Source organism: Streptomyces sp. NPDC088157 (assembly GCF_044741545.1).
In the GTDB taxonomy this organism is placed as follows: Bacteria; Actinomycetota; Actinomycetes; order Streptomycetales; family Streptomycetaceae; genus Streptomyces.
In genome coordinates this window covers 153933-384618 of sequence record NZ_JBIUSU010000002.1, presented here as the reverse complement: position 1 = coordinate 384618, position 230686 = coordinate 153933, and the positions used below count along the sequence as shown (strand labels likewise).

The following is a 230686-nucleotide window of genomic DNA, read 5'->3' as shown; positions in this document are numbered from 1 at the left end:
GCGGCAAGACCTACCACGTGCAGGCGGGCAAGGGCACCACGTCCACCATCCGTGACGGCGACACGATCATGTACACGGAGAGCATCTCCGGCAACCTGTTCGGCCTGATCCCCATCACTTTCAGCCCGAAGAGCCCGCCGCCGCTGAACATCCCGCTGATCTACTTCACCAACGTGAAGGTCCAGCAGGCCGGCCAGTTCGGCGGCACGCTCTCCATCCCCGGTCTGCACCAGTACACGTCCGGCTGAGCGCCCCAGGGCCGACAGAAGCCGCCGGTCGCCCCACAAGCCCTTCCGGGAGCCGCACAACGCTTGAGGGCGCCCCCTGCCGCAGGGGGCGCCCTCAGCGCCGTACAGGCCCCTTCACGGGACCCTCGGCTCAGTCGCGGGAGCCGCCACCGAGGTGGTGGACGCGGAGCATGTTGGTGGTGCCGGGCACGCCGGGGGGCGAGCCGGCGGTGATGATGACGATCTCGCCCGGGTTGAACCGGTTGATCTTGGCGATCTCCTGGTCGACCATGTCGACCATCTCGTCGGTGCTGTTCACGAACGGCACGATGTGCGACTCGACGCCCCAGCTGAGCGCCAGTTGGTTGCGGGTGCCCTCGTCGGTGGTGAAGGCGATGATCGGCTGGGCCGCGCGGTAGCGGGAGAGCCGACGGGCGGTGTCGCCGGACTGGGTGAAGGCCACCAGGCCCCGGCCACCGAGGAAGTCGGAGATCTCACAGGCGGCACGCGCGATCGAACCGCCCTGAGTGCGCGGCTTCTTGCCCGGCACGAGCGGCTGGAGGCCCTTGCTGAGCAGCTCCTGCTCGGCCGCGGTGACGATCTTCGACATCGTCTTCACGGTCTCGATCGGGTACGCGCCCACGCTCGACTCGGCGGACAGCATGACCGCGTCCGCTCCGTCCAGGATCGCGTTGGCCACGTCGGAGGCCTCGGCGCGGGTCGGACGGGAGTTGGTGATCATCGACTCCATCATCTGGGTCGCCACGATCACCGGCTTGGCGTTGCGCCGGCACAGCTCGATGAGGCGCTTCTGCACCATGGGGACCTTCTCGAGCGGATACTCGACGGCCAGGTCGCCACGGGCCACCATGACGGCGTCGAACGCCGCCACGACGTCCTCCATGTTCTCCACCGCCTGCGGCTTCTCCACCTTGGCGATGACGGGGACCCGGCGGCCCTCCTCGTCCATGACCTTGTGGACGTCGGTGACGTCCTTGGCGTCCCGGACGAAGGACAGCGCGACCAGGTCGGCGCCCATCCGCAGCGCGAACCGCAGGTCCTCGATGTCCTTCTCGCTCAGCGCGGGCACGTTGACGGCCGTGCCGGGCAGGTTGATGCCCTTGTGGTCGGAGATGACGCCGCCCTCGATGACGATCGTCTTCACCCGCGGGCCCTCGACGTCCAGGACCTTCAGCTCGACGTTGCCGTCGTTGATGAGGATCTGGTCGCCCCGCGAGACGTCGCCCGGCAGGCCCTTGTACGTCGTGCCGCAGATCGTCTTGTCACCGGGGACGTCCTCGGTGGTGATGGTGAACTCGTCACCGCGCACCAGCTCGACCGGGCCCTCGGCGAAGGTCTCGAGCCGGATCTTCGGGCCCTGGAGGTCGGCGAGGACACCGATGGCCCGGCCGGTCTCCTTGGCGGCGGCCCGGACCCGGTCGTAACGGCCCTGGTGCTCGGCGTGCGTGCCGTGGCTGAAGTTGAAGCGGGCCACGTTCATGCCGGCCTCGATCAGCGACACGAGCATTTCATGGGAGTCGACCGCGGGGCCGAGAGTACAGACGATTTTCGAACGGCGCATGGGGCGATCCTATCGGTTTGTTTCGCTACGGAATATTCCGTCTGGCGGAAGATACAAATGGGCGGGAGCGTGCTCAGTTGCTTTCCTGCACAGTTGCCTCGCGACGGAGCCGCATATCATTACCGCCTCACCAGTGCGTAGGTCTGTGTCGCGATCTCCAGTTCCTCGTCCGTCGGCACCACGGCGACCGCCACCCGCGCGCCGGCGGGCGAGATCAGCCGCGGCTCGTCACCGCGTACCGCGTTCCGTGCGTCGTCCACCGCCAGGCCCAGGGAGTCCAGGCCCGCGACGGCCGCCTCCCGCACCGGCGCCGCGTTCTCCCCGACCCCGGCGGTGAACGCGACCGCGTCCACGTGGCCGAGCACGGCGTAATAGGCGCCGATGTACTTCTTCAACCGGTGAATGTAGATGTCGAAGGCCAGCTTCGCCCGCTCGTCACCCTCGTCGATCCGGCGCCGGATCTCCCGCATGTCGTTGTCACCGCACAGCCCGACGAGCCCGCTCTTCTTGTTGAGAAGAGTGTCGATTTCGTCGATGGACATTCCACCAACACGCGCCAAATGGAAGATGACGGCCGGATCCGTGTCCCCGGAGCGCGTACCCATCACGAGCCCCTCCAAGGGCGTCAGCCCCATCGAGGTGTCCACGCACCGGCCCCTCTCGACGGCCGAGGCGGACGCCCCGTTGCCGAGGTGCAGCACGATGACGTTCACCTCTTCGGGGGCCTTGCCCAGCAGCTTCGCCGTCGCCCGGGAGACGTAGGCGTGCGAGGTCCCGTGGAAGCCGTAGCGCCGCACGCGGTGCGCGTCGGCGGTCTCGACGTCGATCGCGTAGCGGGCCGCCGCCTCCGGCATCGTCGTGTGGAACGCGGTGTCGAAGACGGCGACCTGCGGCAGGTCGGGGCGCAGGGCCGACGCGGTACGGATGCCGGTGAGGTTGGCGGGGTTGTGCAGCGGGGCGACCGGGATCAGCCGCTCGATCTCGGCGAGGACGGCGTCGTCGATCACGGTCGGCTCGGTGAAGTGCTTGCCACCGTGCACGACACGGTGCCCGATGGCGGCGAGCTCGGGGGAGTCGAGACCGAGCCCGTCCTTGGCGAGCTCCTCCGCCACCGTCTTCAGCGCGGCGTCGTGGTCGGCGATCGGCCCGGTCCGCTCACGGCTCTCGCCGCCGGTCGCGAGGGGCGTGTGCTCGAGCCGCGAGGACCGCTCACCGATGCGCTCGACGAGCCCGTTCGCCAGCCGGCTGCTGTCCCGCATGTCGAGCAGCTGGTACTTCACCGACGAGGAGCCGGAGTTGAGGACGAGGACACGGGTCGCGGTCACTGGGCGGTCGCCTTCTCGCTCGGGGTCTGGGCCTGGATCGCCGTGATGGCGACGGTGTTGACGATGTCCTGGACCAGGGCGCCCCGGGACAGGTCGTTGACCGGCTTGCGCAGGCCCTGGAGCACCGGCCCGACCGCGATCGCGCCGGCCGAACGCTGCACGGCCTTGTAGGTGTTGTTGCCGGTGTTGAGGTCCGGGAAGATCAACACGCTTGCCTGTCCGGCGACTTCGGAGCCCGGCAGCTTGGTCGCGGCGACGGTCGGCTCCACGGCGGCGTCGTACTGGATCGGCCCCTCGATCCTCAGGTCGGGGCGCCGCTCGCGGACGAGCTTCGTCGCCTCCCGCACCTTGTCGACGTCGGCGCCCGAGCCGGACGTACCGGTGGAGTACGACAGCATCGCGATCCGCGGCTCCACCCCGAACTGGGCGGCGGTCGCCGCCGCCTGGATGGCGATGTCGGCGAGTTGCTCGGCGTCCGGGTCGGGGTTCACGGCGCAGTCGCCGTAGACGAGGACCTTGTCGGCGAGGCACATGAAGAACACGGACGAGACGATGTCGGCGTCCGGCTTCGTCTTGATGATCTCGAAGGCGGGCCGGATGGTGGCGGCCGTGGAGTGCACCGAGCCGGAGACCATGCCGTCGGCGAGCCCCTCCTGGACCATCAGCGTCCCGAAGTAGTTCACGTCCGAGACGACGTCGTAGGCCAGCTCCACCGTGACGCCCTTGTGGGCGCGGAAGCGGGCGTACTTCTCGGCGAAGGAGTCGCGCAGCTCCGAGGTGGCCGGGTCGATCAGCGAGCAGTCGCCGAGATCTATGCCCAGGTCGGCGGCCTTCTTGCGGATCTGGTCGACGGGCCCGAGCAGCGTGAGGTCGCAGACACCCCGGCGCAGCAGCACCTCGGCCGCGTGCAGCACCCGCTCCTCGGTGCCCTCCGGAAGGACGACCCGCCGCTTGTCGGAGCGGGCCTGTTCCAGGAGCTTGTGCTCGAACATCATCGGCGTGACCCGGTCGGTGCTCGGCGCGGAGACGCGCCCGAGCAGCTCGCTCGTGTCCACGTGCCGCTCGAAGAGACCCAGGGCGGTCTCGGCCTTGCGCGGGGTGGCCGCGTTCAGCTTGCCCTCGAGGGAGAACAGCTGCTCGGCGGTGAGGAAGCTCTTGCCGGGCACCGAGACCACGGGGGTGCCGGGGGCGAGGCGCGCGGCGAGGGTGAGGATCGCGTCGCTCGGCACCTCGTCGAGGGTGAGCAGCAGGCCGGCTATCGGCGGGGTGCCGGCGCTGTGCGCGGCGAGCGAGCCGATGACCAGGTCGGCCCGGTCGCCCGGGGTGACGACCAGACAGCCCGGGGTCAGCGCGTTGAGGAAGTTCGGCAGCATCGCCCCGCCGAAGACGAAGTCGAGCGCGTCCCGGGCGAGACCGGAGTCGTCGCCGAGAAGCACCTTCGCGCCCAGCGCGTGGCTGATCTGCGCGACGGTCGGCGCGGAGAGGGCGGGCTCGTCGGGCAGGACGTAACAGGGCACGGGCAGCCGGGTCGCGAGCCGGGCGGCGATCTCCTCCCGGTCGTCCGGGGCCACCCGGTTGGTCACCATGGCGAGGACGTCGCAGCCGAGGACCTCGTACGCCCGGTAGGCGTTGCGGGTCTCCGCGAACACGGACTCCACCGTCTGCCCGCGGCCGCCGACGACGGGGATCACGGACGCGCCGAACTCGTTCGCGAGGCGCGCGTTGAGGGCGAGTTCGTCCGGGAACTGGGTGTCGGCGTAGTCCGTGCCCAGCACGAGGACGACGTCGTAGGCGCGGGCGACGCGGTGGAACCGCTCGACGAGGGTGGAGACCAGTTCGTCCGTCCCCTGCTCCGCCTGGAGGGCGGACGCCTCGTGGTAGTCCATGCCGTAGACGGTGGCCGGATCCTGCGCCAGCCGGTAGCGCGCGCGCAGCAGCTCGAAGAGGCGGTCGGGCCCGTCGTGGACGAGGGGGCGGAAGACGCCCACCCGGTCGACCTGCCGGGTCAGGAGCTCCATGACTCCCAGCTCGACGACCTGACGGCCGTCGCCGCGGTCGATTCCGGTCACGTACACGCTGCGGGTCACGCGAGCTCTCCGTTTCCTGACGAGGACACAAAAATCGCCCACCTAGGTGAGCAGATCCCTCTTGACAATACCTCCGGGCGTAGTTAAGGCGCCCGTCAAGAGACAGCGCGATCGGCGGCGTGAAACAATCGAATCTGGCTCACCGGTACCAACAGCGAGCAGGAGACACAGCACGATGCGCATCGGAGTTCTCACCGCAGGTGGCGACTGCCCCGGCCTGAACGCAGTGATCCGGTCGGTCGTGCACCGCGCCGTCGACAACTACGGAGACGAGGTCATCGGCTTCGAGGACGGGTACGCCGGGCTGCTGGACGGCCGTTACCGGGGCCTCGACCTCAACGCCGTGAGCGGCATCCTGGCCCGCGGCGGCACCATTCTCGGCTCGTCCCGCCTGGAGCGCGACCGGCTGCGCGAGGCCTGCGAGAGCGCCTCCGACATGATCCACGACTTCGGCATCGACGCGCTCATCCCGATCGGCGGCGAGGGCACGCTGACGGCGGCGCGGATGCTGTCGGACGCCGGTCTGCCGGTGGTGGGCGTCCCGAAGACGATCGACAACGACATCTCGTCGACGGACCGCACGTTCGGCTTCGACACGGCGGTCGGCGTCGCGACGGAGGCGATGGACCGCCTGAAGACGACGGCGGAGTCCCACCAGCGGGTGATGGTGGTCGAGGTCATGGGCCGCCACGCCGGCTGGATCGCGCTGGAGTCCGGGATGGCGGCGGGCGCGCACGGCATCTGTCTGCCGGAGCAGCCCTTCGACCCCGCCGACCTGGTGAAGATGGTCGAGGAGCGGTTCGCGCGCGGCAAGAAGTTCGCGGTGATCTGCGTCGCGGAGGGCGCGCACCCGGCCGACGGCACCATGGACTACAGCAAGGGCGCGATCGACCAGTTCGGTCACGAACGCTTCCAGGGCATCGGCACGGCGCTGGCCTACGAGCTGGAGAAGCGGCTCGGCAAGGAGGCCCGACCGGTGATTCTCGGCCACGTCCAGCGTGGTGGTGTCCCGACGGCGTACGACCGTGTCCTCGCGACCCGCTTCGGCTGGCACGCGGTGGAGGCGGCGCACCGCGGCCAGTTCGGGCGGATGACCGCGCTGCGCGGGACGGACGTGGTGATGGTGCCGCTGGCGGAGGCCGTGACCGAGCTGAAGACGGTGCCCGCGGACCGGATCGAGGAAGCGGAGTCGGTCTTCTAGGCGGTTCCCCCGCTCCCGCCCGAAGCGGGCCCCTGAGCGGTCCGGGTCTCCATGCTCGTCCAGAAGGTGTCGACGATCCGGTCGAGGAAGTCCCGGCCCGCGTCGCTCGCCTCGCCGGCGGCGCTGCCGTGGCCCCAGCTCAGCGTGGCGACCATCTGGCCCTGGTAGTCCTGGTGCAGCTCCTGGAGGGTGTCCTCCAGGAGGCGCCGGTCCAGGGGCACGATCCTGCCCACGGGCCCGACGTAGGCCTGCCAGCGCGTGCGCGCCGCGCTGCGCAGCAGGTCGGCGAGCCTGCCCTCGTGGCCGGTGACGGTGACCAGGTCGGGCAGCGAGAGCCCGAGCAGCTCGGCGAGGGCGGCGGACTGCCGGTCCGTGCCGCGCCACTGCCCGCTCTCCTCCATCCGCATGTATGCCTGGAACTCGTGCCCCACGGTCCGGGCGACGTCCTCGGGGGCGAAGCCCCGGGCGACGCGGTGTTCGCGCAGGGTGCGGGGTCTGCCGATCAGCTCACCCGGCGAACACCACAACACGCCCGCCAGGGCGGTGAGTTCGGAATGCGTCGGGGTGAGTGTCCCCCGTTCCCAGGCCAGGACCAGGTCGGGGGTGGCGTGCGGGAGCGCGTAGGAGCCGCGAAGGCCGTGGGCGACGTGGTCCGGGGTCATGCCGAGGCCGGCGCGGAACCTGCGGGCGGCCGGAGCGTTGAAGGGGGGACCTGGCTGACGGGTGTGGGTCGAGGGTCTGGGCACGGGGACAAAATAGGGGGCCGGGGGGACGGTGACTACAGGGTGTTCGGACATAGTCACCGGTTGTGGGAACCTACGGTGGCGCTCACTTCCCCCGGGCCGTCCGCACCCACCGGTACACCAGCTCCGGCCTCCCCACCTGCCCGTACAACGGCTTCCGCTCGGCTCTTCCCGCCTCCACCAGATGCTCCAGATACCGCCGGGCCGTGATGCGTGAGATGCCCACCGCCTCGGCGACCCCCGCCGCGGTCAGGCCCTCCGCCGCCTCCCGTACGACCTCCGTCACCCGTTCCAGCGTCGGCGCGCTCAGCCCCTTGGGCAGTGCGGCGGGCCCCGGCGCGCGCAGTGTCGCCAGCGCCCGGTCGACCTCGTCCTGACCGCTCGCCTCGCCCGCGGCCCCCCGGAACTCGGCGTACCGCACCAGCCGGTCCCGGAGGGTCGCGAAGGTGAAGGGTTTCAGTACGTACTGCACGACCCCGAGCGAGACGCCCTCCCGCACCACCGTCAGGTCCCGCGCGGAGGTCACCGCTATCACGTCCGCGTGATACCCCGCCGCCCGCAGTGAGCGGGCCAGCTGCAGCCCGTGCGCGTCGGGCAGGTGCAGGTCGAGGAGCAGCAGATCCACCGGCGTACGGTCGAGGAGGCGCCGGGCCTCCGCGCCGGTGTGCGCCTTGCCCACCGCGATGAACCCGGGCACCCGTCCCACGTACATCACATGGGCGTCCGCGGCGACCGGATCGTCCTCCACCACCAGCACTCTGATCGGCTCGTCGCTCGTCATCCCCTGCCTCCAGACCCCGACGCCGACGCGGCCGTACCCGACCCGGTCGTACCCGAGGACCGGGCGGCACCGGAACCGGCCGCACCGGGCCCGCCGGTGCCGGACGCGGCCGTCGCCGGAAGCGGCAGGCGCACCAGGAACTCGGCGCCGCCGCCCACGGCCTCCGCCACCGACAGCGTGCCCTCGTGCCGTTGTACCGCCTGCCGGACCAGGGCCAGGCCGAGGCCCCGCCCGCCCGGCCCCGCCGGCTTCGTCGAGAACCCGCGTTCGAAGACCAGGGAGGCGTGCGCGGGATCGACCCCCGCTCCCGTGTCCGCCACCCGCAGCAGCAGCTCGGCGCCCTCCGTCGCGGCGGTCACCGTCACCTGCGCCCGGGTGCTCCCCTGGGCCGCGTCCACCGCGTTGTCGATCAGGTTGCCCAGGATCGTCACCAGATCCCTGGCCGGAAGCGACTCCGGCAGCAGGCCGTCGTCCAGGGTGCTCTCCTGCGACACCACCAGTTCCACGCCCCGCTCGTTCGCCTGGGCGGTCTTGCCCAGCAGCAGGGCCGCCAGGACCGGTTCGCTGACCGCCGCGACCACCTGGTCCGTCAGCGCCTGGGCCAGTTCCAGCTCCGCCGTCGCGAAGTCCACCGCCTCCTCCGCCCGGCCCAGCTCGATCAGCGACACCACGGTGTGCAGGCGGTTCGCCGCCTCGTGGGCCTGTGAGCGCAACGCCTGCGTGAAGCCGCGTTCGGAGTCCAGCTCGCCCATCACGGACTGGAGTTCGGTCACATCGCGCAGGGTGACCACGGCGCCCCTGCGCTCGCCGCCCGACACCGGGGACGTGTTCACCACGAGCACCCGGTCCGCCGTGAGGTGCACCTCGTCCACCCGGGGCTCCGAGGAGAGCAGCGCGCCCGTCAGCGGGGCCGGCAGGCCGAGGTCCGCCACCGACATGCCCACCACCTCCCCCGAGACGCCCAGCAGCTCCCGGCCTCCGTCGTTGATGAGCGCCACCCTGTACTGCCCGTCCAGCATCAGCAACCCCTCCCGCACCGCGTGCAACGCGGCCTGGTGGTAGTCGTGCATCCGGCTGAGCTCGGTCGCGTTCATGCCGTGGGTGTGGCGGCGCAGCGACGCGTTGATCACGTACGTGCCGATCGCGCCGAGGGCGAGTGCGCCGACCGCCACCGCGAACAGGGCCGTCACCTGGTCCTGCACCCGCTTGCTGATCGACTCGACCTTGATGCCCGCGCTGACCAGGCCGATGATCCGGTCGCCGTCCTCTATCGGGGTGACCGCGCGGACCGACGCGCCGAGCGTGCCGGTGTAGGTCTCGGTGAAGGACTCGCCCTTCAGGGCCTTCGCCGTGTTGCCGCGGAAGCGCTGGCCGATCTGGGTCTCGTCCGGGTGGGTCCAGCGGATGCCCTCCGGGTTCATGATCGTGACGAAGTCGACCTCGGTGTCCTTCATGACCCGCAGGGCGTACGGCTGGAGCCGGGCGGTGGGGTTCGCGGTGTGGATCGCCGCCTGCACGGAGGGGGAGTCGGCGACCGAGCGGGCCACGGCCGTGGCCTGGCGGCCCGCCGCCTCCTCGGCCTGGTTGCGGTCGCTGACGTACGTGAACAGCGCGTATCCCGCGACGACGACCGCTATCAGCACGGCCTGCATGGCGAACAGCTGGCCGGCCAGGCTGCGGGGTCTGGGCAGGGCGGGGATGCGCATGTCGCCAGTGTGCCCCCGAGGTTAAGTGTGAACTAAATGAACGGAAGGGTGACCGCCCTCACAGGGCGGGAGATAGTCACGGCATCCCCCACAACTCCCCGGACGTGAGCCGCACGCCGGTGATGCCGACGAAGACGTCAAGGAGGGCAGCCGTGGCCGCCAGCAGCACCCCCGATACGGCACCTGCCGCACCCGCAGTCAAGCGGGACCGCACCCACTACCTGTACATCGCGGTGATCGTCGCGGTCGCCATCGGCATCGCCGTGGGTCTCGCCGCCCCCGACTTCGCCGTCGAGCTGAAGCCCATCGGAACCGGCTTCGTCAACCTGATCAAGATGATGATCTCGCCGATCATCTTCTGCACGATCGTCCTGGGCATCGGCTCCGTACGGAAGGCCGCCAAGGTCGGCGCCGTCGGCGGTATCGCCCTCGGCTACTTCATGGTCATGTCGCTGGTCGCCCTCGGCATCGGCCTCGTGGTCGGCAACATCCTGGAGCCGGGCACGGGCCTCGCCATCACGGACGCCGTGAAGGAGACCGGGCAGGCGCAGGTCTCGCCGGAGGCCAAGGACACCACCGAGTTCCTGCTCGGCATCATCCCCACCACGATCGTCTCCGCGTTCACCGAGGGCGAGGTCCTGCAGACCCTGCTCATCGCCCTGCTCTGCGGCTTCGCCCTGCAGGCCATGGGCTCGGCCGGCCAGCCGATCCTGCGCGGCGTCGAGCACATCCAGCGCCTGGTCTTCCGCGTCCTCGCGATGGTGATGTGGGCCGCCCCGATCGGCGCCTTCGGCGCCATGGCCGCGGTCGTCGGCTCGTCGGGCGTGGACGCGCTCAAGAGCCTCGCCGTGCTGATGCTCGGCTTCTACGTCACCTGTTTCCTCTTCGTCTTCATCGTCCTCGGCGCTCTGCTGAAGGTCGTCTCGGGCCTGAACATCCTCTCCCTGTTCAAGTACCTGGCCCGTGAGTTCCTGCTGATCCTGTCCACCTCCTCCTCGGAGTCCGCGCTGCCGCGGCTCATCGCGAAGATGGAGCACCTGGGAGTCAGCAAGCCCGTCGTCGGCATCACCGTCCCGACCGGCTACTCCTTCAACCTCGACGGCACCATGATCTACATGACCATGGCGTCCCTGTTCATCGCCGACGCCATGGGCACGCCGATGTCGCTCGGCGAGCAGATCCCGCTGCTGCTCTTCCTGTTCGTCGCCTCCAAGGGCGCGGCCGGTGTCACCGGCGCCGGTATGGCGACCCTGGCCGGCGGTCTCCAGTCGCACAAGCCCGCCCTGGTGGACGGCATCGGCCTCATCGTCGGCATCGACCGCTTCATGAGCGAGGCCCGCGCCCTGACCAACTTCGCGGGCAACGCCGTCGCCACCGTCCTCGTCGGCACCTGGACGAAGGAGATCGACAAGGAGCGGGTCCAGCTGGTGCTCGCCGGCGGGCTGCCCTTCGACGAGAAGACCCTGCTGGACGACGCCGCCGCCGACGCCGCCGCCCCGGTGGACGTGCCCGAGCAGCGCGAGGGCGGCGAGAAGGAACTCGCCAAGGCCTAGGCCTCCCGACTCCGGGTGTCCGGCCCCGCCTGAACCGGGGCCGGACACCCGGGCCCAGCCCCACCGTCTCCGGGCGGCCGAGCACTCCCCCGTGGCTCGGCCGCCCGGTCCTTTTTCATGTCGCCTTCCCCAGGGTCTCGTCGGCCGCGCGCGCCAGCCACTGGCGTGCGTTGCCGAAGGCGAAGCCGAGGCGGGTGGCGCGGGTGTTGTCCATGCCGTAGAAGCGACGGAAGGACAGCGGGGACACCTCGCCGATGTCGGCCTCCCGGAACTCCGCCCGGCCGTCGGGAACGTGCGCCGCCACCGCCTCGCACAGGTCGTGCGTGGTCAGCGTGGCGTGCGAGGCCGCGTTGACCGGTCCGGTGAAGTCCTGGCCCACCGTCCAGAAGAGGAAGTCGGCGATCTCCTCGACGTGGATGTACGTCGCCGGGTGGTTCACCGTCGGCACGGTGACCGGCTCACCCGCGCGGATGCGGGAGGCGTAGTGCTCCAGCCGTCCGGTGAAGTCGTCGGCCCCGCCCAGCACATGGGCGACGCGGACGGCCACGTGGGCGAAGGCCGGTTCCGCCGCGAATACCGCCTCTGCCTGCCGCTTGCCCTCGCCGTAGTGGGAGCCGAGGAACTCCGGCTCGTCCCAGGGGAGTCCGAGATCCACCTGCACGCCCAGCGGATCGACGTCCTCCTCCCGCACCAGGGCGATGGAGTCCTCGTACTCGTACACCTCGACCGTCGACGTCAGCACGTAGCGCCGGGTGCGGCCGGCGAACACCCGGCGGGCGATCGCCGCCTGGCGCGGGGTGTAGCAGACCTGGTCGACGACGACGTCGAAGGAACGCGCACCGAGCGCCGTGTTCAGCGCGTTCTCGTCGTCGCGGTCGGCGATCAGGTGGACCGCGCCCGGCGGCGGCGCCGACGAACCGCGATTCAGTACCGTCACCCGGTCCCCGGCGGCCAGCAGCCGGGCGATCAGCCGCTTGCCGAAATAGCGGTTTCCGCCGATCACCAGTACCTCACGGACGTTCCCCTCACGGACGTTCCCCTCGCGGGCCCTTCCGTCGCGGGTCCTTCCCTCCGGGGTCTTTTCCTCCTGCGCCTTTTCCATGACCATGATTCTCCCGGGGTGGCAGCGCGTACTGAAGGGGTAACCATGGGAGTTCCGGCCGTCGTACCGAAAGAACCTCGGCATTCGCGGGCCGCCGCCGACGAAACGTCGGTGGCCTTCGACGCGCTGGACCGGGAGATCCTGGAACTGCTCCAGACCGACGGCCGGATCAAGCTCAGCGAGCTGGGCCGCAGGGTGCGGCTGAGTCCCGCGGCGGTGACGGAGCGGGTGCGGCGGCTGGAGGCGGCGGGGGTCATCAGGGGCTATGGCGCCCACGTCAGTCCGGCCCGGCTCGGCTACGGCATCCAGGCGTTCATCCGGGTCGACCCGCACGGCGGTTACAACCTGCGCCACCCCAGGACCCTGGAGCTGATCGAGCGACCCGAGATCACCGAGGTGCACCACGTGGTGGGCGAGGACTGCTGGATCCTCAAGGTCGCCGTCCGGGACACCGTCCACCTGGAGGACGTCCTCGAGGCGGTCTCCGCCCTGGGCCGCACGACGACGTCGATCGTGCTCACCTCTCCGGTCGAACGGAAGCCGCTCTTGCCTTGACGTGGGCGTCAAGCCTTACGTTCGTAGGCATGCGCATCGGCGAGCTGGCGGCACGGGCCGGGACCACCACCCGGACGCTGCGGTACTACGAGTCGCGCGGGCTGCTGCCCGCGCGGCGCGGGGACAACGGGTACCGGACGTACGACGAGGGCGATCTGCGGCTGCTGCGGCAGATCAGGACCCTCCAGGACTTCGGGTTCGACCTGGAGGAGACCCGGCCCTTCGTGGAGTGTCTGCGGGCCGGGCACCCGGAGGGCGACTCGTGCCCGGCGTCGCTCGCGGTCTACCGGCGCAAGCTGGACGAGCTGGACGCGCTCATCGGGGAGCTGCGGGCGGTGCGGGAGACGGTCGCCGGGCAACTCGTGCGGGCCGAGCTGGCGCGGGACGAGCTGGATGCCGAGGCGCGGGTTCCGGGGGGTCCGGAGCCCGAGTGCGAACTGGGAGGGCAGGAACGGTGATCAAGGCGGACGGGGTGGCCGAGGTGACGGACGCGGACTTCGGGACGGAGGTGCTCGGGGCGGACCTGCCGGTGCTGGTGGAGTTCACGGCGGACTGGTGTCCGCCGTGCCGGCAGATGGGGCCGGTGCTCACCGCGCTCGCCGCGGAGGAGGGCGCGCGACTGAAGGTGGTGCAGCTGGACGTGGACACCAACCCGGAGACCACCCATGCGTACCGGGTGCTGTCGATGCCGACGTTCATGGTGTTCCGGGCCGGTGAGCCCGTGAAGTCGATGGTGGGCGCCCGGCCGAAGCGCCGGCTCCTCGCGGAGCTGGACGAGGTCCTGCCGGCCCGGACACCGTGAGCGCGTCGACCGACCTGGCGTAATACGAAGAAATCCCCCGGGCAATTGCGTCCGGGGGATTTCTCTGCGTATATTTGATGGTTCGCGACTTCCAATGGATCCAGTCGCAAAGAGGCTCAGTGACCATAGTATATGCGGGCGGGAGTGGAATTGTCAAACGCCGACTTTCCGGATAATGAATTGCGCTGCGAGCAGGAATTCATCGACGGCCTGTACGCGCGCGTGGACGCGCTGCGCGGCGACACCGAGGGCTCCGTCACGGACGCGCTCGCCCAGGGCAACACGCCCATGCAGGCCCGGCTCGAGCGGGACATCCTCGTCGCCGAACGCTCCGGGCTGCTCACCGCGCTGAACGCGGTGGACGGCTCCCTCTGCTTCGGCCGCATCGACCTCACCTCCGGCACCGACCACCACATCGGCCGCATCGGCCTGCGCGCCGAGGACGCCGAGCGCACCCCGATCCTCATCGACTGGCGCGCCGACGTCGCCCGCCCCTTCTATCTGGCCACCGGCCACACCCCGATGGGGTTGCGCAGGCGCCGGCACCTCACCACCGAGGGCCGCAGGGTCACCGCCCTGCACGACGAGATCCTCGACATCGGCGACACCACCCGCACCGGCCACGAGGATCCCACCGGCGACGCCGTACTGCTCGCCGCGCTGAACTCGGCACGCACCGGCCGCATGAACGACATCGTGCAGACCATCCAGGCCGAGCAGGACGAGATCATCCGGGCGCCCCACCGCGGGGTGCTGGTGGTCGAGGGCGGCCCCGGCACCGGCAAGACGGCCGTCGCCCTGCACCGCGCCGCCTATCTCCTGTACGAACACCGGGAGCTGCTCGCCAAGCGGGCCGTCCTGATCGTCGGCCCCAACCCCGCCTTCGTCGGCTACATCGGCGAGGTGCTGCCCTCGCTGGGCGAGACGGGCGTGCTGCTGGCGACGGTCGGCGAACTCTTCCCCGGCGTGAAGGCGACGGCGGCCGACACCCGCGAGGCGGCGGCCGTGAAGGGCCGGGCCGACATGGCGGACGTGCTCGCCGAGGTCGTACGCGACTGGCAGGCGCTGCCCGATCCGGTGATCGCGATCGGGCACGACCGCGAGATCCTGATGCTGGACGACGGCCTGGTCAACATGGCCCGCGAGCGCACCCGCGCCGCGAAGCTGCCGCACAACGCGGCCCGCGAGCACTTCGAGGGCCACATCCTCAACACGCTCACCGACATGGTCGCCGAACGCATCGGCACCGACCCCTACGACGGATCGAACCTCCTCGACCCGAGCGACATCACCCAGATCCGCGACGAGCTCGCCGACAACCCCGAGGTCTGGGCCGCCATCGACCAGCTGTGGCCGCGGCTCACCCCGCAGCGCCTGGTCGCCGACTTCCTCGCCGACCCCGTGGGGTACCTCTCCGACGACGACGCGGCCGCCATCCGCCGCCCGGTGACCCGGGCCTGGACCGTGGCGGACGTACCGCTGCTCGACGAGGCGGCCGAACTGCTCGGCGAGGACGACCGGGTGGCACGGGCCCGCGCGGAGCGCGAACGGGAGACCCAGGTCGCCTACGCACAGGGCGTCCTGGACGTCTCGTACGCCTCCCGCACCTACGAGTTCGAGGACAAGCACGAGGAGGACTCCGAGGTCCTGTCCGCGCACGACATCATCGACGCCGAACGCTTCGCCGAACGCCACGAGGAGGACGACCACCGCAGCGCCGCCGAACGCGCGGCCGCCGACCGCACCTGGGCGTTCGGGCACATCATCGTCGACGAGGCGCAGGAGCTGTCGCCGATGGCGTGGCGGCTGCTGATGCGGCGCAGCCCGACCCGCTCGATGACCCTGGTCGGCGACCCGGCGCAGACCGCGGAGGCGGCGGGCGTCGGCTCCTGGGACAGGATCCTCCAGCCGTACGTCGAGAACCGCTGGGAGCACACCCGCCTCGGCGTCAACTACCGCACCCCGGCCGAGATCATGGACGTGGCCGCGGCGGTGGTCCGCGCGGAGCATCCCGGCTTCGAGCCGCCGAGTTCGGTGCGGTCGACCGGCGTACGCCCGTGGGCGCGCGCCGCCGACGACCTCCCCGGCGCGGTCGCCGAGGCCGTCGGCGAGCTGACCCCCGCAGAGGGCCGTCTCGCCGTCATCGCCCCGCGCGACCTGCACCGGAAGCTGGCGGCCCGGCTCGACGGGGTGACGGCGGACGCCGAGCCGGACCTCACCCGGAGCGTCGTACTGCTCGACCCGCGCCAGTCCAAGGGCCTGGAGTTCGACTCCGTGCTGGTGGTGGAGCCGGCCCGGTACGGAACGAGCGACCTGTACGTGGCGCTGACCCGGGCGACCCAGCGGCTGGGGGTGCTGCACAGCAGGCCGCTGCCGAAGGCGCTGGCCGCGGCCTTCGAAGGGGCCCCGGCACCACACCGGATCGCCGACGCGTGACGGGCCGTGCCGCGATCACCGCGGGCGCACGGCCGGTGCGGTGAGCGTGCGCGGCAGGGAAGCCGTCCCGCACGCCATCGCACCGGCCGACGGCCTCGCCCCGGGAACCGGGGCGAGGCTCAGGCGGGCCGCAGCCACACCGTCGACAGCGGGGGCAGCGTCAGCCGGACGCTCGCCGGCCTGCCGTGCAGGCCCTGCGGCTCCGGCTTGACCGGGTCGGGATGGGCGACGCCGCTGCCGCCGTACGCGGCCGCGTCGGTGTTGAGGACCTCGTGCCAGGCCGGGACGTCGTCGGGTATGCCGAGACCGTAGTCGTGGCGGACGACGGGGGAGAGGTTGGAGACGGACAGCAGCGGGGAGCCCCCGGCGTCGTAGCGCAGGAAGGCGAAGACGTTGTCCTCGGCCGCGTCCCCGACCACCCACTGGAAACCGGCGGGGTCGGTGTCCTGCTGCCAGAGGGCCGGCGCCGCCCGGTAGACGGTGTTGAGGTCGCGGACCAGGTCCCTGACACCCCGGTGGTCGGCCTCGGCGCCGTACGCCGGATCCAGCAGCCACCAGTCGGGACCGTGCGCCTCGGACCACTCCGCGCCCTGGGCGAACTCCTGGCCCATGAAGAGGAGCTGCTTGCCCGGGTGGGCCCACATGTACGCCAGGTACGCCCGCAGACCGGCGCGCTGCTGCCACCAGTCGCCGGGCATCTTCGACACCAGCGAGCGCTTCCCGTGGACCACCTCGTCGTGCGAGATGGGCAGCACGTAGTTCTCGCTGTAGGCGTACACCATCGAGAAGGTCATCTCGTGGTGGTGGAACCTGCGGTGCACCGGCTCGTGGCTCATGTACTCCAGCGAGTCGTGCATCCAGCCCATGTTCCACTTCAGCCCGAATCCGAGCCCGCCGAAGCCGCTCGGACCCGAGTGGTGCGTGGCCCGCGTGACCCCGTCCCAGGCCGTGGACTCCTCCGCGATCGTGACCACCCCGGGGCTGCGGCGGTAGACCGTCGCGTTCATCTCCTGGAGGAACGCCACCGCGTCCAGGTTCTCCCGGCCCCCGTGCTCGTTCGGGGTCCACTGGCCCGGCTCGCGCGAGTAGTCGAGGTAGAGCATCGAGGCGACGGCGTCCACCCGCAGGCCGTCGATGTGGAATTCCTCGCACCAGTAGGTGGCATTGGCCACCAGGAAGTTGCGCACCTCGCGCCGCCCGAAGTCGAACTCGAGCGTCCCCCAGTCGGGGTGCGCGGCCCGCAACGGGTCCTCGTGCTCGTACAGCGGACGGCCGTCGAATTCGGCGAGGGCCCACTCGTCGCGCGGGAAGTGCGCCGGCACCCAGTCCATCAGGACGCCGATGCCGGCCCGGTGCAGCGCGTCCACCAGGTACTTGAAGTCGTCGGGTGTGCCGAGCCGGGCCGTGGGCGCGTAGAACCCGGTGACCTGGTAACCCCACGAGCCGCCGAAGGGATGTTCGGCGACCGGCATCAGCTCGACGTGCGTGAAGCCCAGGTCCCCGACGTACGCGGGCAGCTGCTCGGCGAGCTGCCGGTAGGTGAGCCCCGGCCGCCAGGACGGCAGATGGAGCTCGTACACGGAGAACGGAGCCTCGTGGACGGGTATCTCGGCCCGCCGGGCCAGCCACTCCTCGTCGCCCCACTCGTAGTGCGAGGCGTGCACGATCGACGAGGTCGCCGGCGGGACCTCCGTACGCCTGGCCAGCGGGTCGGCGCGCAGGGTGTGCGAGCCGTCGGGGCGGGTGATGTCGAACTTGTACAGCTCGCCCTCGCCGACCCCGGGGACGAACAGCTCCCATATCCCGGAGGAGCCGAGCGACCGCATCGGGTACCCCGTGGCGTCCCAGAAGTTGAAGGTGCCGGCCAGCCGCACCCCGCGCGCGTTCGGCGCCCACACGGAGAAGGCGGTGCCGGGCACGCCCTGGTGGGTCCTCGGGTGCGCGCCCAGCACCGTCCACAACTGCTCGTGCCGGCCCTCGCCGATCAGGTGCAGGTCCAGGTCACCCAGCGTGGGCGGGAAACGGTAGGCGTCCTCGGTCTCCACGGTCGTGCTCTCGTAGGTCACGAGCAGCCGGTGGACCGGGACCTCCGTCAGGGGCAGCAGGGCGGAGAAGAAGCCGTCGCCGTCGTCGTGGAGCTCGGCGCGCAGGTCCCCCGCCAGTACCGTGACGGACCGCGCGTAGGGGCGCAGCGCCCGGAAGACGACTCCGCCGGGCACCGGATGCGCGCCGAGCACGGAGTGCGGGTCGTGATGGGTGCCGTTCAGCAGCCGTTCCCGGTCGACGGGGTCGGGAGCGGGATCGACCGCCGCCCCGGGGGCGGTGCCGGCGGTGTCCACGGGGGGTTCCTCGGGCTTCTTCGCGGCGACCTCCTCGGCTGCCGCTGCCGCTGCCGCTGCCGCCGCCGCTGTCTCCTCGGCCATGACCTTCTTGCCCGCCGCCTTCGCCTTCTTGCCCATCGTTTTCCTGCTCGCCGCCTTCTGGGCCGCCGCCTTCTCGGTCACTGCTTTCTTCGCGGTGGCCTTCTTCTTCGGGGGAGTCACGTACGGAGCCTCCTCAAGGCAGGTCGGGTGCGGCGAGGCGGTGTATCGCGGACAGCGGTACGGGGAGCCAGTCGGGTCGGTGCCGGGCTTCGTAGACGACCTCGTAGACCGCCTTGTCCGTCTCGTGGGCCCGCAGCAGCACGGGGTCGGTGCGCGGGTCCACGCCGGCCACCTCGGCGTACCCGGAACAGTAGGCCGCCCGGCAGGCATGTGCCCAGAGCGGAGCCGACGGATCCGCGGAGTGGGCGGCGTAGTCGAAGGAACGCAGCATGCCCGCCACGTCCCGCACGGTCGGCTGGGGCATCCGCCGCTCGGCCAGCGGCCTGGCGGGCTCCCCCTCGAAGTCGATCAGCGCCCACTCCCCGGAGGACGAGCGCAGGCACTGCCCCAGGTGCAGATCACCATGGACGCGCTGGGCGGTCCAGGTGTGGCCCTCGGCCGCCAGGTCGGCCAGCGCGGTGAAGGCCGTGCGCAGCGCCGGCGCGTAGGGGCGCAGGGCGGGCACCGCCTGCGCGGCCGCGTCGAGCCGCTCGGTCATGCCGGCCGCCATCGGCCGTATCTGTGCCTGGCCCAGCGTCGCCGTGGGCAGCGCCCGGGCCAGCGCCCCGTGCACCTCGGCGGTGGCCCGCCCCAGCGCGCGCGCCTCGGCGACGAAGTCCTCGCCCTTGGCCAGCTCCCGCAGCGCCAGCTCCCAGCCGTCCGCCGCGCCCTGCACATACGGCTGGAGCACGGCCAGGACGTACGGCTCGCTCTCGCCCTCACCCGGGTCCCCGTATATCCACGCGGTCGGCGCGGGCACCCGGGGGCAGCCCTCGCGGGCCAGCGCCAGCGGCAGCTCCAGATCGGGGTTGACGCCCGGCACGACCCGGCGCAACAGCTTCAGAATGAACGTATCTCCATAGACGACGGACGAGTTCGACTGCTCGCCCGTCAGCCGGCGCGGGACCAGCCCCGACCGGATCTCCTGCTCCGGGTCCCGTTCGCAGCGCAGCCCGCCGATCCGGGCCCCGGTGCGCAGGGCCTCCAGCAGCACCTCGGCGGGCCGGGTGTCGTACAGGGCGTCGAAGACGGTCCGCCCGGTCAGCGGCCCCTGCGTCACGTGTCCGATCAGCGCGGGCGCCAGCCGGGGCGGGAGGGCCTCACGGACGCCGATCAGCAGCTGGTAGCAGTCACCGGGCGCCGCCGACTGATGGGTGCGCACCAGCAGGTGGTACAGCCCCAGCCGGGTGCCGACCGGCAGCAGCTCGGTGGCCGAGACCAGGGAGAAGCCGGTGATCGGACGTCCCTTGCCCGCGAACCAGCGCTGCCGTGGCAGCCACTCCCGCAGCAGGGGGTCCAGCGATGCGAGAAGGCCGGGGTCCGTCCGGCCGGAAACTGTGACAGTCGCCGCCATAAGTGTCACATTCCTTTCCCCGGGGGGTCGGGGTCGGGGCGTTACTGATGCGTGCCCCGGGCGGCGCGGAGGAAACCGCCCCGCCCGGGGTTCGAGGGCTCGTCCGACGGATCGCCGGACGAGCCCTAGGCCGCGTCCTTGCGCAGTCTGAACCAGTAGAAACCGTGACCCGCCATGGTCAGCAGGTACGGCAGGTCACCGACCGCCGGGAAGCGCACCCCGCCGAACAGCTCCACCGGATACCGCCCCTTGAACTGGCTGAGGTCGAGTTCGGTGGGCTGCGCGAACCGCGAGAAGTTGTGCACGCACAGCACCAGGTCGTCCCCTCCGTCGGCCGTGAGGGGGGCTTCGCGCAGGAAGGCGAGGACGGCCGGGTTGGAGGACTGGAGCTCGGTGTAGGTGCCGAGGCCGAAGGCGGGGTTCTGCTTGCGGATCTCGATCATCCGGCGGGTCCAGTGCAGCAGCGACGAGGGCGACGACATCGACGCCTCGACGTTGGTGACCTGGTACCCGTAGACGGGGTCCATGATGGTCGGAAGGACCAGCCGCCCGGGGTCACAGGAAGAAAATCCTGCGTTGCGATCGGGTGTCCACTGCATGGGGGTGCGGACGGCGTCGCGGTCGCCGAGCCAGATGTTGTCGCCCATGCCGATCTCGTCGCCGTAGTAGAGGATCGGCGAGCCGGGGAGGGAGAGCAGCAGGGCGGTGAAGAGTTCGATCTGGTTGCGGTCGTTGTCCAGGAGGGGTGCGAGGCGGCGGCGGATGCCGATGTTGGCGCGCATACGCGGGTCTTTCGCGTATTCCGCGTACATGTAGTCGCGTTCCTCGTCGGTGACCATTTCGAGGGTGAGCTCGTCGTGGTTGCGCAGGAAGATTCCCCATTGGCAGCGGGAGGGGATCGCGGGGGTCTTGGCGAGGATCTCGGAGACGGGATAGCGGGATTCCCGGCGGACGGCCATGAAGATGCGGGGCATGACGGGGAAGTGGAATGCCATGTGGCATTCGTCGCCGCCGGAGGCGTAGTCGCCGAAGTAGTCGACGACGTCCTCGGGCCACTGGTTGGCCTCGGCCAGGATCACCGTGTCCGGATATTGCGCGTCGATCTCCTTGCGCACCCGTTTGAGGAATTCATGGGTGGCGGGGAGGTTCTCGCAGTTCGTGCCCTCCTCGGCGTACAGGTAGGGCACGGCGTCGAGGCGGAAGCCGTCGATGCCCAGGTCCAACCAGAACCGCAGCGCGGAGATCATCTCCTCCTGCACGGCCGGGTTCTCGTAGTTGAGGTCCGGCTGGTGGGAGAAGAAGCGGTGGAAGAAGTACTGCTTGCGGACGGGGTCGAAGGTCCAGTTGGAGACTTCGCTGTCGACGAAGATGATACGGGCGTCGGCGTACTGTTTGTCGTCGTCCGCCCACATGTAGTAGTCGCCGTAGGGTCCGTCGGGGTCTTTTCTCGATTCCTGGAACCACGGGTGCTGGTCGCTGGTGTGGTTCATCACGAAGTCGATGATGACGCGCATGCCGCGTTGGTGGGCGGCGTCGACGAATTCCACGAAGTCGGCGAGGTCGCCGAATTCCGGGAGGACGGCGGTGTAGTCGGACACGTCGTATCCGCCGTCGCGCAGGGGTGATTTGAAGAAGGGCGGCAGCCAGAGGCAGTCGACTCCGAGCCATTGCAGGTAGTCGAGTTTGGCGGTGATGCCCTTGAGGTCGCCGACGCCGTCGCCGTTGCTGTCCTGGAAGGAGCGGACGAGGACCTCGTAGAACACGGCGCGTTTGAACCACTCGGGGTCGCGGTCCTTGGCGGGAGTGTCCTCGAAGGTGTCCGGAACGGGCTCGTTGACGATCATGTTGTGGGTGACCCTCCGATCTGCGGGTAGGACGGTCGCAGGACGGTGAGTACGTGCGCGGGCCGGGTGCCCGGTTCGAGGCGCACGTAATTGGCCCTGCCCCAGTGGTAGGTCTCGCCGGTGAGCTCGTCGCGCACCGGCACCGACTCGTGCCAGTCCAGGCCGAGTTGCGGCATGTCCAACGACACCGTCGCCTCCTGGGTGTGGTGGGGGTCGAGGTTGACGACCACCAGAACCGTGTTCGAACCGCTCTTCTCCGCGCTCCTCTTCGAGTAGGCGATCACCGCTTCCTTGTCGGTGGGATGGAAGTGCAGATCGCGCAGTTGGCGCAGGGCCGGGTTCGCCCGCCGGATCTCGTTCAGCTTGGTGAGGAGGGGGGCGAGGCTGCGCCCCTCCCGTTCGGCGGCCTCCCAGTCACGGGGCCTGAGCTGGTACTTCTCCGAGTCGAGGTACTCCTCGCCGCCCTCCTTGAGCGCCACGTTCTCGCAGAGTTCGTAGCCGCTGTAGACGCCCCAGGTGGGGGAGAGGGTCGCGGCGAGGACGGCGCGGATCTCGAAGGCGGGGCGGCCGCCGTGCTGCAGGAAGCCGGGCAGGATGTCGGGGGTGTTGGCGAAGAAGTTGGGCCGCATGTAGGAGGCGGCGTCCCCCGAGAGTTCGGTGAGGTACTCCGTCAGTTCCTGCTTGGTGTCGCGCCAGGTGAAGTAGGTGTAGGACTGCTGGAAGCCGATCTGGCCGAGCGTGTGCATCATCGCGGGCCGGGTGAATGCCTCGGCGAGGAAGATCACGTCGGGGTCGGTGCGGTTGATCTCCGCGATGACCCGCTCCCAGAAGACGACCGGCTTGGTGTGCGGGTTGTCGACCCGGAAGATCCGCACCCCGTACGACATCCAGTGCCGCAGCACCCGCACCGTCTCCGCGACCAGACCGTCCAGGTCGGCGTCGAAGGCGATCGGATAGATGTCCTGGTACTTCTTCGGCGGGTTCTCGGCGTAGGCGATGGTGCCGTCGGGCCGGTGGTGGAACCACTCGGGGTGTTTCTGCACCCAGGGGTGGTCGGGGGAGCACTGGAGGGCGAAGTCGAGGGCGATCTCCAGGCCGAGTTCACCGGCGCGCTGCACGAACCGGGCGAAGTCCTCGATGGTCCCCAGGTCGGGGTGGACGGCGTCGTGGCCGCCTTCCGGCGAGCCGATCGCCCAGGGCACGCCGACGTCGTCGGGGCCGGGGTCGAGGGTGTTGTTGCGGCCCTTGCGGAAGGTCGTGCCGATGGGGTGGATCGGCGGGAGGTAGACGACGTCGAAGCCCATCCGGGCGATGGCGGGGAGTCTGCGCGCGGCGGTGCGGAACGTGCCGTGCGGGCGTTCGGCGGTGCCCTCGGAGCGGGGGAAGAACTCGTACCAGGCGCCGTACAGGGCACGTTCGCGCTCGACGAGCAGCGGCAGCGGTTCGGAGGCGGTGACCAGGTCCCGCAGCGGATACCGGCCGAGGACGGCGTCGACCTCCGGGGTCAGGGCCGCCGCCAGCCGGGAGACGGCCGGGCGGGTCTCGTCGCGCAGCGCACCGGCCGCCGTCAGCACCACGGTGCGATCCGGTTCCGCCGGCACTCCGGCGGCCGCCCGTTCGTACAGACGTGCGCCCTCTTCGAGGACCAGCTCCGTGTCCATCCCCGCGGGGATCTTGATGCGGGCGTGGTGCCGCCAGGTGGCGACCGGGTCGCTCCAGGCCTCCACGGTGTAGGTCCAGCGGCCCGTCGCGTCCGGCGTGACGTCCGCGCCCCAGCGGTCGGTGCCGGGGGCGAGTTCACGCATCGGCGTCCACGGTCCGGGCCTGCCCTCCGGATCCCGCAGGACCACGTTGGCGGCCACGGCGTCGTGCCCTTCCCGGAACACGGTCGCCGAGACCTCGAACGTCTCACCGGTGACCGCCTTCGCCGGCCGGCGGCCCTGCTGGACGAGCGGGCGGACGTCGAGGACGGGTATGCGCCCCACGGCGGTGGCGTCGCCGCCCCGGGAGGATCGCTCCGGGGCAGGCGGCTCGGAGGCGGGCGCGAGCACCGGTACGGGCGTGGTCTTCTCGGAGTCGCGGACGCTCCCGGAGCTTTCGGTGCTCTCCGGACTCTCGCGTGTTTCCGGGCCCTGGGTCTTCTCGGCGCTCTTGCCGCCCTTGCCGCTCTTGCTGTTCTTGCTGCGAGGCGTCGGGGGTGATGACGGGTGGTGCCTTGCTGGCATGACCGCTCCTGTCCGCATCAACGGGGGGTAGGCGGATGGATGTGGTGGGGAGGGGGTCCTGCGGGGGAGTACCGGAGGAGCCTTCCACCCTATTCGGGTGAGCAATCCGGCGCTTTGTTAACTACTCGCTCCAAAATCTGCGCACCAGACCGGCCCCGTTCGAGGGGAACGGAGCCGGCCGCGGAGTTCCGTTACCTGAACGGGGGGACCTGGAGGAGTTTGTTCGGCGAGCCGGGCCCCCGGCCGGAGACCTTGCCGTTCGCCGCCCCCGCGACCAGCGCCCGCGCGACCTGCGCGGGCGTCGCCCTCGGGTGGTCGGCGAGGTGGAGCGCGGCCGCGCCCGCCGCGTGCGGCGCCGCCATCGACGTACCGGAGTAGGTCGCCCGGCCGGTGTCGCTCCGGTACGAGGCGGAGGTGATCGACACGCCCGGCGCGAACAGGTCGAGGGCCGAACCGTGGTTGGAGAAGCCCGCCCTGGCGTCCCCCCGGTCGGTGGCGCCGACCGTGACGGCCTCCCGCACGTCGGCGGGTGAGTGCAGAGCGGCCGGCTGTCCCACGTTGCCCGCGGCGACGGTGTAGGTGACGCCGGATTCGATGGAGGTGCGGACGGCCGCGTCCAGCGCCGGGTTGTAGCCGCCGCCCAGGCTGAGATTGGCGACCGCGGGCCTGTGCGCGTGCCGGGTGACCCACTCGATGCCCGCGATGGCCTGCGCGGTGGTGCCCGCACCGGCATTGTCGAGCACCCGTACCGCCACCACCCTCGCCTTCCCGGCGACGCCGAGAGTGGTGCCCGCGACGGTGCCCGCGACGTGCGTGCCGTGGCCGTTTCCGTCGGCGGCGACGCGGTCACCGCCCACGAAGTCCCACCCGTAGGACGCCCGGCCGCCGAAGTCGGCGTGCGTGATCCGGATGCCGGTGTCGATCACGTACACCGTGACCCCGGCACCCGCCGACTTCGGCCAGTGGTAGCGGTGGTCCAGCGGGCGGCCCGGCTGGTCGACGCGGTCCAGCCCCCAGGACGGCGGATTCCTCGCGCCACCCGCCGCGTCCAGCGTCACCCGGGTGTCCTGGACGACCGAGACCACGCGCGGGTCGGCCGCGAGCCGCCGGGCCCGTCTCTCGTCGGCCTCGACGGCGTACCCGTTGAGGACCGTGCCATAGGTCCGGACGATGGTCGCCCCATAGGAACCGACGAGGCCGCGCCCGGCCTCCGACGACGCCTGGACGCCCCCCTTCAGCGTCACGAGGTAACTTCCGCCGACGGAACCGGGCTGACCGGCGCCGAGTATCTTCCCCTCCGGTGCGGCGTGCGCGGGCAGGGTGACGGCCGCAAGGACCGCGGTCGTGACGACCGCGGTCAGACCCCCCACCCGACGCAGACGCCGTGTGCGCGTCCGTGCCATGGTTCGAGTTCCCCTCCCTCGACTCGGCGCATGACGGCTTCACCGGCTTCCGCGACTTTCTCCGGCCCCGCCGAGTACGCCACTGGGCAGCCTCTCGTGCGGGCCGAACGGCCACAAGGTGGCCTACGGGGCGAATCAGGGTTTCGGCCCGTTGTCGCGGATCCGTCCGAAAAGCGTGGGTCCGGGGGCGGCCAGCCCTCAGCGGGCCCCGCGCCGACGCCGGTACCTTCGTAGACGACGTGGACGCACACCGCCGTGCGTCTCTTCCTCACGCACGCCGAGGTGGAATGTGAAGGCGATCCGTCGATTCACCGTCCGGCCCCTCCTCCCCGAACCCCTCCGGCCACTCAGCGACCTGGCGCGCAACCTGCGCTGGTCCTGGCACGCGGAGACCCGCGACCTCTTCCAGTCCGTCGACCCCGAGCGCTGGGCCCTCTCGGACGGCGACCCGGTGAGACTTCTCGGCGGCCTGCGCGCGACGCGCCTCGCCGAGCTCGCCGAGGACCGGCGTTTCCTGCGCAGGCTGAGTGCCGCCGCCGACGACCTGCACGACTACGTGACCGGCGACCGCTGGTACCAGGCGCAGCCCCGCTCCGCGGGACTGCCCGCCGCCGTCGCCTACTTCTCACCCGAGTTCGGCGTCACGGCCGCGCTGCCCCAGTACTCCGGCGGCCTCGGCATCCTCGCCGGAGACCACCTGAAGGCGGCCAGTGACCTGGGCGTTCCGCTGATCGGCGTGGGACTGCTCTACCGGCACGGCTACTTCCGCCAGTCGCTCTCCCGGGACGGCTGGCAGCAGGAGCACTACCCCGTCCTCGACCCCCACGAGCTGCCGGTGACCCTCCTGAGGGAGGACGACGGCACCCCCGCGCAGATCTCCCTCGCCCTCCCCGCCGGCAAACAGCTGCACGCCCGGGTCTGGCTGGCCCAGGTCGGCCGGGTCCCGCTCCTCATGCTGGACTCGGACGTCGAGGAGAACGATTTCGGCGAACGCGGGGTGACCGACCGGCTCTACGGCGGCGGCAGCGAGCACCGGCTGCTCCAGGAAATGCTGCTGGGCATAGGAGGTGTCCGCGCGGTACGCACCTACTGCCGTCTGACCGGCCACGCCCCGCCCGAGGTCTTCCACACCAACGAGGGGCACGCCGGCTTCCTCGGCCTGGAGCGGATCGCCGAACTCGCCGACGCGGGGCTGGACTTCGACTCCGCGCTCGAAGCCGTCCGGGCCGGCACGGTGTTCACCACCCACACCCCCGTCCCGGCCGGCATCGACCGCTTCGACCGAGAGCTGGTCGCCCGCCACTTCGGGCCCCAGGCCGAGCTCCCGCGCATGGACGTCGACCGCATCCTGCGGCTGGGCATGGAGACGTACCCGGGCGGCGAGCCGAACCTCTTCAACATGGCCGTGATGGGCCTGCGGCTGGCGCAGCGCGCGAACGGCGTGTCGCTGCTGCACGGCCAGGTGAGCAGGGGGATGTTCTCCGGCCTGTGGCCCGGCTTCGACCCGGACGAGGTGCCGATCACCTCCGTCACCAACGGTGTGCACGCCCCCACCTGGGTGGCCCCGGAGGTCCTGCGCCTGGGCGCCCGCCAGATCGGCACCGAGCGCACCGAGGACGCCCTGAGCGTCGGCGGCTCCGACCGCTGGGACGCCGTCGCCGACATCCCCGACCAGGACATCTGGGAGCTGCGCCGCGATCTGCGCGAGCAACTGGTGGTGGAGGTGCGCAAGCGGCTGCGGGCGTCCTGGCGCCAACGCGGCGCGGGGACGGCGGAGCTGGGCTGGATCGACGGCGTCCTGGACCCTGACGTCCTCACCATCGGCTTCGCGCGCCGGGTCCCCTCGTACAAACGCCTGACGCTGATGCTGAGGGACCGGGACCGGCTGATGGACCTGCTGCTGCACGCGGAGCGGCCGATCCAGATCGTCGTCGCGGGCAAGGCGCACCCGGCGGACGACGGCGGGAAGCGGCTGGTCCAGGAACTGGTCCGGTTCACCGACGACCCGCGCGTCCGGCACCGGATCGTCTTCCTGCCCGACTACGGCATGGCCATGGCGCAGAAGCTGTACCCGGGATGCGACATCTGGCTCAACAACCCGCTGCGGCCCCTGGAGGCCTGCGGCACGTCCGGCATGAAGGCGGCGCTCAACGGCTGCCTCAACCTCTCCGTCCTGGACGGCTGGTGGGACGAGTGGTTCCAGCCCGACTTCGGCTGGGCGATCCCCACCGCCGACGGCGCCGGCACCGACCCGGACCACCGCGACGACATCGAGGCGGCCGCCCTCTACGACCTCCTCGAACAGCGCATCACCCCACGCTTCTACGAGCGCGGCCAGACGGGCCTGCCCGACCGCTGGATCGAGATGGTCCGTCAGACCCTCACCCTGCTCGGACCGAAGGTGCTGGCGGGCCGCATGGTCCGCGAATACGTCGAACGGCTCTACACACCGGCCGCCCACGCGCACCGGACGATGAGCACCGACACCGCGCGCGAACTCGCCCTCTGGAAGCAGCGGGTGAGCTCGGCCTGGCACGCGGTGCGGGTCGACCACGTCGAGACGGCGGTGGCCACGACCACCGCCGAACTCGGCACGACCCTCGCGCTGCGGGTCCGCGTCGGCCTCGGCGACCTCACCCCCGACGACGTAGAGGTACAGGCCGTCTCGGGCCGGGTCGACGAGGAGGACCGCATCACGGACGCGACGAAGGTCCCGCTGAAACCGGCCGGCGGCCCGGACCTGGAGGGCCGCTGGCTCTACGAGGGCCCCCTGTCCCTGGACCGCACCGGCCCCTACGGCTACACGGTCCGCATCCTCCCGGCCCACCGACTGCTCGCCTCCGGCGCGGAGTTGGGCCTGGTGGAGGTGCCGTCCGAGGAGGCGGTCGAAGGGGCGGGGGTTCTGCTCCGCTAGCGGGTCCGCCCGGGCGCCGGCGTGGTCACGCCGGCGCCCGAGTGCTGTCACCGTGCCCGAGGAGGGCGGCATAGGGTTGCGGCGTGGTGTCCCGCACCTGGGGGACGACCGGAAACACCTGGCAGATCCGAATGCGGGACGTTACGCTTCCCCGCGATGACTACTCCTTCTGTTGACAGATCGGGGGACCCGTCCGCGCAAGGTGAGTGCTGATGCTCACTCGGATCGCGAACGAGGATTCCCGGCTTTCCCTCTGGCTGCGCGTGCGCGAGTTCGCCGTGCCGCCCTCCATGATCGAGACCGCGACCGCCCGCCGCCGTGCCGGCGACTGGGCGGGTGCGTGTGCCGCCGCGGGCATCGACGTCGATCTCGACCTGCGTGCCGTGGCGCGTGCGTACGGTCGTGAGTTCACTTCCCGACTCAGGGCCGACCTGCGTCACCTGGCGCCCGATCTGCTGCGCTGGCACCTGCCGCGGGTCGCTCCCGACGGGCTGCTGCGGGCAGGTCTGACCATCGCCCTGGCCCGGTACGAAGCCGGTGTCGCGGGGCGGGACGACACCCGCTGGCCGGTGCATCTGGTGGTGCGCACCCCGCCCGCCTGGGCGGACGCGGGCCAGCGGTTCAGCCTCACGCTGTGGGACGGCTCCCACGGTTCCCACGGCGGTCATCCGCATCCCCGTCCCAGCCGGCGTTTCCGGTTCGACCTGCACCGTCACCTGTGGGACGCGCGCAGGGCGGACGAGTTGCGGATCCGGGCCGGGGCGGCGCCGGGGGCCGGGAGCCTGCCGCGCGTCGACGGCTCTCCCCTGCCCGACGGACACGGCTGTGCCGTCGGCCGGTGGGCGGACGAGGCGGAGATCCTGCTCCGCGCGGAAGGGCGGACCGGGGGCACCGGCGCCGTACTGGTGCGGCTCGGGAGACGGCATCGGCTGCTCCTGGAGCTGACCGAGGCGGCGGCCGAGGCGGTGGCCGGCCCCGAGCCGCCCACCCGGGGGCCGGCCGTCAGGGCCGCGTACGCCGACGGTGGTTCGGGTCTTCCGGCGGCCGCCGACGCGGCGATCCGGGTGCCGCGCGAGCGGTCCGTACCGTGCGTACCATGCGTGCCGCGGATGGTGGTCAAGACCGCGTACGCCGACGGCGGTTCGGGCCTTCCGGTGTTGCCCGACGCGGCGACCTGGGTGCCGCCGGACCTGGAGTTGCTTCGCGCGGGCGCGATCGAGGCCGACCGGCTGCATCCGCTCGTCGCCTCGGCACTGGTGCCGGACCACTCGCCGTCGCCGTCGATCGGTGCGGACCGGTCCCCTTCGCCGGTCCCGTCAGCGGCACCGGTCCGGGCCGGACAGCCGCATCTGGTGGAGTGCCGGGGGGAGCCGCACCGAATCGGGCTGGTCGACGGGGTGCTGGCCGCGCTCGATCACGGCCCGGACGAGATCCGGCGCGAGGAACTGCTGGTCGCGCTGACCGGCACTCCGTTGCCCTGTCTGCAAGCCATCGACGACGCCCATCGGCGTCCCGACTGTCTCACCGGGGTGCGGGAGCGCCTGGTCCACGGGGACATCGACGGCGCGCTGGCCGTCGTCGAGGGGCTCCTCGGCCCCGCCGCGATCCTGCGCGACGGCGCGCTGCGGGACGAACTCGAGGCGGCCGCACGGCGGCGGATCACCTACGGGTTGTTCCGCGCCGGCCTGGCCGGCCCCGGCCCCGGTCGCGTCCGCCCGGGGCCCAGCCGTCCCACGAACCACCGCTCGCACCCACGCCACACGACCGTTCGCTGACCCGGGAAGCCGCCACCTCTCCTTCTCCTCTCGATCTTCTCCGCCGTTTCCGGGGCCACGTCCCGCGCCCACTCGTCTCTCCGCACACCCGAAGGTGATCCCATATGCCCACTTGCACCCCGTTGGTCCCCATCGACGCCACCCCCTTCTCTCCCGCCTCCCCGATCTCCACGGTCGCCGTGCCCGCCACACCCACCGCGCCGCCCGAACCTCTCTCCCGACTCGACGTGGCCGCGTCGCTGTTGACCCTGCTTCGCGATTCCACCACCGAACCCCGTCCGGACAGCCAGCTCGAGGCCCTGACCCTGGCCGTGGCCGCCGACCTGCCCGTGCTGCTCTGGGGCGAGCCCGGCATCGGCAAGACCGCGGCCCTGACCCAGCTCGCCGCCTCCCTCGACCTGCCGCTGACCACCGTCATCGCGAGCGTCCATGAGCCGTCCGACTTCTCGGGGCTGCCCGTCGTCGGTGACGATCCCGCGGAACAGGGCGTACCGATGGCCCCGCCGGACTGGGCGGTACGGCTGGTGCGGGCCGGGAAGGGGCTGCTGTTCCTCGACGAGCTGTCCACCGCGCCGCCGGCCGTGCAGGCCGCCCTGCTTCGCCTGGTGCTCGAGCGCAGGATCGGTTCGCTGCAACTGCCGCCCGGCGTCCGGATCGTGGCCGCCGCCAACCCGCGGTCCTCGGCGGCCGACGGCTGGGAGCTGAGCCCGCCGCTGGCCAACCGGTTCGTGCATCTCCAGTGGACCCACGACCACGAGGTCGTCGTACGCGGCCTCGGCGGAACCTGGCCCCGAGCCACCCTGCCCCGGCTGGACCCGGAGCGGCTGCCGGAGGCCGTGGACTTCGCCCGCCGCGCGGTGTGCGGGCTGCTCGCCGTCCGGCCCACGCTCGTGCACCGGCTGCCGAGCGGGGAGACCCGTCGGGGCGGGCCCTGGCCGTCGCCCCGGAGCTGGGAGATGACCCTGAGTCTGATCGCCTTCGCCACCGCGGCCGGTTCCTCCCGGGACGTGCTGTCCCAGCTGGTCAGGGGCACGGTCGGAGACGGGCCGGGACTGGAACTGCTGGCGAGCCTGGACCGGCTGGATCTCCCCGACCCCGAGACGCTGCTCGCCGACCCGGCGAGCGCCGAACTGCCCGAGCGGGGTGACCTGCGGCAGGCCGTGCTCGACGGTGTGGTGGCGGCGGTCCGTGCCCGGCCGGACCGGTCCCGCTGGGACGCGGCGTGGGCGCTGCTGGTCAAGGCGCTGGAGACCGGGGCCCCGGACCTCGTGGTGGTCCCCGCGACCACCCTCGCCACCCTGCGCCGGGAGGACTGGGACGTCCCCGCCTCCATCGAGAGCCTCGCCGGCGCGGTGACCCTGTCCCGGCGGGCGGACCGGGCGGCGGGCCGGGCGGCGGCACGTATCGCCGAAACCGCGAAGGCCGGCCGGTGACGGCGCCCTCGACGACCGGGACGTCGAACCCGAGCCCGAGCCCGAGCCCGGGTTCGGGTCCGAGCCCGAGCCCGGGTTCGGGCCCGAGGCCGGGTCCGAGCCCGAGCCCGAGCCCGAACCGGAGGCCGAGCCCGGGTCCGGGCCTGAACCTCGGTCCGAACCGGAGGCCGAGCCCGGGTCCGGGCCTGAACCTCGGTCCGAACCGGAGCCCGAGCCCGGGTCCGGGCCTGAGTCCCGGTCCGAACCGGAGTCCGAATCCGGGTCCGGGCCTGAACCTCGGTCCGAACCGGAGGCCGAGCCCGGGTTCGGGCCTGAGTCCCGGTCCGAACCGGAACCCGAACCCGAAACCGGGTGCGAACCCGGACCCGAACCCGGATCGGGGCGCCGATCCGGCCCTGGTCCTGGACCTCGACAAGCTCCTCGCCGCCCGGCTGCAAGCGGCCCGCGCCCGGCCCTATCTGGCGACGGCGCTGTTCGCCCTGCACATCGTGGCGTCGCGTCAGGTGCCGACGATGGGCGTCGACCGACACTGGCGCTGTTACGCCTCACCGGCGTTCGTGGACCGGATGCCGGTGGAGGAGCTGGCGTCGGTTTGGGTCCACGAGGTGTCCCACCTGCTGCGCGACCATCACGGGCGCAGTGACCGGTACGCCCGGGAGCGCGGTCTGACCGGGCCGGGGGAGCGGCTGCGGATGAACATCGCCGCCGACTGCGAGATCAACGACGACGCGTTCGGCGACGGGCTGGTGACTCCCGAAGGCGCCCTGCGCCCCGCGTCGTTGGGCTTGCCGGACGGCGAGCTGATGGAGGAGTACCTGACCCGGTTCCGGCTCGGGCCGCACACGGAGGGCCTCTCCTGGCTGGACTGCGGCAGTGGCGCCGACGGACTGGAGCGCGAGTGGGAGCTGGGTCCCGACGGTGCGCACGGGCTCAGCAAGGAGGAACGGGACGCGGTCCGGTTCCGGGTGGCGCAGGGCATCAACGGCAGGCCGGGCTCCGCCTCGAAGCAGTGGAAGCGGTGGGCGGACGAGGCGTTCCATCCGCCGCAGCCGTGGCGGGAGTTGCTGGGCGCGGCCGTCCGCTCGGCGGCCTCCGGGCCGGGCGCGGGCGAGGACTACACCTACGGTCGCCCGGCGCGCCGCTCGGCCGGTCTGCCCGGGGTCGTCCTGCCGAGCCTGCGCCGCAGACCGCCCCGGGTCTGCGTGGTCATCGACACGTCGGGGTCGGTCAGCGACGCCGAACTGGGCAGCGCACTCCTCGAGGTCGCCGCGATCGCCCGTGCGGTGGGCGGCCGTCGCGATCTGGTCACCGTGGTGCCGTGCGACGCCTCGGCCCAGGTCGCGCACCCGCTGTGCCGCGCCGAGGGGATCCCGCTGCTGGGCGGCGGCGGTACGGACCTGCGCACCGGCTTCGCCAAGGCGCTCCGGACGACGCCCCGCCCCGACGCCGTCGTCATCCTCACCGACGGCCAGACCCCCTGGCCGGAAACCCGCCCGTCCTGCCGCACGGTGGTGGGCCTGTTCCCCCGGGGCCCGGACGCCTACGACGAGAACAACCCCGACTACGTGCCGGACGCCCCGCCCGCGTGGGCCCGGGTGGTGGAGATCGGGGTGGGATGACCGGGGGCGGGGGCGGGGGCGGGGGCGGGGATGGGGACGGCGAACAGTTCCCCGCGGAGGGCGGACTTCTCCACCCTCACGGGGACCATCAGCGATCCGGCCCTCGCCCGCCACCGAGCCACCCACGGCGTCAACGCCGCCAGCGGCCTTCTCGTCGCCTCCGGGCCTCCCGACATTGAGGTCAGACAGTCAAATGATCTGGACGGTCATGCCGGAGCGACGAAGGAGCGGGAAGCAAGTGAGCGAAGAGAGACCCGAGAGACGGGGGGTCCGCCGTCTCCGGTCGGTGGTGCCGTGGACTGCCGTGGCCCTGGCCGGTCTGGGCGTGGTGGGATGCTCGGCCGCCGGCGCCACCGGCACCGGTGACCCGGCGGAGGGGGAGAGCGCACCGGCGAGCTCCGTGTCCGCGTCGGTGGGTTCGTCGAGCGGCGCTGACTCACCGAGCCCCACTCCCCGATCGGTGGTCGTGTCCCCGACGCCCTCACCGTCGAAGACCTCGGCTCCAAGGAGGACGGTGGAAGCGAGTGGTGCCTCCGGCCGGGCGGACGGGTCCGGTACGACTGGCAGCGGGTCGGGCACGAAGGACTCCGTTGCGCAGAATCCCCACCGGGGATCGAATCCTCCGCCCGCGCCGGCCCGTCCGTCTCCGACGCCGGAATGGACTTCGGCGGAATGGAAGCCGGGGGATCCGGCCAAGACGGTGGCCCCGGCGCCCCGCTGAGGCTGACGCTCGGGAGCAGGCCTCGGCGATGGGCCCGACGACCGGTCCGGGAGCGTCGCGTGGTCCTTCGGGCGGCGTGTCTGTGCCGGCAGGCGGGCCGGGGCCGTGGGCAGGACGACGTCCGGCTCGTCGCTGCGCGGGGGTGGAGGGCGCCGGACGAGGGGCGGACCCGCCCGCCCCCCGGCCGCTACGACTCGTCGCCCCCGCTCAACCCCCGCAGCACCACCCCGCACCGCCGCGCGTACGCCTGCTGCAGGCCGCGGGTCGCCGGACCGCCGGCCTTCGCGTACCACTTCGCGCCCCGGCTGAAGGCGGAGACCGTCAGCCATACCGTGCCGTCTCCCGTGCGGTCGACGACGAAGGACTCCTCGCCGGATTCGGGGTGGCCGGGGAGGGTGCCGTAGGCCCAGCCGGCCCGCCGGTGTTCGTCCACCGTCCAGACCACGCGGCAGGGGGCCTTGATCAGGCCGGCCAGGGTGACCGTGACGTCGACGTCCGGGGCCGCCCGTTCCGCCGAGGCCTCGATGCCGACCCCCAGCGCGCGGTGCATCTCCCACGTCATGACCGCTTCGGCGGCGCGGCGGAAGACCTCGTGGCCCTCGCCGAGGCGGGTGCGGACGTGGAGCGGGCGGAAGCCCGGGGGACAGTGGCCGGGGAGGTCGCGGGTCGCGCCGACGTCGGTGTAGGTGAAGTCCTGCGGAGACATGGGGCCCAAGCGTAGGGCGGCACCCGGAGACGCCTTCGTCCCGGGTGCCGCCCGATGGCGATTACGCAGGTGTCAGCTGACGTTGACGGCCGTCCAGGCCGCCGCCACCGCCTTGTACTCGGTGCTGGTGGAGCCGTACAGCGCCGAGGCCGCGCTCAGCGTCCCCGTCCGCGCCGACTTGTAGTTCGTCGTCGACGTGAAGTACGTCGTCAGCGCCTTGTACCAGATCTGGAGCGCCTTGGCGCGGCCGATGCCGGTGACCGTGGAGCTGTTGTACGTCGGCGAGTTGTAGCTCACGCCGTTGATCGTCTTCGCGCCGCTGCCCTCCGAGAGGAGGTAGAAGAAGTGGTTCGCGACGCCGGACGAGTAGTGGACGTCCTTGTTGCCGACGGTGGAGGACCAGTAGTCCGACGAGCCGCCGTCCTTGCTGGGCTTGTCCATGTAGCGCAGCGGCGAGCCGTCGCCGTTGATGTCGATCTCCTCGCCGATGAGGTAGTCACCGACGTCGTTGGAGTTGGCCGCGTAGAACTCCACGCCCGTGCCGAAGATGTCCGAGGTGGCCTCGTTGAGGCCGCCGGACTCGCCGCTGTAGTTCAGGCCCGCCGTGTTCGAGGTGACGCCGTGGCTCATCTCGTGGCCGGCCACGTCCAGCGAGGTCAGCGGGTGGGTGTTGCCGTCGCCGTCGCCGTACGTCATGCAGAAGCAGCTGTCGTCCCAGAACGCGTTGACGTACGCGTTGCCGTAGTGGACGCGGGAGTAGGCGGCGACACCGTTGTTCTTGATGCCGCTGCGGCCGAACGTGGACTTGTAGAAGTCCCACGTGGTCTGCGCGCCGTAGGCGGCGTCGACGGCGGCGGTCTGGTCCGTGGTGGAGCTGGAGGCCGCGCCGGTGCCCCACGTGTCGTCCGCGTCGGTGAACAGGGTGCCCGCGGAGGAGGACGTCGTGTGCGACTTGTTGTACGTCTTGTGGCCGCCGCGCGTACCGTCGGTCAGGTTGTACGTCGTGCCCGACTTGGTCGTGCCCAGGGTGACCGTGCCCGAGTAGAGGCTCTTGCCGGTGCCGGTCTCGATGCCCTGGTACTCGTAGAGCTTCTTGCCGGTGGCCGCGTCGGTGATGACGTGCAGCTCGCTCGGGGTGCCGTCGTCCTGGAGGCCGCCGACGACCGTCTCGAAGGCGAGGACCGGGGTGCCGTTGGCGGCCCAGATCACCTTGCGGGGGGCCTGGTCCGCCGAGGTGGACTCGGAGCCCACGGCCTTGGCGGCGGTCAGCGCCTGCTTCTCGGCCTTGGCGACGGCGACCTTCGGGGTCAGCGTGGCCACCTTGATGGCCGCCGTGTTGGCCTTGGTGACGCCCTTGGCCGCACCGGTCGCCGACTCGTGGACGACGAGGTCGCCGCCGAGGACCGGCAGGCCCGCGTAGGTGCGCTCGTAGCGGGTGTGGACCGTGCCGTCGGCGTCCTTGACGACGTCCTTGACGACGAGCTTCTCCTTGGCGCCGAGGCCTATCGCCTGGGCGGTCTCGGGCGCGTCGGCCTGCTGCCGGCTGATCAGCGTCGTGCGGGCGGCGGCCGACAGCTGGACCGGTGCGGCAGACGGGACCGACTTGCCGGTGGACTCCACCGGGGTCTGGGCGGCGGCGGTCCCGGAGGTCAGTCCGGTGGTGACAAGGGCTCCGGCCGCGACGGCGGTGGCGATGGCCAGAGTGGTGCGCTTGTGACGCGCGTAGAGGGAGGTCACACAAGCTCCTTGGGTGTGGGGGTGCCCGGTCGGCGTGGGGCGGCCGACCGTGACGGTTGTGAAGTTGTGCGGCGGGTGACAGGAAGACTGGCATCAAGGCGCGTACATGTCAGGACCCCGAAGTGATGTTGGCTGAAAACCAACTCCCGGGTGAACATTGCCGGAATGTAAACGGACTTGACCTCGGCAAAAGACCAACAGGGCGTAAGTAAGGCACCGGCAAAAAGGGGACGCCGTCCCGGAGCGGTCGAACCTCCGGGACGGCGCCCTGTGCGGTGCCTTTCAGGCGCCTGTGCGCGGCCCTTTCGGGCGCGCGGCCTACGGGAAGGTCAGCTTGAAGTTGTTGATGTAGCCGGTGTCCTGGGCCGCGTTGTCCTGGACCCTCAACTGCCATACACCATTGGCGACTTCGGAGGAGGCGTTCACGGTGTAGGTGGTGCTGAGGTTGTCCGTGCTCCCACCGGTGCCGTAGGCCTTCAGCGTGTACGCCGTGCCGTCGGGGGCGACCAGCTGCACCTGTAGGTCACCGATGTAGGTGTGCACGATGTCGACCGCCACCGCGAGGTTCGAGGGCGCGTTGCCGGTCCGGCCGGAGACGGTGACCGAGGAGGTGACGGCCGCTCCGTTGTCCGGAATCGATACGTCGGCGGTGTTCTCGAAGGAGGTGCCGCCACCGCCGCCCCCGCCGGAGCGGGCGCCGACCGCGACGCCGGCCCACGCGTCCTGCACCGCCTTGTACTCGGTCGAGGTCGTGCCGTACAGCTCACCGGCCGCCGCCAGCGTGCCGGTGCGGGCCGCCGCGTAGTTGGTGGTCGTGGTGAACTTCGTGCTCAGCGCGCGGAACCAGATCTTCTCCGCCTTGTCACGGCCGATGCCGGTGACCGGAAGACCGTCCGAGGTGGCCGAGTTGTAGGTGACACCGTTGATGGTCTTGGTGCCGCTGCCCTCCGACAGGAGGTAGAAGAAGTGGTTCGCCGGGCCGGACGAGTAGTGGACGTCCACCGACCCGATCCCCGAGTACCAACTGTCCTTCGACGCGCCGTCCTTGCTCGGCTTGTCCATGTAGCGCAGCGGCGAGCCGTCGCCGTTGATGTCGATCTCCTCGCCGATGAGGTAGTCACCGACGTCGGAGGCGTTCTGCGCGTAGAACTCGACCGAGGTGCCGAAGATGTCCGAGGTCGCCTCGTTGAGGCCGCCGGACTCGCCGCTGTAGTTGAGGCCCGCGGTGTTGGCGGTGACGCCGTGCGTCATCTCGTGGCCGGCCACATCGATGGCGGTGAGCGGATGGGTGTTGCCCGAGCCGTCGCCGTACGTCATGCAGAAGCAGCTGTCCTGCCAGAAGGCGTTGACGTAGTTGTTGCCGTAGTGGACCCGGGAGTACGCGCCGACGCCGTCGCCCTTGATGCCCGAGCGGCCGTGCACGTTCTTGTAGTAGTCCCAGGTCAGGGCCGCGCCGTAGTGCGCGTCGGCGGCCGCGGTCTCCAGGTTCGACGCGGCGCCGGTGCCCCAGATGTCGTCCGCGCCCGAGAAGAGCGTGCCGGTGCCGGAGGTGCCGCGGTTGAGGTTGTACGTCTTGTGCCCGCCGCGCGCCCCGTCGGTCAGGTTGTACGTGGACCCCGACTGTGTGGTGCCCAGGGTGACCTGGCCGCTGTACATCGTGTTGCCGGTGCCGGTCTCGACGCCCTGGTACTCGTACAGCTTCTTGCCGGTGGCCGCGTCGGTGACGACGTGCAGCTCGTTCGGGGTGCCGTCCTCCTGGAGGCCCCCGACGACCGTCTCGTACGCCAGGACCGGTGTGCCGTTCGCCGCCCAGATGACCTTGCGCGGCGCCCGGTCGGTGTCCGCCTTCTCGGCGCCGGCGGCCGTCGCGAGGCTCAGCGCCTGCTTCTCCGCCTTGGCCGCACTGAAGGCCGGTGAGAGCGAGGCGACCTTGATGGCGGCGCGGGTCGCCTTGGTGACGCCCTCGGTGGCGCCGGACTTCGCGGTCTCGACGACCAGGTCGCCGCCGAGCACCGGCAGCCCGCCGTAGGTGCGCTCGTAGCGGGTGTGCAGGGTGCCGTCGGCGTCCTTGACGACGTCACGGACGACGAGCGCCTCCTTGGCGCCGAGGCCCAGCTCCTTGGCGGTCGCCGCCTTGTCGGCGTCCGCGTCGCGTATCAGCGCGGCCCGCTGGGCGGGGGTGAGCTGTACCGACTCGGCGCCCGGGTTCGCCTGGCCCGCCGCCTGCGGTGCCTTCTCCGGGGCGGCGACCGCGGCACCGGACTGCACGGCGGCGGCGATGAGCGCGGAGACGCCGACGAGGGCGACGGCCGCGGCACGGCGGGGGGTGGTGCGGGGGGTGCGTCTGCGAGAGAAACTGCTGCTCAACACTGACTCCTTCTGCGCGGCCGCGGGTCACGCGGCCAGGGGAGACCCGACGGCGGGTGAGCCGTGCGGGCACGACAAAGGCGGTACGCAGAACAAAGGCGGAACGTGGAGCGTGCGCATGGAACGGCTGTAGCTGTGGGGTTGCTGTGAACCAGCAGTGGGAAGAGTGGCAGTGGATTGCGCTGTCTGTCAGGAGCGCGTCAGGAAGTTGGCCGGAAAGTGTTCGTTGTCCGAGAGTTCATGTTCGATATCCGGACCGGTGGTTTTCAGGCGTGATTCCCTCAAAGCCCGTCCGGCACAACGGACTTGGGGAACCGGGGAGTGGGCGGCCGGTCGAGGACATGGGGGACGAGGGGGGCTTCGACGACGGCCCGGAACCCCGGCGCGTGACGGGCGTTGCGGGCGGAGGCTCGAGGCGTTAGGCGTACGAGGGGTAGGAGGCGTTCGACACGCTGGAGGCAGGGGAACCCCGGTCGCGGTGCGCGGGCGGTGACACGACGATCTGTGCGCGGTGACGGCGTGGCGGCGCCGACCGGTCCCGCCCGGGGCGGCCCTGGGACACGCTTCAGGGCAGGACCGGGGGCGGGTCCTGGCCGTCGGGGCTCTCCCCGTGCCAGGTCCGCCACAGCGCCGCGTACGCCCCGCCCTCCGTCACCAGCGCCTCGTGAGTGCCGAGTTCGGTGAGACGGCCGTCCTGCATCACGGCGACCCGGTCCGCGTCGTGCGCGGTGTGCAGGCGGTGGGCGATGGCGATGACCGTCCGGCCCTTGAGTACGGCGGCCAGGGCGCGTTCGGTGTGCCGGGCGGTCGTCGGATCCAGCAGAGCCGTCGCCTCGTCCAGGATCAGCGTGTGCGGGTCGGCCAGCACCACCCGGGCCAGGGCGAGCTGCTGGGCCTGCGAGCCGTCCGTACGGCGACCGCCCCCGCCGAGCTCGGCGTCGAGGCCGCCGGGCAGCTCACGGACCCAGTCGGCGGCGCCGACCGCGGCCAGCGCCGCCCACAACTGCACGTCGCTCGCGCCCGGTTCGGCGATCAGCAGGTTGTCGCGGACGGTACCGAGGAAGACATGGTGTTCCTGAGTGACGAGCACGACCTGTCGGCGCAGCGTCTCGGGCGCCAGGTCCGCGACCGGCACCCCGCCCACCGTCACCGTGCCCGCACTCGGCGCGTCCACGCCGGCGAGCAGCCTGCTCAGCGTGGTCTTGCCCGCACCGGACGGGCCGACGACCGCGAGCCGCTCCCCGGGCCGCACCGTCAGGTCGACCCCGCGCAGCACCTCGCCGCCGTGCTCGTAGGCGTACCGCACACCCCTCACGTCGATCCGGTCGTCCGCCGGGACGGGCGTCACGGCGTCCGGTTCGGCGCGCGGCGCCCGGGCCAGGCCCTCGACCCGGGCGAACGAGGCGCCGCTGCTCTGGAGTTGCTCGACGCGCAGCAGGATCTGGTCGAGCGGTTCGGTGAACTGCCGCAGATACAGCGCGGCCGCCACCACCGCGCCCAGGCTCATCGCACCCCGCGCGTGCAGCGCGCCGCCCAGCAGCAGCACGCCCGCCACCGGCAGCGAGTACGACACCTCGATCACCGGGAAGAACACCGTGCGCAGATACAGGGTCCGGAAGCGGGTCCGGCGAGAGATCTCCAGCGCGTCCCGGCTCGCCGCCGTCCGCCGTTCCTGGAGCCGGAACGCCTCGACCGTCCGCGCGCCGGACGCGGTGGCGGCGACGATCTCGGCGACCTCGGAGGTGGCCGCGCCCTCCGCGAGGTAGGCCGCGCGGGCCCGCCGCAGATACCAGCGCAGCGCGAACCAGATCGGGGTCAGGCCCAGCACTCCGATCGCCCCGAGCAGCGGGTCGATCACGAACACCGCGCCCAGCGTGAACACCGCCTGGACCGTGCAGACCAGCAGCTCCGGACCGGCATCCCGCAGGGTCGTGCCCACGGCCGCCACGTCGGCGGTGCCGCGCGTGGTCAGATCGCCGGTGCCGGCTCGTTCCACCACCGACGCGGGCAGCGCCAGCGCCCGTCCGACGAACTCCTCCCGCACCCGTGCCAGGATCCGCTCGCCGAAGCGGTGCCCGGCGTACCGGGCCCAGCGGGCGAGCAGCAACTGCGCCACCGCGCAGACCAGGATGACCGCCGCCAGCCGGTCCACGGCGCCGGTGCCGTGCCCGGCCCGCACCTCGTCGATGATCCGGCCCAGCAGCCACGGACCGGCCAGCCCGGCCCCGGCGGCGAGCACGTTCAGGGCGAGGGCACCGGTGAAGGCCCGCCGGTCGGCCCGCAGCAGCCGCACCGCCGCCCGGCGCACGTCGGCGGGCTCGGCGACCGGCAGCCGCCCCGAGGACCCGTCGGCCACCGTCATCGCACAGCCTCCTCGGCACCGGCACCGGCACCCTTGTCCGCGCCCACATCGCCACCCACAGCCGTGCCCGTGCCCACAGCCCTGCCCGTGCCTGTGCCCAGCTCCGTGTCCGTGTCCGTGTCCGTGCCCGTGCCCGTGTCCGCGTCGCTGTCCCCGTCCGGATCGGTGTCGTCGGTGTCCCGTGCCACCAGCGCCCGGTACCCCGGCTCCCGTTCCAGCAGGTCGCGATGGCGGCCGCTCGCCGCGACCTTCCCGTCGACCAGGTAGTGCACGGTCTCCGCCTGGTCGAGGAGCAGCGGGGAGGTGGTGGTCACGACCGTGGTCCGGCCGGCCCGTGCCGCGCGCAGCCGCCGGGCGACCTCCGCCTCCGTGTGCGCGTCGAGCGCCGAGGTCGGCTCGACGGCCAGCAGCACCTCGGGGTCGGCGAGCAGCGCCCGCACCAGCCGAACCCGCTGCCGCTGGCCCCCCGAGAGGCTCCGGCCCTGCGCGCTCACGGGTGACTCGAGGCCGGCCGGCAGGCCCTGCACGATGTCGTCGGCCGCCGCCGCCCGCACCGCCCGCGCGACCTCCGCCGGGAAGGGCTCGCGCCGTCCGCCCACCACCTCGCGCAGACTCCCGGCGAACAGGTCGGCCTCGTTGTCGGCGACCAGGATCCGGGCCCTGACCTGGGCCGGCGGGACGGCGTCCAGTCGTACCCCGCCCCAGGTGGCGGCCGAGGGGCCGTACCGGCCGAGCCGGTCCACGACGGCGGTCACCTCCGCGTGCCGTGCGCCGACCAGCGCGGTCAGCCGGCCCGGCGCCACCCGTACACCCGAGGCGGGATCATGCAGCACCGACTGCTCGGCGGGCGCGTCGGCGACCCGCACCCCTGCCCCCACTCCGACTCCGACTCCGGCTTCGGCGCAGGTGCCGGTACCGACGGCAGTTCTGGTGTCGGGGTCCGGCTCCAGCCGCAGCAGCGCTACGACGCGCCGGGCGGCCACCACGCCCCGGCTGAGCTGGTAACCCATGTCGACCAGGAACGCCACCGGGCCGATCAGCACCGCGACATAGCCGTACACCGACACCAACTCGCCGACGGTCAGGTCACCCTGGGCGGCGAGCCGGGCCGCCAGCCAGGTCACCACGGCGAGGAACAGCGTCGGCAGGCCCACCCCGAGCGCCTGCATCCAGCTGGTGACCGAGCCGACCCGGTAGCCCTGTGCCCGCAGCCGCTGCGAGTCGCGGCCGAAGGCGTCCGCGAACAGTTCCTTGCCACCGAGCCCGTTGAGCACCCGCAGCCCGCCCGCGAGATCGCCGATCCGCGCGGTGAGCACTCCCTGCCGCTCCCGGTACTCGGTCTCCGTGCCCTGCAACCGCGACATCAGCGGCCCGACCAGCACCGCGACCACCGGCATCCCCAGCAGCACGACCGCCGCCAGCAGCGGCGACACCGACAGCAGCAGCCCGGCGACGAAGACGTAGACGACGACCGAGCCGACGCCCGGCCCGACCACCGTCAGCGCGCCCGCGATCACGTGCACGTCGCTCACCCCGATGGTGACGACCTCCCCGGCGCCCATCTGGCGCGGCAGCGAGGCGCCGAGCCGCACCGTGTGGCCGACGACGACCTTGGTGGTGCGGATGTACGCGTCCATGCGCACCCGGGTCATCGTGCGGTGCCGCATGATGCTCACCCACGCGTTGAGCGCGCCCACGACGAACAGGGCCGTCGTCCAGCCCGCCAGCGCCGCCGTGTCACCGGGCTCGAGACCGTCGTCCACCGCCCTGGACAGCAGGTACGGCGCCACCGCGATCAACACCATCCAGACGCTGGCCAGCACCGCCCCGGCCAGCGCCCGCCACGGCTGGCAGCGCACCAGCCAGGCCAGGTACGCCCAGCCGCCGCGGCGGTCGGGCGTGCCGGGGTCCTCGTACGCGTCGATCATTTACTCGTCCTCTCGGCCCCCGTCGTCCCCCTGGACGCCTACGCCAGACTGTCCCGCCAGGCCCGGTGCAGGTCGGCGAACCGGCCGGTGCCCGCGATCAGCGCGGCCGGCCCGCCGTCCTCGACGATCCGCCCGTGCTCCATGACCAGGACCCGGTCGGCGATCTCCACGGTCGACAGCCGGTGCGCGATCACCACCGCCGTACGGCCCTTCAGCACCGTCGTCATCGCCGCCTGCACGGCCCGCTCGCCCGGGACGTCGAGCGAGCTGGTCGCCTCGTCGAGGATCAGCACCGCCGGGTCGGCGAGCAACGCCCTCGCGAACGCGACCAGTTGACGCTGCCCGGCGGAGATACGGCCACCGCGCTTGCGGACGTCGGTGTCGTAGCCGTCGGGCAGGGCGCTGATGAACTCGTGCGCGCCGATCGCCTTCGCGGCCCGCTCGATCTCCTCCCGGCTCGCGTCCGGCCGTCCGATGGCGATGTTGTCGGCGACCGTGCCCGAGAACAGGAACGCCTCCTGCGTCACCATGACCACCCCGCGCCGCAGTTCGGGCACGGCCAGCTCGCGCAGGTCGACCCCGTCGAGCAGCACCCGTCCCACGGACGGGTCGTAGAAGCGGGCGAGCAGCTTGGCCAGCGTGGACTTGCCCGCGCCGGTCGAGCCGACCACGGCGACGGTCTGTCCGGCGGGAAGGGTGAGGTCGAAACGGGGGAGGACCTCGCCACCCGTGCGGTAGCCGAACGAGACGCCGTCGAAGACGACCTCCCGGCCGGGCATCTCACCCTCGAGAGCCGGGAGCTCCCTCGGCACCGACGGATCCGGCACCGACGGCGTCTGCGCGAGCAGCCCCGCGATCTTCTCCAGCGACGCGGCGGCGGACTGGTAGGAGTTGAGGAACATGCCGAGCCGGTCTATCGGGTCGTACAGCCGCCGCAGGTACAGCACGGCCGCCGCCAGCACACCCAGTTCCAGCGAGTCGTCCGCGACCCGCATGGCGCCCCAGAGCACGATCGCCGCGACCGCGGCGTTGGCGACCAGCCGCGACCCGACGACGTAGCGGGCCATCTCCAGGAGCGCGTCGCCGTTGCGCCGCTCGTGCCGCCGGTTCAGGACGCGGAAGTCGGAGTCGTTGACGGCCTCGCGGCGGAACGCGCGCACCGGCCGGATGCCGTTCATCGTCTCCACGAACTTCACGATCACGGCCGCGATCGCGGTGGAGCGGGCGGTGTACACCCGGCCCGCGCGCCGCTGGTAGATCCGCACGAGAAGGTACAGCGGCACGAAGGAGGCCACCGCGACGGCGCCCAGGCCCAGGTCCAGCCAGAGCAGCATCGTGGAGATGAACAGGAAGGACAGCACGACCGTCACGAGTTCCTGCAGGCCCTCGTTGAGGAGCTCGCGCAGGGCCTCCACGTCGCTGGTCGAGCGGGAGATCAGCCGGCCCGAGGTGTAGCGCTCGTGGAAGTCGAGGCTCAGCGCCTGCGCGTGCCGGAAGATCCGGCCGCGCAGGTCGAGCAGCACGTCCTGGCTGACGCGGGCGGAGGCGATCAGGAAGGCGTACTGAAGCCCGCCGGAGGCGAGCGCGCAGAGCAGATAGCCGACGCCCACCGCGACCAGCGGCCCGTGGTCGTCGGCCCGGAACGCCGGTACGGCGCGGTCGATGGCGTACGCCACCAGCAGGGGGCCCGCCTGCACGGCCGCCTGCTGGAGCAGCAGCAGGAGCGAGGTGAAGGCGACGCGCGCTCTCATGGGCTCCAGCAGGGAACGCAGGAGGGCGCCCGTGGCGCCGGGCGGGGTGGGCAGGACGTCCTTGTCGAACGGGTCTTCGACGGCGGCCCGCGGTGGGACCTCGGGCTCGTCGGTGGTGGGGGAAGCGGCGGTGGGGGCGGTCATCGGCGGTCGTCCTCCTGTTCCCCGGACTCTGCTGTGAACTCCGCTGTGAACGCTTCTGCGGACCGGGCTACCGACCGGCCTTCGGGCCGGGCTGCCGACCGGTCTGCGGGCCGGTCTTCGGGTCGGCCCTCCGGCCGGGCTCCGGACGGTCCTCCCAACCGGTCTCGGGAGTGCTTCCCGGACTGTTCGCCGGACATGAGGTGGGCGTACTCCGCGTTGGTGCGCAGCAGTTCGTGGTGGGTGCCCACGGCGGTGACGCGCCCGTCGGACAGCAGCGCGACGCGGTCGGCGAGGAGCACGGTGGACGGGCGGTGCGCCACGATCAGCGCGGTGGTGTCGGCGAGGACCTGCCGCAGCGCCGCCTCCACGGCGGCCTCGGTGTGCACGTCCAGCGCCGAGAGGGGGTCGTCCAGGACCAGGAACCGGGGCTGCCCGACGACCGCTCTGGCCAGCGCGAGGCGCTGCCGCTGCCCGCCGGAGAGGCTCAGCCCCTGCTCGCCGACCTGCGTCTCGACGCCCTGCGGCAGCGCGTGCACGAACTCGGCCTGCGCCACGCCCAGCGCCCGGTCCAGCTCGACGGCGCCCGCGCCGTCCGCCGCCCCCATGAGGACGTTCTCCCCGACGCTCGCGGAGAACAGGGTCGGTTCCTCGAACGCGACGGCGACCCGCGCGCGCAGCTCCTCGCGGGACAGCGCGGTGATGTCCTCGCCGTCCAGGGTGATCCGTCCGGCGGTCACCTCGTGCAGCCGGGGGACGAGGGCCGTCAGCGTGGTCTTCCCGCTGCCCGTCGCTCCGACCAGCGCCATGGACTCGCCCGGCCGGATGTGCAGGTCCACGCCGTCGAGGGTGGGCGGGGAGTCGGGGGAGGCGTCGGGATAGCGGAAGGTGACGCCGACGAAGCGCAGACCGCCGTCGGGCGTGGCGGCCCGCCCGGCCCGGCCGCCGGGCTCCTCCGGCGCCTCGTCCATCACCTCGAAGTACCGCTCCGTCGCCGTCGCAGCCTCCTGGCTCATCGCCAGCAGGAACCCGATCGAGTCCACCGGCCAGCGCAGCGCGAGCGCGGTGGACAGGAAGGCGACCAGAGTGCCCGCCGACAGCTCGCCGTCCGCCACCTGCACCGCGCCGACCACCAGGGCCGCTCCGATCGCCAGCTCCGGGAGGGTCACGATGACCGCCCAGATCGTGGCCAGCAGCCGCGCCTTGCGCAGTTCCGTGCCGCGCAGCGTCGCCGACAGCTCCCGAAACGCCCGCGCCTGGCTCCGGTGCCGCCCGAAGCCCTTGATGATCCTGATCCCGAGGACGCTCTCCTCGACCACCGTCGTCAGGTCGCCGACCTGGTCCTGGGCGCGCCGCGCCACGACCGCGTACCGCTTCTCGAAGTACACGCACATCACGACGACGGGTATGGCCGGCCCGAGGACGACGAGCCCCAGCGTCCAGTCCTGGAGCAGCATGATGACGACGCCGAAAAGGATCGTCACCGAGTTGACCAGCAGGAACGTCAGCGGAAACGCGAGGAACATCCGCACCAGCCCCAGATCGGCCGTCGCCCGGGACAGCAGCTGCCCCGAGGGCCACCGGTCGTGGAACGCCACCGGCAGCCGCTGGAGCCGCCCGTACAGATCCGCCCGCATCTCCGCCTCGACATGCGACAGCGGCCGCGCCACCAGCCAGCGGCGCATCCCGAACAGCAGCGCCTCCGCGAACCCGAGCACCAGCAGGCAGAGCCCGCCCAGCCAGACGCCGGCCGTGTCCCGGTCGGCGACGGGGCCGTCCACCATCCACTTCAGGACGAGCGGGATGACCAGCCCCGTACAGGAGGCGAGCACGGCGACGAACGCGGCCGCGAACAGCCGTATCCGCACGGGTCGGACATACGGCCACAGACGCAGCAGGGAGCGTACGGCGGAGCGGTCGGGGGTGGTGGTTGCACGTGTACTGGCCATCACCGCGAGCCTACGGACAGGCACTGACAACGCCCACCGAGTTTTGGCCGGACCGGGCTCGGTCGCTGGTCCTACGACCTGCGTGTACGACGGGTCGTAGGGCCCGTGTCCACCGATCGGCAGCTGCCCGTTCGGGCGAGCCGACGCGCCCTCCAGGGGTCCCCGTTCAGTCGGCGTACGGCAGCAGCCCGGCCGCGGTCCGCTCCCAGGCCGCCTTGAGCTCGGCGAGCAACGCGGGCCGGTCCGGAGCGAGGTCGGCCTGCTCGCGGGAGTCCGCTGCCAGGTTGTAGAGGTGGTCGGTCTTCGCCGCGTCCTGGTAGTACTTCCAGTCCCCGCGGCGCAGCGCCCGGTTGGCCCGGACCCGCCAGAACAGATCGTGCTCCGGGACCGCTTCGCCTCGCAGGAGGTATCCGGCGAGGCTCGTGCCGTCGAGCGGGTACGCGGGATCGGGGCGGGCGCCCGCCAGTTCCAGCAGGGTCGCCGTCCAGTCGGGGGAGAGGTTCGGCTCGTGGCTGACCTGGTGGCCGTCGATACGGGCGGGCCAGCGGACGATCGTCGGGACCCGGATGCCGCCTTCCAGCAGCACGAACTTCTGGCCACTGAGAGGCCAGTTGTAGGAGAAGCGCTCACCGCCGTTGTCGCTGGCGAACAGCACCAGCGTGTTCTCCTCCTGGCCGGAGCGGCGCAGCGCGGTGAGGACCTCGCCGACAGCCGCGTCCAGGCTCTCCACCATCTGCTTGTACTTCTCGACCGAGCCGCCGTCGTAGTGGTTCAGCGCCCTGCTGACCTCGGCCTGGGTCTTCGCGGCCCGGATCTTCGCCGCGATCTCGGCACCCGTTCCGGCGTCGTCCTCCGCGAGCCAGGGCCAGTGCGGGGTGGTGAAGTTGAGGTTCAGCAGCCAGGGCTTGTCATGATCCCGGCCGATGTACTCGACCGCCCGCTCGGTGAGGACCTCGGTGTAGTAACGCAGGTCCTTGTACTCGGCGTCCCCCTCGTAGAGGTCGTGGTCACCGAGCTGGCCCAGCTTCGAGAAGTACTCCAGCACGCCCCCGCGGTTGCCGAAGAACTCGTCCCAGCCGGACTTCGTGGGGCTGTAGTCCGGCAGCCAGCCGCAGTGCCACTTGCCGATCAGCGCGGTGGCATAGCCCGCCTTCTTCAGCAGGGAGGCCAGCGTGGGGTGGTTCGGGTCCAGGCCCTGCGTCCTGTTGGCGATCGGCTCGGCCAGTCCGCCCTTGGTACGGCCCGGATACCGCCCGGTGTACAGGCTGAAGCGGGTCGGGGAGCAGGTCGCCGACCCCGAGTACGCGTCGGTGAAGCGCACCCCCTGCCGGGCCAGCCGGTCCAGGTGGGGGGTCCTGATGTGCGGGGCGCCGTAGGAGGACAGGTCGGCCCAGCCCAGGTCGTCGCCGAGGACGACCAGGAGGTTGGGGCGGCGGGCCGGTGCCGCGGAGGCGGTCCGGGCGCGGAAAGGGCGCTCGGCGGGGGCGGCCTCGGCGGTGCTCGTGCCGGCGGCGACGGCCGTGACCGCGCCGCCTCCGACCAGTCCACCGAACGCACGACGGGATATCTCGGGCATGCGGGGTCCTTGCAGCGGAGGTGAACGAAGGGGGGAGGAGGGGGGAACGGGGGAGGAGACGGGGCGTGACCTCCATGGGATCAGCCGAGCGGCCTCAGGACCAGGAATCCGTAGGGGAGTTCATGGGCCTGCAACGTTGCCTCACGCCACCACCCGCAGCAGCAGAACCGCCCGACCCGGCACCGTCACCGCCGCCCCCGCCGGGTGCGTCACCCCCGGCGCCTCCCCCTGCTCCTCGCTCGACGTGTCGACGACCACCTCGTACCGCTCCGCCCAGGGCGGCCCCGGCAGGACGAAGCTCACCGGCCGGTCCCCGGCGTGCAGTACGGCGAGGAAGCTGTCGTCGGTGATCGGGGCGCCCCGCTCGTCCCGGCCGGGAATGTCCCGCCCGGACAGATACATCCCGAGGGTCGCCGCGGGCGCGTACCAGTCCCCTTCGGTCATCTCCGTGCCCCGTTCGGTGAACCAGGCGAGGTCCCGCAGCCCGTCCGCCGAGTGCGCCCGCCCGGAGAAGAAGGCCCGGCGGCGGAGCACCGGATGGCGGTGGCGCAGCGTGATCAGCCGGGAGGTGAGGTCGAACAGCGCACGCCACCCCGGCTGCTCCAGCAGTCCCCAGTCCACCCAGCTGATCTCGTTGTCCTGGCAGTAGGCGTTGTTGTTGCCGAGCTGGGTGCGCCCGAGCTCGTCGCCCGCGACCAGCATCGGCACGCCCGTGGACAGCAGCAGCGTCGTGAGCAGGTTGCGCAACTGCCTGCGCCGCAGCGCCAGTATTTCCTCGTCGGACGTCTCGCCCTCGGCCCCGCCGTTCCAGGAGCGGTTGTCGTTCGTGCCGTCCCGGTTGCCCTCGCCGTTGGCCTCGTTGTGCTTGCGGTCGTACGACACCAGGTCGCGCAGGGTGAAACCGTCGTGCGCGGTGACGAAGTTGACCGACGCGTACGGCCGGCGCCCGCCCCAGGCGTACAGGTCGCTCGACCCCGACAGCCGGTAGCCCATTTCCCGCACGTCCGGCAGCGCGTGCCGCCAGAAGTCCCGTACGGCGTCGCGATAGCGGTCGTTCCACTCAGTCCACAACGGGGGGAAGGCACCCACCTGATACCCGCCGGACCCCACGTCCCAGGGCTCCGCGATCAGCTTCACCCGGCGCAGCACCGGGTCCTGCGCGATCACCGCCAGGAACGGGGACAGCATGTCGACGTCGTGCATGGAGCGGGCCAGCGCCGCCGCCAGGTCGAAGCGGAAGCCGTCGACGCCCATCTCGGTCACCCAGTAGCGCAGCGAGTCGGTGATCAGCCTCAGCACATGCGGCTGGACCACGTGCAGGGTGTTGCCGCAGCCCGTGTAGTCGGCGTACCTGCGTGCGTCCGACTGCACCCGGTAGTAGCCGCGGTTGTCGATGCCCTTCAGCGACAGCGTCGGCCCCAGCTCGCCGGCCTCCGCGGTGTGGTTGTAGACGACGTCGAGGATCACCTCGATCCCGGCCGCGTGCAGGGCGCGCACCATCCGTTTGAACTCGCCGACCTGCTGTCCCTTCGTCCCGGCCGAGGCGTACGCGGCGTGCGGGGCGAAGTAGCCGATCGAGTTGTAGCCCCAGTAGTTCTTCAGCCCCCGGCGCAGCAGGTGGTCCTCGTGCGCGAACTGGTGGACCGGCAGCAGCTCCACCGCCGTGACGCCCAGCTTCACCAGGTGCTCCACGGCCGCCGGGTGCGCCAGACCGGCGTAGGTGCCGCGCAGTTCCTCCGGGATCCCCGGGTGCAGCCGGGTGAAGCCGCGCACATGCAGCTCGTAGATCACCGAGTCCGCCCACGGCGTCTTCGGGCGGCGGTCGTCGGCCCAGTCGTCGTCATCGTGCACGACGACGCCCTTCGGGACGTACGGCGCGGAGTCCCGTTCGTCGCGGACGGTGTCGGCGACCTGCTGCTGGGGCCAGTCGCGGACATGCCCGTAGACCTCAGGCGGCAGACCGAACTCGCCGTCCACCGCCCGGGCGTACGGGTCCAGGAGCAGCTTCGCCGGGTTCCAGCGGCCGCCGGTCCACGGGTCCCAGCGGCCGTGCACCCGGTAGCCGTAGCGCTGGCCCGGCATGATCCCGGGCACGAAGCCGTGCCAGATCTCGTGCGTGAGCTCGGTGAGCCGGGCGCGCGTCTCCCGGCCGGTCTCGTCGAACAGGCAGAGTTCGACCGCCTCCGCCCCACCCGCCCACAGCGCGAAGTTGGTGCCCGCGACCCCGTCCGGGCCGACCCGGAAGCGGGCGCCCAGTGGTGTGGACGCGCCCGGCCACACAGGTGGGCCCGGCACCTTGCGTGGCGCACCGTTCATCACGGTGTCCGGCGTGGCGCGCTCGGCCACCGCCTCCTGCTCGGCTGCGCTGGACACCGTTCCGCCTCCCGCGGCTCATGGGACGACGTGGGAAAAGAGCGCGCGGTGTCCCGGCCGCGGCTCCCCGTCGCGTCGTCCTCCTCCCATTTCTGCCCAGAGCGGCCCTCGCACTCACGTTTCCCCGGAGCATGCCCGCTCGTTGGGCACAGTGTGAGGCACGTACATGGGCGCGCACGGCGCGCGGGGGTCGCATTGGCCGCCCTACTGACATGGGCAGGACTACTGGCCGGGGCCGCCGGTTGCACCGGCGAGGACAGCCGGAGCGGACTCGACCGGGTGCTCGGCAAACCCCGGGCCCCCGAGGACGTCATCCGCGTCACCCCGGAGGACGGCGCCAAGGACGTGCGGCCCGAAAAGGGCCTGCGGGTGCGGGTGCCCGGCGGGCGGCTGGAGTCCGTCAAGGTCGTGAGGTCGCAGGACGCCCAGGAAACCCCGGTACCGGGCAGGATCGCCGCGGACGGCCTGAGCTGGCGTCCGGAGGACGACCGGCTCGGGCTCGCCGCCCGCTACACCGTCGACGCGGTGGCCCTGGACCGCGACGGGAACCGCTCGGCCCGGCACACCACCTTCACCACCTACGTCCCGGACGAGCGCTTCATCGGCTACGTCACGCCCGAGAACCGCTCCACCGTCGGCACCGGGATGATCGTCTCGCTGGAGTTCAACCGGGGGATCGAGAACCGTGCCGCGGTCCAGCGCGCCGTCCGGGTCACGGCCGAACCGGCGGTGGACGTCCGGCCCCACTGGTTCGGTGACACCCGGCTCGACTTCCGGCCCGAGGAGTACTGGGCGCCGGGCACCCGGGTCACCGTCGCGCTGGGGCTGCGGGACGTCGAGGGGTCGCCCGGTGTCTACGGGCTCCAGAACAAGTCGTTCTCCTTCACCGTCGGACGCAGCCAGGTGTCCCTGGTGGACGCGGCGGAACACACCATGCAGGTGCGCCGCGACGGCGAACTGCTGGCCACCGTGCCCATCACCGCCGGGTCGCCGGAGAACACCACCTACAACGGGAAGATGGTGGTGACCGAGATGCTGGAACTGACCCGGATGAACGGCGCCACGGTCGGTTTCAAGAAGGCCGACGGCAAGGGCGAGTACGACATCCCGGACGTGCCGCACGCCATGCGTCTGACCAACTCCGGCACTTTCCTGCACGGCAACTACTGGGCGCAGGACGTCTTCGGCAAGGTCAACGTGAGCCACGGCTGCGTGGGCCTGCGGGACGTCAAGGGCGGCGCCTCGGACACGCCCGCGGGCTGGTTCTTCGACCGCTCGCTCGTCGGGGACGTCGTCGAGGTCGTCCACAGCAAGGACAAGCAGGTCGCCCCGGACAACGGGCTCGGCGGCTGGAACGTGGACTGGACGGAGTGGGTCGCGGGCGGCGCCCTGAAGTGACCTCGTCCCCGGTGCAACCTTCCCCGCGTTCCCATGGTCCAACTTGGGACTGAACGGTGACAATCCTGTCCCGTCCAGGCCGTTGACCATGTGGTTAATATGCGGCGAACGCGGGGGACGCGTCGCGGTGCGGGCCCGGGGAGGGCCCGGGGGAGTGGGGAGAACGACTTTGAACGTGCGACCGATATCGGGGGCGTCGGTTGGGGGACGCTCGCGCGGCCGTGACAAGCGGCTGGCGCTGATCGTCGGGGGGCTGCTGCTGGCCGTCACGGCCTGCGGCGGGGGCGGGGACTCGGACGCCGGGTCCGCGAAGGACGCAGGCTCCGAAGGCAAGGGTGCTTCGGCCACCGCCGAGAGCAAGCAGTCGGAGGCGGTCCTGACCATCGCCCCGAAGACCGGCGCCAAGGATGTCGACACCAGCGGCGCCCTGAAGGTGACCGCCGCCAAGGGCAAACTGACCGAGGTCGTCGTCAAGGACGACAAGGGCGCGGCCGTCGCCGGCGCGATCTCCGCGGACGGCGTCGGCTGGACTCCGGCCACGCATCTGGCCGCGTCCACCAAGTACCAGGTGCACGCTGTGGCGAAGGACTCCGCGGGCCGTACGGCCGCCGAGGACTCCTCCTTCACCACGCTGAGCCCGCAGAACACCTTCACCGGCAACTTCACGCCCGAGGACGGTTCCACGGTCGGCGTCGGCATGCCGTTCTCGGTGCGCTTCACCCGGGGCATCACCCACCCGGACGACGTGAAGAAGGCCATCACCATCACGACCGTGCCGGCCGTCGACGTCCAGGGCCACTGGTTCGGCAACGACCGCCTCGACTTCCGTCCCGAGAAGTACTGGAAGGCCGGCACCAAGGTCACCGTGAAGCTCAACCTCGACGGCGTCGAGGGCCGCAAGGGCGTCTACGGCAAGCAGGCCAAGACCGTCACCTTCACCATCGGCCGTGACCAGGTGTCCGTCGTGGACGCCAAGAAGCACACGATGAAGGTGACCCAGGAGGGCAAGGTCGTCAAGACCATCCCGGTCACCACCGGCAAGCCCGGCTACGCCACCTGGAACGGCCAGATGGTCATGAGCGAGAAGTTCACCGTGACTCGGATGAACGGTGACACGGTCGGTTACGACGGCGAGTACGACATCAAGGACGTCCCGCACGCCATCCGCCTGACCGACTCGGGCACCTTCGTGCACGGCAACTACTGGGGCGGCGACGCCTTCGGCAACTACAACGCCAGCCACGGCTGCATCGGTCTGCGGGACGTGCGCGGCGGTTACGACAGCGGCGTGCCGGCCGCGTGGTTCTTCAACCACTCGATCGTCGGCGACGTGGTGGTCGTGAAGAACTCCACCGACCCGACGGTCAACCCGGCCAACGGCCTCAACGGCTGGAACATCCCCTGGGCGGAGTGGACGAAGTAACCTCCGCTCCCGCTCGACGACGGGCCCGGCGCCGCGACCCACGGCGCCGGGCCCGTCGTCGTCGGTCCCGCCGCCTTGGCTGCCTGGCCCGGCCCGGGGGACGCCCCCCGGGGGACCCCCGGCCGCGTGTGACCGACCGCACCCGGTCCGGTGACGTCACTGCCCGTGCTGTGCCTGCCCGGGGCAGTGCCCGTGCTGTGCCTGCCCGGGGGACGACCCCCGGACCCCCGGCCGCGTGTGACCGACCGCACCCGGTCCAGTGACGTTAGTGCCCGTTAACCTGCTGGCATGACCGTGAATCTCGAAGTCGCCGACGGCGTCGGCACGCTGCGTCTCGACCGTCCGCCCATGAACGCGTTGGACGTCGCCACCCAGGACCGGCTCAAGGAGCTCGCCGAGGAGGCGACCCGTCGTGACGACGTACGCGCGGTCGTCGTGTACGGCGGGGAGAAGGTGTTCGCGGCGGGCGCGGACATCAAGGAGATGCAGGCGATGGACCACACCGCGATGGTCCTGCGTGCCCGCGCCCTCCAGGACTCCTTCACCGCGGTGGCCCGCATCCCCAAGCCGGTCGTCGCGGCGGTGACCGGGTACGCGCTGGGCGGCGGCTGCGAGCTCGCGCTGTGCGCCGACTTCCGGATCGCCGGGGACAACGCGAAGCTGGGCCAGCCGGAGATCCTGCTCGGGCTGATCCCCGGCGCCGGCGGCACCCAGCGCCTGGCCCGACTGGTCGGCCCCTCCAAGGCGAAGGACCTGATCTTCACGGGCCGGATGGTGAAGGCCGACGAGGCGCTGACCCTGGGGCTGGTGGACCGGGTCGTCCCGGCGGCCGACGTGTACACGGAGGCGCACCGCTGGGCCGCGAAGCTGGCGCAGGGGCCGGCGATCGCGCTGCGCGCCGCGAAGGAGTCGATCGACACCGGCCTGGAGACCGACATCGAGACGGGCCTGGCGGTCGAACGGAACTGGTTCGCGGGCCTGTTCGCGACCGCCGACCGTGAGATCGGTATGCGCAGCTTCGTGGAGGAGGGCCCCGGCAAGGCCAAGTTCCTGTGAGGGAGGTCTCCTTCGAACTCCCCGGAATCACTTGCGATTGACGGGGGGTCTCACCCGGATCCCCCGATGGGGCGGTTTATGGGAACCTTAAGTGGCCCTTAAGCCTGCTTTGCCGGGGGAGCCCGAAGCGTGCCGTTCGGCTCACCGTCGCCGCAGGTCAGTCATGGTTTGTCAGACTTTGATCTGTCGCTGGCATATGCCGATCCATGTATACGGAATGGTGCATTCCGGGACGCTTATTCCGCCGGAACGGCCCCGGAGGGGGCCCCGTGCGGCCATGATGGGGGCATGGCGGGGCTGGAAGGCATGGAACAGCCGCGGGGACCGAGCCGTGCGACCGCGGCGCGCTGGTCGCCTGCGGTCGAGGACGAACGGGCGCTGAAGGCGCTGGAGTTGTTCGGCAACCCGACCGACGGTGAGGTCCCGCTGCCGTCCCGCCCCGAGTCCGCCGCCACGGCCCGCCGGCTGGCCCAGATCGTCGTGCTGCGTCAGTGGGGACTGGGCCCCAGGATGACGGAGGACGCGGTCCTTCTCGTCTCCGAACTCGTCGGCAACGCCGTACGCCACACGGGCGCCCGGGTGTTCGGCCTCCGGATGCGACGCCGCCGCGGCTGGATCCGCGTCGAGGTGCGCGACCCCTCCCGGGGCCTGCCCTGTCTGATGCCGGTCCAGGAACTGGACATCAGCGGCCGGGGGCTGTTCCTCGTCGACAAGCTGTCCGACCGGTGGGGCGTGGATCTCCTGCCCCGCGGAAAGACGACGTGGTTCGAGATGCGGGTCGCCGACCGCTAGCGTCTCCGGCGGTCGGCCGGGCGTGTACGGGTGCGATGCAGTGGCCGTCCTCCGTGGGCTGCCGCCCCCCAGGGCTCGCTTCGGCCCTGAACCGGCTCGTCCTCGGACTCCCCCGGAGGGGCGCCGACCCCCGCGGACCGACTGGATGTGCGTGCCCACCTCCAGCCCGCAAGGCGCCGCGCGAGTTGGCATGGTCAATGGCCGGAATTGGTTGATATCAGGCCTTAAATGGTGCGGTGACCACATCCGACCGCCGTTCCGCGCTGCGGGCGGGCGCCGGGCTCGTCGCCGGGGGTGCGTTCGCGGCCGCGTGCTCGCCCTCCAGGCCCTCGTCCGGCACCGTCGCCCAGCACGCCCCCACCTCCCCTTCTCCGGCCCCGACCTCCGCGGACCGCACCTCCTCGCTCCCCGCCTCCGCGGCGCCCGCTTCTTCTCCGGCCGGCGCCACCGGGGCCCCGGCCCGTCCACCGGTCGCTCCCGAGCCCCGTGCCTTCCCGGGGCACCCCGTGCAGATCACGCACGGTCCCCGCGACCGTTCCCGGGTCGCCCTCACCTTTCACGGTCAGGGTGAGCCCTCCGTCGCCCGGGCCCTGCTCGCGGAAGCGGAACGGCACGGCGCCCGGGTCACCGTGCTGGCCGTCGGGACCTGGCTCGACGAACACCCCGGCCTCGCCCGCCGGGTCCTCGACGGCGGCCACGACCTGGGCAACCACACCCAGCGTCACCTGGACATCAACGCCATGTCCGAGGCCGAGGCGGCGGCCGAGATCACCGGGTGCGCCGAGCGGCTGCGCAAACTCACCGGGTCCATCGGCACCTGGTTCCGCCCCTCCCGCGCCACCCGCGCCTCCCCGCTGGTGGAAGGGCTGGCCCGCCGCGCCGGCTATCCGCACGTCCTCTCCTACGACGTCGACTCCCTCGACTTCACCTCGCCGGGCGCACCCGCCGTCGCCCGCAACATCCTCGACGAGATCCGGGGCGGGTCCGTCGTGAGCCTGCACTTCGGGTACGCGGACACGGTCGCCGCGCTCCCCGCCGTACTCGACGAACTCGACCACCGCGGACTGCGCGCGGTCACCACCACGGAGCTGATCGGCTGATGCACCGCAACCTCGTGAAAAGCGCCCTGCTCGCGAGCGCCGCGCTCGCCGTCCTCGCCGCCTGCGGCACCGGGACCGGGGACGGGGAGGGATCGGGCGGGGCCACCAAGGCGGCCGCCCCCGCGCCGACGAAGAAGGCCCCGAAGTCCGCCGTCGACGGGCTGCCCGGCATGCCGCCGGTGCTCGATCCGAAGGACGTCTACGCGGCCGACCGCCCGGGCCGCCTCTCCCCGGTGGTCAAGGACTTCCCGTCCCGCGTCTACGTGCCCAACACCGAGTCCGACACCGTCTCCGTGATCGACCCGAAGACGTACCGGGTGATCGAGACCATCCACGTGGGGCGGCAGCCGCAGCACGTCGTGCCGTCCTGGGACCTGAAGACCCTGTGGGTCAACAACAACCGCGGGCACACCCTGACCCCCATCGACCCCCGGACCGGCAAGGCGGGCAAGGAGGTCGCGGTGCACGACCCGTACAACCTCTACTTCACGCCCAACGGCAAGTACGCCGTCGTCATGGCCTCCCTCGACCGCGAACTCGTCTTCCGCGATCCGCACACCATGGAACGGATCAAGACGGAACCGGTCACCTGCTATGGCGTCAACCACGCCGACTTCTCCCTGGACGGCAGGTACTTCATCGTGTCCTGCGAGTTCAGCGGTGAGCTGCTGAAGGTCGACACCGAGCGGATGAAGGTCGTCGGCCAGCAGAAGCTGCCCTTCAAGGGCGCCATGCCGCAGGACGTGAAGGTGTCGCCCGACGGGAAGCGGTTCTACGTCGCGGACATGATGGCCGACGGGATGTGGGTCGTCGACGGCGACAGCTTCGGCAAGCCGGAGTTCCTCTACACCGGCAAGGGCTGCCACGGGCTGTACGTCGGCCGCGACTCCCGTGAGATGTACGTGTCGAACCGCGGCGAGGGCACGGTCTCCGTCTTCGACTTCCACGAGAAAGCGCTCACCAGGAAGTGGCGCCTCCCGCACGGCGGCAGCCCCGACATGGGCGGCGTCTCGGCGGACGGCAAGGTGCTGTGGCTGTCCGGGCGGTACAACTCCGAGGTGTACGCCGTCGACACCCGCACCGGAGAGCAGCTCGCCCGGATCAAGGTCGGCAGGGGCCCGCACGGCCTGGCCGTCTACCCGCAGCCCGGCCGCTACTCGCTCGGCCACACCGGCGTCTTCCGCTAGACAACGCCGGTTGGGGACACGCCGCCGATCGGGTGATGATCCACGACTCGCCGCCGGGGAACCGACATCGTGCTGCGCATGATCATCACTCGCGTCCGGCGGCGGTTCGTCGCCGCCGCACTCTCCCTGGGTGCCGTTCTCGCGACCACGGCGGCCGTGCCCGCCGCCGCACCGGCCGAGGTTCCCGCGAAGGCGAGGACGAAGGCAGCCGCACCCGCCTGCCCCCAGTTCGACGACCCGGTCAAGGCCGCCGCCGACCGGCAGGTGGACGTCCCGCGCATCACCCCGGCACCGGTCTGGCGCAAAAGCTGCGGCACGCTGTGGCGCAGCGACAACCGCGCCCCCGACATCCTCTTCGACGAGGGCTTCCACCCCAAGGACGTCACCAACGGCCAGTACGACATCGAGAAGTACGTCCTGGACAACCAGCCCTCCCCGTACGTCTCCACGACCTACGACCACGACCTCTACAAGCGCTGGAAGTCCCACTACAACTATTACGTCGACGCCCCGGGTGGCATCGACGTCAACCGGACCATCGGCGACACCCACAAGTACGCCGACCAGGTCGAGGTGGCCTTCCCGGGCGGCATCGCACGGCAGTACATCCTCGGCGCGTGTCCCGTCGACAGGGCCACGAAGACGGAGGTGCTCAGCGGCTGTGTGAGCAATCCGAACTACGTGCCGTGGCACTGACCGCCGTGACGTCCCGTTTCGGTCCGACGGTGAGCAGCGCCTCCGCTCCGACCGGCCGGTAGCCCGCCGCCTGGAACGCCCGTGTGCTGCGGGCGTTCCCCGGGGAGATCTGGGCCCACACCGGCTCGCCTCCGCCCAGGTGCCGCGCCGCGGTCGCCAGGGCCCGCCCCAGCCCCCGGTGCCGTACGCCCTCCTCGACCTCCACGGCTGCCTCCAGCCGCCCCGCGACCCCGCGCCCGAGGACGACCACGCCGCCCTCGGCGGCCCACACCCGCACCTCGTCGCGCCGCCTGCGCGAGCTCACCACCCGGGGGTGGTCCGGGTCCTGGATCTCCGTCACCGCGAGGGACGGCGGGCCCGGCAGCGGGGAGCCGACCACCAGCGCGTCGACCGTCTCGGCGGTACGGCCCGTGCGGTCCAGCAGCGCGGTCAGGAACCGGGGGCTCATCGACGCGGCGAGGGCGTCGCAGTCGGCGGCGGCGAGTGTGTCGTGCACCCACGCGGGGTCCTCGTCGATGAAGACCACCGAGTGCGCGGTGAAGGAGAGGACGCCCGCGTCGCGGCGGGAGGGCTGGGGGACGACGGTCGTGCGGCCGTCGGGGGGAGGGAAGACACCGCGCGCGGCCGCGTCGAGAATGTCCCGCAGGTTCCCCACCGCACCGGCCCCCTTGTGCTCCTTGAGTCTCCACCCACTGGAAGGCCCACACTCACACACATGATCGACGACGGTACCGGACTCTTCACCATCGGAGAGCTGGCTCGCTCCGCCGGACTGACCGTGCGCACCATCCGCTACTGGTCCGACGAGGGCGTCCTGACCCCCGTGACGCGCTCGGCCGGCGGCTACCGGCTCTACGACGTGGAGTCCGCCGCCCGCCTGGAACTGATCCGCACGCTTCGCGAGCTGGGCCTCGGCCTGGCCGACGTGCGCCGGGTGCTGGCCGGGGAGGGGACGGTCGCGGAGGTCGCGGCGGCGCATGTGTCGGCGCTGGACGCGCAGATCAGGTCGCTGAAGGTGACCCGGGCCGTGCTGTCGTCCGTGGCGCGACGCGGCTCGACCGCGGAGGAGATGACCCTGATGAACAGACTGGCCCGGCTGTCGGCGGCGGAACGCAAGCGGATCGTCGACGACTTCATGGCGGAGATCTTCGACGGCCTCGACACCGCCGACCCCGACATCCGTACCCGGCTGAGGTTCGCCGCGGCGGACCTGCCGGACGACCCCGGCCCCGAGCAGGTGGACGCCTGGGTGGAGCTGGCCGAGCTGATCCAGGACCCGGAGTTCCGGATGCTGATGCGGAGGATGGTCGAGTTCAACGCGGCGGACCGGGGGCCGGACGTCCCGGCGGGCACCTCCCTGTGGTTCATGAGCCGTCTCGTGCAGCTCGGGGGCGAGGCGCTGCAAAAGGGCGTCCGCCCCGGGGACCCGGCGGCCGAGGAGGTCCTGCGGGGCCTGCTGGGCGACGCGGACCGGGCCGCCGTCCTGGACCGCCTGACCGCCGCCTCGGACGAACGGGTCGCCCGTTATCGCCGGTTGGCGGCGATCGTGAACGGCATCGGATCCCAGCCCTCGTACGACGAGGAGTTCCTCTGGGTGGTCGCTGCGCTGCGGGCTCACCAGGGCCGTTAACCTGACCAGCGTCAGTAGAACAGCGAGTATGACCGCAAGGCATGACGAAGAGGGGCGGATCGGTGGCCGACATCGAAGAAGCGCGCAAGGAGTTCCAGCGGATCGACACGGACGGGGACGGCTTCGTCACCGCGGCCGAGTTCAAGACCGCCCTGGCCCAGGGGGGTGACTGGAACGTCACCGAGTCGGTCGCCGAGGTCATCATCAAGAGCCGCGACCTCGACGGTGACAAGCTCCTCTCGTTCGACGAGTTCTGGGCGCACCTGAACAAGTGAGACGAGCGGCAGGGGGCGCCTCGCGGATGCGGGGCGCCCCCTGTTTTCCTGCCCGGCCCTTTCACGCCCGGCCCTTTCACGCCCCGCTCTTCACGCCCCGCTCTTCATGTCCGGCTGTTCGATCCCGGCTGTTCGATCCCGGCGCTCGATACACACCGTCCAGCGACCGCCGGTACTGCCCCGGCGCGACGCCGTACTCCCGTTTGAACGCCTTGGCGAAGGCGAACTCCGAGGTGTAACCACTGCGTTGGGCGATCTGCCGCAGGGGGACGTCGTCCGCGCGCAGGAGTCGGCCGGCGGTCGTCATCCGCCACCAGGTCAGGTAGGTCAGCGGCGGCTCGCCGACCAGCGCGGTGAACCGGCGCGCGAAGGCCGCCCGGGACAGCCCGCCCTCGCCGCCCAGCTCCTGCACCGTCCACGGCCGGGCCGGGTCGCCGTGGATCGCGCGCAGCGCCGCCGAGACCGCCGGGTCGGCGAGCGCCGCCGCCCAGCCCGCGGTCCGTCCGGCCCCCCGCTCCAGCTGCCACCACGCACGCAGGATGTACAGCAGGAGCGTGTCCAGGAGCGCGGTGACGATGGCGTCCGAACCGGGGCTGCGCTCGTCCAGCTCCATGCCCAGCAGCTCGACCGCGGCGCGCAGCGAGCGGTGCGTGCCGACCCGGGCGGGCAGGTGCATGACTTCCGGCAGTTCGGCCAGGAGACGGTGGGCGCGGGAGCGGTCCAGCCGGTAGACACCGCACATCACCACGGCGTCCGCGCACCCGGGCGCGTCGGCCGGGCGTGGGGGTTCGGGCCAGCGGCCGTCGGAGCCCACCCGCACCTCCTTCAGCGGCGCGTCGAGTCCGCTGGCCAGCGCGTGGCCGTGGCCGTGCGCCAGGAACACCACGTCCCCTGCCGCGAGGGCGACCGGTTCGCCCCCGGCCGGGATCAGCCAGGCCGACCCGCGCAGCAGAACGTGGAACCCGGCGCCGTCCGACTCCCCGAAACGCATCCCCCAGGGGGCATGCACGTCCTGACGGGAGGAGTGCGGCCGCCCGGTGCGCATCGCGGCGACGGCGTCGCTGAGTACGTCCATGCCGACACCGTAGCGTCTGCCGCGCGGGGTGGGACGCACGAGGCGAGACGCACGGACAGGAAACCGATACCGACGGACATGGATCGTCTCGCGGCCGGAGCCTAGCGTCGACGACATGACATTCTCTTCCTCGACTCCCGCTCGTACCGTGCTCTTTCACGAACTCGGCGGCCCCGACGTCCTCACCGTCGAAGAGGTCGACCTGCCCGCGCCCGGCCCCGGGGAGGTGCTCGTGCGTGTGGAGGCGGTGGCGCTCAACCGGGCCGAGGCCCTCTTCCGCTCGGGCGGCTACTACTACCGGCCGACCCTGCCCGGCTCCCGCAACGGCTACGAGGCGGCGGGCGAGGTCGAGGCGGTCGGCGAGGGCGTGACCGCGTTCGCGCCCGGCGACCCGGTGATGTCGGCGGCCAACTTCGAACTCGGCGCCCACGGGGTCTACGCCGAACGCATCCTGCTGCCGCAGGCCTCGCTGGTCCCGCGCCCGGCCGAGGTCGACGCCGTCGACGCGGCGGCCGTCTGGCTCACCTACACCACCGCCTACGGCGCCCTGGTCGAACGGGCGGGTCTGGCCCCGGGTGACCGCGTCCTGATCACCGGCGCGTCCAGCGGGGTGGGCACGGCCGCGATCCAGGTCGCCCGCCGGGCCGGCGCGATCCCGATCGCCACCACCCGGACCGAGGCCAAGCGGCGACGGCTGTACGACCTGGGCGCGGAGCACGTGATCGTCAGCGACGACGAGGACGTGATCAAGGAGACCGCGCGGCTCACCGGCGGCCGGGGCGCCGACATCGTCCTCGACGCGATCGGCGGCGCCGGCTTCGCCGCCCTGGGCGAGGCGACCGCCGCCGACGGCACGCTGGTCAGCTACGGCTGGCTGGACCAGCAGCCCATCCTGCTGCCCCGCAGATGGCCGCTGACCGTGCACGGTTACGCCAACCTCGTCGTCACCGGCACCGAGGACGGCCGCCGCCGCGGCTCCCACTACGTCAACTCCGGTCTCGCCGACGGCACGCTCCGCCCGGTGGTCGCCGAGGTCTTCGAGGGCCTGGACCGCATCCGGGACGCCCATCGCCTGATGGAGTCGAACGCGCATACGGGAAAGATCGTCGTACGCGTCACGGAATAGCCCGCGGCCGTCCGGGGTTGACCGGCCCAGAAGCATGCATGTGCATCGGTTCTGGAAAGGGCAGGAACTGTCATGAAGATCGGCATCATCGGCGCGGGCAACATCGGCGGCAACCTCACCCGGCGCCTCAGCGCCCTCGGCCACGACGTCTCCGTCGCGAACTCCCGCGGGCCGCAGACGCTCAAGGAGCTCGCCGAGGAGACGGGAGCGACCCCCGTCGACGTCGAGGAGGCGGCGCGCGGTGCCGAGGTCGTGGTGATCACGATTCCGGTCAAGGCGGTCCCGAACCTGCCGTCCGGCATCCTGGACGGCGCGGCCGACGGCGTGGCCGTCATCGACACCAACAACTACTACCCGCAGCAGCGCGACGGCCGGATCGGGGAGATCGAGGACGAGGGCATCACCGAGAGCCGCTGGACGGAACGCCGGATCGGCCACCCCGTGATCAAGGCCTTCAACGGCACCTACGCCCAGGACATCCTGGACCGCCCGCGCGCCGCCGGCGACCCCGACCGCACCGCGCTCCCGGTCGCCGGCGACGACGAGACGGCGAAGGCGAAGGTGCGCGCCCTGATCGACGAGCTCGGCTTCGACACCGTGGACGCGGGCGGCATCGACGACTCCTGGCGCCAGCAGCCCGACACCCCCGTCTACGGGCTGCAGGCCGGCACCGAGGCGGTCACCAGGGCGCTGGCGGAGGCGAACCCGGAACGCCCGGCGGCCTTCCGCGGCTAGGACCCGGCCGGCTTGATCCGCAGGACCCGCGTGCAGGCCCCCCTGTACGGCGCCTAGACGATCCGCAGGGCGTGGTGCGGTCCGTCCGGCAGCTCGACCGCGATCGAGTCCCCGGGCCGCACCACGCCCCCGCTCAGCACCACGCTCATGATCCCGGACCTGAAGCTCGGCCGGCCGTCCGGGCCCTGCCCGACGACCTGCTTCATGAGCCCCTTCTGGAAGCCGTCGATCTGCGCACAGGGGTTCCGCAGCCCGGTGACCTCGACCACGGCCTCCGCACCGAGTCGCAGCAGCGTCCCGGTGGGCAGCCCGAGCAGGTCGATCCCGCGGGTCGTCACGTTCTCCCCGAGGTCCCCTGCGGCCACCTCGAACCCGGCCGCCCGCACCTCTTCGAACAGCTCCTCGTGGATGAGGTGCACCTGCCGCAGATTCGGCTGCGAGGGATCCTTCCGCATCCGGAACCGGTGCTTCACCGTCGCCCCGGCATGCACGTCCCCCGCCACCCCGAGCCCGGCGAGCAGCGTGACGCTCTCCCGGTTGGGCTTGGTGAAGGAGTAGGTACCACTCCTGCTGACGGCGCTGACCGACCCACTCATACGTCGAATCCCCCTCTCCTGCGACTCCCAGTGAACCGCAGGCCAGAGCCTAGGCGAGACCGGGGCCGGCCGTCCTTGCGGTCAGCCGAGCCGGGTCAGCCTCACAGTGCCTCCCGGTGCCGCCGCGTCCGCCGGGGGCAGAGCCGTGGGGTAGAGGCGGACGTCGCTGAGCGCGGCGTCGGCGTACTCGCCGTAGGCGTCCGAGGAGAGGCCGGCTCGGGCGCGAAGGCCGAGGTGAACACCTGCAGTGCCGCCTCCACCGCACAGAAATGGACGATCGGCACCGACGGCACGGTCAGGGCGGCGAGCCTCTGCCCGGACACGGCGGCCAACTCCACCACGTCCGGCGCCGGGGTCGCCGGCGCTCGGGTCGGTCAGGCACAGGGTGCTCTTGGCCGCGTTGACCGGAGTGCCGGTCGACGTCACCCGCCACTTCTCGCCGAGGCACAGTCCACGGAGGAGGCACGGGCTCTCCGCATCGACGACCACGCGCTGATCCAGTCGTTCCCGCAGGAGCCGGCGGCGCCCGTCGCCGCCGTCCTGATGGCAGCGCTGTCGGGCGACCTGGCTCCCGGCGCGCGGGTCGTGTGTTCTGCTCACCGGGCCGGTGTTCGAACGACGGCGATGACTCGTCCGAGGCATCCCAGGAGGTCGCGCGGCAGGGGCTCCGGCCGCTGGACGTGCCAGGGGCCGGTCAGGACCCCATCCCCCTAGCACTCGATGATGTTCACCGCCAGCCCGCCGCGGGCCGTCTCCTTGTACTTGACGCTCATGTCCGCGCCCGTTTCCTTCATGGTCTTGATGACCTTGTCCAGGGACACCTTGTGCGAGCCGTCGCCGCGCATGGCCATCTTGGCCGCGGTGACCGCCTTCACCGCGGCCATGCCGTTGCGTTCGATGCAAGGGATCTGGACCAGGCCGCCCACGGGGTCGCAGGTCAGGCCGAGGTTGTGCTCCATGCCGATCTCGGCCGCGTTCTCGACCTGCTCGGGGGAGCCGCCGAGGACCTCGGCGAGCGCGCCCGCGGCCATCGAGCAGGCCGAGCCGACCTCGCCTTGGCAGCCGACCTCGGCGCCGGAGATGGAGGCGTTCTCCTTGAAGAGCATGCCGATGGCCCCGGCCGCCAGCAGGAAGCGGACCACCCCGTCCTCATCGGCTCCGGGCACGAAGTTGACGTAGTAGTGCAGGACCGCCGGGATGATGCCGGCCGCGCCGTTCGTGGGGGCGGTCACCACCCTGCCGCCGGCCGCGTTCTCCTCGTTCACCGCCATCGCGTAGAGCGTGATCCACTCCATGGACAGCGCCAACGGATCGCCCTCCGCCCGGAGTTGACGCGCCGTCATGGCCGCCCTGCGGCGGACGCGCAGGCCACCCGGCAGGATGCCCTCGCGGGACATGCCCCGGGACACGCACGCCCGCATCACCTGCCAGATCTCCAGCAGCCCGGCCCGGATCTCGTCCTCGGTGCGCCAGGCACGTTCGTTCTCCAGCATCAGCGAGGAGATCGACAGGCCGGTCTCCTTCGCCAGGCGCAGCAGCTCGTCGCCCGTGCGGAAGGGGTACTTCAGGACCGTGTCGTCGAGCTTGATGCGGTCCGCGCCGACCGCGTCCTCGTCCACGACGAAGCCGCCGCCGACCGAGTAGTACGTCTTCGACAGCAGCTCGGCGCCCTGCGCGTCGTGGGCCCATATCGTCATGCCGTTGGCGTGGTACGGGAGCGCCTTGCGGCGGTGCAGGACCAGGTCGTCGTCGAAGGAGAACGGGACCTCGTGCGAGCCCAGCAGCCGCAGCCGGCCGGATTCCTTGATCTGCTCCACCCTGTCGTCCGCGCCCTCCACGTCCACCGTGCGCGGCGAGGATCCCTCCAGGCCGAGCAGGACCGCCTTCGGCGTGCCGTGGCCGTGGCCGGTCGCGCCGAGCGAGCCGTACAGCTCGCAGCGCACCGACGCGGCGGAGTCCAGCAGACCCTCGCTGCGCAGCCGCCGTGCGAACATGCGCGCCGCGCGCATCGGGCCGACCGTGTGGGAGCTGGACGGGCCGATACCGATCGAGAACAGGTCGAAGACCGAGATGGCCACGGTGGGACTCCTTCACTACAGGGTGGTGCGGGGTGCCGCCCACACCTCACAGTGTGCGCGGCACCCGGGAAAGGGAACTATCCGTTCAGACCGGGGTACAGCGGGTGCTTGTCCGCCAGGGCCGTGACCCTGGCCTTCAGCGCCGCCGCGTCGGCCTCCGCGAACGGGGACGGCGCCTTCAGCGTCTCGGCGATCACGTCCGCGACCTCGGTGAAGTCCTCGGCGCTGAAGCCGCGGGTCGCCAGGGCGGGCGTGCCGATCCGCAGACCGGAGGTCACCATCGGCGGCCGCGGGTCGTTGGGGACCGCGTTGCGGTTGACGGTGATGCCGACCTCGTGGAGCCGGTCCTCGGCCTGCTGACCGTCCAGCTCGGACTCGCGCAGGTCGACCAGGATCAGGTGCACGTCGGTGCCGCCGGACAGGACGTTCACCCCGGCCGCGCGGGCGTCGGGCGCGGTCAGTCGCTCGGCGAGGATCCGCGCGCCCTCGACCGTACGGACCTGGCGCTCCTTGAAGTCCTCGCTCGCGGCGACCTTGAAGGAGACCGCCTTGGCCGCGATCACGTGCTCCAGGGGGCCGCCCTGGAAGCCCGGGAAGACGGACGAGTTCAGCTTCTTCGCGAACTCCTTCTTCGCGAGGATGATGCCGCCGCGGGGGCCGCCCAGCGTCTTGTGGGTGGTCGACGTGACGACGTCGGCGTACTCCACCGGGTTCGGGTGGAGACCGGCCGCGACCAGACCCGCGAAGTGCGCCATGTCGACCCACAGGAAGGCCTCGACCTCGTCCGCGATCCGGCGGAACTCGGCGAAGTCCAGCTGCCGCGGGTACGCCGACCAGCCCGCGATGATCACCTTCGGGCGGTGCTCCTTGGCGAGCCGCTCGACCTCGGCCATGTCGACCAGACCGGCGTCGTCCACGTGGTACGCGACCACGTTGAACTGCTTGCCGGAGAAGTTCAGCCGCATGCCGTGGGTCAGGTGGCCGCCGTGTGCCAGGTCCAGGCCGAGGATCGTGTCGCCGGGCTGGGCCAGCGCGAACAGGGCGGCCTGGTTGGCGGAGGCGCCCGAGTGGGGCTGGACGTTGGCGTACTCGGCGCCGAACAGCTCCTTGATCCGGTCGATCGCGATCTGCTCGGCCACGTCGACGTGCTCGCAGCCGCCGTAGTAGCGGCGGCCCGGGTAGCCCTCGGCGTACTTGTTGGTCAGGACCGAGCCCTGCGCCTCCATCACCGCGAGCGGAGCGAAGTTCTCCGAGGCGATCATCTCGAGCGTGGACTGCTGGCGGTTCAGCTCGGCGTCGACCGCGGCGGCGATCTCCGGGTCGAGCTCGTGCAGGGGCGTGTTCAGGACGGACATGCGTCTACGACTCCTCAGCCGGCGGTGTAGGCGGTGTACTCGTCGGCGGTGAGCAGATCGTCCTGCTCGCCCGCCGTGCGTACCTTGAACAGCCATCCGCCCTCGAAGGGGGCGGAGTTCACCAGCGCCGGGTCGTCGACGACGTCCTGGTTGACCTCGACGATCTCGCCGGACACCGGCGCGTACAGCTCACTGACCGACTTGGTCGACTCCAGCTCGCCGCAGGTCTCGCCCGCGGTCACCGTGTCACCGACCTCCGGGAGCTGGACGAAGACCACGTCGCCGAGCGCGTTGGCCGCGTGCTCCGTGATGCCGACCGTCGAGACGCCGTCCTCGGCGACCGACAGCCACTCGTGCTCCTTGCTGTAGCGCAGCTGCTGGGGGTTGCTCATGGCCTGAATTCTCCTGTACGCGGGGGAGTGCTGGTGAATGGGGGACTGCTGGAGGCGCGCGTGAACAGCGGAAATGTGCGCAGGGTCACGCGCGTGCGGGCGTCGACGCGCCCAGTGTCTACTTCCGGCGCTTGTAGAACGGCAGCGCCACGACCTCGTACGGCTCGTGGCTGCCCCGGATGTCCACGCCGACACCGGCCGTTCCGGGCGCCGCGTGGGCGGCGTCGACGTACGCCATCGCGATCGGCCTGCCGAGGGTGGGGGAAGGGGCGCCGGAGGTGACCTCGCCGATCACCTCGCCGCCGGCGACGACCGCGTACCCGGCACGCGGCACCCGGCGGCCCTCGGCGACCAGGCCGACGAGGACGCGCGGGGGCTGCTCGGCGGCCCGCCCGGCGGCCGCCTCCAGCGCCGTACGGCCGACGAAGTCGCCGTCCTTGTCGAACTTCACCACCCGGCCGAGTCCCGCGTCGAAGGGGGTGAGGGAGGTGCTCAGCTCGTGCCCGTACAGCGGCATGCCCGCTTCCAGGCGCAGGGTGTCCCGGCAGGACAGGCCGCAGGGGACCAGGCCGGCGCCCTCGCCGGCCTTGGTCAGCGACTGCCACAGCTCGACGGCGTGCTCCGGCCGCACGAACAGCTCGAAGCCGTCCTCGCCGGTGTAGCCGGTGCGCGCGATCAGCGCGGGGACGCCGGCGACGGTGCCGGGCAGGCCGGCGTAGTACTTCAGGCCGTCGAGGTCGGCGTCGGTGAGGGCCGCGAGGATGCCGGGGGACTCGGGGCCCTGCACGGCGATCAGCGCGTAGGCGTCGCGGTCGTCGCGGACCTCGGCGTCGAAGTCCCCGGCGCGCTCGGTCAGCGCGTCCAGCACGACCTGCGCGTTCGAGGCGTTGGCCACCACCATGAACTCGGTCTCGGCCAACCGGTAGACGATCAGGTCGTCCAGGATGCCGCCGTCCGCCCGGCAGATCATCGTGTAGCGGGCGCGGCCTGCCTTGACCGCCCCGATGTTGCCCACCAGGGCGAAGTCGAGGAGGGCGGCGGCCTGCGGGCCGGCGACGGTGATCTCGCCCATGTGCGAGAGGTCGAAGAGCCCGGCCCGGGTGCGGACGGCGTGGTGCTCGTCGCGCTCGGAGCCGTAGCGCAGCGGCATGTCCCAGCCGGCGAAGTCGGTCATCGTGGCGCCGAGCGCACGATGCACGGCGTCGAGGGCGGTGTGGCGCTGCTCGGCGGGCGGGACGGATGCGGGGTCGGTACTGCTCATCGGGCGTTCGTCTCCCAAGGCGACGGGATCCCCCCGTGCGAGCGACGCAGGGCATGCGGGCACGGGGGAAGGCGAGGTCGTTCCTCCCCATCTGTCATCGGAACCTGAGAGGTTCGCCATGACGCCCGCGACGGGATCGCTCATGACTTGCACCTTGGGTGGGGCCACTGGAGACAGCGGCCCGCTTTTCAGATGTGCCTCGCCCGCGCGGTAACGGGGGCCTGAGAGATTCAAGGGAGGGACTTGCTCCTTCGGCGCCCCAGCGAAGCTGCTGCTGAGGACTCTCCCGCGCGGATTCAAACGGCCGGTATGCAGTTGGCGCGGCCATCATTGCACGGCTCCCCCCGATCCCGGCAGGCCGCATCTGTAACCGGCCTGTGTCGGTACGCGTACGAAAACACTGGACAGAGCGCATTACCTTCTCTTTACGCTCGATGGGGATGGGACCACCTGACCCCAGGGGAGGACGATCACGGTGAACAGGACGACCACGGCGAGGTCCAGGGCATTCGCGACCGGCTCGGGAATCGCGCTGCCCGCGCAGCCCGGCGCCCCGGCCCGGGGGGCGTGCGGCGCGCGGCCGGCGCCCGTCGTCCGCGACCTGCGCGAGCGGGCCGGCCGCAGCCCGCACGGCCTGCTCTTCGGCCCCCGTGACCTGGTGGTGGTCACCGGCCTGCCCGGCAGCGGCAAGTCCACGCTCATGCGGCGGACCGTCCAGGGCCTGCGCGTCGACTCCCAGGACACCCGGGACCGCTGGGACGCCCGCGCCCCCCGCTTCCTGCCCTACGGCCTCTACCGCCCCCTCGTCCGCCTCGCCCACTACGCCGGACTGCGCGCCGCTCTAAGCAGCGGCGCGGGCGTCGTCGTGCACGACTGCGGTACGCAGGCCTGGGTGCGGGACTGGCTGGCCCGCGAGGCCCGCCGCCGCGGCGGCACCCTCCACCTGCTGCTGCTGGACGTCGGCGCCGACACGGCGCTGGAGGGGCAGCGCGAGCGCGGCCGGGGCGTCTCCCGGTACGCGTTCCTGCGCCACCGTCACGCCGCCGCCCGGCTGGTGCGCTCGGTGGAGAAGGGCCGGCTGCCCGACGGCTGCGGCTCGGCGGTGCTGCTGGACCGCGAGGCGGCCGACGCGCTGCGCCGCATCGGATTCACGGGCTGAGGGCTCGGGTGCCGCCCCCGGCACCCGCTAGCCTTTCAGCCACACCAGAGTGAGCGGTTCTCAGCAGGCGGTAGGCAGATGGATTTCCCCCCGGCGAACTTCCCGACGGACTTCTCCGCGGACTTTCCGGCGCAGGCGCACCACCATCCGCACGGCGGATGGCCCGGCAACGAGCTGGAGGAGGTGCTCTCCGTCTCCCTCGGCATGCCGGGAGCCGGCGGCCGGATCGTCGAGGTGCTCGGGCGCAGCTTCGTCTGGGTGCCGCTGCCCGGGGGCGGCGGCCCGCACAGCGGCCCCCTGGACCTGCCCACGATGGAGCTCGGCGGCCAGGTCTACGTGCCGGTCTTCAGCTCCGAGGAACAGTTCCGGCAGGTCGTCGGCGCGCACATGTCGTACACGATCGCGCCGGCCGTGGAGTTCGCCCGGGGGCTGCCCCCGCAGGTGGGCATCCTGGTGAACCCGGACGGGGTGGTCGGCGTCCCGTTGCCCCCGCCCGCCGTGGCCGAGCTCTGCCGGGCGGGCCGCACCCCGCTGGACGGCGCCGCCGCCGGCGGCCGGGTCCGGCTGTACGAGCCCGACTGGCAGGACGACCCGATGGACTTCCTGGCCGCGGCCTCGGCGGAGTTCGAGGCCACGGGCGTGATCCGCACGGCCCGCCGCTGCCTGGCCGCCATTGAGACGGCGGACCCGGTGATGTTCGTGGGCGTGGAACTCTCCCAGTGGGAGGGCGACCTGCGCGCCCTTCCCCTGGAGGCCCTGGGCAGGGCTCTGACCAGGGCGGACGCGCCCTGGCCGGTCAACCTGGTGCTCCTGGACGTGGCCCAGGACCCGGTGGGCGACTGGATGCGGGAAAGGGTCCGCCCCTTCTACACAAGGGACCAGTGAACCCACCCGGGGGGCGTGGGGCCGGGTTCCTCCGCGGCCCCGCCGCGGGCGCGACGGGCCACGACGGATCCGCACCCGCCAACGCACCACGACCCCCGACGCCTTGGGCGCTTAAGCTGGACTCCGACGCGGGGCAACAGAAATGAAGGGGCGGTACAGGTGAGCGCCAGCGGCATCGCGACCGGTCAGGTCGAGCACATGCTGCGCCAGGTCACGCCCGGGCGCTACGACGCCTACGAGGCGCTCCTGCGCGCGCTCGCGACCCCCTCCTCCGGACAGGTCTGGATGCTGCTGTGGCACGGCCAGGCCGGCTCCCCGGACGCCCAGTACGGAAACATGGAGGTCGACGGGCACGGCTACGCCCCCTGCGTCACCTCCGCCCAGGAGCTCAGCGCGAGCGGCTGGAACAGGTCGTACGAGGTGGTCGACGGACTGGACGTGGCCCGCACCCTCTACCCCGACCACTACGGCCTCTGGCTGAACCCGCACGCCCCCGGTGGCGGCGTCGGCATCCCGTGGCTGGATCTGCGCCGCATCGCCACCGGGCTGGAGCGCCAGCCCGCGGGGCCGCTGCGGCTGTCCGAGCCCGGCATCGAGATCCCGCAGTTCTACGCCCTGCTCGCCCAGAACGCCCATCGCACCCCGGCGGTCCGCGCGTTGCGCCGCGCCTGGGTGCAGCCGGCGCTGGGCGCGCCCTATCTGGCCATCGGACTCGACGTGTACGACTCCTCCCCGCCGGCCGTGGACGCCGTACGGGCGATGATGCAGCAGTCCATCGGCGCCGTGCCGGACGGGCTGCCGGTGTCGACGGTCGCCATGACCGACGAGTACGACCCCGTCGTGATGTGGATGCGCGCGACCGCCCGGCCCTTCTACGACCGCGAGGCCCACGCCCCCGCCCCGGCCCCGGCTCCCGCCGGCGGCTACGGCTATCCGCCCACCGGACGTTACTGACACCCGGCGCCGGTCCCACCGTGAGGTGAGGGCCGGATGTCTTCGCGCGTAGATGGCGACGATTGGTCCGGATTTTTTCTGATCTGTCCCAATTAACCCCTGTCCGGGGGCCGTTACCCGCCGTCCGGATAACGGAACCCCACTACCCGGATCACGTTTACGCATCCATTCACTGCCAAGTCTGGCTACAGATCGCCAAACCGTTGAAGACTCCGGCGTCAGGGGACTTATCCCCTGCGTATTACGGACTGATCACGCCGCTACAGCGGCAAGTGCGGGCCGGCTACCGCCGGTTGAGAGGGGTCCCTGCCAGATGACGGCACCATTGCACGAGCCGACCGCGGAAGCGGCCCCGAGCGCGGCCGAGGAAGCGTCGGTCGCCACCAGCGGCGCCAAGGCCGTTCAGGGCCGTTCCCTGGGCCGGATCGCCTGGGAGCGCCTCAAGCGGGACAAGCTCGCCCTGACGGGCGGCGTGGTGGTGCTCGTCCTGGTGGTGGTCGCGCTTCTCGCGCCGGTCATCACCGGACTTCTCGGGCAGGACCCGAACGAGTACCACGAGAGCCTCATCGACCCGCTCTTCGGTACGCCGACGGGCTCCCTGGGCGGCGTGAGCGGCGACCACCTGCTCGGCGTCGAGCCGGTCAACGGCCGCGACATCTTCGCCCGCATCCTCTACGGTGCCCGGATCTCCCTGCTGGTCGGCTTCCTGTCGGCCGTGGTCGCGGTGATCCTCGGAACGGTGCTGGGCATCCTCGCCGGCTTCTTCGGCGGCTGGGTCGACTCCCTCATCAGCCGGGTGATGGACGGTCTGCTCGCCTTCCCGCAGCTGCTCTTCATCATCGCGCTGGTCTCCGTCATGCCGAACGACCTGCTCGGGCTCTCCGGTTCGAGCGTGCGTGTCTTCGTGATGATCCTGGTCATCGGCTTCTTCGGCTGGCCCTACATCGGACGCGTGGTGCGCGGCCAGACGCTCTCGCTGCGTGAGCGCGAGTACGTCGAGGCCGCCCGGTCGCTGGGCGCGGGGCGGCTGTACATCCTGTTCAAGGAACTGCTGCCCAACCTGGTCGCCCCGATCGTCGTGTACACGACGATGATGATCCCCACCAACATCCTCACCGAGGCGGCGCTCAGCTTCCTGGGCGTCGGCGTCAAGCCGCCCACCGCCTCGTGGGGGCAGATGCTCTCGAGCGCGATCGACTACTACGAGTCGGACCCCATGTACATGGTGGTCCCGGGTGTGGCGATCTTCATCACCGTGCTGGCCTTCAACCTCTTCGGCGACGGCGTTCGGGACGCCCTGGACCCGAAGGCCTCCCGCTGATCCGCCCCGTCGGGGATCCGCGACAACAGCGAGCCGCAGAACCGCCGAACACACGGCGCCCCAACCGTCCCGTGGTCTTCACACGGGGTATCTCTCATCTATCCGGAGGATCCGAGATCGTGACTACCCAACGCACCTCAGGGCGGCGGAAGCAGGCGTTTGCCGCTGCTGCCGCGGTCGCCGCGCTGCTGACCACGGCGGCGTGCGGCGGCGGTGGAGATGACGGCGACAAGGGCTCGAGCTCCGGCGCCGCCGGCTTCGACGCCGCGAACAACAAGGTCGCCCAGGCCTCCGCCGCCAAGAAGGGCGGCACGCTGAAGTTCGGTGCCGCGCAGGACGCCGACTCGTGGGACACCACGCGTGGCTACTACGGCATGATGTGGAACTTCGCCCGCTACTACAGCCGCCAGCTCGTCACGAACAAGGCCGAGCCGGGCGCCGCGGGCGCCGAGGTCACTCCGGACCTCGCCACCGAGACCGCCAAGGTCACGGACGACGGCAAGACCTACACGTACACCCTGCGTGACGGCGTCACGTGGGAGGACGGCAAGCCGATCACGTCCAAGGACGTGAAGTACGGCATCGAGCGCGTGTGGGCGCAGGACGTGCTGTCCGGCGGTCCGACGTACCTGAAGGACGTGCTGGACCCGAAGGGCGAATACAAGGGTCCCTACAAGGACACGTCCGCGGACAAGCTGGGTCTGAAGGCGATCGACACGCCCGACGACAAGACCATCGTGTTCCACCTCCCGCAGGCCAACTCGGACTTCGAGGAGATGCTGGCCCTGGTCTCGGCCTCGCCGGTCCGCCAGGACATGGACACCAAGTCCAAGTACGGCCTGAAGCCGTTCTCCTCGGGCCCGTACAAGTTCGCGTCCTACAGCCCGGGCAAGGACCTCAAGCTGGTCCGCAACACCAACTGGAAGCAGGCCTCGGACCCGATCCGCAAGGCCTACCCGGACCAGATCACCATCCAGTTCTTCTCGGACGCCAACCAGCTCGACCAGCGTCTGATCAGCGGTGACCTGGACCTCGACCTGAACCAGACCGGCATGTCGCCGCAGGGCCGCACCACCGCCCTGAAGCAGCACAAGGGCAACCTGGACAACCCGGTCACCGGCTACGTCCGCTACGCGGTCTTCCCGCAGAGCGTCGCGCCGTTCAACAACATCGAGTGCCGCAAGGCCGTCATCCTCGGCGCCGACCACGTGTCGCTCCAGACCGCCCGCGGTGGTCCGGTCGCCGGTGGTGACATCGGCACCAACATGCTGCCGCCGTCCGTCCCGGGTGCCGAGGGCCAGAAGTACGACCCGTACGAGATCTCCGGCGCCAACAAGAGCGGCAACGAGGCCAAGGCCAAGGAGGCCCTGAAGGCCTGCGGTCAGCCGAACGGCTTCAAGACCACCATCGCGGTCCGCAACAACAAGCCGGTCGAGGTGGCCACCGCCCAGTCCCTCCAGGCGTCGCTGAAGAAGATCGGCATCACCGCCGAGATCGACCAGTACGACGGCTCCCAGACCGCCGGCATCATCGGCAGCCCTTCGAACGTGAAGAAGAAGGGCTACGGCATCATCATCATGGGCTGGGGTCCGGACTTCCCGTCCGTCCAGGGCTTCGGTCTGCCGCTGTGGAACAGCAAGTACATCTCGGAGAGCGGTAACAACAACTACGCGCTCATCAACGACAAGACGATCGACGGCCTGTTCTCGTCGTACGTCACCACGCTGGACGACGCCGGCAAGACCAAGATCGCCACGGAGATCAACCACAAGGTGATGGAGGGCGCGTACTACCTGCCCTTCGTCTTCGAGCGGTTCCTCAACTGGCGCTCGGACAACCTGGCGAACGTCTACACCACCGACGGTTACAGCGGTCAGTACGACTTCGTCAACCTCGGTCTGAAGAACCCGAAGAAGTAGTCCCGGCACACCCGCCGAACGGCACGAAAGGCAGGTGAAGGCCGGCGCGGCGGATCCGCGGGCCACCTGGGGAGCCCCTCCCACGCCCACAAGGCAGTGGGGGAGACCTCCGGTGGCCCGCGGTCCGCGGCGGGCCGAGAGCTGTGCTCGCTTACCTCATCAGGCGGTTGTTTGCCGCCGTAGTGATGCTCGTGGTCATCGTCATGGTGGTCTTCGGCATCTTCTTCCTCATCCCCAAGTGGGCTGGCGTAGACATCGCCTTGAGCTTCGTGGGCAAGCAGGCCGACCCTGCCGCCGTCGAGGGTGTGCGCGAGAAGCTGGGCCTGGGCGACCCGATCTACGCCCAGGTCTGGGAGTTCTTCAAGGGCATCTTCGCCGGCCGTACCTACACGGGCGGTGGCGATTCCATCCACTGCGCCGCGCCGTGCTTCGGCTATTCCTTCCGCAGCGAGCAGGCCGTCTGGCCGGTGCTGACCGACCGCTTCCCGGTGACCCTGGCGCTGGCGCTCGGTGCCGCGGTGCTCTGGCTGATCGTCGGTGTCTCGGCCGGCGTGCTCTCCGCGCTCAAGCGGGGCAGCCTGTGGGACCGCGGCGCGATGGTGATCGCGCTCTCGGGCGTCTCCCTCCCGATCTACTTCACCGGCATGGTCGCCCTGTCGATCTTCGTGTACGGACTGGACCTGTTCGACGGTCAGTTCGTGCCGCTGGAGGACAGTCTCAGCGGCTGGTTCGGCGGGATGATCCTGCCCTGGGTCACCCTCGCCTTCCTCTACGCGGCGATGTACGCGCGCATCACCCGGGCCACCATGCTGGAGATCCTCGGCGAGGACTACATCCGCACCGCCCGCGCCAAGGGCCTCAAGGAGCACACCGTCATCGGCAAGCACGCCATGCGCTCCACGATGACGCCGCTGCTGACCATGCTCGGCATGGACCTGGGAGCCCTCATCGGAGGTGCGATCCTGACCGAGACGGCGTTCAACCTGCCCGGCCTCGGCCAGGCGGTGCTCAACGCCATCAAGAACCAGGACCTGCCCATCATCCTGGGCGTCACCCTGATCACTTCTCTCGCGGTGCTCGTCGCCAACCTCGTGGTGGACATCCTGTACGCCGTGATCGACCCCCGAGTGAGGCTCGCATGACCGAACTCAGCAAGAGCGGAGCGGCCGTGGGCGAGCCCACCCCCGCCTCGCCCGCGCCGACCGCCTTCCTCGAAGTGCGCGACCTCAAGGTGCACTTCCCGACCGACGACGGTCTGGTCAAGTCCGTCGACGGGCTCAGCTTCCAGCTGGAGAAGGGCAAGACCCTCGGCATCGTGGGCGAGTCCGGCTCCGGCAAGTCGGTCACCTCGCTCGGCATCATGGGCCTGCACACCGCCGGCCAGTACGGCAAGCGCAAGGCGCAGATCTCCGGCGAGATCTGGCTGGACGGCACGGAGCTGCTGTCCGCCGACCCGGACCACGTGCGCAAGCTGCGCGGCCGCGAGATGGCGATGATCTTCCAGGATCCGCTGTCGGCGCTGCACCCGTACTACACGATCGGTCAGCAGATCGTGGAGGCGTACCGGATCCACCACGACGTCAGCAAGAAGACCGCCAAGCGCCGCGCGGTCGAGATGCTCGACCGGGTGGGCATCCCGCAGCCGGACAAGCGGGTGGACAGCTACCCGCACGAGTTCTCCGGCGGTATGCGTCAGCGCGCGATGATCGCGATGTCGCTGGTCAACAACCCCGAGCTGCTGATCGCGGACGAGCCGACGACCGCCCTGGACGTGACCGTCCAGGCACAGATCCTCGACCTCATCCGCGACCTCCAGAAGGAGTTCGGCTCCGCGGTCATCGTCATCACCCACGACCTGGGCGTGGTCGCCGAACTGGCCGACGACATCCTGGTGATGTACGGCGGCCGCTGCGTCGAGCGGGGCCCGGCCGACAAGGTGTTCTACGAGCCCCGGCACCCCTACACCTGGGGTCTGCTCGGCTCGATGCCGCGTCTGGACCGTGAGCAGCAGGAGCGCCTGATCCCGGTCAAGGGCTCCCCGCCCTCGCTGATCAACATCCCGTCCGGCTGCGCCTTCAACCCGCGCTGCCCGTACGCGGACCTCCCGAAGGACAACGTCACCCGCACCGTCCGGCCCGAGCTGGCCGAGGTCGGCAGCCGCCACTGGGCCGCCTGCCACCTGGGCACGGAGCAGCGGGAGCGTATCTGGACCGAAGAGATTGCGCCGAAGCTGTGAGTGACGACGAGAAAGCGGTGAAGATCCCCGCGCAGGCCGACGGCCCGACGGCGGAGGGCGCGACCCTCACCAAGGACGCCGCCCCCGGCGAGGTCCTGTTGAAGGTGACCGGGCTCCAGAAGCACTTCCCGATCAAGAAGGGCCTGCTCCAGCGGCAGGTCGGGGCGGTGCACGCGGTCGACGGCATCGACTTCGAGGTCCGCTCCGGCGAAACGCTCGGCGTAGTGGGCGAGTCCGGCTGCGGCAAGTCCACGATGGGCCGGCTGATCACCCGGCTGCTCGAACCGACCGCGGGCAAGGTCGAGTTCCAGGGCAAGGACATCACGCACCTCGGAGTGAGCGGCATGCGTCCGCTGCGCCGCGATGTGCAGATGATCTTCCAGGACCCGTACTCGTCGCTGAACCCGCGTCACACCATCGGCACGATCGTCGGCGCTCCCTTCAAGCTCCAGGGCGTCGAGCCCGAGGGCGGCATCAAGAAGGAAGTGCAGCGGCTGCTGTCGGTCGTGGGTCTCAACCCCGAGCACTACAACCGCTACCCGCACGAGTTCTCCGGCGGTCAGCGTCAGCGCATCGGCATCGCCCGCGCGCTCGCGCTCAACCCGAGGCTGGTCGTGGCGGACGAGCCGGTCTCGGCCCTGGACGTGTCGATCCAGGCCCAGGTCGTCAACCTGCTCGACGACCTCCAGCAGGAGCTCGGCCTCACGTACGTGATCATCGCGCACGACCTCTCGGTCGTCCGGCACGTCTCGGACCGCATCGCGGTGATGTACCTCGGCAAGATCGTGGAGCTGGCCGACCGCGACCTGCTCTACAAGTCGCCGATGCACCCGTACACCAAGGCGCTGATGTCGGCGGTGCCGATCCCGGACCCGCGGCGCAAGAACGCCAAGAGCGAGCGGATCCTGCTCAAGGGCGACGTGCCCTCGCCGATCTCGCCGCCGAGCGGCTGCCGCTTCCACACCCGGTGCTGGAAGGCGACGCAGATCTGCACGACCAAGGAGCCGGCGCTCGTCGAGCTGCGGCCCGGCCAGCAGGTCGCCTGCCACCACCCGGAGAACTTCGCGGACCAGGCCCCGCAGGACACCGTCCTGCTGACCGTCGCGAAGGAGGCGGCGGAGCTGGTGGCCGACGAGGTGCTCGCGGAGTCGGCGGAGACGTCGGCGGCCGTGGCGGCGGAGGTGGCGGCGGAAGCGGCCACCGAGGCGGCCGGGAACGCGGAGGCTGCCGAGTCGGCCGTGGCTGCCGAGCCGGCCGAAGCCGAAGGGGACGCCGAGCCGGCCGGTGAGGCCGCTCCGGAGGCTTCCGGGGACGACGCCGGAGGCGACGCTCCAGCCAAGGAGAAGTAAGTAACACCGAGCCCCCGCCTTGCAATGTAAGGCGGGGGCTTCGTGCTGGGTGAGAATGTAGGGGTGCTCCAGCAAATCTTCAGCCCCTCCGTCCAGCACACGCTCGACCTGATCGGCATTTTCGTCTTCGCCATCTCGGGCGCGCTGCTGGCCGTCCGCAAGAACTTCGACGTGTTCGGCATCGCCATGCTCGCCGAGGTCACCGCGCTGGGCGGCGGGGTGTTCCGCGACCTGGTCATCGGGGCCGTGCCCCCGGCCGCCTTCACGGACCTGGGGTACTTCCTGACCCCGCTGCTGGCCGCCCTCCTGGTCGTCTTCCTGCACCCGCAGGTGGAGCGCATCCAGCAGGGCGTCAACGTCTTCGACGCGGCCGGCCTCGGCCTGTTCTGCGTCACGGGCACGACGAAGGCCTACGACTACGGTCTCGGCCTCACCGCGTCGGCCGCGCTGGGGCTGGCCACCGCCGTCGGCGGCGGTGTGCTGCGTGACGTGCTGGCCAACGAGGTGCCCTCGCTGCTGCGCTGGGACCGTGACCTCTACGCGGTCCCGGCGATCGTCGGCGCCACCATGGTGGTGCTCTGCATCCGCTACGACATGCTCACCCCGCTGGCCAGCGGCTCGGCCGCGGTCACCGCTTTCGCGCTGCGGCTTCTCGCGATGCGGTTCCACTGGCGAGCGCCGCGCGCTTGGAACCGGCGCTCGACGGTGCGCGAGGAGTAGTCGACTTTCCGCCGCCCATGATCCGGTGCTGGTCCAGCTGTGTCGTCAGCCAGCGGAACGCCGGCACGACCTGCGGCCGCCACAGCCCCATGGTGTGCCCGCCCGCGCCGCTCGGGATGTAGACGACGTGCACGGTCGTCGGCGCCTTCGCCTCCTGGCGGAGGGCCAGGGCGGCCTCGTAGCCGTCCTTCGGCTGGCCGGAGAGGTAGAGGGCCACGGGGGGCGGTACGGCGGCCTTCCGCAGCAGCAGATAGGGGTTGTTGGCCCGGCGCAGGGCGGGGCTCTGCGCGGCGAGGGAGTCGGGTTCGCTGATCGGGTCGCTGTATCCGGACAGGCTCACCGCCGCCCGGTAGCGGTCGGGGTGGGCGATGGCGAGCTTGGTCGCGCAGTGCGCCCCCGCCGAGTACCCGGCGACCGCCCATCCCCCGGGCGCGGGCTGGACCCGGAAGTTGTCCCTGACCATCTTCGGCACGTCGATGCTGAGCCAGCTGTCGGCGTTGACGGTGCCCGGGACGTTGGCGCAGCCGGTGTCCACGCCCGGCAGCAGCGTGGTGCGCGGGGCGACCAGGATGAACGGTGCCACCTTGCCCGCGCGCATCAGCGGCGCCAGCTGCTCGTGCACCCGCAGGGTCCCGTACCAGGACTTCGCGGAGCCCGGGTAGCCCGGCAGCAGCTCCACCACGGGGAAGGCGCGGCGGGCGTAGGCGGGCTCGTCGTACTGCGGGGGCAGCCAGACGTAGACCTCGGCGTTGACGCCCGAGACCTGGCCCTTGAGCTGGGTGACGCGTACCCCGCCGGCCGCGTGCATGGCCGGTCCCTCGGCCTGCGTGAACTCCTGCCGGACCCTGGGCAGCCGGTCCAGCGCGATGCCGCCGGTGCCGTCGGCGCCCAGATCGGCGGCCTGTTGCACATGACTGCCGGTGCCCAGCAGGTCGTCCCAGGTGTCGTACAGGCCGTTGGAGTTGTTGACCATGACGAAGACCAGGGCCACGGCCGTGCCCTGGGCGAACAGCAGCATCATCACCCGGGCCGTGGCGCGCAGGACCCGAGGCCCGCGCAGCCGCGACCACATCAGCAGCGGCAGCGCGACGGCGACGACGGACAGCGCGATCAGGGTGTAGAGGAACGGAGTCCCGGTGAGGCTCATGTCTTTGCAGAGGGGAAACCGGGCGTCGAGGTTACGGACGAGTTCGGACACTTACCAAGAAATTGCTGACCGCTCACTCGTTCCGGTCATGGACGAGCGCTGTGCGTTCATCCGGCCGTAGCATCCAAAGCTACCGCTTAGTAATCAACTGTTGTACGGTTCAGTCATGCCAGAAGCAGCTACCGCGGCGGCCGAGCGGGCCACCACCGCCCTCGTCACGGACTCGACCGGCGACAGCGAGTTCGACCGCGACACCGCGCTCACCCGTCGCGCGCCCGGCGTCTACGACATCGACCTCTCGGCCGGCTGGACGATCATCAGCGCGGTCAACGGCGGCTACCTCCTCGCCGTCCTCGGCCGCGCGCTCGGGGACGCCCTCCCGCACCGCGACCCGTTCACGATCTCGGCGCACTACCTCACGGCGTCCCAGCCCGGCCCCGCGGTCGTCCGCACGGACGTCGTCCGCACCGGCCGCACCCTGTCGACCGGGCAGGCCTCGCTGTTCCAGTACGACGAGAACGGCGCCGAGGTCGAGCGCATCCGCGTCCTCGCCTCCTACGGCGATCTGGACAGCCTGCCGGACGACGTCCGTACGACGGCGAAGCCGCCCGCGATCCCGCCGATGGACCAGTGCTTCGGCCCCGACGACGGGCCGGCGCCGGTCGACGGCAGCTCCGCCATCGCCGACCGGCTGATGCTCAAGCTGGACCCGTCGACCCTCGGCTGGGCGCTCGGACAGCCCTCCGGCAAGGGCGAGATGCGTGCCTGGTTCGGCCTGAAGGACGGCCGCGACCCGGACCCGCTCTCCCTCCTCCTCGCGGTGGACGCCCTGCCGCCCACCGCCTTCGAGATCGGCCTGCGCGGCTGGGTCCCCACGGTCGAGCTGACGGTGCATGTCCGCTGCCGTCCGGCTCCGGGCCCGCTGCGCGTCTCCATCACCACCCGCAACCTCGCGGGCGGCTTCCTGGAGGAGGACGCCGAGGTCTGGGACAGCGCGGACCGACTCGTCGCACAGTCACGGCAGTTGGCGCGGGCCCGGCTCGGCTGAACGGTTCCCGTCCGAGCCGGACGGGCCCGCCTCTGTCACGGAGCTGTACCAGCCCACCGACCGGCCCTCCGAGATGAACTCCCTGGTCAGCGAGTTGCTTTGAGGTGCGTTTTACCTGATTGACAGGCGAGGGACAGAGGGGACTCAAGGAACCCCTAAGCGCCGTTGGTTGAGTTCCGGCCTCAGGACCTCCTCATCCTCCCTGGAGCTGTTTCTCATGAAGCGTGCGCTGATGCCCGTCCGTCTCGCCCCCGCGGTGGCTTTGCTGGCGCTCTCGCCCCTCGCCCTGGTGGCCTGCGGCTCGGGCGACTCCTCCTCGTCGAACAGCGGCACGTCCGCCCAGCAGTCCTGCCGGCCGCCCTCCGGCAACGCCTCGGGGATGCCGAGCGGCGCCCCCTCGGGGGCTCCGTCGGGTGCGCCGACCGGTGCCGCCTCGGGGCAGCCGACGGGCGCCCCGACCGGCACGCCGACCGGTGTCCCGACGGGGATGCCGAGCGGCGGGCCCGGCGGCGGAGGTCAGGGCGGCCCCGGTGGCGGCCAGGGCGGCGGCTGTGGGGGGCCGGGTGGAGGCGGAGGCCAGGGGCAGCAGGCCCAGCAGCAGGGCTGACCGATCGACGGTTCACCCACTGGGGCGGCGCACTCGGAACCGGGTGCGCCGCTCCGGTGTTGTGCGGGCGTGCCGTGCGCGGGTCAGGCCGTCCAGTGGCGGCGGCCGATGCTGATGAGCCGCATCTGGCGGGCCGCGAGCCGGCTGATCCGGTCCCGGTCCTCCGGCGAGGCCTCCAGGGCCTCCAGGAACAGCGAGGCGGTGATGAGCATCTGGTCGACGTAGAGGTGCGAGAGCATCAGCAGGTCGTCGTCGCTCCAGCCGTCGGCCGCCTCGTCCTTGGCCAGTTCGGTCTTCACCTCCTCGGCGAACCGGGCCAGTTGGTCCCGGATCGCCTCCCGCACCGGCTGAACTCCGCCATGTCGCTCACGCGCGATGAAACGGACGTGAGCGGGGTACGCGTTCACGTGACCGGCGATCAACTCGACAGCGCGCGCGATGCGTTCCTCGCTCGTGTCGGCCGTGGTCACGGTGGTGCGGATCATCGGGTGCAGGCTGCCCAGCGCCTCCTCGACCAGGGCCACGCCCAGATCCGCCGTGGAGCGGAAGTGCCGGTAGAAGGCGGTCGGGGCGACCCCGACGGCGCGGGTGACCTCACGCAGGCCCAGGCTGCTCAGACTCTGCTCCTCCAGCAGCAGCAACGCCGCGTCCATGAGCGCCTGCCGGGTCTTCTGCTTCTGGGCCTGCCGGATGCCGAGGGTGTGACTCATGTCATCCAGTTAACAACTGTTCTCTGGAATTGAAAAGCCGGGGAACACGCTAGACTCAAAAGTCAGTGAACAAGTGTAACCACAACTGTTCACCCAAACTTTACGGAGGGGGATCCGATCCCATGCTGTTCCTAGTCGCGGCTCTGCTGCTGTTCGGCCTCGTCATGGGCACCGTGGCCCATGCGCCGTTCGCCTTCACCCTGGTCGCCGCCGCCGTGATCGCCGCCTGGCTCGGCGTCTTCGCGCTCCGCGAGCGTCACGGCCGCCGCCGGCACACCTCGACCCACTGACCGTCGCACGTCCATCCACAGGAGCTGACCCGTCATGCAACTCACCGCACCGGCCACCCGCCGCACCGGCGTCCGGGACACCGACGGCATGGCCGTCGCGTCGTTCATCCTGGGCCTCGTCGGCCTGCTCGTCCTCAACGTCTTCCTCGGCCCGATCGCCATCATCCTGGCCGCGGTCGCCCTCTGGCGCGGCACGGCCCGCCGCGGGCGCGCCTACCTGGGCCTGGCCCTGGGCATCGCCGACCTCGTGGTCCTGGTGGCGTTCATGCAGGCGGACTCCACGATTTCCTGGAGCTTCTGACCGCCCGGGCTCACCTGGCATCGAGGCGCGCCACCCCACCCCCGTAGAATCGGGGTCACCATGGCATACCTCGACCACGCCGCGACCACGCCGATGCTCCCCGAGGCGGTCGAGGCACTCACCGCGCACCTGGGCATCACCGGCAACGCCTCCTCCCTCCACGCAGCCGGCCGGCAGGCCCGCCGCACGGTCGAGGAAGCCCGGGAGACCCTGGCGGAAGCGCTCGGCGCCCGCCCCAGCGAGGTCGTCCTCACCTCCGGCGGCACCGAGGCCGACAACCTCGCGGTGAAGGGCCTGTACTGGTCCCGCCGCGACACGGACCCGGCCCGCACCCGCGTCCTGGCCAGCCCGGTGGAGCACCACGCGGTCCTCGACGCCGTCCACTGGCTGGGCGAGCACGAGGGCGCGACGGTCGAGTACCTGCCGGTCGACTCCTACGGGCGGGTTCATCCCGAAGCGCTCCGCGACGCCATCGCCCGCGATCCCCACGACGTGGCCCTGGCCACCGTCATGTGGGCGAACAACGAGATCGGCACGATCCTGCCGGTCCGTGAGCTGGCGGACGTGGCAGCCGAGTTCGGCGTCCCGCTGCACGCCGACGCGGTCCAGGCCTTCGGTCAGATCCCCGTCGACTTCGCCGCCTCCGGTCTCGCCGCGATGACGGTCTCCGGCCACAAGATCGGCGGCCCCTACGGCATCGGGGCCCTCCTCCTCGGCCGCGAGCACACGCCCGTACCCGTGCTGCACGGCGGCGGTCAGGAGCGCCACGTCCGCTCCGGCACCCTCGACGTGCCCGCCATCGCCTCCTTCGCGGTCGCCGGACGCCTCGCCGCCGAGCAGCGCGAGTGGTTCGCCCGCGAGATCGGTACCCTGCGCGACGCGCTGATCGACGCGGTTCGTACGGCCGTCCCGGACGCGATCCTCGGCGGGGACCCCGTGGACCGGCTCCCGGCCAACGCCCACTTCACCTTCCCGGGCTGCGAGGGCGATTCCCTGCTGCTGCTCCTCGACGCCCAGGGCATCGAGTGCTCCACCGGGTCGGCCTGCACCGCGGGCGTCGCACAGCCCAGCCACGTCCTGCTCGCCACCGGCACCGACCCCGACCTGGCCCGCGGCACCCTGCGCTTCTCCCTCGGCCACACCTCGACCGAGGCCGACGTCGAGGCGGTCGCCAAGGTCATCGGTCCGGCGGTGGAACGAGCGCGCGCCGCCGGGCTGACGTGACGCGGGGGGCCGGCGGCGGTCCTCCCGCCGCCGACCCCCCGGCCACGGACCTGGCCCGGCACGCGTCGGGTCGGGCGCTGCCGCCGGCACTTCCACCGCCGGCGGCAGCCTGCTCGTGAACAACCCCGCGGGTCGGTACACCTAGCCGCTGGTGACCATGAGAGACGCCATCATGCCCTCGTCCTCGTGCTGGAGCAGATGGCAGTGGAGCATGTACATGTACGTGTCGTCGGTGAAGTCGGTGAACTTCATCGCGATCTTGATGGAGCCGCCGCCGACCACCTCGAAGGTGTCGAACCAGCCGAGGTCGACGCCGGTCGGCGCCTCACCGTTGATCTCGATCACCTGGTAGGGCACGTCGTGCAGATGGAACGAGTGTTCCAGCTGCGTACTGTTCTTGATCGTCCAGATCTCCTCGGCGTCCAGCGTGGTGCTGATCATCGCCATTCCGGCCATGGTGGTGCCCACCGAGCCGTTGATCGTCATGGTCCCGCCGGTGCCCTGGCCGAGCGTGATGGTGCGCGCGGTGAAGGCGCTCGTGTCGTACCGGGTGATCGTGTTGAGCGAGCTCGGCAGGTCGGCCGGCGTGTCGGTGGCGTCCGGGGTGACGGTCAGGAAGTCGTACGTGCCGCTTCCGCCCCGGATCCAGCCGGTGGTGACGACGGCCTGCAGCGTGACCGCGTCCTCGAGGTCGAGGACGAACTCGGCCCGGCCACCGGCCACCAGCCGGATCGTGGTCACCTCGGTGGCCTCGGTGAGGTAGCCCTGGTCGGTGGCGATCTGGGTGAGCGTCCCGCCGTCGCCGCGCTGGACGGTCATGATGTCGGCGGGGGAGGCGTTCAGGACGCGGAAGCGGGTGCGCTTCTTGGTGGCCGTGAAGCCGAGGGTGGTCGAGTCGACGTTCGTGCCGTTGACCAGCACCGGGAAGCTGACCCCGGAGCTGCGATAACCGGCGGCCTCGTACTTGATGTCGCCGGTGCCGTCGACCGCCAGACACTGCAGGACGATCGGTATGTCGTCGACGCCGTACTCGCTCGGCAGCGCGGCCGAGACGTCCGAGTCGTCCTCGACGATGATCATCCCGGCCAGGCCGTGGACGACCTGCTGGGCCGTGGTGCCCAGGGCGTGCGGGTGGTACCAGAGGGTCTTGGCCTCGTCGAGGACCTCGAAGGTGGGCGACCAGGTGACGCCGTCCGCGAAGGCGTTCTGCGGGCCGCCGTCCATCTTGGGCGGGATGTGGGCGCCGTGGAAGTGGACCGAGGTCTCCGCGCCCAGGGTGTTGGTGAAGTTCATCAGGACCGTGTCGCCCTTGGTCCACTTCATGGTGGGACCGAGGTACGAGCCGTTGTAGCCGGCGGTGGTGCTGGTGACCCCGCTGAGCACCTCGCTGGTGCCGGTCTTCGCGGTCAGGGTGTAGGTGGTGGTGCCGTCGGAGGTGGTGGCCTCCAGGAGGTCGGGGATCGTGAGGGTGCCGGTGGCGTCGGCGGCGGACGCCTTGTTGCTGGTGCCGCCGGTCAGCAGGGAGAAGGTCGCCCCGGCCGCTCCGACGGCGGCCAGCCCGGCCGCCCCGACCATCCCGCCGAGGAACTTCCGTCGGTGCAGGCCCTTGCCGCCCGTGCCCTTCGGCTCCTTCGAGTGCTCGTCCTTGCCGTTCCGGCCGACTCTGGCGTGGGCGCCCCTGCCCTGCCGGTCCGAGCTCGAGGCGGGTTCTGTGGTGTGTGTCACGGGCGTGGAGCCTTGACCTAAGAGCTATGTGAAGACTGAGGTGAACTTAGGAACGCGCCCGGGAGGCTGTGGGGGCACCGTGGGCGACCGTGACCCTCAACTCGGTTGAAGAAAAGCCAAGTTGGCCGGCCCGCAGGTCAAGGTTCGGGCGCGGGACACATCGGGCGGACGGCTCTCGTGAAGCGTTCACGATGACGCGCGTGTGTGACTTGAGTCACAGTGGATGTCTGGTGCGCCCGGCCGGTGGCAGATCGTCACGGTGTGCGGGGCACGGCGAGGCACGGGGCACGGGGCACGGACCATGCGGCAACCGGCAACCGGCAACCGGCAACCGGCAACCGGCAACCGGCGACCGGCGACCGGCGACCGGCAACCGTCATGCGGCGACGGTCAGCGCCTTCCGCACCAGCGGCAGATACCGGTCCCAGTCCCAGTGCTCGCCCGGATCGGTGTGGTCCGTTCCCGGCACCTCCACGTGCCCGATGATGTGCTCGCGGTCGACGGGTATGTCGTACCGACGGCATATCCCCGCGGTCAGCCGGGCGGAGGCGGCGTACATGGCGTCGGTGAAGTCCTTGGGCCGGTCCACGAAGCCCTCGTGCTCGATGCCGACACTGCGCTCGTTGTACGCGCGGTTGCCCGCGTGGTACGCCACGTCCAGCTCCCGGACCATCTGCGTGACGTGCCCGTCCTTGCCGACGATGTAGTGCGCGGCCGCACGGTGGCCCGGGTCCTCGAACGCCTTCACCGCGCTGTCGAGGTCGCCCTGTGTGACATGGACGACGACCATGTCGATCCCGTAGTCGTCCGGCCGGTCCGCCCAGCGGAAGTTCGCGTCCGACGCCGGCACCCACCGGGCGCCCCGGAAGTCCACGGCTCCCTCCACCCGCTGCCTGCGCACGCCCGGCAGCCGCCAGTACAACCGCGCCAGTTCGTCACGCGCCAGCACTCCGGTGCCGACGGCGGCCGCCGCCCCGCCGATCAGCAGGGCGCGCCGCCCGATCCGCCGGTCGGAGTCGCTCTTCTTCTCCCCCATGTCCGTGCCCTTCCTCGCCCCTCGTGATCGTCAACGGATACTCGCGGGCTGCGGTTCCCGACGACCCGTACCCTGGAAGGGTTATGACTGAGACCTCGCAGCGCTCCCGCCCCCTTCGCGTACTCGCCGCCATGTCCGGCGGCGTCGACTCCGCCGTCGCCGCCGCCCGCGCCGCCGAAGCCGGCCACGACGTGACCGGCGTCCACCTCGCGCTCTCCGCGAACCCGCAGTCGTTCCGCACCGGCGCGCGAGGCTGTTGCACCATCGAGGACTCCCGCGACGCCCGCCGCGCCGCCGACGTCATCGGCATCCCGTTCTACGTCTGGGACCTGGCCGACCGCTTCCGCGAGGACGTCGTCGACGACTTCGTCGCCGAGTACGAGGCCGGCCGCACCCCCAACCCGTGTCTGCGCTGCAACGAGAAGATCAAGTTCGCCGCGCTGCTCGACAAGGCGCTCGCCCTGGGCTTCGACGCGGTGTGCACGGGCCACTACGCCAAGGTGCTGGTCCGCGAGGACGGTACGCGCGAGCTGCACCGCGCCTCCGACATGGCCAAGGACCAGTCGTACGTCCTCGGGGTCCTGGACGACCGGCAGCTGGCGCACGCCCTGTTCCCGCTCGGGGACACGCTCACCACGAAGGACGAGATCCGCGCGGAGGCCGAGCGCCGCGGCCTGGCGGTCGCGAAGAAGCCCGACTCCCACGACATCTGCTTCATCGCCGACGGCGACACCCAGGGCTTCCTCGCGAATCGGCTGGGCAGGGCGGAGGGCGACATCGTCGACGAGTCCGGCGCGAAGGTGGGCACCCACGAGGGCGCGTACGGCTTCACCATCGGCCAGCGCAAGGGGCTGCGGATCGGCACACCGGCCGCCGACGGCAAGCCGCGCTACGTCCTCGACATCTCCCCGGTGAACAACACGGTGACGGTCGGCCCGGCCGCCTCCCTCGACGTCGGCGCCCTGACCGCGATCAAGCCCCGCTGGTGCGGCGCCGCCCCGACCGGCCCCGGCACCTACACGGCGCAGCTGCGTGCCCACGGCGGCGAGACCGAGGTGACCGCCGAACTCGTCGACGGTCACCTGGAGGTCACCTTCACGGAGCCCGTCCGGGGCGTGGCCCCGGGCCAGGCGATCGTGCTGTACGACGACACGCGCGTGGTGGGCTCGGCGACGATCGCGGCCACCGTGCGGACGGCGGCCGGGGTGGCCTGACCGTCACTCCTCCCGCCCGAAGAACTCCGCCAGCACCGGCGCGAGCACGTTCGGGTCCACCATGTGGGTCTGGCCTTCGAGCGTGCGGTACGTGCCGTCGGGGACCGCGTCCGCGACGGCGCGTACGGCCTCGCGCAGCCACGGTGGACTCGCCTCGCCGGCGACCGCCAGCACCGGGACGGTGATCGAGGCCAGCCGCTCCCGTGGCACCAGCCCCCCGCCCATGACGCTGTCGTCGTGGGCGAGGGTCGGCGCGATGGCCTCCATGCCCGCCCACATCGGCGACTGACGGGCGCCGCGGATCATCTCCTCGGCCAGCCCCGTCAGCCGCAGGAACAGCTCGACGGCGTCCCCGCGCCGCCCCTGCGCGAGCGCCTCGGTGAGGCTCGCGGTGTACTCGGCGCGCCCCTGCGAGCCCTCCTCGTCCAGGGCGTACGGCGTCTCGTACACGGCCACCCGCCGCACCGGCAGACCGGCGGCCGCCGCCTCCAGCACCAGCGCGCCGCCCGAGGAGACGCCGTACAGCGCCGCCTCGCCGCCTGCCGCGTCGATGAGGGCCGCCAGGTCCTCGACCTCGCGCTCCACCGCGTACGGCGCCGTGTCACCGCTCTCGCCACGCCCCCGGCGGTCGTGGCGGAGGACCGTGAAGCGGTCCGCGAGCAGGGCGGCCAGGGGCGCCATGGTGCCGCCCGTGGACATCGCCCCGCTCACCAGGATGACCGCGGGGCCCTGCCCGGCGCGTGCGTACGCGAGTTCGGTGCCGTCGCGCGAAATGGTCTTCTTGTCCATGCCCATGCAGACTGCCGCACGGCACGGCGGTCATCGGCCTACGACACCTCCGCTTGCGGCACTTCCGCCTCCGAGACCTCCACTTCGTAGAAGCACAGGTGGTCCTTGATCTCGGCGACGTCCGGCTTCGGGTCGGGATAGGCCCAGGCGAGGTCCGCCGCGTCCGGCAGCGACCAGTAGGACGCCGTTCCCTTGAAGGGGCAGTACGTGTGGGTGTCGGAGGGGGTCAGGAGGTCGAGCCGTACGTCCTCGGCGGGGATGTAGTACCGCACCGGACAGCCGGTCTCGCGCAGGGCGAGCGCCCGGTCGGACTCGGCCAGCACGTGGCCCCCGTGGACGACCCTGATGTGCCGGTCGCCCTGATCGATCGTGATCGTGTGTCCTCGGGTCATGCCGGAACAGCACGCGCGAAGGCCCGGTTCTTCCCGCGTACGGTGACTCCATGCGTATCTGTGTCTTCCTCTCCGCCGCCGATCTCGACGCCCGCTACACCCGTCCCGCGCGCGAGTTCGCCGAACTGCTCGGCAAGGGCGGCCACACCCTGGTGTGGGGCGGTTCCGACGTCGGCCTGATGAAGGTGGTCGCGGACGGCGTGCAGGAGGCGGGCGGCCGGCTGTGCGGGGTGTCGGTCGACTTCCTCGCCGCCAAGGCGCGGGCCGGGGCCGACGAGATGGTCGTCGCGCGGGACCTGGCCGAGAGGAAGCGGCTCCTCCTGGAGAAGTCCGACGCGGTCGTGATCATGGTCGGTGGGACCGGGACGCTGGACGAGGCGACCGAGATCCTCGAGCTGAAGAAGCACGGACACACCGACAAGCCGGTCGTGCTGCTCAACACCGCGGGCTTCTACGACGGCCTCAAGGAGCAGTTCCGGCGCATGGAGGACGAGGGCTTCCTGCCCCGGCCTCTCACCGACCTGGTGTTCTTCGCGGAGGAGCCGGTGGGGGCCCTGGCCTACCTCGAGGAGAGCCAGGGCATCGCGTAACCCCTGGTGATGCGAGCATGGCGGGCATGGCTACTCATGTGATCACCGGCGCCGGTTCCGGCATCGGCGCGGCCGTCGCCCGCCGTCTGCACGCGCGCGGGGACGAACTCGTGCTGCACGCGCGCGACGCGGGCCGCGCGAAGGACCTCGCGGCGGAGTTTCCCGGGGCCCGGACCCTGGTCGGCGACCTTGCCGAGCCCTCCAAGCTGAGCTGGGCCTTCTCCCACCAGACGCTCCCCGACCGGGTGGACACCCTCCTGCACATCGCCGGCGTGGTCGACCTGGGCCCGGTCGGCGACCTGACCCCGAAGTCCTGGCGCCACCAGCTCGACGTCAACCTGATCGCCCCGGCGGAGCTGACCCGCCACTTCCTGCCCCAACTCCGGGCCACCCGGGGGCACGTGCTCTTCGTGAACTCCGGAGCGGGCCTGCGGGCGAGCGCCGACTGGTCCGCGTACGCCGCCTCCAAGCACGGTCTGAAGGCGCTGGCGGACGCACTGCGCGCCGAGGAGCACGACAACGGCGTCCGCGTCACCTCCGTCTATCCCGGCCGCACCGCCAGTCCCATGCAGGCCAAGGTCCACCAGCAGGAGGGCAAGGAGTACGAGCCGGGGGAGTGGATCGACCCCGAGTCGGTCGCGACGACGATCCTGATGGCGATCGACCTGCCCCGGGACGCCGAGGTCAACGACCTGACGGTGCGGCCCGGGCGGTGATGTCCCCCGCGCGGACGGGACGCGCTTTCGCGCGTACGTAGGCTTCACTCGTGAACGCACACTTCAGTTTCGGCCCCGCCACCGGCGTCGGCTCCCTGCCCGGCGGTGACGCCCGCGAGGCCGCCAGGGCCGCCACCGGGTCCTTCGAGGACTTCCCGTTTCTCGCCGAGCTGCCGGCCCGCGGCCCCGGCGCCGACATGATCGGCCGCACCGCCGGGATGCTCGTCGAGCTGTACGCACGCGTGGAACCCAGCGGCTGGCGGATCGGCGACCGGCCGGGGCGGGACACCAAACGGGCCCGGTCCTGGCTCGGGCAGGACCTCGACGCCCTGGAGGAGTTCACCCAGGGCTACGAGGGCCAGGTGAAGGTGCAGGCCGTCGGGCCCTGGACCCTCGCCGCCGCGCTGGAGCTGAAGAACGGCCAGTCGGTGCTCTCCGACCACGGCGCCCGCCGCGACCTCGCCGGCTCCCTCGCCGAGGGTCTGCGCCTCCATCTCGACGAGGTGCGCCGCCGCCTGCCCGGCGCGCGGGTCGTGCTCCAGCTCGACGAACCCTCCCTCACCGCCGTCCTTCGCGGCCAGGTGAAGACCGCCAGCGGCTACCACACCCACCGCGCCGTCGACCGGCAGGTCGTGGAGGCCACCCTCCGGGAGGTCGTCGAGGTGCACGGCGACGGCCCCGTCGTGGTCCACTCCTGCGCTGCGGACGTCCCGTTCGCCCTGCTGCGCCGGGCCGGCGCGGCGGCGGTCTCCTTCGACTTCTCGCTTCTCACCGAGCGTGACGACGACACGATCGGTGAGGCGGTGGAAGGGGGTACCCGGCTGTTCGCCGGTGTCGTGCCGGGCGTGGACACCCCATTGTCGGACCCTGCCGGTAGCGTCATGGGTGTCAGGACGCTGTGGCGCAGGCTGGGGCTGCGGCCGGGGCTGCTCGCCGAGGCGGTCACGCTCACGCCGTCGTGCGGCCTCGCGGGGGCTTCCCCCGCGTACGCGCGCGAGGCCCTCGCCCACTGCGTCCGGGCGGCGAGATCCCTCGCGGACAACCCTGAGTGACGGGAGGACGACACGGTGGCCGGCGACAGGCAAGCGGAGACGACGGTGCCCAGCGAGGCACGGGAGAAGCACGCGCAGCTGGCTGAGCAGATCGAGGAGCACCGCTTCCGGTACTACGTGAAGGACGCTCCCGTCATCAGCGACGCCGAGTTCGACAGGCTCCTGCGTGCCGTGGAGGCGCTGGAGGAGGAGCATCCCGAGCTGCGCACGCCCGACTCGCCGACCCAGAAGGTCGCGGGCGCGTACGCCACGGAGTTCACGGCCGTCCAGCACCGCGAGCGCATGCTCTCGCTCGACAACGCCTTCGACGACCTGGAGCTCGCCGCGTGGGCCGAGCGCGTCCACAAGGACGTGGGCACCGCGGCGTACCACTTCCTGTGCGAGCTCAAGGTCGACGGTCTCGCCGTCAACCTCACCTACGAGAACGGCCGTCTCACGCGCGCGGCGACCCGGGGGGACGGCCGTACGGGCGAGGACATCACGCCCAACGTGCGCACCATCGCGGAGATCCCCGACCGTCTCACGGGCGACGGGGTCCCGTCGCTGGTGGAGATCCGAGGCGAGGTCTACTTCCCGATGGAGAAGTTCGAGGAGCTGAACGCCCGTCTGGTCGAGGCGGGCGACAAGCCCTTCGCCAACCCGCGCAACGCGGCGGCCGGTTCACTGCGCCAGAAGGACCCGCGGGTCACCGCCTCCCGTCCGCTGCACATGGTCGTGCACGGCATCGGCGCGCTCGAGGGCTACGAGGGCCTCAACCGGCTGTCCGAGGCCTACGACCTCCTCAGGACCTGGGGTCTGCCCACCTCCCCGCACAACAAGGTGGTCGGCGACCTCGACGGGGTACGGGCGTTCATCGCGTACTACGGCGAGCACCGGCATTCGGTGGAGCACGAGATCGACGGCGTGGTCGTCAAGCTCGACGAGATCCGTCTCCAGGGGCGGCTCGGCTCCACGGCCCGCGCCCCCCGGTGGGCGATCGCCTACAAGTACGCGCCGGAGGAGGTCAACACCAAGCTCGTCAACATCCGCGTGGGCGTCGGCCGTACCGGCCGCGTGACGCCGTACGCCCAGGTCGAGCCGGTCACGGTGGCGGGCTCCGAGGTCGAGTTCGCCACCCTGCACAACCAGGAGGTCGTCAAGGCCAAGGGAGTTCTGATCGGCGACACCGTGGTGCTGCGCAAGGCCGGTGACGTGATCCCGGAGATCCTCGGCCCGGTCGTCGACCTGCGCGACGGCAGCGAGCGCGAGTTCGTGATGCCGTCCGAGTGCCCGGAGTGCGGGGCGGTGCTGCGGCCGATGAAGGAGGGTGACATCGATCTGCGGTGCCCCAACGCCCGCACCTGTCCTGCCCAGTTGCGCGAGCGGGTGTTCTACCTGGCCGGCCGCAGGGCGTTGGACATCGACCACTTCGGTTACGTCGCCGCGGCCGCCCTCACCAATCCGCTGGAGCCGGCCGATCCGCCGCTGCGTGACGAGGGCGACCTCTTCGACCTCACCATCGACCGGCTGCTGCCCATCCGGGCGTACGTCCTCGACCAGGACAGCGGTCTGCCCAAGCGGGACCCGAAGACGGGCGAGGAGAAGATCGCCACGGTCTTCGCCAACCAGCAGGGCGAGCCGAAGAAGAACGCGCTCGCCATGCTGGAGACCATCGCGGCCGCCAAGGAACGCCCGCTGGCGCGCATCCTCACCGGCCTGTCGATCCGTCACGTCGGACCGGTCGCGGCCGAGGCGCTGGCCCGCGAGTTCCGTTCGATCGAGCGGATCGAGCAGGCGTCGGAGCAGGAGCTGGCGGCGACCGACGGGGTCGGCGCCATCATCGCGGCCTCGCTCAAGGAGTGGTTCGCCGAGGAGTGGCACCAGGAGATCCTGCGCAAATGGAGGGCCGCCGGAGTCCGGATGGAGGAGGAGGGCTCCGGAGAGGACGAGGGGCCGCGTCCCCTCGAGGGACTGACGGTCGTCGTCACCGGCACTCTCGAACACTTCACCCGCGACGGCGCCAAGGACGCCCTCCAGAGCCGTGGGGCGAAAGTGACCGGTTCGGTTTCGAAGAAGACATCTTTCGTCGTTGTGGGTGACAATCCTGGATCGAAATACGACAAGGCGATGCAGGTCAAGGTTCCGGTTCTGAACGAGGACGGCTTCACCGTCCTGCTGGAACAGGGTCCCGAGGCGGCGGCCGAAGTGGCCCTTCCGACCGAGGAGTAGCGAGAGTGGCGGTTGAAGGCCACCCGATCGGCGCATACCAGATGCATACGGGTGGCCGGGGCGCATTCGGGCAACCGTCGACGACCGCTGCCCGTGGAAGCCGTCCGCGGCCTACTGTTGAGACGTGCGCCTGCCGTGCCCAGCTGCGGTCGGGGCATCCCCGTGCTCCGGGTGAGCAGGGGGAAGGGTTCTCCACCGCGGCGCCGCCCGGGGTTGTCGGGCAACGGGCCGCGTGGCGTGGGCACCGCCGGCTGTGAGAGGGACGGGAATGGAACCGACCGAGAGCGCCGCCCCGGACGCACGGCTGCGCCGACGCCGGGTCGCCGGCGTCTGGTGGGGAAGCCGGTGGACCGAGCGCTCCGGGCGACATCCGGGCGCGGAGGCCTACCAGCCGCACACCGCGCCCCTCACCGCGCCGCATCCCGTCCTGGACACCCGCGTCTCCTCCGCCCCGCATCCGGGACTGCCCGACACCGAAGCCGACCGGCCCCTGTCCTGGCCCGCGCTGCCCGCGACCGTCATCTCCGCGGCCGCCTTCGCCCTCGGCGCCGGCTTCTACGGCGCGTTCACCGGCCACCACGCGCTCTTCCCGTCCGACACGACCGGCTGGGCCCTGGCCGTCCTGGCCGGCGTCGTCGTCGGCCACCTGGTCCTGCTCGGCCGCGCCCGCTGGTGGGGCGGCACCGGCTCCGGCGCCGCCCTCACCCTCGCCGTCCTGCTGCTGTACGGCTGGGTGCCGGCCGGACTGGTCAGCCTCACCGTCGTCGTCCTGGTCGGCATAGCCCGGCGCCACCGCTGGCGGCAGGGCGTCCTGCACGGCGCGGTGGACATCCTCGGCATCGGCGCGGGCGCGCTGCTGCTCGCCGCCTGCGGACGGATACCGTCCGTGGAGCATCCCTGGACCCCCGACTCGTGGACGGTCTACACCGGCCCCCAGGTGGTCCTGGTGGCCGTCGCCTACCTCGCGGTCACCCGTGTCCTGCTCTGGTATCTGCACGCCCCGCGCGTCGGCGGACTGCCCACCGTCGCCCGTACCGCCCTGGTCCGACAGGGCCTGGTCGCGGTCGCCCTGCTGGGTATAGCACCGCTGATCTGCGTGGTGGCCGTCGCCAAGCCGATCCTGCTGCCGCTCTTCGCCATCCCGCTCATCGCCCTCGACTCCACCCTGTGGATGGCCCGCGCCCGTGCCGAGGAGCAACTGCGCGACCCGCTCACCGGGCTGCCCAACCGCCAGTGGCTCCTGGAGCGCATCTGGACCGCCCTGGACGACGCCGAGCGCATAGGCGCCCGGGCCGCACTGATGCTGATCGACCTCGACCGCTTCCGCTCGGTCAACGACACCCTCGGTCATCTCGCCGGTGACCGGCTGCTCCTCCAGATAGCCGAGCGGCTACGGCTCGCCCTTCCGCGCGGGGCGGAGGTCGCGCGGCTCGGCGGGGACGAGTTCGCCGTCTTACTGCCCGTCGCCGACTCCACGACCTCGGCGTCGAGGATCGCCCGCGCACTGGTCGCCGGCCTCAGCTCACCGCTCGATCTCGACGGGCTCACCCTCGTCCTGGAGGCCAGCGCCGGCGTCGCCGTCTTCCCCGACCACGCCCTCGACGCGGAGGGCATGCTCCGCCGGGCCGACGTGGCGATGTACCAGGCCAAGCGGGACCGTACGGGCGTCGAGGTGTACGAGTCCAAGCGCGACTCCAACACCCCCGACCGGCTCGGACTGCTGGGCGACCTGCGCCGGGCGCTGGACGCGCACGAGGTGCAGCTGCACTACCAGCCGAAGGTCCGCTTCGACGGGCAGGTGGCGGGGCTGGAGGCGCTGGTCCGCTGGGTGCACCCGGAGCGCGGGAAGGTACCGCCGGACGAGTTCATAGCGATCGCCGAGTCCTCCGGGCTGATGCCCCATCTGACGGAGTACGTGCTGGACACGGCGCTCGGCCAGGTCGCGCGGTGGCGGGCCCAGGGGCTGTACGTGCCGGTCGCGGTCAACGTCTCCCCCCGCGACGTCCACACACCGGGTTTCGCCGGCTCCGTCGCGGCCCGGCTGGCCCGGCACGGAGTGCCCGCGGGAGCGCTCCAACTGGAGATAACCGAACACGTCCTCCTGGAGGACCCGCAGCGCGCCGCCGACACCCTCAACGCGCTGACCGGGCACGGCGTGAAGATGTCGCTGGACGACTTCGGAACGGGCTACTCCTCCCTCGTGCACCTGCGCCGGCTGCCGGTGAGCGAGCTGAAGATCGACCGCTCCTTCGTGGCCCGGCTGGCCGTCGACACCGAGGACGCGGAGATCGTGCGCTGCACGGTCGACCTCGCGCACTCGCTGGGGCTGCTGGTCGTCGCCGAGGGAGTCGAGGACGACGAGACCTGGGAGCGCCTGCGCGACCTGGGCTGCGACGCCGTCCAGGGCTGGCTGGTGGCCGCGGCGATGCCCCCGGAGGAGACGACGGCCTGGCTGCGGGCCCGCGGTTCACGCGGCTGGCAACGCCCCGCGGCGGCCCTGCCGGCAGCGGCGTCCGACGAGTAGCCGGCCCCTCCGCCCGCACGTTCACCCGTTCGCCCGTTCCCGTGCGCCGAGGCTCGGCAGGGGCGCCGGAGCCGAGGTCTGCCGGTGAGAACCCGGGAAGCGAGCCGCACCGTTTCACGGGTATGCCGCCCCGCACCCTAGGATTGGGCCAAACCACACACTCACTCACTCCACCCCAGAGGAACGCCGCATGCCTGGCATCACGCGCGAGGAGGTCGCCCACCTCGCCCGGCTGGCGCGTCTGGAGCTGAAGCCCGAAGAGCTCGAACACTTCGCGGGACAGCTGGACGACATCATCGGCGCGGTCGCCCGCGTCAGCGAGGTCGCCGACCAAGACGTACCGCCGACCTCGCACCCGCTCCCGCTGACGAACGTCATGCGGGCGGACGAGGTCCGTCCGTCGCTCACCCCCGAGCAGGCGCTCTCCGGCGCCCCGGCCCAGGAGCAGCAGCGTTTCAAGGTGCCGCAGATCCTGGGGGAGGACTAACCGCCATGACGGACAACGTCAACATCATCAAGCTCACGGCCGCCGAGACCGCCGCGAAGATCGCCTCGGGCGAGCTCACGGCCGTCCAGGTCGCCGAGGCGCACCTGGCGCGCATCGAGGCCGTCGACGAGAAGGTCCACGCCTTCCTGCACGTCGACCGCGAAGGCGCCCTGGCGCAGGCACGCGCCGTCGACGAGAAGCGGGCCAGGGGCGAGAAGCTCGGCCCCCTGGCCGGCGTCCCGCTCGCGCTCAAGGACATCTTCACCACCGAGGGCATCCCGACCACCGTCGGTTCGAAGATCCTCGAGGGCTGGATCCCGCCGTACGACGCGACGCTCACCAAGCGGCTGAAGGCCGCCGACGTCGTCATCCTCGGCAAGACCAACATGGACGAGTTCGCCATGGGGTCGAGCACCGAGAACAGCGCCTACGGCCCGACCGGCAACCCCTGGGACCTCACCAAGATCCCCGGCGGTTCCGGCGGCGGTTCCTCCGCCGCGCTGGCCTCCTTCCAGGCGCCCCTCGCCATCGGCACCGACACCGGCGGCTCCATCCGCCAGCCGGCCTCCGTCACCGGCACGGTCGGCGTGAAGCCGACCTACGGCGCGGTCTCGCGGTACGGCATGGTGGCCTTCTCGTCCTCCCTCGACCAGGGCGGCCCCTGCGCCCGTACGGTCCTGGACGCGGCGCTCCTGCACGAGGTCATCGCCGGGCACGACCCGCTGGACTCCACGTCCATCGACGCGCCCGTCCCGCCGGTCGTCGAGGCCGCCCGCAACGGCAGCGTCGAGGGCATGCGCGTCGGCGTCGTGAAGCAGTTCCGCGGCGAGGGCTACCAGGCCGGCGTCATCCAGCGGTTCGACGAGTCCGTCGCGCTGCTGAAGGAACTGGGCGCCGAGATCGTCGAGCTGGACTGCCCGTCCTTCGACCTCGCCCTGTCGGCGTACTACCTGATCGCGCCCTCCGAGTGCTCGTCCAACCTCGCCCGCTTCGACGGCCTGCGCTACGGCCTGCGCACCGGCGACGACGGCGCCCACTCGGCGGAGGAGGTCACCTCCCTCACCCGTGAGGCGGGCTTCGGCCCCGAGGTCAAGCGCCGCATCATGCTCGGCACCTACGCGCTGAGCTCCGGCTACTACGACGCCTACTACGGCTCGGCGCAGAAGGTCCGCACGCTCATCACGCGGGACTTCGAGAAGGCCTTCGAGCAGGTCGACGTGATCGTGTCGCCCACGACGCCGACCACCGCCTTCGCGATCGGCGAGCGGGCCGACGACCCGATGGCGATGTACCTGGCTGACCTGTGCACCATCCCGACCAACCTCGCGGGCAACGCGGCCATGTCGCTGCCCTGCGGTCTCGCCCCGGAGGACAACCTTCCGGTCGGCCTGCAGATCATCGCCCCGGCGCTGAAGGACGACCGGCTGTACAAGGTCGGCGCCGCCGTCGAGGCCGCCTTCGTGGAAAGGTGGGGTCACCCGCTTCTCGAGGAGGCTCCGTCGCTGTGAGCGCACTGAACAAGGCCAAGGGCTTCAAGAAGTCCAAGTCCGGTACGTACCTGTCCATCGCCGGGACCGCGTTCGGCGCGTTCGGCGTCGCCAAGCGGCTCAAGAAGGCCCGCGCCGAGAAGGACACGCTGGTCCTGATCGACGCCACCGTGTCCGCCGTCGCCATCGTCACCGGCCTCGCCATCCTGTATCGCGAGCTGAAGCGGCTGGGCGACGACGACGTCCTGCTGGGCTGAGAGGGAAGTTTCACCGTGACCACCACGACCGACCTGGTGTCGTACGAGGACGCGCTGGCGTCGTACGACCCCGTCATGGGCCTCGAGGTCCACGTCGAACTCGGCACCAAGACGAAGATGTTCTGCGGGTGTTCGACCGAGCTGGGCGCCGAGCCCAACTCGCAGACCTGCCCGACCTGCCTCGGCATGCCCGGCGCGCTTCCGGTCGTCAACGCGATCGGCATCGAGTCCGCGATCAAGATCGGTCTCGCGCTGAACTGCGAGATCGCCGAGTGGTGCCGCTTCGCCCGGAAGAACTACTTCTATCCGGACATGCCGAAGAACTTCCAGACCTCCCAGTACGACGAGCCGATCGCCTTCGACGGCTACCTCGACGTACAGCTGGAGGACGGGGAGACCTTCCGCGTGCAGATCGAGCGCGCCCACATGGAGGAGGACACCGGCAAGTCGCTGCACGTCGGCGGCGCCACCGGCCGTATCCACGGCGCGTCCCACTCCCTGCTGGACTACAACCGCGCCGGCATCCCGCTCATCGAGATCGTCACCAAGCCGATCGAGGGAGCCGGCGAGCGCGCCCCCGAGGTCGCGCGGGCGTACGTCCGTGAGCTGCGCGAGCTCATCAAGGCGCTCGGTGTCTCCGAGGCCCGGATGGAGCAGGGCCAGATGCGCTGCGACGTGAACCTGTCGCTGCGCCCGCACGGCCGGGAGAAGTTCGGCACCCGGTCCGAGACGAAGAACGTGAACTCGCTGCGGTCCGTGGAGCGTGCGGCCCGTTTCGAGATCCAGCGGCACGCCGCCGTGCTGAACGACGGCGGCACGATCATCCAGGAGACCCGCCACTTCCACGAGGACACCGGGTCGACGACCTCGGGCCGCGTGAAGGAGGAGGCGGAGGACTACCGGTACTTCCCGGAGCCCGACCTGGTGCCGGTCGCCCCGTCCCGCGAATGGGTCGAGGAGCTCCGGGGCGGACTGCCCGAGCTGCCGCTGGCCCGCCGCAACCGGCTGCTCGCCGAGTGGGGCATCTCCGCCAACGACATGCAGTCGATCACCAACGCCGGTGCGCTGGAACTCATCATCGCCTCCATCGACGCCGGCGCCGACGCGGCCTCCGCCCGTAAGTGGTGGATGGGCGAACTGGCCCGCAGCGCCAACGAGTCGGGCGTCCCGCTCGACGAGCTGGCCATCACGCCGGAGCAGGTCGCCCGGGTCACCGAGCTGGTGAACTCCGGTGACCTGAACGACAAGCTGGCCCGTCAGGTCATCGAGGGCGTCCTCGCGGGCGAGGGCACCCCGGACGAGGTCGTCGACAAGCGCGGTCTGAAGGTCGTCTCCGACGAGGGCGCGCTCACCACCGCGGTCGAGGAGGCCATCGCCGGCAACCCGGGCATCGCCGACAAGATCCGCGGCGGCAAGGTGGCCGCGGCCGGCGCGCTGGTCGGCGCCGTGATGAAGGCCACGCGCGGGCAGGCCGACGCGGCCCGCGTCAAGGAGCTGATCCTGGAGAAGCTGGGCGTCAGCGAGGGCTGAGCTCGCCGTTCTCCTCGCGCCCAGGGGGGACGCGCCGCACCGGCGCGTCCCCCCTGGGCGTCTCTCCGCTCAGCTCGACGCGCTACGCTCGCCCGCCATGAGGGCACGAACCGACTCCGACACGCACGACGACATACAGGACGGCCCGCAGGCGGGCACGACCGGAACGACCGAAGCCGCCGACCCGGCCGACCCGGCTGACTCGGCCGACCCGGCCGACGACACGGACGACGAGACGGACGAGGACACGGACGAGGAAGACGGCGCCGAGGACGCCCGGCGGGCCCGCTGGACGGCCACCGGCACCGGAGCGCTGCTCACCCTCGCCGGACTCGCGGCGTCCCTCATGCGCCTCACCGGCTCCGCCCCCGCCCTCGTCCCGGCGGCCTACGCCCTCGGCGCCGCCGTCTGCGCCCTCGCCGCCCTCCTGGGCTCCCGCGGCCGTACCCGGCGCGCACTGTGGCTGCTCATCGCCGGGGTGATGGTCATGGCGATCGGCGACCAGGCGGACTGACACGTGCCCGACGAGGCCTGACACCGCGGCCGTTATGGTCCTGTGATCTGCCTCCCACTCCTGTGAAAAGCCCCACGAACGCGGCAAACGATCAAATTCGCCTGTAAGAGTGGCCTCGCATCGCTCATACGTTCTTTGCGGGCTGTTCAGTTCAGGCACGACTGTTCCCGGTCAAAGATCCACAATTCGTCCTCCGGGAGCACGTCAAGTGGCAGCCCTCGCACGCTGGTGTGTTCACAACCGCCTCATCGCGGTACTGATCTGGCTGCTCGCCCTCGGCGGCACCGCCTCCGCCGCGCTCGCCGTCGGCTCCGCGTACTCCAACGACTACGAGGTCCCCGGCACCGAGTCCGGCCGCGCCACCCGGTTGCTCACGGAGGGCTTCCCGGACCTCGGCGGTGACAGCGACACCGTCGTCTGGCACACCGCCTCGGGCTCCGTCCGCGCCGCCGCCGTCGAACAGACCATGAACCGCGCGCTGGAGAAGATCGCCGAGCTGCCCGGCGTGGCCTCCGTCGCCGGCCCCGACGACGACCAGGGCCGGACGCGGATCAGCGAGGACGGGCACACGGCGTACGCCACCATCACCTTCGAGGACCGCGCCGAGGACATCGACGAGGGCGAGGCGCGGGCCGTCGTCGACGCCGCGAAAGCCGTCGAGACCGACGGCCTCCAGGTCGAGCTGGGCGGCACCGCGATCGGGCTCACCGAGTCCTCCGGCGGTCATCTCGCCGAGGTGGTCGGCGTGGTCGTGGCCGCGGTCGTGCTGTTCCTCGCGTTCGGCTCGCTCGCCGCCTCGGCCCTGCCCATCGCCACTGCCCTGGTCGGTGTCGGCACCGCGTACGCGGGCATCGTGCTCCTCGGACACCTCATGACCGTCGCCGACTTCGCGCCCATGCTCGGCCTGCTCATCGGGCTCGGCGTCGGCATCGACTACGCGCTGTTCATCGTGACCAGACACCGGCGCGGACTGAAGCGCGGGCTCACCGTCGCCGAGGCCGCCGCGAACGCCGTCGCCACCACCGGACGGGCGGTCGTCTTCGCGGGCGCCACGGTGTGCATAGCCCTGCTCGGCATGCTGATCCTGCGGCTCGGCTTCCTCAACGGCGTGGCGATCGCCGCCTCGCTGACCGTGGTCCTCACGGTCGCCGCCTCCGTGACACTGCTGCCGGCCCTGCTGTCCTTCATCGGCATGCGCGCCCTCAGCCGCCGCGAACGCCGCCGGCTCGCCGAACACGGACCCCAGCCGGAGCTGCCGACCGGCCTCGCCGCCCGCTGGTCGGCGTTCGTGGAGCACCACCCCAAGCTGCTCGGCGCGCTCGCCCTGGTCGTCATCGCCGTTCTCGCCCTGCCCACCTTCTCCCTCCGCCTGGGCACCTCCGACCAGGGCAACGCCCCGACGTCCGCCACCACGCGACAGGCCTACGACCTCCTCGCCGAGGGTTTCGGGGCCGGCGTGAACGGTCCGCTGACCCTGGTGACGCGCGTCGGGGGCGGCGAGGACCGGCTCGCCCTCGACAACCTCGACGCCGCCCTGCGCGCCACCGAGGGCGTGGCCTCGGTGGCACCGGTGACCTTCGACTCCGGCGGCCGCACCGCGTACCTCACGGTCGTACCGGAGTCCGCCCCGCAGTCGCAGCGGACCAGCGACCTCGTCGACCGGCTGCGCACCGAGGTGCTGCCCCGCGCCGAGGCCGGCACCTCCCTCGATGTGCACGTCGGCGGAGTGACGGCCGGCTACGACGACTTCGCGGACGTCATCGTCGACAAGCTCCCGCTGTTCGTCGGCGTCGTCATCGGCCTGGGCTGTCTGCTGCTCCTCCTCGCGTTCCGGTCCGTCGGGATACCTCTCAAGGCCGCCGTGATGAACGTCGCCGCCGTCGCCGCCGCCTTCGGGATCGTGGTGGCCGTGTTCCAGTGGGGGTGGGGGAGCGAGCTGCTGGGGCTCGGACGCGCGGGGCCCATCGAGCCCTTCCTCCCCGTGATCATGGTGTCGGTGCTCTTCGGGCTCTCCATGGACTACCAGGTCTTCCTGGTCAGCCGGATGTACGAGGAGTGGCTGGAGACCGGCGACAACCGGCGAGCCGTCCGGGTCGGTCTCGCCGAGACGAGCCGGGTCATCAACTCCGCCGCGGTCATCATGATCTCGGTCTTCCTCGCCTTCGTCCTCAGCGGCGACCGGGTGATCGCCATGTTCGGGATCGCCCTCGCGGCCGCCGTCGCCCTCGACGCCTTCGTCCTGCGGACCCTGCTGGTGCCCGCCCTGATGCATCTGCTCGGCAGCGCCAACTGGTGGCTGCCCCGCCGGCTCGACCGGCACCTGCCGCGGATCAGCATCGAGCCGCCCGAGTGCCGTGCCGCCCATGAGAGGCTCACCGAGGTGGTGGAGGCACTGGAAAAGGAGCGGCGGCCCGATGTACGCGATATCGCTGGGTGACGACGGAGCCGAGCTGCGCCCGCTGGAGCCCTGGCACGCCCAGGAGTTCCTGGCCCATCTGGAGCGGGGCAGGGAGTTCATCAACCAGTACGTCCCCTTCGGCTCGAAGGCCACCGACGTGGCCACCGCGCGGGAGGCGCTGCAGCGGTACGCCGACATGCGCGCCGCCGACACCGGCTCGCTGCACGGCCTGTGGCTGGACGGCACGCTCGTGGGGGGTGTGCTCTTCCTGAACTTCGAGGCCGACAACGCCAACTGCGAGGTCGGCTGCTGGCTGGAACCCGCCGGTACCGGGCGCGGTCTGGTCACCCGGGCCATGCGGGTGCTGATCGACTTCGCCGTGGAACAGCGCGGGATCCAGCGGGTCGAGTGGATCGCCTCCGCGGGGAACACCCCCAGCCTGGACGTCGCCCGGCGGCTGGGAATGACCCGCGACGGAGTCCGCCGGCAGTCGTACCCCTATCGTGGGGTGCGGCACGACCTCGAGGTGTGGTCCGTGCTCGCCCAGGAGTGGCGCGACGCACGCGCGCGCGGCGCTCACAACGATCATTAAGGGACCTCTCAGAGAGCGTCCGTACGGTGCGAGGTATGGGAACCAAGACTGTTGACGAGGCCGGCGCGGAATCCGGCACCGAGGCGAAGCGCGACGAGGAGAAGGTGGACGTCACGAAGACCGAGGCGCCGGAAGAAGTGACCGGAACGGACGCGGAAGCCGTCGAGGACACGACCGCCGACGACATCGAGGACGGTGACGAGGTCCTCGCCGAGGAGGGCGCCGGTCAGGCGGAGGGTTCCACGGGCGTCGGACAGGGCGCCGGCGCCGTCGTCTCCGTCGCACTGGGCCTCGTGTCGCTCACCGGCGGCTGGATCGGCACCGTCGCCGCCGCTCGCGAGACGCTGGTCGGCCAGCTCCAGACCTCGTCGAACGCCGGTGTCGCCACCCAGATCAAGGAGGTCTACGGCGACGCCTGGCAGACCACCGCGCTCTGGGCCGGCCTGTTCGCGCTGGCCGCGCTGGTCATCGGCGTGGTCGTCCTGGCCCGGCCCGCCTTCGGCGGCGCCCAAGGCAGGACGCAGGCACCCTGGATCAAGTCCGTCTCCTGGGCCGGCGTCGCGCTCGGCGTCATCGGCCTGCTTCTCGCCGTGCTCAAGTACACCGACGCTCTGCTCGGACTGCCGTCCGCGAGCTGAGTACCCGCAGTTCACGAGGGGTCTTAGGCGACCGTGAGCCACTTACGGCCGTCCCTAAGGCCCCTCAGGCGCGTCTAAGGCGCCGTCCGCCGCCGAAGATGCGGAACTCTCCCGATGTGGCGGACCCCCCTGGGAGACGAAGGTTGAGGCATCGCAACAAGCGAAGCCGGATCGACCGACCTCTCAGGGGACACACCATGTACGAGTACGAGCTCCAGCAGGCCCGTTCTGCCGAACTGCGCCGCCGGGCCGAGGGCGAGCGACAGGCCCGCGAGGCCGTCCGCGGCCGCCGTGCCGCCCGCCGTGAGGCCGCCGAACGCGCCGCCGCCGAGCGGTCGGACGGCGGCCCGGGCAGCGAGTCGCATACCCACTTCCTCCGTCGGCTCCGGTTCGCCCGGCCGGCGTGACCGCGGGGGCGGGGGAGGGCGGCCGCACGGGGGTCGGCCGCCCTCCCGCAGGGGCCCCGGCGATATCCGCTGGGCCGTCGTCGCGCCGGCGTGCGATGCTCGCACCCGTGGAGACCAGGTCCGTCAGCCCCGTGTTCGTCGGTCGCGCCGACGAGTTGGGCACCCTGAACGACGCGCTCTCCCGCGCCGCCGCGGGAGAGCCGCAGGCGCTCCTCATCGGCGGTGAGGCCGGGGTCGGCAAGACCAGGCTCGTCGAGGAGTTCGCCGCGGCGGCCGGCCGCCGGGGCGCCGTCGTCGCACTCGGCGGCTGCGTCGAGATCGGCGCCGACGGACTGCCGTTCGCCCCGTTCTCCACCGCCCTGCGTGCCTTGCGCCGAGCCCTGCCGGACGAACTGGCCGCCGCCGCGGCCGGCCAGGAGGAGGAACTCGCCCGGCTGCTGCCCGAACTGCGGGAGACGGCCCCCGGCCGGCGCCACGACGAGGAGGGCATGGCCCGCCTCTTCGAACTCACCGCCCGTCTCCTGGAGCGCGTCGCCGCCGAGCGCACCGTGGTGGTCGCCCTGGAGGACCTGCACTGGTCCGACGCCTCCACCCGACACCTTCTGTCCTACCTGCTGCGCACCCTGCGGACCGGGCGGCTCGTCGTCCTCGTCACCTACCGCGCCGACGACATCCACCGCCGTCATCCGCTGCGCCCCCTGCTCGCCGAACTCGACCGGCTGCGCACCGTACGGCGCCTCGAACTCGCCCGCTTCACCCGCGACGAGGTCTGCCGCCAGATCGCCGGCATCCTCGCCGCCGAGCCCGACCCCGCTCAGGTCGACGACATCTTCGAACGCTCCGACGGCAACGCCTTCTTCGTCGAGGAACTCGCCGTGGCGGCACACGAGGGCTGCTGCACCGGCCTCACCGACACCCTGCGCGACCTGCTGCTCGTCCGGGTCGAGGCGCTGCCCGAGAGTGCCCAGAACGTCGCCCGGATCGTCGCCGAGGGCGGCTCCACCGTCGAGTACCGGCTGCTCGACGCCGTCGCCCGGCTGGCCGAGGACGACCTCATCGAGGCACTGCGCGCCGCCGTCGGCGCCAACATCCTGCTCGCCACCCCCGACGGCGACGGCTACCGTTTCCGCCACTCCCTGGTCCGGGAGGCCGTGAGCGACGACCTGCTGCCCGGCGAACGCTCCCGCCTCAACCGCCGCTACGCCGAGGCTCTCCAGGGCGACCCGACCCTCGTCCCCGCCGACGAACGCGTCATGCGGCTGGCCAGCTACTGGTACCACGCCCACGACCCGGCGAAAGCCCTTCCCGCCGTCCTGGACGCCTCCGTCGAGGCTCGTTCCCGGCGCGCCCACAGCGAGCAGCTTCGCCTTCTGGAAAGGGCGATGGAGCTGTGGGAGACCGTGCCCGAGGACATCAGGGCCGCACTGCGTCCCGTCGACTACACGCAGGCGTATCCCCCTCCCGCACTGCCCGAACCGTCTGGGGGGACCCCCAGCGGCCGCGATCCGGCCACCACCCCGCTGCGCTACCTCGATCTGATGGCCGAGGCCGCCGTGGCCGGCCGCTACTGCGGGGAACGCGAACGCGCCCTGAAGATCACCAAGCGAGCACTGCGCCTGCTGAAGGAGGAGGACGACCCCCTGCGCGCCGCCTGGTTCTGGGTGCAGCGCTCCCGGCTGGTGCACTCCCTGGGCCGGGGCGGCGGCCGCGAGGAACTGGCCACCGCGCAGGACCTCTTGCGCGGGCTGCCGCCCAACGAGGTGCACGCCGAGGTGCTCACCCACATCGCCTGCTGGTCCTTGGTGCACGTCCCGGGACCCGACGCCTATGGGGCCGCCGAGCGGGCCGTGGAGTACGCCCGCATGGTCGGCGCCCGCGAGACCGAGCTGGATGCCCGCCAGGTCCTCGGCGTCCTCATGGTCGAGGCCGGCCACATCGAGGCAGGACTCGCGGAGCTGCACGAGGTCAGGGAACGGGCGCTCGCCGAGGACACCCCTTCCGTCGCGCTGAACGCCTACGTCAACCTTCCCTCCGAACTGGAGGCGGTCGGCCGCTCCCGGGAGGCCGTCCCGATCCTGGAGGAGGGTCTCGCCTTCGCCAAGCGGCACGGCCCGCCCGACGCCGAGGCCTGGGTGTGGGGCAACCTCGCCGAGTCGCTCCTCTCCCTGGGCCGCTGGGAGGAGGCCGACCGGGCCTGCGCCGCCGCCGGGGTTCCCCCCACGCCGTTCAGGCAGTGGGGGAGGGCGGGGCAGGGCGTGGCGGTCCGGGGCTTTCACGCCACCCTCCGCGCCGAACTCGCCCTCGCGCGCGGCGACCTCACCGAGGCCGGCCGCCAACTGGACGTCGCGGAGGGCTTTTTCGGGTCCCACGAACACGCCCCTCAGAACTACCTCCCGCTGACCCGCCTCGCCATCGGACTCGCAGCGGCCCAGGGCCGGCCTCTGGACGCCCGCGCCCACTTCGCACGCACCCTCGACCGAGACTTCCAGCCCGGCACCCAGCGGTACGCCTGGCCCCTGCTGCTCGCCGCAGCCTCCGCCGAGGGCGACGCCCGTGCGCTGCCGGCCGCGGACCCGGGCCGCGCCGAGCTCCTCGACCGCATCCGGGCCGCCGCCAGGAGGCTCGCCACGATCGCCCCCGTCTGGCAGGCCCACGAACGCTGGGTGCGCGCCGAACTCCTGCGTGCCGAGGGCCGGACCGACCCGGACGACTGGTCCGAGGTGGTCGCCGCCTTCGAGTGCCTGGAACGCCCCTACGACCTCGCCCGCACCCGCCACCGCCTGGCCGAGGCTCTCCTCTCCCTCGGCGGCGACGACGAGCGCGAGCGGGCCGCCGAGCTGCTCCGCCTCGTCGACGCGGTCGCCGCCCACCTCGGCGCCCGCCCCCTCGCCGAAGCCGTCACTCTCCTCGGCCGGCGCGCCCGCCTGACCCTGAGCCTCGCCGCGGGCCCGCCGGACGGCTTCGCCGACCCGCTCGCGGCGCTGGGCCTGACCGGCCGGGAACGCGACGTCCTGCGGCTGGTCTCGGCCGGCCGCACCAACCGCCAGATCGCCGAGGTGCTCTTCATCTCCCCGAAGACGGCGAGCGTCCACGTTTCGAACATCCTGTCGAAGCTGGACGTCTCGGGCCGCGGCGAGGCGGCGGCCGTGGCCCACCGGCTGGGGCTGTTCCCCCCGGCGGACGAAGAACGGCTGATCGCGCGACAATGAGTTCAGGCCACAAGGGAGAACGCATGTTCAACGCCTTCGAGGACCTCTTCGCGCCGGGCCGCAAGCACACCCGGGACGAGCAGAACCGGCTGGAACTGACCCGCGAGGACGTCGGCGACGGTGATCCCGGGCGTGGGCCGATAGACCTCGCCTCCGGGAAGGTCGTGGTGCGGCCGTCCGGGCCCGAGGAGGCGGAGGCGGAGACGCAGGACGGGTGACCCCGCTCAGCTCACCTCCAGCTCCAGGATCCGGTCGTCCCCCGTCTTCGGGTCGCCCCGGCCGTCCGTGTTGCTGGTCGTGACCCACAGCTTGTCGCCGCCCGCCGACACCACCGTGCGCAGCCGGCCGTACTCGCCCTTGAGGAAGGCCTGCGGATCCGCCGAGACCGCCGTGCCCTTCAGCGGCACGCGCCACAGACGCTGCCCCTTGAGCCCCGCCATCCAGATCGAGCCCTCGGCGTAGGCGATGCCGCTGGGAGAGGCGTCGTCGGTGTGCCACTGGGCTGTCGGGTTCCGGAACTTCGTGTCCTCGGACGTGCCCTCGGCCTTCGGCCAGCCGTAGTCGGCGCCCGGCTCGATCGCGTTCAGCTCGTCCCAGGTGTCCTGGCCGAACTCCGCGGCGAACAGCCGCTGCTTGGAGTCCCAGGCCAGCCCCTGCACATTGCGGTGACCGTACGAGTACACCGCGGAGTCCGCGAACGGGTTGCCGGCGGCCGGTTCGCCCTCCGGGGTCAGCCTGAGGATCTTGCCGCCCAAGGACTTCTTGTCCTGGGCGAGGCCCCGGTCGCCGCTCTCGCCCGTGCCGACGTAGAGCAGTCGGTCGGGGCCGAAGGCGATCCGGCCACCGTTGTGGATCATGCCTTTCGGGATGCCCTTGAAGACCGTGTCGGGCGCCCCCAGCTGGTCGCCGACGGGCCGCGCGGGGTCGTAGATCATCCGGACCACGCGGTTGTCCGAGGCCGAGGTGAAGTACGCGTAGACCATGCGGTCCGAGGCGTAGTCGGGGGAGAGGGCGAGGCCCAGCAGGCCGCCCTCGCCGGCCGCCGACACCCCCGGCACCTCGCCCAGCTCGGTCTTCTTCCCCGTCTCCGTGTCCACCCGGGTGATCGTCCCCTGGTCGCGTGAGGCGACCAGGAGGCCGCCCTCGGGGAGCGGGACGAGACCCCAGGGAGAGTTCAGGCCTTCGGCGACCGTGCGCACCACCTTGACCGTGCCCTTCGCGGGCGGGGTCTCCTCGGCGGCCGGGGAGGTCTGCGCCGCCGTACGGCTCGGGGACGCGCTGACGGAGGCGGCCGACGACCCCCCGCCCTCGGACGAGCAGCCGGCCGTCACCAGCAGAGCACTCGCGGCCAACACGGCTGAAACAGCTCGACGTTGCACGATCAGGGTCCCTTCGACACGGCGGTTCCCGCGGCGGGCTTCACCTGTTCCTACGCCGCTCGGGCCTCACAGGTTCCCGATCCGGGCCGTCGCGATCCGAAAGCGGCACTACTCCCACGATCCCCGGGCCCCCGGCAGCTCCGCCACCTCCGCCAGATCCTGCGGTGTCAGGCGCAGGCCGGACGCCGCCGCGTTCTCCACCACCCAGCGCTGCTGCTTGGCGCCCGGGACCGGGACCACGTGCCGACCCTGTGCCAGCACCCAGGCCAGAGCCACCTGCGCGGCGGTCACGGTCTCGCCGTGCCGGGCGGCGATCCGGCGCAGACCGACGACGATCGGCTGGTTCGCGGCCATCATCTCGGCGGTGAAACGGGGGTGCCGGGCACGCATGTCGTCCGGCTCGAAGCCCTGGCCGGGGGTCAGCGTGCCGGTCAGGAAGCCGTTGCCGAGCGGCATCGCCGCCAGGAAGCCGACGCCGCGCGCCTCGCACCACGGCAGCAGGGCGTCCAGCGCCTCGGGCGACCAGACCGACAGCTCCGCCTCCACCGCGCTCACCGGGAAGACCTGCTGGACCCGCCGCAACTGCCGAATCGTTCCGTCGTACAGCCCGCCGGACCTGCGACCACCCCGGGCCCCCACGGCGCACAGCCCCAGCGCCCGCACCTTGCCCGCCCGGACGAGCTCGGCCATCGCGCCCCAGGTCTCCTCGACCGGGACCTCGGGATCGGCCCGGTGCAGCTGGTAGAGATCGATGACGTCCGTCTGGAGACGACGGAGGGAAGCGTCGCAGGCCCGCTTCACATATCCGGGCCGGCCGTTGGCCACGATGTGCTGCTCACCGACGAGCAGACCGACCTTCGTCGACACGAACGCGTCCCCGCGCCGCTCCTTCAACGCCCGCCCCACCAACAGCTCGTTGGTGAACGGGCCGTACATGTCGGCGGTGTCCAGCAGGGACGAACCCGCGTCCAGCGCCCGGTGCACCGCCCTGAGCGACTCGTCGCCCCGCTGCCGTGACCCGCTGTACGCCCAGCTCATCGGCATGCACCCGAGACCGACGGCCCCCACCTCGAGCGCCCCCGCGCCGATCGTCCTGCGCTCCACCTGCTCGTTACCCTCCCTCTCCCGGTCCCCCAACCTAACCTCTGCACGCGCGCGTGCCTGACATAGCCTCCTGGCCATGAGTGCTGACGCCTGGCTTCCCATCCCGCCGGAAGAGATCGAGGGCCTCCCGCAGGGGCCGAACTACCGCTTCTGGAACGGTGAGGAGGACTATCCGGCGGACCCGGCCGACTGCGCCTTCTACGTCGTCCCCTACATGAAGCCCGCCGCCCTCGGGCAGCGGCCGCTGCCCGCGATGAGCTCACTGGAAGTCGTCCAGACCCTGTCGGCCGGCATCGACCACGTGGAGCCGGCCCTCCCGTTCCTGCGCCCAGGAGTGCGGCTGTGCAACGCGCGGGGAGTGCACGAGGCGAGCACGGCCGAGCTCACGCTCACCCTGATCCTCGCGTCGCTGCGCGGCATCCCCGACTTCGTACGGGCCCAGGACCGGGGGGAGTGGCTCGGTGGGTTCCGGCCGGCGCTCGCCGACAAGAACGTGCTCATCGTCGGCTACGGCTCCATCGGTTCCGCCATCGAGGACCGGCTCGCGCCCTTCGAGGTGGCGCGGGTGGCGCGCGTCGCGCGCTCCTGGCGCACGACGGCGCGCGGCCCCGTGCATCCGATCGCCGAACTTCCCGCTCTGCTGCCCGACTCCGACGTGGTGATCCTCTGCACGCCCCTGAACGAGAGCACGACCGGCCTGGTCGACGCCGGTTTCCTGGCCCGGATGAAGGACGGCGCCCTGCTCGTGAACGTGGCGCGCGGCGCGGTCGTCGACACCGAGGCACTGCTCGCCGAAGCGGAGAGCGGCCGCCTCACCGCGGCACTGGACGTCACGGATCCCGAACCCCTGCCCCCGGGCCACCCGTTGTGGAGCGCGCGAGGCGTCCTGGTCAGTCCGCACGTCGGAGGGCCGACCTCCGCCTTCCTGCCACGCGCCAAGCGGCTGCTGGTGGACCAGTTGAGGCGCTACGTGAACCGGGAGCCGCTGCGCAACGTGATCCTTACGACGGGCACGGCGAACCGAACGTGACGGCCCCGGCACTCCTGTAGTCCGGTTCGAGCACCCTCCGCAGTCTCCCGGACGCGGTCCGTACCTCATCCGGGCGCATATGCCGATGATCGTCACGCAGCGTAGAGGAACTATGTCCCTGAGTGACGAGACTGGTGTATCGTCCCGACAGGGGTTGCGCCGCGCACGTTCGGCGTCAGGGATGGACATTTCAGACTTGTGAGGGGGGCGACGGGCGATGCACGGCCTATGGACGAACGATCCGACGCGGCGGAGCCGCCGACGGCGACCCTGGCGCCCGGCCGCGCGCCGACACGGTCACGGCGCTCACGACGGCCGTCACCGTCACCGGTGCGGCAGCCATGGGAAGCACGCGCCACCGGCGGCCCGGGACCCGAGGGATCCGGGAGTGACGCGGACCGGGAGGATCCGGTGAGTTCGCCGCCGACCTCCACGACCCTCCTCGACGGAGCGCTACGGACACAGCCTTCGACGGGGACGCCGCGCATCGCGCCGCCGGCCGCCGGCCGCCTCGGATCGAACCTGGTCCACCAACTGCTGCTCTCCTTCCTGTGCGCGGGATACGCCGTCGGTTCCGCGCTCGGCTGGGGATCGGACCAACTAGCGCTGATCATGGGCGACTTCGGGCTGACCGCGGCGGCGGGCGCCGCCGCCGTGTCCTGCTTCCTCTACGCGCGCACCCGCCGCGTCCGCTTTCGGCCCGCCTGGCTGCTGTTCTCGCTCTCCTCGACGATGGCGGCCCTCGGCAACCTGGTCTGGGGGTGGTACGAGGTGGTCCTGGGGCGGCCCGTGCCCAGCCCCAGCTTCGCCGACCTGTTCTTCCTGTGCTTCGCGCCCCCCGCCATCGTGGGGCTGCTCGTGCTCGCCGCCCGGCCCATGACGAAGGCGGGCTGGGTGTGCCTGGCCCTGGACGCCTGGCTGATCGCCGGCTCGCTGCTCACCCTCTCCTGGAGCCTCGCGCTCGCCCAGGCGGCGAAGTTCGACGGGCCCAGCGTGGCCCACGCCGCGCTGTCGCTGGCGTACCCGCTGCTCGACATCGCCCTGGTGAGCATGGTGCTGGTGCTGCACTTCCGGCGCACGTCGGTGAACCGCACGGCGGTCAACACAGCCGTCGGCGCACTCGCGCTGACCGTGATGTGCGACGCCCTGTTCACCTCGCCGCTGCTGCACAACAACTACCGCTCGGGCCAGCTCCTCGACGCGGGCTGGTTCGCGGGCTCGCTGCTCCTGGCGTACGCGCCCTGGGCCGCCTCCCGCCGACAGCGGTCCGCCGCGGATGAGGGGCACACGCGTGTGGTGCACGAACACGTACCCGGCCAGCGCTTCGGAGGGCGTCCCCAGGGGCCGTCGCACCCGGCGGCCGCCACGTCGGCGCCGGCGCCCGGGCAGCGGCCCGACCGGCCGTCCGACCGGACGGCTCCTCAGGGAGGCGACCACGGCAGGTATCCGGTCACCCGGCCCATCACCGGGTCCCTGGCCGCCCTCACGCCCTATCTGGCCGCCGCCGTCTGCACCCTGGGGATCCTCTACAACGTCCTCAACGGCCGCAGCGTCGACCGCGTGGTGCTGCTGACGGGCGGCACGGTCGTGCTCGCCCTCGTGGTGCGCCAGGGGATCATGCTGCTCGACAACATCACCCTCACCCAGGAACTGGCGCAGAAGGAGAACCACTTCCGCTCCCTGGTGCAGGGCTCCAGCGACGTCATCATGATCGCCGCGCCGAGCGGCGTCCTGCGCTATGTCTCCCCGGCCGCCGCCGGGGTCTACGGACGGTCCGCCGAGGACCTCGTGGGTTCCGAGCTGGCGGACCTCATCCACCCCGAGGACCTGGGCTGCGTGGTGCACGAGGTGCGCCGTTTCCTCGCCGCCAACCCCCAGGAGGAACCCACCACGCGCATCGAGTGCCGCTTCCGCTCCGGCGACGGGGGCACCTCCCGCTCGAGCGAAGCCGAGAGCGGGGGAGGCTGGCTCAACGTCGAGTCCACCGTCAACCGCCATCACGGCGGCCTGATCTTCAACAGCCGGGACGTGACCGAGCGGGTGCGGCTGCAGGCGCAGCTCCAGCACAACGCCGAGCACGACCCGCTCACCGACCTGCCCAACCGCGCGCTGTTCACCCGCCGCGTCCAGCAGGCCCTCTCCGGCCGCCGCAGCTCCGACCGGGGCCCCGCCCTGCGCAACACCGCGGTGCTCTTCATCGACCTCGACGGCTTCAAGGCCGTCAACGACACGATCGGCCACGCGGCCGGGGACGAACTGCTGGTCCAGGCCGCCCGCAGGCTCCAGGACGCGGTCCGCAAGGGCGACACCGCCTCCCGGCTGGGCGGCGACGAGTTCGCGGCCCTGATCGCCGGTGACGGCACCCGCGACCGCGCCGCCCGGGAACGCCACATAGTGGAACTCGCCGACCGTCTCAGGCTCACGCTGTCACAGCCGTATCTCATCGACGGCAACGAGGTCCGGGTCGCCGCGTCCATCGGCGTCGCCTTCGCGGAACCCGGTCTGGGCGCCGGCGAGTTGCTCCGCAACGCCGACCTCGCCATGTACCGCGCCAAGGCGGGCGGCAAGGGCCGGGTCGAGCTGTACAAGCCGCAGATGCAGCAGGACGTCGTACGCAAGGCGGAGCTGGCCACGCGGCTGCGGGCAGCGCTGCACGACGGCGAGTTCGCGCTGCTGCACCAGCCCGTGGTGCGCCTGGAGGACGGCCGGATCTCGTCGGTCGCCGCGCAGGCCCGCTGGCGCTCCTCCCAAGGGGTGCTCTTCACGCCCGCCGAGTTCCTGCGCGTCGCGGAGGACAGCGACAAGACGGCCGAGCTGGGGCGCTGGATGCTGGAGGAGGCCGTCGAGCAGGCCGCCGACCGGGCCGCGAGCGGGCTCACCCTGCCGGTGGTCGTGCGGGTCGGCGCGCGGCGGCTGCTCGACCGGTCGATGCCGCTGGGCTCCGTGGAGGCGCTGCTGACGCGGCACGGGCTGCCGTCGGGGTCCCTGGTGGTCGAGCTGTCCGACACCGACCCGAGGGTGCCGCTGGACGAGCTGGAGCGCCGCCTGGGGGCTCTGCGCCGCCTCGGCGTACGGATCGCCCTCGACGGCTTCGGCAGCGGCTACGCGGCTCTCACGGCGCTGCGGCGGCTCCCGGTCGACGTGCTCCGGCTCGACCGCTCGCTGGTCGAGGGGGTCGTCGAGTCCGCGCGGCTGCACAAGATCACCAGTGGGCTGCTGCGGATCGCCACCGATCTCGGGCTCCAGTCCGTCGCCGAAGGCGTGGATCTGCCCGAGCAGGTCGTCGCCCTGCGCGCGATGGGCTGCACGCACGGCCAGGGCATGGCGTTCTCCGGGCCGCTCGACGAGTACCGGCTGCGCCGGGCCCTGGCGACGGGTCGCTACCCGGTGCCGCACGGGCCGGCCGAGCCCGCGTTCGCGGGCGGTGGCGCGGGGGTGTACACCAGTGGTGTCCACGCCGGTGGCGTCGCCGGCGGTGTCACCGCCGTCCTGGGGAGCGGAAGTGCCCTTCGCTCACATAATGAGACTCCCGTCCCACCCACTTGACAGTCGGTGCGCGCCGGAGGGAGGGTCTATGCCATGCGCACCCGAATTCTCGTACTTGGAAAGCGCGTCGGCTGAAGCTGGTGACGCTCCGGAAGACCCGGAACTCCCAGCGACCACACCCGGCGCGCTCCCCTCGCTTGCCTTTTGGCACGAGGGGTTTTTTGTTGCACAAAACCCGCTGCGGGCGCTCCTGTCGCAGCCCAGCAGGACCCGAGCGCAACCCCAGTGAGACTCGAGCGCAACACCGGTAAGACCCGAGCACAACCCCAGCAGGACCCCAGCGAAACCCTCAGTAAAACCCTCAGCATCGAGAAGAGAATGCCGATGACCGAGCAGGCCACCGGGGCCCATCCGCAGCCGCGGCCCCGATCCGGAGGACAGCACTCCGCGTCCGTCGAGCACGTGACGGGTGCGCAGTCCCTCATCCGTTCTCTCGAGGAGGTCGGCGCCGACACGGTATTCGGCATTCCCGGCGGTGCGATCCTTCCCGCCTACGACCCGCTGATGGACTCGACGAGGGTCCGCCACGTCCTGGTCCGGCACGAGCAGGGCGCGGGCCACGCGGCCACCGGTTACGCGCAGGCCACCGGCAAGGTCGGCGTCTGCATGGCCACCTCGGGCCCCGGCGCGACCAACCTGGTGACGCCGATCGCCGACGCCCACATGGACTCGGTGCCGCTCGTGGCGATCACCGGGCAGGTGGCGTCGAAGGCGATCGGCACGGACGCCTTCCAGGAGGCGGACATCGTCGGCATCACCATGCCGATCACCAAGCACAACTTCCTGGTCACCAAGGCCGAGGACATCCCGCGGGTCATCGCGCAGGCGTTCCACATCGCCTCCACCGGGCGGCCCGGGCCGGTCCTGGTCGACATCGCCAAGGACGCCCTCCAGGCGAAGACGACGTTCTCCTGGCCGCCCACCATGGACCTTCCCGGCTACCGCCCGGTGACCAAGCCGCACGCCAAGCAGATCCGCGAGGCCGCCAAGCTGATCACCGCCGCCAAGCGGCCGATCCTGTACGTCGGCGGCGGTGTCCTGAAGGCCGGCGCGACCGCCGAGCTGAAGGTCCTCGCGGAGCTGACGGGCGCGCCCGTCACCACCACGCTGATGGCGCTGGGCGCGTTCCCCGACAGCCACCCGCTGCACCTGGGCATGCCGGGCATGCACGGCTCGGTGGCCGCCGTCACCGGTCTGCAGAAGGCCGACCTGATCATCGCCCTCGGCGCCCGCTTCGACGACCGCGTCACCGGCAAGCTCGACAGCTTCGCCCCGTTCGCCAAGATCGTCCACGCGGACATCGACCCGGCGGAGATCGGCAAGAACCGCACCGCCGACGTGCCGATCGTCGGTGACGCGCGTGAGGTCATCGCCGACCTGGTCCAGGCGGTGCAGAAGGAGCACAGCGAGGGCCAGCAGGGCGACTACACCGCCTGGTGGAAGGATCTGAGCCGCTGGCGCGACTCCTACCCGCTCGGCTACGACCAGCCCGCCGACGGTTCGCTCTCCCCGCAGCAGGTCATCGAGCGCATCGGACAGCTCGCCCCCGAGGGCACGATCTTCGCGGCGGGCGTCGGCCAGCACCAGATGTGGGCCGCGCACTTCGTCCAGTACGAGAAGCCCGCCACCTGGCTGAACTCCGGCGGTGCGGGCACGATGGGCTACGCGGTCCCGGCCGCGATGGGCGCCAAGGCAGGTGTCCCCGGCCAGACCGTCTGGGCCATCGACGGCGACGGCTGCTTCCAGATGACCAACCAGGAACTCACCACCTGCGCCCTGAACAACATCCCGATCAAGGTCGCCATCATCAACAACGGCGTCCTCGGAATGGTCCGCCAGTGGCAGACCCTGTTCTACAACCAGCGCTACTCCAACACCGTGCTGCACAGTGGCCCGCAGGCCGCCGCGCCCGACAGCGGCTCCGCCGCGGGCAAGCAGCCCAGCGCCGGCACCCGCGTCCCCGACTTCGTGAAGCTGTCGGAGGCCATGGGCTGTTACGCGATCCGCTGCGAGTCCCCGGACGACCTCGACAAGGTCATCGAGGAGGCGAACTCCATCAACGACCGTCCCGTCGTCGTCGACTTCATCGTCCACGAGGACGCGATGGTGTGGCCGATGGTCGCCGCCGGCACCTCCAACGACGAGATCCTGGCCGCCCGGGACGTCCGCCCCGACTTCGGCGACAACGAAGACGACTGAGCGAGAGAGACGTAAAGAAGACATGTCGAAGCACACGCTCTCCGTCCTGGTGGAGAACAAGCCGGGCATCCTGGCCCGGATCGCCGCCCTGTTCTCCCGCCGGGGCTTCAACATCGACTCGCTCGCCGTCGGCGTCACCGAGCACGCCGACATCTCCCGGATCACGATCGTGGTGAGTGTCGAGGCCCTGCCGCTCGAGCAGGTCACCAAGCAGCTCAACAAGCTCGTCGAGGTGCTGAAGATCGTCGAGCTGGAGCCGGGACAGGCCGTTCACCGCGAACTCGTTCTGGTGAAGGTGCGCGCCGACAACGAGACGCGTTCGCAGATCGTCGAGATCGTCCAGCTGTTCCGCGCCAAGACCGTCGACGTCTCCCCGGAGGCCGTGACCATCGAGGCCACCGGCGGCAACGACAAGCTGACCGCCATGCTCAAGATGCTGGAACCGTACGGCATCAAGGAGCTGGTCCAGTCCGGCACGATCGCCATCGGCCGCGGCGCCCGTTCGATCACGGACCGCTCGCTGCGCGCCCTCGACCGGTCGGCGTAAGTACGCAACCGGTCTACGTACGAACGGATCCGGACGGTCGGTGATCGCCGACCGCCCGGATACCGAGACCCCGAGTCTTCCCTTCCGCCCGCCGTCATACGGTGGGACGCAACACCTGCACCCAAGGAGAGAACCCAAAGTGGCCGAGCTGTTCTACGACGCCGACGCCGACCTGTCCATCATCCAGGGCCGCAAGGTCGCGGTCATCGGTTACGGCAGCCAGGGCCACGCCCACGCGCTGTCGCTCCGTGACTCGGGTGTCGACGTGCGCGTCGGTCTGCACGAGGGCTCCAAGTCCAAGGCGAAGGCCGAGGAGCAGGGCCTGCGCGTGGTGACCCCGGCCGAGGCCGCCGCCGAGGCCGACGTCATCATGATCCTCATCCCGGACCCGATCCAGGCCCAGGTCTACGAGGAGTCCATCGCCCCGAACCTGAAGGACGGCGACGCGCTGTTCTTCGCCCACGGCTTCAACGTCCGCTTCGGCTTCATCAAGGCCCCGGTCGGCGTCGACGTGGCCCTGGTCGCCCCGAAGGGCCCGGGTCACCTGGTCCGCCGCCAGTACGAGGAGGGCCGCGGCGTCCCCGCGATCGCCGCCGTCGAGCAGGACGCGACCGGCAACGCCTTCGCGCTGGCCCTGTCGTACGCCAAGGGCATCGGCGGCACCCGCGCCGGCGTCATCAAGACGACCTTCACCGAGGAGACCGAGACCGACCTGTTCGGTGAGCAGGCCGTGCTGTGCGGTGGCACCTCGGCGCTGGTCAAGGCGGGCTTCGAGACCCTGGTCGAGGCCGGCTACCAGCCGGAGATCGCCTACTTCGAGTGCCTGCACGAGCTGAAGCTGATCGTGGACCTCATGTACGAGGGCGGCCTGGAGAAGATGCGCTGGAGCGTCTCCGAGACGGCCGAGTGGGGCGACTACATCACCGGCCCGCGGATCATCACCGACGCCACCAAGGCCGAGATGAAGCAGGTCCTCGCCGAGATCCAGGACGGCACCTTCGCCCAGAACTGGATGGACGAGTACCACGGCGGTCTGAAGAAGTACAACGAGTACAAGGACGCGGACTCCGAGCACCTGCTGGAGACCACCGGCAAGCAGCTGCGCAAGCTGATGAGCTGGGTGAACGAAGAGGCCTGAGCCTCACGGACAGGGGCCGGAGCGCGCAGCTCCGGCCCCGTTGTCCATCCCGTCCAACCACGGACGGGTGATCCTTCCGCGGAGGCACGAGGCGACCTCCGTCGCAGCACTACACTGCTGCGTATATACGCGTTCAGGCCCACAGCGTCGTGCGTCTTCCACGCGGCTAGCCCCTCCTCCGCATGCGGCCGTCGGGACGGCCGTCCGCACGCTCTGGACTTGTGAGGACTCACGTGAGCTCGAAACCTGTCGTACTCATCGCTGAAGAGCTGTCGCCCGCGACCGTGGACGCGCTTGGCCCGGACTTCGAGATCCGGCACTGCAACGGAGCGGACCGAGCCGTACTGCTCCCGGCCATCGCCGACGTCGACGCGATCCTGATCCGCTCGGCCACCAAGGTGGACGCCGAGGCGATCGCCGCCGCGAAGAAACTGAAGGTCGTCGCGCGAGCCGGCGTCGGCCTGGACAATGTCGACGTTCCCGCCGCCACCAAGGCCGGCGTGATGGTCGTCAACGCCCCCACCTCCAACATCGTGACCGCCGCCGAACTGGCCTGCGGTCTCCTGCTCGCCACCGCCCGCCACATCCCGCAGGCCAACGCCGCGCTGAAGAACGGCGAGTGGAAGCGCAGCAAGTACACGGGCGTCGAGCTGGCCGAGAAGACCCTCGGCGTCGTCGGCCTCGGCCGCATCGGTGCGCTCGTCGCGCAGCGCATGTCCGGCTTCGGCATGAAGGTCGTCGCGTACGACCCCTACATCCAGCCCGCGCGCGCCGCGCAGATGGGCGTGAAGGTCCTGTCACTGGACGAGCTGCTCGAGGTCTCCGACTTCATCACCGTCCACCTGCCCAAGACCCCCGAGACGGTCGGTCTGATCGGTGACGAGGCGCTGCGCAAGGTCAAGCCGAGCGTGCGCATCGTCAACGCCGCGCGCGGCGGGATCGTCGACGAGGAGGCGCTGTACTCGGCGCTGAAGGAGGGCCGCGTAGCCGGCGCCGGCCTCGACGTGTACGCGAAGGAGCCCTGCACGGACTCCCCGCTGTTCGAGTTCGACCAGGTCGTGGCCACCCCGCACCTCGGTGCCTCGACCGACGAGGCCCAGGAGAAGGCCGGTATCGCGGTCGCGCGTTCCGTGCGGCTGGCTCTCGCCGGTGAGCTGGTGCCGGACGCGGTGAACGTCCAGGGCGGTGTCATCGCCGAGGACGTCAAGCCCGGTCTGCCCCTCGCCGAGCGGCTCGGCCGGATCTTCACCGCGCTGGCCGGTGAGGTCGCGGTCCGCCTCGACGTCGAGGTGTACGGAGAGATCACCCAGCACGATGTGAAGGTGCTGGAGCTGTCGGCGCTCAAGGGCGTCTTCGAGGACGTCGTCGACGAGACGGTCTCGTACGTCAACGCCCCTCTGTTCGCGCAGGAGCGCGGCGTCGAGGTGCGGCTGACCACCAGCTCCGAGTCGGCCGACCACCGTAACGTCGTCACCGTGCGCGGCACGCTCTCGGACGGCGAGGAGGTGTCGGTCTCCGGCACGCTGGCCGGTCCGAAGCACATCCAGAAGATCGTCGCCGTCGGCGAGTACGACGTCGACCTGGCGCTCGCCGACCACATGGTCGTCCTCAAGTACGAGGACCGTCCGGGCGTCGTCGGCACCGTGGGCCGGGTCTTCGGCGAGGCGGGGATCAACATCGCCGGGATGCAGGTCGCTCGCGCGGTCGCCGGCGGCGAGGCGTTGGCCGTCCTCACCGTCGATGACACCGTGCCCGCGGGTGTGCTGGCGGAGGTCGCCGAGGAGATCGGCGCGACGTCCGCGCGTGCGGTCAATCTCGTCTGAGGTTGCCGCACCTTCCGGGGGCTGCGCCCCCGGGCCCCCGCTTCGGCCTGAAAGGCTTCGTCCTCAATCGCCGGACGGGCTGGACTCACTGAACGTGGCTCGAAAGCAGGGCCGTACGGACTGGGTCTACTGAACGTGGCTCGAAAGCAGGAGCCGGGCGGGCTGGTGTGATCCAGCCCGCCCGGTTCCTTTTGCCGGTGTCACTTCTTGTCGTCGACCCGGATCCGCCGCAGCGTGACCGAAGCCGCTGCCGCCGCTCCGGCGAGGAGTACCGCCCCGGCGATCGCCGCGCCCTGCATGCCGCTGGTGAACGCCTCGCGTGCCGTCGTCGCCAGGGCGTCTCCCGTGCGCCCCGGGAGGCGACCCGCCACCGCCAGGGCGCCGCCGAGGGTCTCGCGGGCCTCGGCCGGGGCCCCGGCCGGGATGTCGTGGCGGTAGATCGCCGTGCCGATGGAGCCGAGGACGGCCATGCCCAGGGCGCCGCCGAACTCGGTGCCGGTCTCCAGGAGGGCGGACGCGGAGCCCGCGCGTTCGACCGGGGCCGCGCTCATCGCCAGGTCCGTCATCTGGGACAGGACCATGACGATCCCGCAGGCCAGGACGGCGCAGGCGGTCAGGACCAGCCACATCGAGTCGGTACCGGCGAGGGCCAGCAGCACGTAGCCGCTCGCCCCGATCGCGAAGCCGGCCGTCACGACGTAGGCGCGGTTGACACCCCTCTGCACCAGCGAGGTCGCGAGCGGGGCCGCCATGCCGATCGGCACCGAGGGGAGCAGCGCCCACAGGGCCGCTTCCAGTGCGCTCCTGCCGAGCACCGACTGGAGGTACTGGGTGGTGAAGAACGCCGAGCCCAGCATGCCGAAGGCGGAGACCAGGTTGAGGGCGAGGGCGGGGCCGAAGCCGTGGCAGCGGAACAGGGCCGGGGAGATCATCGGTGAGGCGGCGGTGCGCTGGCGGTGCACGAAGAGGGCCGCGAAGAGCAGGCCGACGGTGACCGAGACGACGTACTCCGCGTGCCAGCCCTCGGACGGGATCTCCTTCAGGCCGTAGATCACGGGGAGCACGGCGGCCATCGAGAGGGGGACGCTCGGCCAGTCGAAGCGGCCGGGGGCGGGGTCGCGGGACTCCGGCAGCAGGACCGGGCCGAGGACGAGCAGCAGGACCATCGCGGGCAGGTTGACCAGGAAGACCGAGCCCCACCAGAAGTACTGGACCAGCAGGCCGCTCATCACCGAGCCGAGCGCGATGCCGCCCGTCATCACGGCGGACCACAGGCCGATCGCCTTCGCGCGCTGTGCCGGGTCGGTGAACATCGTGCGGATCAGGGCCATCGTCGAGGGCATCAGGGTGGCACCGCCGATGCCGAGGACCGCGCGGGCCGCGATCAGGGTCTCGGCGCTGTCCGCGTACGCCGCGATCAGTGAGGCGGCGCCGAATGCGACGGCGCCGATCAGCAGCAGCCTGCGGCGGCCGATGCGGTCGCCGAGCGAGCCCATCGTCATCAGCAGGCCCGCCAGTACGAACGCGTAGATGTCGAAGATCCACAGTTGCTGGGTGCCGGTCGGCGCCAGGTCCGCGCTGATCGCCGGGATCGCGAAGTAGAGGACGGAGACGTCCATCGAGACGAGCAGCAGCGGAAGCATCAGGACGCCCAGCGCGGTCCATTCGCGGCGGCCGGCGCGGGCCGCCGGGGGTGGGGCGGCGCTCTTCGGGTCCGGTGCGTGCGTGGAGTTCGTGGAGTGCGGCGAGTTGGTCATGACGGTGACTGTACGAGCGTCTTAAACGGTTGTCTAGAACGCTTGTATAAGTCATCTGTATGGGACGGCTGTATGGATCGGGGTAGGGTGACGGTCATGGGACACCGTGAGGATCTGCTCGAGGGCGCCAAGCGCTGCCTGCTGGAGAAGGGGTTCCTGCGTACGACCGCGCGGGACATCGTCAAGGAGTCGGGGACCAATCTCGCGTCCATCGGCTACCACTACCGTTCCAAGGACGCGCTGCTGGTGAAGGCGTACGTCTCGTTGATCGAGAGCGCCGGCGACGACTTCGACCCGGGCTGGGGCACGGCGGGCGGGGCGACGGCGCCCGCCGGGTCGCTGGAACGCTTCCAGGAGGTGTGGGCGAGCATCATCGGCTCGGTGCCCCGGACGCGGGCGATCTGGCTGCTGAGCTTCGAGCTCATCGTCCAGGGGGACCGGCTCCCCGAGGTGCGCAAGCTGCTGGCCGAGGCGCAGGAGGAGGGCCGGTCGGGGATCGTGCCCATGTTCAACGGCATCCCGGAGGACGAGCTCGACAAGGAGACCGTCGACACGGAGGGCCGCTTCTACCAGACCCTCCTGAACGGACTCATGGTCCAGTGGCTCTTCGACCCGGACTCGGCGACCGACGCGGCGCAGCTCACCGAGGGGCTGCGCCGGGTGATCGCGGGCGCCACGAAGAGCTGACCCGGCCGGGCCGTCCGAGCGGCCCGGCGAGGTGCGGTGCCAGGGCTCGCGAGCCCGGCCTGATCCGAACGAGAGGCCCCCACCCCTTCAAGGACCGCTCAAGGCGTGTCGCCCGTCACCAACCTGTCCGAACAGCACACCTAGGGCAGCCGCGCCGCCTTGAGGGTCATGTGCAGGAGCAGCCGGTCCTCGCCGTCGTCGAGGTCCAGGCCGGTCAGCTGTTCCACCCGGGACAGCCGGTAGTAGAGGGTCTGCCGGTGGATCCCCAACTCGGCGGCCGTTCGGCCCGCTTGGCCCGCGCGGTCGAGGTACATCTCGGCCGTGCGGGCGAGTTCACGGTGGGTGGGGGACAACAGGGTCCGTACGGCCGGGTCCTGGGCGCTCTCCTGGGGCAGGGAGGTCAGCAGACGGTAGGGGCCGATGGACGCCCACCGGGCGACCGGGCCGAGGCCCGGTTCGGCGAGCGCCGCCCGTGCCGACGCCGACGCCTCCTGCCAGGCGGCGCCGAGTTCCGCGAGACCGAGCCGCCCGCCCGCCACTCCCGCCGCGGACCGGTCCGCCCGCTCCAGCAGCCGGGCCGCGGCCGAGGTCGCCGGAGTGAGGGTGTCCGTCGAGCGCAGGCGGACCAGCAGGGCCAGGGACTGGGACACCCCCACTGCGTCGAGGGCGTGGGAGGTACCCCCGCCCCACGGGACCGTGCACAGTGCCGTCGCCCCCGGCAGCGTACGCAGCGAGGGCGCGTCGTCGGGGTCGGCGGACGGCCAGGGCGTCACGCACACCACCGTGTGCGGGCCGTCCGCACGGGCGCCGAGCGCGGTGCGCAGCTCGGCCACCGCCATCTCCCGCTGCCAGCCGGGCTGCGCGGTCAGCACCGCCCGCAGCTCCCGGGTGAGGTCCGCGCCGTGCTGGGCCTCGTCGGCGAGCAGGGCGCCGATCCGGCCGGTCACCTCCATCGCGGCCGCCAGCTGCGCGTCCGAGGGGCCGGGATCGTCGTCGAGCAGCCAGACGTAGCCGAGGACGACGCCCCGGTGCCGTACGGGGAGGCAGACGCGTCCCCGGTACACCCCGGCCTCGGGGGTCGGCGGGATCCGGACCGGGCCGGTGGCGCGCGTGATGCCGAAGCCCTCGAACCAGGTGCGGACCGCGGCCGTCGAGCGCCGGGTCAGGATCGAGCGGGTGCGCACCGGGTCCAGCGCAGAGGCGTCGAGTTCGCCCTCGCTGTCGTAGGCGCCGAAGGCGATCAGCTCGAAATCCCGGTTCTCCAGGGTCGCGGGAGCGCCCAGCAGCTCGGAGATCTCGTCGACGAGCTCCTGGTGGTCACCCTGGTAATCGGCTGTCACCCGGGCATTCTCCCGCATGTCCGCACCCTCTTCATACATCTGTCTGAGATCCGCGGCACGGATGCGTGACAGCTGTCGATGGCTCACGATCGGAGGGATCCTTAGGTTTCACGGTGGTTCTCCGTGCCGTTCCCCGATCGTCGGGTATCGGCCTCGTATGGGTTGGTATGTGGAGGTTCCCCGTGCTGGGTCCCGTGATTCTCGCCGCGTCGCGCAGCGACCGGATGCGACGCCTGATCTCGGCGGCCCCGGTGACGAAGCAGGTCGTGGACCGCTTCATCCCCGGTGAGACGGTCGACGACATCGTCCCGGTCATCGAGCAGCTCACCGCCAGAGGACTGGAGCTGACGATGGACGTCGTCGGCGAGGACATCACCACTCCCGAGCAGGCCGTCGCCGCCCGGGACGCCTACCTGGCGCTGATCGACCGGCTCGAGGAGTCGGCGCTCGGCGAGCGGGTCGAGATGTCCGTCAAGCTGTCGATGTTCGGACAAGCCCTCCCGTCGCCCGCCACCGGCCTGCTCGAAGGGCCCTCCGAGGCCGCCCCCGCATTCCAGGGGGGCCACGACCTCGCCCTCGCCAACGTGCGCCCGGTCGTCGAGGCCGCCGCGGCCATCGGCACCACCGTCACCCTCGACGCCGAGGACCACACCACCCTCGACTCGATGTTCGCCATCCACGAGGAGCTGCGGAAGGACTTCCCGCAGACCGGCTGTGTCATCCAGGCCTACCTCTTCCGCACCGAGGCCGACGCCCGCCGTCTCGCCGCGAGCGGCAGCCGGGTACGGCTCGTGAAGGGCGCGTACAAGGAGCCCGCCGAGGTCGCGTACCAGCAGAAGCACGAGATCGACAAGGCGTACGTCCGGATCCTGCGCACGCTGATGGAGGGCGAGGGGTACCCGATGATCGGCTCCCACGACCCGCGCCTCATCTCCATCGCGCAGGAGCTCGCCCGCAAGGCCGGACGCAAGCTGGACGAGTACGAGTTCCAGATGCTGTACGGCATCCGGGGCGACGAGCACCTGCGGCTGGCCGCCGAAGGGCACCGCATGCGTGTCTACACCGCCTACGGCACCGACTGGTACGGCTACTTCATGCGCCGCCTGGCGGAGAAGCCGGCCAACCTGCGGTTCTTCGTCCGCTCGATGATCAGCAAGGGCTGAGCCCACCCCCCGCTCGAAACACCCGCTCAGAAGGAGTAACGGAAGACATGGACGCGGTAACCCAGGTCCCCACCCCCGTCAACGAGCCGGTGCACGGCTACGCTCCCGGCTCGCCGGAGCGTGCCCGGCTGGAGGCCAAGCTCAAGGAACTGGCCGACAACCCCGTCGACCTGCCCTGCACCATCGGCGGTGAGCACCGGATGGGCGGCGGTGAGCGGTTCGACGTCGTGCAGCCGCACAACCACAAGGCCCGCCTCGGCACCTACGCCAACGCCACCGGGCAGGACGCGCAGGACGCGATCGACGCGGCCCTCGCCGCCGCGCCCGCCTGGCGCGCGATGTCCTTCGACGACCGCGCCGCGATCATCCTGCGCGCCGCCGAACTGCTCGCCGGCCCCTGGCGCGAGACGCTCGCCGCCTCCACCATGCTCGGCCAGTCGAAGACCGCCCAGCAGGCGGAGATCGACTGTCCCTGCGAACTGGTCGACTTCTGGCGCTTCAACGTGGCCTACGCCCGCCAGATCCTGGCCGAGCAGCCCCCGGCGAACTCCCCGGGCGTCTGGAACCGCCTCGACCACCGCCCGCTCGAGGGCTTCGTCTACGCGATCACGCCCTTCAACTTCACCGCCATCGCGGGCAACCTGCCGACCGCGCCCGCGCTGATGGGCAACGTGGTGGTGTGGAAGCCGTCCCCGACGCAGACCCACGCCGCCGTGCTGCTCATGCGGCTGCTGGAGGAGGCCGGTCTGCCCAAGGGCGTCATCAACCTGGTCACCGGCGACGGCATCGAGGTCTCCGAGGTCGCTCTGCACCACCGCGACCTCGCCGGCATCCACTTCACCGGCTCGACGAAGACCTTCCAGTACCTGTGGAAGACGGTCGGCGCCAACATCGAGAAGTACCGCTCCTACCCGCGTCTGGTCGGTGAGACCGGCGGCAAGGACTTCGTCGTCGCCCACCCGAGCGCGGACCGGGCGGTGCTGAAGACGGCGCTCACCCGTGGCGCCTTCGAGTACCAGGGCCAGAAGTGCAGCGCGACCTCCCGGGCCTACATCCCGGCGTCGATCTGGAACTCCGGTTTCAAGGAGGAGTTCGCGGCCGAGGTCGACTACCTGACCATGGGTGACGTCACCGACCTCGCCAACTTCATCGGCGCGGTCATCGACGAGCGTTCCTTCGCCAAGAACAAGGCGGCGATCGACCGCGCGAAGGCGGATCCGACCTGCACGATCGTGGCGGGCGGCTCCTACGACGACTCGGTCGGCTACTTCGTCCGGCCGACCGTCGTCGAGTGCACCGACCCGGAGAACGAGGTGTTCACGACCGAGTACTTCGGCCCGTTCCTCGCCGTGCACGTGTACGACGACAGCTCGGCCGACGCGTACGACGCCATGCTGACGCAGATGGAGTCGGTGTCGGACTACGCGCTGACCGGCTCGGTCATCTCCGGCGACCGCGCGGCCGCCGCGTACACGATGGAGAAGCTGCGCTACGCGGCCGGCAACTTCTACATCAACGACAAGTCCACCGGCGCCGTCGTCGGCCAGCAGCCCTTCGGCGGCGGCCGCGCCTCCGGCACCAACGACAAGGCCGGCGCCCCGCAGAACCTGACGCGCTGGACCCTGACCCGCGCCATCAAGGAGACGCTGGTCCCGCCGACCGACTACCCGTACCCGCACATGGGCTGACACCGCGCGGCATGCGGTGCGTAACGGGCCAGGTCCTCCCGGACCCGGCCCGTTCGCGTACCCGGGCGGGCAGACTGGCGCCATGGAGACGACGGTGACCGCGGACGACGGGGTACGGCTGTGGGCGTCCGGGTCGGGCGAGGGCGAACCACTGGTGCTCTGCCACGGCGGGCCGGGCCTGTGGGACACGCTCGGGGAGGTGGCCGCACTGCTCGCCGACCGGGCCGCCGTCGTGCGCTGGGACCAGCGCGGCTGCGGGCGCTCGCACGGCGGTGACGGACCCTGGACCACCGAGCGGTTCGTCGCCGACCTCGACGCCGTACGCGAGCGGTTCGGCTTCGAGCGGACGGCCCTGCTCGGGCATTCCTGGGGTGCGCAACTGGCGTTGAGCTACGCGCTCGCGCACCCGGAGCGGGTGAGCGTCCTGGTCTACGTGTCCGGGACCGGCATCGGACCGGACGCCGACTGGCACCCCGCCTACGTGGAGAACTTCCTCGCCCGCCTCGGCAAGGATCCCGAACGCCTGGCCCGCTGGCAGGAGTTGGCCGACGGCGACCGTGAACGGGCCGTCCTCCAGTGGTCGGTGGAGTTCGAGGACCGCGAGCGCGCCCTGGAGCACGCCGAGCGCATGGCCGACCCCTGGTTCGGGATCAACGCGGAGTGCGGCAGGGTCCTCAACGAGGAACGCAGGCGCGCATGGGGCACCCCGGAGCTGTACGACGCCTGCCGCGCCCTCGACGTCCCCGTGCTGATCGTCGACGGCGCCCGGGACGTCCGGCCGCGCTCGGCCGTCGACTCGCTGGAGCGCGCCCTGCCGGACGTACGCCGGGTGGTTCTGGAGGGGGCGGGGCATCTGCCGTGGGTCGAGGACCCGGGGGGCTTCCGCGCGGCGGTGGCGGCGGCCCTCGGGGCGTGAGCGCTCAGCCGGCCAGGTTGCGTCCGAGGAAGTCCCGGGTGAGCGCGGCGATCTGCCCCGCGTGCGTCTCCAGGGCGAAGTGCCCGGTGGGCAGCAGATGCACCTCCGCCCCGGGAAGATCCCGTCGGAAGGCGAGCGCGCCGGCCGGGACGAAGATCTCGTCGCCGGCGCCCCAGACGGCCAGCAGCGGGACCTGGCTGGTGCGGAAGTACTCCTGGAAGGCCGGGTAGAGGGCGAAGTTGGAGCCGTAGTCGGAGATCAGGTCGAGCTGGATCTCCGACTGGCCGGGCCGGGCCATGAGGGCGGCGTCGTGCTCGTACGCGTCGGGGCTGACGAGTTCCCGCTGCTCCGGCGGAACCCCGTGCAGGTACTGCCACCTGATCCCCTCCGGGCTGCTGATCTCCCGCACCGGGGCCTCGGTCTGCGGGGTGCGCTCCGCGATCAGCGCCAGCACCGGTGCCCAGGCCTTTTCGCCCAGCCCCTCCTCGTACGCGTTGCCGTTCTGGGTGACGATCGCGGTGACGCGGTCGGGATGGGCGAGGGCGAGGCGCAGTCCGATGGGGGAGCCGTAGTCCTGGATGTAGAGCGCGAACCTCTTCAGGCCCAGCACTTCGGTGAACTCCGCGGTGAGTCCGGCCAGTTCGTCGAAGGTCCAGGTGAAGTCGGCGGGCGCCGCCGAGCGGCCGAAGCCGAGGTGGTCGGGGGCCAGGACGTGGTAGCGGTCGGCGAGCAGCGGGATGAGGTCGCGGAACATGTGCGAGCTGCTGGGGAAGCCGTGCAGGAGCAGCAGGACGGGCGCGTCGGCCGGACCGGCCTCCCGGTAGGCGATCTCATGGCCGCGGACGGTGGCGGTGCGGTGGTGAACCCGGCGGTGGATCTCGTGGTGGGCGTGGAGGGTCATGGCACGAGTGCACCACGTGACTGTCTAACCGGTCAACCGCCTTTCAAGGGTTAGGTGACCGACGTACGAGGATCTTTCCCGTGTTCCCGCCCCGCAGCATCAGAAGGAACGCCTCCACGATCCGCTCGAACCCGTCCACCACCGTCTCGTCCAGCGCCAGCGCCCCGCTCAGCAGATGCGGTACGGCGAACTCGTACAGCTCCCGCTGCGCGTCCTGGTGATCGCGTACCAGGAAGCCCTCGACGCGCAGGCTCTTCTCCACCACGTCGGCGTGGTCGAAGACCACCGGCGGGGCGTCGGGCGTGTTGTACTGCCCGACCGTGCCGACACGCACCACCCGCCCCCGCTCCCGCAGCGCGCCGATCGCCGCCCCGAGGTGTTCGCCGCCCACGTTGTCGACGAAGACGTCGACGCCGGTGGGTGCGGCCTTCGCCAGGAGGCCGGCGACCGGGCCGTCGTGGTAGTCGAAGGCCGCGTCGTAGCCGACCTGCCGGGTCAGGTACCGCACCTTCTCGGCCGTGCCCGCGCTGCCGACCAGCCGGCCCGCGCCGAGCAGCCGGGCGAAGCGTCCGGTCGCCGTACCCACTCCGCCCGCCGCCGCGGAGACGAACAGGTCCTCGCCCTCGCGCAGCCGGGCGACGCGGGTCAGGCCGACGTACGCCGTCAGGCCCGTACCGCCGAGCAGGCTCAAGTGCGCGGAGAGCGGCACCCCTTCGTACCGGGGGAGCCGTCTGACCTCCTCCGGGCGGACCACCGAGTGGGTGCGCCAGCCCCGGCGGTGGAAGACGATCTCGCCCTCGGGGAGGGCGACCGGGTCCCGGGTGGCGACGATCCGGCCGAGCGTTCGTCCCTCCAGCGGGGAGTTCAACTCAAAGTCGCCGTCCATCATTTCGCGGTGGTAGGGGTCGACCGACCAGTAGAGGTTCTCCACCAGGGCCGTCCCCCGGGCCGGCTCGGGGACCGGTGACTCGGCGAACCGGAAGTGGCCGGGGGCTGGGAAGCCGGTGGGGCGGGCGGTCTGCTGCACGGTGAGCGCGGTGCTGGTCATGGGAGGGGACCGTAGGCAGGAATGCGGGCGGCGGGCAGAGGGTTGCGCTCATGGAACGGGCCGATCCATGAGTCGCCCTCATAGCAGCAGGTGGGAGCCCTACGTGAGCGCAGTCGACCTCGCGCCGCAGGAGTTGCGGACTCTGGTGGCCGTCGCGGACGAGGGGGGTTTCTCGGCCGCCGCCTCCCGGCTCGGAACCACCCAGTCGGCCGTCTCGCACGCGGTGCGGGGCATCGAGGGCAAGGTGGGCGTCGTCCTGTTCGAGCGCGGGCGGTACGGCGCCCGGCCCACCGCGGCCGGCGCTCGCGCGGTCGCCCACGCCCGACGCGTCCTGCGGATGCTCCAGACCCTGGTGACCGAGACGCGCGGCGTCGGAACGGGTCGGGTCGGCGGACCGTTGCGCATCGCGGCCTTCCGCAGCGCGGCCCTGTATCTGCTGCCGCCCGTCCTGGAACGGCTGGCCGCACGGCACCCGGGGATCGAGGCGACCGTGACCGTCGTGCGCGAGGTGGGTCCGGGGACGGCCGGGGAAGTGGCCGAGGGACGGGCCGACCTCGGCATCGCCACCTTCGGCACCAGCTCGCCGATCCCGCCGGAGCTGGTGGGGGACGTGCTGCTGGAGGAGCCGTACGCGCTGGTGCATCCGGCGGGCCACCCGGCACCGCGCTCACTGCCGCTCGTCGACTGGACGGAGAACTGCTCGTCCTACACGCGCGCGTGGTGGACCGCGCAGGACTGGATCCCCACCGCGACCGTCCGCGCCGAGGACGACGGGGCGGTGCTGTCGATGGTGAGCAGCGGCCTGGGGATGGCGATCATGCCCGCGCTCTCGCTCACCGCGACGCCGCTCGACACGGAGATCACCGACCTCGGCCCGGAGCGGCCGACCCGTCAGGTCGGCTACGTCACCACGCCGGAACTGGCCACGACGGCGGCCGTGCGGGCGCTCGTCCGGGAGTTGCGGTCGTCTGCGAAACCGTAGGTCGAAACCGGGTGACCCGGAGTCCTGTCTCAGATAGTAGGAAGTCCGAGTAATTGTAGAGACAGGCGCGCGCTCCTCCCTTAGCTTTGTAGGAGCCGAACGTCTCGCTCGACCAAGCGAATGGCGGTCGTGAGCCGGGCCCCGCGCAGGCAATCCCTGCGGCCCGCTCCCCGCCCCATCCGGCGTCTCGTAACCCCCTTCCGCACTCCCTGGATTCGAAGGAGTCGATTCCCCATGGCCGAGACGACCGTCCGCCGCCGAGTCCGTCACACCTCCCGCACGAACGAGTCCGACCGCAAGAACGCCGCCGCGGCTCTCCAGCGTGCCCTCGACCGCCGTGACAACGGCGGCGAGACCGGCCACTGAGCCGAGTCGCCCCGGATACCGGGAGCCGCATCCGCTCGGGGTGGGGGGGGGGGCCCCCCCCGGGCGGGGGGGGGCGCGCCGCCCCCCCCCCCCCCGGGCCCGGCCCCCCCCCGCCGCCCCGGCCCCCCCCCCCCCCCCCCCCCCCCCCCCCCCCCCCCCCCCCCCCCCCCCCCCCCCCCCCCCCCCCCCCCCCCCCCCCCCCCCCCCCCCCCCAGGGAGACGTGCGACTGCCGGGCGGCCCTCTGTGCGGGTGAGGGCCGCCCGGCCTGGGCCCCGTCGTCAGGTGACGGGGCCACGTACGCGGAACCTTCGAGCGACTCCGCCGAGGGACGGTGCCCCCCCCCGCGCCCCCGAGCCCCGAACGGGCGACGAGGGGGCGCGGGGAGCTGCGCGACCGGCGATCCGGCCCGCAGACGGACTCCGCCGACCCGGGGAGCGCTCAGCGGGGGTTCATTCGAGAAGCTCCGCGTACGAGCCCATGGCCAGGGCGATGTCCGCCTGGGCCCAGAACCGGTGGTACGTGAACACGGGCGCGGCTCCGCCCGCGAGATAGCCCTCGATCTTCGACCAGGCCGGGTCGTTCTTGTAGAAGGAGCGCAGCGAGGCGAAGGTCGAGGAGGAGTTGACCGTGTCGCCGTTCGGCATCTTGCCGCTGAAGCCGCTCGGGACGTACACGCCGTCGTCGAAGCGGTTGTAGTCGGCGCGGGTCTCCGGGACCGCGATGCCGAGGGCATCCTGGTTGTGCGCCCACATCCCGTCCAGGAGCGCCTTCGCGGTCGTCTTCGCCTCCGTGTCACCGGACTTGGCGGCGTAGTACGTCAGGGTCTTGGCGTACGCGGCTGCCACGCCGACGTCGTTGGTGTAGTCCGCGACGGTGACATGAAGTCCCGTGTTGGCTCCGGGACTTGACGAGTTCCAGGTGTCGGGCTGGCCCGACCACTGGAGGGTGGAGGGGATCTGGAAGGTGCCGTCCGGGTTGATCGTGGTCTTGGACAGCGCCCAGTCGACCCACTTGTCGAGGACCGCCTTGGCGCTCGCGTTCCCCGTCTGCTGGTAGTACTCGGCGACCCGCTCCATGGACCACGCCTGGAAGCCGAACCACTGGTTGGACGGCGGGTCGTGGTAGACGGGCTGCTGGTCGTAGTACATGCCGTAGAAGGTCGACGTGCCGGCCGGGGGAGTCGCGTAGCGGCCCGCCCAGCTGTTCGTCGCCCCGCCCGCGATGGCGCCTTCACTGGACTGCAGCCAGCGGTAGAACTCCAGCTGCCGGGTCAGCGACTTCGCCCAGTCCGCCTGGCCCGTCGCCGACTTGGGCTTCAGGTCGGCGTAGCTGCTGAGCGCGTAGGCGGCCAGGGGGTTCTGGTAACCGCCGTGGGTGTGGCTGGATCCGATGCGCCAGGCCCAGCCGGCGCTGGTGTCCGTGGCGCCGCCCCAGGCGTAGTACCAGGACAGCAGGTAGTGCGAGGCGTCCTTGCCGGTGCCGGCCGCGCAGGCGGTCGGTCCGACGCAGTTGCCGATCTTCTTGAAGTACTTGTCGTACATCGCGTAGCGCAGGTAGTCGCCCATCTTCGCGGCCTTGCCGACGGCCGCGGAAACGTCACCGCCCTTGCCCTGGGCCTTGGCCCAGATGTCCGCCCAGTAGGCGGCCTGGACGACCCGTGCGTCGGCGTCGGGGGCGTTGGTGAACTTCCACTGCTTGGCGTAGGAGGAGTCGCCGGTGAACAGGTCCAGGTACCCGTTCGTGCCGCCGTACTTGAAGGCGTCGCAGGTCGGCTGGGGCACCGTCTCCCACACCGACTCCTGCGCCCCGCGCTGGAAGGTGTTGATGTACGACGGGCCGGTGTCCGTCGGGCCGGCCTCGCACTTGCCGGGCGCGTTGCCGTAGCCGTACGTGTTGTCGACGTCCTGCAGCCAGTGCATGCCGTAGACGTCGTCCGTGCCGTACGCGGTCTTCAGTTCACCGGCTATGGGATCCGATCCCACGGACACTCCGCTGTCCAGCTTCGCCGGATACTCGTTCGGAGTGTCCAGCTCGGGCGCGTACGTCGCCGGCTTGGACGCGTTGTAGAACGAGTTGGTCGGCTGGTCGGCGTGGGTGGGGATCATGTACTTCTCCATGATGTCCCAGGCGCCGTTGAACTTGGTCCAGTCGCCGGTGATCTTCCCGTACATGGCCTGCAGCCAGAGAAGGTAGCTGTACGCCTCCGACGTCGTCTCGTGCCCCTGGTCCGGAGCCTCGACGATCAGCGTCTCGACCGAGTGGTACGGGATGCCCTCGGGCGAGAAGTAGCCGTTCGCCGGATTGGTGATCTTGCCGTAGAGGTCGAGGAAGCGGGCGTCGTACGCCTTGGTGCCCGCGATCTCGGTGGCCGTGACCGACGCCTTCGCGTGCCCGGTGGCCGTCGACTCGAAGGTCGCGGCGCCCGTGCCGGAGGCGTTGGCCGTGATGGTGACGTTCTGCGCGGTGCTCCAGTTCGACGGGGTGAAGGTGAGACTGGCGCCGCCCGTCACCGTCAGGCCCGTGTTGCCGGCCGTGCGTGCGGTCGTGACGGTCACGTTCGCCGAGGGCTGGGTCGACAGCTTCAGCGAGTAGGTGCCCGTCTTGCCCTGCTGCACGGCCAGTTGGCTCGCGGAGGCGACCACGGCCGGTCCCGAGGCGACCGTGATGCCGACCGGGGTCGACGACGCCGAGGCGCCCAGGCTGTCGTAGGCCTTGGCCACCAGGGAGTGACTGCCCACGGACAACGCAGAGGCCGACAGGGTGTACGGCGAGCTCGTGTCCGTGCCCAGCAGGGTCGTGTCGTCATAGAACTCGATCTTGCTGATGGTCGCGCTGTCGGCGGCCGCGGCGGTCGCCGCGAGCGGCACCGCGTCCCCCTGCGTGTAGACGGCGCCCGCGGTCGGGCTGGTCAGCACGGTGACCGGCGGCTGGTGCGCGCCGGCACAGGTGGTGCCGTTGACCGCGAAGCTCGCGGGAGCGGCGTTCGTCCCGCTGTAGGTGAACTGCGCGCCCGTGCCGACGGCCGCGCCCGCGGCGATCGTCCCGTTGTACGAGGCGTTGTTCACGGTGATCTGCTGGCCGGACTGCGACCAGCTGCCGTTCCATCCGTTCGTGAGCTTCTGGTTGCCCGGGTAGGAGTACGTCAGGGCCCAGCCGCTGATCGGGTCGGTGCCACGGTTGGTGAGGGTCAGGTCCGCGGTGAACCCTGAGCCCCAGTCGTTGGTCTTGTAGTCCACGCTGCACTGAAGCGCGGCCGCCTGGGCGGGAGTCGTGCTCGTACTGAGCATGGCGAGGGGAAGCGCGAGGGCCGCCACGGCGGCGGTCCACAGGCGCCGCGCCCCGCGACGTCTGCGTGAGGGATCCATGGTGCTGGTTCCTCCTTGCGGCTCGGAGAAGTGGGGGAGGAGCAACAAGCCTTGAACCAGTGGGAGCGCTCCCATAGTGAGGATGGGGGTGAGAGCGGTCAAGGTGCTTGAAGAGTCGAAAAGATTCGACGACGGAGGTTGAGTAAAAGTCAGTGACGCCTCTGTTCTTTGCCACGGCTTGGCGCTAACTTCGAGACACCAGTGGGAGCGGTTCCATCAGTCGACGCGTCTGTCACGACGCGCCTGATCTGCAAGGAGTCGCTCATGCGACACCCCCCGCGTTCAGTACTTTTAGCCGCCGCCGGCACGGTCGCCCTCGTCGCGGGCGCCCTGTTACCGGTCGTCACGGCCCAGGGAGCCGTGCCCGCGTGCACGGTGGAGTACTCGGTCACCGGTCAGTGGGACGCCGGCTTCCAGGGCGCAGTGAAGATCACCAACAACGCGTCTGCTGTGAGCAGTTGGAACCTGACCTTCGATTTCGCGAACGGCCAGAAGGTCACCCAGGGCTGGAGCGCCAAGTGGTCCCAGTCCGGCACGACCGTCACCGCCGCGAACGAGAGCTGGAACGGCTCCCTGGGCACCGGCGCGAGCGCCAGCGCGGGTTTCATCGCCTCCGCGTCGGGGGCGAACGCCGTACCGACGACGTTCAAGCTCAACGGCACGACCTGCAACGCCGACACCCAGCCCACCCCCACGCCGACCCCGACCACACCACCCACGACGGACCCACCGGACACCGGTGACGAGCCGCCCGAGCTGCACGTCTCCGGCAACAAGCTCGTGGACGCCGACGGAAGGACCCGCCGACTGCTCGGCGTGAACCGCTCCGGCGGCGAGTTCATGTGCGTGCAGGGACGCGGCATCTGGGACGGACCGGTCGACGACGCCGCCGTCAAGGCGATCGCCGACTGGAACGTCAACACCGTCCGCATCCCGCTCAACGAGGAGTGCTGGCTTGGCCTGTCCAATATCGACTCGGCCTACAGCGGTACCGATTACGTCAACGCGGTAAAGGATCTGGTGGCCCGCGTCGAGGCGCACGGCATGACGCCGGTCGTCGAACTGCACTGGAACTACGGGCAGTACACCGGAAACTCGGCCGGCTGCTCCGATGTGCACGCGAGCTGCCAGAAGCCGATGCCCGACATGCAGTACACCCCGTCGTTCTGGACCTCGGTGGCCAACACCTTCAAGAGCGACCAGGCCGTCGTGTTCGACCTGTTCAACGAGCCCTACCCGGACCGTGCCACCTCCACGACCACCCAGGCGTGGCAGTGCTGGCGGGACGGCGGCACCTGTCCCGGCATCGGGTACGAGGTCGCCGGTATGCAGGATCTCGTCGACTCCGTACGGGCGACCGGCGCCAGGAACGTGATCCTGGCCGGCGGGCTCGCGTACTCCAACGACCTGAGCCAGTGGCTGACGTACAAGCCCGCCGACCCGACCGGCAATCTCGCCGCCGCGTACCACGTCTACAACTTCAACACCTGCGCGAACACGAGTTGCTGGAACTCCACCCTGGCCCCCGTCGCGGCCCAAGTACCGCTCGTGGCAGGGGAGATCGGGGAGAACACCTGCTCTCACGGCTTCGTCGACCAGGTCATGCGGTGGTTCGACGACCGAGGCCTGTCGTACCTGGGCTGGACCTGGAACACCTGGGACTGCTCCACCGGTCCGTCCCTGATCTCCAACTACGACGGGACGCCCACCGCGTACGGCACCGGCCTGCGCGACCACCTGCGCGCACTCGACGGATAGGCGCCACGGCACCGGAGACCGGACCGAACTCCGGACCGAACCACAGGACCGAACCACCGGAAAGAGCAACCGGAGCAACGAACCACACCCGCAACCGAGAAGGAAACCCGCACTCATGAGCCGTAGCAGAACAGCGGTACTCGCCGCGCTGGCGCTGGTAGCCGGTGCCTCCGGGACGGCGCTCGCCGTCGTCCCCGGCGATCCGGGCATCGCCGCCATCCCGTGCAGCGTCGACTACAAGGTGCAGAACGACTGGGGCACCGGCTTCACCGCCGCCGTCACCGTGACCAACAACTCGGCCGCGAAGTCGAGTTGGGCGGTGAAGTGGGCGTACGCCGGCACTCAGAAGGTCACCAACGCGTGGAACGCGAAGGTCACCCAGTCCGGCACGGCCGTCACCGCCAACAACGAGACCTACAACGGGACGCTGGCGACCGGCGGTTCGGTCAGCTTCGGATTCCAGGGCACCTACAGCGGCACCAACGCGATCCCGACCGCGTTCACCCTCGACGGCGTGACCTGCAACGTCGACAGCGGTACCGGTGGTCCCACCGATCCCGGTCCGACCGACCCCGGCACCCCGTCCGCCAAGGTCGACAACCCCTACGCCGGCGCCAAGGTGTACGTGAACCCCGAATGGTCGGCGAAGGCCGCCGCCGAGACGGGCGGCAGCCGTATCTCCAACCAGCCCACCGGTGTCTGGCTCGACCGCATCGCCGCCATCAACGGTGTGAACGGCGGCATGGGACTGCGCGCCCACCTGGACGCGGCCCTCGCCCAGAAGGGCAGCGGCGAGGAGGTCGTCCAGCTGGTCGTCTACGACCTTCCCGGACGTGACTGCGCGGCCCTCGCCTCCAACGGTGAGCTCGGCCCGACGGAGATCGACAAGTACAAGACGCAGTTCATCGACCCGATCGCGACGATCCTCGCCGACAGCAAGTACGCCGGCCTGCGGATCGTCACCACCATCGAGATCGACTCGCTGCCCAACCTGGTGACCAACACCGGCAGCCGGGCCACCGCCACCGCGGCCTGCGACACCATGAAGGCCAACGGCAACTACGTGAAGGGCGTCGGGTACGCGCTGAACAAGCTCGGCGCGATCCCCAACGTCTACAACTACATCGACGCCGGTCACCACGGCTGGCTCGGCTGGGACGACAACTTCGCCCCGTCCGCCCAGCTCTTCTACCAGGCGGCGACCGCCGAGGGCGCGACCGTCGACGACGTGCACGGCTTCATCACCAACACGGCGAACTACAGCGCCCTGAAGGAGAACAACTTCACCATCAACGACTCCGTGGCCGGCAAGTCGGTCCGCGAGTCCAAGTGGGTGGACTGGAACCGCTACGTCGACGAGCAGTCGTACGCCCAGGCCTTCCGCAACCAGCTGATCACCAGCGGCTTCAAGTCGGACATCGGCATGCTGATCGACACCTCCCGCAACGGCTGGGGCGGCTCCGCCCGGCCCGCCGGCCCGGGCGCCACGACCAGCGTGGACACCTACGTCGACGGCGGCCGCTACGACCGCCGCTTCAACACCGGCAACTGGTGCAACCAGTCCGGCGCCGGCCTCGGTGAGCGTCCCAAGGCCGCACCGGCCGCCGGGATCGACGCGTACGTGTGGATGAAGCCGCCGGGTGAGTCCGACGGTTCCAGCTCCGCCATCGCGAACGACGAGGGCAAGGGCTTCGACCGGATGTGCGACCCGACGTACACGGGCAACCCCCGCAACAACAACAACCTGTCGGGCGCCCTGGCGAACGCGCCGCTGTCCGGACACTGGTTCTCGGCCCAGTTCCAGCAGCTGATGCAGAACGCGTACCCGCCGCTGTAGGCCGTGAGCGGATCCGCACGCCGGTGAGGTGAGGCGACGGTGATCCACCGGGGTCGGTGATCGGCCCTCCGGGCGGAGCCGACCCCGGAGGATCGCGAACTTTGCCGCCGAGCCGTTCCTGTCCGGCCGCTCCAGTTCGTCGGGAGCGGCCGGACAGGCGCGACCGGGCTTGCTGTGGGCGTCCCGCTGTTTGCCGCACCGGCAACAAGAGTGGCCTCGGACCGGTGGGTCGGCGCACGCTGGCGACACACCGGACGAGAGGCTGACACCATGGCGCACCACCCGCACGCACCCCACGGCGACCAGCACGGCAACGGCCATGCCCACGGCCATTCGCACAGCCGTTCACACGGCGACGGTCACGGCACCGACATCGACTGGGCCGAGATGGCTCCGCACCTCGAAGCACAGGCCGAACTGTTCGCGCCCCTGTACGAGAGGGCCCTGTCCTGGCTCGGGAAGGAGGTGACCGAGCCAGGCCTGATCGTGGATGTGGGCAGTGGCCCCGGGGTCGTCTCCTGCCTGTTCGCCGAGACGTTCTCCGGTGCGCGGGTGATCGCGGTCGACGGCTCCGCGCCGCTGCTGGAACGCGCACAGCAGCGGGCCGGCCGACTCGGGTACGGCGACCGTTTCGGCACCCTCACCGGTGAACTCCCCGACGTGCTGGCCGAGTTGGACTACCCGGCCGACCTGCTGTGGGCGGGCCGCAGTCTGCACCACCTGGGCGACCAGTGCGCCGCCCTGGCGTCCTTCGCCGAGCGGCTCGCGCCCGGCGGAACGCTGGCGATCATGGAGGGCGGTCTGCCGCCCCGGTTCCTGCCACGAGACCTCGGCTTCGGGAGGCCGGGCATTCAAGCGCGGTTCGACGCCCTGGAGGAGGAGTGGTTCGCGCGGATGAGGACCGACCTGCCCGGATCTGTCGGCGAGACCGAGGACTGGGCGGCACTGCTCGGCGCGGCCGGCCTGAAGCACACCCGCGCCCGCAGCTTCCTGCTCGACCTGCCCGCGCCCGCCTCCGACCGGGCCCGCGCCTACATCGCCGCGTCGCTGTCCCGGCTGCGGGACGTCTTCGGCGACACCCTCGACCCTGACGACCGCGCCGTGGTGGACCGGCTGCTCGACCCGCAGGACGAGGCGGGCGTGCATCGCAGGGCGGACGTGTTCGTGCTCGCGGCGCACACCGTGCACACGGCGGTGAAGCCGGTCCGGTAGCCACCCCCGAGGATCGAGCCGGCCTGGCGGACCTTGACTTGGAGAGCTCTCCAAGTGATGGACTGCGTGCCGCGCGACGCACGTCGAGCCAGGCTGCGCGACGCAGCCGGCGTGCGTGGCCGACCCACACAGCCGACGTAATGGGGGACACACCATGGGCAACGCATCGGGCGCTTCGGATTCTCCGGTCGCACTGATCACCGGCGGTGGCAGCGGCATCGGCGCCGCAGTCGCGCGGCAGCTGCTGGACGCCGGGTACCGGGTCACCGTCACCGGTCGCGGGGAGGAGCGGCTGCGCGCCTTCGCCGCGGAACTCGGGGAGCCGAAGGGGCTGCTGACGGTGGCCGGGAACGCCGCCGACTACGACTGCGTCCAGTCGGCGGTCGACCGCTCCCTCGCGGAATTCGGTCGCCTGGATGCAGTCGTGGCGAACGCGGGGACCGCCACCCACGACTCGGTCGCCGAGGGCGACCCGGCCGGGTGGAGCGACATGGTGCTGACCAACGTACTCGGCCCCGCGTTCCTCATCAGGGCGTCGATCGACGCCCTGAAGGAGAGCCGGGGACGGATCGTCCTGGTCGGCAGTGTCGCCGGCTTCGTACCCACGCCGGGCAACCTCTACGGGGCGACGAAATGGGCGGTGACCGGTCTCGCCGAGAACACCCGTCGCCAGGTCACCGAGTGGGGTGTCGGCGTGACCCTGGTCGCGCCCGGCCGGGTGGAGACCCCGTTCTGGGACAGCTACGGCAGCCTGCCGCCCGGGCACCTGCTGACCGCCGACCAGATCGCCGACTCCGTCGTCTGGGCTCTCGGGCAACCCGCGGGCGTCGACGTCAACACCGTCGTCGTACGGCCGATCGGGCAGCCCAACTGACGAGCCTGCGACGCGTCGAGGGCGCCCCCCGTCCCAGGGGGCGCCCTCGACGCGAGCGGAAGAACCTCAGCCGACGTCGAACGTCGCCGGGTCGGGACCGATGCGCCGGTCCTCGTTCAGGGCGCTGATCGCCGCCAGGTCCTCGGTGTCCAGGCTGAAGTCGAACACGTCGATGTTCTCCTTGATCCGCGACGGCGTCACGGACTTGGGGATCACGACGTTGCCGAGCTGGAGGTGCCAGCGCAGCACGACCTGGGCCGGGGTGCGGTCGTGCTTGCGGGCGATGGCCACGATCGCCGGAACCTCGAGCAGACCCTTGCCCTGGCCCAGCGGGGACCAGGCCTCGGTGGCGATGCCCCGCTCCGTGTGGATCTCGCGCGAGGCCTGCTGCTGGAGGTGGGGATGCAGCTCGATCTGGTTGACCGCCGGGACGACCGACGTCTCGCCGATCAGCCGCTCCAGATGCTCCGGCAGGAAGTTGGACACGCCGATGGCCCGCACGCGGCCGTCCGCGAGGAGCTTCTCGAACGCCTTGTACGTGTCCACGTAACCGTCGCGGGACGGCAGCGGCCAGTGGATGAGGTACAGGTCCAGGTAGTCCAGACCGAGCTTCTTCAGAGACGTGTCGAACGCGCGGAGCGTCGAGTCGTACCCCTGGTCGCTGTTCCAGAGCTTGGTGGTGACGAAGACGTCCTTGCGGGGCACGCCGGAGGAGTTGATGGCCTTGCCGGTGCCCTCCTCGTTGCCGTAGATCGCCGCTGTGTCGATGCTGCGGTACCCGGCCTCCAGCGCGGTGGAGACCGCCTGCTCCGCCTCGTCGTCCGGCACCTGCCAGACGCCGAAACCCAGCTGGGGCATCTCCACGCCGTTGTTGAGGATGATCGGGGGGACCTTGCTGCTCACGAGCTCTTGATCCTTCGGTTGTCCGTCAAAGTGGTACTCCATCGTCAACGATCACGGCGAGTGATGCATTCCTGACCCCCGGATCCGGCCTTCGGGTACCCGCCGCAACGCCGTCTCATGCCACCGCCGGGAAAACCGCCGGGAGCCTCACGAGCGGTACAGCGCGTCGACCTCGTTCGCGTAGGCGTTCTCGATGGCCTTGCGCTTCAGCTTCAGTGACGGGGTCAGCAGTCCGTGCTCCTCGGTGAAGGGCTGGGCGAGGATGCGGAAGGTGCGGATCGACTCGGCTTTCGAGACCAGCGTGTTCGCCGCTACGACGGACCGGCGCACCTCCGCCTCCAGATCCGGGTCGCTCACCAGCTCGGCCGGTGGCAGCTGCGGTTTGCCGCGCATCTGGAGCCAGTGCTCGACGGCCTCCTGGTCGAGGGTGACCAGGGCGGCCACGAACGGCCGGTCGTTGCCGACGACGATGCACTGGTTGACCAGCGGATGGTCACGCACCCGCTCCTCCAGCGGCCCGGGCGAGACGCTCTTGCCGCCCGAGGTGACGAGGATCTCCTTCTTGCGGCCGGTGATGGTGAGATAGCCGTCCTCGTCGAGCGATCCCAGGTCGCCGGTGGCCAACCAGCCGTCGTGCAGGGTCTGGTCGGTGGCCTTGGGATTGTTGAGATAGCCCTGGAACACGTTGTCGCCGCGCAGCCAGATCTCGCTGTCGTCCGCGATGTGCACGGTCATGCCGGGGATGGCCTGGCCGACCGTGCCGTATCTCGTGCGCCCGGGCGGGTTGGCGGTCGCGGCCGCCGTCGTCTCGGTCAGGCCGTAGCCCTCGTAGATCTGTACGCCCGCGCCGGCGAAGAACAGGCCGAGCTTGCGGTCCATGGCCGAGCCGCCGGACATGGCGTGCCGCACGCGGCCGCCCATCGCCGCGCGGACCTTGGAGTAGACGAGCTTCTCGAACAGCTGGTGCTGCATACGCAGACCCGCCGAGGGCCCGGGCCCGATGCCCCAGGCCTTCGCCTCGACCGCCTCGGCGTAGTTGACGGCCACGTCGACGGCCTTCTCGAACGGTCCCGCCCTGCCTTCCCGCTCCGCCTTGCGGCGGGCCGCGTTGAACACCTTCTCGAAGATGTACGGCACGGCCAGGAAGAACGAAGGCCGGAAGGCGGCCAGGTCGGGGAGCAGGGCGGCCGCGTGCAGCTGGGGCTGGTGGCCGAAGCGGACCCTGCCGCGGATCGCGGCGATCTGCACCATCCGACCGAAGACATGCGCGAGCGGCAGGAACAGCAGGGTCGCCGCCTCGTCGCCCTTTTTCGAGTGGAACACCGGCTCCCAGCGCTCGATGACGGTGTCCGCCTCGAACATGAAGTTGCCGTGCGAGATGACACAGCCCTTGGGCCGGCCCGTCGTACCGGACGTGTAGATGATCGTCGCGGTCGAGTCGGGGGTGACCGCCTCCCGGTGCCGGTGCACCACGTCGTCCTCGATGGAGGCGCCGGCGTCGTACAGCTCCTGCACGCAGCCCGAGTCCAGCTGCCACAGCTGCCGCAGCCGGGGGAGGCGGTCGATGACGGTGGCGATGGTCATCGAGTGGTCCTCGTGCTCGACGACCGCGGCCGTGCACTCGGCGTCGTAGAGCATCCAGAAACACTGCTCGGCCGAGGAGGTCGGGTAGACCGGCACCACCTGGGCGCCGATCGTCCACAGGGCGAAGTCGAAGAGCGTCCACTCGTAGCGGGTGCGGGACATGATCGCGACACGGTCGCCGAAGCGGATGCCCTGGGCGAGGAGCCCCTTGGCGAGGGCGAGGACCTCGTCGCGGAACTCGCCGGCGGTCACGTCCCGCCATTCGCCCTCCTCGTCCTTGCGGCCGAGAGCGACGTACTGCGGGTCCTCCTGGGCGTGCCGGAACACGACGTCGGCCAGACCGCCCACCGGCGGTGCCAACGCCAACGGAGGGTTCGTGAACTCACGCAAACCCGCACCCCGCTTCTCATGGCCGCACAGCGCCGTGAAAACTACCCCACCCGACGACAGGAGGGGAGGGGGCGGAAGGCGAGCGATGCTCTCGTCCGCGCTGGTCAGTGCCGGAAAATGGGCTCACATGGGGAAGGGTCGGACACAAAACTGACGGCGGAGTAAGTTTCGGCACCGTAATCTCCACCGAATCTGCCCGGACCGCTTACGCTGCCCGACCCCTTTCGGGGTCCGTCACGGCCCGCGCCGCACGAACCCCTTCCCGGGATCAAGGGCGGGAGGTCGCCCGCCCCTCCGGCAGCGCGGGAGCATCCGCCCGCGTCACTCCGACCGCCGCCGCCCGCGGCGGTCTGACCAGGACGAGGACGAGCGCCGCCGCGACCACGCCCGCGCAGCCCGCCGTCACCAGCGCCGTGTCCAGCCCGGAGGCGAACGCGGACCGCAGGGTGTCCTCGGAGAACGTGCCGCGCAGCGCACCGGCCCCGCCACCCGCCAGCGCGTGGGACGCGTCGTGCGGGAGGGTGTCGGTCATCCGGGAGGTCACCACGGTGCCGAACACCGCGACCCCCAGCGCGTACCCCAGCTGCCGTACGGTGTTCACCGCCCCGCCCGCCATCCCGGCCCGCGCCGGTTCCACCGCGGCCAGCGCCGCCCCCGCGACGGTGGGCGCGACGAAACCGGTTCCGATGCCCACCAGCACGAACCCGGGCACCAGCGCCGTCCAGTCGGAACCCGCGCCGAGCACGGCCTGGCAGAAGCAGCCCCCGCCGATCAGCAGGAGCCCGCCGCCGATGGTCAGCCGGGCCGGAACGCCGTGCAACCGCTTGCCCACCACGACCGCCGTGACCATGGCGGCCACCGTCATCGGGAGCAGCGTGAGCCCACCGCGCACCGGGCTCATCCCCAGCAGCGTCTGCATCCAGATGGAGAGATACGGCGTCACCCCGAACGCCACGCCGTTGAAGGCGAACGCGCCGACCATCACCCCCACGAACGCAGGCCGGCGCAGCAGCGACAGGTCGAGCAGCGGATGCGCCGCCCGCCGCTCCGCCAGCACGAAGCACACCAGCGCGAGCGCGGCGAGCCCGAACGAGGCGAGCGTCTCCGACGCCGTCCAGCCCTGCGCACCGGCCCGCACGACGGCGTACGCCGTACCGCCCGCGAAGACCGCGAAGGTCGCCGTGCCCGCCCAGTCGACCCGCATCCCGCGCGGCCCCCTGGACTCCGGCACCGCCTTCAGCGTCAGCCACACCGCGACCACGCTCACCGGCAGGTTCACGTAGAAGATCCATCGCCAGCCCGGCCCCTCGGCCAGCAGCCCGCCCAGCACCGGCCCGACCGCCGCGGCCGCGCCGCTCACCGCGCCCCACACCCCGAGCGCCGCCGACCGCTCCCGCCCCTGGTAGACCGAGCCGAGCAGCGGCAACGTCGTCGCCAGCATCGCGGCCGCACCCACCCCCTGCAGGGCCCGTGCGGCGACCAGGGTGGCCGGCCCGCTCGCCAGCCCGCACAGCAGCGACGCCGTCGCGAACAGCACCACACCCGCCACGTGCACCCGGCGGCGCCCCAGGATGTCGGCGGTGGCCCCGGCCCCCAGCAGCAGCGCGGCCAGCGCGAGCGCGTACCCGTCGACGACCCCTTGCAGATCGCTCAGCGACGCGTGCAACGCCCGCGCCATGTCCGGCAGCGCCACGATCACGATCGTCACGTCCAGCAACAACATGAACGTGCCCAGGCACACCGCTGTCAGCGGCCCCCATATACGCATGTCCCGCCCTCCGTCCTTCCTCTGCGACTGATGCGAAGTGCTCCGTACGATGGACGAGACGCGGCCGATCACCATGGAATTCGACGCCTGGCCGGCGGAAGCCGACACGAGAGAGGCCGACGGAGATGGAATTCGACGCTCAGGGCGGCAAAGGGCTGGACGGGCTGGATCTCCGGTTGCTCTCGGCGCTGGAGGTGAACGGGCGGGCCTCCTTCAGCAGACTCGGAGGGGTCCTGGGCGTCTCCGACCAGACGGTCGCGCGCCGCTACCGCCGACTCCGTGCCGAGGCCGGGCTGAGGGTCGTCGCCGTCCGGGACGCGGAACGCCTCGGACAGGACCAGTGGATGCTGCGCCTGCGCTGCGTTCCCGACAGCGCCACGGTCATCGCCGACGCGCTCGCCAGACGCCCCGACACGCAATGGATCGGCCTGGGCTCCGGCGGCACCGAGATCGTCTGCATGAGCAGGCCCCGCCATCCCGGCGACCACGACGACCTGCTGCTCGGCAAACTCCCGCGCACCCCGAGCGTCGTGGAGATCCGCGCCCAGCAACTCCTCCACCGCTTCTACGGCGGGCCGACCGGCTGGCTGCGGAAGTTCAACGCACTGGACGAGGGGCAGGTCGCCGCCCTGGCACCGCGTCCCGACCCGGCGGCGACGACCGCGACGGGGCCGGCCCGTATCGACCCCGAGGACGAACCCCTGCTCGCCGTCCTGGAACGCGACGGCCGCGCCGGCTACCCCGAACTGCAGCGCGCCACCGGCCGTTCCGAGTCCGCCGTCAAACGCCGCCTCGCCGCCCTGCTCGCCTCGGGCGCCGTCTTCATCGATGTCGAGTACCACTCCGAGTGTGTCGGCCACCCCCTCGCCGCGGTTCTGTGGATCACCACGGCGCCGTCCGCCCTGCACGCGGTCGGGGAGGCGCTCGCGACCCACGACGAGATCGCCTTCGCGTCAGCCACGGCCGGCCCTTCCCACATCGTCGTCACCGCGGTGGTCAGGGACACGGCCGGCCTCTACGCCTACCTCAGCGGGCCCCTGGGACAGCTGGAGGGCGTCCAGCACGTGGAGGCGACGCCGTTCATGCGGCGGGTGAAGCAGCTGACGTATCAACAGACTGTGGACGGTAGGCGATAGGCGGTAGGCGGTAGGCGTAGGGGTGTAGGCGGCGGGCGAATGGACAGCAAGCCGTGGGCAGGTAACCGGTCGGCGGACGAAGTGGTGCTGTAGCGGCTGTAGCCGGTACTTGGCGGGCATATGGCAGTCGGTATGCAGTATTCATGGGGCGGGATGCGGCATACGGGCCGTTCAGTCGGTGGCGGCCCTCGGCAGGTCGAGCCGTCGCCCCGAGCCCGCCGCCCGTCGGTGCAGGCGGTCGCCGCCCGCGAGGATCGCGGACGCGAGCGCGTCCGCAGCGCCCTGCGCCGAGCTCCGTCTGCGTCCGTGCACCAGCACGAAGTCGACCCGCCCCAGCTCCGGCAGCCCCGCCCGCTCCGGGATCCGCACCAGGCCCGGCGGGATCAGACCCCGTGAGTGAGCCATCACGCCGAGGCCGGCCCGGGCCGCCGCGATGAGGCCGTTGAGGCTGCCGCTCGTACACACGATCCGCCAGGGCCGCCCCTGTCGCTCCAGCGCCTCCAGGGCCAGGGCGCGGGTGATGCCGGGGGGCGGGAACACGATCAGCGGGACCGGACGGTCGGCGTCCAGACGCAGCCTCTCGGCGCCGATCCACACCAGCCCGTCGTGCCACACCGGTTCGCCCCGCGGATCCTCGGGGCGCCGCTTGGCCAGCACCAGGTCCAGCTTGCCGGCGGTGAGTTGTTCGTGCAGGGTGCCCGACAGTTCCACCGTCAGTTCGAGATCGACCTCGGGATGGTCGTAGCGGAATCCCTCCAGAATCTCCGGCAGTCGCGTCAGCACGAAGTCCTCGGAGGCGCCGAACCGCAGCCGGCCGCGCAGCCGGGTGCCGGTGAAGAACGCCGCGGCCTGCTCGTGGACGTCCAGGATCCGGCGCGCGAACCCGAGCATGGCCTCCCCGTCCTCCGTCAGCTCCACGGAGTGCGTGTCCCGGGTGAACAGCGCCCGCCCGGTCGCGTCCTCGAGGCGCCGCACGTGCTGGCTGACCGTGGACTGACGCAGTCCCAGCCGTCGTGCCGCCTGCGTGAAACTCAGCGTCTGGGCGACGGCGAGGAAGGTGCGCAGATGAGAGGGCTCGTACACGCCCGTCACAGTAGCCCCTCCACACCCCGTTATCGCGATACGTGATGACAGTGAGAGCGGTATACCGGATTCCCGATCACGAGGCGCGGGAGGACGATGGGGAGGGGCTCTCCGGGCCCCTGCGCAAGCCCTCGAACCGCACGTGGAGCACCGTGAAACGCCTGCACTGGCCGAGCTGGATGCCGGTCGACCCCTACATCCTGCTGTTGCTCGGGACCGTCGGGCTCGCGGCGCTGTTCCCGGCACGCGGCGCCGCCGCCGACGTCGCCTCCGGCGCCTCCACGGCAGCGATCGCCTTTCTCTTCTTCCTGTACGGCGCCCGGCTCTCCACCCGTGAAGCGCTGGACGGAATGAAGCACTGGCGGCTCCACGTGACCGTCCTGGCCTGCACTTTCCTGGTCTTTCCGGTGCTGGGCCTGGCCGCGCGCGGCCTTGTCCCGGTCTTCCTCACCCACCCGCTCTACCAGGGGCTGCTCTTTCTCACCCTCGTCCCGTCGACCATCCAGTCGTCGATCGCCTTCACCTCCATGGCCCGGGGCAATGTGCCGGCCGCGATCTGCGCCGGTTCCTTCTCCTCGCTGGTCGGCATCGTCGTCACCCCGCTGCTGGCTGCCGGGCTGCTCGGCAGCAGCGGCGGCGGCTTCTCCGCGGACTCGCTGGTCGAGATCGTGCTGCAACTGCTCGTACCGTTCGCCGCGGGACAACTGTTGCGCCGCTGGATCGGCGGGTTCGTCACCCGGCACAAGAAGGTGCTGGGGCTGGTCGACCGCGGCTCGATCCTCCTCGTCGTCTACACCGCGTTCAGCGAGGGCATGGTGAAGGGCATCTGGCACCAGGTCAGCGCCGTACGGCTGGGCGGGCTGCTCATCGTCGAGGCTGTTCTGCTCGCCGTGATGCTCGCCCTGACCTGGTACGGCGCCAAGGCGCTGCGGTTCAACCGTGAGGACCGCATCGCGATCCAGTTCGCGGGGTCCAAGAAGTCCCTCGCCTCGGGGCTGCCCATGGCGAGCGTCCTGTTCGGCGCGCATGCCTCGCTGGCGGTGCTGCCGCTGATGCTCTTCCACCAGATGCAGCTGATGGTGTGCGCGGTCATCGCCAAGCGCCGGGCGAGGGATCCGCTGGAGGAGCCGCGGGAACGACTCGACGAGCGGTCGGCGGCCGCGGCGTGAGATGGTCGCCGGTCATCGGTATACAGCCGCCCGTCGCCCGTCGCCCGTCGCCCGTCGCCCGTCGCCCGTCGCCGACCCCGTGCTCGTGCCCGTAGGCAGTCGCCGTGCCCGTCGCCCGAAGGCGGTCCCCGTGCCCGTAGGGCGGTCGCCGGTGGTCGGTCCACGCCGGTGAGGCGACAGGCCACGGTACGCAATCCGCGGTCGGCCTCGTCCCCGGCTGTCGTCGATGCCCGGCATCACGGCACCATGACGACCTTGCCCACGTTGCGCCGTGACGCGATGGACGCGTGCGCCTCGGCAGCGTCCGTCAGGACGAACTCCTTGTGCACGGCGGGCTTCAGCGTCCCCTCCTCGAACAGGCGCCACAGCTCCCGGCGCCATTGCTCGTACGACTCGGGCTTCCCGCGCGCCATGTGGGCCAGCTGGAAGCCGATCACGGACTTCGCGCCCACCAGCAGGTCGTAGGCCCGGACCGTGCCGCCGCCGGAGCTGTACGCCACCAGTCGTCCGCCGGGTGCGAGGGCCGCGACGGCGGGCGTGAGCAGGCCGCCGCCGACCGCGTCCAGGACGTAGTCGACGTGGGCGCCCCAGTCGTCCCGGTCGTAGGTGAGGACGTCGTCGGCGCCCAGCGCCCTCACGAAGTCGGACTTCGCCGGGTGGGACACGGCGCCCACGACCCGGCTCGCGCCGCGCGCCCGCGCGAGCTGCACGGCGAGGTGGCCGACCCCGCTCGCGGCGGCGGTGACGAGGGCCGCCTCACCGGGTTCGGGCCGCGCGGCGGTGAGGGCGCCCAGCGCGACCAGGCCGCTGCGGACCAGGGCAACCGCGGCGACCGCGCTCGCGTGGTCGGGGACGGGTGAGGCGATGGCCTCGTCCAGGAGTGCGAAGTCGGCGTAGCCGTGGCCGAAGCACAGGCCGGTCACCCGCTCGCCGACCCGGAACCGGGTGACCCCGTCCCCGACGCCCACGACCTCCCCGGCGATCTCGCCCCCGAGCGGGATCGGCTTCGGGGCCTCCGTGACCTTACGGACGACGGGCAGGGTGACGCCGATCGCCTCGCAGCGCACGAGGAGTTCGCCGGGTCCGGGTTCGGGGACGGGCGCCTCCTCCACGAACAGCGGGCCGCCGGTGAAGTCGTATCGGACGCGACGCATCGCACCTCCAGAAATCGTTGGAGGTCCCAACGGTATCCAGAGTTCGTTGGGAGGTCCAATGAATTCTCGGTAGGGTGTGACCATGCCCGAAGCGCCCCTCTCCGCCATCCGCACCCTCCCCAGCTGGCTCCTGGGCCGGGCCGCCGCGCGGGGTCGCGCGCTCGTGGCCGACGCCCTCGCCGTCGAGGGCGTCAAGATGTGGCACCACGTCGTGCTCTCCGCCGTCCGCGACCTCGCCCCCGTTGCGCAGGCCGACCTCGGCCGCAGTGTCGGACTCGACCCCAAAGATGTGGTCGGCATCCTCAATGACCTGCAGTCCGCGGGACTCGCCGTGCGTGAACCGGATCCGGACGACCGTCGCAAGAACGCCGTGTCGCTCACCGAAGAGGGCCGACGGCTGCTCCGGCGCTGCGAGCTGGCGGCTCGGGAAGCGAACGGCGAACTTCTCGCCCCGCTCTCCGCCGCCGAACGCGACGCCTTCATGGGCATGCTGATCCGGATCTCCGGTACGGAGGGCTGACGGCGGATAACGTTCTGTCATGACCGCAGCTCTCCCACTCGTCCCCGCGCGCAGCGCCCTCGTCCTCGTCGACCTGATGGACCGCATCGTCGCGCTGCCCCTGGAGCCCCGCAAAGGCACCGAAGTACTGTCGACCGCCGAGGAGTTGGCGTCGGCGTTCCGCTCGGCCGGCGCGCTCGTCGTCCTCGTCCGCGTCGAGCGCCCCGGCATCGCCGAGCAGCCGCCCGGCAGTGGGCTGGTCCAAGGGCTGTTCCATGACGGTGACGTGGAGATCGTCAAGCGGACCATCGGCGCCTTTCGGGGAACCGGCCTGGACGAGCGGCTCCGCGAACGCGGCGTGACCACCCTCGTGCTCGGCGGTGTCGCCACCAATCTCGGCGTCGAGTCGACCGCCCGTGCCGCCGGCGACCTCGGTTACGACCTGGTCTTCGTAGAGGACGCGATGTCGGCTCTCACCGCGGCCGAGCATGAAGCGTCGGTGAAGCTGGACTTCCCCCGGCTGGGGACGGTGACGCGTGCGAGCGACGTGTGCTTCACGAGCGGTTGAGGTGGGCCGGATGCGGCACGGGCCGAGACGGAGGGGTGGGGCGGGCCGAGGCGGGGCCCGTGCGGCGCAGGGGGCGCTCCCCGCCGGTCGGGGCCCCGCCGCCGTGCAGCGGGGAACCGGGTCAGCCCTGGGCGGCCGCGGTCCGCAGGGTGATGCGGTCCTCGCCCGCGTACACGTTCATGGAATGCCCCCGCAGGAAGCCCACCAGTGTCAGCCCGGTCTCCGAGGCCAGGTCCACGGCCAGGGAAGAGGGCGCCGAGACCGCCGCGAGCACCGGGATTCCCGCCATCACGGCCTTCTGTGCCAGCTCGAACGAGGCCCGGCCCGACACCATCAGGATCGTCCGCGACAGCGGCAGGTCCCCGTTCTGCAGGGCACGCCCGACCAGTTTGTCGACCGCGTTGTGCCGGCCCACGTCCTCCCTCGCGTCCAGCAGCTCGCCGTCCTCGGAGAACAGGGCCGCGGCGTGGAGTCCCCCGGTCCGGTCGAAGACCCGCTGGGCCTCGCGAAGCCGGTCGGGGAGGCTCGTGAGCAGTGCGGGCTCGATCCGGAGCGGGGGAGTGTCGGCGATGGGCCAGCGGGTGGTCGTACGGACCGCGTCCAGGCTCGCTTTGCCGCAGAGGCCGCACGAGGAGGTGGTGTAGACGTTCCGCTCCAGGGTGATGTCCGGGATCGTCACGCCGGGCGCCGTCCGGACGTCCACCACGTTGTACGAGTTGAACCCTCCCCCGTCCGTCGCCCCCGCGCAGTAGACGATATTCAGCAGATCGGTCGCGGTGGCCAGTACGCCTTCGCTGACCAGGAAACCGGCGGCCAGCGCGAAGTCGTCACCGGGCGTGCGCATGGTGATGGCCAGTGGTTTGCCGTTGAGCCGGATCTCCAGTGGTTCCTCGGCGACCAGGGTGTCCGGCCGGGTGGAGACGACTCCGTCCCTGATGCGGATCACCTTGCGGCGTTCGGTGACTCGTCCCATGTCGTGATCAGCCCCGGTTCTGTACGTGCTGGTAGCCGAAGCGGCCCTTGATGCAGAGATTCCCGTGGGTCACCGGGTTGTCGTGCGGTGAGGTGACCTTCACGATGTCATTGTCCTGCACATGGAGCGTGAGGTTGCAGCCCACCCCGCAGTAGGCGCATACGGTGGTGGTCCGGGTCTGTGCCGACTCGTCCCAGTTTCCGGCCGCTCGCCGGTCGTACTCGGACTTGAACGACAGCGCTCCGGTCGGGCACACCTCGATGCAGTTCCCGCAGTACACGCAAGCCGAGTCGGTCAGCGGGGCGTCGTGCTCGACGGCGATCCGGGCGTCGAAGCCGCGTCCCGTGACGGAGATCGCGAACGTGTTCTGCCACTGGTCACCGCAGGCGTCCACGCACTTGTAGCAGAGGACGCACTTGTCGTAGTCGCGTACGTACAAGTCGTTGTCGATCTTCGGTTCCTCGTTCAGCCGGGCCGCGTCGGGGCCGAAGCGATCCGGCTTCGCGTCGTACTCCTTGATCCAGTCCGCAACCAGGGGTGTCGTGGACAGGTCGACCGAGGACGCGAGCAGTTCAAGAACGATCTTGCGGCTGTGGCGGGCGCGCTCGGTGTCGGTACGGACCTCCATACCGGGCTCCGCCGTGCGGGAGCACGCCGGCACCAGGGTCCGGGAGCCCTCGACCTCCACGACGCAGACCCGGCAGGCGTTCCTGGGGGTGAGCGTGTCGCCCTGGCACAGGGTCGGGACGTCCGTGCCCACGGCCCGGCAGGCGTCGAGGATCGTCGATCCCTCGGGAACCCTGGCCTCCCGGCCGTCGATCGTGAACTGCACCAGCCGCCGCGGGACTCCCAGCGGTATCGCGGTCATACGGCGGCTCCTGTGCGGACGGTCGCGGTCATTCGTACGCCCCCAGACGGTCGATGGCGGATTCCACGGCGTTCCACGCGGTCTGGCCCAGACCGCAGATCGAGGCGTCCCGCATGGCGCGGCCGACCTCGCGCAGCACGGTGATGTCTTCGGCGGCGTCGGCACCGGTCCGCTCCACGATCCGGTGCAGCGCCTCCTCCTGCCGCACGGTCCCCACCCGGCAGGGCACGCACTGCCCGCACGACTCGTCCCGGAAGAACTCGGCGATGCGCAGCAGCACCCGGGGTATCGGGACGGTGTCGTCGAAGGCCATCACCACCCCCGATCCGAGTGTCGCGCCCGCCTCCCGGGTGCCCTCGAAAGTCAGCGGGATGTCCAGTTCGTCGGGCCGTACGAAGCCTCCGGCCGCGCCGCCGAGCAGCACGGCGCGCAGGCCTTCGCCGGCCCCGGCGAGCGTGAGGAGTTCGCCCAGCGTCGCGCCGAAGGGGAGCTCGTAGACGCCGGGGCGCCCGACGCTGCCCGACACGCAGAACAGCTTGGGGCCGGTGGACCGGGCCGTGCCGATCGCCGCGTAGGCCGGTGCGCCCATGGTGAGGATCGGCAGCACGTTGACCAGCGTCTCCACGTTGTTCTCGACCGTGGGCCTGCCGAACAGGCCCTTCTCCACGGGGAACGGCGGCTTCGAGCGCGGCTCGCCCCGGTAGCCCTCGATGGAGTTGAACAGGGCCGTCTCCTCGCCGCAGACGTACGCTCCCGCCCCCCGCCGGATCTCGATGTCGAAGGCGTAGCCCTGGCCCAGGATGTCGTCGCCGAGGAGACCGCGGGCGCGTGCACGGTCGACCGCGTCCTGCATACGGTTCAGTGCGCGCGGATACTCGCCCCGCAGATACAGGTACCCCCTGTGCGCGCCGGTCGCGTACGCCGCGACCGTCATCGCCTCCACCAGCGCGTACGGATCGCCCTCCATGAGCACACGGTCCTTGAAGGTGCCCGGCTCGGACTCGTCGGCGTTGCACACGAGGTAGTGCGGGTGGTCGGGCTGGGACGCGGTGGCCTGCCACTTGCGGCCGGTGGGGAAGGCGGCGCCGCCGCGCCCGAGCAGGCCGGAGTCGGTGACCTCGCGGATGACCCCGGCGGGGCCGAGCGCGAAGGCGCGGCGCAGGGCCGTGTAGCCGCCGTGGGCCCGGTAGTCGTCGAGGGAGGACGGGTCGACCACGCCGACCCGGCTCAGCAGGATCAGCGACGGGTCCCCGGCCTGAGGCACCGCGTCCACCGCCGGCCGCTCCTCCGGGGCCGAGTCGGGGGCGCTCGCGGCGAGTACGGCCGCCTCGACGCTCGCCGGCGCCGCCACCGCCGTACGCACCGGGTCGCCCGCCCTGACCGCGAGCGCGGCCGGGGCGCGCTCGCACAGGCCGAGGCAGGGGCCGCGCTCGACGGTCACCCCGCTGCCGGGTCCCAGGCGCGACTCGACCCCGGCACACAGTCCGGCGGCGTCTGCGGCCGCGCAGGCGAGGTCCGTGCACACGTGGAGCACGGTCGCCGGTCGGGGCCCGACCGAGAACATCGCGTAGAAGGTGGCGACGCCGTAAGCCTCCGCCGGAGGCACGGTCAGACGGCGGCACAGATAGCCGAGGGCGCCCTCGCTGATCCAGCCGATGCGGTCGTTGATCGCGTGCAGCCCCGGAAGCAGCAGGTCGCGGCGGTTCCGGGCCTCGTGCCCGCCCCGCGCCCAGCGGAGATCCGCGTCCGAGCGGTCGGCGCCCTCCCACGAGGACTCCGGTGGGCCGAACAGGGCGTCCACGGCCGCCCGTTCGTCGTCCGTCGGCTTGCTGTCGCCGAAGTGCAGGTCCACGACGTCACCTCACACAGGTCGGGGCCGGGAGTTTCTCGATCCGGATCGCCGACGCCTTGAACTCCGCCGTCCCCGCGATCGGGCAATTGGCCTCGATCGTCAGCTGGTTGGTGTCCACCTCGTCGGGGAAATGCATGGTCATGAAGGCGAGGCCGGGCCGCAGGGCGGTGTCGATCCACACCGGTGCCCTCACGGATCCACGCCGTGAGCTCACCCGGACCTCTTCGCCGACGACGACCCCGTAGTGCTCCGCATCCTCCGGGCAGAGCTCGACGTACTCGCCGCGCCGCAGAGGAGATGCGTAACTCCCGCTCTGCACACCGGTGTTGTAGGAGTCGAGTCGCCGTCCGGTGGTCAGCCGGATCGGGTACTCCTCGTCCGTGAGGTCGACCGGCGGGTCGTGCCGTACAAGGCCGAACGGCGCACGCCTGCCCCGTCGTTCGGGCATTCGCTCCCACAACCGGCCGTGCAGATAAGCGGGTTCGACCCGGGCGGTGCTGGGGCACGGCCACTGGATGCCCTGGTGCTGCTCCAGCCGGTCGTACGTCATCCCGTAGTGGTCGGGGGACACCGACCTGAGTTCGTTCCACACGGCCTCGGCGTCCGCGTACTTCCAGTCGTGGCCGAGCCGTGCCGCCAGGTCGCAGAGGATGTCGATGTCCTCGCGCGCCTCGCCGGGCGGCGTCACGGCACGCCGCACCCGTTGGACCCGCCTTTCGCTGTTGGTCGTCGTGCCGTCGGTCTCCGCCCAGCCGGCCGTGGCGGGCAGAACCACGTCCGCCAACTCGGCGGTCCTCGTGAGGAAGATGTCCTGCACGACGAGGAAGTCGAGGGCCCGCATACGGCGCACGGCCTGTTCGCTGTCCGCCTCCGACTGGGCGGGGTTCTCCCCGATGCAGTAGACCGCCTTCAGCGAACCCTCCTCCATCGCCTCGAACATCTCCGTGAGGTTCAGTCCGTAGTGCGGCTGGATGACGGTGTCCCAGGCGGTCCCGAACCTCAGCCGGGCGTCGGGGTCGAGGATGTCCTGGAACCCGGGGAGGCGGTTGGGGATGGCGCCCATGTCGCCGCCGCCCTGGACGTTGTTCTGCCCGCGCAGGGGCTGGAGGCCGGAGCCGTAGCGGCCCACGTGCCCGGTCAGCAGGGACAGATTGATGAGCGCGCGCACATTGTCCGTGCCGTTGTGGTGTTCGGTGATGCCGAGGGTCCAGCACAGCTGGGCCCGTTCGGCGCGTGCGTACGCGTGCGCCAACTCCCTTATGGCTGCGCCCGGTACGCCTGTCACCTTTTCCGCGAGGGACAGGGTCCAGGGTTCCACGAGCGCCCTGTAGGCATCGAAGTCGCTGGTCGCGCGTTCGACGAACGCCTCGTTGGCCAGGCCCGCGTGGATGATCTCGCGCCCGATCGCGTGCGCCATCGGGATGTCCGTGCCGACGTTGAGGCCGAGCCAGCTGTCGGCCCACTCGGCGGTGGACGTCCGGCGCGGGTCGACCGCGTACATCCGGGCGCCGCTGCGCACACCCTTCAGCACGTGCTGGAAGAAGATCGGATGCGCGAAACGCGCATTGGACCCCCACATCACGATGACGTCCGTGTGCTCGATCTCCTCGTACGACGACGTCCCGCCGCCGGACCCGAAGGCGGCCGACAGGCCGGCGACGCTCGGCGCGTGGCAGGTCCTGTTGCACGAGTCGACGTTGTTGGTGCCCATGACGACCCGGGCGAACTTCTGCGCCACGTAGTTCATCTCGTTGGTCGCGCGGGCGCAGGAGAACATGCCGAACGCGCCGCGGTTGCGTTTCAGCCCCCGCGCGGTGCGCTCCAGGGCCTCTTCCCAACCCGCCTCGCGAAACGGTTCGTCGCGGGAGTCCCTGACGAGCGGCCGGGTGAGCCGGGTGTAGGTCTTCGGGGTACGGTCGCGTTTCCTCATGCGTGCTCCCCAGCGATCATGCGGCGCTCCTCAGCGCGAGCAGGTCCGAGATGGCGTGCACGGTGCGCAGGGTGGGCACCTCCACGCCGGTGATCTCCGCCAACTCGACGACGGCCGCCAGGAGTACGTCGAGTTCGAGCGGCTTGCCGCGCTCCAGGTCCTGGAGCGTGGAGGTGCGGTGGTCGCCGACCTTCTCCGCGCCCGCGAGACGGCGTTCGACGGAGACGCCCACCTCACAGCCGAGGGTCTCGGCGACCGCGAGCGTCTCGCGCATCATCGTCTCGATGACCTGACGGGTACCGCCGTGCAGGCACATCTGCCGCATGGTGGCACGGGCCAGCGCGCTGATCGGGTTGAAGGAGATGTTGCCCAGCAGCTTGAGCCAGATGTCGTTGCGCAGGGCCGGTTCCACCGGGCATTTCAGCCCGCCGGCCCGCATGGCCTCGCTGAAGGCCAGACAGCGGGTCGAGACACTGCGGTCGGGTTCACCGACGGAGAACCGGGTTCCTTCCAAGTGCCTGACGACACCCGGTCCTTCGAGTTCGGTGGCCGCGTAGACCACACAGCCGACGGCCCGTTGCGGCGCGAGCACCGCACTGACCGCGCCGTCCGGGTCCACGCTTTCGACACGCAGGCCGTCGTAGGGGCCGTCGTGTCGGTGGAAGTACCACCAGGGGATGCCGTTCTGGGCGGCGACCACCGTCGTGGAGCCGTGCAGCAGAGGCTCGATCAGCGGCCCGCACGCCGCGTACGAGTGGGCCTTGAGACCCAGGAAGACGAAGTCGACCGGGCCGATCTCGCCCGGGTCGTCGGTGGCGTGGGCACGGGCGGTGAAGTCGCCGCGCGGACTGAGCACCCGCACCCCGTCCCGCCTCATGGCCGCGAGATGCGGTCCACGGGCGACGAGATGCACGTCGGCGCCCGCGCGGTGGAGCGCTGCACCGACGTAGGCGCCGATCGCACCGGCGCCGAGGACTGCGACTTTCATTGTGAGGGAGCTCCGTTCGGTCGAGGGTACCGAGGAACTGTCGAATCCTGTCGACGAAATATTGTCTACAGTATGGAGGTTGAGGCGGCAAGGGTTCGCGCATGGTCCGGGACGTCACGGGCATGTCGACGCGGGGGCACCGAAAGGAAGTCCTGGGGCCGGTGCGCGACCCGGTCGAGGGAACCGGCTGGTCCGACCGTTCGGCGCAGCCTGGATACCGCTCACCGCATACTGTCGGCGCGCCGCTTTTCCCACACCCACGGCGGTTCCTACCGTCCAGGATTCATGAGTCCCCCTGTCGCACCGGCCGGCTGGAGCCGCTGGCTCGTCCCCCCGGCCGCCCTCTCGGTCCATCTCTCCATCGGCCAGGCCTACGCGTGGTCCGTCTTCAAGCCGCCGCTGGAATCCGCCCTCGGCCTCAGCGGCACGCAGAGCGCGCTCCCCTTCCAGCTCGCCATCGTCATGCTCGGCCTGTCCGCCGCCTTCGGCGGCACGCTGGTGGAGCGCAACGGGCCGCGCTGGGCGATGACCGTCGCCCTGATCTGCTTCTCGTCCGGCTTCCTGATCTCCGCGCTCGGCGCCGCCACCGAGCAGTACTGGCTGATCGTCCTCGGCTACGGATTCGTCGGGGGCATCGGCCTCGGCATCGGGTACATATCGCCCGTCTCCACCTTGATCAAGTGGTTCCCGGACCGGCCCGGTATGGCCACCGGCATCGCCATCATGGGCTTCGGCGGCGGCGCGCTCATCGCCTCGCCCTGGTCGGCGCAGATGCTGGAGTCGTTCGGTTCCGACAGTGCCGGCATCGCCCTCGCGTTTCTCGTACACGGGCTTTCGTATGCCGTGTTCATGACGCTCGGTGTACTGCTGGTGCGGGTGCCGCGCGGCACGCGGCCGGTCGCGGGCGTGCCCGGCGCCGTCGAGGGAGTGCAGGTCTCGGCGAGCAGCGCGGTGCGCACTCCGCAGTTCTGGTGCCTGTGGGTCGTGCTCTGTATGAACGTGACCGCGGGCATCGGCATCCTGGAGAAGGCCGCCCCGATGATCAGGGACTTCTTCGCCGACACCTCCACCCCGGTCTCGGTGTCCGCGTCCGCCGGCTTCGTCGCCCTGCTGTCCGCGGCGAACATGGCGGGCCGGATCGGCTGGTCCTCGACCTCCGACCTGATCGGCCGCAAGAACATCTACCGGGTGTACCTGGGCGTCGGTGCCCTGATGTACGCCCTCATCGCGCTGATCGGCGATTCGTCGAAGCCCCTGTTCGTGCTGTGCGCGCTGGTGATCCTCTCCTTCTACGGCGGCGGCTTCGCGACGATCCCCGCCTACCTCAAGGACCTGTTCGGGGCCTATCAGGTCGGCGCGATCCACGGACGACTGCTGACCGCCTGGTCCACCGCCGGCGTGCTCGGCCCGCTGATCGTGAACTGGATCGCCGACCGGCAGGAGGAGGCCGGAAAACACGGCTCGTCGCTGTACACCCTGTCCCTGTTCATCATGATCGGGCTGCTGGCCGTCGGCTTCGTCGCCAACGAACTCGTCCGGCCCGTCCACGCCCGTCACCACATCCCCGCCCAGAGGGAGGCCGCCGATGTCGAACGACAGCAGCCCGAGTCCGCAGCCTGACCGGCGCCCGCTGATCGCCTTCGCCTGGCTCTGGGTGGGGGCACCGCTCGCCTACGGGCTGTACGAGCTGGTACAGAAGGCGACGCAGTTGTTCACGGGGTAGGGGTGCCCGCGGGGGTGGATGTCCGGCGGGTACGCGTTCGGCGGTTGCTCGGGCGTCCGAGGGCTATGGGGAAGCCGACAACCAGGGAACGGGTTTCCTGTCGCTTCACGCGCCCTCGTACCCGCGAGTCACTGATCAGACTGGTGGATCCCGCTACCCAAGGCAACGAGGGGACCCCCCAATGAACGGCTCGCGCATCGCCGCCGTCGGCCACTACCAGCCCGCCAAGGTGCTCACCAACGAGGATCTGGCGGGCCTGGTCGACACCAGTGACGAGTGGATCAGGAGCCGGGTGGGCATCCGCACGCGCCACATCGCGGGCCCCGACGAGCCCGTGGACGAGCTGGCCGCGCACGCCGCCGCCAAGGCGCTCGCGGCGGCCGGTCTCTCGCCGGGCGACATCGACCTGGTGCTGGTCGCCACCTCGACGGCCGTCGACCGTTCGCCGAACATGGCCGCCCGGGTCGCCGCCCGCCTCGGCATCCCGCGGCCGGCCGCGATGGACATCAACGTCGTCTGCGCCGGTTTCACCCACGCGCTGGCCACCGCCGACCACACCGTCCGCGCGGGCGCCGCCACCCGTGCCCTGGTCATCGGTGCCGACAAGATGTCCGAGGTGACCGACTGGACCGACCGCACGACCTGTGTGCTCGTCGGTGACGGCGCGGGCGCCGCCGTGGTCGAGGCCTGTCCCGACGGCACCGAGCCCGGCATCGCGCCGGTGCTGTGGGGTTCGCTGCCCGAGATGGGGCACGCGGTGCGCATCGAGGGGCAGCCGGCGCGGTTCGCGCAGGAGGGGCAGAGCGTCTACCGCTGGGCCACCACCCAGCTGCCGCCGCTGGCGCGGCAGGCCTGCGAGCGGGCCGGCCTCACCCCCGAGGACCTCGCCGCCGTCGTCCTGCACCAGGCGAACCTGCGCATCATCGAACCCCTCGCGCAGAAGATCGGCGCCGTCAACGCGGTGGTCGCGCGTGACGTCACCGAATCGGGTAACACCTCCGCCGCCAGCATCCCCCTCGCCTTCTCCAAGCTCGTCGAGCGGGGCGCCGTCTCCACGGGGGACCCGGTGCTGCTGTTCGGCTTCGGCGGCAACCTGTCGTACGCGGGACAGGTCGTGCGCTGCCCGTGAGCGGATGCGGGGCGCCGCCGGGAGTGCGTTCGTGCGGCGGGGGCGCGTCGTAGTGTGACGCGATCGACTGTCCCGGGCGCTGGCTACCGTGCGCCGTAGACTGTAGACGAAAGACAATCGATACTCGGCTGCAGACGGTCGACCGGCTACGGACAGCCGAATACGTCGATCGACACGTGGCTTTCCGGTTGCAGTTGCCCGGTGTTGCCCAGGAGGGGGACCGACCGATGTTGTCGACAGGACTGCCGCAGGGCGCGGTGCCCAGACTCGAACGGCCCGGCCCGCTGCGCGACCGTGTCTACGAGGCGCTGCTCGAACTCATCACCACCCGCGCCCTCCAGCCCGGCCAGCACCTCGTCGAGAGCGAACTCGCCACCCACCTCGGCGTCTCGCGGCAGCCGGTGCGTGAGGCGCTGCAGCGGCTGAACACCGAGGGCTGGGTGGATCTCAGGCCCGCCCAGGGTGCGTTCGTGCACGAGCCGACCGAGGACGAGGCGGATCAACTCCTCACCGTTCGTACGCTGTTGGAAGCGGAGGCCGCGCGGCTCGCGGCGGCGCACGCGGACAAGGCCGGCATCGAGGCCCTGGACGAGATCGTGGCGCAGGGCATGCTGGCCGTGGCCGGCGACGACGTGGACACCGCGGTCGCCCTGAACGCCCGCTTCCACACGAAGGTCATCGAGCTGGCGGGCAACGTGGTACTCGCCGAACTCGCGGCCCACGTCGATCGCCGGGTGCGCTGGTACTACACGCCGGTCGCCCGGCAGCGCGGCCACCAGTCCTGGATCGAGCACCGCGACCTGATCGCCGCGATCGCCTCCCACGACGAGCAGTTGGCCACCCGGCTGATGCGTGAGCACACCGAGCACACCCGGCGGTCGTATCACGCCCGCCCCAAGTCCTGAGCCACCTCGGGACGTACGTCTCACCGGGCTTCGACCGTCGGCACGCGGCGTGCCCACCGAAGCTCGAGCGTGGTGACCCCCCGGCCGGGACCCTGTGAAGGGCTCCCGGCCCGTTTCGTGTGCCTCGGTTCAGCGCTTTGTCCTGTGAGTGGAGAAAGTTGACGGCAATCCGTGCACAGCTTCTTCCCAGGTTCGGCAGGCGCTGCTACGTTCCCTTCGAAAGCCCGACACCGGTGGCCGAACTGAGGCGGGGAGGGGTTCGTGAGACGCATGACGGCACGACCCGCGAACGCTCATCAGGCCCGCCTGCTCAAGCTGTTGCGGGACGGCGGACCCAACTCCCGTGCCCAACTGGGCGATCAGGTCGACCTGTCGCGGTCCAAGCTGGCCGTGGAGGTGGACCGGCTCCTGGAGACCGGGCTGGTCGTGGCCGACGGACTCGCCGCCTCGCGCGGCGGACGCCGCTCCCACAACGTCCGGCTCAACCCGGGGCTGCGCTTTCTCGGCGTCGACATCGGCGCGACCTCGGTCGACGTCGCGGTCACCAACGCCGAACTGGAGACCCTCGGACACCTCAACCAGCCCCTCGACGTACGTGAGGGACCGGTCGCGGTCTTCGAGCAAGTCCTGTCCATGGCCGCGAAGTTGAGGGCGACGGGACTCGCCGAGGGCTTCGACGGCGCCGGCATCGGCGTACCCGGGCCGGTCCGGTTCCCCGAGGGTGTACCGGTGGCACCGCCGATCATGCCCGGCTGGGACGGCTTCCCCGTGCGGGAGGCGCTCAGCCAGGAGCTCGGCTGCCCGGTGATGGTCGACAACGACGTGAACCTCATGGCGATGGGGGAGCAGCACGCGGGCGTCGCCCGCACCGTCGCCGACTTCCTGTGCGTGAAGATCGGCACCGGTATCGGCTGCGGCATCGTCGTCGGCGGCCATGTCTACCGCGGTACGACCGGCAGTGCGGGCGACATCGGGCACATCCAGGCCGTGCCCGAAGGCCGCCCGTGCGCCTGCGGCAACCGAGGTTGCCTGGAGGCCTACTTCAGTGGCGCGGCCCTGGCCCGTGACGCGCTGGAGGCGGCCCTGCAGGGCCTCTCGGCGGAGCTCGCGGCACGACTGGCGGCCAACGGCGGCCTCACCGCCGTCGATGTCGCCGCCGCGGCCGCCGCGGGAGACGCCACCTCCCTGGAGATGATCCGGGAAGGCGGCAACCGCGTCGGCCAGGTCATCGCCGCACTCGTCTCGTTCTTCAACCCGGGCCTGGTGGTGATCGGCGGCGGGGTGACCGGCCTCGGCCACACCCTGCTCGCCGCGATCCGCACCCAGGTGTACCGCCAGTCGCTTCCGCTCGCGACCGGCAATCTGCCCATCGTCCTGGGGGAGCTGGGCCCCACCGCCGGTGTCATCGGCGCGGCCCGGCTGATCAGCGACCACCTGTTCTCACCCGCGTAGAACCGCTACCCGACACGGTCCCACCAGCACGACGTGCTGCTCTGCCGTGGCCTGCCCCGTCCTGTCCGGCCCCTGTTCCGCCCTACCGCGCCCCACCGCGCCCTGCCCTGCCCTGGAACAACGACATGTTCTGCCCTGACTCCGGCCCGCCCGTCCGCCGAGGGGAACCCACATGGCAACAGAACCACCGCTGCTCAGCATGTCCGGCATCACCAAGTCCTTCCCCGGAGTACGGGCGTTGGACGGCGTCGACCTCGCCGTCCAGGCCGGTGAGGTGCACTGCCTGCTCGGCCAGAACGGTGCCGGGAAGTCCACCCTCATCAAGGTCCTGGCCGGCGCCCACCAGCCCGACGGCGGCGTCATCCGCTGGCAGGGCGACCCCGTCACCCTGCGCTCACCGATCGCCGCCATGCGGCTCGGTATCGCCACCATCTATCAGGAACTCGACCTGGTGGAGCACCTGTCGGTGGCCGAGAACGTCCATCTGGGCCATGAACCCACGGCCGTCGGCTTCGTCGTACGGGGCAAGGTGTCCCGCACCGCAACGGCCGCTCTGCTGAGGAGACTTGGGCACGCGGAGATCGACCCTGCCCGTCTGGTGGGTGAGCTGTCGGCGGCGCAGCAGCAGATCGTGTCCATGGCGCGGGCGCTCTCCCACGACGTACGGCTCATCGTGATGGACGAACCGTCCGCCGCCCTCGACCCGGACGAGGTCGACAACCTGTTCCGTATCGTCGGCGATCTCACCGCCGACGGAGTGGCCGTCGTCTACATCTCGCACCGGCTCGACGAGATCCGCCGCATCGGCGACCGTGTGACCGTACTGAAGGACGGCCGCGCGGTGGCGGGTGGACTGCCCGCGAAGACGACGCCGACCCGCGAGGTCGTCGCGTTGATGACGGGACGCAACGTCGAGTACGTCTTCCCCGAGCGGCCGTCGGGAGACGCGGCCCCGGCCACGGGCGGCGTCGGCGGCGAGGCCGGGACACCGGTGCTGGAAGTGCGGGGGCTCGCCCGGCAGGGTGAGTTCGCCCCCCTCGACCTGATCGTGCGGCCCGGAGAGATCGTCGGACTCGCCGGACTGGTCGGCTCGGGGCGCTCGGAGATCCTGGAGACGATCTACGGAGCGCGCAAACCGAGCGCGGGCCAAGTCCTCGTCGAAGGAAAGCCGTTGCGACCGGGCAGCGTGCGCGCCGCCGTACGGGCCGGGCTCGGGCTCGCACCGGAGGAGCGCAAGGCGCAGGCCCTGCTGATGCTGGAGTCCGTCACCCGGAATGTATCCGTCTCCTCCATGTCCCGTTTCTCGCGCGGAGGTTGGATCGACCGGCGGGCCGAACAGGGGGCGGCGCGGGCGGCGACGCGGGAGCTTTCCCTGCGCCCCGACAATCCGTCCGTTCCCGTGCGCACGCTGTCCGGCGGCAACCAGCAGAAGACCGTCCTGGCCCGCTGGCTGCTGCGGGGCTGCCGGGTTCTGCTCCTCGACGAGCCGACGCGCGGCGTCGACGTCGGTGCCCGCGCCGAACTGTACGCAGTCGTCCGTCGACTGGCTGACGAAGGCCTCGCCGTACTGCTGGTCTCCAGCGAAGTACCCGAGGTCCTCGGCCTCGCCGACCGCGTACTGGTGCTCCGCGAAGGCCACGTCGTCCACACGGCGCCGGCCCGTGAGCTGGATGAACACCGCGTACTCGATCTCGTCATGGAAGGAAGCCCGGCGTCATGACGCAGCCCGTCTCCCCACCGCGGGACAGCACCGACAAGGTGCCGCAGATCCCGCTCCCCGCCTGGCGCACCGTGCTGGTCCGCGCCGACGTCCGCACCCTCTCCCTGCTCGGCGTGCTCGCCGCGCTCATCCTGATCGGCGGCATCACCAGACCGGACGAGTTCCTCGACACCCGCAACCTGCAACTCGTCCTCACCCAGGGGTCGGTGATCGGCGTCGTCACCGTCGGCATGACCTTCGTCATCACCTCCGGGGGCATCGACCTCTCGGTCGGTGCGATCGTCGCGCTGGCGTCGGTGTGGGCGACCACGGTCGCCACCCAGGAATACGGTTTCGTGGGCATTCTCTTCACGGCGATGATCGTCGGAATGGGCTGCGGCCTGGTCAACGGTCTGCTCATCGCGTACGGCGGGATGGTGCCCTTCATCGCGACGCTCGCCATGCTGGCCTCCGCCCGCGGACTGGCACTTCAGATCACGGACGGCCGGACGCAGATCGTGAGCGTGGACGGCGTCCTGGACCTCGGCGAGCGCGACGCATATGTGCTCGGCGTCCCGCCGCTCGTGATCGTCTTCGCGGTCGTGACGGTCATCGGCTGGTTGGTGCTGAATCGCACCACCTTCGGTCGCCGCACGGTGGCCGTCGGCGGCAACGCGGAGGCCGCCCGGCTCGCCGGCATCGACGTAAGACGCCAGCGGCTGTACCTCTACCTGCTGTCCGGCCTGTGCTGCGGCATCGCCGCCTTCCTGCTGATCATCCTGTCCGGGTCGGGCCAGAACACCAACGGCAATCTCTACGAACTCGACGCCATCGCGGCCGCGATCATCGGCGGCACGTTGCTCAGCGGGGGGCGTGGCACCATCACCGGCTCCGTGCTGGGCGTCCTGATCTTCACCACGATCACCAACATCTTCGCCCTGAACAACCTGCAGAGCGACGTCCAGCAGATCGCCAAGGGCGCGATCATCGTCGCCGCCGTGCTGGTCCAGCGCCGTACCGCGAGCACGACCTGAGGAAAGGGTTCACCGCCATGCCAGAGCAGACACCTTTCACGCACCGCTTCACCAGTCGCAGAGGAATGCTCTTCGGAGCCGCCGCCGTCTCGGCCGGCACCCTCCTCGTGGGTTGCACCAGCAACGACTCCAAGGACGAGGAGCCGGCCGCGAACGACCAGCCGGCCGCCGACGACAAGCCCGGCAAGAAGGTCACCATCGGTTTCGCCGGGCCGCAGGCCGACCACGGGTGGCTCAACGCCATCAACGACAACGCCGAGAAGCGCGCGAAGAAGTACTCCGACGTGACGCTGGAGATCACCGAGGGCTCGAACGACACCGCCCAGCAGATCGGCCAGATCGAGACCCTCATCAACAAGAAGGTCGACGTCCTGGTCGTGCTGCCCGCGGACGGCAAGGCCCTCACCCAGGTCGGTCTCAAGGCGATGCGCGCGGGCATCCCCGTCGTCAACCTCGACCGGATCTTCAACACACCTCAGGCGTACCGGTGTTGGGTGGGCGGTGACAACTACGGCATGGGTCTCAACGCCGGTCACTACATCGGGGAGAAACTCAAGGGCAAGTCCGACGCCCGCGTGATCGAACTGGCCGGCCTGGACAACCTGGAGCTCACCAAGCAGCGTACCCAGGGCTTCGACGACGCCCTGAGGAACTACCCCAACGTCAAGAAGGTCGCCCGTCAGGCCGCCGAGTTCACGGTCGAGTCCGGGCAGGCCAAGATGGCACAACTCCTCCAGGCGCAGTCCAGGTTCGACGCCTTGTGGAACCACGACGACGACCAGGGGGTGGGCGCGCTGCGCGCCATCGAGCAGGCCGGACGTGACGACTTCCTCATGGTCGGCGGCGCGGGCGCGCTCGCCGCCTTCCAGGCGATCAAGCAGGACAACGGCGTCCTGAAGGCAACCGTTCTCTATCCGCCGACCATGGCCGCTTCCGCCATCGACCTCGCCCGTGCCCTCGGCCAGGGCAAGGGCATTGGCGGCCTCGCCGAGTACGAGATCCCCGCTTCGATCACCCTCTACTCGGCGGTCGTCGACAAGACCAACGTCGACCAGTACATGTCCACCGGCTTCAAGTAGGGCGCGCGCTGTCCGGGGGGCGTGAGCACGCCACCGGGTTCGTCCACGGCGCACGAGCTGTCGGCCAGGGGCCATTGGATACGGACGTCAGGCGTCAGGCGTCAGGCGACGAGCGACAGGCGGCGGGCGGCGGGCGGCGGGCGACAGGCGGCGGGCGGCCACCGTTTTCCGAAGCTGGGTGCTGCCCGATGGAGGTCGCATCCGCTCATTGGCCGGGAAGGGCCGATCCCTTGGTGGCTTTTTATGGGACTTCCCGGCGGGCGTGCCAGGTTCGAGCCGCTCCCCGCCCGCGCGAACCCGCCCACCGGACCGGATCGGGCCCGTCCACCGGCGCCAGGCTCCCCGGGCGTCCGCTGGTGGCTCGGGGCCGTGCGCCCGAACGGCGTCCCACCCCCCACCGTGCCACGACGACAAGGAGGACAACCGTATGGAACAGCCGCATCAGTCAGCAGGACCGGAGGCCGGCAAGCAGCCGCTCCGGGTGGGGATGATCGGTTACGCGTTCATGGGCGCCGCCCACTCCCAGGGCTGGCGTACCGCGGGACGGGTCTTCGACCTCCCCCGCCGCCCGGTCCTCGCCGTGCTCTGCGGCCGTGACGACTCCGCCGTGCGGGCGGCGGCAGACCGGCACGGCTGGGCGGCGACCGAGACCGACTGGCGTGCTCTGATCGCCCGGGACGACGTCGACCTGGTCGACATCTGCACCCCCGGCGACTCCCACGCCGAGATCGCCGTAGCGGCACTGGCAGCCGGCAAACACGTCCTGTGCGAGAAGCCCCTCGCGAACACCGTCGAAGAGGCCGAGACCATGGCCCGCGCCGCCGAAGCGGCGTACGAGCGCGGCCAGTTGGCGATGGTCGGCTTCAACTACCGCCGGGTCCCCGCCACCGCCCTGGCCCGGCGGATGGTTGCCGAGGGCAGGCTGGGAACGCTGCGGCACGTACGCGTGACGTACCTTCAGGACTGGCTCGTCGACCCGGGGTTCCCGCTGACCTGGCGACTGCGGAGGGAACTGGCCGGCTCCGGTTCGCTCGGCGACCTGGGCGCGCACATCGTCGATCTCGCACAGCACCTGTCGGGGGAGCGGCTGGCGGGCGTCTCCGCGATCACCGAGACCTTTGTACGGCAGCGGCCGCTGCCCGGCGGTCCGACGAGCGGCCTGAGCGCGGCTTCCGCCGGCGGTACCGGCACGGTCACCGTCGACGACGCCGCGCTGTTCACCGGTCGTTTCGCCTCCGGTGCGCTCGCCTCGTTCGAGGCGACCCGGTTCGCCACCGGTCGCAAGAACGCGCTGCGTCTCGAACTCAACGGTGAACGCGGTTCACTGGCCTTCGATCTCGAGCGCCTCAACGAACTCTGGTTCCACGACGGCACCGAACCCGGTACGCACGCCGGCTTCCGCCGCATCCTCGTGACCGAACCCGATCATCCCTACCTGGACGCCTGGTGGCCGCCGGGCCATGGCCTCGGATACGAGCACTCCTTCGTCCATCAGGCCCGTGACCTGGTGCACGCCGTCGCCGAGGGCCGCCGCCCCGAGCCCTCCTTCGCCGACGGACTACAGGTGCAGCGCGTCCTGGCGGCGGTCGAGGAGAGCGCCGAGAAGAACTCCGTCTACACCCCGATCGCCGACTGAGGACCAAGGAGGGCCTGGAGCATGCCGCGTACGTTCACACTCTTCACCGGCCAGTGGGCCGACCTGCCCCTGGAGGAGGTCTGCCGGCTCGCCCGCGACTTCGGCTACGAGGGGCTCGAACTCGCCTGCTGGGGCGACCACTTCGATGTCGACAAGGCGCTCGCGGATCCCGGCTACGTGGAGTCCCGGCACCAACTCCTCGACAAGTACGGCCTGAAGTGCTGGGCCATCTCCAACCATCTGGTGGGGCAGGCCGTCTGCGACGCCATCATCGACGAACGCCACCAGGCCATCCTGCCCGCGCGCATCTGGGGCGACGGTGAGCCGGAGGGCGTCCGGCAGCGAGCCGCCGCCGAGATCGCCGACACCGCGAGGGCCGCGGCCGCCTTCGGCGTCGACACGGTCATCGGCTTCACCGGCTCCGCCATCTGGCATCTGGTTGCCATGTTCCCGCCGGCGCCCGAGTCGATGATCGCGCGCGGCTACGAGGACTTCGCGGAGCGCTGGAACCCCATTCTCGACGTCTTCGACGCGCAGGGCGTGCGGTTCGCGCACGAGGTCCACCCCAGCGAGATCGCCTACGACTACTGGACGACCGTACGCACATTGGACGCGGTCGACCGCCGCCCGGCTTTCGGCCTCAACTTCGACCCCAGCCACTTCGTGTGGCAGGACCTCGACCCGGTCGGCTTCCTGTGGGACTTCCGTGACCGGATCTACCACGTGGACTGCAAGGAGGCCCGCAAGCGCCTCGACGGCCGCAACGGGCGCCTCGGCTCCCATCTGCCCTGGGGTGACCCGCGACGCGGCTGGGACTTCGTCTCCGCCGGTCACGGCGACGTCCCCTGGGAGGACGTCTTCCGCATGCTGCGCTCCATCGACTACCGGGGCCCGATCTCCGTGGAATGGGAGGACGCCGGCATGGACCGGCTCCAGGGCGCCCCCGAGGCCCTGACCCGCCTGCGGGCCTACGACTTCGAGCCGCCGTCGGCCTCCTTCGACGCGGCGTTCGGCAACTGAGCCGACCGAGCCACCGAGCCGACAGCTCCTACCGGGCCTACCGGGCCTACCGGGCCTATCGGTCCGATAGGCCTGTCAGGCCGATCGGGCCCATCAGGCCTACTGACGTGAGCGCGCTCCCCACAGCGCACTCCGACCACCCATCAGGAACCGGGATGACGGCGCATCCCGGCGCTCGCACCCGCCCGTACAACCAGCCCCTTTCTGGAGGCACCCGTGCACGGGAACGACCCCACCACCGGTACCCGTAGAGCCGAGACGCACAGACGAGGTCCTCGGCTGCGCAAAGCCATCGCCCTCCTGAGCGGCGCCCTGCTGGCAGGCGCGTCACTCACCCTCGCCGCACCCCGGGCCGGCGCGGCCGTCGCCGCTCCCGTGGCCGCGGCAGCCGAGGACTTCCAGCAGGTCACCCTCGCCAAGGGGGAGGCCGAGGTCGGCGAGCCCATGTCGCTCGCCGTGCTGCCGGACCGCTCCGTGCTGCACACCTCACGCGACGGTGAACTCCGACTCACCGACGCCGCGGGCAACACGCGGCTGGCGGGCAAGCTCGACGTGTACTCGCACGACGAGGAGGGCCTGCAAGGCATCGGCGTGGACCCGGAGTTCGCGGCCAACCGCTTCATCTACCTGTACTACGCACCGCCGTTGGACACCCCGGCGGGCGACGCCCCCGAGACCGGGACGGCGGCCGACTTCGCTCCCTTCGACGGAGTGAACCGCCTCTCCCGCTTCGTGCTGAAGACGGACGGCACGCTCGACGTCCCGAGCGAGAAGAAGATCCTCGACGTGCCCGCCTCGCGCGGCCTGTGCTGCCATGTCGGCGGAGACATCGACTTCGACGCGGCGGGGAACCTCTACCTGTCCACCGGAGACGACAGCAACCCCTTCCAGTCGGACGGCTTCACGCCCATCGACGGACGCGACGGACGCAATCCCGCGTTCGACGCCCGCCGTTCCGCCGGCAACACCAACGACCTGCGCGGCAAGATCCTGCGCATCAAGGTGAACGGGGACGGTTCGTACGCCGTCCCGGACGGCAACCTGTTCGCGCCCGGCACCGACAGGACGCGCCCCGAGATCTACGCGATGGGTTTCCGCAATCCCTTCCGCTTCAGCGTCGACAAGGCCACGGGCGTTCTCTACGTCGGCGACTACGGCCCCGACGCCGGTGCCGCCGACCCGGCGCGCGGACCGGCCGGGCAGGTGGAGTTCGCGCGTGTCACCGGCCCCGGCAACTTCGGGTGGCCGTTCTGCACGGGAGCCAATGACCCGTATGTCGCATACGATTTCGCGACCGGTGTTTCCGGAGCCCGCTTCGACTGCAACGCCCCGAAGAACACCTCGCCGCACAACACCGGACTTACCGACCTGCCGCCGGCCCAGCCCGCCTGGATCCCGTACAACGGACCGTCGGTGCCCGAGTTCGGCGACGGTTCCGAATCCCCGATGGGCGGCCCCGTCTACCACTACGACGCCTCGCTCGACTCGCCGGTGAAGTTCCCGGAGGCGTACGACGGGAACTTCTTCGCCGGAGAGTTCGGCCGCCGCTGGATCAAGCGGATCGTCGGCGACGCGAACGGGGCCGTGCAGTCGATCAGTTCCGTCCCGTGGACCGGCACCCAGGTGATGGACATGGCGTTCGGTCCAGACGGGGCGCTGTACGTCCTCGACTACGGCACCGCATGGTTCGGCGGTGACGAGCACTCCGGTCTGTACCGCATCGAGAACGCCACCGACGGCCACTCGCCGGTCGCTCAGGCCGCGGCCGACCGCACCTCGGGCCAGGCCCCTCTGAAGGTACGTTTCTCCTCCGCGGGCACCACCGACCAGGACGGCGACGCGCTGACCTACCGCTGGGACTTCGGCGACGGCGGCACCTCGACGGCCGCGGCGCCCACGCACAAGTACAAGAAGAACGGGACGTACACCGCGACCCTGACCGCCGAGGACGGCTCCGGCCGCACCGGCAGCGCCGGGGTGCAGATCGTGGTGGGGAACACGGCCCCGAAGGTGGTGCTGGAGACACCGAAGGACGGGCAGTTGTTCGGTTTCGGTGACGCGATCCCGTTCAAGGTGAAGGTCACCGACCCGGAGGACGGCAAGGCGGTCGACTGCTCCAAGGTCGAGGTCACCTTCATCCTCGGCCACGACAGCCACGGACACCCGGTCACCTCGGCGAACGGGTGCAGCGGCACCCTCCGGACCAGTGCCGACGGCGGCCACGACGAGGACGCCAACATCTTCGGGGTCCTCGACGCCGAGTACACCGACGGCGGAGGCGGCGGCCAGGCCCCGCTGACCTCGCACGACCAGAGCGTCCTCCAGCCGCGCCACCGGCAGGCCGAACACTACGGCGACTCCTCCGGCGTCACGGTCGTCACCAAGGACGTCGCCCACGGCGGCAGGACGGTCGGTGACATCGACAGCGGCGACTGGATCTCCTTCACGCCGTACGCCGTCGGCAACGCCGAGAAGCTCACGGCGCGCGTCTCCTCGGGCGGCGCCGGCGGAACGCTGGAGATCCGCACCGGTTCGCCGACCGGCACCCTGCTGGGCAAGGCCGCCGTCCCGGTGACCGGTGGCTGGGAGAACTTCCAGGACGTCAGCGCCGGCCTGTCCCGCGCGCCGCGCGGCACCACCACGCTCTACCTCGTCTTCAAGGGCGGCTCGGGCGCCCTCTTCGACGTGGACGACTTCACCCTCACCACCGGCTGAGAGGAGGGCACATGATGCGGACAACCGGCCGACTGGCCGCCATCGTTCTCGGCGCGGCGCTGCTCCTCGGCGGCGTCTCGGGCCCGGCCGCCTCGCACTCCGGGGGCAGCGGGCACGCAGACAGCGGGGCAGGGGGCGGCGGGAAACGGGTGCTGGTCTTCTCCAAGACCGCCGGCTTCCGGCACGACTCGATCCCGGACGGCGTCAGGGCGATGCGGGAGCTCGGCGCGACAGGCGGGTTCGGAGTCGACGCCACCGAGGACGCGGCCGCGTTCACACCGGTGAACCTGCGGCGCTACGACGCCGTCGTCTTCCTGTCGACGACCGGAGATGTGCTCGACGCCGCCCAACAGGCCGCCTTCGAGGGCTATGTCCGGCACGGCGGCGGCTACGTCGGGGTCCACGCGGCGGCCGACACCGAGTACGACTGGGCGTTCTACGGCGGCCTCGTCGGTGCCTGGTTCCAGTCGCACCCGGCGATCCAGCCCGCGACGGTCGTCGTCGAGGACCGGGCCCACCCGGCGACCTCGGCTCTCGCCCGCACCTGGAACCGCACCGACGAGTGGTACGACTACCGCTCGAATCCGCGCGAGCGGGCGCACGTCCTGGCCTCGCTCGACGAGGACTCGTACACGGGCGGGACCATGAACGGCGATCACCCGATCGCCTGGTGCCAGAACTATCAGGGCGGTCGGGCCTTCTACACCGGGGGCGGCCACACCAAGGAGTCCTACGCGGATCCGGCATTCCGCACACACCTGCTGGGCGGGATACTGTATGCGGTCGCCGAGGTCCAGGCGGACTGTCGACCGGAGAACGGATACCGTCCGCTCTTCGGCGGCACGAACCTGGAGGGCTGGCAGCAGGCCGGACCAGGCTCTTTCACCCTCTCCGACGACGGCACGCTGACGTCGACGGGCGGTATGGGGCTCCTCTGGTACGCGGGTCGGAGCTTCGGGGCGTACTCCTTGAAACTCGACTGGAAGACCACGGCCGGAGGCCCGGGCGACTCCGGCGACGACAACTCCGGCGTGTTCGTGGGCTTCCCGCCGTCCGATGACCCGTGGTCCGCCGTGAACAACGGCTACGAGATCCAGATCGACGCCACGGACGTCCCCGAGAAGACCACCGGGTCGGTCTACGGCTTCAGGTCCGCGGACCTGAAGAAGCGGGACCGGGCGCTGAACCCGCCGGGGGAGTGGAACACGTTCGAGATCCGGGTGGAGGGCGAACGCCTCCGGGTCTGGCTCAACGGCGTGAAGATCAACGATTTCACCAACACGGATCCGGCCCGGAGTCTGCGCGACGGGCACCTCGGCATGCAGAACCACGGAGCCGACGACCAGGTGTCCTTCCGCGATGTCCGGATCAAGGAACTGCCCCCCGAGGGCGACTGAACGGCGGCGGGCGGGGGACGCCGGACCCCCGCCCGCCGTCACCACCACGTCGACGCCACACGGCGCCGGACTTCCGGCCCTCTTCCACCCGTTCGTTCTCCCTTCCTCCCTCCTCGTTCTCCGGGGTTCGCGCACGACAAGGAGGCTGCCCATGTCCGCGTCCCTTTCCCGTCCCCCGCGCGTCGGCGTCTGGCTGATCGGAGCCCGCGGTTCCGTGGCCACCACGGTGGTCGCGGGGTGCGCCGCCGTGACGGCCGGCCTGCACCCTCCGACGGGCCTGGTCACCGAGAAGCCCGCCTTCGCCGACAGCGGCCTGCCCGCCCTGTCCTCCCTCGTCTTCGGCGGGCACGACACCAGCGACTGTCCTCTGCCCAAACGCGCCGAGCAGCTCGCGGCCGGAGGAGTCCTCCCGGCGGGCCTCCCCGCGGCGGTCGACGCCGAACTCGAGGCCGCCGACCGGGAGATCAGACCCGGAGGCCCCGTTCCGGGAGACGCCCGCGGTGACGAGCGGCTGATCAGCGAGTTCGCCGCGGACATACGCGACTTCGTGCGCCGGAGCGGTCTGGCGCGCGCGGTGGTGGTGAACGTGGCCTCGACGGAACCGGCGGCGACCGGTGCCGCACTGCCCCCGAGTTCGCTGTACGCGGCCGCCGCCCTCCGCGCCGGCTGCCCGTACGTGAACTTCACACCGTCCACGGGACTGCACCACCCGGCACTGGCGACCTTGGCGGAGTCCAGCGGGCTGCCGTACGCCGGCCGCGACGGCAAGACCGGTCAGACGCTGCTGCGTTCCGCCCTCGGGCCGATGTTCGCCCAGCGGGCGCTCGCCGTCCGGGCCTGGTCCGGCACCAACCTCCTCGGCGGCGGTGACGGAGCGGCCCTCGCCGACCCGGCCGCCGCCGAGGCGAAGAACGCCGGCAAGGAACGCGTCCTCGCCGACACTCTCGGCACCACTCCCGAGGGCCGGGTCCACATCGACGACGTCCCCGTGCTGGGGGACTGGAAGACCGCCTGGGACCACGTCGCCTTCGACGGTTTCCTCGGCACCCGCATGATCCTCCAGACCATCTGGCAGGGGTGCGACTCCGCGCTGGCCGCACCCCTCGTCCTCGACCTGGCCCGCCTTACCGCCCGGGCCCACGAAGCCGCCCTGTCCGGCCCGCTCACCGAACTCGCCTTCTTCTTCAAGGACCCCGTGGGCGACGCCCCGTCGGCCTTGGCGGAGCAGCACGCGCAGCTGGAGCGGTTCGCCCGACGGCTGAACGACGGCAGGGGTGCGGGCGACGAACGCGGCGAACCGGAGACACCCGGGGCGCCGCGCCATCACGCGACGAGGTCCGGCGGGGAGGCGGGATGAGCGGGAGCCGACCGGTGCACGGAGGCGTCGGACGGGTAGCCGCAGCAGCCGCCACGCCGGACGGGCAACCGGCTGCGGAGGCCGGTCCGCCGTGCAACGGGGTAGATACGGATGCCGCTGCGTCGGAGGGGCGTGCTGCTGACGGCCGGGGGGCTTCGGGAGCCGGTAGGTCGGGCGAGTGGGGGGCTTTGGATGCGGGTGCGTCGCAGGGGCGTGCTGCTGATGGCCGGGGGGCTTCGGGAGCCGGTAGGTCGGAGGAGTGGGTGGCTTTGGATGCCGGTGCGTCGGAGGGGCGGGCTGCTGATGGACGGAGGGCTTCGGGGACCGGTAGGTCGGAGGAGCGGGTGGTTTCGGATGCCGGTGCGTCGGGCGAGCGGGGGGCTTCGGGGACCGGTGGGTCGGACGGGTGGGCGGCTGGGGCCGGCGGTACTTCGGAGGTGAGCCGGGCTCGGGTGCTGCCGGCCTGGGCCGAACTGCTGCGGCTGCCCGCGCTGTTCACGGTCCCCGGCGATGCGCTGGCGGGCGCGGGCGCACTCTCCGCGCGCCCCGACCACCGGACCCTGCTCGCCATCGGCTCCTCCCTGTGCCTGTACGAGGCCGGCATGGTTCTCAACGACTGGGCGGACCGTGCGGAGGACGCTGCCGAACGTCCCCATCGCCCCCTTCCCTCCGGCCGCGTGAGCCCCACCGCCGCCTTCACGGCGGCCTGTGCCTTCACCGCCGCCGGCCTCGCCCTGGCCGCCCGGGCCGGCCGCCCTGCCCTGACGTTCGCGGTTCCCCTCGCCGCCACCGTCTGGTCCTACGACCTGGCCCTGAAGCACACGCCCGTGGGCCCGTTCGCCATGGGAACCGCCCGAGGCCTGGACCTCCTCCTCGGTGCAGCGGCCACCGCAGGCCGCACACGCCCGGCTCTTCCCTCCGCGGCATTCCTCGCGACGCACACGTGCGCGGTCACGACCCTGTCCCGCCAGGAGACCCGCGAGGGCACTCCGACGGCCGCCCTGGCGGCGCTGGCCACGACTGGCGCGCTGGCCTGGCTGTTGCAGCGCCCCCTGGCACCCGGCCGACCACCGGAGCAACGGTCACCGAACCCATGGTCACCGAACCCATGGTCACCGAACCTACGGTCACCCGGCGGACAGTCACCGGACCGCCAAGAGCTGCCGGGCCCAGCGGGCGGCCATCGTCCGGCACACCGCTTGCCGACGCCGGTGACCGCAGCCCTCGCCACCGCCTATGCCTCCACCACGGCCCGCCCCTACCTGCACGCCTCCCTCAACCCGTCGCCCCCGCTCACGCAACAAGCGGTCGGCGCCGGCATCCGCGCCGTCATTCCGCTCCAGGCCGCCCTCCTCGCCCGCTCCGGAGCCACCGCCACCGCGCTGCTCACCGCTGCCCTGGCGCCGGTCGCCCGGCGCTTCGCGAGGCTGGTGAGCATCACGTGAACCTCGGACCCGCGGGCCGCGCGAGCGGTTCCCAGGAGAAGGCCCCGCGGGTGACCGTCCCGCCCTCGCTCGCGCCCCTGCCCCCGCTCCGCTTCGGCTACGGCACCAACGGCCTCGCCGATCTCCGCCTCGACGACGCCCTCGCCCTGCTCGCCGACCTCGGCTACGACGGCGTCGGACTGACGCTCGACCACATGCACCTCGACCCGCTCGCCCCGGACCTTGCCGTCCACACCCGGCGCATCGCGCGCCGACTCGACGCGCTCGGTCTGACTGTCACCGTCGAGACCGGTGCCCGCTATGTCCTCGACGCGCGTCGTAAGCACGGCCCCTCCCTCCTGGACCCGGAGCCGGACGACCGCGCCCGCCGCGTCGACCTGCTGCTGCGCGCCGTTCGGATCGCCGGAGACCTCGGTGCGCACGCCGTCCACTGCTTCAGCGGGACACCTCCGCCGGGAACGGACGCGGACACCGCTTGGCAGCGCCTCGCCGAGACCCTCGCCCCCGTTCTGGACACCGCCGCAACCGCCGGCGTCCCCCTCGCCATCGAACCCGAACCCGGTCACCTGCTGGCGACCCTCGCCGACTTCCACCGGCTCCGCCGCACCCTGGACGATCCGGCGCTGCTCGGCCTCACCCTCGACATCGGCCACTGCCAGTGCCTGGAGCCACTCCCTCCCGCCGACTGCGTACGCGCCGCAGCTCCCTGGCTGCGTCATGTCCAGATCGAGGACATGCGCCGGGGGGTGCACGAACACCTTCCTCTCGGAGAGGGCGAGATCGACTTCCCGCCCGTCCTCGCCGCCCTGGCCGACACCGGCTACCGGGGGCTGACGGTGGTCGAACTGCCCCGTCACTCCCATGCCGGCCCGCACTACGCCGAAGCCTCCCTCCCGTTCCTCCGCCGCGCGGCGGCATCCGTCCGCGCCCCTGCCCACACCGACCCACAGTCGCCCTCCCCGCCGATCGAAACCGCCGGCTCAACCACCGGCTCAACCGCCGACCCGACCACCGACCCGACCTCCGGTCCCGGCGACCGGCAGCGGACCACCCCCGCCGCCCCACACGCGAGCCGGTCGTCCCCGGCACCGAACCCGACCGTCACACCACCAGGCGAGCCCTCCGTCACCCCAGAAGGGAGCAGCACCCCATGACCCACCCCCACGTCGCCCCGGCAACCCCGGGAGCGGGACACACGGGCCCCATCCCGGCCCCCACTCCCCTCGACGCCCTGCACAGCCACCTCGACGCCCACCTCGACGCATCCGCCCGCGACTGGTTCCGGCAGGCCCTCGACGAGGCCGCCGCCCACCCGGGCACTCATGGCCCCATCTCGGTGTGGGAGCTGCGCCTCGCCGAGACGGGCCGCCGCTGCGGAAGCCGGTACGCCGACGCCGCCCGCGTGCTCATCCTGCGCGCGGCCCGTGCCGACCCGGACGCCCTGGCCCGCGTCTACACCCAGGGCACCGCCGACGAGCGTCGCGCGGTCCTGCTCGCACTGCCCCACCTCGTGTCCGGCCCCGACGCTCTCCCGCTGGTCGAGGACGCCCTGCGCACGCATGACACGCGGCTCCTGGCCGCCGCCGTCGGCCCCTACGCCGCCCACCACCTCGACGCCCATGCCTGGCGCCACGCCGTCCTGAAGTGCCTCTTCGCCGGTGTGCCGGTCGACGAGGTGGCGGGCCTCGAACAGCGCGCCCGCGCCGACACCGAACTCGCCCGCATGCTCGGCGACTACGCAGCCGAACGCACCGCCGCGGGCCGCCCCGTCCCCCGGGACCTGCAACGCGTCCTGACCCTGACCGGCTCGGACACTTCCGTCCCACCCCGCTCCCGCCCGACCTCATCGCCGACCACACCGCCATCGGAATCAACCGGCCCCCACCGACCCGGCCCGGAGACCCCGCACCCGCACATGACGGACCTCCACCAAACGGACACGCACCGCGCAGATCCCGACCGCGCAAACCTCGACCGCGCAGATCTGGACCGCACGGATCCCGACCGCACGGACCCCCCTGGCACGGGCCGTCCCCACCGCCCGGCCCACCCCCACGGCAAGGAGTCCTGATGCGCATCTTCGACCCCCACATCCACATGACCTCGCGCACCACCGACGACTACGAGGCGATGCACGCGGCCGGCGTCCGTGCCGTCGTCGAGCCGTCCTTCTGGCTGGGGCAGCCCCGTACCTCGCCCGCCTCCTTCCTCGACTACTTCGACTCGCTGCTCGGCTGGGAGCCCTTCCGGGCCGCGCAGTACGGCATCGCCCATCACTGCGCGCTCGCCCTCAACCCCAAGGAGGCCAACGACCCGCGCTGCGCCGCCGTCCTGGACGAGTTGCCGCGGTATCTCGTCAAAGACCATGTCGTGGCCGTCGGCGAGATCGGCTACGACTCGATGACCCCCGCCGAGGACACCGCCCTGGCCGCCCAGCTCCAGCTGGCCGCCGACCACGCCCTGCCCGCCCTCGTGCACACCCCGCACCGCGACAAGCTCGCCGGGCTGCGCCGCACCCTCGACGTCGTCCGTGAATCCGCTCTGTCCCCGGACCGGGTCCTGCTCGACCACCTCAACGAGACGACCGTGAAGGAGGCGAAGGACGCCGACTGCTGGCTGGGCTTCTCCGTCTATCCCGACACCAAGATGGACGAGACCCGCATGATCGAGATCCTCCGCCTGTACGGCCCGGAGAAGGTCCTCGTCAACTCAGCCGCGGACTGGGGCAGGAGCGATCCGCTCAAGACCCGAAGGGTCGCCGACCTCATGCTCGCGGAGGGCTTCAGTGAGGACGACGTCGATCTCGTCCTGTGGCGCAACCCGCTCGCCTTCTACGGCCTCAGTGGCCGCCTCACCCTCGAGATGTCCCCGCCCCACCTCACCCACGAGGGCAACTCCATCCTGCGCGGAGGGGAGTGACCGATGCGCTTCCGGCACCCGGACGGCACCACGGTCCATCTCGCCTACTGCACCAATGTCCACCCGGCCGAGACGCTCGACGGCGTCCTCACGCAACTTCGGGACCACTGTGAACCCGTCCGGCGCCGCCTCGGCCGCGACCGGCTCGGCATCGGCCTGTGGCTGGCCAGGGACGCCGCCCGGGCCCTCGACACCGACCCGTCGGCCCTGCGCGGGCTGCGCACCGCACTCGACCGGCGCGGCCTCGAGGTCGTCACCCTCAATGGCTTCCCGTACGAGGGATTCGGCGCCGAGAAGGTCAAGTACCGTGTGTACAAGCCCGATTGGGCCGACCGTGAACGACTCGAGCACACCACCGCTCTGGCCCGTGTCCTCGCCGGGCTGCTCCCCGACGATGTCACCGAGGGCACCATCTCCACCCTCCCCCTCGGCTGGCGCACCGCGTGGAACGGTGAACGCGCCGAGACGGCCCGCTCCGCCCTGCACACCCTCGCCGAACGTCTGGACGCGCTGGCGGAGCTGACCGGCCGCTCCGTCCGCGTCGGACTCGAACCGGAACCCGGCTGCATCGTCGAGACCACCGCCGACGCCCTCGCCCCGCTCACGGCCGTCGGTCATCCCCGTATCGGTGTCTGTGTCGACACCTGTCATCTCGCCACCTCCTTCGAAGACCCGCACGCCGCCCTGGACGCGCTCGCCGAAGGCCGCGTCGCCATCGTCAAATCCCAGCTGTCGGCCGCACTGCACGCCGAGCGCCCCTCTCTCCCCGCCGTCCGTGAAGCGCTCGCCGCATTCGACGAACCCCGCTTCCTGCACCAGACCCGCACCCTCACCGCCACCGGCCTGCGCGGCACCGACGACCTCGGCGAGGCCCTCGCCGGCACGGACCTGTCCGACGCCGGCCCCTGGCGCGCCCACTTCCACGTCCCGCTGCACGCGGCCCCCGCCGCGCCCCTCACCTCCACGCTCCCGGCGCTCAAAGGCGCGCTCGGCCGCCTGGTCGGAGGCCCCCATCCGCTCACCCGTCACCTCGAGGTCGAGACCTATACCTGGCAGGCCCTCCCGCCCGAACTGCGGCCCCGGTCCCGAGCCCAGCTCGCCGACGGCATCGCCGCCGAACTCGCTCTGGCACGCGACCTCTTGACGGACCTCGGTCTCAAGGAGCTCCCATGAGCAGCTTCGTGTCCCCCGGCACGGGACCCCAGGGCCGGCCCGCACCCGACGCCCACAGCACCGGCCCCAAGGCCCCGGTCCCCCTCCTCGTCCTCGACGTCGTCGGTCTCACCCCCCGTCTGCTCGATCACATGCCCCGTCTCAAGACCCTCGCCCAGTCGGGCTCCCATGCGCCGCTCGGGACCGTCCTGCCGGCCGTCACCTGTGCCGCGCAGTCCACCTTCCTCACCGGCACGTACCCCGCGGAGCACGGCATCGTCGGCAACGGCTGGTACTTCCGCGAGCTCGGCGACGTCCTGCTGTGGCGGCAGCACAACGGTCTCGTCGCCGGGGACAAGCTGTGGGACGCCGCCCGCCGGACGTACCCCGGCTACACGGTCGCCAACATCTGCTGGTGGTACGCCATGGGCGCCGACACCGACTTCACCGTCACCCCCCGCCCGATCTACTACTCCGACGGCCGCAAGGAGCCCGACTGCTACACCCGGCCCCCGGCCCTGCACGACGAACTCACCGAGAAACTCGGCACCTTCCCCCTCTTCCACTTCTGGGGACCGGGCGCGGACCTGGTCTCCAGCCGGTGGATCATCGACGCGACCCGCCACATCCTGCGCACCCGCCGGCCCGACCTGGCCCTGTGCTACCTCCCGCACCTCGACTACGACCTCCAGCGTTTCGGCCCCGACGACCCGCGTTCCCTGCGGGCGGCCGCCGCCCTGGACACCGCCATGGCCCCGCTCCTGGCCGACGCCCGGGCGCAGGGCCGGACCGTCGTAGCCCTCTCCGAATACGGCATCACCCGGGTGAGCAGGCCCGTCGACATCAACCGCGCCCTGCGCCGCGCGGGCCTGCTCGAGGTGCACACCCAGGACGGCATGGAGTACCTCGACCCGATGGCGTCCCGTGCCTTCGCGGTCGCGGATCACCAGCTCGCCCACGTCTATGTACGCCGTCCCGAGGACCTGGAGGCCGCCCGGTCCGCACTCACCGGACTGCCCGGGATCGAGCTGCTCCTCGACGACGAGGGCAAGAAGGCGCATCACCTCGACCACCCGCGCTCCGGCGAACTCGTCGCCGTGGCGGAGCCGGACGCCTGGTTCACGTACTACTACTGGCTCGACGACGCCCGCGCGCCCGACTTCGCACGGCTCGTCGAGATCCATCGCAAACCCGGCTACGACCCGGTCGAGCTGTTCATGGATCCGCTCGACCCCTATGTGAAGGTCAAGGCGGCCACCGCCCTGGCCCGCAAGAAGCTGGGCCTGCGCTACCGCATGGCGGTCGTGCCCCTCGATCCGTCACCTATTCGCGGCAGCCACGGCCGCCTTCCCGCGAGCGACGACGACGGTCCGCTCCTCATCTGCTCCACCCCCCGTTCGCTCGGCGACCGCGTCGCGGCCACCGACGTGAAAGCACTGCTGCTCCAACTGGCCGGTCTCGGCTGACCGGTTGCCGGCCGGTTGCCGACCGGTCACAAGTGGAGCACTCATCACTGACAACGCCCTCCGATCCCGAGGAGTTCCAGACATGAGCCGCATCTCCGACATCGACCCCGAACTCACCCACCGCCTGACCAGACGAGGAATGCTCGGCGTCGCTGCGGGAGCCACCGCGGCCGCGCTGCTGGGGGCCGCCGCCACGCCGGCCGGTGCGGCGCCCGCCACCGGCACCGCTGCCGCTGCCGCGGCCACCGGCCGGGGCCGTCCCGTCCTGCCCCCCGGCCGCCTCGGTATCCAGCTCTACAGCCTGCGCGACAAGGTCTCCACGCTGGGCTTCGCCGCCGTCTTCGCCGAGTTGGAGAAGTACGGGTACGACGAGGTCGAGTTCGCCGGCTATACCCAGGGCTCCGCCGGCCCCATCACCCTCGCCCAGCTCAAGTGGCTGGCCCGCAACAACGGTCTGACGCCGATCGGGAGCCACGTCGGCTACTACGCGAGCGACCCGAACGCCTACACCTTCGCCCAGAACCTCACCAAGGTCCTCGACGACGCCCAGGCTCTCGGCCTCAAGCACATCGGCACCGCCTCCGGCCCGTTCCGCTACGGCTCCACCGTCGACGCGTGGAAGCGCGCGGCCGAGGAGTTCAACACGTACGGAGCGGCGGCGAGGGCCCGCGGCATGAAGTTCTACCAGCACAACCACTCCGACGAGTTCGGCTTCGCGACCGACAACCCCAAGGTCCGTCTCTACGACGTACTGCTCGCCGAGACCGACCCCGACCTGGTGTTCCTGGAGATGGACATCTTCTGGGCGTACGCCGGCCAGTTCCGCTTCTCGAAGCGGGCCGACGGTACGGCCGCGCCCTTCGAGCCGCTGGACTACGTGCTGAGGCAGCCGCACCGCTATCCGCTCTTCCACGTGAAGGACGGCGTCAGCGATCCCGCGAACCAGTTCGGGTACCGCATGGTCGACGTCGGTGACGGCGACATCGACTACCAGCGGTTCCTCTCCGCCGTCACCCGGCTGCGCGGCGAGCGCCTGGCCCACCACTGGCAGGTCGAGCACGACAACCCGGTCGAATCGTTCGCGTTCGCACGTAAGTCGAGCGCACATCTGCACTCGTTGCGCGAGAAGTGCTGAGCATCGAGCGCCGGATGCGCTGATCGGGCGCACACGCGTGTGGAGGCCCACCCCCAGGAGGCGACGGGGTGGGCCTCCACACGCGTGTGCGTCGTCAGCCTGTGTGCTGGGGCCGGGCGGCCGACGCGCGGGTGATCAGCGGCTGGCAGATCACGAGCTCGCGCGCGTGACCGAGGAGGTGGCGGTCGGTCTCGCCGATGGGGCAGACGCGACCCGGGAGTCGGTCATCTCTCGGTAGGGACGATGTACGGCGTCGGTCGAAGAGCTGTCGGCCGGGAGGGGACCTTCCGTCCTGTCAGGCCGTTTCCTCGCCGAGCGGCTGCGGGTTGGGGACGATCCGACGACCGGCCGCCCCGGGCCTGCCGGGCGCCTTGAGGAAGAGCGCCAGTACCGCGGAGGCGAGCCCGATGCCGCCTGCCAGGACGAACGCGCCCTCGTAGTCCCACACCCGGACCACGATGGAGCCGACCCCGGAGCCCACCAGGCCGGAGATCAGCTTGGAGCTGTAGACCATGCCGTAGTTGCTGGCGTTGTTGTTCTCACCGAAGTAGTCCGCGGTCATCGCGGCGAACAGCGGGAAGATCGCGCCGCCGCCGAAACCGGAGACCATGGAGCAGAACAGGAAGAACGGCATGCTGCCCATCCGGCCGGAGACCAGCACGCCGAACTGTGCGGTGCCCAGCACGAGGCAGACGATGATCAGGGTCTGGCGGCGTCCGCAACGGTCGGAGATCCAGCCGATGATCCCGCGCCCGGTGCCGTTGACGATCGCCTTCAGTGACATGGCCGTGGCCACGATCCCGCCGGCGAAGCCCATGTCCTTGCCGAACGGCACCTGGAAGGCGATACCGAAGATGTTGATACCGGCCGTGCACAGCAGACAGAACCACATCATCCACAGGACAGGGGTACGGGCAGCCTCCTTCGGGGTGTACTGCTTCACGGCCGGCGGGTTCTTCCGCAGCGCCCGGCGGATCTTCGGGTCGTCGGTGAGCTTCAGCGGGTCGACATGGGCAGGCCACCAGTTCTTCGGCGGGTCCTTGAAGAACCACCCCGCGAACGCCACGACGGAGCAGCAGACGAGGCCCACCATCACCAGCACGCTCTCGTAGTTGCTCAGGTCCATGTACGACGTGAACAGGAACACGAAGGGCACCGAGCCGTAGGCGAAACCGCCGTTGACCATGCCGGTCTTGCCGCCCTTGCGCTCCGGATACCACTTGCCGACCATGTTCACGCAGGTCGCGTAGACGAGGCCGGCGCCGATGCCGCTGCACATGCCGAAGCCGAGATAGGCGACGACGACGTGCGGCGCGTACGCGAGGGACACATAACCGAGGACCGTGCCCAGCGCGCCGAGCATCATCGCGTACCGCGCGGGCAGCCTGCCGCTCTCCCGCAACTGCCCGGCCGGGAAGGCCACGGCGGCCTGGAAGAACACCCAGACGCCCATCAGCCAGAAGATGTGCCCACTGCTCCACAGGTGGGCCCCGTGCAGTGTGTCCTCGGCCGACGTGAACGCGTACTCCGAGGAGCTGATCCCCAGCATGCCCATCCAGGGGAGGAGCACCATGGTCCAGCGTGGCCGCCCCATGATGTCCCGGTCGCTCTCGCCGATCCGGTACACGCGGCCGTTGCGGTCGGTCACCTCCCGGTAGGGGAGGGACGTCGAGTAGTCGGTGGTTGTCATGTCGCTCAGCACCCCTTGCGTCGAAAGTTCTGGCCAGCGCCCCCTGTCCAATGCCTTTCGTGTGCGCTCGGGTCCCGGGTCGGCCGACGCGCACCGTCGGCCGACCCCGTGCCTGGGTCACCTCATGAACCGCCCCCCAACAGTCCTGCCGCGCGCGCCCACCGGTACTTGGCGCCGAGCACCGCCACCGGCTTCTCCGTCGTGTACGGATAGGCCACGACACCCCGTTCGTAGAGGTACTGGCAGGCCTCCTCGACCTCGACGTCACCCGCCAGCGACGCCACGACGGGCTTCTCGATGCCGCGTTCGCGGAACTCGCCCACCACGCGCGCGGTGAGCTCCGCGAAGACCATCGGGGGAGTGACGATCGTGTGCCAGTAGCCGAGCACCAGCGCGTGGATGCGCGGATCCTCGAGCCCCAGCCGGATCGTCGCCTCGTACGTCGACGGCGGCTCACCCCCGGTGATGTCGACCGGGTTGCCCGCCGCGCCGAAGGGCGGGATGAACTCCCGGAACGCCGCGTCCAGGTCCGGCGGGATCTCCATCAGGGCGAGACCGTTGTCGGTCACCGCGTCCGACAGCAGGACACCGCTGCCCCCCGCGCCCGTGATGATCACGATGTTGTCGCCCTGGGGAGTGGGCAGCACCGGCAACCCGCGCGCGTACTCCAGCATGTCGTTCAGCCCCGGTGCCCTGATGACGCCCGCCTGCCGCAGGATGTCGTCGTAGACGGCGTCGTCGCCGGCGAGCGCCCCGGTGTGCGAGCCGGCCGCCTTCGCGCCCGCCGCCGTACGGCCCGCCTTCAGGACGACGACCGGCTTCTTCGGTACGGTCGCCCGCGCGGCCTCGACGAAGGCGCGGCCGTCCTTGAGGTCCTCCAGGTGCATCGCGATGCAGTCGGTGTGCGGGTCCTCGCCGAACCAGGTCAGCAGGTCGTCCTCGTCCAGGTCCGACTTGTTGCCGAGCCCGACGATCGCCGACACGCCCGTCTTCGTGGTGCGCGCGAAGCCCAGGATGGCCATTCCGATGCCACCGGACTGCGAGGTCAGCGCGACGCCGCCCTTGACGTCGTACGGCGTGCAGAACGTGGCGCACAGGTCCTGCCAGGTCGAGTAGTAGCCGTAGATGTTCGGTCCGAGCAGCCGCACGCCGTACCGCTCGGCGATGGCCACGATCTCGTCCTGGAGCGCGTGCTCCCCGGTCTCCGCGAACCCGGAGGGGATCAGCACGGCGTTCGGGATGTTCTTGCGTCCCACCTCCTCCAGGGCCGAGGCCACGAACTTGGCGGGTATCGCGAAGATCGCCACATCCACCTCTCCGGGGACGTCGGTGACACTCTTGTACGCCTTGCGGCCCAAGATGTCATCGGCCCGGGGGTTCACCGGATGGATCTCCCCGGCGAAACCGCCGTCGACGAGGTTGCGCATCACCGAGTTGCCGATCTTGCCTTGCTCGTTGGAGGCACCGATCACCGCGACGGAGGTCGGCTCCATCAGACGGCGCATCGAGGTGAGGATCTCCGCGCGCGTGTAGCGTCGGCGCTCCTTCACGGGGGTGTCGGACAGGATCACCCGGATGTCCGCGGCGACCGCGCCGTCGGCCGTGGCGATCACCGGGTTGAGGTCGACCTCGGCGATCTCCGGAAACTCCGCGACCAGCCGGGACACCCGGCGGATCTGTTCGGCGACCGCCCACCGGTCCACCGCGGCCTGTCCACGCACCCCGCGCAGGATCTCCGCCGACCGGATCGAGTCCAGCATCGACAGTGCCTCGTCGGCGTTCACCGGTGCCAGCCGGAAGGTGACGTCCTTGAGGACCTCGACGAGCACCCCGCCGAGCCCGAAGGCCACGACCTTGCCGAACGTCGGATCGGTGACCGCCCCGACGATGACCTCCTGGCCCTTCGGCAGCAGCTCCTGGATCTGTACGCCCTCGACACGGGCGTCGGCGTCGTACGCTCGCGCGTTCTCGACGATCCGGTGGAACGCCGCCCGCACGTCCGAGGCGCCCTCCACCCCGACGACCACTCCGCCGGCGTCGGTCTTGTGCAGGATGTCCGGCGAGACGATCTTCATCACCACCGGACCGCCGAAGCGCGCCGCGTACGCGACGGCCTCCTCGACGTCCCTCGCCAGTTCCTCGCCCGGTACGGCGATCCCGTAGGCGTCGGCGACCACCTTGCCCTCGGGCGCGGTCAGCGCGGTCCGCCCGTCGGCCCGCACCGCGTCGAGCAGCGAGCGCACCCTGAGCACCCGGTCCTCAGCCATCACGTCAGATCACCCCGTTCGACTTGAGCAGGCGCAGTTCCTCGTCCCCGAGGCCGAGTTCGCCGACGTACACCTCTTCGTTGTGCTCGCCGAGCAGCGGTGAACCGGTCACCTCGACGGGGGAGTCGGAGAGCTTGAGCGGGCTGCCCACGGTCACGAACTCGCCGCGCCGCGGATGCGGTACGCGGACCACCATCTCGTTGGCGACCAGCGACTCGTCCTCGATGATCTCCTTGGTGGACAGGATCGGCCCGCACGGGATGTTGTGCGCGTTGAGCCTCTCCAGCACCTCCCACTTGGGCAGCGTCGAGGACCACTCCTCGATCAGCTGGAACATCTTGCCGAGCTTCGGCAGCCGGGCCTCGGGGGTCGCCCACTCGGGGTCGCCGGCCAGCTCGGGCCGGCCGATCAGCTCGCTGAGCGGCTGCCATCCGACGGGCTGCACGATGACGTACACGTAGTCGTTGGGGCCGCCCGGCGCGCACTTGACCGCCCAGCCGGGCTGGCCGCCGCCGGACGCGTTTCCGGACCGGGGAACCTCGTCGCCGAAGTCGTCGTTGGGATATTCGGCGAGCGGTCCGTGTGCCAGGCGTTGCTGGTCCCGCAGTTTCACCCGGCACAGGTTCAGTACGGCGTGCTGCATGGCCACGTTGACCCGCTGCCCACGCCCGGTGTTCTCCCGCTGGTACAGCGCCGCGAGAATCCCCGCCACGGCGTGCACGCCCGTCCCCGAGTCCCCTATCTGGGCCCCCGTCGCCAGCGGCGGCCCGTCCTCGAAACCGGTGGTCGACATCGACCCGCCCATGGCCTGCGCGACGACCTCGTACGCCTTGAAGTTGGTGTACGGGCCGTCCCCGAACCCCTTGATGGAGGCATAGACGATCCGCGGATTGATCTCCTGGACGCGCTCCCAGGTGAACCCCATACGGTCGACCGCGCCCGGACCGAAGTTCTCGACCATGACGTCGGAGCGCCGGATCAGCTCGGTGAGGATCTCCTTGCCTCGTTCGGTCTTGGTGTTGAGGGTGATGCTCCGCTTGTTGCAGTTGAGCATCGTGAAATAGAGGGAGTCGACGTCCGGGAGGTCGCGCAACTGCTTGCGCGTGATGTCACCGGTCGGCGCCTCCAGCTTGACGACGTCCGCGCCGAGCCAGGCGAGCAACTGGGTGGCGGACGGGCCCGACTGGACGTGCGTCATGTCGAGGACGCGGACGCCTTCGAGGGCCTTGGCCGTCGTTCCTGTCATGGGGGTCATCGGGGGCACCTCACTTGTACATCGTCTGGTTCATCGTTCCGGGGGCGTAGGCGTCGGGGTCGACCCAGACGTTGATCAGCGAGGGCTTCCCGGACTCGCGGGCGCGTCGCAGCGCGGGGCCGATGTCGGCGGGGTCGCGCACCTCCTCGCCGTGACCGCCCAGCATCTGCGCGAACTTGTCGTAGTGGACGTCGCCCAGGGTGTTGCCGACCCGCTCGCGCTCCGGGCCGTACTTGGCGGCCTGGCCGTAGCGGATCTGGTTCATGGAGGAGTTGTTGCCGACGATGCCGACGAACGGGAGGTCATAGCGGACGAGGGTCTCGAAGTCCCAGCCGGTGAGGGAGAACGCGCCGTCACCGAAGAGGGCGACGACCTCCTTGTCGGGCCGCGCCTGCTTGGCCGCCAGCACGAACGGGACGCCGACGCCGAGGGTGCCCAGCGGACCCGGGTCCATCCAGTGGCCCGGCGACTTGGGCTGCACGACCTGCCCGGAGAAGGTGACGATGTCGCCGCCGTCGCCGATGTAGATCGAGTCCTCGGTGAGGAAGTCGTTGATCTCGCTGACCAGACGGTAGGGATGGATGGGGGAGGCGTCCGACCGCAGGTGCGGCAGGCGCTTGTGGAGGGCGCTCCGCTCGGCCGCGCGCAGCTCGTCGAGCCACTCCTTGCGCTTGGACGCACCCCCGTTGATACGTCCGGAGGCGCCCTCGGTCACCGACTTCAGCACCAGCCCGGCGTCGCCGACGATCCCGAGGTCGATGTCGCGGTTCTTGCCGACGGTGCGGTAGTCGAGGTCGATCTGGACGACCGTCGCGTCCGGTGACAGCCGCTTGCCGTACCCCATGCGGAAGTCGAAGGGCGTGCCGACGATCACGATCACGTCGGCGTTCGAGAAGGCGTAGCGGCGGGACAGCTGGAAGTGGTGCGGGTCGCCCGGAGGCAGGGTGCCGCGGCCGGCGCCGTTCATGTAGGCCGGGACGTTCAGCGTGCGCACCAGCTCGACGGCCGCCTCGGTGCCCCGGGTCGTCCACACCTGGCTGCCCAGCAGGATCGCGGGCTTCTCGGCGTGCACGAGCAGGTCGGCGAGCTTCTCGACCGCCTCGGGGTCGCCGGCCGAGCGGGTCGAGGCACGGTAGGCGCCGGGCCTCGGCACACGGGCCTTCGCCGTCGGCACCTTGGCGTCGAGGACGTCGCGCGGGATCTCCAGGAAGGCGGGGCCGGGCGCACCGTGGTAGCACTCGCGGAACGCCATCGACACCATGTCCGCCGCGCGCGCCGTGTCCGGTACGGCAGCCGCGAACTTGGTGATCGGCGTCATCATGTCGACGTGCGGAAGGTCCTGCAGGGACCCCATCTTGTGCTGGCTGAGCGCCCCCTGGCCGCCGATCAGCAGCATCGGGGACTCCGCGCGGAAGGCGTTGGCGACACCGGTGACGGCGTCGGTGGTGCCGGGTCCTGCCGTGACGACCGCGCAACCGGGCCTGCCGGTGATGCGCGCATAGCCGTCGGCGGCGTGGGCGGCGACCTGTTCGTGGCGGACGTCGACGACTTCTATGCCCTCGTCGACGCAGCCGTCGTAGATGTCGATGATGTGGCCGCCGCACAGGGTGTAGATGCGGTCGACCCCCTCTGCCTTGAGCGCCTTGGCAACGAGATGACCACCGGAAATCACGTCCTGGGTGTCGTCGGGCATGGCGAAGTCCCGTCCCTTCGTAGGGGTTGGAAGTCTCTCGCGGTACATTGCATACAGTCGACGAATACTGTATGAAGCTTGTTATCCCGCATCCGGTGGGTGGTGTCCAGGGGGCGTGCGGCACTTTCGGTCATCGGAGTTCGGCCTCGCGATGACTTCGGCCTTGACCTCGCAGACGGGAGCCGAGATGGACCTGTACGAACACCAGGCAAGGGAACTCTTCGCGGAACACGGCATCTTGGTGCCCAGGGCCGAGGTGACCGACTCGCCCAAGGAGGCGTGCGTGATCGCTCGCCGACTCGGTGGGCGAGTGGTGGTGAAAGCCCAGGTCAAGACGGGCGGCCGGGGCAAGGCGGGAGGTGTGAGGCTCGCCGCCGATCCGGCCGCGGCACAACTGACGGCTCGCCAGATCCTCGGCATGGAGATCAACGGGCACATGGTCGGCACGGTGATGCTGGCCCAACCCGTCGACATCGAGGCGGAGTTCTACGCCTCCTACGTGTTGGACCGCGCGGCCGGGCGCTTCCTCGCGATCGCCTCCGCCGAGGGCGGCATGGAGATCGAGGAGGTCGCCGCCACCCGGCCCGCGGCGGTCGCCCGTATCCCCGTCGACCCGACCGAGGGCGTCACCTCGGCGAAGGCCGGGGAGATCGCCGCGGCGGCCGGACTGCCCGCGCAGACCGCGGACGTACTGGTCCGGCTGTGGCAGGTGCTGATCCGGGAGGACGCCCTGCTCGTCGAGGTCAACCCGCTCGTGCGCACCCGGCAGGGTCAGATCCTCGCCCTCGACGGCAAGGTCACCCTCGACGACAACGCGTCGTTCCGGCAGGCCCGTTGGGGCGCGGAGGTGGCGGCGCACGGTGATCCGCTGGAGGCGGCGGCCGCGGCCAAGGGCCTCGACTACGTGAAACTGGACGGCGAGGTCGGCGTCATCGGCAACGGCGCCGGACTCGTCATGTCGACCCTCGACGTCGTGGCGGACTGCGGCGCACGCCCTGCCAACTTCCTCGACATCGGCGGCGGGGCGTCCGCCGAGACCATGGCCGACGGACTGGCGGTCATCCTCTCCGACCCCGCGGTGAAGTCGGTCCTCGTCAACGTCTTCGGCGGCATCACCGCTTGCGACGCGGTCGCCGAGGGCATCGTGCGAGCCCTGGACACCGTACGGCTGACCAGGCCGCTCGTCGTCCGGCTCGACGGGAACAACGCGGCCCGGGGGCGGGCGATCCTCGACGCGCACCGGCATCCGCTGGTCCAGCAGGCCACCACCATGGACGGCGCAGCCCGCCGTGCCGCCGAACTCGCCACCGCAGTCTGAGGGGAGGACGCCATGGCCATCTACCTCACCAAGGAGAGCAAGGTCCTCGTCCAGGGCATGACCGGCGCCGAGGGCATGAAGCACACCCGGCGCATGCTCGCGGCGGGCACGAACGTCGTCGGCGGCGTCAATCCGCGCAAGGCGGGCCGCACCGTCGACTTCGACGACCGCGCGATCCCCGTCTTCGGGTCGGTCGCCGACGGTATGCGGTCGACCGGCGCCGACGTCACCGTCGTCTTCGTGCCGCCCGCCTTCGCCGAGGCCGCCGTCGTCGAGGCCGCCGATGCCGGGATCGGCCTCGCCGTCGTCATCACCGAGGGCATCCCGGTCCACGACTCCGTCGCCTTCACCGCCCACGCCGCGGCACGCGGAACACGCGTCATCGGCCCCAACTGCCCCGGCCTGATCACTCCCGGCCAGTCCAACGCCGGCATCATCCCGGCCGACATCACCAAGCCGGGCCGCATCGGCCTGGTCTCCAAATCCGGCACCCTCACCTATCAACTCATGTACGAGCTGCGGGACATCGGTTTCTCGACGTGCGTGGGCATCGGCGGCGACCCGGTCGTCGGCACCAGCCACATCGACTGCCTGGCCGCCTTCGAGGAGGATCCCGACACCGAACTCATCGTTCTCATCGGCGAGATCGGCGGCGACGCGGAGGAGCGAGCCGCCGCCCACATCCGCGCCCACGTCACCAAACCCGTCGTCGGCTACATCGCCGGCTTCACCGCGCCCGAGGGCAGGACCATGGGACACGCGGGCGCCATCGTCTCCGGTTCCTCGGGGACCGCGCGGGCGAAGAAGGAGGCGCTGGAGGCGGCGGGAGTACGGGTGGGCGCCACGCCGTCCGAGACCGCGCGTCTCGCACTCGCGGTACTGGACGAAGGGGCGTGACGTCACTCAAGGCCGCGACGCCGTCACTTACCGGAGTCGTCGTGTCCCGCTAACGTCTCCACAGCCACGCATCACCCCGCCCCCGACTGTGCACCGAGAGCGGAGCAGCCCATGGCAACCACCCTCACCCTCAAAGCCGGCACCTCCTGGCCGGACACCTGGCGGCGATGCCTCGCCGTCGCCCCGGAGGCCTTCCGCGACGACCGGGTCCTCAACCTGTGGAACGCCTCCTGGCAGGCCGACGGCCGCTCGCTGCCGGCCACCAGCCCGGTCGACGGCAGCCCGATCGCCGGCCCGCCCCGGCTGGACGGCGCCACCGCCCACCAAGCCGTCCGCGCCGGTCTCGACCAGCATCGCGCTTGGCGGCACGTCCCGATCGAGGAGCGCCGGGCCCGCATCGCGGCCACCCTCGACGCCCTCGCCGAACACCGTGAACTCCTCGCCCTCCTCCTCGTCTGGGAGATCGGCAAGCCCTGGCGGCTGGCGCAGGCCGACGTCGACCGGGCCGTCGACGGCGTGCGCTGGTACGTCGACGGCATCGAACCCATGCTGGACGGGCGTGCTCCGCTGGACGGCCCGGTGTCCAACATCGCGAGCTGGAACTACCCGATGAGCGTGCTCGTTCACGCATTGCTGGTACAGGCACTGGCAGGCAACGCGGTCATCGCCAAGGCCCCGACCGACGGCGGTGTCGCCTGCCTGACGCTGGCCTGTGCGCTCGCCGCACGCGAGGGCGTCCCCGTCACCCTCGTCAGCGGCAGCGGGGGCGAGCTGTCCCAGGCGCTGGTCCGAGCGCCCGAGATCGGCTGCGTCTCCTTCGTCGGCGGCCGCGACACCGGTGCCGCGGTGGCCACGGCCGTCGCCGACCTCGGCAAGCGACACGTACTCGAACAGGAAGGACTCAACACCTGGGGCATCTGGAACTACTCGGACTGGGACACCCTCTCCGCGGTCGTGCCCAAGCTCTTCGACTACGGCAAGCAGCGCTGCACGGCGTACCCGCGATTCGTCGTCCAGCGCGCCCTGTTCGACGAGTTCCTGGCGGCGTACCTCCCGGCCGTGCGCACGCTGACCCTCGGGCACCCGCTGGCCGTGGAGAGGCGCGACGACCCCTACCCCCGGCTGGACTTCGGGCCGGTGATCAACGCGGCCAAGGCCAAGGAACTGCACGACCAGATCGCCGAGGCCATCGACCGGGGCGCGGTACCGCTGCACCGCGGCAGGCCGGCCGACGCCCGCTTCCTGCCCGGCCAGGACACGTCGGCGTACGTCCAGCCCGTCACGCTCCTCGGACCGCCGCCGTCCTCCCCGCTGCACCACGCGGAGCCGTTCGGCCCGGTCGACACCATCGTCCTGGTCGACACCGAGGCGGAGCTGCTGGCCGCCATGAACGCGTCCAACGGCGCGCTCGTCGCCACGCTGTCCACGGACGACCGGAGCACCTACGACCGGCTGGCCCCGCAGATCCGAGCGTTCAAGGTGGGCCACGGCACAGCCCGTTCCCGCGGTGACCGCGACGAGCTCTTCGGCGGCTTCGGCGCGTCCTGGCGGGGTGCGTTCGTCGGTGGGGAGCTGCTGGTGCGCGCGGTGACACAGGGGCCGACGGGGGAGAGGCTTCCCGGGAACTTCCCGGAGTACCAGCTGATGCCCTGACCAGGCCGCCGCCCCGCCCCCGGACTGGCCGGACGGTCGGTCGATGCCACGGCATCGCCTCGGTCGTCCGGTCCGGGGGCGGGGCGGCGGTCCGGTCGGTCGGTCGGCCAAGGCCGCGACGCCAGCCCGCCCTGCCCGGCCTGCCCGCCCCACCCGGCCAGGACGTCGGCCCGGGTCTGCCTGGCGCGGGCCGAGGAGGCCGGGCGGGTGATGGAACGCCGTTTTCTCGCCCCGCGGACGAGCGGGCGGCGGCCGCGCCGCCGCCGACGCCACGGACGCTCGTCGTCGAGGAGCCGACGGTGAAGTGATCACTCGGTTGCCCGGGGCGAGGTGTTCGCGCAGCGGTCCCGCGCCCCGTGCGGCCAGCGGATATGCAGGTGAGGCGCACTCCGAAAGCTTGGTATTGTTGTCCCTGTCGCCGCGGGGAGGACTCACGCAGCGGCAACACCTGGTCCGGGTGGCGGAATGGCAGACGCGCTAGCTTGAGGTGCTAGTGCCCTTTATCGGGCGTGGGGGTTCAAGTCCCCCCTCGGACACTCTCACTCTCCGTATCGAGCCGATTCGCTCGGTGAGCACACAATTGCCCGTATTCGGCGTCTCGCCGGGTGCGGGTTTTGTTGTCTCCGTATCCATTGCCTCCGTAATGTCGCGGAAGCCCGTTTATCGGTTGTCCTGTCGGGCGCCTCGGCAGCCTCCTCGCGGGGCCACTTCCCGGTCACCTTCCAGTTGCCTGCCGGTACTGCTGACGATCCGTCAATGTTCAACTCAGTCACCATATTGACGGTCTGTGACTCCAGGTTGTGGTGATACGATCACGCTCGCTTGTAGAGCGGGCGGATGGGTGCAAGACGACATCTCCGACTACGGGGACAGTCCGGGCGGTCACCCCGGTGCGGGCGGTCCGCCGGTCCGCCCGCGTTGACGGGAATTCAGCAACTGGCCGTCAGTCGCCTGAAGAGAGTCTTATGACGCATTACATACAGAACCCGGTACTCTGGGCTCTCCTCGTGGCCGTACTCGTCGCAGTCGCCCTCATAGTTCGCCAGCGCAGGGCGGCGCGTGCCTTGAGGCAGGAGATCGCGGGGCTCAGGTCTCACTACTCCACGCTGGAGAACGAGTACGCGCAATCCGTAGAGGCAGCTCGAGAACGAGCCGAAGACGCTACGAAAACGGTCCTCAAGTCCGCGATGCGGACCCTCCAGGGCCTCGCCGCGGAACAGCAGTTGATTGTCTCCCGGCTGCAGAACAAATACGGCGAGTCGGTTATTCTCCAGGACCTTCTGGAGATCGACCACACCAACTCGCAGTTCGGACGGCGCGCCCAGTCCATCGCCGTGCTCTGCGACGGCTGGCTGGGGCGCGCACGTGATGTCGCCTCCGTGTATGACGTGGTACGCAGCGCGCAGGGCAGGGTCCGCCATTACCGGCGGGTGGAGATTCTCTCGCAGGTCGACTTCGGCATCACCAGCCGCGCGGTCGAACCGGTCGCACTGGCCCTCGCCGAACTGCTCGACAACGCGACGAGCTATTCCAGCCCCGACACCGTTGTCGAAATCAATATCCGTACCGTGCCCAAGGGTATTTGCATCGTCGTCGACGACGCCGGTGTCGGTATGAACGACGAAGAGCGCGCCCGTGCCGACAGGCTCCTGTCGAGCCAGCGGGTCTCGGGTGTCTCCGCACTGGGCAACCCGCCACAGTTCGGCTTCGCGGTGATCGGTGTGCTCAGCGAGCGCTTCGGCTTCGAGGTGTCCGTGGACTCCACCTCCCCCTACGGAGGCGTCCGGGCGGTGCTCCTCCTGCCGCACGACCTGCTCACCAACGCGCCCGAGCAGAAGGAACCGGCTCCGGTCGCTCCCGCCGTCGCCGCCACGGGCCGCAGCGGCCCCGAAGGCGGGCACGCCACCAACACCACCACCTCCGACGGTCTGCCGAAGCGACGTCGCAAGCGGCCCATGGCCATCGTGCCCGGCAGTGCGTCCTCGCCCACTCCCGCCCGCACGGGTGCCGAGACGGCGGCGATCATGGGCGCCTTCCAGCGGGGCACCCAGTCGGGCCGGGCCACGCCGCCTGCGAATCCCGCGGAAAAGTCGAGCAGCACACGTGGTGCTGGCAGCGAAGGGCATGAGGTCTCGTGAACGACGATCTGTCATGGATGCTTGACAGTGCCTTGGAGATACCTGGGGCCCTGCATGCCGTCCTCATCTCCGCCGACGGCCTGCTGATGGCTCGGACGCAGGACTTCGACAAGGACGACGCGGACCGGGTGGCCGCCGCGATGAGCGGTGTGCAGTCACTCAGCCGCTCACTCGCGTTCTTCTGCGAGGACCCGCAGATGCGGTGGCGGCAGACGCTGGTCGAGTTCGACGGGGGATGGGTCTTCCTGATCTCCGCCGGTGAGGGCGCCTACCTCGGCGTCTCCGCCTCGCCGGACGTCGACATGGCGGACATCACCTTCCGTATGCAGCAGATCGTCGGCCAGCTCGGCAAGGCCCTGACGACCCCGCCGCGCGAGAACCTCGGCGTGCGGTCATGAACGGGTTCGACGAACTGGAGTCGCAGACGCCGGAATTAGTGCGACCGTACGTCATCACCAAGGGGCGCACGCTGCCCGACGAAGGGCAGCTCTCCCTCATCACCCTCGTCACGGCGGCCGCCGATCACGAGCAGCGGCCGACCCGCCTGTCCCCCGAGGAACAGAACCTGTTGGACCTGTGCTCGGCCGGCTATCTCTCGGTCGCCGAGATCGCGGGGCACACCCAACTGCCCCTGGGCGTGGTGAAGATCCTCCTTGCCGCCCTCACCGAAGGCGGCTATCTCATCACCCGTCCGCCGGTGCAGCGGGCCCCGCTCGCCGACAGGGACATCCTGGAGGAGGTGCTGAATGGTCTCAGGGCCAAGTTTGGATGAGCAGGCCTACGTCCGTGAAGGAGCTACGCAGACGGCGGTGAAGATCCTCGTCGTCGGTCACTTCGCGGTCGGCAAGACCACGTTCATCGGGGCGATCTCCGAGATCGAGCCGCTGACCACCGAAGAGACGATGACACGGGCCGCCGAGTCCGTCGACGACCTCAAGGGGGTCCAGGGCAAGAGCACCACCACGGTCGCCATGGACTTCGGCCGGCTGACCATCAGCGACCGTGTCGTGCTGTATCTGTTCGGAACGCCGGGACAACAGCGTTTCGTCCAGATGTGGGAGGACATGGCACGCGGCGCCCTCGGCGCGCTGGTGCTCGTCGACCCCGAGCGGCTCGCGGACTCCTTCGCCGTGATCGACCTGATCGAGCAGTACGGACTCGACTACGCCATCGCCGTCAACCACTTCGACGGTGCCCCGCTGCGGGACGAGATGGCTCTGCGCGACGCACTGGACCTGCTCGACGACACCCCCGTCGTCATCTGCGACGCGCGAGACGAGCGGTCGTCGGCCGACGCGCTGATCACCCTCGTCCGCCACCTGCAGGACCGTGCACACTAGGAGCAGACATGGACCAACCCACCGCACCCGTGCCCCCGCCCGGGTGCCCGGCGCATCAGCCCGGCGGCAGAGTGCCGTTGTACGGGCCTGAGTTCGCGGCAGACCCGCAGGCCTACTACACCTACCTGCGGCACTACGGGCCCACCGCGCCCGTGGAGATCGCCCCGGGAGTCGAGGCCACCCTCGTCACCGAATACGCCACCGCCCTCCAACTCCTGCAGGACTCAGGGTCCTTCCGCAAGGACGCGCGCCGCTGGCGGGACTTCAACGAAGGCCGGATCGCCCCCGACAGCCCCGTCCTTCCCGTGCTTGCCTACCGGCCCAACTGCATGTCCTCCGACGGTGCCGAGCACCTGAGGCTGCGTCAGCCCATCACGGACAGCATGGCGCGCATCGACCCGATGCGGCTGAGCCACAGCGTCGGCCGGATCTCCGACTTCCTCATCTCCCAGTTCAGTGAACGCGGTTCGGCCGATCTCGTCGGCTCCTACGCCAAGCAGCTCCCGCTGTTCGTGTTCAACGAGCTCTTCGGCTGCACCGCCGACATCGGCGACCGCGTCTTCTTCGGCATCTCCGGCATGTTCGACGGGATCAACGCGGAAAAGGCCAGCGAGGTGCTGTTCCAGGCCGTCGGCGAGCTGATCGCCCTCAAACGGCGCAAGCCCGGTGAGGACGTCACCTCCTGGCTGCTGAAGCACCACGCCGGCCTGTCCGACGAGGAGATGCTGCACCAGGTCTCCCTGCTGCTGGGCGCGGGGGCCGAGCCCCTGGTCAACCTCATCGGCAACACCCTGCACCGGCTGCTCACCGACGACCGGTACGCCCACGGGGGCGGGCTGATCGAGGAGGGGATGGACGACACGTTGTGGGAGAACCCGCCCATGACGAACTTCGCCGCGCATTACCCGGTGGCCGACATGGAGTTCGCCGGCCAGAAACTCACCGCCGGCGACCTGATGCTGGTCAGCATCGCCGCCGCCAACACCGGCCCCACGCTGTCGGCGGCCCGCAAGGCCGGCAGCAACCGTGCGCACCTCGCCTGGAGCGCAGGCCCGCACGCCTGCCCCTCGAAGGAACCCGCCCGGCAGATCGTCGTGTCGGCCATCGAGAACCTTCTCATCCGGCTGCCCGACGTCGAACTCAGCGTTCCCGAGGAGAGCCTGACATGGCGTCAGGGTGCCTTCAGTCGTGGGCTCGTCACGCTCCCCGCGCGGTTCACGCCGATCAGGCCGGTGAGTCGGCCGAGCCGGCAGGCCACCCCGCAGCCGCCGACGCGTGTGGGTGCGGGAGCGCCCCGCCAGCCCGAACAGGCAGGTGTGTGGAGCAAGTTCCTCAACTGGCTGACCAAGTGACGCGCGCACTGTTCACGGCATCACCGCTCACTGCATGACGTTTCCATCGCAACGGCAATGGCAACGGCAGTGGGCGGCCGGGTCCCGGTGTTGCTCGATACCCGCCCTTCGGGGCGGGTATTTCTTCTCCTCCGGCCGAAGACCGGTGAGCCCGGCGCCCTCCGCCCCGAGCTCACTCCTCCCGCAACTCCTGCAGGTAGGGCGCCACGTTGACCTGGGTCGACGCACCCTCCCGCTGCCCGTACTGACCCGCGACACCGCTCAGGTACGTGGCGATCTCCTTGTGCATGACCTCCGCCTCCGGCAGCACCGCGTCGCCGGTGACGAGCCGCGCGATCCACCGTGCCTGGGCCTCCACCAGCCGGGTGATCGAACCGACGGGACGGATCAGGCCGGCGAAGAACAGACCGGGGCGAGCCGGGGCGACGACCCGCTTGTACAGCTCGACCGAGCCCTGGGCGCCGACCGGGCAGCCGGGCTCCAGGAACGGGAAGGTCATCTGATAGCCGGTGCAGTACACGATGGCGTCGGCCCTGACCGACGTGCCATCGGTGAAGGAGACCCGGCCGCCGTCGACGGAGTCGATCGCGGGCTTCGGCGTGACCGCGCCATGGCGGATCCGGCTGAGGATCTCGTCGGAGATGGTGACGGCCGAGGCGAACACCGGATGGTCCGGCTCCGGCAGCCCGTGGTCGCTGAGCTTGCCGCGGGCGATCAGCAGGGCCTGCTCGATGAAACGGCGCTGCTCCGCCAGGGACATGCTGACCCACCACGGCGCGTCGGCGATCTCGTCGAGAGCCATGCCGAACAACTGCTTGGGCATGACGTGCAGTCCCCGGCGCACCGAGAGGACTGTCAGCTCGGCGTACCGGGAGAGGTCCGCGGCGATGTCCACCGCCGAGTTCCCGAGCCCCACGACGATGACGCGCTGCCCGGCGTATTCGCTGCCGTCGCGGTAGTCGAGAGAATGGTGAATCGTTCCTGTGAACGTTTCGGCACCCCTGGGCATCGCGGGCATCGACGGCTCCGAGTTGTGCCCGGAGGCGACGATCACGTGCGTGAAGCCGCGGGACGAGCTCACGCCGTCGGCATCCCGGCTGACGACCGTCCACCCACCGTCCGCCTCCTGCCGTACGGACTCCACGGTCGTCCCCAGCTCGATTCGGTCCAGTACGCCGGCCCACTCGGCGAACGAGCGCAGATAGGCGGCGATTTGGCTGTGCCGGGGATAGAGCGGGTAGGCGGCGGGCATCGGGTAGGCGGAGTGACCCGTGAGCTGCTTGGCGGTGTTGAGGTGCAGTGACAGATAGCCGGGGCCGCGTTCCCCCGCCTGCGGCCGACGCCAGATTCCGCCGACGTCCGATGCCTGTTCGAGGCAGACGAAGTCGAGCCCCTCGGACTTCAGGGCGTGTGCCGTCGTCAGACCGGACAATCCCGCACCGATCAGGCACAGACTCACGCGTTCCCCCACAGATTTGACGCCGTCCATTCACGCACGGGCAATTGACTGCCCGTGCGGCACTCTCTCCACGCTTGGCACCTCAGCGACAAGGATCACAGTAGGAACCCCGGGCCGAGGTGGCCTGCGGAAGGGGGACGGGTAGAGGGGACGTCGTGGGGCGAACCGCCCACTGAGGGCCGACCCGCCCACTCCGGGGCGAGTCGCTACTCGTGAGCGGAGGCCCACAAGCCCCGCACATGCCCCAGGTGGCGTGTCATGATCGCGTGCACGGCCCGCTCGTCCCGTGCCAGCAGGGCGTCCAGCAGCTCCAGGTGTTCTTCGGCGGAGGCCAGCAGACGACCCGAGGCGGAAAGCGCGGTGAGGCCGTACAGGCGGGCCCGGCCGCGCAGTTCACGGACGACCTCGACGAGGTGGGTGTTGCCCGCCAGAGCGAGCAGACCCAGGTGGAAACGGGTGTCGGCCTCGACGTACGCGATGAGGTCGCCCGCCACCGCCGCGGCGACGATCTCCCGGGCGGCCGGACGCAGCGCCTCCAGGGACACCGGGTCGGCGGTCGTCGCCAGTGCCACCACCGTGGGAATCTCGATGAGCGCGCGGACGTGGGTGTACTCGTCCAACTGCCTGTCGGAGACCTCGGTGACCCGGAACCCCTTGTTCGGGACGGCGTCGACCAGGCCCTCCTTCGCCAGGTCGAGCATCGCCTCGCGCACCGGTGTCGCCGACACTCCGAAGCGGGCGGCCAGGGCCGGAGCCGAGTACACCTCGCCGGGCAGCAGCTCGCCCGCGATCAGCGCGGCCCGCAGGGCATCGGCGACCCGCTCGCGATAGCTGCTGCGCCGGCCACCGAGCACGGGGAGGGAAGGTGCGGGGGGTGTCTGGCTGCTGGTGCGCCGGGCGGCGGCCATGGTGGGTCTCCTCGGTACGGGCTGTGCCATGTCACTCTGAGGTGCACTGTGCCATGTCACGTCGCACCCCTGCGCACGGCGTCGCTGACCTCTGCCGTGGTGCGGGTGCGGGCAGCCCCGGCGTCAGAGGACGAACCCCGCCGGGAACGGATCCGTCGGGTCCAGCAGATACTGGGCCGTCCCCGTGACCCAGGCGCGTCCGGTGAAGCTGGGGAGCACCGCCGGACGGTCCGCGACTTCCGTCGTGCCGAGCAGCCGGCCGGTGAAGCGGGTGCCGATGAAGGACTCGTTGACGAACTCGGTGTGCAACGGCAGCTCGCCCCTCGCGTGCAGTTGCGCCATGCGCGCACTCGTCCCCGTACCGCAGGGCGAGCGGTCGAACCAGCCCGGATGGATGGCCATCGCGTGCCGGGAGTGGCGGGCGGTGGCGCCGGGCGCGTACAGGTGCACGTGATGACAGCCGCGGATGGACGGGTCCTCGGGGTGGACCGGTTCCCCTTCGGAGTTGATCACCTCCATCAGTGACAGCCCGGCTCGCAGGATGTCGTCCTTGCGCGCGCGGTCGAAGGGCACCCCGAACTCCGACAGCGGCAGGATCGCGTAGAAGTTGCCGCCGTACGCCAGGTCGTACGTCACCGTACGGCCGTCGGGCAGCGTCGCCGTGCGGTCCAGCGCGACCGCGAAGGAGGGGACGTTCCGCAGGGTCACGGACGTGGCCGCGCCGTCCTCGACGGCCACCTCGGCGACGACCGGCCCGGCCGGGGTGTCCAGTCGGATGGTGGTGACCGGTTCGACGACCTCGACCATGCCCGTTTCGACGAGCACGGTCGCCACCCCGATCGTGCCGTGCCCGCACATCGGCAGATAGCCCGAGACCTCGATGTAGACGACGCCCCAGTCGCAGTCCGACCGCGTGGGCGGCTGGAGGATCGCGCCGCTCATGGCGGAGTGGCCGCGCGGCTCGTTCATCAACAACTGCTTGATGTGGTCGCGGTGTTCACGGAAGTACAACCGCCGCTCGTTCATCGTCGCGCCGGGGATGGTGCCGATCCCGCCGGTGATCACACGTGTGGGCATGCCCTCCGTGTGCGAGTCGACGGCGTGCAGGACGAGCTTGCTGCGCACGATGTCTCCCTTCTGTCTTGAAGTCGCGCGGGACGGCGGCCACTACGCCAGCCCGGCCGCGACCGCCTTCTCGGTGGCAGAACGGACGATCGCCTCCTGGTCCGGCAGCAGCGGGACCCGTGGCGGGCGGCAACCGCCGCCGTGGCGGCCCACGATGTCCATCGAGAGTTTGATCGCCTGGACGAACTCGACGCGCGAGTCCCAGCGCAGCAGCGGATGAAGCTGACGGTAGAGGGGAAGAGCGGTGGCGAGATCACCGGCTGCGGCCGCCCGGTACAGTTCGACCGAGGACTTCGGCAGGGCGTTGGGGTAACCGGCCACCCAGCCCTTGGCGCCCGCCATCACCAGTTCCAGCAGCACGTCGTCCGCACCCACCAACAGGTCGAGATCCGGGGCGAGTTCCGCGATCCGGTAGGCACGGCGCACATCGCCCGAGAACTCCTTGACACCCTGGATGTGCCCTTCGCCGTGCAGCCGGGCCAGCAGTTCGGGTACGAGATCGACCTTGGTGTCGATCGGGTTGTTGTACGCCACGACCGGCAGGCCTGCTTCCGCGACCTGGGCGTAGTGGGCCACGACGGCACGCTCGTCCGCGCGGTAGGCGTTGGGCGGGAGCAGCATCACCGCCGCGCAGCCCGCCTCGGCCGCCTGCTCGGTCCAACGGCGGGCCTCCGCCGAGCCATAGGCGGCGACACCCGGCATCACCCGCGCCCCGCCGATCGCGGCCACCGCTGTCTCGACCACCCTGGCGCGTTCCTCGGGCGTGAGCACCTGGTACTCGCCCAGCGAACCATTGGGCACGACGCCGTCACAGCCGTTCGCCACCAGCCAGGAGCAGTGCTCGGCGTACCGGTCGTGGTCGACGGACAGGTCGTCCCGGAGCGGGAGCGCGGTGGCCACCAGGACGCCACGCCAGGGGCGGTGCCCAGGGGTGGCGGGGGCGGGAGTGGAGACGGTCATGGGCGAGTCCCTTCGGGGGTGAGAAGCCCGGGCGGTGAGGTGTGACATTTCACTGTGTGGGTGTCGCCGTGTGATCGGGCGGCGGCGCGGCCAGCACACCCAGGGGCACGGGGCGGGCCAGCAGCCGTCGTGCCGGCACGAGTTCGCAGCCCGCGACGCCGGCCACCCCGGGTTCGCACATACGGCCCTGGCACCAGCCCATTCCGGCCCGGGTCAGCAGCTTCACGGTGCGCAGATCGCCGGCGCCGAGCGTGCCGACGGCCTCGCGGACGGCGCCGGCGGTGACCTCCTCGCAGCGGCACACGACCGTCTCGTCGGTCACCTGCTCCGTCCACCGGACCGGCCGGGCGGCGTACGCGGCGTCCAGTGTCGCGAAGGACGACCGCAGCCGCGTACGGGCCCGGGCGGCCGGCGCCCACTCCCGTGGGTCGGGAACGGTACCGGTCAGCCTCGCCGCCGCCGATCGTCCGGCGATGTGCCCCTCGGCGAGAGACAGCGTCGCGCCGCCGATCCCCGTGGCCTCGCCGGCGGCCCAGACGCCGGGGACATCGGTGCGCTGCTCGTCGTCCGCGTACACGCGCGGCCCGTCGAGGCGGCAGCCCAGCCCGTCCGCGAGATCGGTGTGCGGCAGCATGCCGTGGCCGACGGCGAGGGTGTCGCAGGTGAGACGCCGTTGCGTGCCGGGCACCGGCCGGCCCTCGGCGTCCAGCGCGGCGACGGTGACGGACTCCACCCGCTCGGTACCGTGTGCCTCCAGCACCGCATGACGGACCAGCACGGGCACGCGATGCCCCAGGAGCCGGGTCGCGTGGACCATCCCCTCGGCGAGCTTCGCGGGGGCGGCGGCCCAGGCCCGGGAGTGACGTACGAAGCCACCCGGCCCGGCCGACTCCACGAGGGCGGCTACCTGGGCGCCCGCGGCCGCGAGGCCGGTGGCGACGGGAAGCAGCAGGGGCCCGGTGCCGGCCACGACCGCCTTGCGGCCCGGCAGCACGAGCCCGCCCTTCAGCAGCGCCTGAGCGCCGCCCGCGGTGACCACGCCGGGCAGTGTCCAGCCGGGGAACGGCAGGACCTTCTCGTAGCCGCCGGTCGCCAGGAGCACCCCGTCGGCGCGGACCGCGACCGACTCCTCCTGTTCCGGGCCGATCAGCGCGTGCACGGTGAACCCACTCGATTCCCCTTCCACACACCACACATGACGGTCACTCAGGTGCACCACGCGTTCGGCGGCGAGGTGGGTGTCGAGTCCCGCGCGCAGTCGCTCCCAGGTGCGCCGCTGGTGAGGAAGGGCCTGCGCACGCCGGGCCCCGAGTCCGTGCGGGGGCTGCCGGTAGAACTGTCCGCCCGCCTCGACGCCGGAGTCGATCAGCACCACGCGCACGCCTCGGGCCGCGGCTGCCAGGGCGGCGGCCAGACCGGCCGGGCCCGCGCCGATCACCGCCAGGACCGGGCGGTGCTCAGCCATCGTGACCCGTCCCCTCCTGCGTACGGATGTCCGCGCCCGGCACCGCCGTCACCAGACAGGCCCGTTGATTGGGGCGTCCGTCGACGGTCACCAGGCAGTCGAAGCACACGCCGATCCCGCAGAAGACGCCGCGCGCCCGCCCTCCGTCCCGCGTGGTGCGCCAGGCCGTGACGCCGGACGCCCACAGTGCGGCGGCGATGGTCTGCCCGGGCAGTGCCTGGATCTCCCGGCCGTCGAAGGTGACGGCGAACGGGGCGCCGGGGTGCGCCCGGGCCGGCTGCAGGGGGTTCACGGAGCGGCCTCCTCGGCGATGCGGTCAAGGCGGTCGGGGTGGTCGAAGCGGTCGGGGCGGAACGGAGTCAGGTCCAGCTCAGGGCGCTTGCCGGTGAGGATCCGCGCGATCAGGTGACCGGTGCCGGTCGCGAGGCCGATACCCGCGCCCTCGTGCCCGCAGGCGTGGAACAGCCCGGGCACCCGCGGGTCGGGTCCGACGGCGGGCAGATGGTCGGGCATGTAGGGGCGGAAGCCGACGTAGGTGCGCATCGCCCGCACGTTTTCCAGGAACGGGAACAGACGCGTCGCGCCCGCCGCGAGAGCGCGGACGACCGGCAGCGAGAAGGACCGGTCGAAGCCGACCCGTTCGCGGCTCGCGCCGATCAGCACGGGCCCGGCTGCGGTCCCCTCGACGACCGGTGAGGTCTGCAGGGCGGCCGAGTCGCTCGCCACATCGGCCACATAGTCGGCGGCGTACACCTTGTGCCGCACCCGGCGCGGCAGTGGCTCCGTGACCAGGACGAAACCGCGGCGGGGGAGTACGGGCAGCTCCACCCCCGCGAGCGCGGCGACCTCGGCCCCCCAGGTTCCGGCCGCGTTCACCACCACCGGCGCCAGGATGTCGCCCCGGTCGGTGCGCACGCCCCGCACGGCGCCGCCGGTGTCGCGCAGTACCCGCGTCACCGTCCGGCCGGTCTCCAGGCGCGCACCCGAGGCCCTGACAACGTGGGCCGCGGCCAGGGTGGGCATGACCTGGGCGTCCTGCGGATACAGCACGCCGCCCGCCAGCCCTCGCGCCAAGTACGGTTCCAGGTCCGGAAGTCGTGTCGCGTCGACCTGGACCGCGGCCACGCCGGCCGCGCGCTGTCCGGCCGCCAGGGCCGTCAGGGCGGTGAGCGCCTCCGGCGTGGAGGCGACGACCAGACCGCCCTTGGGTTCGTACTCGACGGCCGTGTCCAGTTCCCGCGCCAGCTCACCCCACAACCGGGCCGACAGCAGAGCCAGTTGGAGCTCGGGTCCCGGCTCCTTGTCGGAGACGAGGAGGTTGCCCTCGCCGGCACCGGTCGTGCCGCCGGCCACCGGGCCCCGGTCGACCACGATCACGTCCAGTCCGGCACGGGCCGCGTACAGCGCGCAGGCGGCGCCCACCATGCCGGCGCCGACGACCACGACGTCACCGCTCGGTCGCTTGGTCACGACAGTAATATGTCACATGGTTCACAGGGGACGGAAGAAGGCCGCAGCGGCGGAGCGCTCAGTCGAACTCGCTGGGCTCCGGAGCCGGAGAGCGGCCTTCCCGCACGTCCTTGAGCCGTGTGGTGCCTTGGCCGACCGCGTCCTTGGTGCTGCCGTGGTCCGCGCCGTCGGATCCGCCGTTGGTGACCGTGATCGCGTCGTCCCCGACCCGTACGACGGCGACGTCCAGAGTGAGCGTGACCGGGGTGCCGCCGGAGGGTCCCGACACGGTCACCGTGAGGCCCTGCCGGGCGTCACCCACGTCGGGCAGGGAGGCCTCGACCACCTGCACGGTACGGGTGGTCCCGTCGGAGGCGACCGCGTTGAACTGGTCGCATGCGGTCGGCAGGGATTCCAGCCAGGTCAGCGACTGGTCCAGGGTGGCCGACCGGTAGGCGGCGACCTGGTAGAGCAGCCGGGAGTCGCCCTCGGTGAATCCGGTGAGCGCCGACGGGCCGGGCGGAGCCCCGAGGAGGTCTTCGTCGTAGAGCCCGTCGAGCAGGCGCTGACAGTCGGCGGCCTGCGTCTTGCCGGTGAGGAACTGGGCGGCGTCGACCGTGCCGATGAGCATCCGGTCCCGCCAGCTCGCCGCGGTCTTGACCTGCGTCCAATCGTCCTCGAGGTCCCCCTCGGTGATCAGCGCCGTCTGCGCGCCGGCCGTGGTGAGCGGCGTGATCGTGGGGGACGCGGCGGAGGTCCGGGTGGCGGACGGTGAGGTCGCGGTGCTCGAGGCGGTCGACGCGGTCGACGAGCTGTCGTCTCCGTCGGAACAGGCCGCCGTGGCGAGCAGCGTTCCGACGGCCAGAGCGGCGGCCAGCACCCGGGTCGGGCGGCCGGGGCGCGTCGGCCCGGCCGGACCGGCCGGGCCCGAGGGACGGGGCGGGGTGGACGGTCGGGACGAGTGGCGAGCGCTGGTCACGGATACCTCCTGAGGACGGTTCGGGGACGGGGCGGTCCGGTGCCGGTCCCCGCGGGCGCGCCCCGGCGGGATCCCGAGGGCCTCCTCTCGTCGACCTGGGTGCTTCCCAGGCACCCGGTGAGCTCTGGTGGGGCTACCTCTGTCCCTACACGGCACCACCGGCCGGGCCGCTCGACCAGCGCACTGAGCCGTCCGGGTGAACAGGCGGACGGGGTGCGGCGTGGGTGGAGCAGGTCGTCGCGGCCGGGCCCGACAGGAAAATACGAGGAAGCCCGGACCGGCGCCGGGGCATCATGGCGGTCCTGTCACCCGGCCACGGGGGCAGGCGATCACCATCAGGGGAACGACCGGGGGCACCTGTGACCGTCACCAACATCCTGCTGTCCGGCATCGTCGGCTCGACCGCCTACGGGCTCGCCCACGAAGGCTCCGACGTGGACCGCCTCGGCATGTTCGCCGCCCCCACCGAGGAACTGCACGGCCTGCACCAGCCGAAGGAGTCGCACGTCAGCACGGCACCCGACCGCACCCTGCACGAGGCCGCGAAGTGGTGCAGGCTCGCCCTCGGCGGCAACCCGACCGTGATGGAACTCGTCTGGCTGCCGGACGAGTTGTACGAGGTGCGGACACCGCTCGGCGACGAACTCATCGGCCTCCGTGAGACTTTGCTCAGCGCGCGTCGGGTCCGCGACGCCTATCTCGGCTATGCCACGCAACAGTTCCGGAAACTGCAGAACCGCAGCGAAGGCCCTCTCGGCGCGGACACCCCCAAGCGGACCGCCAAGCACGCCCGTCACCTCAAGCGGCTGTGCACCCAGGGCTACGAGCTGTACGCCACCGGGCGGTTGTCGATCCGCGTCGACGACCCGGAGAGCTACCACGCGTTCGGTGAACAGGTCGCCGCCGAACCCGAAGCCGCGCTGCCGCTGCTGCGCCACTTCGAGGAGGCGTTCGCCCGGACCCGCAGCGTGCTGCCCGAACATCCCGAGGAGACGGCTGCCGACGCCTGGCTGCGCCGGGTGCGGAGGCGGTTCTACACCGCGGCGCAGGCTACGCCCGTGTGAACGTCGGACGCGCTTCGTGGGGCGGAGCCGCGTCGAAGCGGTGGGGCGGGGCGCGCGACAAATCGCGTGCGGCGCGGACGCGTTCGCCCCTACACTCGCCAACACCGAGTGCGGCCCACGACATGGGCGGCGCGGGACCGAGACGAACGAGGGGAGCCCGGCCATGTGTGTCCACGCCGCTGCCGTCGCTCCCCGCTCCCGCTACGAGGTGATCCTCGTGTCTCCGTCCGTCCGGTGCTCGCTGCGCGGCCGGCACCGGGCCTCCTGACGAAGGTCTGAACTCACACCGAAACGCCTCTTTGACGCACTGCGGTCGCAGTGCGTCCGAGGGTGCGTCAAAGAGGTGTCGTTCGCCCTTCGTCCGGACAATCGCGCTGCCCGTTCTCGGAACACTCCGAAAGGCCAGGGGCCGTGCGCAACAACCTCGACCGTCAGCTCTCCGTCGTCCGCAACCTGGGCATCCTCGCCCACGTCGACGCAGGCAAGACCACCGTCACCGAGCGGATCCTGTACGCCACCGGGACCACGCACAAGCGCGGCGAGGTCCACGACGGCACGACCATCACCGACTTCGACCCCCAGGAGCGCGACCGGGGAATCACCATCTTCGCCGCGGCCGTCAGCTGCGACTGGGACGGTCACCGCATCAACCTGATCGACACCCCCGGGCACGTCGACTTCGCCGACGAGGTGGAACGCTCGCTGCGGGTGCTCGACGGCGCGGTGGCGGTGTTCGACGCCGTCGCGGGCGTGGAGCCGCAGAGCGAGTCCGTGTGGCGGCAGGCCGACCGGCACGGCGTGCCGAGGATCGCGTTCGTCAACAAGCTGGACCGGGTGGGGGCCGACCTCGACGCCGCGGTGGCGTCGATCCGGGAGCGTCTCCATCCGGTTCCACTGGTCGTCCAGCTGCCGGTCGGCGTGGAGGACGGCTTCACCGGCGTCGTCGACCTGCTGCGCATGCGAGCGCTGAACTGGAGCGACGGCGGCGACACGGCCGTCGAGGACGTCGTCCCGGAGGAGCTGAGGGAGGAGGCGCTGCGTCGGCGTCGGCTGCTGGAGGAGGCCGTGGCGGAGCGGCACCCGGCCGCGCTGGAGGAGTTCTGCGACCGGGAGACACTCTCGGCCGAGACCCTCTCCGGTGCCCTGCGCGACCTGACTCGCACGGGTGACGCGGTGGTGGTGCTGTGCGGCTCGGCCTATCGCAACCGTGGGATCGAACCGCTGCTGGACGCCGTCGTCGCCTATCTGCCGTCGCCGCTGGACGTGCCGCCCGTATGCGGTATGCCTCCCGGGGTCGGCGGTGTGCGCCATGCTGTCGACGGTATGGCGCGGGCCGACGGTGTGCGGCATGGCGCCGGCCGTGCACGGCCTGGTGTCAACGGCATGCACGATGGCGGCCACGGTGTGCGCGAGGGCGCCGACCCCATGGACGACGGAGTCGACCGTGTGCAGGATGCCGTCGGCGAACAGCGACCCGCCGACCCGTCCGCGCCGTTCGCGGCTCTCGCGTTCAAGGTCGCCGCCACCGCCACCGGACGGCTCACCTACCTGCGGGTGTACTCGGGCACGATCCAGAAGGGAGACCTGGTGTGGGAGTCGGGCGCGCGGCGTACCGAGCGGGTCGGCCGGATCCTGCGTGTGCAGGCCGACCGGCACGCCCAGCTGGAGCGGGCGGTCGCCGGGGACATCGTGGCCGTGGTCGGGCTGAAGTCGGCCCGTGCGGGTTCGACGCTGAGCGCGCCGGAGGCGCCGGTCGTCCTGGAGCCGCCCGGGGTCGCCGACCCGGTCGTCTCCGTGGCGGTGGAGTCGCGCACGAGCACCGACGCCGACCGGCTGGCCTCGGCACTCGCCCGGCTGGCCGAGGAGGACCCGTCGCTGGTCGTCCGGACCGACCCGGAGACCGGTCAGACGGTGCTGTCGGGCATGGGTGAACTGCATCTGGAGGTCGCGGTGGAGAAGATCCGCCGCAGTCTCGGTCTGGAGGTCAACGTGGGCCGCCCGAGGGTGACTTATCGCGAAACCGTCGCCAGAGGGGTGTCCGGCCTGGTCTTCCGGCATGTCAAACAGGACGGTGGGGCGGGCCAGTTCGCCCATGTGGTGCTCGATGTCGAGCCGCTCGGCGCGGACGACGCGGGAGGCGGTGCGGATTCCGGCTTCGCGTTCCGGTCGACCGTCGTCGGTGGACGGGTGCCGCAGGAGTACGTCCGTGCGGTCGAGGCCGGCTGTCGGGACGCCCTCGCCGAGGGTCCCGTGGGCGGGCATCCGGTCACCGGGCTGCGGGTCACCCTGACGGACGGGGCGACGCATGTGAAGGACTCCTCCGAGACGGCCTTCCGCACCGCCGGCCGGTTCGGGCTGCGGGAGGCCCTGCGCGCCTGTGCGATGGTCCTGCTGGAACCGGTCGTCGAGGTCACCGTCACCGTGCCCGAGGACGCCGTCGGCGGGGTCCTCGGCGACCTGGCCGCCCGGCGCGGGCGGGTCACCGACTCGGCCGTGCGCGGCGGCTCGGCGGTGGTCACCGCCACCGTGCCGCTGGCCGAACTGTTCGGCTACGCGACCCGGTTGCGGAGCCGGACCCAGGGCCGGGGCACCTTCTCGGCCCGGCCGACGGGCTACTCCCCGGCGCCGGTGGCGGCGAGGCAGTAGTCCCCGGCGAGCCTACGACCCCGTCTCACCGAGGTCGTAGGCCGCGGGTCCGCCTGTCGGTCCGTGCCGCGAACACCTGACGTTCGTGGCGCGGACCGACGGGGGCGGACGTCGCCATGCGCGGCTCACACGCGGGTCAGGGGTAGGACACCACGGTCGACGGTACCGTCGAGGTGCCGGAGGTCGGGGCCCCGAGGTCGTTGATGACGTGTTCGTACTGGCCTTGGCCGCCCAGGGAGACCACCAGCAGGTCGTGGAACTTCACACCCGGTACGTTCGGGGCGGCGAAGCCATGGTGCTGGACGATCGTCGGGTCGACGTTGTAGTAGCAGTAGCTGCCCAGCCCCCAGCCCTCGTGCGTGGTGACGCCGGCGCCGACCTTGTAGGCGGCGTAGCCCTTCACCGAGCCGTTCTGGACGGCGGCCTGGTTCGGCGCGTCGTAGGCCTTCTCGTTCTGGAAGAAGATCGTGCGGCCGCGCTGGCCGTTCCACTGCACGTCGTACTTGTTGAAGTGTTCTACGAACAGGCCCGTGGCCAGCACGTCGTGGCCGTTGACGACGACGCCGTAGTCGGCCCGGTTGGTCTCCCAGCCGACGCCCTCGCCGTGGTCGGCACGCCAGACCCAGGTGTGGTCGACGATCGTGTGACGGTTGTTGATCACCATGCTGGTGGTGGCCCTGCCGGCGCCCGCCCCGCCGATCCGGACGAACACGTCCTGGACGGTCGTCGGGTTGGCGGAGTGGTCGCGCCAGGCGCCGGGCGGACCGACTTCCAGCAGCGTCGGGGAGTTGACGGGCCCGGCGTCGACGAGGAGGCCCGCCAGCCGGACCCCGTCGACGTCGGCCACCTTCAGCGCGGTGACGCCGTTGTCGGGGATCAGGGTGGCGTAACCCAGGCCGAGTACGACCGTGTCGGCGCGGTTCACCTGGATCGGCCGGTCGAGGTGGTAGATCCCCGGCGTCAGCAGCAGGTTGAGGCCCTGCGCGAGCGCCTGGTTGAGTGTGGCCGCGGAGACGCCCGGCCTGGCGACGTAGAACCGGGACAGGGGCAGCGAGCTGCCGCGCGGTGTGCCGTTGCCCCAGGTGACCCCGCGCGCGTCGGTCCGCTTGGCGGGCAGGAACACCCGGTACCCGCCGCCGTCGACGTACAGGAACGGCTTCTCCCGTGAGACCGGCGTCGTGTCGAGCGTGGTGTACGGCGGGTTGGGGAAGCTCTGGGCGGGGGCGCCCTCGACCCCCGAGAACACCATGTTCCACACGCCGTTGAGCCAGCTGCCGATCGCGCTGTCCCGGGTGTACCACTGCTGCTGCGAGTACGGCCCGATCTCGCCCTCTACACGGCTGTCGGCGATGTAGCCGCCGCTGGCCCAACCGTACCCGGACGGGGCGAGGTTGAGGCCGCCGCGGATGTGCATGCGGCGGAAGGGGGCCGCCTGGGCGACCGCCCAGCGGTTGGTCCCGCTGACCGGGACGAGCGCCAGGTTCTCCGCCGAACGCCAGAAGTTCTGGGTGGCGTTGCCGCCGAACCAGCCCGCGTCGACGGTCACGTCCCCGTTGATGGTCGTGTCGTCGGGGGAGAGGCCGAGGCCGGCGATCGAGGTGTAGAAGCCGAGTTGGGCGTTGAGGCCGTGGTAGGTACCGGGTTTGAACAGCAACGCGTAGCGTCCGGTGCCGAACTGTGCCGACTCCTGCTGCCGGAACACGGTGTCCAGCCGGGCCTGGATGTCCGGGGTCGAGGGGTCGAAGACGAGGACGTTCGGGCCGAGGTCGCCACCGCCCGGCAGGGCACGCGGACGCTTGCCGCGCGAGGCGGCCGAGGCCGGCGTGGAGGCGAGTACGGCGAGCGCCGGGGCGGCCGCGGCCGTGGCGGCGGCGGCGAGTACTGCTCTGCGGCGCACGGCGGGTGTCTCCGGCGGGGGAGTGTGGGGCATGGGCGGCTCTCCTCGGTCCAGGCCGCTCGGCATGTGAACGGCTGATTTAAGGAAGTGAACGGTCGCTGAGTTGAGAGCGCTCTCTCAGCGCTGAATGCTTCAACTACCTGAACGTGCGCGTCAAGTGGTGCGACCGGAGTTCCCCGGACTGTGCCGGAACTCTTGACGTGGTCCTCTCCCAGGGTTTAACTCACGTCCTAAATTAAGCCCTGATGACACCGGGAGCCCGCCCATGCGCACCATCCGAGCCGCGGCCACAGGAGCCGTCGTCATGTCACTCGCCCTCGCGGCCACGGCCTGCGGAGGCGGAAGCTCCACGGACGGCGGAGGCTCCAACGACTCGCCGAAGACCTTGACGTACTGGGCATCGAACCAGGGCGCGAGCATCGAGGTGGACAAGAAGGTCCTCCAGCCGGAACTCGACAAGTTCGAGAAGCGGACCGGGATCAAGGTGAAGCTGGAGGTCGTCCCCTGGTCGGACCTGCTCAACCGGATCCTTACGGCGACCACGTCCGGTCAGGGCCCCGACGTCCTCAACATCGGCAACACCTGGTCGGCCTCGCTCCAGGCCACGGGCGCGCTGCTGCCCTGGGACGACGCGAACCTCGCGAAGATCGGGGGCAGGGACCGCTTCGTCGCCTCCGCGCTCGGCTCGACGGGAGCGCGGGACAAGGACCCGGCGGCGGTGCCGCTGTACTCGATGGCCTACGCCCTCTACTACAACAAGCAGGTCTTCGCCGACGCAGGCATCGCCCAACCACCCGCCACGTGGGCCGAGTTGGTGGCCGATGGCAAAAAGATCCAGGCGAAGGGCAAGCAGGTCCTGGGCGCCGAGGGCGCGAACGTCTCGGAGAACGTCCACCACGTCTTCGTCTTCGCCAAGCAGCACGGCGCCGACTTCTTCTCCGCCGACGGCAAGCCGGACTTCACGTCCGACGGAGCGGTCTCCGCCGTCAAGCAGTACGTCGACCTGATGGCGAAGGACAAGGTCATCCCGCAGGGCAACGCCGAGTACGCGCAGAACCAGTCCGTGAGCGACTTCGCCAAGGGGAAGACGGCGATGCTGCTGTGGCAGTCCGCGTCCGCCAACCTCAAGTCCCAGGGCATGAGCGAGGACCTGTACGGCATCGCCCCGGTACCCGTGCGGTCCGGCACCCCCGGCAGCGGCGCCCAGATCAACTCGATGGTCGCGGGCATCAATCTGGCGGTCTTCAAGAACACCGACAACATCGACGGCGCCACCGAGTTCGTGAAGTTCATGACCGGCGACGAGGAGCAGAAGATCCTCAACACGGCCTACAGCACCATCCCGCCCGTCGCCTCCGCCCAGTCGGACGCCTCGTTCAACTCCCCGGCGAACGCGGTCCTGAAGGACACCCTCGCCAAGAGCGCCGCCGCGCTGCCGCAGGTCGCCGACGAGTCGCAGTTCGAGACGACGATCGGTACGGCCGTCAAGGAACTGTTCGCCGACGCGGCAGCCGGCCGCCCGGTGACCACCGAGTCGGTGAAGGCCAAGCTCGCCAAGGCCCAGCAGCAGATGCCGACGAAGTGAGCCGGACGAAGTGAGCCAGATGACCACCACGGCCGAGGTCGAAAGGCCTCGCGCGGACCATGGCACCGGCCGGGCCCCGCGCCCGCGTCCCGGCCGGATCCGCCGCATCGGACTGCCCTACCTGCTGCTCCTGCCCGCCCTCGTCCTCGAACTCCTCGTTCATCTCGTGCCGATGGTGATCGGCGTCGTGATGAGCTTCAAGGAGCTCACCCAGTTCTACATCCGCGACTGGGGCACGGCTCCCTGGTCCGGGCTCGACAACTACCGCGTGTCGGTGGACTTCGACGCTCCCGTCGGCGAGGCACTGCTGCACTCGTTCCTCGTCACCGTCGGCTTCACCCTGCTCTCGGTCGGCCTGTGCTGGCTCATCGGCACCGCGGCGGCGATCTTCATGCAGGACGCCTTCCGCGGGCGGGGGCTGCTGCGGGCGCTCTTCCTGGTGCCCTACGCCCTGCCGGTCTACGCGGCCGTGATCACCTGGGTGTTCATGTTCCAGCACGACAACGGTCTGGTGAACCACGTCCTGCACGACCAGCTGCACCTCACCGACCAGCCCTCCTTCTGGCTCATCGGCGACAACAGCTTCTACGCCCTGCTCACCGTGTCGGTGTGGAAGGGCTGGCCGTTCGCCTTCCTCATCGTCATGGCCGGCCTGCAGAACATCCCGCGTGAGCTGTACGAGGCGGCGGCGCTGGACGGCGCGGGCATGTGGCAGCAGATCCGCCGGATCACCCTGCCGTCCCTGGGCCCGGTCAACCAGGTGCTGGTCCTGGTCCTGTTCCTCTGGACGTTCAACGACTTCAACACGCCGTTCGTCCTGTTCGGCAGGGCCGCCCCGGAAGCCGCGGATCTCGTCTCGGTCCACATCTACCAGGCCTCCTTCGTGACCTGGAACTTCGGCACCGGCTCGGCCATGTCGGTCCTGCTGCTGCTCTTCCTGCTGGCCGTGACGGGCGTCTACCTGGCCGTCACCTCGCGCGGACGGAGGACTTCCCGTGCGCGGTAACTCACCCATGTCACCACCGAGTTCGTTCCTCTGGTCCCGACGGATCTTCCTCACCCTGCTCACCGGCTTCGTGCTGCTGCCGGTGTACGTGATGGTCTCCAGCTCGCTGAAGCCCCTCGCGGACGTCACGGGCGAGTTCCGCTGGCTGCCCAGCGGCCTGACGATCCGCCCGTACATCGACATCTGGTCGACGGTCCCGCTCGCCAGGTACTTCGTGAACTCGCTGATCGTGGCGGGCGCGGCGACCGTCTGCTCGGTGGTGATCGCCGTGTTCAGCGCCTACGCGGTGAGCCGCTACGACTTCCGTGGGAAACGGGTCTTCACGGTCACCGTCCTGTCGACGCAGATGTTCCCCGGCATCCTCTTCCTCCTCCCCCTGTTCCTGCTCTACGTCAACATCGGCAACGCCACCGGCATCGCGCTCTTCGGCTCCCGCGGCGGCCTGATCCTGACGTACCTGACGTTCTCCCTCCCCTTCTCCATCTGGATGCTGATCGGCTACTTCGACTCGGTGCCGCGCGACCTCGACGAGGCGGCTCTGGTGGACGGCTGCGGTCCGCTCGGCGCGCTCTTCCGGATCGTCGTACCGGCGGCGATCCCCGGCATCGTGGCGGTCGCCGTCTACGCCTTCATGACCGCCTGGGGTGAAGTCCTGTTCGCCTCCGTCATGACCAACGACACCACCCGCACACTCGCCGTCGGACTCCAGGGCTACTCCACCCTCAACGACGTCTACTGGAACCAGATCATGGCCGCCTCGCTGGTCGTCAGTGTGCCCGTGGTGGCCGGCTTCCTGCTGCTCCAGCGCTATCTCGTCGCAGGGCTGACGGCCGGAGCGGTGAAGTGACCAACCACCCCGATCCCGAAGGGACTTCAGTGACCATCGACCTCGCCGCCCTGCCCCAGGACTTCCTCTGGGGAACCGCCACCTCGGCGTACCAGATCGAGGGAGCCGTGGCGGAGGACGGCCGTTCGCCGTCGATCTGGGACACCTTCTCGCACACTCCAGGAAAGATCGCCGGTGACGACCACGGGGACGTCGCCTGCGACCACTACCACCGCTGGCGCGAGGACATCGGCCTGATGCGCCGGCTCGGCGCCAACGCCTATCGGCTGTCGATCTCATGGCCACGTGTGATGCCGGGCGGCGACGGTCCGGTGAACCCCAAGGGCCTCGGCTTCTACGACAAGTTGATCGACGGCCTGCTGGAGGCGGGCATCACCCCCTCCGTCACCCTCTACCACTGGGACCTTCCGCAGGTGCTCCAGGACCGCGGCGGCTGGCCCGAGCGGGACACCGCCGAGCACTTCGCCGCGTACGCCTCGGTCGTCGCCGAACGGCTCGGCGACCGCGTCACCCACTGGGCCACCCTGAACGAACCCCTGTGCTCGGCCTGGATCGGCCACCTCGAAGGCAAGATGGCCCCCGGCCTCACGGATCTGACGGCGGCGGTCCGCGCCTCCTACCACCTCCTTCTCGGCCACGGACTCGCCGTCCAGGCCATCCGGGCGGCGGTCCCGCACGCCGAGATCGGCATCGTCAACAACCTCTCCACCGTCCACCCCGCCACCGACCGTCCCGAGGACATCGCCGCCGCCCACCGCATGGACGGCCACACCAACCGCTGGTGGCTCGACCCGGTGCACGGCTGCGGCTTCCCTGCCGACATGAGGGAGGTGTACGGCGTCGAACTCCCTGAACAACCAGGCGACTTGACGACAATCTCCGCGCCGCTGGACTGGCTGGGCCTGAACTACTACTTCCCGGCCACGGTGAGCGACGACCCCGAAGGGCCCGCCCCGCACGCCCGTCCCGTCCGCCGAACCGGCGTCCCGCGCACCGGCATGGACTGGGAGGTCGACCCGAGCGGCATCGAGACACTGCTGCTGCGCCTGACCGACGAGTACGGCGCGCGTCGGCTGTACGTCACGGAAAACGGTTCCGCGTACCCGGACGCCGTCCGCCCCGACGGCACCGTCGACGACCCCGAGCGCCAGGCCTACCTGACCGGCCACCTCGCCGCCTGCGCCTCCGCGGCCCGCAAGGGCGCCCCCTTGGCCGGCTACTTCGCCTGGTCCCTGCTGGACAACTTCGAGTGGGCGTACGGCTACGACAAGCGCTTCGGCCTCGTCCACGTCGACTACCCCACCCAGACCCGCACGATCAAGGGCACCGGACGCCACTACGCGGAGATCATCCGCAGCCATCGGGAGGGGGTGGCCAAGGCCGCCTGAGGCCGCGGGGCACGGCGGGCGCGGGCGCGGGAGCCCGCGCCCGTCATGCCGGAGCGGGGAAACGGCGTGCGGTCGGGGCAGGTGTCGGGCGGTGCGAAATCTGCTTGTTCCGTCCCCACGGCCCTGAAACGCTCGCGCTCATGGTCACTTTCGCCGCCCCCGACGGAACCCGCCTCGCCTGTCACGAGTCGGGAGACGGCTCTCCTCTGGTCTGTCTGCCCGGCGGCCCCATGCAGTCCGTCGCCTACCTCGGGAATCTGGGCGGGCTCACCTCCCACCACCGGCTGATCGGACTGGATCCGAGGGGTACGGGGGAGTTGGCGACCCCGGAGGACGGGACGTCGTACCGCTGTGATCGGCGGGGGACCGGCGGGTGGCGGCGGTCCTTCTCCTCGCCGGCCAGTGGGACCTGGCGGCTCCGCCGCGGGTCATGAGGGAGTTCGCCGGACTGTTCCCGAGGAGCGAACTCACCGTGCAGCCGGGCGCGGGACACTTCCCCTGGCGGGACGACGCCGCGGAATTCGTGGCGAGCGTGAAGGGCTTCCTGGGCGGGTCCGTCCGACCCTTTCCGTAGTCGGCCTGGGAATGGGGGAGGGGGAGCGGTCGGCTCGACGGACCTGTGCCGACCGCCGCCGGTGCCGCCGACACGAGGTCGGAGACGGTTTCGGCGACGGCGTCGACAACAGGTCGATCAGCAGTCCCGCAGCTCCGCCGACTGGTTCAGCACCTGCGCCCGCGTGGACGTGAACCGCTGGTACGTCTCGCCGCCCCGTGCCCCCGGGCGGAAGGCCGCGACCCGGTGGCAGTTCTGGAAGGCGAGGGTCACGTCGAAGTGGCGTTCCAGGCTGCCTCGGATGGCGTCGCTGGCGAGGGCGCGCAGGAGTTGGCCGCGCTCCTGCTCGGACGGGGGAGGCGTCTGGTTGTCGGTGAACTCGCCGGTACCGGCGTGCAGTCCGGTGGCGAGGGAGGCGATGAGGTCGTAGGCGTAGGGGAGGGACGTGCGGACGGTGTCCACGAAATCCTCCTCGCGGATGTCGCCGGCTTCGGCCTCGGAGAGGAGCTTCGGGGAGACGTCGAGAGACATGGGTGTCCTGTTCGCGTGGAGTGAGAGGGGTGGGCGGAGGCAGACGCCCCCCTTGAGGAAGCGGGGGCGCTGGCCGGGGGGAGAGAGGGGGGCGCCCGCCTCAGGGAGGGGAGGGCGCGGGGCACAGAGAGGGGGGCGCCCGCCTCAAGGAGGGGAGGGCGCGGGGCGCTCAGGTCAGTGATGCCGGGCCCGGGACGAAGTCCGGGTCGACCTGCGCCGCCAGGTCCTGGCCCGTGGCCTCGTTGGCCCAGGAGCGGGCGTTGCGGAGGTGGAAGTCCACGGCGTGACGGTGGAGCACCGGCCAGTTCTTCTCGCGGGCGTCGACCGTCTCGCGCAGGAGGTTGAGGGCGTGGCGGTTGACGTCTTCCAACTCGCCCTGGGGAGAGCCCCGTTCGGCCGCGCGGACCCAGGGGGAGAGGATGAGGTGGGTGAGGAGGTCGTCGCCGACCTCCTCCTTGAGGAAGAGCAGATCGTCCTCGCCGGTCACCTTGTTGCCGACCACGGCGAGCGGGATGCCGAACTCCCGGGCGTGATCGCGGTACTGGCGGTAGACGGAGACGCCCTTGCGGGTGGGTTCGGCCACCAGGAACGTCATGTCGAAGCGGGTGAACAGGCCGGAGGCGAAGGCGTCGGCGCCGGCCGTCATGTCCATCACCAGGTATTCGCCCGGGCCGTCCACCAGGTGGCTCAGATAGAGCTCCACCGCGCCCAGCTTGGAGTGGTAGCAGGCCACTCCCAGGTCGCTCTCGTCGAACTCGCCCGTCACCATCGACGGCACGCCGCCGACCCGCTGGACGTGGCGCGTGTGCAGTTCGTCGTCTCCCAGCAGGCGCAGCAGCCGGGAGCCGCGCCCGGGCGGGGTCGTCTTGACCATCGCCTCGCGGGAGGCGATCCGCGGGTTGGTGCCGCGCAGCAGGTCCTTGATGTCGCCCAGATGCGCGGCCAGCGGCGGGGCGGTGAAGGGCGGTGCGCCCGCCGTGGGGTCCAGGGCCTCGGACAGGTGCTGGTTGATGTCGCCGTCCACGGCCAGCACCGGTGCGCCGGAGCGCGCCAACTGCCGGGCGAACAGCGCCGACAGGGTCGTCTTGCCGCTGCCGCCCTTCCCCACGAATGCGACGCGCATCACCACACCCCCTTGTTGAAAATGAAAGTCATGTCGCTAGATTTAGGGGTGCGGCGTGATCTCTGTCAAATCCGGGAGGGGTGGTTGAGTGATCAGTCTTGATCTCCTTAATGCATATGATGTGCAAGTGCGTACCTACTGCATAAGGCCCGCGGGGCCCGAGGACCTCGACGGCGCACGGGCCGTCATGCTCGACACCGTCTACCGCGATTTCGGTACCGGTTACGTGCCCCGCTGGCACGGCGACATCATCGACCCGGCGGCCGCCTACCTCGTCCCGGACCGCCACGTCCTGCTGGTCGCGCTCGACGGCGACAGCGGTGAGGGTGGCGAGGTCGTCGCCACGGCCGCCCTGGACTCCCGTGGCCCCGCGCATCCGCCGAACCCGCGGCATGTCGCCGAGCGCTACCCCTGCGGCACGACCGCGCAACTGCGCCGCGTCTACGTCCGGCGCGAGCACCGCCGGCGCGGCCTGGCCGGACGACTGGTCGGCGAACTCCTCGCCTTCGCGGCCGCGGACGGCGGCTACCGGTCCGTCTACCTGCACACGGACCCGGCCGTGGAAGGAGCCGAGGGCTTCTGGCGGTCACTGGGCACCGTCGTCCACGACGAGCGGGAAGGGGCGACCGGCGGCCAGGGCATCGTGCACTTCGACGTCCCCCTCGATGCCCTGCTTCCGGCCTCTCCCTCGCCTTCCTCCTCCCCCTCCTCCCCCTCCTCCCGCCCCCGTCCCCGTCCCCCAGGCCGGTAACCCCATGCGCTTCCTCCGCACCCCCCGTCCTCCCCGGCTTCTCGCCGCGCTCGTCCTCACCCCGTTCCTCGCCGGCTGCTTCGCCTCCTCCGGTGGCGACGACGGTGCTGCTTCCGGCGCCGGCGACGGCTCCCGGCTGCGTGTCGCCCTCGCCTTCCCGCCCGCCGAGAACCTCTCGCCGTACGGTGCCGACGCGACGATCCTCAGCCGCCTCGGGGTCACCGAGGGGCTGACCGCCCTCGACGCCAACGGTGCCGCCGCGCCCGCACTCGCCGCCTCCTGGCGCCGCGAGGACGACCGCACCTGGCTGTTCACCCTGCGCGAAGCCGGCTTCCAGGACGGCACGGACGTCACGCCCGCCACCGTCGCCGCCTCCCTCACGCACGCCACCGAGGCCGCGCCGGCCCCGGCCGCCCTCTCCGGCGTCACCCTCACGGCGAAGGCGGAGGGCGGCACCGGCGTACGCGTCACCACCGCTGCTCCCGACCCGGTCCTGCCTCTGCGCCTGTCCAGCCCCGGCCTCGCCGTGCTCTCCCCGAAGGCCTACGAGAAGCAGGGCGCCGTCGACCCCGTCGGCACCGCCACCGGACCCTTCGAACTCACCGAGGTCGCCGGCGCCACCGCCGCCGGCCTCGACCGTTTCGACGACTACTGGGGCGGTCGCGCCCAGGCCTCCGGCGTCGACGTGCGCTTCGTCGCCGACGGCACCGCCCGTGCCAACGCCCTGCGCACCGGTCAGGTCGACCTCGCCGAGGCGATACCCGTCTCCCAGGCCGCCACCCTCGATGCGGACACCCGCCGTGAGACCGCCACGACCCGCACCACCAGCCTGCTGCTCAACGTGAAGTCGGGTGTCTTCAAGGATCCGGCTCTGCGGGCCGCCGCGCGCGCGGCCGTCGACACCTCCGCTCTCGCCAAGGGCGTCTACGAGGGTCACGCGGACGCCGGCGCCGGCCTCTACGGCCCCGCCGTCACCTGGGCCGGCGCCAAGCGCGTGCAGCCCGCCGGGCGAGCGAAGGCCGGTGCTCCCGGCGGCGCCTCCCTCACCCTCGCCACATACGACAATCGGCCCGAACTACCCGAAGTGGCCCAGGTGTTGAAGCAGCAACTGGAGAAGGCCGGTTTCGCGGTGAAGCTGGAGGTGCGGGAGTACTCGAGGCTGGAGAGCGACGCGCTGGCGGGAAGGTTCGACGCCTTCGTCGGCGCCCGAAACAGCCTCCTCGACACCGGCGACCCCGTCTCCCTCCTCGCCAGTGACTTCACCTGCGACGGCGGCTACAACCTCGCCCTGCTGTGCGACAAGTCGGTCGACCAGGCTGTCGCGAAGGCGCAGGGCGTGGCCGACACCGGCAAGCGGCAGGACGCCGCCATGGCCGTCGAGGCCGCGGTCCTCGGCACCGACGCCGTCGTCCCGCTCGTCCACCAGCGCGTCATCACCGGAGTCGGAGCCGAGGTCACCGGTGCGCTCCTCGATCCCTACGAGCGCACTCTCGTCGGCACCGGGACCCGGCGCTGACGGCATGAGGAGCAGGATGGGCGCGCTGCTGTGGCGTGCCGTGCCGCCCGCGCTGCTGGTGTGCGGCATCGGGCTGCTGCCCTGGCTGTCGCACACCGACCCGGCGCTGACCGTGTTGAAGGCACGGTCCGCCGACCGTGACGCCACACCCCAGGTTCTCGCCGACATCCGAGCCCAACTCGGACTGGTGGACGGCCCGTTGCGCCTCCTGGGGCAGTGGCTCGCGGGGTTGCCGCGCGGGGACGCCGGACGGTCGTGGATCTCCGGTGCCGATGTCCTGCCCGGCGTCCTCGATGCCCTCGGCGCGTCGCTGCTGCTGATGGTGGTGGCGTTGGCGGTCGCCCTGGCCACCGCCGCCGGCGTGTGCGCCCGCACCCTGTACCTCGGTGCCCGGCGGCGGCTGGAGGGCCGGCCCGCCGGCGGCTCCGGTTCCGCCGTGCTCGCCGCGCTGCCCGAGTTCCTCACGGCTTCCGTGCTCGCCACCGTCGTCGGTGTGCAGTGGGGATGGCTGCCCGCTCTCGGCTGGTACGGCCCGCAGTGGACGGTGCTGCCCGCCCTCGCCCTGGGCCTGCCCGCGGGTGCGGTGCTCGGACGCCTCCTCGACGACCAGCTGCCGGCCGCCTTCGCCGAGCCCTGGGCGCTGGCCGCGGCCGCGCGAGGACTGCCCGGCCGGAGCATCGTCCGCAAGGCGCTGCGCCGCTGTGTGCCCGGACTGCTGCCCAACCTCGGGCTGTTCGTGGTGGGGCTGACCGGCGGATCCGTCGCCGTGGAGCAGATCTTCGACATCCCCGGCCTCGGCCGGACCACCCTCCAGGCCGCGATCGCGCAGGACCTGCCCGTCCTCCAGGCCGGCACCCTCGTCCTCGTCGTCCTCGCGGCCGTCACCACCATCGGTGCCCGGCTCGCCGCCCGGCTGCTCATCGGCCCCGCGCTGCGCGACGGCGCATTGCATACACTCCACCGGCCATCGCCGCCGGTCCGCAGGACCCTGCCTCTTGCCTACGGTCTTCTGCTGTCCGCCGTCATCGCCCTCGGCCTGCCCCGTGATCCGCTCGCCCTCGACACCGCGGCCCGCCTCCGACCCCCCTCCGCCGCCCACCCGTTCGGAACCGACGCGCTCGGCCGGGACGTCCTCGCCCGGGTCGCGCACGGCGCCCTCGACACCCTCCTGCTCGCCCTCGCCGTCAGCTTCATCGCGCTGACGGCCGGGATGCTGCTCGGGCTGCTGCCCCGGTTGTCCGAGCCGCTCGTCGACACCGTGAACGCCGTACCGCCCGTTCTCGCCGCGCTCCTCGTCACCGCGGTCTGGGGCGGCGGAGCCGCGACGCCCGTTCTGGCGGTGGCCGTCGTGGCCTGGGCGCCGCTCGCCGCGCACACCTCCGCGCTGCTGCGGCAGGAGCGGGCCACCCTTCACCTGACCGCCACCCGCGCCCTCGGCGCAGGCCCCGGACACCTGCTGAGGAGCGAACTCCTGCCCGCCGTCCTGCCGCCCGTGGCCCGCCACGCCCTGCTGCGCCTGCCCGGCGTCGCCCTCGCCCTGGCCTCCCTCGGCTTTCTAGGGCTCGGAGCCCAGCCGCCGTCCCCCGAGTGGGGCCTGCTCCTCGCGGAGAACCAGCCCTACGCCGAACGCGCCCCCTGGGCCGTCCTCGCCCCCGCCGCCGTCCTCGCCCTCCTCGGCGCACTGTCGGTGACCGCGGCCGGCGGACTGCGACGACCGAGGCCACGGCGCACTCGTACGGCCGACCCGGCCGCCGACGAACAACCCTTCGCGCACACCGAGTTGGTGGGGGCCGCATGACGGCGACACACCTGGCCCCGCGTCGAGGCACGAAGCGGACGCTCCCGCGCTTCCTCGCGCTGTGCTGCGCGTACGGCGCCTACCTCCTCGCCTACAACCAGCTCTACCTCGCCCTGCCCGCCGAGGTGGAGCGGGCGGCCGGTTCGCAGGTGCCGCTGGCCTGGCTGTTCGCCCTGTCGTCGCTGCTGGTGGTGACCGCCCAGCTGCCGGTCACCCGGTGGGCGGGGGAGCGGATCGGCCTGCGCCGCTCGATGGCGGCCGGACTCGCGCTGATCGCCGCCGGTTTCGCCGTGGTGGCCGCCGCCCTGCCCGCCGGACGGACCGGCACGGCCGGGCTGCTGCCCGCGGCCGGCTTCGTCGTGCTGCTGACGCTGGGCCAGATGCTCGTGGCGCCCGCCGCCCGCGCCTGGGTGCCCGACCTCGCCGAGGAGGGGCGGCTCGGTCTGTACACCGGAGCGCTGTCCTCGGTCTCCGGACTGATTGTGCTGCTCGGCAGCGCGGCCACCGGTACGCCCCTGGACGCCGGACTGCCCCCGGCCGTGCCCTGGCTCCTGCTGGCCGCCGTACCGGCCGCCGCCGTCGCGCTTCTCCCCCCGAGAGCGTGACCGCGGGAGTCCGTGGAGCACGAACTCGGGAGGGCCTGGGCACGGCAGCGGGTGAACGCGGGAGCGACGGACGACGTACCCCTCGGACGTGGGAGGATCCCGCACCATGAGTGCGTCCCCGGCTGTCCGGAGTCTGCGCGCCGCGGTTTTCGCCGCGGTGTGCGTGCTGCTGGCCGCGACCGGACACGGACTCGCCACGGGTGACATGCCGCCGTTACGGGCGGACGGCGCCGGCTTCCTGGCCGTCTTCGCGGCCGGGTGGCTGCTCGGCGCCCGGGAACGCTCGCTGGCCGGGATCGGCACGGCCATGCTGGCCACTCAGTCGGGCCTGCACGTCGCCTTCGGCGCGGCCCACTCCCGGACGGCCGCGCGCGCCACGCCCGCGATGCGTACGCACCCGACGTCCGCGCACGGGACGCACCTGCACGCCCACGCCACGGCCATGACCCCGCATGCCACGGCGGCCCATGTCCTCGCCGCGCTCGCCGCCTCCTGGTGGCTGCGGCGCGGGGAGGCCGCGCTGTGGTCGCTGCTGCGCCGGGCGGTGGCGTTCCTGCCGGCCCTCGCGGCCTGGTGGCGGGGGACCCCCGTCCCGCCGCCCGTGCCGTCGATCCACCCCGCCGCCCCGGCTTCCGTCCCCGCTCGGCAGCTGCTGCTCCGCCACGCGGTGAGCCGTCGCGGCCCGCCCGCCCCGATCCCGTACGCGATCTGACCCCGAGCCGGACCCGAGCCGGACCCACACGCTTCCTGTACGGAGATCACCCACCCATGTCCACGACACACCCCGCCCTGCGCCGCGCCGGTCTCGGCACCGTGCTCGCCGCCACCGCGGTCCTCGCCGCCGCCGGAGTCGCCTCCGCGCACGTCACCGTGCACCCGGAGAGCTACGCCAAGGGCGCCACCGACGGCGTGATCAGCTTCCGGGTCCCCAACGAGGAGGACACCGCGAGCACCACCGAGGTCCAGGTCTTCCTGCCCACCGACCACCCCGTGCTGGGCGTACTGGTCCACCCGCAGGACGGCTGGACCGCGAAGGTGACCACCACCGAGCTCAGGACCCCCGTGAAGACGGACGACGGCACGATCACCGAGGCCGCCTCCGAGATCACCTGGACCGGCGGGAAGATCGGCGCCGGCCAGTACGAGGACTTCGACGTCGCCTTCGGTCAGCTCCCCGAGGACACCGGCCGGTTGACCTTCAAGACCCTCCAGACCTACTCCGACGGCAAGACCGTCCGCTGGATCGAGGAGGCGGCGGCGGGCGCGGACGAACCGGAGAACCCGGCGCCGGTCCTGAAGCTGACCGCGGCGGCGGACGGCAGCGCCGCCGACGCCTCTTCCCGGAGCACGGACAGCACCGGCAGCACGGCGAGCACCGGGAACGGCACGGCACCGGCCGCCGCCACCGACGCCGGTGACTCCACCGCCCGCGGGCTGGGTGTCGCCGGGCTGGTCGTCGGGGTCCTGGGCCTCGCGGCAGCCGCCTTCGCCGTCGTACGGACGCGCTCGACGCGGTCGTAACCGCCCGGCGACCCCACGGGGAAGGGCCCGGACCGTGAACCCGGTCCGGGCCCTTCCCCGTGGGGAGGGAGGAGCTACACGAGCTCCAGCACCTTCGCCGCCGGAGCCTGCGCCGCGATCCGCGAGGTCCGCCACAGCCACAGCACGTCCCGGCCGAAGGACCACACCAGCGAGCCCAGCGCCAGCAGTACGACGGCGAAGGTGGCCGCGTACGGCAGCAGGTCCGAGCCCGCCAGCAGCAGCAGGACGCCCTGGAGCGCGGCGACCGTCTTGCGGGCGGTGCTCGGCGGGAGCGGGGCGTTGAGCCAGGGGGCGACGCGGGCCGCGGCGACGAACACGTAGCGCATGCCGCCGATGAGGAGAACCCACGGGCCAAGCGCCATCGAGACGTACACGCTGAGCACCAGGATGAGGAACGCGTCGACCTCCATGTCGAACCGCGCGCCCAGCGCCGTCGAGGTGTTGGTGCGGCGGGCGACCTTGCCGTCGACGCCGTCGAGGATCAGGGCCACGGCCGTCAGACCGACCAGGAGCGTCACCGGCGGCGTGCTCTCGAAGGAGTCCGCGACCAGCGCGGTCACCCCGCCGACCAGGGTCGCCCGGCCGAGCGTGACCCGGTTGGCCGGGCCGAACGAGCGCAGAGCGGAGCGGTGCAGCGCCCGGGAGAGCACCGCCCAGGTGGCGATGGCGAAGACGAGACCGGTCACCCAGCCCGCCGGGCCCAGGCCGATCGCCGAGCCGAGCAGGGCCAGCAACAGGATCTGAACGCCCGCTCCCACAGCGGTCTCCTGCTGGACGAGCCTCGCGTCGTAAGTGTTGTTCAGGGCCACCGCACGTTCCTCCGGCCAGATGACAGAGATGATCAGTGCCGCGTACTGTGCGCGGACTGTGCACACCTCGGTACGTGGGCCGGTTGCCGATCGTTCAGGAGGATGCGGATGTCTGTCACCGCTCGTGCGTTCTGGGTCAGCTCTCCGGGTGAGGGAGAGATCCGCGAAGTGGTCGTTCCCGACCCGGCCGAGGGCGAGGTGCTGGTGCGCTCGCTGTGGTCGGGCGTCAGCCGTGGCACGGAGACCCTCGTCTTCCGCGGCGGGGTGCCCGAGAGCCAGCACGCGGCCATGCGGGCACCCTTCCAGGAGGGTGACTTCCCGGCGCCCGTGAAGTACGGCTACCTCAACGTCGGGGTGGTGGAGCGGGGTCCGGCGGCGCTCGTCGGGCGCACGGTCTTCTGCCTCTATCCGCACCAGACGCGGTACGTCGTCCCGGCGGCGGCCGTGACGGTCGTACCGGACTCGGTGCCCGCGCCGCGGGCCGTCCTGGCCGGCACCGTCGAGACGGCCGTCAACGCGCTGTGGGACGCGGCTCCGCTGGTCGGCGACCGGATCGCGGTGGTCGGCGGCGGCATGGTCGGCTGCTCGGTGGCCGCGCTGCTGGCCCGCTTCCCCGGCGTCCGCGTGCAGCTGGTCGACGCCGATCCGGCGCGGGCGAAGGTCGCCGAGGCGCTCGGCGTCGACTTCGCCCTCCCCGAGGACGCCCGCGACGGTCTCGACCTCGTCGTGCACGCCAGCGCCACCGAACAGGGCCTGGCCCGCTCGCTGGAGCTGCTGGCCGCCGAGGGCACCGTCCTCGAACTGAGCTGGTACGGCGACCGGAGGGTCTCCCTCCCGCTGGGCGAGGACTTCCACTCCCGGCGGCTGGTCGTCCGCAGCAGCCAGGTCGGCACGGTCTCCCCGGCCCGCCGCTCCAGCCGTACGTACGCCGACCGGCTCGCGCTCGCCCTGGAGCTGCTGGCCGACCCGGCGCTCGACGCCCTCGTCACCGGAGACAGCGCTTTCGAGGAGCTGCCGGAGGTGATGCCGAAGCTCGCGGCGGGCGAGATTCCGGCCCTGTGTCACCGTGTCCGGTACGAGCAGGAGCGCCTGACCTGAGAAAAGAGTGAGATCCGGCTGAACAGGGGGAAGCGTAGGGCCGTACTACACGGCATCCCCCGGCGGTCAACGGCCGGGGGAGCAGAGGCGCCGCACCTGGAGGGTCGTCCGTTGTTCAGTGTCACCGTCCGCGATCACATCATGATCGCCCACAGCTTCCGCGGCGAGGTCTTCGGACCCGCGCAGCGCCTGCACGGAGCCACGTTCCTGGTGGACGCCACGTTCCGCCGCGAGCAGCTGGACGACGACAACATCGTCGTCGACATCGGGCTCGCCACGCAGGAACTCGGCGCGGTGGTCAGCGAGCTGAACTACCGCAACCTCGACAACGAGCCCGATTTCGCCGGGGTCAACACCTCGACCGAGTTCCTGGCCAAGGTCGTCGCGGACCGGCTCGCGGAGCGCATCCACAAGGGCGCGCTCGGCGAGGGCGCCCGCGGCATCGCGGCCATCGCGGTCAGCCTGCACGAGTCGCACGTCGCCTGGGCGAGTTACGAGCGTGCGCTGTGACCGATGTGACCCTCGAGAAGGCCGCCGTGGCCAAGGCCCCGCTCGCGTACGTGCCCGCGCAGGCCGCGCTTCCCAAGATCGGCGGGATCATCCCCATGTCCCTGCGCTCCGTGCAGTTCGTGATGCCGGGCGGCGTCGACGACGCGGCGAACCCGAGCGGCGGCAACGCCTACGACCGGCGCCTGTGTCTGGATCTGCCCGGCTTCGGCTGGCAGGTGCACAAGCACCAGGTGTCCGGTTCCTGGCCCCGCCCGGAGGAGTCCGCCCGCGCGGAACTGACCCGGACGCTCCGTGAGTTCCCCGACGGCACGGTCGTCCTCCTCGACGGGCTCGTGGCCTGCGGGGTCCCGGAGATCATCGCCCCGGAGGCGGAGCGGCTGCGGCTCGTCGTCCTCGTCCACCTGCCGCTCGGTGACGAGCGGGGCCTCGCGCCCGAGGTGGCGGCCGAACTCGACGCCAAGGAGCGGGCCGTGCTGCGGTCCGTCCCGGCCGTCGTCGCCACCAGCGACTGGGCGGTGCGCCGCCTCGTCTCCCACCACGGACTCGCCCCGGAGCGCGTGCATGTCGCCGCCCCCGGCGCCGACATCGCCCCCCTCGCCTCCGGCACCGACGGTGTCTCGCGCCTGCTGTGCGTGGCCTCCGTGACCCCGCGCAAGGGCCAGCACCGGCTGGTGGAAGCGCTGGCCGCGGCGAGAGACCTGCCGTGGAGCTGCGTGTGCGTGGGGGGCCTCGGGCAGGACCCGGAGTATGTCGCCCACCTGCGCGGCCTCATCGCGAAGCACGGCCTGCAGGACCGGCTGGAGCTGGCGGGCCCGAAGGCCGGCGCCGAGCTCGACGCCGCCTACGCCTCCGCCGACCTGATGGTCCTCACCTCCTACGCGGAGACGTACGGCATGGCCGTCACCGAGGCGCTCGCCCGTGGCATCCCCGTCCTCGCGACGGACGTCGGCGGGCTGCCCGAGGCGGTCGGCCGCGCCCCCGACGGCGGTGTCCCCGGCATCCTCGTCCCGCCGGAGGACCCGGCCGCCCTCGCGGTCGAACTGCGCGGCTGGTTCGGCGAGGCCGATGTACGACGTCGTCTCAAGGCCGCCGCGCGGGGCCGCCGGGCGGCCCTGAACGGCTGGGCGACGACCGCCCAGAGCCTGGCCGGCGTCCTCGGCCGGCTTTCCAGCGAACCCCGGAGGGCGGCATGAGGAAGACGACGGCGACCCCGGCCGACGTGGCACGACGCGTGGGCGGCATACCGGCCCAGCCGGGCCGGAAGGAGACTGGTTCCATGGCGGAGGCCCTGGTGCCCGGCGACGGCTCCGTGACACAGGCGGCGGCTCCGGGTTCCGGCTCGGTGGCACGTGGTGTCGGCGCGGGTGCGGAGACCGTGACGCAGGCGACCGGCTCCGGTTCCGTGGCGCGGGCGGCGGCCGCCGGTGCCGGTTCCGGGGCGCACGACGGGGTCGCCGGGGCCCACGGCGGAGTACGGGACGTCATCGCCGGGGCCGGGCCGGTGGGCCCGCCCGGGGAACGGCCCACCGTGCGGCTGCGGGACGTCGGCCCGGAGGACCAGCCCCGTTACGCCCCCGAGTGGCTGGAGCTGCGCGAACCCGCCGATGCCGCCGCCCGGGCGATGGACCTGCTGGACCCGCTGCGGATCCGGCTCGCCAACCTGCCCGGACGCAGCGGGCTGGCCATCCACGACCTGGGCTGCGGCACCGGCTCCATGGGCCGCTGGCTCGCGCCCCGTCTGGACGGCGCCCAGCACTGGATCCTGCACGACCGCGACCCCTACCTCCTGCACTTCGCGGCGGTCGCCTCCCCCCGGGCGGCCGCCGACGGCACCCGGGTCACCGTCGAGACGCGGCGCGGCGACGTCGCCCGCCTCACCCCGGACGCCCTGCTGGGCGCCTCGCTGGTCACCGCCTCCGCACTGCTCGACGTCCTCACCCGTGAGGAGGTCGAGACGCTCGCCGCGGCCTGTGCGGGCGCCGGCTGCCCGGCGCTGCTGACGCTCTCGGT

183 protein-coding genes, 1 tRNA gene, 2 pseudogenes and 1 riboswitch (2 of these 187 only partly in view) are annotated in these 230686 nt (G+C 71.2%); of the genes and pseudogenes, 119 read left to right on the top strand and 67 right to left on the bottom strand.

What is annotated here, in order from left to right; genetic code table 11:
* Nucleotides 1-248, top strand: partial view of a hypothetical protein gene (locus tag ACIPFH_RS08015; RefSeq protein ID WP_401824258.1) — the final stretch only. The gene continues 1135 nt to the left of window position 1, outside the view; the window shows 248 of its 1383 coding nt (coding positions 1136-1383); the start codon falls outside the window, past its left edge; it ends in the stop codon at nucleotides 246-248.
* A gap of 130 nt (nucleotides 249-378) precedes the next feature.
* Here ACIPFH_RS08015 and pyk read toward each other — a convergent pair whose 3' ends face one another.
* The 3 genes from pyk to pta form a co-directional block, all read right to left on the bottom strand.
* The gene (gene pyk / locus ACIPFH_RS08010; protein ID WP_356258262.1) at nucleotides 379-1809 is read right to left on the bottom strand and encodes a pyruvate kinase; all 1431 of its coding nucleotides are present in this window, start codon (nucleotides 1807-1809) and stop codon (nucleotides 379-381) included.
* A gap of 119 nt (nucleotides 1810-1928) precedes the next feature.
* Nucleotides 1929-3134, bottom strand: a complete 1206-nt coding sequence (locus tag ACIPFH_RS08005; protein WP_401824256.1) for an acetate kinase — start codon at nucleotides 3132-3134, stop codon at nucleotides 1929-1931.
* Nucleotides 3131-5221, bottom strand: a complete 2091-nt coding sequence (gene pta / locus ACIPFH_RS08000) for a phosphate acetyltransferase (protein WP_401824255.1) — start codon at nucleotides 5219-5221, stop codon at nucleotides 3131-3133. Before pta ends, ACIPFH_RS08005 begins: the two co-directional genes overlap by 4 nt.
* 175 nt (nucleotides 5222-5396) lie before the next feature.
* Here pta and ACIPFH_RS07995 point away from each other — a divergent pair, with 175 nt between their 5' ends.
* Nucleotides 5397-6422, top strand: a complete 1026-nt coding sequence (locus tag ACIPFH_RS07995; RefSeq protein WP_356258254.1) for an ATP-dependent 6-phosphofructokinase — start codon at nucleotides 5397-5399, stop codon at nucleotides 6420-6422.
* Here ACIPFH_RS07995 and ACIPFH_RS07990 read toward each other — a convergent pair.
* Genes ACIPFH_RS07990 through ACIPFH_RS07980 form a run of 3 tightly spaced genes read right to left on the bottom strand, consistent with a single transcriptional unit; the run spans nucleotide 6419 to nucleotide 9652 of the window.
* Complete coding sequence (locus ACIPFH_RS07990) at nucleotides 6419-7219, bottom strand: helix-turn-helix domain-containing protein (RefSeq protein WP_401825097.1); 801 nt, start codon at nucleotides 7217-7219, stop codon at nucleotides 6419-6421. The genes ACIPFH_RS07995 and ACIPFH_RS07990 overlap by 4 nt on opposite strands.
* Nucleotides 7220-7250: 31 nt before the next feature.
* Nucleotides 7251-7946, bottom strand: coding sequence for a response regulator (locus ACIPFH_RS07985; protein ID WP_401824253.1), 696 nt, complete (start codon nucleotides 7944-7946; stop codon nucleotides 7251-7253).
* Complete coding sequence (locus tag ACIPFH_RS07980; RefSeq protein WP_401824251.1) at nucleotides 7943-9652, bottom strand: ATP-binding protein; 1710 nt, start codon at nucleotides 9650-9652, stop codon at nucleotides 7943-7945. Before ACIPFH_RS07980 ends, ACIPFH_RS07985 begins: the two co-directional genes overlap by 4 nt.
* A 122-nt stretch (nucleotides 9653-9774) precedes the next feature.
* On the opposite strand from ACIPFH_RS07980, the gene ACIPFH_RS07975 reads away from it, so the two are divergent.
* Complete coding sequence (locus ACIPFH_RS07975) at nucleotides 9775-11205, top strand: cation:dicarboxylate symporter family transporter (RefSeq protein WP_401825095.1); 1431 nt, start codon at nucleotides 9775-9777, stop codon at nucleotides 11203-11205.
* A gap of 115 nt (nucleotides 11206-11320) precedes the next feature.
* Here ACIPFH_RS07975 and ACIPFH_RS07970 read toward each other — a convergent pair whose 3' ends face one another.
* Nucleotides 11321-12307, bottom strand: a complete 987-nt coding sequence (locus ACIPFH_RS07970) for an NAD-dependent epimerase/dehydratase family protein (RefSeq protein WP_401824249.1) — start codon at nucleotides 12305-12307, stop codon at nucleotides 11321-11323.
* A 45-nt stretch (nucleotides 12308-12352) separates the two neighbouring features.
* Between ACIPFH_RS07970 and ACIPFH_RS07965 the strand changes: the two genes are divergently transcribed.
* The 4 genes from ACIPFH_RS07965 to ACIPFH_RS07950 all read left to right on the top strand — a co-directional run bounded on the left by ACIPFH_RS07965 (nucleotide 12353) and on the right by ACIPFH_RS07950 (nucleotide 16100).
* Nucleotides 12353-12862 (top strand): Lrp/AsnC family transcriptional regulator, encoded by a 510-nt coding sequence (locus tag ACIPFH_RS07965; protein ID WP_401824248.1) that lies wholly within the window; start codon nucleotides 12353-12355, stop codon nucleotides 12860-12862.
* 29 nt (nucleotides 12863-12891) lie between these two features.
* Complete coding sequence (locus ACIPFH_RS07960) at nucleotides 12892-13320, top strand: MerR family transcriptional regulator (RefSeq protein WP_356265215.1); 429 nt, start codon at nucleotides 12892-12894, stop codon at nucleotides 13318-13320.
* On the top strand, nucleotides 13317-13664 hold the full coding sequence (locus tag ACIPFH_RS07955; RefSeq protein ID WP_356265212.1) for a thioredoxin domain-containing protein: 348 nt from the start codon (nucleotides 13317-13319) through the stop codon (nucleotides 13662-13664). Before ACIPFH_RS07960 ends, ACIPFH_RS07955 begins: the two co-directional genes overlap by 4 nt.
* A 132-nt stretch (nucleotides 13665-13796) precedes the next feature.
* Nucleotides 13797-16100, top strand: coding sequence for a HelD family protein (locus ACIPFH_RS07950; protein ID WP_401824246.1), 2304 nt, complete (start codon nucleotides 13797-13799; stop codon nucleotides 16098-16100).
* A 119-nt stretch (nucleotides 16101-16219) separates the two neighbouring features.
* On the opposite strand, the gene glgB is transcribed toward ACIPFH_RS07950, so the two are convergent.
* The 5 genes from glgB to ACIPFH_RS07925 all read right to left on the bottom strand — a co-directional run bounded on the left by glgB (nucleotide 16220) and on the right by ACIPFH_RS07925 (nucleotide 25508).
* Nucleotides 16220-18643: a 1,4-alpha-glucan branching enzyme gene (glgB, locus tag ACIPFH_RS07945; protein WP_401824244.1), complete on the bottom strand. Its 2424-nt coding sequence runs from the start codon at nucleotides 18641-18643 to the stop codon at nucleotides 16220-16222.
* A gap of 13 nt (nucleotides 18644-18656) precedes the next feature.
* Entirely contained in the window at nucleotides 18657-20036 is a 1380-nt protein-coding gene (locus ACIPFH_RS07940; protein ID WP_359125964.1) for a maltokinase N-terminal cap-like domain-containing protein, read from the bottom strand.
* 125 nt (nucleotides 20037-20161) lie between these two features.
* Nucleotides 20162-21880 (bottom strand): maltose alpha-D-glucosyltransferase, encoded by a 1719-nt coding sequence (treS, locus tag ACIPFH_RS07935; protein WP_401824242.1) that lies wholly within the window; start codon nucleotides 21878-21880, stop codon nucleotides 20162-20164.
* Nucleotides 21877-24105 (bottom strand): alpha-1,4-glucan--maltose-1-phosphate maltosyltransferase, encoded by a 2229-nt coding sequence (locus ACIPFH_RS07930; RefSeq protein WP_401824241.1) that lies wholly within the window; start codon nucleotides 24103-24105, stop codon nucleotides 21877-21879. The genes treS and ACIPFH_RS07930 overlap by 4 nt, the downstream gene beginning before the upstream one ends.
* 191 nt (nucleotides 24106-24296) lie before the next feature.
* Complete coding sequence (locus ACIPFH_RS07925; RefSeq protein ID WP_401824240.1) at nucleotides 24297-25508, bottom strand: S8 family peptidase; 1212 nt, start codon at nucleotides 25506-25508, stop codon at nucleotides 24297-24299.
* A 289-nt stretch (nucleotides 25509-25797) separates the two neighbouring features.
* On the opposite strand from ACIPFH_RS07925, the gene ACIPFH_RS07920 reads away from it, so the two are divergent.
* From ACIPFH_RS07920 to ACIPFH_RS07905, 4 genes are all read left to right on the top strand, one after another.
* Entirely contained in the window at nucleotides 25798-28422 is a 2625-nt protein-coding gene (locus tag ACIPFH_RS07920) for a glycosyltransferase family 1 protein (RefSeq protein WP_401824239.1), read from the top strand.
* Between the two features lie 212 nt (nucleotides 28423-28634).
* Complete coding sequence (locus ACIPFH_RS07915) at nucleotides 28635-30197, top strand: hypothetical protein (RefSeq protein WP_401824237.1); 1563 nt, start codon at nucleotides 28635-28637, stop codon at nucleotides 30195-30197.
* Nucleotides 30198-30301: 104 nt separating this feature from the next.
* Entirely contained in the window at nucleotides 30302-31630 is a 1329-nt protein-coding gene (locus ACIPFH_RS07910) for an AAA family ATPase (RefSeq protein ID WP_401824236.1), read from the top strand.
* A 395-nt stretch (nucleotides 31631-32025) separates the two neighbouring features.
* Nucleotides 32026-33249, top strand: coding sequence for a VWA-like domain-containing protein (locus tag ACIPFH_RS07905; RefSeq protein WP_401825094.1), 1224 nt, complete (start codon nucleotides 32026-32028; stop codon nucleotides 33247-33249).
* Nucleotides 33250-34157: 908 nt separating this feature from the next.
* Here the strand turns inward: ACIPFH_RS07905 and ACIPFH_RS07900 are convergent.
* The 9 genes from ACIPFH_RS07900 to glgX all read right to left on the bottom strand — a co-directional run bounded on the left by ACIPFH_RS07900 (nucleotide 34158) and on the right by glgX (nucleotide 50860).
* Nucleotides 34158-34676, bottom strand: coding sequence for a DUF1990 family protein (locus tag ACIPFH_RS07900; RefSeq protein ID WP_401824234.1), 519 nt, complete (start codon nucleotides 34674-34676; stop codon nucleotides 34158-34160).
* A 72-nt stretch (nucleotides 34677-34748) separates the two neighbouring features.
* Nucleotides 34749-36413, bottom strand: coding sequence for a M4 family metallopeptidase (locus tag ACIPFH_RS07895; protein ID WP_356250649.1), 1665 nt, complete (start codon nucleotides 36411-36413; stop codon nucleotides 34749-34751).
* Nucleotides 36414-36731: 318 nt separating this feature from the next.
* Nucleotides 36732-38783, bottom strand: coding sequence for a M4 family metallopeptidase (locus tag ACIPFH_RS07890; RefSeq protein ID WP_401824232.1), 2052 nt, complete (start codon nucleotides 38781-38783; stop codon nucleotides 36732-36734).
* A 562-nt stretch (nucleotides 38784-39345) separates the two neighbouring features.
* On the bottom strand, nucleotides 39346-41142 hold the full coding sequence (locus tag ACIPFH_RS07885) for an ABC transporter ATP-binding protein (RefSeq protein ID WP_401824230.1): 1797 nt from the start codon (nucleotides 41140-41142) through the stop codon (nucleotides 39346-39348).
* On the bottom strand, nucleotides 41139-43070 hold the full coding sequence (locus ACIPFH_RS07880) for an ABC transporter transmembrane domain-containing protein (RefSeq protein WP_401824228.1): 1932 nt from the start codon (nucleotides 43068-43070) through the stop codon (nucleotides 41139-41141). Before ACIPFH_RS07880 ends, ACIPFH_RS07885 begins: the two co-directional genes overlap by 4 nt.
* Nucleotides 43071-43108: 38 nt before the next feature.
* On the bottom strand, nucleotides 43109-44965 hold the full coding sequence (locus ACIPFH_RS07875) for an ABC transporter ATP-binding protein (protein ID WP_401824226.1): 1857 nt from the start codon (nucleotides 44963-44965) through the stop codon (nucleotides 43109-43111).
* A complete protein-coding gene (locus ACIPFH_RS07870) occupies nucleotides 44962-46911 on the bottom strand; it encodes an ABC transporter ATP-binding protein (RefSeq protein ID WP_401824225.1) in 1950 nt (649 codons plus the stop codon). Before ACIPFH_RS07870 ends, ACIPFH_RS07875 begins: the two co-directional genes overlap by 4 nt.
* Nucleotides 46912-47077: 166 nt before the next feature.
* Nucleotides 47078-48487 carry a sulfatase gene (locus ACIPFH_RS07865; protein WP_401824223.1) on the bottom strand — a complete coding sequence of 470 codons (1410 nt, stop codon included), beginning with the start codon at nucleotides 48485-48487 and terminating at the stop codon, nucleotides 47078-47080.
* A 141-nt stretch (nucleotides 48488-48628) separates the two neighbouring features.
* Complete coding sequence (gene glgX, locus ACIPFH_RS07860; RefSeq protein ID WP_401824221.1) at nucleotides 48629-50860, bottom strand: glycogen debranching protein GlgX; 2232 nt, start codon at nucleotides 50858-50860, stop codon at nucleotides 48629-48631.
* Nucleotides 50861-51013: 153 nt separating this feature from the next.
* Between glgX and ACIPFH_RS07855 the strand changes: the two genes are divergently transcribed.
* The 7 genes from ACIPFH_RS07855 to ACIPFH_RS07825 all read left to right on the top strand — a co-directional run bounded on the left by ACIPFH_RS07855 (nucleotide 51014) and on the right by ACIPFH_RS07825 (nucleotide 58512).
* Complete coding sequence (locus ACIPFH_RS07855) at nucleotides 51014-52258, top strand: Ig-like domain-containing protein (protein WP_401824220.1); 1245 nt, start codon at nucleotides 51014-51016, stop codon at nucleotides 52256-52258.
* 169 nt (nucleotides 52259-52427) lie between these two features.
* Nucleotides 52428-53681: an Ig-like domain-containing protein gene (locus ACIPFH_RS07850; protein WP_401824219.1), complete on the top strand. Its 1254-nt coding sequence runs from the start codon at nucleotides 52428-52430 to the stop codon at nucleotides 53679-53681.
* A gap of 288 nt (nucleotides 53682-53969) precedes the next feature.
* A complete protein-coding gene (locus ACIPFH_RS07845; RefSeq protein ID WP_356250633.1) occupies nucleotides 53970-54737 on the top strand; it encodes an enoyl-CoA hydratase-related protein in 768 nt (255 codons plus the stop codon).
* Between the two features lie 288 nt (nucleotides 54738-55025).
* Nucleotides 55026-55529 (top strand): ATP-binding protein, encoded by a 504-nt coding sequence (locus ACIPFH_RS07840; RefSeq protein ID WP_401824217.1) that lies wholly within the window; start codon nucleotides 55026-55028, stop codon nucleotides 55527-55529.
* A 236-nt stretch (nucleotides 55530-55765) separates the two neighbouring features.
* Complete coding sequence (locus ACIPFH_RS07835; protein WP_401824216.1) at nucleotides 55766-56629, top strand: polysaccharide deacetylase family protein; 864 nt, start codon at nucleotides 55766-55768, stop codon at nucleotides 56627-56629.
* The gene (locus ACIPFH_RS07830; RefSeq protein WP_401824214.1) at nucleotides 56629-57816 is read left to right on the top strand and encodes a YncE family protein; all 1188 of its coding nucleotides are present in this window, start codon (nucleotides 56629-56631) and stop codon (nucleotides 57814-57816) included. The genes ACIPFH_RS07835 and ACIPFH_RS07830 overlap by 1 nt, the downstream gene beginning before the upstream one ends.
* A gap of 78 nt (nucleotides 57817-57894) precedes the next feature.
* Nucleotides 57895-58512 (top strand): ADP-ribosyltransferase, encoded by a 618-nt coding sequence (locus ACIPFH_RS07825; protein WP_401824212.1) that lies wholly within the window; start codon nucleotides 57895-57897, stop codon nucleotides 58510-58512.
* Here the strand turns inward: ACIPFH_RS07825 and ACIPFH_RS07820 are convergent.
* Nucleotides 58469-59167 carry a GNAT family N-acetyltransferase gene (locus ACIPFH_RS07820; protein WP_401824211.1) on the bottom strand — a complete coding sequence of 233 codons (699 nt, stop codon included), beginning with the start codon at nucleotides 59165-59167 and terminating at the stop codon, nucleotides 58469-58471. The two genes, ACIPFH_RS07825 and ACIPFH_RS07820, sit on opposite strands and share 44 nt — an antisense overlap.
* Nucleotides 59168-59227: 60 nt before the next feature.
* On the opposite strand from ACIPFH_RS07820, the gene ACIPFH_RS07815 reads away from it, so the two are divergent.
* Together ACIPFH_RS07815 and ACIPFH_RS07810 are read left to right on the top strand one after the other, a co-directional pair.
* Nucleotides 59228-60142 (top strand): MerR family transcriptional regulator, encoded by a 915-nt coding sequence (locus tag ACIPFH_RS07815; protein ID WP_401824209.1) that lies wholly within the window; start codon nucleotides 59228-59230, stop codon nucleotides 60140-60142.
* Between the two features lie 62 nt (nucleotides 60143-60204).
* Nucleotides 60205-60417 carry an EF-hand domain-containing protein gene (locus tag ACIPFH_RS07810; protein WP_314219160.1) on the top strand — a complete coding sequence of 71 codons (213 nt, stop codon included), beginning with the start codon at nucleotides 60205-60207 and terminating at the stop codon, nucleotides 60415-60417.
* Between the two features lie 76 nt (nucleotides 60418-60493).
* Here the strand turns inward: ACIPFH_RS07810 and ACIPFH_RS07805 are convergent, their stop codons facing one another.
* Nucleotides 60494-61492, bottom strand: coding sequence for an AraC family transcriptional regulator (locus ACIPFH_RS07805; RefSeq protein WP_401824207.1), 999 nt, complete (start codon nucleotides 61490-61492; stop codon nucleotides 60494-60496).
* A gap of 115 nt (nucleotides 61493-61607) precedes the next feature.
* Here ACIPFH_RS07805 and ACIPFH_RS07800 point away from each other — a divergent pair, with 115 nt between their 5' ends.
* Complete coding sequence (locus ACIPFH_RS07800; RefSeq protein WP_401824206.1) at nucleotides 61608-62618, top strand: zinc-dependent alcohol dehydrogenase family protein; 1011 nt, start codon at nucleotides 61608-61610, stop codon at nucleotides 62616-62618.
* A gap of 72 nt (nucleotides 62619-62690) precedes the next feature.
* Nucleotides 62691-63353 (top strand): NADPH-dependent F420 reductase, encoded by a 663-nt coding sequence (locus ACIPFH_RS07795; protein WP_401824204.1) that lies wholly within the window; start codon nucleotides 62691-62693, stop codon nucleotides 63351-63353.
* A gap of 53 nt (nucleotides 63354-63406) precedes the next feature.
* Here ACIPFH_RS07795 and ACIPFH_RS07790 read toward each other — a convergent pair whose 3' ends face one another.
* The 5 genes from ACIPFH_RS07790 to gcvT form a co-directional block, all read right to left on the bottom strand.
* Nucleotides 63407-63949, bottom strand: coding sequence for an MOSC domain-containing protein (locus ACIPFH_RS07790; protein ID WP_401824202.1), 543 nt, complete (start codon nucleotides 63947-63949; stop codon nucleotides 63407-63409).
* Nucleotides 63950-64659: 710 nt separating this feature from the next.
* The gene (locus tag ACIPFH_RS07785; RefSeq protein WP_356250607.1) at nucleotides 64660-66027 is read right to left on the bottom strand and encodes an L-serine ammonia-lyase; all 1368 of its coding nucleotides are present in this window, start codon (nucleotides 66025-66027) and stop codon (nucleotides 64660-64662) included.
* A 77-nt stretch (nucleotides 66028-66104) separates the two neighbouring features.
* A complete protein-coding gene (gene glyA, locus ACIPFH_RS07780) occupies nucleotides 66105-67382 on the bottom strand; it encodes a serine hydroxymethyltransferase (RefSeq protein WP_356250605.1) in 1278 nt (425 codons plus the stop codon).
* A 14-nt stretch (nucleotides 67383-67396) separates the two neighbouring features.
* Nucleotides 67397-67774 carry a glycine cleavage system protein GcvH gene (gcvH, locus tag ACIPFH_RS07775; RefSeq protein WP_171399556.1) on the bottom strand — a complete coding sequence of 126 codons (378 nt, stop codon included), beginning with the start codon at nucleotides 67772-67774 and terminating at the stop codon, nucleotides 67397-67399.
* Between the two features lie 118 nt (nucleotides 67775-67892).
* A complete protein-coding gene (gene gcvT, locus ACIPFH_RS07770) occupies nucleotides 67893-69035 on the bottom strand; it encodes a glycine cleavage system aminomethyltransferase GcvT (protein ID WP_401824199.1) in 1143 nt (380 codons plus the stop codon).
* 198 nt (nucleotides 69036-69233) lie between these two features.
* Nucleotides 69234-69334: riboswitch (glycine riboswitch) on the bottom strand.
* 176 nt (nucleotides 69335-69510) lie between these two features.
* Here gcvT and ACIPFH_RS07765 point away from each other — a divergent pair.
* From ACIPFH_RS07765 to ACIPFH_RS07725, 9 genes are all read left to right on the top strand, one after another.
* Entirely contained in the window at nucleotides 69511-70194 is a 684-nt protein-coding gene (locus tag ACIPFH_RS07765; RefSeq protein ID WP_401824197.1) for an AAA family ATPase, read from the top strand.
* A gap of 78 nt (nucleotides 70195-70272) precedes the next feature.
* Nucleotides 70273-71079, top strand: a complete 807-nt coding sequence (locus tag ACIPFH_RS07760; protein WP_401824196.1) for an enhanced serine sensitivity protein SseB — start codon at nucleotides 70273-70275, stop codon at nucleotides 71077-71079.
* A 159-nt stretch (nucleotides 71080-71238) separates the two neighbouring features.
* On the top strand, nucleotides 71239-72033 hold the full coding sequence (locus tag ACIPFH_RS07755; protein WP_401824194.1) for an enhanced serine sensitivity protein SseB C-terminal domain-containing protein: 795 nt from the start codon (nucleotides 71239-71241) through the stop codon (nucleotides 72031-72033).
* A 313-nt stretch (nucleotides 72034-72346) separates the two neighbouring features.
* Nucleotides 72347-73354, top strand: coding sequence for an ABC transporter permease (locus ACIPFH_RS07750; RefSeq protein WP_314218956.1), 1008 nt, complete (start codon nucleotides 72347-72349; stop codon nucleotides 73352-73354).
* Nucleotides 73355-73473: 119 nt separating this feature from the next.
* Nucleotides 73474-75273, top strand: a complete 1800-nt coding sequence (locus tag ACIPFH_RS07745) for an ABC transporter substrate-binding protein (protein WP_401824192.1) — start codon at nucleotides 73474-73476, stop codon at nucleotides 75271-75273.
* A 143-nt stretch (nucleotides 75274-75416) separates the two neighbouring features.
* Nucleotides 75417-76415: an ABC transporter permease gene (locus ACIPFH_RS07740; protein WP_356255040.1), complete on the top strand. Its 999-nt coding sequence runs from the start codon at nucleotides 75417-75419 to the stop codon at nucleotides 76413-76415.
* Nucleotides 76412-77509: an ABC transporter ATP-binding protein gene (locus ACIPFH_RS07735; RefSeq protein ID WP_383469387.1), complete on the top strand. Its 1098-nt coding sequence runs from the start codon at nucleotides 76412-76414 to the stop codon at nucleotides 77507-77509. Before ACIPFH_RS07740 ends, ACIPFH_RS07735 begins: the two co-directional genes overlap by 4 nt.
* On the top strand, nucleotides 77506-78858 hold the full coding sequence (locus tag ACIPFH_RS07730) for an ABC transporter ATP-binding protein (RefSeq protein WP_401824190.1): 1353 nt from the start codon (nucleotides 77506-77508) through the stop codon (nucleotides 78856-78858). The genes ACIPFH_RS07735 and ACIPFH_RS07730 overlap by 4 nt, the downstream gene beginning before the upstream one ends.
* A 63-nt stretch (nucleotides 78859-78921) precedes the next feature.
* Complete coding sequence (locus tag ACIPFH_RS07725) at nucleotides 78922-79578, top strand: trimeric intracellular cation channel family protein (protein WP_401824188.1); 657 nt, start codon at nucleotides 78922-78924, stop codon at nucleotides 79576-79578.
* Here the strand turns inward: ACIPFH_RS07725 and ACIPFH_RS07720 are convergent.
* On the bottom strand, nucleotides 79487-80725 hold the full coding sequence (locus ACIPFH_RS07720; RefSeq protein ID WP_401824186.1) for an alpha/beta hydrolase: 1239 nt from the start codon (nucleotides 80723-80725) through the stop codon (nucleotides 79487-79489). The genes ACIPFH_RS07725 and ACIPFH_RS07720 overlap by 92 nt on opposite strands.
* 166 nt (nucleotides 80726-80891) lie before the next feature.
* On the opposite strand from ACIPFH_RS07720, the gene ACIPFH_RS07715 reads away from it, so the two are divergent.
* Entirely contained in the window at nucleotides 80892-81773 is an 882-nt protein-coding gene (locus ACIPFH_RS07715) for a thioesterase family protein (RefSeq protein ID WP_401824185.1), read from the top strand.
* Nucleotides 81774-81990: 217 nt separating this feature from the next.
* The gene (locus tag ACIPFH_RS07710) at nucleotides 81991-82380 is read left to right on the top strand and encodes a hypothetical protein (RefSeq protein ID WP_401824183.1); all 390 of its coding nucleotides are present in this window, start codon (nucleotides 81991-81993) and stop codon (nucleotides 82378-82380) included.
* Nucleotides 82381-82463: 83 nt separating this feature from the next.
* On the opposite strand, the gene ACIPFH_RS07705 is transcribed toward ACIPFH_RS07710, so the two are convergent.
* Nucleotides 82464-83090, bottom strand: a complete 627-nt coding sequence (locus ACIPFH_RS07705) for a TetR family transcriptional regulator (protein ID WP_401824181.1) — start codon at nucleotides 83088-83090, stop codon at nucleotides 82464-82466.
* Nucleotides 83091-83212: 122 nt separating this feature from the next.
* Between ACIPFH_RS07705 and ACIPFH_RS07700 the strand changes: the two genes are divergently transcribed.
* The 3 genes from ACIPFH_RS07700 to ACIPFH_RS07690 are packed head-to-tail and all read left to right on the top strand — an operon-like array spanning nucleotide 83213 to nucleotide 84905.
* Nucleotides 83213-83380, top strand: coding sequence for a hypothetical protein (locus ACIPFH_RS07700; protein ID WP_356255016.1), 168 nt, complete (start codon nucleotides 83213-83215; stop codon nucleotides 83378-83380).
* A 34-nt stretch (nucleotides 83381-83414) separates the two neighbouring features.
* On the top strand, nucleotides 83415-83681 hold the full coding sequence (locus tag ACIPFH_RS07695; RefSeq protein WP_401824179.1) for a DUF4190 domain-containing protein: 267 nt from the start codon (nucleotides 83415-83417) through the stop codon (nucleotides 83679-83681).
* Nucleotides 83682-83741: 60 nt separating this feature from the next.
* Nucleotides 83742-84905, top strand: a complete 1164-nt coding sequence (locus ACIPFH_RS07690) for a cysteine desulfurase family protein (protein WP_401824177.1) — start codon at nucleotides 83742-83744, stop codon at nucleotides 84903-84905.
* A gap of 141 nt (nucleotides 84906-85046) precedes the next feature.
* On the opposite strand, the gene ACIPFH_RS07685 is transcribed toward ACIPFH_RS07690, so the two are convergent.
* Together ACIPFH_RS07685 and ACIPFH_RS07680 are read right to left on the bottom strand one after the other, a co-directional pair.
* A complete protein-coding gene (locus ACIPFH_RS07685) occupies nucleotides 85047-86630 on the bottom strand; it encodes a multicopper oxidase family protein (protein ID WP_401824175.1) in 1584 nt (527 codons plus the stop codon).
* A gap of 376 nt (nucleotides 86631-87006) precedes the next feature.
* Nucleotides 87007-87666, bottom strand: a complete 660-nt coding sequence (locus ACIPFH_RS07680) for an N-acetylmuramoyl-L-alanine amidase (protein ID WP_401824174.1) — start codon at nucleotides 87664-87666, stop codon at nucleotides 87007-87009.
* Nucleotides 87667-87749: 83 nt separating this feature from the next.
* Here ACIPFH_RS07680 and mnmA point away from each other — a divergent pair, with 83 nt between their 5' ends.
* Nucleotides 87750-88880 (top strand): tRNA 2-thiouridine(34) synthase MnmA, encoded by a 1131-nt coding sequence (mnmA, locus tag ACIPFH_RS07675; protein WP_356255004.1) that lies wholly within the window; start codon nucleotides 87750-87752, stop codon nucleotides 88878-88880.
* Nucleotides 88881-88883: 3 nt separating this feature from the next.
* Here the strand turns inward: mnmA and ACIPFH_RS07670 are convergent, their stop codons facing one another.
* Both ACIPFH_RS07670 and ACIPFH_RS07665 read right to left on the bottom strand, forming a co-directional pair.
* Nucleotides 88884-89669, bottom strand: coding sequence for an alpha/beta fold hydrolase (locus tag ACIPFH_RS07670; RefSeq protein ID WP_401824172.1), 786 nt, complete (start codon nucleotides 89667-89669; stop codon nucleotides 88884-88886).
* 38 nt (nucleotides 89670-89707) lie between these two features.
* On the bottom strand, nucleotides 89708-90061 hold the full coding sequence (locus ACIPFH_RS07665) for a DUF427 domain-containing protein (RefSeq protein ID WP_401824170.1): 354 nt from the start codon (nucleotides 90059-90061) through the stop codon (nucleotides 89708-89710).
* A gap of 50 nt (nucleotides 90062-90111) precedes the next feature.
* Between ACIPFH_RS07665 and ACIPFH_RS07660 the strand changes: the two genes are divergently transcribed.
* The 16 genes from ACIPFH_RS07660 to ACIPFH_RS07585 all read left to right on the top strand — a co-directional run bounded on the left by ACIPFH_RS07660 (nucleotide 90112) and on the right by ACIPFH_RS07585 (nucleotide 108888).
* A complete protein-coding gene (locus ACIPFH_RS07660; RefSeq protein ID WP_356254995.1) occupies nucleotides 90112-90651 on the top strand; it encodes a TIGR00730 family Rossman fold protein in 540 nt (179 codons plus the stop codon).
* Between the two features lie 17 nt (nucleotides 90652-90668).
* On the top strand, nucleotides 90669-91367 hold the full coding sequence (locus tag ACIPFH_RS07655; RefSeq protein WP_401824168.1) for an SDR family oxidoreductase: 699 nt from the start codon (nucleotides 90669-90671) through the stop codon (nucleotides 91365-91367).
* 50 nt (nucleotides 91368-91417) lie between these two features.
* Entirely contained in the window at nucleotides 91418-92419 is a 1002-nt protein-coding gene (locus ACIPFH_RS07650) for a methionine synthase (RefSeq protein WP_356254989.1), read from the top strand.
* Between the two features lie 15 nt (nucleotides 92420-92434).
* Nucleotides 92435-94627, top strand: a complete 2193-nt coding sequence (gene ligA, locus ACIPFH_RS07645) for an NAD-dependent DNA ligase LigA (protein WP_401824166.1) — start codon at nucleotides 92435-92437, stop codon at nucleotides 94625-94627.
* Between the two features lie 268 nt (nucleotides 94628-94895).
* Nucleotides 94896-97151 carry a putative bifunctional diguanylate cyclase/phosphodiesterase gene (locus ACIPFH_RS07640; RefSeq protein WP_401824164.1) on the top strand — a complete coding sequence of 752 codons (2256 nt, stop codon included), beginning with the start codon at nucleotides 94896-94898 and terminating at the stop codon, nucleotides 97149-97151.
* 190 nt (nucleotides 97152-97341) lie between these two features.
* Nucleotides 97342-97638, top strand: a complete 297-nt coding sequence (gatC, locus tag ACIPFH_RS07635; protein WP_007384860.1) for an Asp-tRNA(Asn)/Glu-tRNA(Gln) amidotransferase subunit GatC — start codon at nucleotides 97342-97344, stop codon at nucleotides 97636-97638.
* Between the two features lie 5 nt (nucleotides 97639-97643).
* Nucleotides 97644-99146, top strand: coding sequence for an Asp-tRNA(Asn)/Glu-tRNA(Gln) amidotransferase subunit GatA (gene gatA, locus ACIPFH_RS07630; protein ID WP_401824163.1), 1503 nt, complete (start codon nucleotides 97644-97646; stop codon nucleotides 99144-99146).
* Nucleotides 99143-99382 carry a hypothetical protein gene (locus ACIPFH_RS07625; protein WP_020131415.1) on the top strand — a complete coding sequence of 80 codons (240 nt, stop codon included), beginning with the start codon at nucleotides 99143-99145 and terminating at the stop codon, nucleotides 99380-99382. The genes gatA and ACIPFH_RS07625 overlap by 4 nt, the downstream gene beginning before the upstream one ends.
* A 15-nt stretch (nucleotides 99383-99397) precedes the next feature.
* On the top strand, nucleotides 99398-100912 hold the full coding sequence (gatB, locus tag ACIPFH_RS07620; RefSeq protein ID WP_401824160.1) for an Asp-tRNA(Asn)/Glu-tRNA(Gln) amidotransferase subunit GatB: 1515 nt from the start codon (nucleotides 99398-99400) through the stop codon (nucleotides 100910-100912).
* A gap of 97 nt (nucleotides 100913-101009) precedes the next feature.
* Entirely contained in the window at nucleotides 101010-101426 is a 417-nt protein-coding gene (locus ACIPFH_RS07615) for a hypothetical protein (RefSeq protein WP_401824158.1), read from the top strand.
* A 208-nt stretch (nucleotides 101427-101634) separates the two neighbouring features.
* Entirely contained in the window at nucleotides 101635-103863 is a 2229-nt protein-coding gene (locus ACIPFH_RS07610) for an MMPL family transporter (RefSeq protein ID WP_401824156.1), read from the top strand.
* Nucleotides 103841-104416, top strand: coding sequence for a GNAT family N-acetyltransferase (locus ACIPFH_RS07605; protein WP_401824155.1), 576 nt, complete (start codon nucleotides 103841-103843; stop codon nucleotides 104414-104416). The genes ACIPFH_RS07610 and ACIPFH_RS07605 overlap by 23 nt, the downstream gene beginning before the upstream one ends.
* Nucleotides 104417-104451: 35 nt before the next feature.
* The gene (locus ACIPFH_RS07600; RefSeq protein WP_401824153.1) at nucleotides 104452-105054 is read left to right on the top strand and encodes a hypothetical protein; all 603 of its coding nucleotides are present in this window, start codon (nucleotides 104452-104454) and stop codon (nucleotides 105052-105054) included.
* A gap of 197 nt (nucleotides 105055-105251) precedes the next feature.
* Nucleotides 105252-105461: a hypothetical protein gene (locus tag ACIPFH_RS07595; RefSeq protein WP_401824151.1), complete on the top strand. Its 210-nt coding sequence runs from the start codon at nucleotides 105252-105254 to the stop codon at nucleotides 105459-105461.
* Nucleotides 105462-105556: 95 nt separating this feature from the next.
* A complete protein-coding gene (locus tag ACIPFH_RS07590; protein WP_401824150.1) occupies nucleotides 105557-108670 on the top strand; it encodes an AAA family ATPase in 3114 nt (1037 codons plus the stop codon).
* A 23-nt stretch (nucleotides 108671-108693) separates the two neighbouring features.
* Entirely contained in the window at nucleotides 108694-108888 is a 195-nt protein-coding gene (locus ACIPFH_RS07585) for a DUF6191 domain-containing protein (protein WP_401824149.1), read from the top strand.
* A gap of 6 nt (nucleotides 108889-108894) precedes the next feature.
* On the opposite strand, the gene ACIPFH_RS07580 is transcribed toward ACIPFH_RS07585, so the two are convergent.
* Both ACIPFH_RS07580 and ACIPFH_RS07575 read right to left on the bottom strand, forming a co-directional pair.
* A complete protein-coding gene (locus ACIPFH_RS07580) occupies nucleotides 108895-110055 on the bottom strand; it encodes a PQQ-dependent sugar dehydrogenase (RefSeq protein ID WP_401825092.1) in 1161 nt (386 codons plus the stop codon).
* Nucleotides 110056-110157: 102 nt separating this feature from the next.
* Nucleotides 110158-111153, bottom strand: coding sequence for an aldo/keto reductase (locus ACIPFH_RS07575; RefSeq protein ID WP_401824147.1), 996 nt, complete (start codon nucleotides 111151-111153; stop codon nucleotides 110158-110160).
* 76 nt (nucleotides 111154-111229) lie between these two features.
* On the opposite strand from ACIPFH_RS07575, the gene ACIPFH_RS07570 reads away from it, so the two are divergent.
* From ACIPFH_RS07570 to serA, 6 genes are all read left to right on the top strand, one after another.
* On the top strand, nucleotides 111230-112183 hold the full coding sequence (locus ACIPFH_RS07570) for a 2-hydroxyacid dehydrogenase (RefSeq protein ID WP_401824145.1): 954 nt from the start codon (nucleotides 111230-111232) through the stop codon (nucleotides 112181-112183).
* A 411-nt stretch (nucleotides 112184-112594) separates the two neighbouring features.
* A complete protein-coding gene (locus ACIPFH_RS07565; RefSeq protein ID WP_401824143.1) occupies nucleotides 112595-115729 on the top strand; it encodes a putative bifunctional diguanylate cyclase/phosphodiesterase in 3135 nt (1044 codons plus the stop codon).
* Nucleotides 115730-116047: 318 nt separating this feature from the next.
* The gene (locus tag ACIPFH_RS07560) at nucleotides 116048-117928 is read left to right on the top strand and encodes an acetolactate synthase large subunit (RefSeq protein ID WP_356260543.1); all 1881 of its coding nucleotides are present in this window, start codon (nucleotides 116048-116050) and stop codon (nucleotides 117926-117928) included.
* Between the two features lie 22 nt (nucleotides 117929-117950).
* Entirely contained in the window at nucleotides 117951-118475 is a 525-nt protein-coding gene (gene ilvN, locus ACIPFH_RS07555; RefSeq protein WP_401824141.1) for an acetolactate synthase small subunit, read from the top strand.
* A 139-nt stretch (nucleotides 118476-118614) separates the two neighbouring features.
* On the top strand, nucleotides 118615-119613 hold the full coding sequence (gene ilvC / locus ACIPFH_RS07550) for a ketol-acid reductoisomerase (RefSeq protein ID WP_356260536.1): 999 nt from the start codon (nucleotides 118615-118617) through the stop codon (nucleotides 119611-119613).
* A gap of 233 nt (nucleotides 119614-119846) precedes the next feature.
* Nucleotides 119847-121436: a phosphoglycerate dehydrogenase gene (serA, locus tag ACIPFH_RS07545; protein WP_356260533.1), complete on the top strand. Its 1590-nt coding sequence runs from the start codon at nucleotides 119847-119849 to the stop codon at nucleotides 121434-121436.
* Between the two features lie 200 nt (nucleotides 121437-121636).
* On the opposite strand, the gene ACIPFH_RS07540 is transcribed toward serA, so the two are convergent.
* On the bottom strand, nucleotides 121637-123193 hold the full coding sequence (locus ACIPFH_RS07540; protein ID WP_401824138.1) for an MFS transporter: 1557 nt from the start codon (nucleotides 123191-123193) through the stop codon (nucleotides 121637-121639).
* A gap of 96 nt (nucleotides 123194-123289) precedes the next feature.
* On the opposite strand from ACIPFH_RS07540, the gene ACIPFH_RS07535 reads away from it, so the two are divergent.
* Nucleotides 123290-123880, top strand: coding sequence for a TetR/AcrR family transcriptional regulator (locus tag ACIPFH_RS07535; RefSeq protein WP_401824136.1), 591 nt, complete (start codon nucleotides 123290-123292; stop codon nucleotides 123878-123880).
* A gap of 140 nt (nucleotides 123881-124020) precedes the next feature.
* On the opposite strand, the gene ACIPFH_RS07530 is transcribed toward ACIPFH_RS07535, so the two are convergent.
* Nucleotides 124021-125238, bottom strand: a complete 1218-nt coding sequence (locus ACIPFH_RS07530) for a PucR family transcriptional regulator (RefSeq protein ID WP_401824134.1) — start codon at nucleotides 125236-125238, stop codon at nucleotides 124021-124023.
* Nucleotides 125239-125402: 164 nt separating this feature from the next.
* Here ACIPFH_RS07530 and ACIPFH_RS07525 point away from each other — a divergent pair, with 164 nt between their 5' ends.
* The 3 genes from ACIPFH_RS07525 to ACIPFH_RS07515 all read left to right on the top strand — a co-directional run bounded on the left by ACIPFH_RS07525 (nucleotide 125403) and on the right by ACIPFH_RS07515 (nucleotide 128987).
* Nucleotides 125403-126383: a proline dehydrogenase family protein gene (locus ACIPFH_RS07525; RefSeq protein WP_401824132.1), complete on the top strand. Its 981-nt coding sequence runs from the start codon at nucleotides 125403-125405 to the stop codon at nucleotides 126381-126383.
* A gap of 47 nt (nucleotides 126384-126430) precedes the next feature.
* Nucleotides 126431-128071, top strand: coding sequence for an L-glutamate gamma-semialdehyde dehydrogenase (gene pruA / locus ACIPFH_RS07520; RefSeq protein WP_401824130.1), 1641 nt, complete (start codon nucleotides 126431-126433; stop codon nucleotides 128069-128071).
* An 82-nt stretch (nucleotides 128072-128153) separates the two neighbouring features.
* Nucleotides 128154-128987, top strand: a complete 834-nt coding sequence (locus tag ACIPFH_RS07515) for an alpha/beta fold hydrolase (RefSeq protein WP_401824128.1) — start codon at nucleotides 128154-128156, stop codon at nucleotides 128985-128987.
* Nucleotides 128988-128991: 4 nt separating this feature from the next.
* Here ACIPFH_RS07515 and ACIPFH_RS07510 read toward each other — a convergent pair whose 3' ends face one another.
* The gene (locus ACIPFH_RS07510) at nucleotides 128992-129888 is read right to left on the bottom strand and encodes an alpha/beta fold hydrolase (RefSeq protein WP_401824127.1); all 897 of its coding nucleotides are present in this window, start codon (nucleotides 129886-129888) and stop codon (nucleotides 128992-128994) included.
* 43 nt (nucleotides 129889-129931) lie between these two features.
* Nucleotides 129932-130936, bottom strand: coding sequence for an NADP-dependent oxidoreductase (locus ACIPFH_RS07505; RefSeq protein WP_401824125.1), 1005 nt, complete (start codon nucleotides 130934-130936; stop codon nucleotides 129932-129934).
* Between the two features lie 103 nt (nucleotides 130937-131039).
* Between ACIPFH_RS07505 and ACIPFH_RS07500 the strand changes: the two genes are divergently transcribed.
* Nucleotides 131040-131918, top strand: a complete 879-nt coding sequence (locus tag ACIPFH_RS07500) for a LysR family transcriptional regulator (protein WP_401824123.1) — start codon at nucleotides 131040-131042, stop codon at nucleotides 131916-131918.
* Nucleotides 131919-132152: 234 nt separating this feature from the next.
* Nucleotides 132153-132284: a hypothetical protein gene (locus tag ACIPFH_RS07495; RefSeq protein ID WP_359130078.1), complete on the top strand. Its 132-nt coding sequence runs from the start codon at nucleotides 132153-132155 to the stop codon at nucleotides 132282-132284.
* Between the two features lie 450 nt (nucleotides 132285-132734).
* On the opposite strand, the gene ACIPFH_RS07490 is transcribed toward ACIPFH_RS07495, so the two are convergent.
* Nucleotides 132735-135650 carry a glycoside hydrolase family 48 protein gene (locus ACIPFH_RS07490; protein WP_401824121.1) on the bottom strand — a complete coding sequence of 972 codons (2916 nt, stop codon included), beginning with the start codon at nucleotides 135648-135650 and terminating at the stop codon, nucleotides 132735-132737.
* 264 nt (nucleotides 135651-135914) lie between these two features.
* On the opposite strand from ACIPFH_RS07490, the gene ACIPFH_RS07485 reads away from it, so the two are divergent.
* From ACIPFH_RS07485 to ACIPFH_RS07470, 4 genes are all read left to right on the top strand, one after another.
* Complete coding sequence (locus ACIPFH_RS07485; protein ID WP_401824119.1) at nucleotides 135915-137408, top strand: cellulase family glycosylhydrolase; 1494 nt, start codon at nucleotides 135915-135917, stop codon at nucleotides 137406-137408.
* 115 nt (nucleotides 137409-137523) lie between these two features.
* The gene (locus ACIPFH_RS07480) at nucleotides 137524-139245 is read left to right on the top strand and encodes a glycoside hydrolase family 6 protein (protein ID WP_401824118.1); all 1722 of its coding nucleotides are present in this window, start codon (nucleotides 137524-137526) and stop codon (nucleotides 139243-139245) included.
* A 270-nt stretch (nucleotides 139246-139515) separates the two neighbouring features.
* Nucleotides 139516-140457: a class I SAM-dependent methyltransferase gene (locus tag ACIPFH_RS07475; RefSeq protein ID WP_401824116.1), complete on the top strand. Its 942-nt coding sequence runs from the start codon at nucleotides 139516-139518 to the stop codon at nucleotides 140455-140457.
* A 154-nt stretch (nucleotides 140458-140611) separates the two neighbouring features.
* Complete coding sequence (locus ACIPFH_RS07470; protein ID WP_401824114.1) at nucleotides 140612-141331, top strand: SDR family oxidoreductase; 720 nt, start codon at nucleotides 140612-140614, stop codon at nucleotides 141329-141331.
* 66 nt (nucleotides 141332-141397) lie between these two features.
* Here ACIPFH_RS07470 and ACIPFH_RS07465 read toward each other — a convergent pair whose 3' ends face one another.
* From ACIPFH_RS07465 to ACIPFH_RS07455, 3 genes are all read right to left on the bottom strand, one after another.
* The gene (locus ACIPFH_RS07465; protein ID WP_359122731.1) at nucleotides 141398-142234 is read right to left on the bottom strand and encodes an aldo/keto reductase; all 837 of its coding nucleotides are present in this window, start codon (nucleotides 142232-142234) and stop codon (nucleotides 141398-141400) included.
* 147 nt (nucleotides 142235-142381) lie between these two features.
* Nucleotides 142382-144208 carry an AMP-dependent synthetase/ligase gene (locus ACIPFH_RS07460; RefSeq protein ID WP_401824112.1) on the bottom strand — a complete coding sequence of 609 codons (1827 nt, stop codon included), beginning with the start codon at nucleotides 144206-144208 and terminating at the stop codon, nucleotides 142382-142384.
* A 268-nt stretch (nucleotides 144209-144476) separates the two neighbouring features.
* Nucleotides 144477-145976 (bottom strand): MFS transporter, encoded by a 1500-nt coding sequence (locus tag ACIPFH_RS07455; RefSeq protein ID WP_401824110.1) that lies wholly within the window; start codon nucleotides 145974-145976, stop codon nucleotides 144477-144479.
* Between the two features lie 125 nt (nucleotides 145977-146101).
* Between ACIPFH_RS07455 and ACIPFH_RS07450 the strand changes: the two genes are divergently transcribed.
* Nucleotides 146102-147112 carry an Lrp/AsnC family transcriptional regulator gene (locus ACIPFH_RS07450; protein ID WP_401824108.1) on the top strand — a complete coding sequence of 337 codons (1011 nt, stop codon included), beginning with the start codon at nucleotides 146102-146104 and terminating at the stop codon, nucleotides 147110-147112.
* A 171-nt stretch (nucleotides 147113-147283) separates the two neighbouring features.
* On the opposite strand, the gene ACIPFH_RS07445 is transcribed toward ACIPFH_RS07450, so the two are convergent.
* Nucleotides 147284-148195: a LysR substrate-binding domain-containing protein gene (locus ACIPFH_RS07445; RefSeq protein WP_401824106.1), complete on the bottom strand. Its 912-nt coding sequence runs from the start codon at nucleotides 148193-148195 to the stop codon at nucleotides 147284-147286.
* 152 nt (nucleotides 148196-148347) lie between these two features.
* Here ACIPFH_RS07445 and ACIPFH_RS07440 point away from each other — a divergent pair, with 152 nt between their 5' ends.
* The gene (locus ACIPFH_RS07440; protein ID WP_401824104.1) at nucleotides 148348-149364 is read left to right on the top strand and encodes a bile acid:sodium symporter family protein; all 1017 of its coding nucleotides are present in this window, start codon (nucleotides 148348-148350) and stop codon (nucleotides 149362-149364) included.
* Between the two features lie 236 nt (nucleotides 149365-149600).
* Here ACIPFH_RS07440 and ACIPFH_RS07435 read toward each other — a convergent pair whose 3' ends face one another.
* Nucleotides 149601-150518, bottom strand: a complete 918-nt coding sequence (locus ACIPFH_RS07435; protein ID WP_401824102.1) for a zinc-binding alcohol dehydrogenase family protein — start codon at nucleotides 150516-150518, stop codon at nucleotides 149601-149603.
* A gap of 82 nt (nucleotides 150519-150600) precedes the next feature.
* On the opposite strand from ACIPFH_RS07435, the gene ACIPFH_RS07430 reads away from it, so the two are divergent.
* Both ACIPFH_RS07430 and ACIPFH_RS07425 read left to right on the top strand, forming a co-directional pair.
* Nucleotides 150601-151038, top strand: a complete 438-nt coding sequence (locus ACIPFH_RS07430; RefSeq protein WP_401824100.1) for a MarR family winged helix-turn-helix transcriptional regulator — start codon at nucleotides 150601-150603, stop codon at nucleotides 151036-151038.
* A 19-nt stretch (nucleotides 151039-151057) separates the two neighbouring features.
* On the top strand, nucleotides 151058-151585 hold the full coding sequence (locus ACIPFH_RS07425; protein WP_401824098.1) for an isochorismatase family protein: 528 nt from the start codon (nucleotides 151058-151060) through the stop codon (nucleotides 151583-151585).
* 121 nt (nucleotides 151586-151706) lie between these two features.
* On the opposite strand, the gene fdhD is transcribed toward ACIPFH_RS07425, so the two are convergent.
* Genes fdhD through ACIPFH_RS07400 form a run of 5 tightly spaced genes read right to left on the bottom strand, consistent with a single transcriptional unit; the run spans nucleotide 151707 to nucleotide 158196 of the window.
* Nucleotides 151707-152558: a formate dehydrogenase accessory sulfurtransferase FdhD gene (fdhD, locus tag ACIPFH_RS07420; RefSeq protein ID WP_401824096.1), complete on the bottom strand. Its 852-nt coding sequence runs from the start codon at nucleotides 152556-152558 to the stop codon at nucleotides 151707-151709.
* A 7-nt stretch (nucleotides 152559-152565) separates the two neighbouring features.
* Nucleotides 152566-153426 carry a 2Fe-2S iron-sulfur cluster-binding protein gene (locus ACIPFH_RS07415; protein WP_401824094.1) on the bottom strand — a complete coding sequence of 287 codons (861 nt, stop codon included), beginning with the start codon at nucleotides 153424-153426 and terminating at the stop codon, nucleotides 152566-152568.
* 28 nt (nucleotides 153427-153454) lie between these two features.
* Nucleotides 153455-155278 carry an NADH-ubiquinone oxidoreductase-F iron-sulfur binding region domain-containing protein gene (locus tag ACIPFH_RS07410; RefSeq protein WP_401824092.1) on the bottom strand — a complete coding sequence of 608 codons (1824 nt, stop codon included), beginning with the start codon at nucleotides 155276-155278 and terminating at the stop codon, nucleotides 153455-153457.
* Nucleotides 155279-155282: 4 nt separating this feature from the next.
* Nucleotides 155283-157208, bottom strand: coding sequence for a molybdopterin oxidoreductase family protein (locus ACIPFH_RS07405; RefSeq protein WP_401824090.1), 1926 nt, complete (start codon nucleotides 157206-157208; stop codon nucleotides 155283-155285).
* Nucleotides 157209-157224: 16 nt separating this feature from the next.
* Nucleotides 157225-158196 (bottom strand): 2-dehydropantoate 2-reductase, encoded by a 972-nt coding sequence (locus ACIPFH_RS07400; protein WP_401824089.1) that lies wholly within the window; start codon nucleotides 158194-158196, stop codon nucleotides 157225-157227.
* A gap of 285 nt (nucleotides 158197-158481) precedes the next feature.
* Between ACIPFH_RS07400 and ACIPFH_RS07395 the strand changes: the two genes are divergently transcribed.
* The 20 genes and pseudogenes from ACIPFH_RS07395 (at nucleotide 158482) to ACIPFH_RS07300 (ending at nucleotide 183459) form a co-directional block, all read left to right on the top strand.
* The gene (locus tag ACIPFH_RS07395) at nucleotides 158482-159816 is read left to right on the top strand and encodes an OFA family MFS transporter (RefSeq protein ID WP_401824087.1); all 1335 of its coding nucleotides are present in this window, start codon (nucleotides 158482-158484) and stop codon (nucleotides 159814-159816) included.
* Nucleotides 159782-159919 (top strand): hypothetical protein, encoded by a 138-nt coding sequence (locus tag ACIPFH_RS07390; protein WP_173877651.1) that lies wholly within the window; start codon nucleotides 159782-159784, stop codon nucleotides 159917-159919. Before ACIPFH_RS07395 ends, ACIPFH_RS07390 begins: the two co-directional genes overlap by 35 nt.
* A 181-nt stretch (nucleotides 159920-160100) precedes the next feature.
* Nucleotides 160101-161048: a beta-ketoacyl-ACP synthase III gene (locus tag ACIPFH_RS07385; RefSeq protein ID WP_356253548.1), complete on the top strand. Its 948-nt coding sequence runs from the start codon at nucleotides 160101-160103 to the stop codon at nucleotides 161046-161048.
* Between the two features lie 227 nt (nucleotides 161049-161275).
* The gene (locus ACIPFH_RS07380; RefSeq protein WP_401824085.1) at nucleotides 161276-161953 is read left to right on the top strand and encodes a GntR family transcriptional regulator; all 678 of its coding nucleotides are present in this window, start codon (nucleotides 161276-161278) and stop codon (nucleotides 161951-161953) included.
* Nucleotides 161954-162223: 270 nt separating this feature from the next.
* Nucleotides 162224-163405: an ROK family protein gene (locus ACIPFH_RS07375; RefSeq protein ID WP_401824083.1), complete on the top strand. Its 1182-nt coding sequence runs from the start codon at nucleotides 162224-162226 to the stop codon at nucleotides 163403-163405.
* 172 nt (nucleotides 163406-163577) lie between these two features.
* A complete protein-coding gene (locus tag ACIPFH_RS07370; protein ID WP_401824081.1) occupies nucleotides 163578-165125 on the top strand; it encodes a sugar ABC transporter ATP-binding protein in 1548 nt (515 codons plus the stop codon).
* Complete coding sequence (locus tag ACIPFH_RS07365; RefSeq protein WP_401824079.1) at nucleotides 165122-166138, top strand: ABC transporter permease; 1017 nt, start codon at nucleotides 165122-165124, stop codon at nucleotides 166136-166138. The genes ACIPFH_RS07370 and ACIPFH_RS07365 overlap by 4 nt, the downstream gene beginning before the upstream one ends.
* 17 nt (nucleotides 166139-166155) lie before the next feature.
* Nucleotides 166156-167217, top strand: coding sequence for a substrate-binding domain-containing protein (locus tag ACIPFH_RS07360; RefSeq protein WP_401824077.1), 1062 nt, complete (start codon nucleotides 166156-166158; stop codon nucleotides 167215-167217).
* 427 nt (nucleotides 167218-167644) lie between these two features.
* Nucleotides 167645-168853, top strand: coding sequence for a Gfo/Idh/MocA family protein (locus ACIPFH_RS07355; RefSeq protein ID WP_401824075.1), 1209 nt, complete (start codon nucleotides 167645-167647; stop codon nucleotides 168851-168853).
* Between the two features lie 21 nt (nucleotides 168854-168874).
* Nucleotides 168875-169873, top strand: a complete 999-nt coding sequence (locus tag ACIPFH_RS07350; RefSeq protein ID WP_401824073.1) for a sugar phosphate isomerase/epimerase family protein — start codon at nucleotides 168875-168877, stop codon at nucleotides 169871-169873.
* Nucleotides 169874-170089: 216 nt separating this feature from the next.
* Complete coding sequence (locus tag ACIPFH_RS07345; protein WP_401824071.1) at nucleotides 170090-172588, top strand: carbohydrate-binding protein; 2499 nt, start codon at nucleotides 170090-170092, stop codon at nucleotides 172586-172588.
* Nucleotides 172589-172602: 14 nt separating this feature from the next.
* Complete coding sequence (locus ACIPFH_RS07340; protein WP_401825090.1) at nucleotides 172603-173985, top strand: ThuA domain-containing protein; 1383 nt, start codon at nucleotides 172603-172605, stop codon at nucleotides 173983-173985.
* 151 nt (nucleotides 173986-174136) lie between these two features.
* Nucleotides 174137-175342 (top strand): inositol-3-phosphate synthase, encoded by a 1206-nt coding sequence (locus tag ACIPFH_RS07335; RefSeq protein ID WP_401824069.1) that lies wholly within the window; start codon nucleotides 174137-174139, stop codon nucleotides 175340-175342.
* 437 nt (nucleotides 175343-175779) lie between these two features.
* The gene (locus ACIPFH_RS07330; RefSeq protein ID WP_401824067.1) at nucleotides 175780-176787 is read left to right on the top strand and encodes an SCO3242 family prenyltransferase; all 1008 of its coding nucleotides are present in this window, start codon (nucleotides 175780-175782) and stop codon (nucleotides 176785-176787) included.
* Nucleotides 176788-176864: 77 nt separating this feature from the next.
* Nucleotides 176865-177941, top strand: a complete 1077-nt coding sequence (locus ACIPFH_RS07325; RefSeq protein WP_401825088.1) for a TIM barrel protein — start codon at nucleotides 176865-176867, stop codon at nucleotides 177939-177941.
* Nucleotides 177938-178645 (top strand): annotated as a pseudogene (locus ACIPFH_RS07320) (EboA domain-containing protein); the annotation flags it as partial. The gene ACIPFH_RS07325 and the pseudogene ACIPFH_RS07320, both read left to right, overlap by 4 nt.
* Before the next feature lie 212 nt (nucleotides 178646-178857).
* Nucleotides 178858-179706, top strand: a complete 849-nt coding sequence (locus tag ACIPFH_RS07315; RefSeq protein WP_401824065.1) for a TatD family hydrolase — start codon at nucleotides 178858-178860, stop codon at nucleotides 179704-179706.
* A gap of 3 nt (nucleotides 179707-179709) precedes the next feature.
* Nucleotides 179710-180879, top strand: a complete 1170-nt coding sequence (gene eboE, locus ACIPFH_RS07310) for a metabolite traffic protein EboE (RefSeq protein WP_401824063.1) — start codon at nucleotides 179710-179712, stop codon at nucleotides 180877-180879.
* Complete coding sequence (locus ACIPFH_RS07305; protein WP_401824061.1) at nucleotides 180876-182324, top strand: nucleotide pyrophosphatase/phosphodiesterase family protein; 1449 nt, start codon at nucleotides 180876-180878, stop codon at nucleotides 182322-182324. The genes eboE and ACIPFH_RS07305 overlap by 4 nt, the downstream gene beginning before the upstream one ends.
* A gap of 82 nt (nucleotides 182325-182406) precedes the next feature.
* Complete coding sequence (locus ACIPFH_RS07300; protein ID WP_401824059.1) at nucleotides 182407-183459, top strand: sugar phosphate isomerase/epimerase family protein; 1053 nt, start codon at nucleotides 182407-182409, stop codon at nucleotides 183457-183459.
* A 295-nt stretch (nucleotides 183460-183754) separates the two neighbouring features.
* Here ACIPFH_RS07300 and ACIPFH_RS07295 read toward each other — a convergent pair whose 3' ends face one another.
* The 4 genes from ACIPFH_RS07295 to ACIPFH_RS07280 form a co-directional block, all read right to left on the bottom strand.
* Nucleotides 183755-185149 (bottom strand): OFA family MFS transporter, encoded by a 1395-nt coding sequence (locus ACIPFH_RS07295; RefSeq protein WP_401824057.1) that lies wholly within the window; start codon nucleotides 185147-185149, stop codon nucleotides 183755-183757.
* Nucleotides 185150-185271: 122 nt separating this feature from the next.
* Nucleotides 185272-187416 (bottom strand): acetate--CoA ligase family protein, encoded by a 2145-nt coding sequence (locus tag ACIPFH_RS07290; protein ID WP_401825086.1) that lies wholly within the window; start codon nucleotides 187414-187416, stop codon nucleotides 185272-185274.
* 4 nt (nucleotides 187417-187420) lie between these two features.
* Nucleotides 187421-188662, bottom strand: coding sequence for a formyl-CoA transferase (frc, locus tag ACIPFH_RS07285; protein WP_401825084.1), 1242 nt, complete (start codon nucleotides 188660-188662; stop codon nucleotides 187421-187423).
* 19 nt (nucleotides 188663-188681) lie between these two features.
* Nucleotides 188682-190364 (bottom strand): thiamine pyrophosphate-binding protein, encoded by a 1683-nt coding sequence (locus ACIPFH_RS07280; RefSeq protein WP_401824056.1) that lies wholly within the window; start codon nucleotides 190362-190364, stop codon nucleotides 188682-188684.
* Between the two features lie 187 nt (nucleotides 190365-190551).
* On the opposite strand from ACIPFH_RS07280, the gene sucC reads away from it, so the two are divergent.
* The 9 genes from sucC to ACIPFH_RS07235 all read left to right on the top strand — a co-directional run bounded on the left by sucC (nucleotide 190552) and on the right by ACIPFH_RS07235 (nucleotide 199062).
* Nucleotides 190552-191682, top strand: coding sequence for an ADP-forming succinate--CoA ligase subunit beta (gene sucC, locus ACIPFH_RS07275; protein WP_401824054.1), 1131 nt, complete (start codon nucleotides 190552-190554; stop codon nucleotides 191680-191682).
* Between the two features lie 12 nt (nucleotides 191683-191694).
* Nucleotides 191695-192579 (top strand): succinate--CoA ligase subunit alpha, encoded by an 885-nt coding sequence (gene sucD / locus ACIPFH_RS07270; RefSeq protein ID WP_401824052.1) that lies wholly within the window; start codon nucleotides 191695-191697, stop codon nucleotides 192577-192579.
* A 111-nt stretch (nucleotides 192580-192690) separates the two neighbouring features.
* Nucleotides 192691-194232, top strand: coding sequence for an aldehyde dehydrogenase family protein (locus tag ACIPFH_RS07265; RefSeq protein WP_401824050.1), 1542 nt, complete (start codon nucleotides 192691-192693; stop codon nucleotides 194230-194232).
* A gap of 451 nt (nucleotides 194233-194683) precedes the next feature.
* A tRNA-Leu gene (locus ACIPFH_RS07260) sits at nucleotides 194684-194768 on the top strand.
* Nucleotides 194769-195197: 429 nt separating this feature from the next.
* On the top strand, nucleotides 195198-196370 hold the full coding sequence (locus tag ACIPFH_RS07255; protein WP_401824048.1) for an ATP-binding protein: 1173 nt from the start codon (nucleotides 195198-195200) through the stop codon (nucleotides 196368-196370).
* A complete protein-coding gene (locus tag ACIPFH_RS07250; RefSeq protein ID WP_328478041.1) occupies nucleotides 196367-196768 on the top strand; it encodes a roadblock/LC7 domain-containing protein in 402 nt (133 codons plus the stop codon). Before ACIPFH_RS07255 ends, ACIPFH_RS07250 begins: the two co-directional genes overlap by 4 nt.
* The gene (locus ACIPFH_RS07245) at nucleotides 196765-197142 is read left to right on the top strand and encodes a DUF742 domain-containing protein (RefSeq protein WP_356250221.1); all 378 of its coding nucleotides are present in this window, start codon (nucleotides 196765-196767) and stop codon (nucleotides 197140-197142) included. The genes ACIPFH_RS07250 and ACIPFH_RS07245 overlap by 4 nt, the downstream gene beginning before the upstream one ends.
* The gene (locus ACIPFH_RS07240) at nucleotides 197117-197710 is read left to right on the top strand and encodes an ATP/GTP-binding protein (RefSeq protein ID WP_356250222.1); all 594 of its coding nucleotides are present in this window, start codon (nucleotides 197117-197119) and stop codon (nucleotides 197708-197710) included. Before ACIPFH_RS07245 ends, ACIPFH_RS07240 begins: the two co-directional genes overlap by 26 nt.
* Before the next feature lie 8 nt (nucleotides 197711-197718).
* Complete coding sequence (locus ACIPFH_RS07235; protein WP_401824045.1) at nucleotides 197719-199062, top strand: cytochrome P450; 1344 nt, start codon at nucleotides 197719-197721, stop codon at nucleotides 199060-199062.
* 172 nt (nucleotides 199063-199234) lie between these two features.
* Here ACIPFH_RS07235 and ACIPFH_RS07230 read toward each other — a convergent pair whose 3' ends face one another.
* The 8 genes from ACIPFH_RS07230 to ACIPFH_RS07195 all read right to left on the bottom strand — a co-directional run bounded on the left by ACIPFH_RS07230 (nucleotide 199235) and on the right by ACIPFH_RS07195 (nucleotide 207308).
* On the bottom strand, nucleotides 199235-200521 hold the full coding sequence (locus tag ACIPFH_RS07230; protein ID WP_401824043.1) for a flavin-containing monooxygenase: 1287 nt from the start codon (nucleotides 200519-200521) through the stop codon (nucleotides 199235-199237).
* Between the two features lie 206 nt (nucleotides 200522-200727).
* Nucleotides 200728-201429, bottom strand: coding sequence for a GntR family transcriptional regulator (locus ACIPFH_RS07225; protein WP_401824041.1), 702 nt, complete (start codon nucleotides 201427-201429; stop codon nucleotides 200728-200730).
* Between the two features lie 123 nt (nucleotides 201430-201552).
* Complete coding sequence (locus ACIPFH_RS07220) at nucleotides 201553-202554, bottom strand: proline racemase family protein (protein ID WP_401824040.1); 1002 nt, start codon at nucleotides 202552-202554, stop codon at nucleotides 201553-201555.
* A gap of 42 nt (nucleotides 202555-202596) precedes the next feature.
* Complete coding sequence (locus ACIPFH_RS07215) at nucleotides 202597-203514, bottom strand: dihydrodipicolinate synthase family protein (RefSeq protein WP_401824038.1); 918 nt, start codon at nucleotides 203512-203514, stop codon at nucleotides 202597-202599.
* A gap of 49 nt (nucleotides 203515-203563) precedes the next feature.
* Nucleotides 203564-204979 (bottom strand): FAD-dependent oxidoreductase, encoded by a 1416-nt coding sequence (locus ACIPFH_RS07210; protein ID WP_401824036.1) that lies wholly within the window; start codon nucleotides 204977-204979, stop codon nucleotides 203564-203566.
* Nucleotides 204972-205271 carry a (2Fe-2S)-binding protein gene (locus ACIPFH_RS07205; RefSeq protein WP_401824034.1) on the bottom strand — a complete coding sequence of 100 codons (300 nt, stop codon included), beginning with the start codon at nucleotides 205269-205271 and terminating at the stop codon, nucleotides 204972-204974. The genes ACIPFH_RS07210 and ACIPFH_RS07205 overlap by 8 nt, the downstream gene beginning before the upstream one ends.
* Nucleotides 205268-206449 (bottom strand): NAD(P)/FAD-dependent oxidoreductase, encoded by a 1182-nt coding sequence (locus tag ACIPFH_RS07200; RefSeq protein ID WP_401824032.1) that lies wholly within the window; start codon nucleotides 206447-206449, stop codon nucleotides 205268-205270. Before ACIPFH_RS07200 ends, ACIPFH_RS07205 begins: the two co-directional genes overlap by 4 nt.
* Nucleotides 206450-206507: 58 nt before the next feature.
* On the bottom strand, nucleotides 206508-207308 hold the full coding sequence (locus ACIPFH_RS07195) for a hypothetical protein (protein ID WP_401825082.1): 801 nt from the start codon (nucleotides 207306-207308) through the stop codon (nucleotides 206508-206510).
* A 458-nt stretch (nucleotides 207309-207766) separates the two neighbouring features.
* Here ACIPFH_RS07195 and ACIPFH_RS07190 point away from each other — a divergent pair, with 458 nt between their 5' ends.
* Nucleotides 207767-208471 (top strand): DNA polymerase beta superfamily protein, encoded by a 705-nt coding sequence (locus ACIPFH_RS07190; RefSeq protein WP_359126749.1) that lies wholly within the window; start codon nucleotides 207767-207769, stop codon nucleotides 208469-208471.
* A 411-nt stretch (nucleotides 208472-208882) separates the two neighbouring features.
* A complete protein-coding gene (locus tag ACIPFH_RS07185; RefSeq protein WP_401824030.1) occupies nucleotides 208883-211117 on the top strand; it encodes an elongation factor G in 2235 nt (744 codons plus the stop codon).
* Nucleotides 211118-211253: 136 nt separating this feature from the next.
* Here ACIPFH_RS07185 and ACIPFH_RS07180 read toward each other — a convergent pair whose 3' ends face one another.
* Nucleotides 211254-213047: a coagulation factor 5/8 type domain-containing protein gene (locus ACIPFH_RS07180; RefSeq protein WP_401824029.1), complete on the bottom strand. Its 1794-nt coding sequence runs from the start codon at nucleotides 213045-213047 to the stop codon at nucleotides 211254-211256.
* Between the two features lie 232 nt (nucleotides 213048-213279).
* On the opposite strand from ACIPFH_RS07180, the gene ACIPFH_RS07175 reads away from it, so the two are divergent.
* From ACIPFH_RS07175 to ACIPFH_RS07155, 5 genes are all read left to right on the top strand, one after another.
* The gene (locus ACIPFH_RS07175; protein ID WP_401824028.1) at nucleotides 213280-214599 is read left to right on the top strand and encodes an ABC transporter substrate-binding protein; all 1320 of its coding nucleotides are present in this window, start codon (nucleotides 213280-213282) and stop codon (nucleotides 214597-214599) included.
* 19 nt (nucleotides 214600-214618) lie between these two features.
* Nucleotides 214619-215605, top strand: a complete 987-nt coding sequence (locus ACIPFH_RS07170) for a carbohydrate ABC transporter permease (protein ID WP_401824026.1) — start codon at nucleotides 214619-214621, stop codon at nucleotides 215603-215605.
* Nucleotides 215606-215612: 7 nt separating this feature from the next.
* Complete coding sequence (locus ACIPFH_RS07165) at nucleotides 215613-216452, top strand: carbohydrate ABC transporter permease (protein WP_356250241.1); 840 nt, start codon at nucleotides 215613-215615, stop codon at nucleotides 216450-216452.
* 29 nt (nucleotides 216453-216481) lie between these two features.
* A complete protein-coding gene (locus ACIPFH_RS07160) occupies nucleotides 216482-217840 on the top strand; it encodes a GH1 family beta-glucosidase (RefSeq protein ID WP_401824024.1) in 1359 nt (452 codons plus the stop codon).
* A gap of 373 nt (nucleotides 217841-218213) precedes the next feature.
* The gene (locus ACIPFH_RS07155; RefSeq protein ID WP_401824022.1) at nucleotides 218214-218414 is read left to right on the top strand and encodes an alpha/beta fold hydrolase; all 201 of its coding nucleotides are present in this window, start codon (nucleotides 218214-218216) and stop codon (nucleotides 218412-218414) included.
* A 117-nt stretch (nucleotides 218415-218531) separates the two neighbouring features.
* Here ACIPFH_RS07155 and ACIPFH_RS07150 read toward each other — a convergent pair whose 3' ends face one another.
* Nucleotides 218532-218924, bottom strand: coding sequence for an SCO5389 family protein (locus ACIPFH_RS07150; RefSeq protein ID WP_359126764.1), 393 nt, complete (start codon nucleotides 218922-218924; stop codon nucleotides 218532-218534).
* A gap of 169 nt (nucleotides 218925-219093) precedes the next feature.
* Nucleotides 219094-220047, bottom strand: a complete 954-nt coding sequence (locus ACIPFH_RS07145) for an ArsA-related P-loop ATPase (RefSeq protein ID WP_401824019.1) — start codon at nucleotides 220045-220047, stop codon at nucleotides 219094-219096.
* 127 nt (nucleotides 220048-220174) lie between these two features.
* Here ACIPFH_RS07145 and ACIPFH_RS07140 point away from each other — a divergent pair, with 127 nt between their 5' ends.
* From ACIPFH_RS07140 to ACIPFH_RS07115, 6 genes and pseudogenes are all read left to right on the top strand, one after another.
* The gene (locus tag ACIPFH_RS07140) at nucleotides 220175-220798 is read left to right on the top strand and encodes a GNAT family N-acetyltransferase (RefSeq protein WP_401824017.1); all 624 of its coding nucleotides are present in this window, start codon (nucleotides 220175-220177) and stop codon (nucleotides 220796-220798) included.
* Nucleotides 220799-220802: 4 nt separating this feature from the next.
* On the top strand, nucleotides 220803-222314 hold the full coding sequence (locus ACIPFH_RS07135) for an ABC transporter substrate-binding protein (RefSeq protein ID WP_401824016.1): 1512 nt from the start codon (nucleotides 220803-220805) through the stop codon (nucleotides 222312-222314).
* A 4-nt stretch (nucleotides 222315-222318) separates the two neighbouring features.
* Nucleotides 222319-224112 carry an ABC transporter permease subunit gene (locus ACIPFH_RS07130; RefSeq protein ID WP_401824014.1) on the top strand — a complete coding sequence of 598 codons (1794 nt, stop codon included), beginning with the start codon at nucleotides 222319-222321 and terminating at the stop codon, nucleotides 224110-224112.
* Nucleotides 224113-224159: 47 nt separating this feature from the next.
* Nucleotides 224160-224717, top strand: a pseudogene (locus ACIPFH_RS07125) (MFS transporter); the annotation flags it as partial.
* Nucleotides 224718-224823: 106 nt separating this feature from the next.
* Entirely contained in the window at nucleotides 224824-225429 is a 606-nt protein-coding gene (locus tag ACIPFH_RS07120) for a hypothetical protein (protein WP_401824013.1), read from the top strand.
* Between the two features lie 56 nt (nucleotides 225430-225485).
* A complete protein-coding gene (locus tag ACIPFH_RS07115) occupies nucleotides 225486-226238 on the top strand; it encodes a YcnI family protein (protein WP_401824011.1) in 753 nt (250 codons plus the stop codon).
* Nucleotides 226239-226312: 74 nt separating this feature from the next.
* Here ACIPFH_RS07115 and ACIPFH_RS07110 read toward each other — a convergent pair whose 3' ends face one another.
* On the bottom strand, nucleotides 226313-227068 hold the full coding sequence (locus ACIPFH_RS07110) for a CDP-alcohol phosphatidyltransferase family protein (RefSeq protein ID WP_401824009.1): 756 nt from the start codon (nucleotides 227066-227068) through the stop codon (nucleotides 226313-226315).
* 108 nt (nucleotides 227069-227176) lie between these two features.
* On the opposite strand from ACIPFH_RS07110, the gene ACIPFH_RS07105 reads away from it, so the two are divergent.
* The 4 genes from ACIPFH_RS07105 to ACIPFH_RS07090 all read left to right on the top strand — a co-directional run.
* Nucleotides 227177-228166 (top strand): zinc-binding alcohol dehydrogenase, encoded by a 990-nt coding sequence (locus ACIPFH_RS07105; RefSeq protein WP_401824007.1) that lies wholly within the window; start codon nucleotides 227177-227179, stop codon nucleotides 228164-228166.
* Nucleotides 228167-228277: 111 nt separating this feature from the next.
* Nucleotides 228278-228676: a 6-carboxytetrahydropterin synthase gene (locus ACIPFH_RS07100; protein ID WP_020125703.1), complete on the top strand. Its 399-nt coding sequence runs from the start codon at nucleotides 228278-228280 to the stop codon at nucleotides 228674-228676.
* The gene (locus ACIPFH_RS07095; protein ID WP_401824006.1) at nucleotides 228673-229869 is read left to right on the top strand and encodes a glycosyltransferase family 4 protein; all 1197 of its coding nucleotides are present in this window, start codon (nucleotides 228673-228675) and stop codon (nucleotides 229867-229869) included. The genes ACIPFH_RS07100 and ACIPFH_RS07095 overlap by 4 nt, the downstream gene beginning before the upstream one ends.
* Nucleotides 229866-230686, top strand: partial view of a trans-aconitate methyltransferase gene (locus ACIPFH_RS07090; RefSeq protein WP_401824004.1) — the 5' portion only. 373 nt of this gene lie beyond the right edge of the window; only the first 821 of its 1194 coding nucleotides appear in the window; the start codon lies at nucleotides 229866-229868; its stop codon lies off the right edge, out of view. Before ACIPFH_RS07095 ends, ACIPFH_RS07090 begins: the two co-directional genes overlap by 4 nt.

Coding starts and splice junctions, on each gene's coding strand:
- pyk (WP_356258262.1), bottom strand. CDS start 1,809: ATGCGCCGTTCGAAAATCGTCTGTACTCTCGGCCCCGCGGTCGACTCC.
- ACIPFH_RS07995 (WP_356258254.1), top strand. CDS start 5,397: ATGCGCATCGGAGTTCTCACCGCAGGTGGCGACTGCCCCGGCCTGAAC.
- ACIPFH_RS07990 (WP_401825097.1), bottom strand. CDS start 7,219: ATGTCCGAACACCCTGTAGTCACCGTCCCCCCGGCCCCCTATTTTGTC.
- ACIPFH_RS07985 (WP_401824253.1), bottom strand. CDS start 7,946: ATGACGAGCGACGAGCCGATCAGAGTGCTGGTGGTGGAGGACGATCCG.
- ACIPFH_RS07980 (WP_401824251.1), bottom strand. CDS start 9,652: ATGCGCATCCCCGCCCTGCCCAGACCCCGCAGCCTGGCCGGCCAGCTG.
- ACIPFH_RS07975 (WP_401825095.1), top strand. CDS start 9,775: ATGCCGACGAAGACGTCAAGGAGGGCAGCCGTGGCCGCCAGCAGCACC.
- ACIPFH_RS07970 (WP_401824249.1), bottom strand. CDS start 12,307: ATGGAAAAGGCGCAGGAGGAAAAGACCCCGGAGGGAAGGACCCGCGAC.
- ACIPFH_RS07965 (WP_401824248.1), top strand. CDS start 12,353: ATGGGAGTTCCGGCCGTCGTACCGAAAGAACCTCGGCATTCGCGGGCC.
- ACIPFH_RS07960 (WP_356265215.1), top strand. CDS start 12,892: ATGCGCATCGGCGAGCTGGCGGCACGGGCCGGGACCACCACCCGGACG.
- ACIPFH_RS07950 (WP_401824246.1), top strand. CDS start 13,797: ATGCGGGCGGGAGTGGAATTGTCAAACGCCGACTTTCCGGATAATGAA.
- ACIPFH_RS07940 (WP_359125964.1), bottom strand. CDS start 20,036: ATGGCGGCGACTGTCACAGTTTCCGGCCGGACGGACCCCGGCCTTCTC.
- treS (WP_401824242.1), bottom strand. CDS start 21,880: ATGATCGTCAACGAGCCCGTTCCGGACACCTTCGAGGACACTCCCGCC.
- ACIPFH_RS07930 (WP_401824241.1), bottom strand. CDS start 24,105: ATGCCAGCAAGGCACCACCCGTCATCACCCCCGACGCCTCGCAGCAAG.
- ACIPFH_RS07925 (WP_401824240.1), bottom strand. CDS start 25,508: ATGGCACGGACGCGCACACGGCGTCTGCGTCGGGTGGGGGGTCTGACC.
- ACIPFH_RS07915 (WP_401824237.1), top strand. CDS start 28,635: ATGCTCACTCGGATCGCGAACGAGGATTCCCGGCTTTCCCTCTGGCTG.
- ACIPFH_RS07910 (WP_401824236.1), top strand. CDS start 30,302: ATGCCCACTTGCACCCCGTTGGTCCCCATCGACGCCACCCCCTTCTCT.
- ACIPFH_RS07900 (WP_401824234.1), bottom strand. CDS start 34,676: ATGTCTCCGCAGGACTTCACCTACACCGACGTCGGCGCGACCCGCGAC.
- ACIPFH_RS07885 (WP_401824230.1), bottom strand. CDS start 41,142: ATGACGGTGGCCGACGGGTCCTCGGGGCGGCTGCCGGTCGCCGAGCCC.
- ACIPFH_RS07880 (WP_401824228.1), bottom strand. CDS start 43,070: ATGATCGACGCGTACGAGGACCCCGGCACGCCCGACCGCCGCGGCGGC.
- ACIPFH_RS07875 (WP_401824226.1), bottom strand. CDS start 44,965: ATGACCGCCCCCACCGCCGCTTCCCCCACCACCGACGAGCCCGAGGTC.
- ACIPFH_RS07870 (WP_401824225.1), bottom strand. CDS start 46,911: ATGGCCAGTACACGTGCAACCACCACCCCCGACCGCTCCGCCGTACGC.
- ACIPFH_RS07865 (WP_401824223.1), bottom strand. CDS start 48,487: ATGCCCGAGATATCCCGTCGTGCGTTCGGTGGACTGGTCGGAGGCGGC.
- ACIPFH_RS07845 (WP_356250633.1), top strand. CDS start 53,970: ATGACCGTGAATCTCGAAGTCGCCGACGGCGTCGGCACGCTGCGTCTC.
- ACIPFH_RS07840 (WP_401824217.1), top strand. CDS start 55,026: ATGGCGGGGCTGGAAGGCATGGAACAGCCGCGGGGACCGAGCCGTGCG.
- ACIPFH_RS07830 (WP_401824214.1), top strand. CDS start 56,629: ATGCACCGCAACCTCGTGAAAAGCGCCCTGCTCGCGAGCGCCGCGCTC.
- ACIPFH_RS07825 (WP_401824212.1), top strand. CDS start 57,895: ATGATCATCACTCGCGTCCGGCGGCGGTTCGTCGCCGCCGCACTCTCC.
- ACIPFH_RS07815 (WP_401824209.1), top strand. CDS start 59,228: ATGATCGACGACGGTACCGGACTCTTCACCATCGGAGAGCTGGCTCGC.
- ACIPFH_RS07805 (WP_401824207.1), bottom strand. CDS start 61,492: ATGGACGTACTCAGCGACGCCGTCGCCGCGATGCGCACCGGGCGGCCG.
- ACIPFH_RS07800 (WP_401824206.1), top strand. CDS start 61,608: ATGACATTCTCTTCCTCGACTCCCGCTCGTACCGTGCTCTTTCACGAA.
- ACIPFH_RS07795 (WP_401824204.1), top strand. CDS start 62,691: ATGAAGATCGGCATCATCGGCGCGGGCAACATCGGCGGCAACCTCACC.
- ACIPFH_RS07790 (WP_401824202.1), bottom strand. CDS start 63,949: ATGAGTGGGTCGGTCAGCGCCGTCAGCAGGAGTGGTACCTACTCCTTC.
- glyA (WP_356250605.1), bottom strand. CDS start 67,382: ATGTCCGTCCTGAACACGCCCCTGCACGAGCTCGACCCGGAGATCGCC.
- gcvH (WP_171399556.1), bottom strand. CDS start 67,774: ATGAGCAACCCCCAGCAGCTGCGCTACAGCAAGGAGCACGAGTGGCTG.
- gcvT (WP_401824199.1), bottom strand. CDS start 69,035: ATGAGCAGTACCGACCCCGCATCCGTCCCGCCCGCCGAGCAGCGCCAC.
- ACIPFH_RS07760 (WP_401824196.1), top strand. CDS start 70,273: ATGGATTTCCCCCCGGCGAACTTCCCGACGGACTTCTCCGCGGACTTT.
- ACIPFH_RS07750 (WP_314218956.1), top strand. CDS start 72,347: ATGACGGCACCATTGCACGAGCCGACCGCGGAAGCGGCCCCGAGCGCG.
- ACIPFH_RS07735 (WP_383469387.1), top strand. CDS start 76,412: ATGACCGAACTCAGCAAGAGCGGAGCGGCCGTGGGCGAGCCCACCCCC.
- ACIPFH_RS07720 (WP_401824186.1), bottom strand. CDS start 80,725: ATGAGCCTCACCGGGACTCCGTTCCTCTACACCCTGATCGCGCTGTCC.
- ACIPFH_RS07715 (WP_401824185.1), top strand. CDS start 80,892: ATGCCAGAAGCAGCTACCGCGGCGGCCGAGCGGGCCACCACCGCCCTC.
- ACIPFH_RS07710 (WP_401824183.1), top strand. CDS start 81,991: ATGAAGCGTGCGCTGATGCCCGTCCGTCTCGCCCCCGCGGTGGCTTTG.
- ACIPFH_RS07705 (WP_401824181.1), bottom strand. CDS start 83,090: ATGAGTCACACCCTCGGCATCCGGCAGGCCCAGAAGCAGAAGACCCGG.
- ACIPFH_RS07700 (WP_356255016.1), top strand. CDS start 83,213: ATGCTGTTCCTAGTCGCGGCTCTGCTGCTGTTCGGCCTCGTCATGGGC.
- ACIPFH_RS07695 (WP_401824179.1), top strand. CDS start 83,415: ATGCAACTCACCGCACCGGCCACCCGCCGCACCGGCGTCCGGGACACC.
- ACIPFH_RS07690 (WP_401824177.1), top strand. CDS start 83,742: ATGGCATACCTCGACCACGCCGCGACCACGCCGATGCTCCCCGAGGCG.
- ACIPFH_RS07680 (WP_401824174.1), bottom strand. CDS start 87,666: ATGGGGGAGAAGAAGAGCGACTCCGACCGGCGGATCGGGCGGCGCGCC.
- mnmA (WP_356255004.1), top strand. CDS start 87,750: ATGACTGAGACCTCGCAGCGCTCCCGCCCCCTTCGCGTACTCGCCGCC.
- ACIPFH_RS07670 (WP_401824172.1), bottom strand. CDS start 89,669: ATGGACAAGAAGACCATTTCGCGCGACGGCACCGAACTCGCGTACGCA.
- ACIPFH_RS07665 (WP_401824170.1), bottom strand. CDS start 90,061: ATGACCCGAGGACACACGATCACGATCGATCAGGGCGACCGGCACATC.
- ACIPFH_RS07660 (WP_356254995.1), top strand. CDS start 90,112: ATGCGTATCTGTGTCTTCCTCTCCGCCGCCGATCTCGACGCCCGCTAC.
- ACIPFH_RS07655 (WP_401824168.1), top strand. CDS start 90,669: ATGGCGGGCATGGCTACTCATGTGATCACCGGCGCCGGTTCCGGCATC.
- ACIPFH_RS07640 (WP_401824164.1), top strand. CDS start 94,896: ATGGAACCGACCGAGAGCGCCGCCCCGGACGCACGGCTGCGCCGACGC.
- gatC (WP_007384860.1), top strand. CDS start 97,342: ATGCCTGGCATCACGCGCGAGGAGGTCGCCCACCTCGCCCGGCTGGCG.
- gatA (WP_401824163.1), top strand. CDS start 97,644: ATGACGGACAACGTCAACATCATCAAGCTCACGGCCGCCGAGACCGCC.
- ACIPFH_RS07615 (WP_401824158.1), top strand. CDS start 101,010: ATGAGGGCACGAACCGACTCCGACACGCACGACGACATACAGGACGGC.
- ACIPFH_RS07605 (WP_401824155.1), top strand. CDS start 103,841: ATGTACGCGATATCGCTGGGTGACGACGGAGCCGAGCTGCGCCCGCTG.
- ACIPFH_RS07600 (WP_401824153.1), top strand. CDS start 104,452: ATGGGAACCAAGACTGTTGACGAGGCCGGCGCGGAATCCGGCACCGAG.
- ACIPFH_RS07595 (WP_401824151.1), top strand. CDS start 105,252: ATGTACGAGTACGAGCTCCAGCAGGCCCGTTCTGCCGAACTGCGCCGC.
- ACIPFH_RS07590 (WP_401824150.1), top strand. CDS start 105,557: ATGCTCGCACCCGTGGAGACCAGGTCCGTCAGCCCCGTGTTCGTCGGT.
- ACIPFH_RS07585 (WP_401824149.1), top strand. CDS start 108,694: ATGTTCAACGCCTTCGAGGACCTCTTCGCGCCGGGCCGCAAGCACACC.
- ACIPFH_RS07570 (WP_401824145.1), top strand. CDS start 111,230: ATGAGTGCTGACGCCTGGCTTCCCATCCCGCCGGAAGAGATCGAGGGC.
- ACIPFH_RS07560 (WP_356260543.1), top strand. CDS start 116,048: ATGCCGATGACCGAGCAGGCCACCGGGGCCCATCCGCAGCCGCGGCCC.
- ilvN (WP_401824141.1), top strand. CDS start 117,951: ATGTCGAAGCACACGCTCTCCGTCCTGGTGGAGAACAAGCCGGGCATC.
- ACIPFH_RS07540 (WP_401824138.1), bottom strand. CDS start 123,193: ATGACCAACTCGCCGCACTCCACGAACTCCACGCACGCACCGGACCCG.
- ACIPFH_RS07535 (WP_401824136.1), top strand. CDS start 123,290: ATGGGACACCGTGAGGATCTGCTCGAGGGCGCCAAGCGCTGCCTGCTG.
- ACIPFH_RS07530 (WP_401824134.1), bottom strand. CDS start 125,238: ATGCGGGAGAATGCCCGGGTGACAGCCGATTACCAGGGTGACCACCAG.
- pruA (WP_401824130.1), top strand. CDS start 126,431: ATGGACGCGGTAACCCAGGTCCCCACCCCCGTCAACGAGCCGGTGCAC.
- ACIPFH_RS07515 (WP_401824128.1), top strand. CDS start 128,154: ATGGAGACGACGGTGACCGCGGACGACGGGGTACGGCTGTGGGCGTCC.
- ACIPFH_RS07510 (WP_401824127.1), bottom strand. CDS start 129,888: ATGACCCTCCACGCCCACCACGAGATCCACCGCCGGGTTCACCACCGC.
- ACIPFH_RS07505 (WP_401824125.1), bottom strand. CDS start 130,936: ATGACCAGCACCGCGCTCACCGTGCAGCAGACCGCCCGCCCCACCGGC.
- ACIPFH_RS07495 (WP_359130078.1), top strand. CDS start 132,153: ATGGCCGAGACGACCGTCCGCCGCCGAGTCCGTCACACCTCCCGCACG.
- ACIPFH_RS07490 (WP_401824121.1), bottom strand. CDS start 135,650: ATGGATCCCTCACGCAGACGTCGCGGGGCGCGGCGCCTGTGGACCGCC.
- ACIPFH_RS07485 (WP_401824119.1), top strand. CDS start 135,915: ATGCGACACCCCCCGCGTTCAGTACTTTTAGCCGCCGCCGGCACGGTC.
- ACIPFH_RS07480 (WP_401824118.1), top strand. CDS start 137,524: ATGAGCCGTAGCAGAACAGCGGTACTCGCCGCGCTGGCGCTGGTAGCC.
- ACIPFH_RS07475 (WP_401824116.1), top strand. CDS start 139,516: ATGGCGCACCACCCGCACGCACCCCACGGCGACCAGCACGGCAACGGC.
- ACIPFH_RS07470 (WP_401824114.1), top strand. CDS start 140,612: ATGGGCAACGCATCGGGCGCTTCGGATTCTCCGGTCGCACTGATCACC.
- ACIPFH_RS07455 (WP_401824110.1), bottom strand. CDS start 145,976: ATGCGTATATGGGGGCCGCTGACAGCGGTGTGCCTGGGCACGTTCATG.
- ACIPFH_RS07450 (WP_401824108.1), top strand. CDS start 146,102: ATGGAATTCGACGCTCAGGGCGGCAAAGGGCTGGACGGGCTGGATCTC.
- ACIPFH_RS07435 (WP_401824102.1), bottom strand. CDS start 150,518: ATGCGTCGCGTCCGATACGACTTCACCGGCGGCCCGCTGTTCGTGGAG.
- ACIPFH_RS07430 (WP_401824100.1), top strand. CDS start 150,601: ATGCCCGAAGCGCCCCTCTCCGCCATCCGCACCCTCCCCAGCTGGCTC.
- ACIPFH_RS07425 (WP_401824098.1), top strand. CDS start 151,058: ATGACCGCAGCTCTCCCACTCGTCCCCGCGCGCAGCGCCCTCGTCCTC.
- fdhD (WP_401824096.1), bottom strand. CDS start 152,558: ATGGGACGAGTCACCGAACGCCGCAAGGTGATCCGCATCAGGGACGGA.
- ACIPFH_RS07415 (WP_401824094.1), bottom strand. CDS start 153,426: ATGACCGCGATACCGCTGGGAGTCCCGCGGCGGCTGGTGCAGTTCACG.
- ACIPFH_RS07405 (WP_401824090.1), bottom strand. CDS start 157,208: ATGAGGAAACGCGACCGTACCCCGAAGACCTACACCCGGCTCACCCGG.
- ACIPFH_RS07400 (WP_401824089.1), bottom strand. CDS start 158,196: ATGAAAGTCGCAGTCCTCGGCGCCGGTGCGATCGGCGCCTACGTCGGT.
- ACIPFH_RS07395 (WP_401824087.1), top strand. CDS start 158,482: ATGAGTCCCCCTGTCGCACCGGCCGGCTGGAGCCGCTGGCTCGTCCCC.
- ACIPFH_RS07390 (WP_173877651.1), top strand. CDS start 159,782: ATGTCGAACGACAGCAGCCCGAGTCCGCAGCCTGACCGGCGCCCGCTG.
- ACIPFH_RS07385 (WP_356253548.1), top strand. CDS start 160,101: ATGAACGGCTCGCGCATCGCCGCCGTCGGCCACTACCAGCCCGCCAAG.
- ACIPFH_RS07380 (WP_401824085.1), top strand. CDS start 161,276: ATGTTGTCGACAGGACTGCCGCAGGGCGCGGTGCCCAGACTCGAACGG.
- ACIPFH_RS07375 (WP_401824083.1), top strand. CDS start 162,224: ATGACGGCACGACCCGCGAACGCTCATCAGGCCCGCCTGCTCAAGCTG.
- ACIPFH_RS07370 (WP_401824081.1), top strand. CDS start 163,578: ATGGCAACAGAACCACCGCTGCTCAGCATGTCCGGCATCACCAAGTCC.
- ACIPFH_RS07365 (WP_401824079.1), top strand. CDS start 165,122: ATGACGCAGCCCGTCTCCCCACCGCGGGACAGCACCGACAAGGTGCCG.
- ACIPFH_RS07360 (WP_401824077.1), top strand. CDS start 166,156: ATGCCAGAGCAGACACCTTTCACGCACCGCTTCACCAGTCGCAGAGGA.
- ACIPFH_RS07355 (WP_401824075.1), top strand. CDS start 167,645: ATGGAACAGCCGCATCAGTCAGCAGGACCGGAGGCCGGCAAGCAGCCG.
- ACIPFH_RS07350 (WP_401824073.1), top strand. CDS start 168,875: ATGCCGCGTACGTTCACACTCTTCACCGGCCAGTGGGCCGACCTGCCC.
- ACIPFH_RS07340 (WP_401825090.1), top strand. CDS start 172,603: ATGCGGACAACCGGCCGACTGGCCGCCATCGTTCTCGGCGCGGCGCTG.
- ACIPFH_RS07335 (WP_401824069.1), top strand. CDS start 174,137: ATGTCCGCGTCCCTTTCCCGTCCCCCGCGCGTCGGCGTCTGGCTGATC.
- ACIPFH_RS07315 (WP_401824065.1), top strand. CDS start 178,858: ATGCGCATCTTCGACCCCCACATCCACATGACCTCGCGCACCACCGAC.
- eboE (WP_401824063.1), top strand. CDS start 179,710: ATGCGCTTCCGGCACCCGGACGGCACCACGGTCCATCTCGCCTACTGC.
- ACIPFH_RS07305 (WP_401824061.1), top strand. CDS start 180,876: ATGAGCAGCTTCGTGTCCCCCGGCACGGGACCCCAGGGCCGGCCCGCA.
- ACIPFH_RS07300 (WP_401824059.1), top strand. CDS start 182,407: ATGAGCCGCATCTCCGACATCGACCCCGAACTCACCCACCGCCTGACC.
- ACIPFH_RS07295 (WP_401824057.1), bottom strand. CDS start 185,149: ATGACAACCACCGACTACTCGACGTCCCTCCCCTACCGGGAGGTGACC.
- ACIPFH_RS07290 (WP_401825086.1), bottom strand. CDS start 187,416: ATGGCTGAGGACCGGGTGCTCAGGGTGCGCTCGCTGCTCGACGCGGTG.
- frc (WP_401825084.1), bottom strand. CDS start 188,662: ATGACAGGAACGACGGCCAAGGCCCTCGAAGGCGTCCGCGTCCTCGAC.
- ACIPFH_RS07280 (WP_401824056.1), bottom strand. CDS start 190,364: ATGCCCGACGACACCCAGGACGTGATTTCCGGTGGTCATCTCGTTGCC.
- sucC (WP_401824054.1), top strand. CDS start 190,552: ATGGACCTGTACGAACACCAGGCAAGGGAACTCTTCGCGGAACACGGC.
- sucD (WP_401824052.1), top strand. CDS start 191,695: ATGGCCATCTACCTCACCAAGGAGAGCAAGGTCCTCGTCCAGGGCATG.
- ACIPFH_RS07265 (WP_401824050.1), top strand. CDS start 192,691: ATGGCAACCACCCTCACCCTCAAAGCCGGCACCTCCTGGCCGGACACC.
- ACIPFH_RS07255 (WP_401824048.1), top strand. CDS start 195,198: ATGACGCATTACATACAGAACCCGGTACTCTGGGCTCTCCTCGTGGCC.
- ACIPFH_RS07245 (WP_356250221.1), top strand. CDS start 196,765: ATGAACGGGTTCGACGAACTGGAGTCGCAGACGCCGGAATTAGTGCGA.
- ACIPFH_RS07240 (WP_356250222.1), top strand. CDS start 197,117: ATGGTCTCAGGGCCAAGTTTGGATGAGCAGGCCTACGTCCGTGAAGGA.
- ACIPFH_RS07235 (WP_401824045.1), top strand. CDS start 197,719: ATGGACCAACCCACCGCACCCGTGCCCCCGCCCGGGTGCCCGGCGCAT.
- ACIPFH_RS07225 (WP_401824041.1), bottom strand. CDS start 201,429: ATGGCCGCCGCCCGGCGCACCAGCAGCCAGACACCCCCCGCACCTTCC.
- ACIPFH_RS07215 (WP_401824038.1), bottom strand. CDS start 203,514: ATGACCGTCTCCACTCCCGCCCCCGCCACCCCTGGGCACCGCCCCTGG.
- ACIPFH_RS07210 (WP_401824036.1), bottom strand. CDS start 204,979: ATGGCTGAGCACCGCCCGGTCCTGGCGGTGATCGGCGCGGGCCCGGCC.
- ACIPFH_RS07180 (WP_401824029.1), bottom strand. CDS start 213,047: ATGCCCCACACTCCCCCGCCGGAGACACCCGCCGTGCGCCGCAGAGCA.
- ACIPFH_RS07175 (WP_401824028.1), top strand. CDS start 213,280: ATGCGCACCATCCGAGCCGCGGCCACAGGAGCCGTCGTCATGTCACTC.
- ACIPFH_RS07170 (WP_401824026.1), top strand. CDS start 214,619: ATGACCACCACGGCCGAGGTCGAAAGGCCTCGCGCGGACCATGGCACC.
- ACIPFH_RS07165 (WP_356250241.1), top strand. CDS start 215,613: ATGTCACCACCGAGTTCGTTCCTCTGGTCCCGACGGATCTTCCTCACC.
- ACIPFH_RS07150 (WP_359126764.1), bottom strand. CDS start 218,924: ATGTCTCTCGACGTCTCCCCGAAGCTCCTCTCCGAGGCCGAAGCCGGC.
- ACIPFH_RS07145 (WP_401824019.1), bottom strand. CDS start 220,047: ATGCGCGTCGCATTCGTGGGGAAGGGCGGCAGCGGCAAGACGACCCTG.
- ACIPFH_RS07135 (WP_401824016.1), top strand. CDS start 220,803: ATGCGCTTCCTCCGCACCCCCCGTCCTCCCCGGCTTCTCGCCGCGCTC.
- ACIPFH_RS07130 (WP_401824014.1), top strand. CDS start 222,319: ATGAGGAGCAGGATGGGCGCGCTGCTGTGGCGTGCCGTGCCGCCCGCG.
- ACIPFH_RS07120 (WP_401824013.1), top strand. CDS start 224,824: ATGAGTGCGTCCCCGGCTGTCCGGAGTCTGCGCGCCGCGGTTTTCGCC.
- ACIPFH_RS07115 (WP_401824011.1), top strand. CDS start 225,486: ATGTCCACGACACACCCCGCCCTGCGCCGCGCCGGTCTCGGCACCGTG.
- ACIPFH_RS07105 (WP_401824007.1), top strand. CDS start 227,177: ATGTCTGTCACCGCTCGTGCGTTCTGGGTCAGCTCTCCGGGTGAGGGA.